This is a genomic window from Polaromonas sp. P4_H1 (genome assembly GCF_056400945.1).
On record NZ_JBFUKG010000009.1, the window covers coordinates 54,945 to 228,953 of the forward strand.

The window sequence follows — 174,009 nt, forward strand, 5'->3', positions numbered from 1 at the left end:
GCCGCCTGATGTACGTGGCCATCACGCGTGCGCGCAAGCGGCTGTACCTCAGCCATTCGCAGACCCGCATGCTGCACGGCCAGACGCGCTACCACCTGAAAAGCCGGTTTTTTGACGAGCTGCCGGAAGCGGCGCTCAAATGGATCACGCCCAAAAACCAGGGCTTTGCATCCGGCCTGGGCATGGGATCCGGTGGGTGGGGCGGTGCTCATAATTCAGGAGCTAGTGGCACCCGTGGCGACTGGGCCAGCAACGTTTTTTCTTCAAAGTCCGGTTCATCCGAGCGCTTTGCCAATCCACCGGTGCCGCCGCAGCGCAACGCGCCTTCGCATGGGCTTAAAGGCGGCATGCAGGTGTTCCACGCCAAGTTTGGCGAGGGCAAGGTGCTGATGCTCGAAGGCAGTGGTGACGATGCGCGGGCGCAGATCAATTTCACCCGGCATGGCGTGAAATGGCTGGCACTGAGTGTGGCCAAGCTGACGGTGGTTTAGGCGGTGGTTAAGATAGGTTAGCCCCGTGGTGCAGTGCCCGCACCCCCAGGATCAAGCAGCCTGTGAGAACACATGAACGAACCCGAACCGTCCGCTGACACCTCTTCCCCGATTTACGTGCCGCATCAGGAGTTTTGCGCCGGCGTGCCCAGGGGGCGTTTTCGTTTGATCGTGAATCCGGAGCGCGCGCAGAAGTACGTCAGGCATCGCCTGTTTGTTGTGGGTATCTCGCTGCCTCTCCTGGGCATTGGCACGGCATTGAGCCTGTGGGGTTATCTTTGGGCGGGGCTTCCGCTGGTCATCGTCGGCGTCCTGCTGCATCGCGTCATCAAGGCGCACGCCGCAAAAATCCTGCTGTACCTTGCGATGCATGATGCCAAGACCTACGACCAGGCCATTGAATACGAAATCCTCGAAGTACGTTACGCGAGTTGAGCGCCGCCGCGCTCCCTCGCCTGGCCCTGTGCAGGGCCAGGCGCGCCGGCCGGTCAGCTGCCGATGCGTCCACCGTCGTTTTTCGTGATCACGATTGTGGCCGAGCGCGGACGTTTGCCGGCCCCGTAACCCGCATTGGCCGGCCACTGGCTGGTGTATTTGGCCGGGTCGCCGATGTTGGCCTGCGCGGTGGTTTCGCCCGGGTGCTGGATGTTCACAAACAGGGTTTTGCCATCGGGTGTTTCGGCCAGTCCCGTGATCTCGCAACCCACTGGTCCCACCAGAAAGCGCTTGAGCTTGTCGGGCGTTGGCGTCTTGCCGACGTAGGTGTCAACCGCCAGTGCGCCGCCATCGGCTTTGGGGTAGTTCAGGGTGACCTTGCGGCCGTCGCCCACCTGGCCCGGCAAGCCGGCCAGCATCATGCAGTTGGTGACGTCGGTGTAGGCACTGTCGTCGGTCTGGATCCAGCAAATGCCCGTGCTGTGGCTGAAGGCCAGGCCGTCGGGGCTCGAAAAGTCCTGGTCGCCCGTCAATTTCGACAGGTTCACGGAGCCGGGTGCTGCACTGGCTTCGGCGCCGAAAAGATACACGTCCCAGGTGAAGCTGGTCGCAGCCGAACCGGCGGCGCCTTCCTTCATACGCAGGATGTGGCCATTTGGATTGCCGGTTTGCACCGTCGCTGTGCCCCTGATGTCGGAATAGGCGCGCGGGTTGGCGCTGTCGGGTGCCAGCTGCGACGAGCCACTGGGCTCGACACGGCGGTTGCTGTTGTTGGTCAGCGAGTAATAAATTTCACCATTGGCCGGGTTGACCGAGCACCATTCGGGGCGGTCCATTTTGGTGGCGCCCACGGCATCGCCCGCCAGACGCGTGTTCACGGCGATGTCGGCCTGATCGGCGAACGGGTATTTGGCATAGCCGGCAACTGCCGGGTTGGTCTGCGAAAGCTCCAGCCACTGGCCGGTGCCGTCCGCATTGAATTTGGCCGCGTAAAGCTTGCCGTTGTCGAGGTACTTGTCGCCGGCGGCCAGGCGGTCGGCCGAGTTGGCGTCAGCCGCATCCCACTTGGCGGCAGACACCCACTTGTAGATGTACTCGTTGCGTGAATCGTCGCCCTGGTACACGGCCAGCGGCTGGCCGGGAACCACCTTGCCGAACGCCGCACTTTCATGGGCGAAACGGCCAAGTCCAGTGCGTTTTTTGGCGGGTTTTGTTTTGTTGTAGGCGTCCATCTCGACGATGTAGCCCATGCCGTTGAGCTCATTGCGGTAGTCGTCGCTGCCATCGGCCGAGGTGCCGGTTTTGGCGTTGATCCAGCGCGCGAACCTGTCGTCCTTGCCGGCGGTTTCCCAACCGTGGCGCGTGCTGGCGCCTTCGGCACGGCCGTAGCGCACCAGTGCGGTCACGCTTTTGTTGCCTTCGCGTGCCGCGTCATCGCCCTTGGGGCGCGTGAAGTAGCCGGCCCAGTTTTCCTCGCCAGTCAAAAAGGTGCCCCAAGGCGTTTTGCCGGTACCGCAGTTGTTCAGCGTGCCGCGGGTTTTGGTGCCGTTGGGCGAGAACCTGGTGACCATCAGCGGGTTGCCGCGCGCCGGCCCGGCAATCTCGATTTCGCTCAGCGGTGTCAGGCGGGTGTTGAAAGCGGAGTCCTTGAGGTACTCCCACTTGGCACCCTTGCGGCGAACTTCGACCACGGCCACACCATGAATGGCGAGCTCTTTTTCGACTTCACTGGCCGGGCGCGGGAGGACGCTGGTGCCGCCGTTGGCATGCAGGAAGAACGACGAGAGTTTTTCGTCCGTTGTTGCTTCGTGGTTCATCGCCAGCAGGCCGCGGCTGTTGGCGCTGTTTGATGGTCGGCCGCTGTTGTCCAGCCCAAACCACTCCATGCCGTCGTGATGGTCGCCCGCGCGGTTTTCATAGTCGCTGTCAGTGCCGTCGTTTTTGTAGGCGGGTGTGGACGCCGTCAGGGGGTCGCCCAACGCGTAGAGCACGCTGGTGGTATAGCCGGGCGGCACCACCACCATGTCGGCCAGGCCTTTGGCCACTTCCTTGAAACCCAGCAGCTTTTCATGGGGTGCGGCAACGGCTTCATCGCCAAAATCCACGGCCGACGCGGCCAGGCTGCCAAAGACGGCGGCGGCAGCGGTGCCCACAGAGCCCCGCAACACCGAGCGGCGGCTCAGGCGGGCATCCAGAACCGTTTCGAAAGACGGATTGTTCGACGTGTTGTTGTTCAGGTCATCAGGGTCGATATAGGCGCTATCGGTGTGGGTTGGCTTGGACATTGGCAGCTTTCGTGTGACATTGCATTGAAACTGGCAACGGGATCGCGTTGCCGGTTCACGCATTGTGTGAAACAAAGGTGACAATTCCGTGACGCCCGCTCCCCCCAGGCTTGCCGGGATAGGAGGGGTATGGGGATATGCGGGGATCAGCCTCGCGTATGAGCCTCGCCTGTGAATGCCCGGCCGGTTGCTTCTGCGATGTTCAGTCCGCGCTCAGGATCGGTCGGCTGGCTGGTCACCGGAGTCGGTGGGTAGTTCGGGCGTGGCCAGGAAGCTGTCCCGGAAGGTGAAGTAAATCGAGGTGAAAAACATCGCCACGATGACCAGCGCTACGGGAAACATCACGACCGTTGCGAGCGTGGGGTTGCCCAGCACGCTGGCAATCAATGAAACCAGCAGGGCCGCAAACAGAAACACACCGGTCCACGCGAAACCAAATACCGTGAGCGCACCCAGATTTTTGTAGCAGGCCATGAAACTGAAAAACAGGCTTTTGACCGGCGTCACGCCATGCCAGTGCACCAGCGCCGGAGCATGCCAGAACAGCAGTGACAGCGGCAGGTAAAGGCCCAGCGCCACCCACATGGCCGTCTGGAAACCGCGCTGCAGCAACAGCTCTTCGGTGATCTTGCCGCCCACGAGGTACAGCCTGGCAAATTCTCCGCCATCGAACAGCGCCGAGATTCCCATCAGCGTTAAAAACCCTGCCGCGTACAGCCCGCCCAGCACCATCATGGCGCGCATGCGCTGCTGGCCGGCACGAAAGGCGCTGATCAGAATCGACGGCATCGGAAATTTGCCCTTGGTGGCCTCTTGCGTAGCGGCCATCAGGCCCAGCGTGGCGGCGGGCAGCAAGGCGAGTGCCAGCGCCGCGCCAATGAAGGGCACCAGCGTCGCCAGCGAGAGCATGGCCATGAACATGAAAAACAGGCCCGACATCGCCAAGGGCTGCTTCATGAAGGTTTTGATGCCGAGCTTGACCCAGGTGACGCCGGTACGCGCGGGAACAATATTGAGTTTCATGGTGTTGACAGGGACGGGCCGAAAATAGGATGGAAAAGGGGGGGCAGGGGACAGGGCAAACCTGTTCAAGGATCTGCGACAACGCCGGATGACGCATAAATTGGACGCTGCAAAGGCACAGTTTGCCTCAAAGTCGGGCCGCCACGCCCGGAGTTGCCCCCTGCGGCGGGGAGCCGCGGCTTGCTGGGGTTAAAGGTTGGGTTAAAGGGCGTACGGGTCTGTGAGCCGCTGGCGCAGCACACGCTCGAAATGGCCCGGGTCGTGCGCCTTGAGCACGGCCGCCTCGCGCGGCAAATGAAAGTCCCACAGCCGTGAGATCCAGAAGCGCAGCGCCCCGGCGCGTTGCATGGCCGGCAGCAAGGTGCGCTCCTGCGCAGTCAGGCGGCGCACGCTCTGGTAGGCGGCCACGAAAGCATCGGCACGCGCGCTGTCCTGTGCACCGCTGTCCAGATCAATGCACCAGTCATTGAGACAAACCCCGATATCAAACAAAAAGGTATCGCAGCCGGCAAAATAAAAATCAAAAAACCCGGTGAGCTTGCCGTCCTCAAACATGACGTTGTCACGAAACAGGTCGGCGTGCACCGCGCCCCGCGGCAGGCTGCGGCAGGCCGATGAGGCGGCGACATGGTTCTGGTAAGCCAGTTCACCCAGGATCAGGCTGCGTTGCTCGGGCGTGAGGTGCGGCAGCACCACGGGCACAGTTTCGTTCCACCAGGCGAGGCCGCGCAGGTTGGGCTGCTGGCGCGGGTAGTCCAGCCCGGCCAGGTGCATGCGGGCCAGCATCTCGCCTACGGCAGCGCAGTGCGCGGGTGTGGGGGCGAGTTCGCTGTGGCCACGCAGCTTGTTGACCACGGCAGTCGGCTTGCCCTTGAGCCGGTGCAGGATTTCACCCTTGCCGTTTTCGGCCGGATCGGGCACCGGAATGCCATGTGCCGCCAGGTGTTTCATCAGGTGCAGGTAATACGGCAGTTGTTCGAACGTCAGGCGCTCGAACAGCGTCAGCACGTAATGGCCCTGATCGGTGTCTACAAAGTAGTTGGTGTTTTCGATGCCGCCTGCAGCGCCCTTGATGCTCTGCAGTTGCCCCAAATTCAAGGCGTTCAAGAACGCTGCGGCCTCGTCAAACGAGACCTCGGTAAAAACGGCCATGCCTGAAACTGAACCCTGAGCTAAAAATTTAAAACTTGAGCACGTTCCAGACGCGCGAACCGTTGGTGTCGCCGCTGGCTGCTGCCGGTGCGGCGCCCCTTGCGCCTTCTGCCGGCTTGACCTCGTAGGCAGGACCACCGGTTTTGGGTTGGACGACGATTTGCTGGGTCTCGCCGCCTACCCGTAACTCATCGATGCGCGTGCCGGCATCTTCGGTATGGATGCGTTTGATGGCTTTGTCCGGGCGTCCGGTGCGCGCTGGTGCCGCCTCTTTTTTCTCTGCGGCCGCAGGTGCCTGCGTTTGCGCCACAGCTGCAGCCAGCGGCAGCGCTGTGAGCACAGCGGCAAGAAGGGGGCTAAAAACGTGTTTCATACTTGTATTGTAGGCTTGCGGGGACGTGTTTACAAAGGCCTTGAGTGTCGTAAAAAGGTGGCTTGCGACGTAGGCGGAAATCCAGTGTGAAAGAAGGCGCCAGGCGCCGTTTGTGTTTGATGGAGGCCTCTGCCGATATCCCTGACAATCAGGCCCTATGAGTTCTGACAAAAAAACACTGCTGCTGGTGGACGGCTCCAGCTACCTGTACCGCGCCTTCCATGCCATGCCCGACTTGCGCGCCAACCCGGGCGATCCCACCAGCCCGGCCACGGGCGCCATCCGCGGCATGATCAACATGATGCAGAAGCTGCGCAAGGACGTGCGCGCCGACTACGCCGCCTGCGTGTTTGACGCCAAGGGTCCGACCTTTCGCGATGCGCTCTACCCGCAGTACAAGGCCCAGCGCTCACCCATGCCCGACGACCTGCGCAGCCAGGTGGAGCCTATCCATGAAGTGGTGCGGCTGCTGGGCTGGAAAGTGCTGGACGTTCCCGGCGTGGAGGCCGATGACGTGATTGGCACGCTGGCCTGCCTGGCTTCGAAGCAGGGCATTGAAGTCATCATTTCCAGCGGCGACAAGGACCTGAGCCAGCTGGTCGATGAAAACATCACCGTCATCGACACCATGAATGACCGCCGGCGCGACCTGGCCGGGGTCGAAGCCGAATTCGGCGTGCCGCCGCGCCTGATGGTGGACTACCAGGCACTGGTTGGCGATGCCGTGGACAACGTGCCCGGCGTGCCCAAGGTTGGCCCCAAAACGGCGGTGAAGTGGCTGCTGGAATACGGCTCGCTCGATGCCCTGGTGGCGCGTGCCGGCGAAATCAAGGGCGTGGTCGGCGACAACCTGCGTCTCTCGCTGGAATGGCTACCCAAAGGCCGGGAGCTTCTGACCATCAAGAAAGACTGCGACCTGATCGACTACATCGATGGCCTGCCCGCTCTGGAATCAATAGCCATCGGTGGGCAGCAGACGGAGGCCTTGAAGGCTTTTTACGAGAAATACGGCTTCAAGGGGCTGGTCAGGCAAATCGACACCGAAAGTACGCCACCCGAATTGATTGGCGGACCCGAGGGTCGGCATGCCAAATCGCCGGGCTCCGTGGGTCCTTCGGCTTCGCCCGGCTTGTTTGACGAACCCTCGCTGCCGGATGTCCCTTTGGCCGGGCGGGCCAGCAATCTCAAGTACGACACCATCTTCACCTGGGAGTTGCTTGACAGCTGGCTGGCCAAAATTGAAGCCGCAGAATTGGTGGCGGTGGACACCGAAACCACCTCGCTGGACGAAATGCTGGCCCAGATCGTGGGCATCAGCTTCAGCGTGACACCCGGCGAGGCTGCCTACATTCCGCTGACGCACGACTACCCCGATGCGCCCGCGCAATTGCCGCGAGACGAGGTGCTGGCCCGCCTCAGGCCCTGGCTGGAAAACCCGGCCAAAGCCAAGCTGGGCCAGCACGTCAAATACGACCGCCATGTGTTTGCCAACCACGGCATCGAAGTGCAGGGCTATGCGCACGACACCATGCTGCAAAGCTATGTGCTGGAAGTGCACAAGCCGCATGGCCTGGCCAGCCTGGCGGAGCGGCATGTAGGGCGCAGCGGCATCAATTACGAAGATCTGTGTGGCAAGGGCGTGCACCAGATCAAGTTCAACCAGGTCGATATTGCCAAGGCCGCGGAATACTCGTGCGAGGACTCCGACCAGACGCTGGACGTGCACCGCGTGCTCTGGCCCCAGATCCAGGCCAACGACAAGCTGCGCTTTGTGTATGAGCTCGAAATGAAAAGCAGTGAAACGCTTTACCGCATCGAGCGCAACGGCGTGCTGATTGACGCCCCCACGCTGGCCAGACAAAGCGGTGAGCTGGGCGCGCGCATTGTGCAGCTGGAAGCCGACGCCCATGAACTGGCGGGCCAGCCCTTCAACCTGGGCAGTCCCAAGCAGATCGGTGAAATCTTCTTCAGCAAACTGGGCTTGCCTGTCGTCAAGAAAACCCCGAGCGGTGCGCCGAGCACCGACGAGGAGGTGCTGGAAAAACTTGCGGAGGACTATCCCTTGCCCGCCAAGATCCTGGAGCACCGCGGGCTTTCCAAACTCAAGGGAACCTACACCGACAAGCTGGCGCAGCTCGCGCATCCCAGGACGGGCCGGGTGCATACGCATTACGCACAGGCGGTTGCCGTTACCGGGCGCCTGTCGAGCAACGATCCCAACCTGCAGAACATTCCGGTGAAAACGGCGGAGGGCCGCCGCGTGCGCGAAGCCTTCGTCGCACCGGCCGGCAGCGTGATCGCCAGTGCCGACTATTCGCAGATCGAACTGCGCATCATGGCCCACCTCAGCGAAGACGAGGCCTTGCTGCGCGCCTTCACCGAGGGGCTTGACGTGCACCGCGCCACAGCGGCCGAGGTGTTTGGGGTTGCGGTGGAACAGGTGAGCAGCGAACAGCGCCGCTACGCCAAGGTCATCAACTTCGGCCTGATCTACGGCATGAGCAGCTTTGGCCTGGCGCGCAACCTGGGCATCGAGACCAAGGCGGCGGCTGCCTACATTGACCGCTATTTTCAGCGCTACCCCGGCGTCAAGAACTACATGGACGAAACGCGCCTCTCCGCCAAAAGCAAGGGCTATGTGGAGACCGTGTTCGGCCGGCGCCTGTATTTGCCCGAGATCAACTCACCCAACGGCCCGCGTCGTGGCGGCGCAGAACGCGCGGCCATCAACGCGCCCATGCAGGGCACCGCGGCCGACCTGATCAAGCTCAGCATGGTCAAGGTGCAGGAGGTGCTCGACGCCGAGAAGCGCGCCACCAAAATGATCATGCAGGTGCACGATGAACTGGTGTTTGAAGTACCCGAGGCGGAAGTCGAATGGGTGAGGGTCGAGATCCCCCGCATCATGGCGGGCGTGGCCGACCTCAGGGTACCGCTGCTGGCCGAGATCGGAGTCGGCCCGAACTGGGACAAGGCGCACTGAGCCTGCTACGCTAGCGCCAATACGTTTCAGTCAAGGACCCGTGAAGCTCCCTCCCCTTCTGGGGGAGGGTTGGGGTGGGGGCCAGCGACGACCGAGTCAGCACGGTGGCCCGACGCCCACGCCGTGAGCCCCCATCCCGGCCTTCCCCCAGCGGGGGAAGGAGATGATCGGCACTGCATGCGGCGTGCTAACGGAACCGTATTGACACTAGCGCGACACGGGAGGCAGCATGCCGGTCGCCAGACCGAGCGACAGCGCCTCGGGCGCGCCCAGCGTCTCGTGACTGCGGCAGGTGGCCTGGCGGATCTTCTCGTACAGCGAGGTCGCCGTTGGCAATGGCAGCATGGCGCGCAGGTAGCGCAGCAGCGTGAGCTGCTGGCCGGGGCTGAGTTCGGTCGCACAGGTTGCCTGACCGAAATCCAGGTCCGGGCGGACCTGCGACAGCAGCAGGCGGGCCGGCGGGATGCTTTCGGGCAGCAAGCGCTGGCGGCCTGCGGCAAGTACCAGCACGCAGGGTGTGTGGCAGTAGCTGCCGGGAAGCAATTCGGTGTTGAATTGGCGGTTTTTCAGCATGGAGCCGAGCGTGATGGCAGGGCCGATGTCCCCGCCTTGCAGGTCCAGGGCCATGATCTTTTGCTGGCAGCGATGGTGCTCCATCTCGTACAGGGCCTGGTTCATGAGCGCGACGGCGTCGGGAGGGAACTCGCCGCGCCACTGCAGCTTGCAGGTCTGGCCCTGTACCTGCAACTCAAGTCGGCTGTCGCCAATGCGCAGCAAGAGCGGTGTCTGGCTGTTGCCGGCCGGGGCCGGCGCTTGCGCGCCACGCCCTGCGGGTGGCAGAGGGGCGGCACAACCGGCAAGGACCAACAAGCCGAAAATGGCCACCCAGCGGGTCAATTGCAACAGGACAGCAGGCATGCCCGGGGCTCTGAACTCAGAAAGGGGAGTGACAGGTGTAGCAGGGGAAAACATGGAGGCTCTCTTTCTCGACGGACAACGCTTTCACGGGTGCTTCGTTAGCTTCGCAAACTTTGTTGGCGGGCACGCCGAAAGAGACCTTGAATTCGTCGATGTTCATATAGCTTGGCGTAAAAGCGATGGGCCCTGGAAGTTGCGATGCGGACTGCTCGCCAGGACCATGGCCAGTTCGCGCTATTTTGCACCAGGCTTTCGGCTGGAACCCTCGCGCGCCGGGACGGGCCAATAAGCCGAGAATACGGCGCATGACAGACATCAAGACTTACGGCATGTCCGAGCGCGCGGACCACCTCGACTTTGACATCCGGTCGCAACTGGTGCGGCCGCCGCTGGTGCGCCCGCATCGGCACGAATACTTCCAGGTCCAGATCAGCCTGCAAGGCGATACCGAGCAGAATGTGGCCGGTACCGTACGGCCCTTCCGGCGCGGTTACCTCAGCTTCATCCTGCCCTACCGCGTGCATGTGATTCCGCACCCCGAGGGTTCGCGCTACGTCATCATCAACATGGCGCAGCAGTTCCTGCGGCCGGGGCTGGATGTGGATCCGCTGGATCTGGAAGACGTGCCGCTGACCAGGGCGCCCGAGCTGGCGCCGTTTCTCTTTCAGGAATACACAGACTTTTATTTTTCGGAGGACGAGTTTGCTGACATTGAGGCCCTGCTGGACAAGCTGGCGCATGAAAACGCCAACCGCCGCTTCGGCTCGGTAGAAATCATCCGCGGCCTGATGCTGCAACTGCTGGGGCTGACCTGCCGCAAGTTTGAAGCCGACCTGCTGCGCTTTTCGGCCAGCCAGGCGCAGCAGGGCAGCCGGCGCGCCAGCCTGCAACGGGCGGTGCGCTACATCCGCGAACACCTGGCCGGCGAGGTCACGCTGGCCGATGCCGCTGCGGCGGCCTTTTTGTCCCCCAATTACCTCGCGCATCTGCTCAAAAAAGAAACCGGCAAGACCTTCACCGATCTGGTGACGGAGCGACGCCTGGAGTTTGCGCAGGAATTGCTGGCGCACAGCAGCCAGCGCATTGCCGCAGTGGCCCATGCGTCGGGCTTTGCCGATGAGGCCTATTTCGCGCGGCGCTTTCGCCAGCGCTTCGGCCAGACGCCCCGGGCCTTCCGCGACAGTGTGCGCGCCAAGATTTCCGGCGCAGCCTGAGAATCTTTAAGTCCCGCTGCAGCGCAACACCGCTGCATTGAATCGTCCGGTAAATGCGTAATTGCGTCTGCCTGCACGCGGCGTGCCCGCCCTAAGCTCAGTGGCTGGAGAAAAAACACGCTGACAACAAGCTCCAGCTTTCATCAATCCCAGGAGACACACATGACAAAACCAGACATGAGCAAACGAGGAATTCTGCAAACAGGCGCCCTGATGGCGACAGGCGCCGTCGTCGGCTGCGCCACGCCCGGCACGGCGGCCAATGCGCCGGCCACGCCTTTCACGGTGGCCGACACCTATGTCCCCATCGCGGGCAGTACCGAGATGTTTCCGGTGCGCCGCATTTACTGCATTGGCCGCAACTACGCGGCCCACGCAATCGAAATGGGCTCCGACCCCACCCGCGAGCCGCCTTTCTTTTTTCAAAAACCCACGGATGCCATCCAGGTGGTGCCACCGGGCCAGGTGGCTGACCACGCCTACCCCACGCTCACCAAAAACTACCACTACGAAGTCGAGCTGGTGGCAGCCTTGTCCAAGGGCGGGCGCAACATTCCGATCGACAAAGCGCTGGAACATGTTTATGGCTACGCACTGGGCCTGGACATGACACGCCGCGACCTGCAGCGCGGCATGGGCGACCAGAAAAAGCCCTGGGAAATCGGCAAGAGCTTTGACCGTTCAGCGCCCATAGGCCCCATCCATAAAGTCGCGCAGACCGGCCACTACACCAAGGGCGCGATCTGGCTCAAGGTCAACGGCCAGGTCAAGCAGCAGGCCACGCTGAACCACATGATCTGGTCGGTAGCCGAGCAGATCTCCAGGCTGTCCGAAGCGTTTGAGCTGTTTCCCGGCGACATCATTTACTCGGGTACGCCGGAAAACGTCGGGCCTGTCGTCAAGGGCGACGTGATTGAATGCCACGTTGATGGCCTGCCGGAGTTGAGCGTCAAGATCGTGTGAGCCGGCGTTTTCTGCGGTTTGGGTCTGCTCCGGCAGGAACTTCCGCAGCCGCACGAGCCCCGACTGCGTGCTTCAAACCACTCCTTCTACGGAAATCACCATGCTGAACAACGACCAGAAAAACGACTTCGATGCCTTGCTGCCGGGGCTGGCCAGCGAAGCCGGCACCAGCCGCCGCACTGCGCTGAAAGCCGCCCTGGGTGCGGGTTATGCCGCTGCCACCCTGCCCATCATGGCGCAGACGGCCATCAAAACCTCGTCAGAAGGGCTCAAAACCGGCGAAACCACCTATGAGGTCAACGGCTTCAAGGTGCCAGCCTTTTTTGCCGCCCCGGCTGGCAAGACCAACCTGCCCGTGGTGCTGGTGGTTCAGGAAGTTTTTGGCGTCCACGAATACATTGCCGACACCGCCCGCCGCTTTGCCAGGGCCGGCTACCTGGCCATCGCGCCCGAGTTGTACGCGCGCCAGGGCGACCCCAGCACCTACAACGAGATCGGCAAGCTGATAGCCGAAGTCGTCAACAAGGTGCCCGACGAACAGGTCATGGCCGACCTGGACGGCGCCGTCAAGTGGGCCGGCGCCAACGGCGGCAATACCGGGAAGGTGGGCATCACCGGCTTTTGCTGGGGTGGCCGCATCACCTGGCTGTATGCCGAGCGGAGCAAAAACGTCAAGGCAGCCGTCGTCTGGTATGGCCGCCTGGTCGGTACTCCGTCAGCGCTCACGCCCAAGCATCCGCTAGACCTGGCGGCCAGCCTGAAGGCGCCGGTGCTGGGACTCTATGGCGGACAGGACGGCGGCATTCCGCTGACCACCGTGAACCAGATGAAAGACGCACTGGCCGAGGCAGCAGCCAAGGGCAACACCGTCGCCAAAGCCAGCGAGTTTGTGGTGTATCCGCAGGCGCCCCATGCTTTCCATGCCGACTACCGCCCCAGCTATCGCAAGGACGCGGCTGACGACGGCTTCAAGCGTGCGCTGGAGTGGTTCAAGATGCAAGGCGTCGCCTGAGCGCATGAGCTGACGCCAGGGGGCCTGGGCGCGTGCGCCCCGGCGCTGACCGAGCCGCCGCCTCATGGGTCGGCGGCTTTTTCACGCGCCCCTCTTGACACGCTTGATAAGATAAAGATCAACCCCGGACGGCGGCAGCAACGCCGCATCCGGGGTTTTGCCATCTGTGGTGTAACCTTCGGGGTTGCCTCTACAGGTATCAGGTAATCAATCAGGGCTGCGGCCCAATAAAAACGGGCGTGAGTAGCTATGACTTTGGTAGCAATTTTGGTGGGAACGCTGGCCGCGGGCATTGGCAGCGTGTGGCTGGCGGCCTTGCTCAGCTTTGGCATGCTGGCCCGTTACACCCAGCACATGCTCAGTCTGGCCGCAGGCGCGCTGCTGGCCACCGCCTTCATGCACCTGTTGCCCGAAGCGTTTGAGAGCCAGGCCGGCGCCAAGGAGCTGTTTGCCACCTTGCTGGTCGGGCTGGTGTTCTTCTTCCTGCTCGACAAGGCCGAACTGTGGCACCACGGCCATGAACACCACGATGGCGAACACCACGAGCCCCCCCAGCCCCTCCAACCTGCCCGGCCTGCTCACGGTGCACACGCGCACCACCCTCATCGGCATGATCATCATCACCACGATCAGTCTTCACACGCCGGCGGCAAGAAGTCCGGCGGCTGGGCCGTGCTGGCGGGCGACAGCGTGCACGCCTTCGGTGACGGCATCCTGATTGCGTCGGCCTTCATGGCCGACCTGCGCCTGGGCGCCGTTGCCGCGCTGGCGGTGCTGGTCCATGAAGTGCCCCACCATATGGGCGACCTGGTGGTGCTGCGCCAAAGCTCCAACAACAACCGCCGCGCGGCTGTGGTCAAGGTATCACTGGCCGGTGCGGTGACGGCTTTGGGCGGCATGATTGGCTATGCGCTGGTCGACAAGCTGTACGACTACCTGCCTTTCTTCCTGATCGCCGCCTCCAGCAGTTTTATCTACGTCGCGCTGGCCGACCTGATTCCCCAGCTGCAAAAGCGCGTCACGGCGAAAGAAACCGCAGCGCAAATTGCCTGGCTGGTCATTGGCATCGGCATGGTGACCCTGATCAGCGGGCTTGCGCACGGGCATTAGGTGCCTGGACATGAGCACTCCCCACTCAGTCCGCAAAACCGCGAAAAACCGCGCAAAAGGTCATTGACATCGGCACACAGAAAAGACGAGCTTATGAATGAAGAATTGCAAGCATTGATCAACTCTCTTCGGGAATTCGCCAGGGAGCGCGATTGGGAGCAATTCCATTCACCCAAGAATCTTGCATCGGCCTTGACGGTGGAGTCCGCTGAGCTTCTGGAGCATTTTCAGTGGCTGACAGAAGCGCAGAGCCGTGAGCTTTCAACCGAAAAGCGCATCGCCGTGGGGGTGGAGATGGCGGATGTCTTTTTGTATCTGTTGCGCCTGTCTGATCAGTTGAATATTGACCTGGTCGAGGCGGCCAAACTGAAGCTGACATTGAACGCTGCCAAGTACCCGGTAGACAAGTCGCGTGGAAGCAGCAAAAAATACACTGAGCTTTAGAGTAAACAGGAAATAGCTGCCGGCGTTATTGAGACGCTATTCAGGCGCTATTTGTCTGCCGCCACAAATACCGCCGCAGGCCGCTCCCCCGCCAGGGCCTGCAACAGGTTGCTCGTTGCCAGCACCGCCATCGCATGCCGCGTCTCGAATGTGGCGGAGCCGATGTGGGGCAGGGCTGTCACCTTGGGGTGCGTGCGCAGTGGTGAATCCATGGGCAGCGGTTCGGTGGCGAACACGTCCAGCCCGGCGGCGCGCAGTGTGCCGTGGTCCAGGGCGTTGAGCAGGGCCTCTTCCTGCACGATGGCGCCGCGGGCGCCGTTGACGAAGATGGCGCCGGGCTTCATCAGGCCAAACTCCCGCGCGCCCATCAGGCCGCGGGTTTCATGGGACAGCGGCAGCACGGCGGCGACGATGTCAGCGCGCCGCAGCAAGTCATCAAGCGGTGTGTGCGTGGCCTTGCCGGCGAGTTCGGGCAGCTCATGGGCGACGTCCACCGGACGGCGGCTGTGGTACAGCACGGGCATGTTGAACCCCAGCGCGGCACGCCGTGCCACGGCCTGGCCGATGCGGCCGAATCCGAGGATGCCCAGCGTTTTGCCGTGCACGTCCCAGCCAAACAGGTCTTCGCCGATGTTGCGCGTCCAGCGGCCCTCGCGTACATGGCTGGCCAGTTCCACCAGGCGGCGGCTGGAGGCCATGATCAGCGAGAAGATCGTGTCAGCCGTGGTTTCGGTCAGCACGCCGGGCGTGTGGCACAGCATGATGCCGCGCGCAGCCAGGGCGGGCAGGTCGTAGTTGTCAACGCCGACGGAGACGCTGGAAATCACCTTGAGTTGCGGCGCGCTCGCCAGCAGCGAGGCAGTGATGGGGTAGCTGGAGCCGATCATGCCTTCCGCGCTGGCCAGGGCGGTGTGGAACGCGGCCAACTGCCCGGGCAGGCGCGGGTTGGCCACCGTGACCTCGTGCTCCGCCTGCAGGCGCGCCAGCTGGTCGGGCGGTAACTCGCGGAAGACCAGAACTTTTTTGCGCAGGGATGGTGAAGCTGGCGCGCCCATGATTTTTAAAGCCTTGCGGCGTTGAGTTCGGCGCGCGTCGGCAGGCCTTCGCTGTCGCCCAGCACCTGCACCGCGCGTGCGCCAATCCAGGCGCCGCGCTTCACGGCCTCGGGCACGTCCAGGCCGTCGAGCAGCGCGCTGATCACGCCCACCGCAAAGCCGTCACCGGCGCCCACGGTATCCACCACTTCGGCCACCGGAAAACCCGCCACACGGCCGCTGCCGGCTTCGCCCTCAAAGTAGGCCCCGTCTGCGCCGAGCTTGACCACGACCAGCTTCGCACCGAGCTGGCGGTAAAAGCGGGCGACGCCTTCGGGCGTGGTTTCGCCGGTCAGGAAGCGGCCTTCTTCCATGCCGGGCAGCACCCAGTCGGCGCGCGTGGCCAGGTCGTTGATGGCGTCGCGCATCAACTCGGGCGTGGCCCACAGCGTGGGGCGCAGGTTGGGGTCGAACGACACGCTGCGGCCGGCGGCGCGCATCAGATCCATGGTCTTGCGGGCAACGGGCAGGGTGGTGGCCGAGATGGCCGGAAACACGCCGGTGGCATGCAGGTGGCGGGCCGACAGCAGCCAGGCTTCGTCAATGTCATTCACGCCCATGTAGCTGGCGGCCGAGCCCTTGCGGTGGTATTCCGTCGGCGGGTCGCTGCCATCGGTGACCTTGCCCTTGAACTGGAAGCCGGTTTTTTGCGTCGCATCGCAGACCACGTGCGAGCAGTCGATGCCTTCGGCGGCCATGGCGGCCAGCAGATAACGGCCCATGGAGTCTGTGCCCAGGCGGCTGGCCCAGCCGACCTTCAGGCCCAGGCGCGCCAGGCCGATGGCGACATTGGTCTCAGCACCGGCGGTGCGCTTGTGAAAGGCCTCGGCATGCTCGAGCGGGCCGGGCCGGTCGGCAACCAGCAGCATCATGGCTTCGCCAAAAGTAATAACGTCCAGCGTACTGGTCATGAGGGGGCTCTCCTGCTGTTGGGTGAAAGCGTGGGGCCGCGGCTTTGAAGGTTTTGAAGCAGCGGGCCGGATAGACTTGATTGTGAAATCGGTTTCAGTGAATTATAAAAGAAGCATGACTTGCGCCGCAACCGGGAATCTCCAGGGTTCCCAGGCATTCTTCCCGTAAATCTGGCGGCTAGGCAGTCCGGTGAGGCACGGAGGAGCCGCGCGGCACCAGCCGGCCGGACAGCAAAATCTGGCGCGGCGGCAGGTCCAGGCCTTTGAGGCGCTCAATCAGGCAGCCGGCGGCCAGCTGGCCCAGTTCGTCGGTCGGCTGGGCGATGGTGCTCAGGCCCGGGCCCACATAAGGCGACCATTCGGTTTCGTCAAAACCCACCAGGCCCACGTCGGAGCCGAAGCGCCAGCCCAGCCGCGCCATGGCCGCCACGACTCGCAGGGTCACCACGGCGTTGCTGGAGACCACGCCAGGTGGGCGTTCGCCGGCGCGCTGGCGCAAGTCACGCAGGGCCTGGTCCAGCCCTTGCGTGTCGTCTGCCACGCTTTCAAACGTGTGGCCTGCCAGCCCTGGCGTATCCGCCGCAGACTCGCCGATAAAGTTGCGAAACGCGCTTTCGCGCTCCATGCGCGAGCTCACATCCTTCAGCGGCTCCGAGACAAAAAGCAGCTCGCGGTAGCCGGCGTCCACCAGGTGGCGGGCGCCCAGCTGCACGGCGCCGGCGTTGTCGAGCGACACGAAGTCGGCCTGCATGTCCTGGTGGCGCCGGTCCACCAGCACCACTGGCTTGCCATGGTGCGCGGCCTCGGCGGCGGCGCCGGCATCGCGCCCCAGCGTGTTCAGAATCAGCCCTTCCACCTGGTAGGCGGTCAGGGCCTCGATGGCCTCGGTCTCACGCCGGCTGTCGTTGCCCAGGTTGAACAGCATGAGCAGGTAACCGGCCTCCTGACAGGCTTTTTCGGCACCCCGCAGCACCGCCACGGAATATGGGTTGGTCACATCGGCCACCACCAGGCCAATCAGGCGCGAGCGGCCCCGTTTCAGCGCCTGGGCCATGGGGCTGGGGCTGAAGCCCAGCGCGGCGACGGCGACTTCCACGCGAGCCGCAATGTCCGGCGTGAGCAACCTCTCGCGATGGTTCAGAAACCGTGACACCGTGGCTTTGGAGACACCCGCCTCCCGCGCCACATCAGCGATGGTGGCGCGGGCCGAAGGCTGCGCGGCGGAAATAGGGTGCAAAGTTTTCTTGCCGGTCATGGGGTGGGGATGGCAGGTTCTGAAACCAGTTTCAGCGAATGGTAGCACCAGTCTGTTCCTCAATGGCTGTCGATCTGACGCGAGATTTGACGAATGGTGGCGCTCGGCCCGAACTGATGGGCCAGAACCACTTTCCTGCGGATTTTTTTTTGGGGGGTCGGCGGTTAGTAGCGCCACCGCGCCGTGTCAGCCGGCAGCTGACAAACACAGGGCCTGGCCGCCTATAACTCCGGGCGGCGGCTGGCGCGAATATTCCATGTAGCTCCATGCAACTTCCATGCAAACCAGCCAAGGAACCGCCATGAATCTGAATCTGAATCCGCACCCGGCTTCGGAAGCCGAACATTTTGCTGGCCGGCGGACTGCTCGTGCGCCTGAAGCCCCGGCCAAGGTCCGCAGCCGCCATCCCCTGTTGCGGGCATGCATTGCCTTTTTGATTGCGGCACTGGCCAGCATGGCCGCCTCTGCTGTGGTGCACAACATGCTGCCATCCATGCTGGCTGGGGGGTGATGGTGGCCGCCTCCAGCCCCTCTCTTGATCGCGGTGTGCCCATCGGAACGGGGTCGTCCGATGAGCCTGCGCAGGTTAGCGGGGCAGATACGCCGGTGGCCGCTGCTGACAGTGCGGTCCCGGAAAGAGGGCCCCGCAGCCTGTCAAGAAACCATGAAGAGCCGGAACTCAGGAGCGAGCCCGACCTTCCCTCGGACGGCCCTGATGAGGAAGGGGAGGCCATGATCCGCGAATTGCCGCTCCGGCCCGAGTTGTCTGATCCGCCCGCACAGCCCGAACCCGAACCGACGGAAAAGAAATAGCCATGGCCACCAGCCCTGATGTGCCGCCACCCGAGCCCGTACCACCGTTGTCCACGCCGCCTGATCCCGGTGAGGTGCAGCCCACGCCCATGCCCATCGACATCGGATAAGGACCAACCGGCGCAAGGCCGTCTTCCTGCGCGTCATGGTCATGGAGTAGCGCTTACCGGCAATACCGCGCGCCGGCCCCTGTCGTGCGGAGCCGCGGCGCAACACGACCGGAAGCCAAAAGGCGGACGCAGTCTAGGACTTGCGGCCCGAGCCTGATTTTTTCCCGCCGCCGGTGGTTTTGTTCACTGTGGCCCAGGCACGTTTTTCGGCTGTGGCTTTGCTGACGCCCTGTTTTTCATAGCCTTCCCCGATATGTTCGGCCTGGCGTTTTTGCTTGTCGGTGTAGCTTGACTTGTCTCCGCGTGGCATGGCGCTCTCCAGGGTTAGGGTGAGGGGGACTTGCGCTCTTTATGAAATCACCTTGCCGCGGCGGCGGTGTCAACCAGTATTGACGCTGCGTGTAGGACAAGTATCCATGCAGGCCGTTGAACCGGCGCACCGGCATGACCCTCTGAGGACCAGGCGGGCGTTGACGCAAGGCCGCTATGAGCCAGCCGGGCTCCCGGTCATCCTTTTCAAAGTTGAGGCGAAAAAACGGGGCGACTATCGCCCCGCTGTCAGGCTGTGCAAGCGGGAGGTCAGCTGCGGCCGCTCTGATTACCCCCTGGGTTGCCTGGCTGATCGATTGTCTGATTGCCTTTGTCCGCCTGGCTGCTGCCCTGGTTTCTGCTGCGGTGACCGCCGCTGGCCTGGCCTCCTTTGCGGCCCGCCTCGCTGGCTTCCTCGGAGGTGAACTGATGGGCCTTGCCGCTCTGGTGCGCAGCCTTGCCCCCTTCGCTGGCAATTTCCCGCTGACGTTGCGGGTCCATCGCGGCGAAACCTCGCTCGGACTTGCCGCTGCGCTGGCTGTCGCCCCGGTTATCCCCCTGGTTCTGGTTACCCTGGTTGCCTTGATTCCCTTGGTTGCTGGAAGCCATTAAAAAGTCTCCTTCAGGATTGAAACAACGCTTTGACTGACGAATTACTCCGGTCGCGTTGCTGTTGAAGTGGCGGGCACCAWTGCCCGCCACACTTTCAATTTAGGGGTGCCAGGGGGAGCTATCTGTCAGTCCTGCCGGGCTGGCGATGTAGGACAGACGGAAGACGAAATTCGATGCAAATCCCGATGGCTGGCGCGGGAATTTGCCTTGCTATCGGCCCCCAGCCCCGTCAGGCCAGGCCGCATCGGCATACAGCACAGCGACGCTGGGCGCAATAGCTGCCCGGCAGCAGGCGAAAAATCCCTACAGACGGGCAAGGCAGCGTCTCATGGGGAAAACGTGCAGTCTGGTTACATTGAAATCTGGCTGAACACCCGGCCAATCCCCGTTTAAAAAAGGAAATACCTACATGCACGCATCCAAATTGAAATCCGCTGCCACGATGGCGCTGGCCTTGTCTGCTTTGCTGGCGCTGGGCGCTTGCGGCAAGAAAGTGGACGACGCCGCCACGAAATCGACACCCTCGCCGGAGCCCATGACAAGTCCTTCCACCACGCCCGGCTCCACAGGTTCCACCAGCGGTTCTACCGGGTCTACGGGTTCTACCGGTTCCAGTGGCGGCGCCATGTCGGGCAGCACCCCCATGGGAACCGATACGACGGGTTCAGCAGCGACTCCCCCGGCATCGGCAGCCAGCGGCGCCCGCAACTGATTCGTCGCTGGATCGTCCCGCAGCGCAGGATGAGAAAGCTGCCAGAAAACTCCAGGGCGTTGTGCGCGCCACGGCGTTTTTTCAGCAGGGCCTGAAGGGTTTCAGCCCTGCGCCACCGGCCGGTCCGGGTCGCTGCACCAGTCGCTCCAGCTGCCCGCATACAGGCCTGTGCGACCCAGACCCGCGACTTCCATCGCGATCAGGTTGGGCACCGCACTGACACCGCTACCGCAGTGGTGAACGACGGTGGCCGGATCGCGCTGGCCCAGCAAGGCTTCAAACTCGGCTTTCAGTTGCGCTGCCGGTTTGAATTTGCCGTCGGCGCCGAGGTTCTGGCTGAAAGGCCGGTTCAGCGCACCGGGAATGTGGCCGGCCACCGGGTCCAGTGGCTCCACCTCGCCCCTGAAACGGGGTGCGGCACGTGCATCTATCAGTGTCTGGCCGGGGCGTCCGAGCCGTTCGGCCACGGTCTGCGCATCGACGAGCTTGGCCCGCGCAGGGGAGAGCAGAAAAGTCGCCGCAAAGTGCGCGGGTTCTTCGCCGCTGTTGACGTCGCCTCCCGCTGCCTGCCAGGCCTGCAGCCCGCCATCGAGCACCGCCACCCTGTCGTGGCCGGCCCATTTGAGCATCCACCACAGCCGGCCGCAGTAGTTGGCACCATTGCGGTCGTAGACGACGGCCTGCATGTCATTGGCAAAGCCGACGCTGGACAGCCAGGTGGCAAATTTTTCACGATTGGGCAGCGGGTGGCGCCCGCCTGAAGCGGGGGCGTCGGCGCCGGTGGCCGTGATCACGCCATGGGCGCCCGGCACCCCGTGCCTGGCGGTCAGGGCCTTGTCCAGGTCGGCGTACACGGCGCCGGGAATGTGCGCCTCCAGGTATTGCTGTTCTCCAGCGTGCGGCTGCATCAGGTCAAAGCTGCAGTCAAACACGCGCAGGCGTTGGCCCCGGGCCATCAGCCCCTGCAGCCGCTCCGCAGAAATCAGGGTGGTGTAGTTCATCTCAATGCTCCTTCACTTGCAGGTCAATGCTCTTCGGCGGGCGCGTTAGGTGCCGCATTTGCCCGCAGCACGGTGGCAACAATCGCGCTGACAATAATGAGCGCCATGCCGGCCCAACCCATCAGGGGAATATTGTCGCCAAACAGGATCAAGCTGTAGAGCGCCGCAAACACAATGCCAGAGTACTGCAGGTTGGCGACCATCAGGGTTCCGCCATGGCCATCGGAGGTGGAAGACATCGAATACGCCTTGGTCATGGCCAGTTGGCCGAGAGAAGCCAGAATTCCCAACGGGGGCAGCCAGAGCGCATGTTGCCAGTGCCAGGGCGAAATCCCCGTGACCAGCATGCCCAAGGCGCCAGCCACCGTAGTACCCACTGCAAAATAAAATACTGTACGCGTTTCGGGCTCACCCATGCGCGAAATCGCCATCACCTGCATGTAGGCAAATGCGGCCCCCAGTCCGGACAGCAGTCCCACGAGGCCGGCAAGGGTCTGGTTCTGGTCCATGGCGGGGCGCAGCAGCATGACCACGCCGGCGAAGCTGGCGAGAATTGCCAGTACCAGCGGGCCCTGGCTGGTTCCCCGCTTGTTGGGGCGACCGAGCATGAGCGAGCCGCCCACCAAAAACGCGGCAATCCAGACGCTGCTCATGTAGTTGAGCGTCATGGCGGTGGCCAGCGGCAGGTGTGCAATGGCATAAAACCAGGCCGACAGCGCCACCACGCCGACAACGCTTCGCCACGCATGCATGGCGGGCACGCTGGTGCGCAGGGAGGTGCCGGCGGCGCGGGCATAGGCGGCCATGAAAAGAATGCCCAGCACGCCGCGGTAAAACACCAGCTCGGCGCTGTTGAAGTGCTGGGAGGCGTACTTGACGCAAACTCCCATCGTGGCAAACAGGAACGAGGAGGCGATCATCCAGACGGCTTGCATCGTGTGTGGTCGTCCGCAGATTTTTCAGGCGTAAAAAAAGGCCGTAACCCGGTACGGGTCCGGGTTGGCAGCCATCAAGTGCATAGCGAGGGGCATGCCCTCAGATCATTTGCGTGGTTTTGCTGGCGCCCATTTCGCGGCGATACCACTCGTGAAAGTGCTGCATGCCGTCTTCCATGGGGCTCTGGTAGGGGCCGAACTCGTTGTCGCCGCGCTGCATCAGCGCCTTGCGGCCGGCGTCCATGCGCAGCGCGATTTCGTCGTCCTCCACGCAGGTTTCCATGTAGGCGGCCTGCTGCGCTTCGATGAACTCGCGCTCGAAGGCGCAGATTTCCTCGGGGTAGAAAAACTCGACCACGTTGAGTGTCTTGTCGGGGCCCTGCGGGTGCAGCGTGCTGACCACCAGCACATGCGGGTACCACTCGACCATCACGTGCGGATAGTAGGTGAGCCAGATCGCGCCGTATTTGGGTGCCACGCCCTGGCGGTATTGCAGCACGACGTCATGCCATTTTTTGTAGGTGTCGGTGCCGGGCTTGCCCAGCTTGTCGGACACGCCCACGGTTTGCACCGAGTAACTGGGTTTTAGTTCCCAGCGCAGATCTTCCGTGGTGACAAACCCGCCTAGCCCGGGGTGGAAAGGGCCCACATGGTAGTCCTCAAGGTAGACCTCGATAAAGGTCTTCCAGTTGTAGTTGCATTCATGCAGGTGGACCTTGTCCAGCTGGTAGCCGGCAAAATCCAGGTCGGCCCTTGTGGCCAGCTGCGACATCTCGCCGGCGATGTCCCGGCCGTTGTCTTCGAACACCAGGCCATTCCAGGTGGTGGTTTTGTAGCGGTTGAGGTTCAGGCAGGGATCAATTTCGAAGTGCGGTGCGCCGATCAGTTCGCCCGAGGTGTTGTAGGTCCAGCGGTGCAGCGGGCACACGATGTTGCTGTCGGCCCCGTTGCCCAAAGAGCCGCGCCCCTGCAGCATGGTCGACTGGCGATGCCTGCAGACATTGGAAATCAGTTCAATGCCTGACCTGTTGCGCACCAGTGCGCGGCCTTCACCCTCATGGGGCAGCGCATAAAAGTCGCCCAGGTTGGGTACCGCGAGCTCATGGCCCAGGTAGCGCGGCCCGCGGGCAAACAGCTTTTGCTGCTCCCGCTGGTACAGGCCGGTGTCAAAGTAGCTGGAGATGGGGAGCTGGCTGGTGGCCTGCAGCAGGCGAAGGCTTAGATCAGACATGCAATTTTGGTGGACATGCCGCAGCAGGCGGGCTTGGGGGGCAGGTAAATCGGCAGGCTGGGCAACCGCCAATGGGGGGAACAAAGCTGGAGGGCTGCACTGCGGGCCCGAGGCGACGTTATCAAGTGCTGTTATCGAGAACTATTATCAATTGTACCCCTGTGGGGGGTGGGGGGATATTCCCAACCCGTCATCGGATAATAGTGTTGTGCCTCCGAGAACCCGCCGGGGAACCTAAAACGGACCTGCAACGGCCTAAAATCACACCTCCACCCAATTACCATGGCCAAAAGCTCCCCTTCTCCTGTCCCTGCCGCTGCTTCAGCAACCAGCGGATCATCGGCGCCTCCATTACCTGCCAGCTATGAAGCTGCCCTGCAGGAGCTTGAGGGGCTGGTGGCTGGCCTCGAGTCGGGCCAGTTGCCGCTGGACCAACTGCTCACGGGCTACCAGCGTGGGGCGCAGTTGCTGAAGTTTTGCCGCGACAAGCTTGAGACCGTGGAAACCCAGATCAAGGTCCTGGAGGGCACGGAACTCAAGCCCTGGGTACAAGAGTAGGGCGAGAGTAAGAGTAATTTCCAGGGTCACCCCTGAATACAAGTCATCAGAGACCATACAGAGACCATAGCTTGAACGCCCCTGAAAAACTGCCTTTGTTCACGTTGAGCGCCTGGAGCGCACAGCAGCTTGAGACCATCGAGCAGGCCTTGTCCCGCTGGGTGGCTTGCCCGACCGATGCGCCGGCACCCGCAGGCCTGGGCGATGCCATGCGTTATGCCGTGCTCGACGGCGGCAAGCGCCTGCGTCCGCTGCTGGTGATGGCTGCCTGCGAAGCCGTGAACGGCAATACCGGTGCTGCGCTGCGCTCAGCCTGTGCGGTCGAGCTGATTCATGCGTACTCGCTGGTGCATGACGACATGCCGTGCATGGACAACGACGTGCTGCGCCGTGGCAAACCGACGGTGCACGTCAAGTTCGGCGAGGCGCAGGCGCTGCTTGCGGGTGACGCCCTGCAAGCGCTGGCCTTTGAATTCCTCACTCCCGACGATGGCTCGGTGAATGCCGCCACGCAGGCACGCCTGTGCCGCATGCTGGCGCAGGCCGCGGGCTTTCAGGGCATGGCCGGTGGTCAGGCGATAGACCTGGCCAGTGTGGGCCTGCCCTTGACGTCCGGGCAACTGCATGAAATGCACCGCCTCAAAACCGGCGCACTGCTGCAGGCCAGCGTGATGATGGGCGCGGCCTGCGGCGCCGCACCGCTCGCCGCGCAACAAGCTCTGCGTGATTACGGCGCGTCGGTCGGCCTCGCATTCCAGGTGGTGGACGACATTCTCGATGTCACCGCCGACTCGGCCACGCTGGGTAAAACAGCCGGCAAGGACGCGGCCCAGGACAAGCCCACTTTTGTCTCGCTGATGGGACTGCAGGCGTCCAAAGACTACGCGCAGCAATTGCTGGGCAAGGCGCTGACCAGTCTTGATGCCAGCGGGCTTGGCAACACCGATGCATTGCGCGCGCTGGCCGACATGCTGGTCAATCGCCACCACTAGGATCCGGGAGCCGGGGACCGGCCTCGCCATAACAGACACACCACGATGTACCCATTGCTCGAAACCATCAACAGCCCCGCAGACCTGCGCAGGCTGCCCCGCGCCCAGCTCAAGGCCCTGGCTGACGAGTTGCGAGCCTTCGTGCTCGACAGCGTTTCCAAGACCGGTGGGCATCTGAGCTCCAACCTTGGCACGGTGGAACTGACGGTGGCGCTGCACTATGTTTTCAACACGCCCGAGGACCGGCTGGTCTGGGATGTGGGCCACCAGACCTATCCGCACAAAATCCTCACGGGGCGGCGCGATCGCATGGGCAGCCTGCGCCAGTTCGGCGGTTTGTCGGGTTTTCCGCGCCGGGACGAGAGTCCGTACGACACCTTCGGCACTGCGCATTCCTCGACCTCGATTTCTGCCGCGCTGGGCATGGCGCTGGCCGCCCACCAACAGGGGGAAGACCGCCATGCGGTCGCCATCATCGGTGACGGTGCCATGAGCGCCGGCATGGCCTTTGAAGCCCTGAACAACGCGGGCGTGCATGACGACTGCAAGTTGCTGGTGGTGCTCAACGACAACGACATGAGCATCAGCCCGCCCGTCGGAGCCCTGAACCGCTACCTGGCGCAATTGATGAGCGGCCGCTTTTATGCGTCGGCCAAAAATGTCGGCAAGCAGGTGCTCAGGGTGGCGCCGCCGCTGCTTGAACTGGCCAAACGCCTGGAGGCGCATGCCAAGGGCATGGTGGTGCCCGCCACGCTGTTTGAAAATTTCGGATTCAATTACATCGGACCGATTGACGGCCATGATCTGGAGTCCCTGATTCCCACGCTGGAAAACATCAAGCACCTCAAGGGCCCGCAGTTTCTGCACGTCGTCACCAAGAAAGGCCAGGGGTACAAGCTGGCCGAAGCGGACCCGGTGGCCTACCATGGCCCCGGAAAATTTGACCCGGCCATGGGCCTGCAGAAATCCAGCGCACCCGCCAGGAAAACCTTCACGCAGGTGTTCGGCCAGTGGCTGTGCGACATGGCGGAGCAGGACAAGCGCCTGGTTGGCATCACACCCGCGATGCGGGAAGGCTCGGGCATGGTGGAGTTTCACAAGCGCTTCCCGGGGCGCTACCACGACGTGGGCATTGCCGAGCAGCATGCGGTGACCTTTGCAGCCGGCATGGCCTGCGAAGGGCTCAAGCCAGTGGTCGCGATTTATTCGACCTTTTTGCAGCGTGGCTATGACCAGCTGATTCACGACGTGGCGCTGCAAAACCTGCCGGTGGTGTTTGCACTCGACCGCGCCGGCCTGGTCGGCGCCGACGGTGCCACGCATGCGGGCGCCTACGACATTCCGTTTTTGCGCTGCGTTCCCAACATGAGCGTGGCGTGTCCGGCCGATGAGAACGAGTGCCGAAAGCTGTTGAGTTCGGCGTTTGAGCAAAACCATCCGGTGGCCGTGCGCTATCCGCGCGGTGCGGGCGCCGGCGTCGAGCCCGAGCCGGGCCTGCAGCCGCTGCCCTTTGGCAAAGGCGAGATTCGCCGCGAAGGTTCAGGCATCGCGATCCTGGCGTTTGGCACGCTGCTCTATCCTGCCTTGCAGGCGGCCGAGAAGCTGGGTGCCACCGTGGTCAACATGCGCTGGGCCAAGCCGCTGGATACCGAATTGCTGCTCAAGGTGGCGGCTGGCCACGAGGCACTGGTCACGCTGGAAGAGGGCGCCATCATGGGCGGGGCCGGCAGTGCCGTGGGCGAAGCGTTGCAGGCCGCCGGCCTCGTCAAACCGCTGTTGCACCTGGGCCTAAAGGACGAATTCATCGAGCATGGCGACCCCGCCAAGCTGCTGGCGCTGCAAGGCCTGGACGCGGCCGGTATTGAAGCGGCCATTACCGCGCGCTTTGCCGCGCTGCTGGAGTCCGGCAAGCCTGCCAAGCCGGCACTCAAGTCGGTCGCCTGAGTTCTCACATCTCTTCACTGGTTGAATCTAGTGTGGTGTTGCACGCTATCCGGTACATAAAACCGCGTCTTTTTGCCCATGGCGGCGTTGCAAATCCTCGCAATAGTGGAACTATTGCTGTGGTTTGCGCCTTGCCCTGAACAAAAATCCATCGGTTTTATTTGTACCGTCAAGCATGCAACACCACACTAGCGTCCAGTTTTCTGCAGGATGCCCTCGATACCTCAGGGTGAACGGCGGAGAAGGCGAACGCGAGGTTTCTACATTCCAGCCGGGGCCGCGGAACCGGCTTCGCTGGGCCGCAGGCGCAGCGGCCCCCTCGGGGGGGCAGAGAGCTACGCGCAGCGAGCGAACGTGGGGCCACGCCGACAGCTTCCCGTCAGGTCTTCGAGGGTAAACCCGAGGGGGTGCAGTACGCCCCATTTTTACAATTCCCGAGGTCTTAGCAAACTGCGCCACTGGCCAATCTGGCCAGTGCAGATTTCAATTCACAACTCGGAGTAAATCCTGATGGATCGTCGTTCCCTCATCAAGCATGCCGGCATTGCGGGCGTTCTGGCCGCTGGCGTCGCGCCTGCTGTTCACGCACAGGCCGCGGTTCGCTGGCGCCTCGCCTCGAGCTTTCCCAAGTCGCTGGACACCATTTACGGTGGCGCAGAAACTTTTGCCAGGCATGTCAAAGCCGTGTCCGGCGGCAAGTTTGAGATTTCTGTCCACGCTGCCGGCGAGTTGATGCCTGCTTTTGGTGTGGTCGATGGCGTGCAGCAGGGCTCGATTGAGGCTGCCCATACGGCGCCATATTACTTTTTCGGCAAGGATGAAACCTTTGCCATTGGCGGTGCGATTCCCTTTGGCCTGAACAGCCGCCAGATGAGTGCCTGGAGTTTCGAGGGCAACGGGCTGAAGCTGATGCGCGAGTTTTATGCCAGGTACAACATGATCAGTTTCCCTTGCGGCAACACCGGCGCCCAGATGGGTGGCTGGTACCGCAAGGAAATCAAGTCGCTGGCCGACATGAAGGGCCTGAAGTTCCGCGTGGGAGGTTTCGCCGGTAAAGTCATTGAACGCCTGGGCGGCGTGCCGCAGAACATTCCCGGCGGCGAGATTTATCAGGCGCTGGAAAAAGGCACCATCGATGCTGCCGAATGGATCGGCCCCTACGATGACCAGAAGCTGGGCTTCAACAAGGTGGCGCCGAACTACTACTACCCTGGCTGGTGGGAGGGCGGCTTGCAGCTCGACCTGTACATCAACCAGAAAGCGTATGACGCGCTGACGCCCGAGTTCAAGGCCATTGTGGAAGTTGCCAGTGCCGCAGCGCATGTGGACATGCAGGCCAAATACGACACCAAAAACCCGACGGCCCTGAAGCAGCTCGTAGGTGCCGGCGCCAAGCTCCGCCCCTTCCCGGCCGATGTCATGAACGCGGCCTTCAAGGAATCCATGAAGCTCTATGAAGAGCTGTCCGCCAAGAATGAGAATTGGCGCAAGGTGTATGCGGACTACGCGAAGTTCCGCGGCGACCAGAACCTGTGGTTCCGCTTCACCGAAGCAACGTTTGACCGTTTCATGCAGGGCCAGAAGATGTAGCACAGTGTTGCGCTTTTGAGTCGTCGAAAAACCGCAGCAAGCTGCGGTTTTTTTATGAGCGTCTACGGGTAAAAACCGGGGTCCGGTGATTTTTAAACTGACAAAATGTCGAGGCTTCGCCTGATCGTTACAGGTTGTCTTGCAATGTCTTGACCTCCTGAGCACGGTTCTGGCGAATCAAGGTCTAGCAAAACATTACATAACGTTCTAGGAGAGACTTCATGGATCGTCGTTCCCTTATCAAAAATGCCGGCTTGGCCGGTGTGCTGGCAGCCGGTGTCGCACCCGCAGTGCATGCGCAGGCTGCCATTCGCTGGCGGCTGGCTTCGAGCTTCCCCAAGTCGCTGGACACCATTTTTGGTGCGGCTGACATCTTCGCCAAATCCGTCAAAGCCATGTCGGGCGGCAAGTTTGAAATCTCGGTGCATGCCGCTGGCGAATTGATGCCGGCTTTTGGCGTGGTCGATGGCGTACAGCAGGGCTCCATTGAATGCGCCCACACAGCGCCTTACTATTTCTTTGGCAAGGACGAAACCTTTGCGCTGGGCTGCGCCATTCCTTTCGGCCTGAACAGCCGCCAGATGACGGCCTGGATGTACGAGGGCAACGGCATGAAGCTGATGCGCGAGTTCTACGCCAAGTTCAACATTATCAATTTCCCCGGCGGCAATACCGGCGCCCAGATGGGTGGTTGGTACCGCAAGGAAATCAAGTCGCTCAAGGACATCAAGGGCATGAAAATGCGCATCGGTGGCTTCGGTGGCAAAGTGCTTGAGCGCATTGGCGGCGTGCCCCAGAACATTCCTGGAGGCGAGATTTATGCCGCGCTGGAAAAAGGCACGATCGACGCCGCCGAATGGGTGGGTCCGTACGATGACCAGAAGCTGGGCTTCAACAAGGTGGCGCCCAACTACTACTACCCAGGCTGGTGGGAAGGTGGTCCCCAGTTGGACTTCTTCATCAACAACAAGGCATTTGAAGCACTGTCCCCGGAAAACAAGGCGATTGTGGAAGCAGCGGCAGCCCAGGCCCACTCTGACATGCAGGCCAAGTACGATGCCCGCAACCCTGCTGCGCTCAAGCAGTTGGTGGGGGCCGGTACCAAGTTGCGCCCCTTCCCCAAGGACGTGATGAACGCCGCTTTCAAGGAGTCCATGGAGCTGTACAGCGAGTTGTCGGCCAAGAACGAGAACTGGCGCAAGGTCTACGCTGACTTTTCGAAGTTCCGTGCCGAGCAGCACCTGTGGTTCCGTTTCACCGAGGGCACGTTTGACCGCTTCATGCAGGAACAAAAACTGTAATTGAAGACTCCGGCCTGAGACTCCGGCCCTTTTTAAAAAACCGCATTTCGATGCGGTTTTTTTATGGGAGATTTGTCTGCGGGCGGTGACTATTTCGCGGGGAAAAGATATGTTCAAATAGGTTTCTCGCCGCCCGTGAAGTCAGAAAAAACGGGTCATGAATCCGCGTGATGGCTATCGGGTGAGGCGGAAATGAGGCAGAAAAATTGTTTTGTTTTTGTTGTTAGTTGACACATTCCCCAGGAGTACAACATGGATCGTCGCTCACTCATCAAAAACGCCGGTATCGCCGGTGTGCTGGCTGCCGGTGTTGCACCCGCGGTACATGCGCAGGCGGCCATTCGTTGGCGCCTGGCGTCGAGCTTCCCCAAGTCGCTGGACACGCTGTTTGGCGGTGCCGAGACCTTTGCCAAAGCCGTGCGCACCATGTCCGGCGGCAAGTTTGAAATCTCCACCCACGCCGCCGGCGAGCTGATGCCTGCTTTTGGCGTGGTGGATGGCGTGCAGCAGGGTTCGGTGGAAATGGCCCAAACCGCGCCTTATTACTTTTTCGGCAAGGACGAAACCTTTACGCTGGGTTGCGCGATTCCGTTCGGCCTGAACAGCCGCCAGCTCACCGCCTGGATGTACGAAGGCAACGGCCTGAAGCTGATGCGCGAGTTCTACGCCAAATACAACATCATCAACTTCCCCGGCGGCAACACGGGTGCCCAGATGGGTGGCTGGTTCCGCAAGGAGATCAAAAGCGTCAAGGACCTGAAGGGCCTGAAGTTCCGCATCGGCGGCTTCGCCGGCAAGGTCATGGAACGCATGGGTGTGGTGCCGCAGAACATTCCGGGCGGTGAAATCTACACCTCGCTTGAAAAGGGCACGATCGACGCGGCCGAGTGGGTTGGCCCTTACGATGACCAGAAGCTGGGCTTTGTGAAGGTCGCCCCGTTTTACTACTATCCCGGTTTCTGGGAAGGCTCTGCGCAACTGGATTTCTTTATCAACCAGAAGGCCTGGGACAGCCTGTCGGCTGAAAACAAGGGCATTGTCGAGGCCGCGTGCTCGCAGGCTCACATCGACATCCAGGCCAAGTACGACGCCCGCAATCCGCTGGCGCTGAAACAGCTGGTCGCCAGTGGCGCCAAGCTGCGGCCGTTCCCGACGGACATGATGAACGAAGCGTTCAAGCATTCCATGACGATCTACGAAGAAACCTCGGCCAAGAACGAAAGCTTCAAGAAGATTTACGCCGACCTGTCCAAGTTCCGGGCTGACCAGAACCTGTGGTTCCGCTTCACCGAAGGCACCTTCGACCGCTTCATGCAGGCGCAAAAGCTCTGAGGATTTCCCGCTCGCCCTCCCGCAAGTCAAAGCCGCCTTCGGGCGGCTTTTTCATGGGCGGTTGCGGAATGCCTTGAGTTCTGCAATCAGGCGTTCGAATTGGGCGATCATCTGTGGGTCGGCGGCGTAGAACACGTCGAACTTGCCCATCAGGGTACGCACATACAGCCGCGGCGCGATCAGCCAGTCCAGGCCGGGCACGCGGATCAGTTTGCCGAAGGCCAGCTCGCGCAGCTCCATCTTTTTGTTCCAGATCCACGTCTGCTGCAGCATCTGCCCGTCAAGCCGGGTGACGCTGCGCAGGATGCACCACCATGTGTAGAACATCATTGCCATCGCGGCCAGCACCCAGACCAGCATGGAAGCTGCGCCGCCCGTCACCTTGCCGCCCCACCACAGTTGTGCAAACCAGCCCGCCGCTCCGAATACCACGGCACTGGCCAGCAGCTTGAACAGGCGCGAAAAGGCGGGACCTTCGACCGCAGGGGCTCCGGAGGGCGTGAAGCGAAAGGGCGGTGGCCCCAGCGCTTCAAGAGGGGTGTTGTTCATTTCTTGAACAGCTCGTCGAGCTTCTTCTGCTCGTCGGCGGCGTTCTGGGTGTCGCGCTGACCCTGCGTTTCGCCCGGATTGAGCTCGGCAGGCTTGTCATCGATGGCTTCAGCGGGCATCTCGATCTTCACCTTGTCGATGTCGATCTTTTCCTCTTTGTCGAGAAACACGGTGACGGTTTGCGGCACGAAAATCACAATCGTCACGAGCACCAGCTGCATCGCTACCCAGGGAATGGCGCCGAGGTAGATGTCGTTGGACTTGATGGCTTTGGGAATGCGGCCTTCCTTGAACAGCGTGTCGGCAATACCGCGCAGGTAAAACAGCGCAAAGCCGAACGGTGGATGCATGAAGCTGGTCTGCATGTTCACGCACAGCAGCACGCCGAACCAGATCAGGTCAATGCCCAGCTTGTCGGCGACGGGGCCGAGCATGGGCAGGATGATGAAGGCGATCTCGAAGAAGTCGAGGAAGAAGGCCAGGAAGAAAATAAAGAGGTTGACAGCGATCAGGAAGCCGGTCTGACCACCGGGCAGGCCACTGAGCATGTGCTCCACCCATTTGGCGCCGTCCACTCCCTGAAACACCATGGAAAAGACGCGAGCGCCGATCAGGATAAACACCACCATGGCGGTCAGCCGCATGGTACCGAGCATGGCTTCCCAGATCAGCGCGCGGGTCAGTCGCTTATGCATGGCCGCCAGGATCAGCGCGCCCACCACGCCCATGGCGCCGGCTTCCGTAGGAGTAGCGATGGCGGTGTTGATTCCTGGCAGACCGCCCATGGAACCCAGCACGGCGAAAATGAGAATTGCAGACGGGATGATGCCGCGCAGGCATTTGGCCCACAGGGGCCAGCCGTTCAGGGTACGGGCATCTTTGGGCACGCCTGGTATATGGTGGGGTTTGAAGACACCCAGCATGAAGGTGTAGCCGGCAAAAATCAGCACCTGAAGGATGGAGGGGCCCCAAGCGCCCTTGTACATGTCGCCGACGGAGCGGCCCAGCTGGTCGGCCATGACAATCAGCACCAGCGACGGCGGTACCAGCTGGGTGATGGTGCCGGAGGCGGCCAGCACACCGGTGGCATAACGCATGTTGTAGCCGTAGCGGATCATTACGGGCAGCGAGATCAACGCCATGGCAATCACCTGGCCGGCGACTGTGCCGGTGATGGCGCCCAGGATGAAGCCGACAATAATGACCGAGTAGCCCAGCCCGCCCTTGGCCGGGCCAAACAGCTGACCCATGGAGTCAAGCATGTCTTCCGCCAGCCCGCACTTCTCCAGGATGGCGCCCATGAAGGTAAAGAAGGGAATGGCCAGCAGCAACTCGTTCGACAGGATGCCGAACATGTTGAGCGGAAGGTTGGACATGAAGCTGGCCGGGAACCAGCCCATCTGAATGGCCAGGAAGCCTGAGCCCAGCCCAAGTGCGGCTAGCGAGAAGGCGACCGGGAAGCCGATCAGCATGATCAGCACGAGGCCCGCGAACATGATCGGGGCAAAATTTTCCATCTGCATTTGGTGGTCCTGAGAGTATTTTTTTCTGGATGAACGATGGAGCGGGTTATTGAACCGGCTTTTCGTAGTGGGTGTCCATCTCGAACTTGCCCTGCAGGTAGCAGATGCGCTTGATGATTTCGGACAGGCCCTGGACAAACATCAGGCCGAAACCGAGCGGCAGCAGCAGCATGGCGGGCCAGCGGATCAGGCCACCGGCATTGGGCGACATCTCGCCCGACTGGTACATGCTCACAAACAGCGGCCAGCTCAGGTAGGACAACAGGCCCATGACGGGAAGCAGAAAGAAGATCAGGCCAAACAGGTCGACATAGACAGGCCCGTAACCCTTGAGCTTGCCGTAAATGATGTCGACGCGCACATGCTCATTGAGCTTGAGCACCACTGGCGCACCCAGCATGACCATGGCCGCGAACAGATACCACTGGATTTCGAGCCAGGCATTGGAGCTGATGTCCAGGCCATAACGCACGAAGGCGTTGCCGGCTGAAATCAGCGCGGCCAGCAGCACCGTCCAGGCGGCGATTTTGCCAAACCGGGTGGAAATCCAGTCATAGGCGAGGGCGAGTTTGAGTAATGCGGACACGGACTGTCTCCGAAAAGTTTTTTTTGAATGAAGAAGTGCCCGCGAGCGGTCACCAAGGCCTGAATGGTACGCTGTCTGCCTCGTGCGCCACTGAATAAAGACTGACAAAAAAGTTTCGGGTTTACCCTAGTTTTCTTGCGCTGCCCGGCCCTGTGTTCGGGCCTTATTCCGGCGCAGCAGACCGGGCGTTAGTTTTTAGTGTCAGTAGACGCTAAGGCCATGCCCCGTGGTGACCTCGCCAATCACGGCGGCCTCGCCAAAACCCTGGGCCTGAAAAATCGCCATGACCTCGGCTGCAGCATCCGGGCTGCAGGACACCAGCAAGCCGCCGGAGGTTTGCGGATCGCTGAGCAGCGCCCGGTCCACCTCGGCAAAGGAGGAGGGCAAGGTGATCTCCTGGCCATAACTGGCCCAGTTGCGCCCCGACGCGCCGGTGATGCAGCCTTGCGCCGCCAGTTCGCGCGCACCGGCGATGAGCGGGATGCGGGACCACTCGAGCCTGGCCTGCAGGCCGGCGCCGCGCGCCAGTTCCAGCCCGTGGCCGGCCAGGCCGAAGCCCGTGATGTCGGTCAGCGCATGCACGCCTTCGAGCTGGGCCAGTGCGATACCGGGCTTGTTGAGCTGGGTGGTCAGGGCGATCATGCGGGCATATCCTTCGGCGGGAAGGACTTCCTTCTTGAGCGCAGCCGACAGAATGCCGATGCCTAGGGGTTTGCCCAGCACCAGCACGTCGCCGGCGCGGGCGCCCGAGTTTTTCTTGACCCGCGAGGGGTGAACCAGGCCCATCACGACGAGGCCATAGATCGGTTCCACCGAATCAATGGTGTGGCCGCCCGCAATCGGAATGCCGGCATCGCGGCAGACATCCTGCCCGCCGCGCAGGATGGCGCCAATGGTTTCCAGCGGCAGCACGTTGATGGGCATGCCCACCAGGCCCAGCGCCATGATGGGCGTGCCACCCATGGCATACACGTCGCTGATCGCGTTGGTTGCGGCGATGCGGCCGAAGTCGTAGGGGTCGTCCACGATGGGCATGAAGAAGTCGGTGGTGGCGATCAGCGCCTGCTCGTCATTGAGCTGGTAAACGGCGGCGTCGTCAGCGGTTTCAATGCCGACCAGCAACTGTGGCGGGATCGGCAGGTTGCTGGAATTTTTGAGGATCTCGCTGAGCACGCCCGGGGCAATCTTGCAGCCACAGCCGCCGCCGTGCGAAAGGCTGGTCAATCGGGGCGTGGCGGGCGGGGTCGTTGTCGAAATCGGGTCGGGCGCATTCATGATGAGTCTTTCAGGCGGGCTGGCGGGGCGCGGTGTGAGGGGGCTGCCCCAGGGCAGAAGTCACCAAGTTTATGACAAGGCGTTTTTCCTCCCGAGGGTCAAACAGATACGCGCGCTGCCCGCATTGCTTTTGCAGCAGCGCCAGGAAATCCGGCTCAAGCGCGCAGCGCCGCACCAGCGCGGCAAGCTGTGCGTCGTCGCCCAGTGCAAAGTAGCCCGCATAGTCGGCCCCCAGCATGCCCATATTGCCGCTGATGCGCGAAGCCAGCACCGGCGTGCCCGACTGGACGGCTTCCAGGATGACGTGGGCTCCCCCCTCCATCCGGGAGCAGTTCACCAGCACATGCGCCCGCTTGATGCGCTGGCGCGTTTCCGCGCGCGGCAGGCCACCCAGCCAGCGGTAGCGTGGCGTGCGCCGCGCGGTCGCGCGGGCCGCCTCTTCAAACCGGGGCGCCAGCGCCAGGCCGATCTGGTCAAAATGAATGCCGGGCGGGTAGTCCCGGCAAGCGGCCTCCATGAAGGTCAGGGGATCCTTTTCTTCGCGCAAATGGCCGACCATCAGCGCACGGAAGCTGCGACTGGACTTGACGGCAGGCCGTAGCGCCGGGGCTGACTGGTACACCACCTGCGCCTTGCCGCGCCATGCGGCGGGCAGCGCGGCCAGGCCGGCTTCCTGCAGCACCACCAGCCGGGACGCAAGCGCCAGTGATTGCTGTGCATCGGCGTCGGTATGGATGTCGCGGTAGAGATCGGTGCCGGTCAGCACCACAATCAGTGGTTTGTCCGGGTATGCCTTCGCCCAGGCCTGGATGGAGGGGGCCGAGCGGCGGGCGTGCAGGGCGATCATGGCCTGGGGGGCGGGGCTCCGGGCCGCCAGCGCTTGCGGGGGAGACGTCCACGTCGAGGTCAATGCGATGTCACAATGACTCGATAGAAATTGGGCCCAGCGGTGCGCGGTATGCCAGTTGCCGTTGTTGGCGTCGGCCGTCGCCGGGCTTACGAGGACTACTGTTTTGGTTTCAGATTCCATACCCCACCCGTCATCCGGCTCGCCGGAAAGTTCACCCGCCATGGCCACCTCAGACCTGATCGATTCTTCCCTGATACGCAGTGCGGGGCGGGAGCTGCTGTCGCTGGCGCTGATGGATGCGCGCAATCATACGCTGCACCTCTTTGCCCAGTACCAGAAGGCGCTGGAGGGGGTGAATTTCGCCGTCCCGCAACTGGCCACGATCAATCCCCCCTTGTGGGAGCTGGGCCATGTGGGCTGGTTTCAGGAGTGGTGGATCGGCCGCAACATGCAGCGCGCGCTGGGAACGCGCTGTGAGCCCGCCCATCCCCGGCTGGCGTCCATCGAGCCGAACGCCGATCGCTGGTGGGATTCCACCCATGTGCCGCACGACACGCGCTGGACGCTGGATGTGCCCGACATGAGCGGCTGCCGTGCGTATTTGCTGGACACGCTGGAAAGCACGCTGGATTTGCTGGGCAAGGCGGCAGAGGATGACGAGGCCCTGTATTTTTACCGCCTCTGCCTCTTCCATGAGGACATGCATGGCGAAGCTTTTGTCTATACGGCCCAGACCCTGGGGCTGCCGCTGGACAGGCCTTTGCAGGAGGCCTTGACCCCGGCGCCGATGGCGGTGCGCGAACCGCTGCTGATTCCGGCGACAGTCTGGCAGATGGGCAGCGCCGGCGGGGCGCAGGGCAGTGGCTTTGCCTTTGACAACGAGAAGGCGGTCCACCCGATCAGCGTGCCCGAGTTTGAAATTGACGCGCAGCCCGTCACCTGGGCCCAGTTTGTGGAGTTTGTGGACGACGGCGGCTATGACCGCCAGGAGCTGTGGCAGGCCGAAGGCTGGCAGTGGCTGCAAGGCCAGGCGGCCGGCGAAGGCCGCCGGGGCCCGCGTTACGTGGACCAGATCGGCGTGGCCAGCGGCGCCGTCATGCAGACCCGCTTTGGCCGGCCCATGCGCATGCTGGGCAACCAGCCGGCCATGCACATGACGTGGTGGGAGGCTGACGCCTGGTGCCGCTGGGCCGGGCGCCGCCTGCCCGCCGAAGTCGAGTGGGAAGTTGCCGCCCACACGGCGGCGCGCCGTGGCTTTCGCTGGGGTGATGTGTGGGAGTGGATGGGCACGACCTTCCGCCCGTATCCGGGTTTTGCACCCGACCCTTATCGTGAATATTCCGAGCCCTGGTTTGGCAGCCACAAGGTGCTGCGTGGTGCCTCCATGGCCACCCGGGCACGCATGAAAAGCCCGAAATACCGGAACTTCTACCTGCCTGACCGCGATGACATCTTTTGCGGATTCAGGTCCTGCTCGCTATAAAAATAATAGCTTTATGCCCTTATGCCCAATAATTGACTGGGTCAGGGCTCTTTTTTATTGATTTTTTCCTTGCGGTAGTTCCACCACGGCAGGGTGGCACGCAGGGACAGCACCTTGCCGCTCTGGGCCAGATCGCCGTGGTAGCCCGGCAGCCTGTCCAGGGTGGCCTGCCACTCGGGGCTTTGCAGCTCTTTCACCAGGGCCTGCACCTGCGGCTCGGGCAGGGCCGACTTCAGGCACACCAGGTGATAGCGCTCCTGGGTCAGGGGCACAAAGCCCAGACCCTGTTCGCGTGCCGCCGCTTCAATGCCCAGCCCCGCATCCGCGGCGCCGCTGGCAACGGCCTGCGCTACGGCGGCGTGCGAGGGTTCCTGGCTCGCGTAGCCCTGTATATCGGAGGGGTGCATGCCGGCCTGCGCGAGCAGTTCGTTCAGCAGCACGCGCGTGCCCGTGCCCTCGGCGCGGTTGACATAGCGCAGGCCCGCCCGTTGCAAATCCGCCAGGCCAGTGATGCCCAGCGGGTTGTTTTTGGCCACGATCAGGCCCTGGGTGCGGTGGGCAAATCCGATCAGTTTGTGCAAGCCGGGCTTGAGCAGGCTGCGGTAGGTGTGCGCCGCCACCGACTTGCTGGCGGGTTGATCCAGCGTGTGAAAGCCGGCCATCATGCAGCGCCCGGCGTTTAGTGCGGCAATCGCGTCCACGCTGCCCATGAAGCGGATGTCCAGGTGCAGGCCGCGGGAGCCCGCCTGCTCGCGCAGCGCCGACAGCGCCGCATCGTGGCTCGCATAGAGCGTCAGGACGTGGGCATTGTCGTCAAAAGCGGTTGAGAAGGCGCGTTCAATGTCGCTGGTCAGGGCTTCGATCTGCGGCGCCAGCCGGGCTTGCGCCTGACGCTCTGCCCACAGCAGTTTTTCACCAAACTCGGTCAGGCGCGCGCGCTGGCCCTTGTCCCAGACGATCAGCGAGCGTCCCAGCGTCTGCTCCCAGCCCTTGAGCGCACCCCAGACATGGCGATAAGACAGGTCGAGCGCCCTGGAAGCGCCGGAAATGGAGCCTTCCTCGCGCACCGCATGGAGCATGTCCATCAGCGGGTTGCGGATCAGGGCATCTTTACCCCGCTGGGGGGACAGCAGATAGGAGAGTTCGACTTTGTGCATGGCATGCAGGTTTCTGTGCTGATTATGCGTGCAGGGTAGGCGCGCAAGGCCTCCCAAAATGCCGGGGACCGGGCCGCTCCTCCCCTGTGCGGGCCGGTGCAGGCGCGCAGCAGCCTATGCAAACGCATTCATAACTGGTGATTCCCGATGCGCGTGCGCGCTTTCGTTCCTACGATAGAGTCTGCGCAGTACTTTTGGCATGAACACGTTTTCCAGCAGCGCCGTCACGGCTCTTTCGCTCATCACCTCCCTGGATCCCGCACTGGCCGGCATCGTCCTGCGGTCGCTGGCCGTCAGCGCGTGTGCCTGCGCCATTGCCTGCAGCAGCGGCCTGCTGCTGGGCGCCTGGCTGGGCGTGTCGCGCTTCAGGGGCCGTGCCGCGGTGCTGGCTGTGCTCAATACCGCCCTGGCCCTGCCTTCCGTGGTGGTCGGGCTGGTGGTCTATCTGCTGCTCTCGCGCACCGGGCCGCTGGGCTTTCTGGGCTGGCTGTTTTCTTTCAAGGCCATGGTGCTGGCGCAGGCAGTGCTCGTGCTGCCGGTCGTCACGGCGCTGGTGCGCCAGACCATTGAAGACGCCGACCGCAGCCATGGCGAACAATTCCAGTCGCTGGGCGCGCGCCGCTTCATGCGCAGCCTGATCCTGCTGTGGGACGAGCGTTATGCCTTGCTGACGGTGCTGATTGCCGCCTTTGGCCGTGCCATTTCGGAGGTGGGGGCCGTGATGGTGGTGGGCGGCAATATTGACGGTTTCACCCGCGTCATGACGACGTCGATCGCGCTGGAAACCAGCAAGGGCGACCTGCCGCTGGCGCTGGCGCTGGGCATCCTGCTGCTGGGCGTGGTGCTGCTGCTCAACATCCTGATTGCGCTGGTGCGGCGCTGGCGCGAGCAACTCGATGACCGCTTGCCCGACCTGGCACCGGTTCCCGCATCGGTTCTTGCGGCTCGGAGTGCGCAGCCATGAAGCCGCTTTTCAATTTGCATTCGGTTGGCGTGCAGTTTGGAAAAGTCCGCGCGCTCACTGCCTGCACCTTGCGCGTCGAGGCGGGTGAACGGCTGGCCCTGGTGGGCTCCAACGGCAGCGGCAAAAGCACCTTGCTGCGCACGCTGCATGGGCTCGTCGGCCCCCAGTCGGGCAGCTTCCAGCACGATGCGCAGGCACGCCAGGCCATGCTGTTTCAACGCCCCTACATGCTGCGCGCCAGCGTCCTGAACAACGTGGCCCTGGGCTTGTGGCTCAATGGCCTGCCCTGGAAGCAGGCACGCGAGCGGGCGCTGCAGGCGCTTGGGCGGGTAGGGCTGGCAGAGCTGGCCGGGCGCAATGCCAAGGCCCTGTCTGGCGGGCAGCAGCAGCGCGTGGCATTGGCACGGGCCTGGGCCCTGAAGCCGCAGGTCCTGCTGCTGGATGAGCCCACGGCCAGCCTGGACCCGACGGCCAAGCGCGAAGTGGAACGCCTGATGGCTGAATTCGCCGATGCCGGGATGACGCTGATTTTCAGCAGCCACAACCTGGGCCAGGTCAAGCGCCTGGCCAGCCGCGTGATTTATCTGGAGCAGGGGCGCCTGGTGGCGGATCTGCCGGCGTCTGCTTTTTTCAACGGACCCCTTCCTGCGGCGGCTGAGAATTTTTTAAAGGGAGAGCTTGCATGAGTGGTTTGAGCATGACGCCGCAGAGGTTCAGATCCATGAGGGTTCTGAGGGTTGCGGCCGGCGTTATCTGGGCCCTGGCGGCCACTGCCTCGATGGCCCAGACGTCCTCCATCGTGATGGCGTCGACCACGTCCACCGAGCAGTCGGGGCTGTTTGCGCACCTGCTGCCCGAGTTTAAAAAGGCCACGGGCATGGATGTCAAGGTGGTGGCGGTCGGCACCGGCCAGGCCATCGACATGGGCCGCCGCGGTGATGCCGATGTGCTGTTTGTGCATGACCAGGTGGCCGAAGAAAAGCTGGTGGCCGAAGGCTTTGCCATCCAGCGCTTTGCGGTGATGTACAACGACTTCGTCCTCGTCGGTCCCGCATCCGACCCGGCCGGGGTGAAGGGCAGGGACATTGCCCTGGCACTGAAAAAACTCCAGGCGGCCAATGCCAATGTCGTCTCGCGCGGCGACAAGAGCGGCACCCATGCGGCCGAACTGCGCTACTGGAAGACCGCAGGTATCGAGACCCCGGCGGGAACACCGGGCTTCGCCAACTACAAGGCCTGTGGCTGCGGCATGGGCCCGGCCCTCAATATTGCGGCCAATACCCCGGGCGGAGGCGCTTATGTGCTGGCAGACCGCGGCACCTGGCTGTCCTTCAAAAACCGGGCTGACCTCGCCGTGCTGGTCGAGGGCGACACACGCCTTTTCAACCAATATGGCGTCATGGTGGTCAACCCGGCCAAACACCCGCACACCAAAGTGGCGCAAGCGCAGAAGTTTGTGGACTGGATTGTTTCGCCAGCGGGGCAGGCGGTCATTGCCAGCTACAAAATCAATGGCGAGCAGCTGTTTTTCTCCAATGCGGCGAAGTAAACCCGGCGGCGCTCCCTGAACCGAATCCGCAAATCAAGCTTCCCATGGACTCGAGCGCGTACTTATAATTTGGGCGTGTCACCCCGCCCATCATCCCGCCCGCCACTTGCTGTGTGGGCACGCCTGGCAGCTTTCTTAAGCTTTCTGGCCGTGCTGTCCGCGCTGCTGGCGCCGGTGTCCATGCTGGCCGAAGAAGTGCGTACCGGCAAGCTGGGCGGCACCTGCAGTGTCAACACAGCGCTTGCTGACCATTCGGATTCCGGCACGGGCGACGCGCTGGCGGCCGGCTCGCACTGCGACTTGTGCGGCTCCATGGGGTTGGCGCCGCCGCCGCTACCGGTCTTTGCCATTCCCTGCTTTCCGGGCAACCAGGTTGCCTCTGTGGACTTTCCGGCGGACGCTGGCGCCGCCATCCCCGGGCTGCCTTTCAGCCGCGGGCCGCCTGCACTTTGAATTGAACCGCCTCCTGTGAGGCTTTCCTGCGCGCTGACCTTGTGGCCGGTGCGCTAGTCACCGTTCATTTCAAAGTGTGGATTCCATGACATCTTCCTGCGCACAGGGTGCGTTTTCCTGCAGTGGCGTCGCCACGGCCGTATTGGCAAGCCTGGCTGCCGGTGCGGTGTTCCCCCCGATTGCGTCCGCGCAGACGTCCGCTGCTTCCGCGGACGCACCCGTCAGATCCCTGGGCGTGGTTACCGTCAACGGGGGCCAGCCGACCTCATTGCCGACGCAGATTCCGACGACGATTGAAGGCGTGAGCCGCGAGCAGATCGAGCAGACCATCAACGCCACCGACAGCGAAGATGCGCTGAAATACCTGCCCAGCCTGCTGGTGCGCAAGCGCTACATCGGCGACTACAACCATGCCGTGCTGTCCAGCCGGGCCTCCGGCACGGGCAACAGTGCGCGTTCGGCGGTGTATGCCGACGGCATTCTGCTGTCCAACTACCTGGGCAATGGCACCGTCTACGCGCCGCGCTGGGGCCTGGTGACACCCGAAGAAATCGAGCGGGTTGACGTGCTCTACGGGCCGTTTTCTGCGGCTTATCCGGGCAATTCTGTCGGCGCGGTGGTGGACTACATCACACGCATGCCGACGCAGTTTGAAGCGCATGCCAAACTCGGCGGTTTCACCCAGAACTTCAAGCTTTACGGCACCGACAGCCGCTTCAGCGGCAACCAGGCGAGCGCCTCGCTGGGCAACCGCAACGGCGGCTGGTCATGGTTCATCAATGCCAACCGCACCCACAGCGGCGGCCAGCCGCTGACCTTTGCGACGCGGGCGATCAGCACGGCCGCTCCGGCCGCGGGCGCGGTGGCGGTCACCGGCGCTGTGCCGGGCCTGGATAGGACCAACACCCCATGGCTGTTGTTGGGCGGCGCCACGCAATATGACACCGAGCAGGAGCACCTGAAATTCAAGGTGGCCTATGACTTTTCGCCCACGGTACGCGCCAGTTACACGCTGGGCTACTGGAAAAACAGCACTGAAAACCGCTCGCAAAGCTACCTGCGCAATGCGGCCGGCACGCCGGTATACAGCGGCCCCATCAGCATTGACGGCAAGGGCTACACCCTGGCGGCGAGCGACTTTGGCGTCAGCAACGATGCGCTGACCCATCTGATGCATGGCTTGTCAGTCAAGTCCAGCACCCGGGGCGTGTTTGACTGGGAAGTTGCCGCCAGCCTCTACGATTACCAAAAAGACCAGCAGCGCGCTGCGACAACAGCCCAACCCGGCTCATTGCGCGGTGGTGCGGGCACGCTGCAGGACCAGAACGGTACCGGCTGGAACACCCTGGCGTTCAAAGGCATCTGGCGGCTCGACGGCATCAAGGGCGCGCACATCGCAGACTTTGGCTACCAGCAAGACAGCTACAAGCTGCGCATCCTCAAGTCCAATATCGCAGGCAACTGGATCAGTGATGGTCCGGGAACGGTGGCGAATGACGTGGCTGGCAAAACCCAACTCCGCAGCCTATATGCGCAAGACGCCTGGACCTTTTCGCCGCTTTGGAAAGCCGTGCTGGGCGCGCGGGCCGAGAACTGGAATGCCTCCAATGGCTTCACCATCTTTGGCGTCGGCAATGCTGCCAATACCAGCTACGGCTCGCGTAGCGAAAGCTACGTGTCTCCGAAAGCTGCGCTTTCTTACCAGTGGGCGTCTGACACCGTATTCAAGGCCTCAACCGGCCGTGCCGTGCGCTTTCCGACCGTGAGTGAACTGTATGGCGCGACTTCCACCACCAATGCGAAGTTCATCAACGACCCGAACCTGCGGCCTGAAAAGTCCTGGACGACTGAACTCACGGCTGAAAAGGACCTGGGCAATGGTTTGCTGCGTCTGACCTTTTTCACCGAGAGTGTGCGCGACTCGCTGTACTCGCAAACCACCTTTGACCCGGCGGCCAACCTCAATGTCAGCCGGGTGCAAAACGTCGGACGCATCAAGACCAACGGTGTGGAGGCGGCTTTCACCGGCAACGACGTGTTCCAAAAAGGCCTGGACTTCAACGGCAGCGTGACCTACGCTGACTCGCGCATCAAGGAAAACGCTGGTTTCGTGAGTACGCCCGGCGACACCATTGGAAAATATCAGCCGCGCGTGCCGGTGTGGCGCGCTACTGCGCTGGTCAGTTACCGGTTCGACCCAGCCTGGACCGGCACCTTTGGCGCCCGCTACAGCGGCAGCCAGTTTTCCACGCTTAACAATGCAGACGTGAACGGCTTCGCCTACCAGGGATCGAGCAAATACTTCACCACGGATGTGCGGGTACGCTGGCAGGCCAGCAAACAGTGGAGCGCGGCGCTGGGCATCGACAACCTCAACAACTACCGGTACTGGAACTTTCACCCCTATCCGCAGCGCACTTATGTGGCTGAGCTGAAGTACGCTTTATGACACCGGGCTTCAAACGGCAATCGACTTTTGGTTATTTTTTGAATTTTTTTGGTTATTGAAAGGGCATCATGAAATTTTTAATGGCTGCAAAAATCATGGCAAGCTGCGCGGTTTTGACGGGCGCCATGCCCGCCTTTTCCCATGTGCTCTTGCAGGAGCGCACGACAACAGCGCTGAGCATGTACAAAGCCGTCATGCTCGTGTCCCATGGGTGCGAGGGGTCTGCAACCAACCTGATCAGGGTCACCGTACCGGCTGGTTTCCAGGGGGCCAAACCCATGCCCAAGCCAGGCTGGAATCTATCCACCAGCCTGGGCAAGCTGGCCACACCTTATGACAACGGCCATGGCGGCATGGTCATTGAGGGCGTGACCGAAGTGACCTGGACGGCGGCCTCCAAAGACAGCGCATTGCCCGATGCGCACTACGACGAGTTTGTCCTCAGGGGCCGGGTTCCCAAAGAGAGCGGACCCCTATGGTTCAAGATTTTTCAGGGCTGCGAAAAAGGCAGCACTGATTGGGCCGAAATACCTGCAAGCGGAACTTCCACCAAGGGGCTGAAAACCCCGGCGGCGCTGCTTGAAATCCTCCCACCCAAATGAGCTTGCTGCTCGCTGCCAGAAAGGTCACACCATGAACCCCGTTTTTACCCTGCTCCGGCCCCTCGCTGGAGTTCGCCCAGTTGTTGTTGTGGGTGTCTTGCTGATGTCGGTCTCAAGCCAGGCCTGTGACTCCGACGAGATGATTGCGCAGATGAGAGGCGCATGCAGTGAAATGATTGCCGGCTACCAGAAGGCGCTGGGCAAGCAGCTTGCCTCGCCGGCGGCCCAGAGCGCCATCGCCCAGGCCCGTACGCATTGCCAGGCGCTGGAGTTTGACAAGGCGGGGCTCAAGCTGGCGCTTGCCGCACAGCCTGCCAAAGCAGTGAATTGATCCATCCCGATTGCCTATCGGTGCACATGACGCACACCTGACGCACGTGGTGCACAGTGCACAGTGCACAGTGGTGAGAAATTTTTTAGAAAGAATCCCATGAAACTGAACGTTTTAATCGCCGCAGCCCTGGCTGCCCTTTCTGCTCTGTGCGGGGTTGGCACCTCGGCCTGGGCGCAGACCATTGAAGTGAAGGACGCCTGGGTCCGCAGCACCGTCGAGGGCCAGCAGGGGACCGGCGCCTTCATGAAGATCACGGCCGGGGAAACAGTCCGCCTGGTGGGTGTCTCCTCGTCCCTGGCGGGTATTGCCGAGGTGCATGAAATGAAACTGGAGAACGACGTGATGAAAATGCGCCGGCTGTCCGTTGTTGTTTTGCCCGCCGGAAAAACCGTGGAACTCAAGCCGGGTGGCTACCACGTGATGCTGATGGACCTGAAGCAGCCCCTGCCCAAGGGCAGCACCATGCCGCTGACGCTGCGCTTCAAGGATGCGAAGGGTGTTGACAGCAAGGTCGAGCTGACGGTGCCCGTCAGTACCGTGGCGCCAAATGCCGGCGCTGCGGCGGGCGAGTCCAACGACAAGGCGGCGCCTCACGCTGCGCACAAGCACTGAGCCTGCCCAGGCCACCGAGCCGGCAGGCCTGGAGCAAAGGCTAGCTGCGCCTGCCCGGGCCCAGCCTGCGGTACACCGTGGCGCGGCTCACGCCCAGCGCTTTGGCCGCCTTCATGACGTTGCCACGCGCATCATCGACGGCCTGGCGGATCAGCTCGGTTTCGAGTTCTTTTAAGGGCCGCGGTGTGCTGGCTGGGGTGGCGTGATGCCGCGGCGCTGAGAGGCGGCTCTGGCCCAGCAGCAAGGGCAGGGCGTGCAGTCGCAGGCCCGTCCAGAGCGGGATGTCCATGGGGCCGCGGGGGGTGGCCGCCTGCTGGCGCGCAGCGTCAAACAGCATTTCATAAGGCAGCGCAAACAGGTCGTTGCAATGCAGCCCCACGGGGATTACCGTGGCCAGCTGCGGCACCAGTTGCCGGGCTATCTGGTTGGCGCCCGTCACGCGGCCGTCAGCGTCCACGCACATCAGGCCGTCAGTGTCGTCGCCCAGTGGGCGGCCCGGCCAATTCAGCCGGATCATCAGGCGATGCGGAAGGCTGAGCGTGAGTGCGTTCTCAATGCTGCGTGCCGACTGGATGACCAGGTGCTTGAGTTCCGGCCGCTCGGCCGCTTCGATGCCCGTCAGGTCCAGCATGCCGACACAGCAGCCGTCCGGACCAAACAGCGGCGCGCCAGCGCAGCTATACACCGAGGTCATGTTGAAAAAGTGCTCACCGCGGTGCAGCCAGACCGGCTGCAGCTCCGTCAGCGCCGCGCTGATCGCTGTGGTGCCGACCCGATGCTCCGAGAGGTCCGTGCCGATGCGCGTGATCAGCTCGGCACGCCGGTCGCGGCGGTCAATCGGGCCGTTCACATCGACGACCACGCCGTGCTGGTTGGCAAGTATGGCGAAGTAACGGGTGTCGGCAAGGGCACGGCCCAGCGCCTCGAGCACTGGCCGCGCTGCCTGCACCAGCACTCGGTTGGACTCCAGGGTACGCCGCAGCTCAGGGGCTGACACCATGTCAAACGAGGGCTCGTGCTCCGGTCGGTAGCCATTGCCCAGGCAGCGCAGCCAGGAGCGCTCTATCCAGCTTTCGATGGGCAGAGCCGTGCCGGCGGGTGTCCGGTCACCGTAAAGAATGGCCTGGCGTGCCTGGCTGATGTGCGCCAGGCGATCCTGCCCGGCGGGTGCCAGGCCAGAATGGGGGGAGCTCATGGAAGCCATGCGGCATTGTGGCCAATTTGGCAGGTTTGCGCGAGTGGAGACTTTGGTTGACTGCCACCGTGGGGCAAGGTCTGGCCGGATGCGCGCGGCGCGCGTCCGTGCTGAGGGAGCCGGTTTGGCAATAAAAATGCCATGACCTAAACGTCAACGGGTATTGTGCGCTATAAAAAACATAGCTGTTTTGAGGCCCACCGTTGTCATGACCAGCGAACCCAGCACATGCAGCACGGCCGTGAGCACGGCCAGGCCGTAGCGCGCGTCCATCAGGTAGATCACGACTTCTGCCGAGAATGCGGAAAACGTCGTGAGGCCGCCCAGGAATCCGGTCACCAGCCCCAGGCGCCAGACCGGGTCCAGTTGGGGCATGGACTCGAAAATAGCGATGCAGGCGCCGATCAGGCAACCGCCGATCAGGTTGGCGGCCAGCGTTCCCCAGGGGATCAGCCCGCCGGGCGTCAGCCATAAAGCCAGGCCCCAGCGGGACAGCGCGCCTAGTGAGGCACCGATACAGATGGCAATGACAGTCAGCATGGTGGTGGTCAAGGGTGGGTTTGGCGGGAAAATACAGGCATGACTTTAACCGCAGCGGTGATGACGGGCGCAGCCCGGCCCCAACCTCCAACCGGCGATACAGGATTTCTGGGTATCCTGATGCTGGACACCCGGTTTCCACGGCCACCCGGCGACATCGGTCATCCGGATACCTTTGACGTGCCGACCCGCCGGCACGTGGTGCATGGCGCCTGGCCCGCCAAAGTGGTTCAGTCGGCCAGGAGTCTGCGGGCCGCACGGCTGCTGCCTGCTTTCCTCGATGCGGTGCAGGCCTTGCAGCGTGACGGTGCGCTGGCCATCACTACCAGCTGCGGGTTCCTGGTGCTGCTGCAGCGCGAACTCCAGACGGCCGTGCAGGTCCCGGTGATCACGTCCAGCCTGCTGCAGTTGCCCGGGTTGCTGGCTGGCCAGCCTCACGTGGGCGTGCTCACCATCAGCGCCAGCCAGTTGGGCGCCGAGCACCTGCTGGCGGCCGGTGTGCCGCCTGAACGGCTGGGCGATGTGATCGTGCAGGGGGTGGACCCTGCGGGTGAATTTGCCACGGCCATTTTGGGTAATCGCGAGACCATGGATAGCCGGCAGGCCGGTGCCGATGTGGTCGCTGCCGCAGTGGCGCTGAAGCGGCGTGCGCCGTCGCTGCAAGCCATGGTGCTGGAGTGCACCAACATGCCGCCCTACCGACAGGCGATTGAGGCGGCGACGGGCCTTAAAACCTGGGCGCTGACCGATGACCCGCGGCTCACCCAGCCCTGGCGATGACAAGCCACTTGCCGGTGCTCAGGTGTCAGCCGTCCTGGCCATCAGCATTTGCGATCACATCTTGCCGGGCAGCCAGGTCGCTATCTGCGGGAAAAACCACAGCAGCAGCACCATGCCGCACATCAGGAAGAAGAATGGCAGCGTGACCCGCGCAATGTAGGTGATTTCCTTTTTGGTCATGCCTTGCAGCACAAACAGGTTGAATCCGACGGGCGGGGTAATTTGCGCCATCTCCACCACGATGACGATGAAAATCCCGAACCAGATGAGGTCCAGGCCCGCCGTCTGCACCGTGGGCAGGATGACGCCCATGGTGAGCACCACCATCGAAATGCCGTCCAGAAAACAGCCCAGAATGATGTAAAACAAGCTCAGGGCGAGAATCAGCAGGAAAGGGCTCAGGCCCAGGCTGGATACAAACTCGGCCAGGTGGCGCGGCAGGCCGATGTAGCCCATGCTCAGCGTCAGGAACGCGGCGCCCGCCAGAATCAGCGCAATCATGCAATACAGGCGTGTGGCGCCCAGCAGCGACTCTTTGAAGGTGGTCCAGCTCATCGACCGTTGCACGAGCGACAGCACCAAGGATCCGACCACACCAATGGCCGCAGCCTCTGTCGCCGTGGCGATACCTGTGTAGATGGAGCCGAGCACAGCGCTGATAAGCAGCACCACAGGAATCAGGTGGCGCGATTCGTAGACCTTCTGGCTGAACGTCATGGCCGCGTCGGGCGGCGGGATTTTGCCCTTGTTCATCAGCGCCCAGACGATCAGGTAGCCCGAAAACAGCGATGCGAGCAACAGGCCGGGGAAAACGCCTGCGATAAAGAGTTTGGCAATCGATACATCGGCGCTGACGCCGTAAACGATCATGATGATGGAGGGCGGGATCAACAGGCCCAGCGTGCCGGCACCGGCCAGCGAGCCGATGGTGATGTCTTCGGGGTAGCCGCGTTTGGCAAGTTCCGGCAATGTCATCTTGCCTATGGTGGCGCAGGTCGCCGCTGACGAGCCCGACACCGCCGCAAAAATGGTGCAACCGATCACGTTGGTGTGCAGCAGGCCACCCGGCAGGCGGCTGACCCACGGCGCCAGGCCTTTAAACATGCTTTCACTGAGCTTGGTGCGGAACAGGATTTCTCCCATCCACACGAAAAGCGGCAGGGCCGTCAGCGTCCAGCTCGATGAAGAACCCCAGATGGTCACGGCCATGGCATCGCCCGCGGCGCGTGAGGAAAATAGCTGCATGCCGATCCAGGCGACGCCAGACAGTGTGAGGCCGATCCAGACGCCCGAGCCCAGAATGAGGAACAGCGAAAGAATCAGTAAAGAGGTAATGGCAAGTTCGGACATGGGGTTTGTTCTTCTGACTATTCGTAGTGCAGGGCTTCGGCTTCGTCGCTGCCCGCCTGAACGCGGCGCCCGATGATTTCCAGTACCAGCTCATCGATAAAGGCAATCATCAGGATCACGGCCCCGACGCCCATGGTGAGCTGCGGGATCCACAACGGCGTCGCGTCATTGCCGGTGGAGACATCATTGAACTGCCAGGAGTTGATCGACAGCTTGACGCTGTAGTAAGCAAACAGCATGGCCAGCGCCGTCGCTGCTGCAAGCGCCCATAGTTCAATCGCCCGCTTGGCTCGTCCTCTGACGGCGTTGAGGATCAGCGTGACGCGGATGTGCTCGCCTTTTTTGAGGGTGTGCGCCAAGGCCAGGAAGCCGCTGGCCGCCATGCAGTAGCCGGCATACATGTCGGTGCCGCGCAGCGACCAGGCAAACTGCCGGTCCAGCACACCGGCCAGCACGGAGACCAGCGTGCCGATCATGCCGAGGGCACCCAGCCAGGCCGCGCCGTCATAAAGCGCATCAAGCAGCCGGCGCATGTTTATTTCTTGACCGCGGTTGATTTCTCGTAGGCTGACAGCAGCGCTTCACCGTCGGCGCCGGCGCGTTTGGTCCAGTCTGCTTTCATGATGCCGCCGACTTGCCGGAAGTCAGCCACCAGCTTGGGCGACGGGGTCATGATCTTCATGCCTTTTTCAGCCAGCGCCTTTTTGTAAAATTCGTTTTTCTCTTCGCTGATTTTCCAGCCGCGCACCTCGGCGTCTGCCGCTGCTTTCAGAACGGCCGCCTGGGTAGGTGCATCGAGCGAGTCAAACGATTTCTTGTTGACGATGACGGCATTTTTCGGCAACCAGGCCTGTACGTCATACCAGTACTTGATGCTCTCGTAGGTCTTGGTGTCGTAGCCGGTCGAACCGGAGCTCATGTAGCTGTTGACCACGCCGGTGGCCAGCGCCTGGCTCAGCTCGGCCGCCTGTACTGTTACGGGCTGCGCGCCGATCAGCTCGGCGATCTTGCTGGTGGCGGGGCTGTAGGCACGCCACTTCAGGCCCTTCATGTCGGCGACGGCGGTGATTTCCTTGTTGACATACACCCCCTGCGGGGGCCAAGGCACGGTGTAGAGCAGCTTCATGCCTTGCGTGCCCAGCAGTTTGTCGAGCGCCGGTTTTTGCGCATCGGCCAGCTTGCGGGCGGCCGGATAACTTGATGCCAGAAAGGGCAGACCATCCGCGCCATAAATCGGGTTTTCATTTTCAAAGTTGGCGAGCAAAATCTCGCCCAACTGTGCCTGGCCGCCCTGAACGGCACGCTTGATCTCGTTGGCTTTGAAAAGCGATGCATTCGCATGCACCGTGATCTTCAGCTTGCCACCGCTGGCTTTGTCAACGTCTGCAGCGAATTGCGCCAGGTTTTCGGTGTGATAGTTGGATGCAGGGTAGGCCGCCGGCAAATCCCATTTGGTCTGGGCGAATGCTGTAGCGCCGACACTGAGTACGGCGGCAATCAGTGCAAGTTTGAATTTCATGGGGGGCTCCTGGACAATAGGTTGGTTGCTAAGTCGTCATAGGATACGACGCAAATCCCGCGCCAGTTCCCCGGACATACCCCAAAAATTGCTCCCACCCTGATAAGGCCGCGCCATGAACCTGCGTTTTGTTGAAGCTTTTTATTGGGTGGCATCACTCAAAAGCATCTCGCGGGCGGCTGAAAAGCTCTGCCTCACCCAATCGGCCATGTCCAGCCGCATTGCGACGCTGGAGGAAGAACTGGGCATCCTGCTGCTGGACCGGCGTGACAAGCAGTTCAAGCTGACAGTGGCGGGTACTCGTTTTCTGGTTTATGCGCAGAAGTTGCTGGAACTGCAGCGCGAAGTTAAAGCCGAGATGGGGTCGGGGCAGGCCATGGCGATGTCGATGCGCATTGGCGCCATCGAGTCCGTGCTGCACTCCTGGCTGATTCCCTGGCTGGAAAAGCTGCGAGCCGACCACCCGGGGCTGGAGCTGGAGCTGACGGTGGAAACCACGCCGATCCTGATCGACCAGATCCAGCGTGGCACGCTGGACCTCGTGTTTGCGGTGTTACCCGCGTCGGCCGAGGGCGTGCGAAGCCAGGCCTTGCCATCCATGGACATGGCGTTTGTCGGGCACCCGGACCTGCACAAAAAAAGAATTTACAAACTCGATGAGCTGGCCGGGATGGAGTTGTTGACCTTCCAGAAAGGCTCCCAGCCGCATGTCACGCTGCTTGACTTGTTCAGGCAGCGCCGCATGGAGCCCAAAAAGGTGCACGCCATTTCCTCCATTTCAGCGATGGTGCAGTTGGTGCAGGGCGGCTTCGGGGTGGCCTTGCTGCCGCGCGCCGCGGTAGAGCGGCTCACTGGCTTTGCGCGCCTGAAACTGCTGACCTGCGACGCCAGGTTGCAGTCCTTGCCGATCAATGCAAGTTACCGCACCGACCCCAGTTCGAGGACCGTGGAAACCGTTGTGCAGTCGGCCATCGCCTTCGCCGGAGGCCGCAACAACGCACCAAAAAGGCGATTAAAGGTAAACCCTTAATATCGAAAAAATCGATGATGTAAGCAAAAAATTTTGAATTTGCTGAAGGCTGAAGACCCCCACACAATTCGCTCATCGTCATCAAGATGACATACGCAACGGGGAGTTTTCTGGTGAGTACACCGTCTGAATCAGCACTGTTGGTTTTCGGGGCCGGCGACATCAAGAATGCCGCGCATGTTCGCGGCATCATCCGGCGGGGCCGGTGGACCTCGCACACCAGCGGCCTGGCCAGCGAACACGTGCAGGGCAATGTGGTGATCCTTCCCGCAGACGAAGCCAACGACTTCCTGCGTTACTGCCAGCGCAATCCCAAGCCTTGTCCGCTGCTGGCGGTGTCGGAGCCGGGCCAGGCCGGACTGCCGACGCTGGGCACAGACATCGACATCCGCACCGATCTGCCACGCTATCGTGTCTGGCGGCACGGCGAGGTGGTGGACCAGCCGACCGACATCAGCGCGCTCTGGCGCAAAGACCTGGTCACGTTTGTCATTGGCTGCTCTTTTTCGTTTGAAGAGGCGCTGATGAAAGCAGGCCTGCCCTTGCGCCATATCGAACAGCAACGCAATGTGGCGATGTATCGCAGCAATATCGCCACCGAGCCCGCAGGCGCATTCCATGGGCCCATGGTGGTGTCCATGCGGCCCTTCAAGGCGGCCGATGCGATTCGCGCCATTCAGATCACATCGCGATTTCCCGACGTGCACGGCGCGCCGGTGCACATGGGCGATCCGGCCCGGATTGGCATCGCTGACCTGGCCAGACCGGACTATGGCGATGCCGTCGAGGTGCTGCCTGACGAGATTCCCGTTTTCTGGGCCTGCGGCGTCACGCCGCAAGCGGCCATTGCGCAGGCGCGCCCCGAGTTTTGCATCACGCACGCACCCGGGGCAATGCTGATCACCGACTTCCTGAACCATCAATTGGCTGCTTTTTAGACCCCACTATTTTTTGACTGGAGATGATGATGAAAAAACTGCTTGTTTCTCTTGCTGCCGTCACGACCCTGGGTGCTGCTTTTGCGCAAACCAAATGGGATTTGCCGTCCGGTTACGGTGCAAATACCTTTCAGGTGCAGAACCTGCAGCAGTTTGCTGACGGCATAGACAAAGCCACGGCGGGCAAGCTGAAAATCACCGTGCACGCCAATGCCTCGCTGTTCAAGGCCAACGAGATCAAGCGCGCTGTGCAGTCTGGTCAAACGCCGGTGGGGGAGCTTATCTTGTCGGGCGCTTCCAACGAGGCACCGGTTTTTGGTGTTGATTCCATTCCTTTCCTGGCCACCAGCTATGCAGATGCCAGGCGGCTCGATACCGCATCGCGCACGCTGCTGGTCAAAACCCTGGCGGCGCAAGGCATCAAGTTGCTCTATACCGTGCCGTGGCCACCGCAAGGTCTGTACTCCAGCAAGCCAGTGGCTTCGATGAAAGACCTCAAGAGCACCAAGATGCGGGCTTACAACCCGGCAACAGCCTTGATCGCAACATCGGTGGGGGCCCAGCCTGTCACCATTCAGCTGGCCGAGCTGCCGGCCGCGCTGGCAACGGGCGGGGTGGACAACTTCCTGACTTCCAGCGCCAGCGGGGTCGACAGCAAGCTCTATGAAAGCGTCAAGTATTTTTACGATGTGAACGCCTGGCTCCCACGCAACGCGGTGGTGGTCAACCAAAAGGCCTTCGACGCGCTGGATCCCGCCGCTCAGGGCGCCGTGTTGCAGCAAGCGGCCATAGCCGAGCAACGCGGCTGGCAAATCAGCGAGCTAAAAGATGCGGAGTACATGCGTGAACTGGCAGCCAAGGGCATGAAGATTGACACCACCAGTGATGGCCTGAAAAAAGAGCTCAAAGTCATTGGTGAACGCATGACGGCTGATTGGCTCAAGCTGGCGGGTGACGAAGGCAAGCTCGTCATCGACGCCTACAGCAAGAAGTGAGCTCAGATATGTCGTACGTTCCCGAAGCACTGGGCAGCGCTGCAGCGGCAAACCGCCCAGCCAATACTCTTACCGCGCTTCGTCGCTGGCTGGACTCCATCTATTTAGCGGCTGCAGTGCTGGGAGCGGTGTGCATAGCCCTGATTTGTGCCCTGATGGTCGTTCAGTCGCTGGGTCGGCAGTTCGGATTTACCACGGGCGCTGTCAACGACATCGTTTCATGGCTGTGCGCCGCAGCGGCTTTTTTTACCATGGCGCACGCATTCAAACATGGTGATTTCGTGCGAGTGACCTTGCTGCTCGAGCAGGTGCAGCCCCCAACCCGCAGGGCTCTGGAGCTGGTCAGCCTGTTCGTCGCGGCCTGCGCTGTGGCCTATCTCGCCTACTGGGCAGTCCGATTCACTTACCAGAGCTGGGAGTTCAAGGAACTCGCACAAGGTTTGTTGCCGCTGCCGATATGGATTCCACAGTCCAGCTTCGCACTGGGGGCCGTGCTGTTGCTGGTCGCCGTGGTGGATGAGTTGGTGATTGTTCTGCGGGGTGGTGTGCCGACCTTCGTGCGCCTTGTCGAGGAACGGCATGCCCAGGGCGATTTTTCGTCAGATCTTTGAGTCGTTTAAGTCAGGAAATAGAACATGGACATTTTGACTATTGGCGGCATCTTGCTGCTCCTGATGTTGCTTTTGCTGTCTGGCGGCGTCTGGATCGCCATGACGCTGGCCATTTGCGGCTGGGTGGGGCAGGCATTTTTTACCACCACGCAGCCGGGGCTCAACCTGTTTTCTGCTTTTTGGGAAAGTAACGCGAGTTGGGAGCTGGCCGCTTTACCGCTCTTTATCTGGATGGGAGAAATCCTGTTTCGCACCAAGCTAAGCGAAGAGATGTTTACAGGGCTGGCACCGTGGCTGGGCCGGGTGCCGGGGCGCCTGTTTCACACCACCATTCTCGGCTGCGGTATTTTCGGCTCGGTGTCAGGCTCCTCTGCCGCGACCTGCGCCACCATTGCCAAGGTGTCCTTGCCCGAGCTTAAAAAGCGCGGCTACAACGAGAAAATCGCGTTGGGCTCCCTGGCGACGGCCGGCACGCTGGGTATCCTGATTCCTCCGTCCATCACGATGGTGGTTTATGCCGTCGCGGCAGACGCCTCCATCATCCGGATTTTCCTGGCGGGCTTTCTGCCGGGGATCGTTTTGATGCTGCTGTTTTCGGGCTACATCGCCTGGTGGTCCATGCGAAACAAGGCGCAAATGCCGCCTGCGGAGCCGGTGACCAGTTTCAAGGAAAAGCTGAGGCTGTCGAAGAATCTGATCCCCTGCGCATTGCTGATCGTTTTCATTTGCTGGTCTTTGCTGGCGGGCTGGGCCACGGCGACCGAGTGCGCTGCGTATGGCGTGGTAGGGGCGCTGGCTTTGGCTCTCTGGAGCCGCTCACTGACCTGGGCCAACTTTAACGAAGCCCTCATGGGGTCAGCGCGTACCAGTTGCATGATCATGTTCATCCTGGCGGGGGCCGCATTCCTGACCAAGACCATGGCCTTCACCGGTGTGCCGAGAGAGCTGGCTGAGTGGGTCGGTTCGCTGAACCTCTCGCCCTACAGCCTGATTGCCTGCCTGGTGGTGGTTTATCTGGTGCTGGGTACCGCGCTGGATGGCATCAGCATGATTGTTTTGACTGCGGCCGTGGTGATGCCCATGATCCAAAAGGCCGGGTTTGACCTGGTCTGGTTTGGCATCTTTGTTATTTTGCTGGTCGAGATTGCCGAGGTGACGCCGCCTGTGGGATTTAATCTTTTCGTGTTGCAAAACATGACCGGAAAAGACAGCAATGTGATTGCCAGGGCTGCCATTCCATTTTTTATGTGCCTGGTGGTTTGCATCGCGTTGATCACGCTGTTTCCGCAAATTGTCACCATCGTGCCAGACCTGGTGATGGGAAAAGCCAAATGACATCCTGTAGTTCTCGCGTGAACTGGCCTTCAATACAAGTTCAAGTATGTTCAAGTATGTTCAAGTCGCAGCCCCCTTGTTGAAGCTCTTTTTAATAGTTACCGTATTCTCTAGAAAAGATTGTTGAAAATGACCCAAGAAAACACCTCAAACACAGGCAGTGGACGCTGGCAGTTCTGGATTGATCGCGGCGGCACATTCACCGACATCGTGGCCAAGAAGCCCGATGGCTCGCTGATCACGCACAAGCTGCTGTCCGAAAACCCGGAGCAGTACCGCGATGCAGCGGTGGCCGGCATTCGGCACTTGCTGGGCCTGAAAGCCGGAGAGCCTATCAAGTCCGATGTGGTGGAGTGTGTGAAGATGGGCACCACGGTCGCGACCAATGCGCTGCTGGAGCGAAAGGGCGAGCCGACACTGCTGGTGACGACGCGCGGCTTTCGGGATGCGCTGCGCATTGCCTACCAGAACCGCCCCCGCTTGTTTGACCGCAACATCGTGCTGCCCGAGCTGCTCTACAGCGCCGTGGTTGAGGCCCATGAGCGCGTCGGTGCGCAGGGTGAGGTGCTTCAGGCGCTGGACGAATCGCTATTGAAAAAGGAGCTGCTTGCGCAATACCAGAAAGGGCTGCGCAGTGTCTCCATCGTTTTCATGCATGGCTACCGCTATACCGACCATGAAAAAGCCGCCAGGCGCATCGCCCAGGAAGTCGGCTTCACGCAAATCAGCACCTCGCACGAAACCAGCCCGATGATGAAGTTCGTCAGCCGCGGAGACACCACCGTGGTCGATGCCTATTTGTCACCCATACTGCGCCGCTACGTGGAGCAGGTGGCCAGCGAGATGCCCGGCGTCAAACTCTTTTTCATGCAGTCGTCGGGCGGCTTGACCGATGCCCATGTGTTCCAGGGCAAGGACGCGATTCTGAGCGGCCCGGCCGGCGGCATTGTCGGCATGGCCCGCACGGCCGCCATTGCAGGCCATGCCAAGGTGATCGGCTTTGACATGGGCGGCACCTCGACCGACGTGTCGCACTACGCGGGCGAGTTTGAGCGCGAGTTTGAAACCCAGGTGGCCGGTGTGCGCATGCGCGCCCCTATGATGAGCATCCACACCGTGGCGGCTGGCGGCGGCTCCATCCTGAAATTTGATGGCGAGCGTTTTCGCGTCGGGCCGCAAAGTGCCGGGGCTAACCCGGGGCCCGCCAGTTACCGGCGCGGCGGGCCGCTGGCCGTAACCGATGCTAATGTGATGGTGGGCAAGATCCAGCCGCGTTACTTTCCAAAAGTGTTCGGTCACCAGGCCAATGAGCCGCTGGATGCCGAGGCGGTGCAGGCGCGGTTCGCCGAACTGGCCGAGCAGACCGGCCGCCCTGTCGAGGTGGTGGCTGAAGGCTTTATCAGCATTGCGGTGCAGCAGATGGCCAATGCTATCAAGAAGATTTCAGTGGCTCGCGGCTATGACGTGACACGCTACACGCTGCAGTGCTTCGGTGGCGCGGGTGGGCAGCATGCCTGCCTGGTGGCCGATGCGCTGGGCATGACACGGGTGTTTGTGCATCCGCTGGCAGGGGTGCTGTCTGCCTACGGCATGGGCCTGGCAGACCAGAACGTGATCCGCGAGCAGGCGGTGGAGCTCAAGCTGACGGAAGCGGCGCTCACAGAGATCGCCAGCAAGCTTCATGGACTGGCCACAATGGCGCAGGCTGAGTTGCAGCGCCAGCAGGTGAGCACCGGCGCCATCACCATGCATCAGCGCGTTCATGTCCGCTATGAGGGCAGCGACTCGGCGCTGGTGGTGCCTTTCGGGACGCTGGACCAGATCGAGACCGGGTTTGAGGCCGCCTACCGGCAGCGTTTTGCCTTTTTGATGCAGGGCAAGGGCCTGGTGGTGGAAGCCGTGTCTGTGGAAGCCGTGGTGGCTGGCGACGCCCCCGCCGAGCCACGGCACGCGACGCATGAGCCGCGCGAAGTGCCGCGTCGCGAGACTGTCAGGATGTATTCGGGCGGACAGTGGCATGACGCTGCGCTGGTCGTGCGCGAAGACCTGCGGCCGGGTGACATCATTTCCGGTCCGGCCATCATTGCCGAAAAGAATGCGACGACCGTGGTGGAGCCCGGCTGGGAAGCCGCCCTGACGGCGCTGGACCACCTTGTGCTGGACCGCCGCGCCGAGCGCTCCATCACCTTTGCGGCGGGCACCACGGTGGACCCGGTGTTGCTGGAGGTGTTCAACAACCTCTTCATGAATATTGCCGAACAGATGGGCCTGCAGCTTCAGAACACCGCTTACTCGGTCAACATCAAGGAGCGGCTGGACTTCAGCTGCGCGTTGTTTGACACTGAAGGCAACCTCATCGCCAACGCGCCGCACATGCCGGTCCACCTGGGCTCCATGGGCGAGAGCATCAAGACGGTGATCCGCGAGAACGCCGGCAAGATGCAGCCGGGCGATGTGTATGTGCTCAACGACCCCTACCATGGCGGTACCCACCTGCCTGACATCACCGTGATCACGCCGGTGTACCTGGGTACGTCAACGCAGCCAACGTTTTACGTCGGTTCGCGGGGACATCATGCGGATATTGGCGGCATCACGCCGGGATCGATGCCGCCTTTCTCGACGTTGATCGAAGAAGAGGGCGTGCAGATCAACAACGTGAAACTGGTCGAACGCGGCGTGTTGCGGGAAGCCGAGATGCTCGCCCTGCTCAAGAGCGGAAAATACCCGAGCCGCAATCCGCAGCAGAACATGGCGGATCTGAAAGCCCAGATTGCCGCCAATGAAAAAGGTGTGCAGGAGCTGCGCAAGATGGTCGACACGTTCAGCCTGGACGTGGTGCTGGCCTACATGCGTCATGTGCAGGACAACGCCGAGGAGTCGGTGCGCCGCGTCATCACGCGCCTGAGCAACGGCGAGTTCACACTGCCGCTGGACAACGGCGCGCAGATCAAGGTGGCGATTCGTGTTAATCCCAAGGGGCGTAGCGCCCAAATTGATTTCACCGGCACCTCGCCGCAGCAGACCAACAACTTCAACGCGCCGACGGCGGTGTGCATGGCGGCCGTGCTGTATGTGTTCCGCACGCTGGTGGACGACGACATTCCGCTCAACGCGGGCTGCCTGAAACCGTTGAAGGTCATCATCCCGCCAGGCTCCATGCTCAATCCGAATCCGCCGGCATCGGTGGTGGCGGGGAACGTGGAAACATCCACCTGCATCACCAATGCGCTTTACGGCGCGCTGGGCGTGATGGCGGCCAGCCAGTGCACCATGAACAACTTTACCTTTGGCAATGCGCGGCACCAGTATTACGAGACCATTTCCGGCGGCTCGGGCGCTGGCGGCGTTACGGATGAGTCAGGCCGCCTGGTTTCGGGCTTTGACGGCACGTCGGTGGTGCAGACCCATATGACCAATTCGCGCCTGACCGATCCCGAAGTACTGGAGTTCCGCTTTCCGGTACGGCTGGAGAGCTACGAGATCCGCCCGGGTTCAGGCGGTGCGGGCCGCTGGCAAGGCGGCAATGGCGGTGTGCGCCGCGTGAGGTTCCTGGAGGCCATGACGGCCAGCATTTTGTCGAATGGACGCAAATATGGCGCCTTTGGCATGGCCGGCGGCGAAGCGGGGCAGGTGGGCCGCAACGTCGTTGTACGGGCCGGTGGCCAGACGGAAACGCTGGACCACATCGGCCAGGCCGAGATGCAGCCGGGAGATGTGTTTGAAATCCATACACCGGGTGGCGGGGGGTTTGGAAAGGCCTGAGATTGTGAAATAAGCAAAGCAGCTATCTAATCAAGGCAGGACTAATCAGGACAGGAGCAACTGCCATGGCGACGGTGTTTTCCGATCATTACCGTTTTTTGGCCCACTACAACCGCTGGATGAACCGGCGTCTGTATGACGCCTGCGAGTCGCTGTCTGATGATGAGCGAAAGCGTGAGCGCGGTGCTTTTTTTGGCTCGATTCACAGGACGCTGAACCACCTGATCGTCGCCGACCAGATCTGGCTACGCCGACTTGCCCAGTGCGGCCTGGACAACGACATCAGGATGGCCAGCCTGAATGCCAGGGTGCTGGACCTGCCCGCCGGTAGCCGCCTGAACACGGTCGTGTTCGACGACTGGAAAGCGCTGCGTGCCAAGCGCGAGCAGCTCGATGCCGCCATCGAGAACTGGGTGGTGGAGATGCCCGATGTTTTCCTGCAGCTCACCATGCGCTATGGCAACAGCAGTGGCGTTGAGCGCACGCATCCGGTCTGGCAGGCGATGACGCATTTTTTTAACCACCAGACGCATCATCGCGGGCAGGTCAGCACGCTGCTCATGCAGGCCGGTGTCGATGTTGGCGTGACCGACCTGATTGCGCTGGCCTAGGCATCATGGTCGCCAAATACTGACAAGGGGCGGAGAGAGCAAAAAGGCATCAAAAAACCCGCCAGAGGGCGGGTTTTTTGGGCCGGTAGACTTTGAAGGTTACTTCTTGGCAGCGCTGGCAGCAGGCTTGGCAGGCTCAGCCTTGGCTGCTGCTTTGGTTTCGGCCTTGGCTTCGACTTTTGCGTCGGCTTTGGGTGTCACGGCGGCCTTGGCGTCTTTGGCGGTTTCTTTCACAGCTTCCTTGGTGGCGACAGCGGCGCCCTTGACGGTTTCCTTAGTGGCCACTGCAGCGTCCTTGGCTTTTTCGGTCATGGGCTTGTCAGTTTTCTTGGCATCGGCTTTGGCTTTGGCGTCAGCCTTGGCTTCGGCGGCGCTGGCACCCTTGTAAGCTGCGCCACCAACTGTAAGGCCTTCAGCGGAAAACTTGGCGGCGCTTTTGTCGCCTACGCCTTTGACGCGTGCGATGAAGTCGTCCCAATTCTTGAACTCGCCTTTTTTACGCTCGGAAATAATCAGCTTGGTGGTGACAGGACCGATGCCCTTGATGCCGTCGAGTTCGGCTTCAGTGGCTTTGTTGACATCGACCGCCGCAAACGCTGCGACGAGGGACATCGCGGCAAGAAAAGCCAGCAATTTCTTGAACATGAGAAAACTCCTCAAAGATTGAATTGAACCAGACGCGTGATCCACCCTTGTGAACAAGGATGTCCTGTTCAATAACGTGCGGTTTCGGGCCGGGTTGACCTGCCCAAGGCGTTTTCGCTCGGGGAAACCCTAGATTTTTGTGCTGCCCAGCCATTGCATGTAGGCCGCCACACCGGTCTGCACGTCGGCAAAGGCATGCTGGCAGCCGGCAGCGCGCAAGGCGTGCAGGTCGGCCTGGGTATAGCTCTGGTACTTGCCCACCAAGGCGGGGGGAAAGGAAATGTAGTCAATCAGCCCGCCGCGCACCGCGTCTTCGAGGCTCAGGGCCGCCGCGTTTTGGCCCTGGCGCAAGGTGTTGACGACGGCCAGGGCCACATCGTTGAAGGGCTGCGCCCTTCCGGTGCCCAGGTTGAAAATGCCGGACTTTTCCGGGTGGTCCAGAAACCAGAGATTGACGGCGACCACGTCGTCGATGAAAACAAAGTCGCGCATCTGGCCGCCAGCCTGGTATCCGCCGTAGTCGCCAAACAGCTTGACCTTGCCCTCGGTCTGGAACTGGTTGAACTGGTGAAAGGCGACGCTGGCCATGCGACCCTTGTGCTGCTCTCGCGGGCCGTAGACATTGAAGTACCTGAAGCCGGCGACCTGGGTGGCGGCGTTTTCAAGCCGGGGGCCAAGTTCGCGCCGCATCCGCTGGTCAAACAGCAGCTTGGAATAGCCGTACACATTGAGCGGGCGCTCGAACTCGGGGGATTCGCTGAAGGTGTCGGAGCCGCCATAGGTGGCGGCCGAGGAGGCGTACAACAGGCGCGTGCCCTGCTCCTGGCAGGCATGGAACAACTCGCATGACAGCGTGTAGTTGTTGTCCATCATGTACTTGCCATCGGACTCCATGGTGTCGCTGCAGGCGCCTTCGTGGAACACCGCTTCGACCGGGCCAAAAGCGCCTTCGGCAAACAGGTCATAAAAGTCGTCGGCATCGACGTAGTCGGCAATTTTCAGGTCGGCCAGGTTGCGGAACTTGTCGCCGTGGGTCAGGTCGTCGACGGCAATGATGTCGTCAATGCCGCGGTCGTTGAGTCCCTTCACGAGGTTGCTGCCGATGAAGCCGGCGGCGCCGGTGACTACGATTTTCATGGGGAAATTCCTCGGTTTCAGTGCGCTAACGGCGTTAATGGCGCTAATGGCTTCAAGAGGCGGCAAAGAGTTCGTTGTAGTTCACGGTGGCGGTACCGAACTTGCCCACCACGATGCCGCCGGCACGGTTGGCAATAGGCACCGCCTCACGCAGGCTCAGGCCGGCAGCCAGCATGGCGGCGAGCGTGGCAATGACGGTGTCACCCGCACCGGTGACGTCGAACACTTCGCGGGCCACCGCCGGGACGTGAAGTTCACCTTGCTCATCAAACAGGGTCATGCCTTCCTCGCTGCGGGTCAGCAGCAGAGCCTGTAGTTTGAGCGAGGTGCGCAGGTTATGCGCTTTGACCCGCAAATCGGCCTCATTGTTCCAGGGGCCAATCACATGCTCCAGCTCGGCGCGGTTGGGAGTGATGACGCTGGCGTTCTTGTAGCGTTTATAGTCCGAACCCTTGGGGTCGACCAGCACGATCTTGCCGGCAGCGCGCGCCTGGGTAATCATCAGGACGATGTGCGCCAGTCCACCCTTGCCGTAGTCTGAAAACAGCACGGCTTCGTGCTGCAGGTGCAGTTTTTCAAACGTGGCGGATTGCGACGCCAGCACTTCGTTTTCCGGTATGTTCTCAAAATCGAGGCGCAGCAGTTGCTGCTGGCGCCCGATCACGCGCAGCTTGACGGTGGTTTTAAGTTTCGCATCGCGGCCAAAGTAGGGCGTGATGCCGGTTTGGGCCACCAGTGCTTCGAGGTGGTGGCTGGCTTCATCATCGCCCACCACGCTCAGCAGCGAAGCCTGCGCGCCCAGCGTGACGATGTTGTAGGCCACGTTGGCGGCCGCACCAATGCGCTCTTCCGTGCGGGTCACGCGAACAACAGGAACCGGTGCCTCCGGTGAAATACGGTCCACGGCACCGTACCAGTAGCGGTCCAGCATGGCGTCACCCACGACCAGCACGCGGGCCTTGGCGATTTTTTCAGGGGATAGGGAAAGTGTTGTCATGTCTGTTTGTTTTCAAGCCGGATCAACGCTCAGTGACCGCTTTTCTTTTCCAGCGGACACCACGGAACCGGCTTTGCCGGGCCGCAGGTGTCGCCCCCTGCAAGGGGGAGGGAGGCATAGCCTCCACGGGGGTGTGCCAAAAACTCTCCACGGGGGTGTTCATAGCTTCATAACTCTTCAATGCGGCGTGTCGGGTAACTGTCCCAAGCCTGACAGCCCGGGCAGTGCCAGAAATGCTGGGTTGCCTCGAAGCCGCAGGCAGCGCAGCGGTAGCGCATCAGCGGCTTGGTGGCTTGGTCCAGGGTGCGTTGCACCAGCGCGTGCTGGTGTTCATTTTCGAGCTTTTCACCAGCAATCCATTTACCGGCCGCCACCAGGGAGGTCTGGTGCTCGAGATGTCGCACATACCACTGGCGGGCCGCCACCGGGTCTGTTTCAAGCTTGACGATTGCCTCAATCACGTCGATGGACGGCATTTGCGCATAGCTGGCCTCCAGCAGCGCCCGGGCCGCGGGTTGCTGGCCACTGCTTTGCGCCATGTTGGCCAGCAGGCCGGCGGCCAGCGGCAGGCCCTGCGGTGCGGTTTTCTGCAGCTTCAGCAGCGTCTGCATGGCGTCCTGCGGTTGGCTCAGCTGGTTTTGCAGCTTGGCCAGCTCCATCAGCGGGCGCACCGATGCAGGGGCCATGGCCGCGGCTTCATGCAGGGCGCTCAATGCCTTGGCGGTATCGCCGGCAGCCGTGCTGGCGTTGGCCTGCTCGCACAGGTAGTGCGCTTGCCGGGTGCTGAAATTGCCATGGCTGGAACTGTCCAGCCGCGCGGCGATTTCGGTGGCGTTGGCCCAGTCGCGTGAACGCTCATAAATGGACAGCAAGGCGAGCCGCGCCTCTTCTTCAAACGGAGTGCCCTCGAGTTTGCGCAGGGCGATCTCGGCGCGGTCCAGCAAGCCGGCTTTCAGGAAATCCAGCGCCAGCGCGTGTTGCGCGCGGTCGCGTTCCGGCTGGGTCAGGTCGCCGCGCGACATCAGGTGCTCATGCACCCGTACGGCGCGCTCGTATTCGCCGCGCCGGCGAAACAGGTTGCCCAGCGCGAAGTGCAGCTCCGAGGTGTCGGGATCGTTCTGGACGGCCTCAATGAACGCATCGATGGCCTGGTCCTGCTGTTCGTTCAGCAGGAAGTTGAGGCCCTTGAAATAGGCCTTGGGGGCCTGGCGGTTTTCTATACGCAGTTGCCGCAAATCCAGCCGTGATGCCAGCCAGCCCAGTGTGAAGGCGATCGGAAACCCGAGCAGAACCCAGGTGAAGTCAAATTCCATGGTGAAGCGTGGAAGCGTCGTCAGTCAAATTGGTGGAGGCCCCGAAGGAGGGGTGGCGTGCCGCTTTGCGTCTTTTCCACCAGCGCGGCATCATGACCAGAATACCCAGCGCCAGGCCGCAAGCGAAGGCGGCCAGAACAACCAGCACCAGAGGCGCCTGCCACAAGGTGCCAAAAAAGAAATGCACCGCAACCGTCTGCTGGTTGTTCAGTGCAAAAGCAAAGAGCGTAAAAAAAATGGCTGCCTTGAGCAGCCACATCAGGTATTTCACTGGCAATCCCCCTAGTGGTCTGGCGATTGTAGCCAGCCCACCGTGGGAAAACCTGAAACCTTATCTGGAGTCCGTGACCGTCAGCAATTCCTCGGTTCGTGCATCCACGGCTTCCCGCAACGCCTTGCCCGGTTTGAAATGAGGTACCCGCTTTTCCGGAATGGCCACACTTTCCCCGGACCGGGGGTTGCGACCCATACGGGGCGGACGCCGGTTGATGGAGAAACTGCCAAAGCCCCTGATCTCAATCCGGTGGCCGCGCACCAGCGCGTCGCTCATCGCATCAAGAATGGTCTTGACGGCATATTCGGCGTCGCGGTGCGTCAGCTGGCTGAATCGGGCTGCCAGTTCTTCTACGAGGTCGCTTCGGGTCATGGATGAAGATGCTGTGCAGCGATGCGACCCGCCTGGGGCGCATCACACCGCTGCGCGGTCGCTTTACTTCTCGTTGTTTTCCATCTTGGCGCGCAGCAGGGCGCCCAGGTTGGTCAAGCCGGCGTTTTCACGCGAGGACTGCTGGCTCAGGTTGGCCATGGCCTCCTGCTGGTCTGCATTGTCCTTGGCTTTGACCGACAGCTGGATGTTGCGGGTCTTGCGATCCACGTTCACCACCACGGCGGAGACTTCGTCGCCTTCCTTCAGTACGTTGCGCGCGTCTTCAACGCGGTCACGGCTGATTTCGCTGGCGCGCAGGTAGCCAATGATGTCTTCGCCCAGATCGATCTCGGCGCCTTTGGCGTCAACGGTCTTGACCTTGCCGGTCACGATAGCGCCCTTGTCGTTGATCGACACGAACGTGGTGAACGGGTCGGAGTCCAGCTGCTTGATGCCCAGGGAGATGCGCTCGCGGTCGACGTCGACTGCCAGCACGATGGCTTCAACTTCCTGGCCTTTTTTGTAGTTGCGAACAGCGGCTTCGCCGGGTTCGTTCCACGAGAGGTCAGACAGGTGCACCAGGCCGTCGATGCCGGCAGCCAGGCCCACAAAGACGCCGAAGTCGGTGATCGACTTGATCGGGCCCTTGACGCGGTCGCCGCGCTTGGTGTCCTGGGCAAACTCTTGCCACGGGTTGGCCTTGCACTGCTTCATGCCCAGGCTGATACGGCGCTTGTCTTCGTCGATCTCGAGGACCATGACTTCGACTTCGTCGCCCAGCGCCACGAGCTTGCTCGGTGCTACGTTCTTGTTGGTCCAGTCCATTTCGGACACGTGGACCAGGCCTTCGATGCCGGGTTCGAGTTCCACAAACGCGCCGTAGTCGGCGATGTTGGTGATCTTGCCGAACAGGCGTGTGCCTTGCGGGTAGCGGCGGTTCACACCCATCCATGGGTCGTCGCCCATCTGCTTCAGGCCGAGGGACACGCGGTTTTTCTCGGTGTCGAACTTCAGGATCTTGGCCACGATTTCCTGGCCAGCCGTCACCACTTCGCTTGGGTGACGCACGCGGCGCCATGCCATGTCGGTGATGTGCAGCAGGCCGTCAATGCCGCCCAGGTCAACGAACGCACCGTATTCGGTGATGTTCTTGACGATGCCCTTGACTGCAGTGCCTTCTTTCAGGGTTTCCATCAGCTTGGCGCGCTCTTCGCCCATGCTGGCTTCCACCACGGCGCGGCGGCTCAGCACCACGTTGTTGCGCTTGCGGTCGAGCTTGATGACCTTGAATTCCATGGTCTTGTTCTCGTACGGAGACAAGTCCTTGATGGGGCGGGTGTCGATGAGCGAGCCGGGCAGGAAGGCGCGGATGCCGTTAACGAGGACGGTGAGGCCGCCCTTGACCTTGCCGCTGGTCTGGCCGGTGACGAACTCGCCGGATTCCAGGGCTTTTTCCAGGCTCATCCACGATGCCAGGCGCTTGGCCTTGTCGCGGCTCAGCAGGGTGTCGCCATAGCCGTTTTCGACGGAGTCGATGGCCACGGACACGAAGTCGCCGACCTGGACTTCAAGTTCGCCCTGGTCGTTTTTGAATTCTTCGAGGGGGACATAGGCCTCGGATTTGAGTCCGGCGTTCACAACCACGTGGTTGTGATCGATGCGCACTACTTCAGCAGTAATGACTTCACCGGAACGCATTTCGGAGCGTTGCAGTGATTCGTTGAATAGATCGGCAAAAGATTCAGACATGATTTTCCTAATCCACAGAACAGGGTTCCAATAGCGGGATTGCTATTGTTTTTATAGCTGCTTGCGGCGGTTTTGTGCGGCCAAACGTCTAATAAGGCCGCGGGTTGCGTTAATGAACCTGCTGACCAGTGCGTCGTGATGAGGTGAGCGCGTCGGGGGTCAGAAGGGCCGGCTGCCTTCCCACCAGTCAATCACCTGATCTACCGATTTTTCGATCGACAGATAGGAGTTATCCAGCGGGCGGGCGTCATCAGCAGGTTTCAAAGGGGCGACTTGCCTGGACATGTCACGGGCGTCCCGAGCCTCTAAATCTTGCTGAATCCCGGCGATTGTAGCCGAAATTCCCTTTGAAATCAATTGCTTATGCCTGCGTTCAGCCCGGTGCAGGGCGCTTGCAGTCAGGTAAACCTTCAATGGCGCCTCGGGAAATATGACGGTTCCCATGTCCCGGCCATCCGCCACCAGCCCCGGCAGGCGCCGAAAGCTGTGCTGGAGTTCCAGCAGGGCGCTACGCACCTCGGGGTGGGCCGACACTTTGGAGGCGGCCATGCCCGCAGCCTCGGTGCGGATGGCTTCGGATACGTCTTCGGCACCCAGGAATATCCGGTCGCCCCGAAAGCGGACCGGCAGCGTCCGGGCGATGCGCGCCACACCGGCACCATCCTCCAGCGGCACGCCGGCGCGCGTGGCGGCAAAGGCGCTTAAACGGTACAGGGCGCCGGAATCGAGGTAGTGGTAGCCAAGCCGGTGGGCGGCCAGTGCAGCCAGCGTACCCTTGCCCGAGGCCGTCGGGCCGTCGATGCAGATGACGGGGATGTGCGCGGTTGCGGCTTCGGACACGGCAAACAGGGCCTCGAAATAATCGGGGAAGGTCTTGGCGACGCACTTGGGGTCGAGAATCCGTACCGGCAACTGGGCCGGATTGAAGGCCGCCAGCGAAAAGCACATGGCGATGCGGTGGTCGTCGTAGGTGTGGATGGCCGCGGTTTTCCACACCAGGGGCGGCGTGATCTTGAGGTAGTCCGCGCCTTCCTCCACCGTGGCGCCGAGCTTTTGCAGCTCGCAGGCCATGGCTGCAATGCGGTCGGTTTCCTTGACGCGCCAGCTTGCGATGTTGCGCAGCGTGGTCGTGCCATCCGCGTAAAGCGCCATGACGGCCAGCGTCATGGCGGCATCGGGGATATGGTTGCAGTCCAGGTCGATGGCCTTGAGCGGCCATCCTTCGCCGGGTTTACCGCGCGAGATCCGCAGCGAGTTGGGCGTGCTCTCAATCTGCGCGCCCATCATTCGGGCGGCTTCAATAAAGCGGATGTCCCCCTGGATCGAGTCGGCGCCCACACCCAGAATTTCTATATTATTTTGCCCTGCGGTCGGCTCGGAAATTGCACCGAGTGCTATGAAATAGCTGGCGGACGAGGCATCCCCCTCAACATGGATTTCACCGGGCGACTGGTACTGGCTGCCGGCCGGGATAGTAAACCGCTGCCAGTTGTCGGCGCCCAGCGGCCGCTGGACGTGAATGCCGAAGCGTTTGAGCAGGTTGAGGGTGATCTCGATGTAGGGGCGGGAAATCAGTTCGCCCACCACTTCAATGTGGATGTCCTGTCTGGCCACCAGCGGCAAAGCCATCAGCAGCGCTGTCAGGAACTGGCTGGAAACATCGCCCCGCACCCGGATGGGCTCTTCGAGCTTTAGCTGGGCGGGACGCAGACGCAGCGGCGGGTAGCCCTCATTGCCGAGGTACTCGATGGAGCAGCCCAGTTGCCTGAGCGCATCGACCAGATCGCCGATGGGTCTTTCGTGCATGCGGGCAACGCCCGAGAGTTCGAACTCGCCACCGAGCAGCGCCAGGGCGGCCGTCAGGGGGCGCATCGCGGTGCCGGCGTTGCCCATGAAAAGCGTGGCTTTGGCCTGTCCGACCTGGCCACCAAGCCCGTCGATGACGGCGGTGGTTCCATGCTGTTCCACGCTGCAGCCCAGCTGTTTCAGGGCCGCCAGCATCACGGCGGTGTCGTCAGAGGCCAGCAGGTCGTGCACCGTGGTCTGTCCCCGGCTCAGTGCGGCCAGCAGCAGGACGCGATTGGAAATGCTTTTGGAGCCGGGCAGGCGGACTGTTCCTCCCGCCCGGGCCAGTGGCGGAATATCCAGGTACTCAATATCGAACATGGACCAGGACTTATTTATGGGATTTGTGCGAGGACATGCGCCAGTTGGCGCGCGTTTCGCTGGCTTGCTCGATCAGCACCTCCAGCACATCACCACTGCCACCGGAAATCAGCTGCTCCAGTGATTGCAGGGTGTCCTGGAAGATTTTGGACTGCGCCAGCAGTTCTTCGCGGTTGGCAATCAGGATGTCGCGCCACATTTTGGGGTCGCTGGCCGCAATCCGCGTGAAGTCGCGAAAGCCGGGCCCCGCCAGGGACAGGTAGTCCTTGCCTTCCTGCTGGCCCGAGATGCCGTTCATCAGGGCAAAAGCGATCAGGTGGGGCAGGTGGCTGACCGCTGCGTAGGCCGCATCATGGGCCTGCGGCGACATCTTCAACACATGGCATCCCAGGGCGGTCCACACCTCGGTGGCCTTTTGCAGCTGGACGGTGAAAGTCCGCTCGATGGGCGTCAGGATGACCTGCTTGCCGCTGTACAGGTCCGCGTCCGCATGCTCGACGCCGGAGACTTCCTTGCCGGTGATGGGGTGGCAGGGAACAAAGGCGCCGACGTTGTCGCGCAGGACGCGGCGCGCCGCATCCACCACATCCCGTTTGGTCGAGCCCACGTCCATGATCAGCGTGCTGGGCCCCACCAGATGCCGGATGGCCTTGAAGGTCGCTTCGGTGGCGGAAACCGGTACGGCCAGCAGCACGATATCGGCGCCCGAGACTGCGAGCAGGGCGGAAGGCGCTTCCACGTCGATCACCCCCATCTGGCGGGCGCGCTCGGTGGTGGAGGGGGATTTGCTGTAGCCAACGATGCGCTTGACCAGGCCGGCACGTTTGAGCGCGAGCGCGAAGGAACCGCCCATGAGGCCGCATCCGATGAGACCTAACTGTTCAAACATGAAGCGGTACCGGAAATTTTTGTAATTCTTGCATGGAGCTCTTGCTTGCGCCTCAATCGCTGACGGGGTAGGTGCCGAGAACCTTGTAAAACGCGCACAGTTGCTGCAAATCAGCCAGCGCTGCCTTGACGTGGGGCTGGGACGGGTGGCCTTGCAGGTCAATGTAGAAATAGTATTCCCACTGGCCCGATCGTGCCGGACGTGACTCGAAGCGGGTCATCGAAACCCCGTGGGTTTTCAGCGGCACCAGGATGTCGTGCACGGCACCCGGGCGGTTGGGCACTGACACCACCAGGCTGACGCAGTCCTTGCCGGAAGCGGGTGGGGAGGGCAGTGTTTGCGGCAGGCAAACCACGGCAAAACGGGTGCGGTTGAAGGCGTCGTCCTGGATAGCGTGGGCCGCCGTGTGCAGGCCGAATTGCGCTGCCGCCCGATCGCTGGCGATGCCGGCCCACGCCGGATTGGTCGAGGCCAGGCGTGCACCTTCTGCGTTGCTCGACGCGGCCCGGCGTTCCGCATTGGGCAGGTGGGTGGTCAGCCAGCCCTGGCACTGTGCCAGGGCCTGAGGATGTGCATACACGGCCTCGATGTCGTCCAGGGAGTCAGACAGCCGCAGCAGGTTGTGCCGCACCATCAGGCTGATCTCGCCGACGATGTGCAGCGGCGAGTTCAGGAAGAGGTCAAGGGAGCGCGACACTACGCCTTCGGTGGAGTTCTCAACCGGCACCACGCCATAACCGGCACTGCCCGCCGCCGTGGCACGAAACACTTCATCAATGCTGATGCAGGGCACGTGTTCAATGCTGGCGCCAAAAAATTGAAGGGCCGCCTGTTCGCTGAACGTGCCGGCAGGCCCCAGGTAGGCAACGCGCACCGGCGATTCGAGGGCCAGGCAGGCCGACATGATTTCGCGCCAGACGGCTGCAACATGTTCGTTCTTGAGCGGACCGGTGTTGGCTTGCTGGATCTGCTCAATGACCTGGGCAACCCGGTCAGGCCGGAAAAAGGGCGTACCTTCGAGCTTTTTGACATCTCCCACCTGCTCGGCAACTTGCGCGCGGCGGTTCAGGAGTGCCAGCAATTCCTTGTCTATGGCGTCAATCTGGACGCGCAAATCGGCGAGGTTGGCTGTCATATCGGTGCCCGCCCGGCCGTCTGAGCGGCACTGGATGCCCCGTCAAGGGGCTGCGAACAAATGGAGCGTGGAGGCATGTCGTCCTAGGCGTGTTTTTGTTCGAATTCTCGCATGTAGCCGATCAGCGCCTCGATGCCGGCCAGCGGCATGGCGTTGTAAATGCTGGCACGCATGCCGCCGACGGACTTGTGGCCCTTCAGTTGCAGCAGGCCGCGGGCTTTGGCACCGGCCAGGAAAGCCTCGTTGCGCGACTCGTCCCGCAGCAGAAATGGCACATTCATGCGCGAGCGGCACTCGCTGCCGACGCGATTGAAGTACAGCTGGGAACGGTCGATGGCGTCGTAAAGCAGTTGCGCCTTGGCAAGGTTGCGCTTTTCCATGGCGGCAATGCCCGTCACGTCGCCTTCTTTCTGGCGTTTGAGCCATTGAAAAGTCAGGCCTGCAATATAAATCGCATAGGTTGGCGGCGTGTTGTACATCGAGTGGTTGTCCGCCACCGTCTTGTAGTCAAAGGCGCTTGGGCACGCCGGCAGGGCGTGCCCCATCAAATCTTCGCGGACGACCACCAGCGTGACGCCGGCGGGCCCGAGGTTTTTCTGCGCTCCGCCGAAAGCCAGCCCGACCCTGGACCAGTCCACCGGCCGCGAGGCCACATGGGATGAAAAGTCGATGACCAGCGGCGCATCACTTCCCAGGGCTTTGATATCGGGTAGCTCCTGAAATTCCACGCCGTGGATGGTCTCGTTGGTGCAAACATGCACATAGCTGGCGTCGCGCCGCAAATTCCAGCTCGCAGGCGGCGGCAACTGGGTATGGTCGCTGCCTGCATTTGTGGCGGCAATCTGCACGTCGCAGTATTTACGTGCTTCTTTCTGGGACTTGTCGCTCCAGCTGCCAGTCACGACAAAATCTGCCGAGGCACCGCGTGAGAGGTTCAGCGGAACAATGGCGTTTTCCGCCAGGCCGCCTCCCTGCATGAACAGGATTTTGAAGTTGGCCGGAACGGCCATCAACTCACGGAAATCGGCTTCAGCATTTTCGTAAATGGAAATGAACTCCTTGCCACGATGGCTCATCTCCATGACGCTCATGCCACTGCCGTGCCAGTCCAGCATTTCGGCGGCGGCCTGCTGCAAAACCTCTTCAGGCAAATTCGCGGGGCCGGCGGAAAAATTGAAGGGCCGGGTCATTTTTTGGCAGGTGGCTTGCTCGCCCCTGGCGCCGCAGGCGCGGAGCCGACAATTTTCAGTGCGGCATCATCAAACTGCTTGACGCGGGCGACCACATCGGCGCGCGATGCTTCGACCAGCTTCTTTATGAAGATATTGCCCAGCTCCGGTGTGCTGGCCTGGTATTTTTTGATGGCAGGGGATTCAAAAAAGGCAGCGATCTGCTTGAGCTCGTCCACCGTAAAACGCTCCGCATAAGCCGGTACCAGGACGTCGCTGCTGACTTTGCTGACCTGTTTGCCAATCAGCTTGTTGGTGTCTTCGGCATACTTTTTGAGTTCTGCATTGAGATCATCCGACGCTTTTTGCTGTTTGGCCTTGGGTACATTTGCCTCCAGCTTGGGGCCCCAATTGGCGATCAGTTCCTGGGCCGTACTGCCCGCAAGCTGAGCTACGAGCCGGTCAAGCTCTGGGCCTTGCTGCAGGGCGACAACTTTGGTGGCCCATTCGGTTTTCGGGTCTGGCGTTTGCGCATGAATGGCGGTGGAGCAGGCAAGGCCGGCCATCGCCAGAGTGGTGATCAGTTTTTTCATGAATAGCTTCCGGATTGGGATGGATTAAGGTGGTTAGAGCGGAGTGGCGGCGTCTTTGCCTGCGTCGTTCTCCACGTCGTTGTCGTCAAGCGTGGCATCGTTTTCGACGATTCGCTGGAGACCACTCAATTGTGAGCCCTCATCAAGGCCAATAAGCGTAACACCCTGTGTAGCCCTTCCCATCTCCCGGATTTCACTGACCCGCGTGCGCACCAGCACCCCCTTGTCGGTGATCAGCATGATTTCATCGTCGACATGAACCAGCGTCGCGGCAACCACCTTGCCGTTGCGCTCGCTTTGCTGGATCGCGATCATGCCCTTGGTGCCGCGGCCATGACGGGTGTACTCGGTGATGGAGGTGCGCTTGCCATAGCCGTTTTGGGTGGCCGTGAGCACGCTCTGTTGCTCGTCCTCGGCGACCAGCATCGCAATCACGCCCTGGCCCTCTTCGAGTGTCATGCCGCGCACGCCGCGCGCGTTGCGGCCCATGGGGCGCACATCGTTCTCGTCAAAGCGCACGGCCTTGCCGCCGTCGCTGAACAGCATCACGTCGTGTTTGCCGTCGGTCAGGGAGGCGCCGATCAAATAGTCGCCGTCGTCCAGGTCCACGGCGATGATGCCGGCCTTGCGCGGGTTGCTGAATTCGTCCAGCGTCGTCTTCTTGACGGTTCCCATGGAGGTGGCCATAAACACATACTGGTCGGCCGGGAAGCTGCGCTTTTCGCCGGTCAGCGGCAGGACCACCGTGATTTTTTCACCTTCCTGCAGCGGGAACATGTTGACGATGGGTCGACCGCGCGAGCCGCGCGAGCCGGCCGGCACTTCCCATACCTTGAGCCAGTAGAGCCGGCCGCGGTTGGAAAAGCACAGGATGTAGTCGTGCGTATTGGCGATAAACAGCTGGTCGACCCAGTCATCTTCCTTGGTCGCAGTGGCCTGCTTGCCACGGCCCCCGCGTTTTTGGGCGCGGTATTCGGACAGAGGCTGGCTCTTGATGTAGCCGGAGTGCGACAGGGTCACCACCATGTCGGTCGGCGTGATCAGGTCTTCGGTGCTGAGATCGAACGAGCTGTGCTCGATCTGGCTGCGCCGCGCGCCGAGCTTGGTCTGGCCGAACTCCAGCTTGATCGCGGACAGCTCTTCGCCAATGATGATGGAGACCCGCTCGGGCTTGGCCAGAATATCGAGCAGATCGTCGATTTCGGCCATGACTTCCTTGTACTCGGCCACGATCTTGTCTTGCTCAAGGCCGGTCAGGCGTTGCAGGCGCATCTGCAGGATTTCCTGGGCTTGCGTCTCGGACAGGCGGTACAGTCCGTCGCTGCCCATGCCAAAGGCCTTCTCCAGTCCGTCGGGGCGATAGTCGTCGGCATTGACCACGCCGCCATCGGCGCGGGTGCGGGTAAGCATTTCCCGCACCAGGCTGCTGTCCCATGGGCGCAACATCAGTTCGGCCTTGGCCACCGGCGGCGTGGGTGCATTGCGGATGATGGCAATGAAGTCGTCGATGTTGGCCAGCGCAACCGCCAGGCCTTCCAGTACATGGCCCCGTTCGCGCGCCTTGCGCAAGGTGAACACGGTGCGGCGCGTCACCACTTCGCGGCGATGCGAAAGGAAGACCTGGATCAGGTCTTTCAGGTTGCAGAGCTTGGGCTGGCCATTGACCAGCGCCACCATGTTGATACCGAAGGTGTCCTGCAGCTGCGTCTGTTTGTACAGGTTGTTCAGCACCACTTCGGGCACTTCACCGCGCTTGAGTTCAATCACCAGGCGCATGCCCGACTTGTCGCTCTCGTCCTGGATATGGCTGATGCCTTCGATCTTTTTCTCGTGAACCAGTTCGGCCATGCGCTCCTGCAGCGTCTTCTTGTTGACCTGGTAGGGCAGTTCGTCCACGATGATGGACTGGCGCTGGCCCTTGTCGATGTCTTCAAAGTGGCATTTGGCGCGCATGACCACCTTGCCGCGCCCGGTGCGGTAGCCATCCTTGACACCATTGATGCCATAAATAATGCCGCCGGTGGGGAAGTCAGGTGCCGGCACGATCTCCATCAACTCGTCAATCGAGGCTTCCGGATTCTTCAGCATGTGCAGGCACGCGTCGACCACCTCGTTGAGGTTGTGGGGCGGAATGTTGGTGGCCATGCCCACCGCGATGCCGCCGGAACCATTGACCAGCAGATTGGGCAGCCGGGTTGGCATGACCAGCGGCTCCTGCTCACTGCCGTCGTAGTTGGGGCCGAAGTCGACGGTTTCCTTGTCGAGGTCAGCCAGCAATTCGTGGGCAATTTTGGACAGGCGGATTTCGGTGTAACGCATGGCCGCAGCGTTGTCACCGTCGACCGAACCGAAGTTGCCCTGGCCGTCGACCAGCAGATGGCGCAGCGAAAAATCCTGCGCCATGCGCACGATGGTGTCGTAGACCGACTGGTCGCCGTGCGGATGGTATTTACCAATCACGTCACCGACAATACGGGCGGATTTCTTGTAGGGCCTGTTCCAGTCGTTGTTCAACTCGTGCATGGCAAACAGCACGCGCCGATGCACCGGCTTGAGGCCATCCCGCGCATCGGGCAGTGCGCGGCCCACAATTACGCTCATCGCGTAATCGAGATAGCTTCGTCGCATTTCCTCTTCAAGACTGATGGGCAGGGTTTCTTTGGCGAACTGGGTCATGAGAGGCCTGGTTGGGATTTTTCAAGATTCTTGAGGGGAATCCGCAATTTTAAGGCTTGAGTTTATAGCGCCCCGTTTGTGGTGAGTCAGCAACAAATGATTAAGAATCTAATTTCCGTGTCGGATGAAGCCGATAGCTTGCTTGAAGCTTAGAGTAGCTGTGGCACAATCGTTGTAACGCTTTGAGTGATGGTCACTCACGGCGTGTAAATCACTAATCGCAGCAAGTCTGCGGCTTTTCTCTAGAGGAGAACCATGAAGAAACTCAACAAAGTGGCAATGTTGTTTGCTTCCGCAGCGCTTGTTACCGCCGCTGGTGCACAAACGATCGACAACTGGAAAAATGGCAACGGTGAACTGGTCTGGAAAAACGGTACCAATGAACTGTGCTGGCGCGATGCCAACTGGACGCCTGCTACTGCAGCTCCTGGCTGCGATGGCGCTATTGTTCCGCCTGCTCCGGCTCCTGCTCCTGTCGCTGCTCCCGCTGCTCCTGCTCCTGCAGCAGCTCCGGCACCAGCCCCAGTTGCTCCTCCTGCCGCGACCAAAGTTACTTACGCCGCTGATGCATTCTTCGACTTCGACAAGTCCGTTCTCAAGCCAGAAGGCAAAGCCAAGCTGGACGACCTGGTCGGCAAGATCAAGGACATCAATCTGGAAGTGATCATTGCTGTGGGTCACACCGACTCCGTCGGCAGCGATGCATACAACCAGAAGCTGTCGGTTCGCCGTTCGGAAGCTGTCAAGGCTTACCTGGTGTCCAAAGGCATTGAGAAAAACCGCGTTTACACCGAAGGCAAAGGCGAGAAACAGCCTGTTGCTGACAACAAGACCGCCGAAGGCCGCGCGAAAAACCGTCGCGTGGAAATCGAAGTTGTTGGTACCCGCGCCAACAAGTAATCCTCTCGGGATCGCTTGAAAACCGCGCTTCGGCGCGGTTTTTTTATGCCTCAACGATAATTGCGACATGCCTACAAGCCAAAACTTTGACCCCGCCGAACTGGCCAAATTCTCTGATCTGGCCCATCGCTGGTGGGACACCGAGAGCGAATTCCGTCCCTTGCATCAGATCAACCCCTTGCGGCTGGGCTGGATTGAGGAGCTGGCCCCGTTGACCGGCCGTCGTGTACTGGATGTGGGCTGCGGCGGCGGCATTCTGGCCGATGCCATGGCCCGCAGGGGCGCCGAGGTGCTCGGGATTGATCTGGCAACCAAAGCACTCAAGGTTGCCCAGCTTCATGCCCTGGAGGCCCAGACCGAGGGAGTCGAGTACCGCGAAATCAGCGCCGAGGCGCTGGCTGCGGAGCAACCCGCCAGTTTTGACGTGGTGACCTGCATGGAAATGCTTGAGCATGTACCGGATCCGGCGTCCATTGTGAAGGCCTGTGCCACCCTGGTCAAACCTGGAGGGCATGTGTTTTTCTCGACCATCAACCGCAATGCGAAGGCCTTTCTGTTTGCCATCGTCGGTGCGGAGTATGTGCTGAACCTGCTACCGCGTGGAACCCATGAATACGCCAAACTGATCAAACCCAGCGAACTGGCTGGCTATTGCCGGACCAACGAACTGACGTTGCAGCAGACCAGAGGCATGGAGTACAACCCTTTGACCCGGCATTACTGGCTCAGCGCCGACACCAGCGTCAATTACCTGCTGGCGACCCAGAAAATCTGAGCGAAACCGTGACACCCATGTTCAATGATATTGATGCCGTGCTGTTTGACCTGGACGGTACCCTGATTGATAGCGCACCCGACCTGGGTGCCGCGGCCGACAAGATGCGCACCGACCGGGGGCTGGTCTCGCTACCTTTGTCGCAATATCGGCCCATGGCGGGCGCGGGGGCCCGCGGCATGATTGGCGTCGCATTTGGCCTGACGCCCGACGATGCCGATTTTCCCGCATTGAGAGAAGAATTCTTTGCCAACTACGAAGCCTGCATGACCGAGCGCACCTACGCGTTTGACGGCGTAGCCGAGCTGATTGAAAAAATTGACCAGGCGGGCCTCAAGTGGGGAGTGGTCACCAACAAGTCCGCGCGCTTCACGCTGCCCCTGACGCAGGCCATGCCGCTCTTTGGTAGCGCCCAGGTCATCGTCAGCGGGGATACCACGCCGCATGCCAAACCGCATCCTGCACCTTTGCTGGAAGCGGCGCGCCGGCTCATGGTGGCGCCCGGGCGCTGTATCTATGTGGGCGACGACGAACGCGACATGATCGCCGGCCGGGCTGCCGGCATGCCCACAGTGGCTGCCGCCTATGGTTATCTGGGCGCTACCGCCGATATGCAAGGCTGGATGGCTGACGCCACCATCACAAAACCCACGTTGCTCTTGAATTTGCTGCGGATGCCTTAAACTATCTGTCTTGGGGCTGCACTGGTTTCGACGCGGGTACGGACGCGCAGTGGGGCATGCCGAGCTTAGTGTGCTCGTAAAACAGACTAAAACAAACTAACTGCAAACGACGAACGTTTCGCACTCGCTGCTTAATAACCAGTGAGCCCTACAACAGCAGGCCGATGGGCTGGGCAAGGGGTCTTTAGCGCAAGTTGAAGGCTCCCGGCTGTAGGGTCATACACATCGGCTGGCTTGGTACCGGGCACCTTGGTATCAGGCGAGACAATAGGATGCTGGCAACCTGTATAGCGTGCTGCTGCGCGATATGGGAAGTGAGACTCAAATCAGACGGCTAAGCATGTAGAACTACGCGAAGAAGGCTTGCGGACGGGGGTTCAAATCCCCCCAGCTCCACCATTCAAACAGCCCCCGCCAGTGGAATACCACTGGCGGGGGTTTTTTCAAACCATCTTCTTCGGCCGTTAATTGACGTTGAATTCGCGCGTCATTCGTACGCAGGCTGGGGCGCTTGCTATGACCTGGGCAGACATAAAAATAAGCGGAAAATTCTGGGCTTGCCGACTCGGCGCCTATCTGCTGCTGAACTTCGTTGACGACCCGGCATGGCTGGCGCTGATGTTTTGCTAGGTGTCGCCTTTTCTCATCAATCCCGGTATCAAATCGTATGGAAATAGATCCCAAGGACATCGTCACAGCGGCTGCTGAGACCTCAAGAGACGCGAAGTCGTCACGCCTGAATCCGGCCGTGGCGATCGCCGTCGCCCTGCTGGCCACCTTCATGGGCATCTGCAAGGTCAAGGATGACAATATCGTGCAGGCCATGCAGCAGGCGCAGGCCGACAAGATCGATCATTGGGCCTTTTACCAGGCGAGAAACCTGCGCGAGGAGGTAGCCAAGGCGACGCTGATGCAGTTGCGTCTGCAGGCAGCCGATAAACCCGTGGAAAGACAAGCGGCCTATCAGGAAACCATCGCCCAGTACGAGAAACTGGCGAAGGAGCAGGCGACAAAGAAAGAGGAACTCAGGCTTCAGGCCTTGGCGGACCAGGCCAATTACGATGCATTGAATTTTCACGACGACCAATTTGATCTGTCTGATGCGTTGATCGCGATTGCGATCTCCCTGCTGGCCATCACTTCACTCACGCAGCTGTGGTGGCTTTACGGCTTGAGCCTGGTACCGGCGGGCTTTGGCGTTTTGATGGGCCTTGCCGGGCTGACCGGCTGGACACTTCATCCGACCTTGCTGATCAAGCTGTTAAGTTAGTGCCGACCTCGCTGGCTCGGGGTTTTCGCCCGGCGACAATAGCGTCATGGCGACCATGCAATTACAGGACATTCTTTTCTCCCAGGGCTTTGGCACGCGGCGCGTTTGTGCGGGCCTGATTCAACAGGGTTTTGTGGCCGTAGCCGGTATCCCCTGTACGGAACCGGCCATGGAGTTTGTTGCGGAAAACCTTCGCTTCACGGTGCAGGGGGTGGCGTGGGAGTACCACGAAAAAGCCTACCTGATGCTGCACAAGCCGGCCGGTTATGAGTGTTCGCAGAAGCCCAGTACTTACCCCAGTATTTACACCTTGCTGCCGTCACCGATTCGCCAGCGTGGTGGTGGCGCTGCAGCGGGTGTGCAGGCGGTAGGAAGGCTGGACCAGGACACGACTGGCTTGCTGCTGCTGTCGGACGATGGCAAGTTCATTCACCGCATGAGCTCCCCGAGGCACCATGTACCCAAGGTCTATGAAGTGACGGCAAAGCACGCGGTGGACGACAAACAGGTTCAGAAACTGCTGGCAGGCGTGGTGCTTGATGACGACCCCAAGCCGGTCCGGGCCGCTGCCTGCGAAAAAACCGGCGAACTGCAGTTAAGCCTGACGCTGACCGAGGGAAAATACCACCAGGTCAAACGCATGATTGCGGCCGTGGGCAACCGGGTGGAAGGCCTGCACCGCTCGCAACTCGGGGGGCTGATGCTGCCTGAAGACCTCAAGCCCGGGCAGTGGCGCTGGCTCACCGTGCAGGATCTGGCCAGCATTTCGGCCTGACGCCTGCTTGCGCGGTTGCCCTTCAGCTTCAGGCTACCTGGCGCCCGTCAGTGTGCCTCAACTCACTCGGCATACTGTTGGACTGGATGAGAAATGAATCGTGCCAGTCTGTGGGCATGCTGCTGCTGGTGCTGTCCCGATAGTCATGGGGCGCGTGGCGTTGGCGCATATCGCGTTGCTGAACCAGCGTCTTTTGCAGGTTGGCGCGGGCGGCCGCCACCGCGGCTTGCTCGCGCTTCAGATCCCGGCTTTTCGCGGCCGCTTCCCCGAGGAAGTCATTGCGGAGCTCATCCGGGTTTGGCAGCTTTGATGCGTTGATCACGACATAGGCAATACCGCATTGCGCCAGCAAATTGTGCTTCACATTTTTCGCCTTCTGAGACAGTCCGGAAGACTTGGGCACATCGACACAGCCAACAATCTGGCCATCCAGGGAACACACGGAAAATGTACAGCTGGTGTTTTTGAGCAGGCTGTACCAGTACAGCCCATTTTCACTGGCGTTAGGCCGGACGAAGCGGGTGACCGGCACCTTGATCATGATGTGATGGTCATCAAAAGTCTCGGCCAGCCAGCGCCAGAGTTGCAATTCCTCGCTGTTCACCAACGGCCGCGCATGCAAGGGCCAATGCCTGGGGATGCGACGTTTCTCCTTCGCAATCCAGCGCAATCGCAGCCAGTACCAAAGGGTGAGCACGCCCATCAAGGGCAGCCCCGCCATCAGTAGTTCTGGATTTTTTGTCATTTACGGCTCCCGGTTTGTCACCAATGCTTACAAGTTACGCTCAACAGGAGTAATTGGGTAGGAAAATAATCACACAATTTTAAAAATGTTACTAAAGTTGTCCGATTCTGTGAATTTCGTGATTTAAGTAACGAAAAACGAGTACTTCCCGTCACACTTCAGCAAAATGGCCAGCTACTAATCTTGCCAGAGGTGTCTTTTTGGGGTAGCCCAAGCCTGCGGGTGGCTAGGGTTGACAACCAGGCGACGGGCTTTCTGCGCACTTTTATGGCTTGTGCCACACACATTTGTTGTATGGCAGCCATTAAATGCCGTTTCATTCGTTTCATTGTGTATGTTAGCCGGACGCTCGATAACGTGCCAGACCATTTGGAACGTCTGGGCCTCCTCTGGTCGACTCTGGTCGGTCTGCGGGCGTAGCAGGGACTGACCTCCGCTATTGCACTATTTTGCGCTATTGGTTTTCCGGTCAGGCCTTCCGCCAAAAGAACGCAATGACCCGCAGTGATCCATGGCCATGGGCACTGCTGTAAAACCAGCGCATCCGGTGCTATCAGGAGGCATTGCTGGGCACCGGAAAACCGGTGATCGCTTCAATGGTTTTTTCGGCCTGCACAAGAACACGACGGGAACCAGGTGCGGAGAGCCGACCATAGGCTGCATTTCCAGCCGGTTGCCTTGATATCCGGCGAATTCATTGCCGCAGCCTGAGGGCTTCAAGGATCCCTACGGGCGTGCGTGACCAGGTCGAAAATAACCGTGACTATGGGCGCGGCTTCTGGTCGCAGCAGTGGATGGGCTTGAAGCGGCTGGCCGGCCGCGCATGAGATGTCCCGGCGCTTTTCACATCGTGTGATGCGCCGATTCACGAGGTGGCCGTTTCACGGTGGGTGGCCCGGCGGAACATGCCGTCCCGAAGGCTGCCATGCATTGGCGTTATCCTAGCTCCATGAGCAAGCTTTTAGACTCCTTCTGGCGGGCCGCCATGTACTGCCTGCATCCCCGGGTCATCGCCCTGTCGGTCCTTCCCCTGGTGATCATGGCTGTCATCTCACTCGGCCTGGGCTACTTTTTCTGGGAAGGCGCGCTGGCCGCGGTGCGCAGCAACCTTGAAAGCTATGAACTGGTGGACATGATGGTCCGCTGGCTGGAAGGGCTGGGGCTGAGCGACCTTCGTGTGGTGCTGGCGCCTGTATTGCTGCTGTTCCTGGCCATTCCCGTCATTGTGATTGCCTCGCTGCTGTTTGTGGCAATGTTCATGACACCCGCCATGGTGGCCCTGGTGGCCGAACGACGGTTTCCGCAACTGGAGCGCAAGCGGGGCGGCTCCTTGGTTGCCAGCCTGTTCTGGTCGCTGGGCTCCACCCTGCTCGCTGTGATTGCACTGGTATTGTCGATTCCCTTGTGGCTGATTCCCCCGTTGATCCTGATCCTGCCGCCGCTGATCTGGGGCTGGCTCACCTACCGCGTCATGTCGTATGACGCCCTGGTGGACCACGCGAGCAGTGAGGAGCGGCGCCAGATTTTCCGGGAGAACCGTGCCGTGCTGCTGGGCATCGGGGTGCTCAGCGGCTACCTCGGTGCCGCGCCCAGCCTGATCTGGGCTTCGGGCGCCATGTTCGTGGCGATGGCGCCTATCCTCGTGCCGGTGGCCATCTGGCTATACACCCTGGTGTTTGCTTTTTCGTCGCTCTGGTTTGCCCACTACACGCTCGCCGCCCTGGAGCAGCTGCGCAAGAAAAACAACGCGCTGGCCCCCCATCCGCTCGCGCAGGAGGCTATTAAATCAATCGCGAACGAATTGGCGCCGACTGCTTCCGAGGGGCCGGCGCCCAGCTTCGGCTCGCTGGGCGGCAATCCCCCTGTCCGGCCTTGATGACTGTCCTGCCGCAACCTCACGACTGCCCTGTATGACCACAAACTTTGGACTCGTCATTGTTGGCGATGAAATTCTCTCGGGCAAACGTGCCGACAAGCACCTGCCCAAAACCATCGAGCTGCTGGGTGCCCGCGGCATGCAGCTTGGCTACGCCGACTACGTGGGCGACGACCCGGCCCGCATCACCGCCACCCTGGCGCGCGCCTTTGCGGCGGCGCGTACGTCTGGCGATGTGGTGTTTTCCTGCGGCGGCATTGGCGCCACACCGGACGACCACACCCGGCAATGCGCGGCCAAGGCCCTGGGCGTGGAACTGGCCCTCCACCCCGAAGCCAAAACGCTGATCATGGAGCGCATGCAGGACGTGGCGAAAGAGCAGGGGCTGCCCTATGAGCCCGACCGCGAGGACAACATCCACCGCCTGAATATGGGTGTGTTCCCGGTGGGCGCCCAGATCATTCCCAACCCCTACAACAAGATCCCCGGTTTTAGCTGCCAGGCCGGTGAGGGCGCGGTGCACTTTGTTCCGGGCTTCCCGGTCATGGCCTGGCCCATGATGGAGTGGGTGCTCGACCAGCGCTATCCCCATCTACATCAGAAATCCGCCTACATCGAAAAGTCGGTGATTGTGTTTGGCTCCATGGAGGCCACGCTGACCCCCCTGATGCTCGCTATTGAGGCAGCGCACGTGGGGGTGAAAGTGTTCAGTCTGCCCAGCGTGGATCACCCCGATTACGGCCGCCACATCGAATTGGGCGTCAAGGGCGCGCCGCAGGCGGTGAGCCTGGCTTATCCCGCCTTGCTGGCGGGCTTGCAGAAATTCCAGGTCAAATTAGGCCCTGAGTTGGTGCGCTGAGAGATTGCACCGATATGGTGCATTGATGTGATGAGCCATCTTGGTGCAAAAGCGGCGTACCTCTTTTTGAGATTCTGACTTCGCAACGACAGAATCCGCGCCAGATAACGGCACAATCAGGGGTTTGGCGAAAACCGATCAGCCATCCGCTGTGGCACAAAAAGTGCATTCACCATCCGAAGACAATTTTTTAACAACCATCCAAGCAACAGGAGATTTTGATGGCAAAGACCGTCGCAGACGTCATGAAAATGGTCAAGGAAAACGAAGTCAAGTTTGTTGACTTCCGTTTTACCGACACTCGGGGCAAAGAGCAGCACGTGACGGTGCCTGTCTCCCACTTTGACGAAGACAAGTTCACCTCGGGCCACGCGTTTGACGGTTCATCGATTGCCGGCTGGAAGGGCATTGAAGCCTCCGACATGCAGTTGATGCCTGATCCCAACACCGCGAACATTGACCCGTTCTTCGAAGAAACGACGCTGTTCATGAGCTGCGACGTGCTGGAGCCCAGCGACGGCAAGTCGTATGACCGCGACCCGCGCTCCATCGCCAAGCGCGCCGAAGCCTACCTCAAGGCTTCCGGCCTGGGCGACACCGCCTACTTCGGACCTGAGCCAGAGTTTTTCATCTTTGACGACGTGCGCTGGAACACCGACATGTCGGGCACCTTCTTCAAAATCGAAGAATACGAAGCCCCCTGGAATTCTGGCGCCAAGCTCGAAGGCGGCAACCGTGGCCACCGTCCCACCGTCAAGGGCGGCTACTTTCCCGTGCCACCGGTCGACAGCACGCAGGACATGCGCGCCGAGATGTCCCTGATCCTCGAATCGCTGGGCATTCCGGTCGAAGTGTTCCACCACGAAGTGGCTGGCGCCGGCCAGAATGAAATCGGCACCCGCTTCAGCACGCTGGTGCAGCGCGCCGACTGGACCCAGATGCTGAAATACGTGGTGCAGAACGTGGCCAATGCCTACGGCAAAACCGCGACCTTCATGCCCAAGCCCATCGTGGGCGACAACGGCTCCGGCATGCACGTTCACCAGTCCATCTGGAAAGACGGCAAAAACCTGTTTGCCGGCGACGGCTATGCGGGTCTGTCCGATTTCGCCCTGTACTACATCGGCGGCATCATCAAGCACGCCCGTGCCCTGAATGCGATCACCAACCCCGGCACCAACAGCTACAAGCGCCTGGTTCCCGGCTACGAAGCACCGGTCAAGCTGGCCTATTCGGCCAAAAACCGCTCGGCTTCGATCCGCATTCCATATGTGGCGAATCCCAAGGGCCGCCGCATTGAAGCGCGCTTCCCCGATCCACTGGCCAACCCTTACCTGTGCTTCTCCGCACTGATGATGGCCGGCCTCGACGGCGTCGAGAACAAGATCCACCCGGGCGAAGCCGCGACCAAGGACCTCTACCATCTGCCGCCCGAGGAAGATGCAAAAGTGCCAACCGTCTGCCACAGCCTGGACCAGGCGCTGGACTGCCTCAATGCGGATCGCGGCTTCCTGACCAAGGGCGGTGTGTTCACCGACAGCATGCTGGACGCCTACATTGAGTTGAAGATGGGTGAAGTGACGCGTCTGCGCATGGCCACGCACCCCATCGAGTTCGAGATGTATTACTCCCTGTAAATCAGCTCCCTGCAATCAGGGCTGCAGACTCCCGGCCACTTACTGTTGCTTACGGTTTGTGGCCAAAAAAGGACGGCAAATGCCGTCCTTTTTTATGGCTGGTGGGTAATGGGGGCGCTGACTTTGTGTTTTTACCGCTTTGCAGCATACTGATAGACCGTCCTTTGCCCTTGCGGGCATCTGGAGTTCCGAATGAAAAACACTTTATCGCTGTCCCTCTTGTCCATGCTGCTGGCCGGTGCGGGAAATACCGCATGGGCCCAGCAGGTTTACCGTTGCGTTGCCGCCAATGGTGGCGTGCCCGAGTACATCAACAACACCAAGGATGCCCAGAACCGTAATTGCAAGCTGCTGTCGGGGGGCAATGTCACTGTGGTGCAGGGCAACCCGGTGCCCAGGGCGCCTGTGCGTGTTGCTGCGGCGGCGGCTTCAGGCGGTCCGCGAACCGATGGCAGCCCGGAGCAGCGTGCGCGCGACAGTGATTCGCGCGCCATTCTGGAGTCCGAGCTGAAAAAGGCCGAAGCCCGATTGGCCGAGCAGCAAAAAGAGTACAACAACGGCGAACCGGAAAAGCAGGGCATCGAAGGACGCAACTACCAGCGCTACCTGGACCGCGTGGCTGAACTCAAGGAAAGCATCGCCCGCAACCAGAGCGATATTGCCGGCATCAAGCGCGAGATTTCGCGTCTCCCGGCCGCAAATTAAGCGTTTATCTCCACCGCTTATGGGCCAAAATGGACGGCTTGAACAAGCCACATTTACCCCCTATTTCACTCCCCGTCCCAGCGTCCCCGCGCTTTCAATCGTTTGATCTGCTGGCCACGCTCGTGGCCGTGGTGCGTACCAATGGGGTGGTGGTGTTCGCCAACGCAGCGCTCGAAGACGCGCTGGGCACCTCACGCCGCACCATTGAAGGCTCGCAGCTCCCCGAGTGTTTTACCGAACCGCTGATTCTGCAAAATGCGCTGGAGGGCGCCGGCAGCAATGAGTTTGCAGCCCTGCGCTATGACGCATGGCTCAGGCGCCTGAACCACGAGCCGATGCCGGTCCATGTGGTGGTGGCGCAAACCGATACGCCGGGCGAAGCGATTGTGGAGTTGCTGCCGTTGGAGCAGCAGGCCAAGCAGGACCGCGAGGAACGCCTGATTGACCAGGCGCAGGCCAACAAGGAACTGATCCGCAACCTGGCCCACGAAATCAAGAATCCGCTCGGCGGCATTCGCGGCGCGGCGCAATTGCTGCAAATGGAAATCGACAAGGAGCTGACCGAGTACACACAGGTCATCATTCATGAGGCGGATCGTCTGCAAACGCTGGTCGATCGCCTGCTTGCGCCGCATCGGCGACCGCATCTGGTGGGCGATGTGAATATTCACGAAGTGTGTGAACGTGTGCGCTCGCTGATCCTTGCCGAGTTTCCCAAGGGGCTGCGTGTGACGCGGGACTATGACATTTCGATTCCCGGCTTCCGCGGCGACCGCGAGCAGCTGATCCAGGCGGTACTCAATATCGCCCACAACGCGGCTCAGGCGCTCGCAGAGCGCATGGTGGCAGGCGATGCGCAGATCACTTTCAGGACCCGAATCGCCCGGCAGGTAACTTTCGGCAAGCAGCGCTATCGCTTGGCACTGGAATTGCATGTCATTGACAATGGACCGGGCGTGCCGGACTCCATCAAAGACCGTATCTTCTATCCGCTGGTATCAGGGCGCGAGGGCGGTTCGGGGCTGGGGCTGACATTGGCGCAAACCTTTGTTCAGCAACACCACGGTTTGATTGAGTGCGACAGTGTGCCGGGCCGGACAGATTTCAAGCTGCTGATACCGCTGCCTTGAGGTATGTCTTCCTCCATGGTTTGATAAATAAACGCGATAACGCGAATGGCACGAAAGGGACTGCACAACATGAAACCGATTTGGATCGTTGATGATGACCAGTCCATCCGGTTTGTTCTGGAGAAGGCCCTGCTTCGTGAGGACCTTCCTACGCGCAGTTTCACCAACCCCCGTGAAGTTCTCCTGGCGCTGGAAAACGCGACAGAGGAAGAGGGCCCGCAAGTCCTGGTGAGCGACATTCGCATGCCTGGCGGGTCGGGGCTGGATCTGCTGGAGAAGGTCAAGCAAAAGCTGCCTGGCCTGCCCGTCATCATCATGACGGCGTTCTCCGATCTCGATAGCGCTGTTTCCGCCTTTCAGGGCGGCGCGTTCGAATACCTGCCCAAACCCTTTGACCTCCCAAAGGCGGTGGAACTCATACGCCGTGCTGTGGAAGAAAGCCAGCGCGAGGAGGTGGCCGAAGAGCGCATGGCGGCCGCGCCGGAAATGCTCGGCCAGGCGCCAGCGATGCAGGACGTGTTCCGTGCCATTGGCCGCTTGAGCCAGAGCATGGTGACGGTGATGATCACCGGCGAATCGGGGTCGGGCAAGGAACTGGTGGCGCGCGCGCTGCACAAGCACTCACCGCGCGCCAACGGGCCCTTTGTGGCCATCAACACGGCAGCCATTCCCAAAGACCTGCTCGAGAGCGAACTCTTCGGTCATGAGCGCGGCGCCTTCACCGGCGCGCAGACCATGCGGCGCGGCCGCTTTGAGCAGGCCGAGGGCGGTACGCTGTTCCTCGATGAAATCGGCGACATGCCTTTTGACTTGCAGACCCGCCTGCTCAGGGTGCTGAGCGACGGTCACTTTTACCGCGTTGGCGGACACAACGCCGTCAAGGCCAATGTGCGCGTGATTGCCGCCACGCACCAGGACCTTGAACAGCGCGTCAAGGAAGGGGGGTTTCGCGAAGACCTCTTCCATCGCCTGAACGTGATTCGGCTGCGTCTGCCCGCGTTGCGCGAACGGCGCGAAGATGTGTTCATGCTAACCCGCCATTTTCTGCAGCAAAGCGCCAAGCAGCTGGGTGTGGAACCCAAGCGTATCTCCGATGCGGCGCTGCAGCAGCTGAGCAACTTCGGTTTTCCCGGCAATGTGCGCCAGCTGGAAAACATCTGCCACTGGCTCACCGTGATGGCGCCTGCTCAGGTCATTGAAGCCAAGGATCTGCCACCTGAAGTGCTGGGCGTGCCGCACGAACCAGCGCCGGGGGCGGGCGATAAAGCGCCTCTGGCGTCCGTCCCGCCCACCACGCATGGTTCCGAGCCTGTTGTTCCGGCGGCGCAGTTTTCCACGGTGCCCGCTGGCGAGCAGAATTGGGAAAGCGGGCTTGAAGCTGAAGCCCTGGCGCTGCTGGCGGCGGGTCGCAGCGATGTGTGGGATGTGCTGACACGCCGTTTTGAGTCCAGGCTGATCCAGACGGCCCTGCTCAATACGCGCGGGCGCCGGATTGAAGCCGCCCAGAAGCTGGGTATTGGCCGCAATACCATCACACGCAAAATCCAGGAGCTGCACCTGGAGTAGGAACGGCTGCACTCCATGAGTTTCCATGGGGTGCTGTCCCAGGTTCCAGTGCGTTTTTTCCAGTTTCTGGTTTCCGTCGTCAGTTTCCATCGCAATCGGATTGGCAGGGCTGCTTGGTCGATGGCTGCGGGAATGGCACGTCCGATGAGGGCCGCCGTGCGACACGGACCCGCCAGTATGCTGGCCGGCACTCAAGAGGTGGCGGATCCCTGAACCTCGGCCAGGTAGCGGTTTAGCTCCGTCAATTCCTGCTCGAATTCGATCATGCTGACCACGATGGTCTTCCAGTCGCCATCGCGGCTGGCCCGCTCGATACGTTCACAGACGTTGGCCAGCGCGAGGGCGCCGACCATGGCGCAACCGCCTTTGATGAGATGGGCCAGCCGTTTGACCTGGGCGGAGTCGTCGTCGGTCACTGCCTGTCTCAAGAGCGCGGCGTCTCCCTCATTGGCCCGTTGAAACTCGATGAAAATGTCGCGCTCGACGGCCGCATCGCCCGCAGACACCCTGGCCAGCGCCACATGGTCAATGGGCGTCCTCGCCCGCCGTGCCGCAGGAAAATAGGTGGGCGGTGTGATGGGGGCCGCGGGGATGGGCAGCCAGCGCTCCAGTTTGGCCAGCAGTTTTTTTAGCTCCACCGGCTTGACAAGGTAGTCGTCCATACCCGCAGCGAGGCAAATTTCCGCCTCGCCGCCCATGGCATTGGCTGTGCAGGCAATGATGGGGTAGTGGCGGGAGTCTGTGGCTGCTTCGCGCTCGCGTATGGTCTTGGCCAGTTCGTAGCCATCCATTTCGGGCATGTTGCAGTCTGTCAGGAGCAGCGAAAATCGGCCCGACTTCCACAGGCTCAGGGCTTCGACACCGTTTCTGGCGCTCTCCGCTGCATAGCCGAGCAGGTTCACCTGGCGCATCAACAGCGAGCGGTTGGTGGGATGGTCATCGGCCAGCAGGATGAGTGTGCCCTCTGCCTCGGCCTGTGCCACGTCGGGCGCCGTCCTGCGCGTCTCCAGACTTGCGGAAAACGAGGCCGGGACATCCGGGTTGTCTTCCGGAAGCAATGCGGGGTCCGCGATGGGCAGCGACAGGTCAAGGGTCATGGTGGTCCCTGCGCCCGGCGCGCTCACCATGGTGATGGAGCCGCCCATCAGGGCTGCCAGTCGCCGGCAAATAACGAGGCCGAGGCCGGTGCCCCCAAAACGATGAGTTGTGCTCGACTCGGCCTGGGCAAAGGGCTGAAACAGCAGCCGTTGATGCTCTTCGGAAATGCCGATCCCGGTGTCTTTCACGCTGAACCTCACCCGGTCTTCACCGTCTTGACGCTCGATCAGGTCCGCCGTGATCTCGACCCGGCCATGAGATGTGAATTTGATCGCGTTGCTGACAAAGTTGCCGAGTATCTGCCGCAGCCGTAGCGGGTCCACTGTCAGGGCAGGGCTGAGCGCCGTATCGACGCGATGGGTGACCAGCAAGCGTTTGCTGCTGGCATTGCCAGAGTAAACGTGGTGGACATCTTCGACCAGATCCTTCAGGGATACGATTTCGGGATGAATGTCCAGCTTTTGCGCTTCAATTTTCGAGAAATCCAGGATGTCGTCGATGATCCGCATCAATGACCGGCCGGATTCCCGTATGGCCTTGAGGGTGGTGTATTGGGTTCCGTTGAGCGGGGTGAGGCTGAGCAGCTCCACCATGCCCAGCACACCGTTCATCGGTGTCCTGATTTCATGGCTCATGGTGGCCAGGAAGGCGCTCTTGGCGCGGTTGGCTGCGTCGGCCTCTTGGTGGGCAAGTTCTGCCGCATTCTTGGCGCTGACGATTGCCTGGTCGGCCAGTTGCCGCGCCAGGTTTTCGCGACGAATTTCGCGGTACAAGGCAATAAAAATACAGGCCGCGACCACCATGGTCAGCAGCATGGAGGTCAGCATATAGCGCTGAAAGCGTGTCGAAGCCGCTTCGCGTTTGACCAGCAAAGCCTCTTCCTCGGCGTCCATGTTCTGGATCACCGAGAGAATGGATCGCATCGCGTTCAGGCTCCGCCCCGAGTCAATCAGGGTTTTGGCTGCACCAAACCCCTGGGTCTGGTACAGCTCGATCCCCTGGTCCAGCAGGTCGTGTATGTGGTCGATCAGCGGCTGAAGGGGCGCCAGGTTTTTAACCTGGCGGGCGTTGTCACTGATGAGAAAACCTATTGATTCGGTTTGGGCGGCTATGTTTGAGACCAGATGCCGGTATAGATCGAGTTGCTGGGTCTGGCCGGTAATCAGGTAGTTGCGCTGTGCGAAGCCCGCTTCAGAGATATCACCGTAAAGACGGCTCAGTGCGGCGCGCACCTGCTGCGTGTGGGCTACCTGCTGTGCCGAGTTTGCAAAAACCGTGGTGGCCTTGTAGGTAAGCCCTCCCCCGATCGCCAGCAGCAAAAAAGCGCCGGCAAAGCCGGTGAGGATTTTTCCTTCGATTGATGTGATCGTGAAGGAAGAGGCCGTTTGTTGTGCCATGCGCTTGTGGATTGCCAGCAGTGTGCCCGTGCTGAGAAAAATGAGGGCCACCGCCGTGTTCACCGCTACCGGCGGCAGCACAACATCCGTTGTGAGTTCGCTGGCGTTCCAGGCGTAGCCGATCGCCGAAAGCGTGCCAATGATCAGCGTCACCGCCGTTGCCAAAAATGCCGGCGTGCGCAGGCCGGATCGCGGCAGGATCAGCAAGGCCAGTCCGATGCAGGCGAAAGCCGCGGCGCTGTAAGGCGACATGCGGCCGCGAATCGCGTTGTACGCGCCCTGGCGGTCGAGGAACAGCAACTCGTCAATGCCCAGGCGCCAGCCGAACAGATACTGCCCCAAGGTGGCCAGGCCCAACATGCCGACAAGAAGCGCCAGTGCCTGCGCCCCCTGCTGAAAAAATGCCGTTCGCTGGAGGTCCAGCAACCACAGGGCAGCGCCCGCCGCGATCAGGCCCAGCGCCGTATTGGCTTTCATGTCCACCGCACCCGGCAGCACGCTCTTGAGGAGGGACACTTCCCATACCCAACCCGCCAGGACCGACAGGCCGGTGAGGAGGGTTGCACTGGCGGCCAGCCTGATGATCAGCGTGATCAGCTGTACGGCAGCACCCGGTCTGCCGGTGTCATCTCCCCGGTCACCCTGGCTGGGTTCATGCAAGGTGCTGGACATGGACTGAGCCTTGAAGTGATTCGGGCAGTGAAAAATCCTTCCGTGAGCGATGAGCCGCAAGACCGCTCAGGCCCTGAGGGCGGAGGTGAGGGCGAATGACGTTAAACAGGCAGCGCAAAATGAAACACCGCGCCCTGACCTACCTTGCCCTCGGCCCACACGCGACCGCCATGTCGGGTCACCACGCGGTGGACGATGGGCAAGCCCACCCCGGTCCCTTCAAACTCGTCATCACTGTGCAGCCGCTGAAAAATCTCGAAGAGCTTGTCATACTGGTCCATGCTGAAGCCAGCGCCGTTGTCGCGCACCGAATACACCGCTTCCCCACCGTCAAGGCGGCCACTGACTTCAATCAGGGGGCTGGGGGCACGGCTGCTGTATTTCACGGCATTGGACAGCAGATTCACCCAGACCTGGCGCAGCAGCGCAGCGTCTGCCGGAGCCGGCGGCAGCGAATCCAGCACGATGCGTGGCTTATTGCCTTCCGGATGGCGTTGCAGGATCTCGTCGATGACCTGTTGGGCCAGTCCCTGCATGTTCACGCTGGCTTTGCTGATCTCGCTCCGGCCCAGCTTGGAAAAAGCCAGAAGGTCGTCGATCAGTTTGGCCATGCTTTTGATGTTGTCCCGGATGACCGACACATAGCGCCGACCCTTTTCGTCCAGTCGGCTGGCGTAATTCTTTTCCAGCAGGCCGGCATAGCCGCCAATGACACTCAGCGGTGAGCGAAGGTCATGGGTCGCCGCGGACGTGAAGCTTTCCAGGCTTTTGTGGCTGGCTTCCAGTTCTTCAGCCCGTGCCTTCAGCGCCGCATTGAGGTCGAGGATCTCCGTTTCCATTTCTTTTTGCTGGGTGACATCCTCGGAAATTCCCAGGAGGTGAGTCGCTACGCCGTGCTCGTCCAGCACCGCCACCTTCTTGGTGCGAAGCAGGCGGACTCCCTGGTTGGCCGTCTGCAGGGGCTCTTCAGCGACTTCCATGATTCCGCCGCTGGTCAGGACTTCGCGGTCCTTGGCTACAAAATGATCGCTTTCGTCCTGGGGGAAGAAGTCATGGTCACTTTTTCCGAGCAACTGGTCGCGCGAATATCCGAGCAAGTCCTCGCCTGCCCGATTGAGCCTTACAAACTTCAATTCGGCCGCATCCTTGATGAAGATCATGTTCGGAATGTTCTCGATGATCGAGTCAAGAAAACGGTTCGCCGCCAGCAGCTCAGCAGTGCGTTCGGCCAGCTGTTCACGGCTTTCGTGAAGTTCCCTGTTGCGCTGTGCGGTTGCGTCGTAAGTCGACATCAGCAGATTGAGGATTTGCGCACGGCTGGCCGTAATCTGGTGCGTCTGGCCATGGAAGAAGATGTCCACCCCCGGGCCCTTTTCTGCCTCGGTGCGAAGGCGCTGGTTGCTGAGCGCATGCTGTACGCGTGCCAGCATATGGGTTTTGTCGTAGGGTTTGATGACAAAGCTGTCGGCGCCACTTTTGAGCCCGAGCAACACGTCATCGGGGTCCGACAGGTTGGTCACCAGAATCACCGGAATATGACAAAGATCGGGGTTGGCCTTGATCTGCCGGCACAGTTCATAGCCGCTCATCTCGGGCATGTTGACGTCGCTGACAACCAGTGCGGGTCGTATCTGCGTCGCCAATTCCAGTGCGAGCCGGCCGTTGTTCGCGACGCTGGTCTTGTGCCCCTCTTGTTCGAGGATGCGGCGCAACATGTAGGCCTGCACGCCGCTGTCTTCTGCGATCAGGATATGCGCGGGTGAAGTGGCAGGTTCAGCAGAATTCATGGTGCCACTTCCTGGGTTACTGGTAACCCGTGTATGCGAGTGGCAATTCGCCCTGAATGATGCTTGCTGTCGTGCTGTGAAAGGCGGGCGCGGCCGTGGTACTGACGTGCCGGCAGTTTTGCGAATGAGGCTGGAGGTGTCGCGTCTGGTTAATTGTTTCCATCAATTAAGCCTGCTTCCCTTGGCACAGCTCCAAAGACCATGGGGTCATCGATGGGGCTTGTGCGTGTCAGTTATTTTTGGGCTAGTTTAACTAGCATTCTTTTATCGTACAAGCAATCAGGGGTATTGCATTTCGGGGAAAGTTTAACTATCCATGAATATTTTTCTATCTTGTCGTGGGAATACCCTCATATTCCATGAGCATCCACACATTAATCCGCGAAAAACGCCGGCTGTTAGGGCTGAGCGAGCAACAATTCGCTGATGCGGTGGGCGTCAGCCGCGGTGCCGTACAACAATGGGAAAAACCAGACGGAACGGCGCCCAAGCGCGCCAATCAGCCGAGAGTAGCCGAACTCCTGGGGATTTCGGTGGCCGAGCTCGTGTCCGGCGACTCCCGCATGAGCCTGGGCCTCGATGTGCGGGCTGAAATACCTCTGATTTCCGAAGTGGAGGCGGGCAACTACACGGTCATCGACAATTTCAAGCCCCGGGGCGGCTTTGAGACGGTGCCTGTCACCGTGCCGGTCAAACGCCACACTTTTGCCCTGCGTGTGCATGGTGACAGCATGGTGGGCAGCACCGGCGACTCTTTTCCCGAAGGTTCCATCCTGGTGGTGGAGCCCGAATTGACGGCCGAGCCCGGTGACTACGTGATCGTGCTGAACAGCAAAAACCAGACCACGTTCAAGCAACTGGTCAAGGACGGCGCTGATTATTACCTCAAGCCCCTGAATACCCGTTACCCAGTCAAACCTCTGGGTAGCGCCGAAATCATCGGCGTGGTGCGCGAGTTCACCAAACGTTTTCGTTAGAGCGCCAGTGGTCAGCGGTTAGTGCTTGGTGAGGCGGCGGGCCTGAAGCCTTTGGCTGGCCTGTATGACGGCGCATTGGTTCAGGACAGTTCAAGCCCGGCCAGCACCGGCGCATGGTCGCCAGGGCGCTCGGTTTTACGCGGCTGCTCAAATAGGCGCAAAGGCATCCGGCAGCCCCAAGTCGAGCGGCGCAGTGAACGTGCTGGCGTTCTTCCAGGGTGCGGTGGTGATTCCTCGTCCTTGCGTTTTCGCAAAAATTACAGCGCTCGCATTCGCGTCATATAGTTGCCGAATCAAAAAACCATCAAAAAACCATCAAAAAACCATCAAAGGACCATCATGAGTCTTTCCGCGGCCGACATGCGGGCGCGCTGCCTGCAGGAAACGGCGCTGCGTTATTTCTTCGAGGTGGCGCGCTGCGGCTCACTGACTGAGGCCTCGGAACGGCTTCACGTGGCGACTTCGGCGATCAGCCGCCAGATTGCCGGGCTGGAACAGGCGCTGGGTACGGCGCTCTTTGAGCGGCATCCGCGTGGCATGGTGCTGAACGCGGCCGGCGAGATACTGGCAACGCACGCGCGCCGGGCGAGCCTGGATGCGGAAAGAGCTATCCATGAGATCCTTGCCTTGCAAGGCCTGCGCTCGGGCAAGGTGCGAATCGCCGCATCAGAGGCTTTTGCCAACGAATTCCTGCCGCCGCTGATCATCGCATTCAGAGCCGGGAACGAGGGCATCGTTTTCGAGTTGAATGTCGAGCCACCGGTCCAGGTTTCGGTGCGCGTTCGCGACGGCGATGCAGACATCGGATTGAGATTCAGCCGTGCCCCGGACAAGGAGATCAAGGTCGAGTACCGCCAGCCGGCGCCCGTTCTGGCGCTGATGCGCCACGATCATCCCCTGGCCCAGTCCCGGTCGGTCACGCTGGCACAGATGTGCGCCTATCCGATGGTGCTGCCTGCGCCGGACACGACGGTGCGCCAGATGATCGATATGGAGTGCAGCCGCCAGCAATTGCTGATGGAGTCCGTGCTGACCAGCAACAGCATGACGACGCAGCACAACTTTGTCGTGCATGGCGGCGGTATCACCGTCTGTGGGGAGGTGTCGGTGCGGCACCTGGTTGCTGCCGGCACGCTGGTGGTGATTCCGATCCGCGATCACGGCATGGGTTTGCGCTACATCGAGGTGCAAACGCTGGCCGGCCGCAGCTTGCCGCAAGCGGTACAGTCCTTTCTCGACTATCTCAAGCAACGCCTGTCCGAGCAGCCACAGACGGGTTGCGGCTTCGGGCTTTGATGTCACGCCGCTAGCCGTTTGATTCCGTCCGATGAGCGATAAGTCCTTGCAGTTTGCGTGCCCGGGTTTGCCGTTTCGGCAACCAAACATTGCAAATTCTCTTATTGTGGTAATGCTGAAGTCTTCCTAAGATGCCGTCGGAGCTGACTTTCCTGGCATCGCTCGCCCACAACTCAAGGAAAATTTCACATGCGTTATCTGTCTAGCTGCCTCCGCATGCTCGGAGTCGCCTCGCTCATTGCCGCAGTCGCAGCCGCCCAAGCCCAAGCTTGGCCCGAGCGGCCGGTGCGACTGGTGGTGCCGTTTCCCGCCGGCGGCGCAACCGACCTGGTTGCCAGGGTTATTGCTCAGCGCGTGTCAAGAGACATCGGGCAGCAGGTCATCGTTGACAACAAGGCCGGTGCGGGCGGCACGATAGGTTCGGCCGAGGCCGCAAAGGCGACGGCCGATGCCTATACCCTGCTATTGACGACGAGCAGCACGCATGCCATCTCGCCGCACCTCATGCCCAGGCTGCCCTACGATCCCATCAAGGATTTCACGCCGATTGCGCACCTGGCCGACGCCGCTAGCGTGCTGCTAGTGACACTGTCGCTGCCTGTGAAAACGGTGCCCGAGTTGATCGCATACGCCAAAAAGCATCCCGGCCAACTCAATTACGCCAGCAGCGGTAATGGCACCATCGTGCATTTGACGACCGAAGCCTTCAAGGCCCAGGCTGGCATTTTTATCACCCACGTGCCTTACAAGGGCACGGCATTGGCCATTCCCGATGTCATTGCCGGCTCGGTGCCGGTGCTGATCGACTCCATCCCGTCCGGCATGCCGCATGTCAAGAGTGGTCGCCTGCGTGCCTTGGCCGTTACCGGAGACAAGCGCTCCGCACTGGCGCCCGAGCTGCCGACCGTGGCCGAGGCGGGTCTTCCTGGTTTTTCATCCGTGACCTGGTTTGGGTTGTATGCACCGCGCGGCATGAAAGCTGATCTGGTGGGGCGTGTGCATGAGGCCTTCGCGAAAGCGGCCCACGCGCCCGAAGTGGTGGAAAGCCTGGCCAAACTCGGCGTTGAACCCGCCCCACTGGGCACGCCCGCACAGTTCGCCGAGATGGTGTCTGCCGACAGTCAGCGCTGGGCACGCATCATTCGCGAACGCAAGATCACCCTCGAATGAAATACGCACCCATGCCCATTCCATCCGCCATGGACTTCGCGAATCCCTATGCCTCGGCCCGTTCTGCCGTGCTGGGGCGCAACGTTGTCAGTACCTCGCAGCCACTCGCTGCACAGGCTGGCCTGCGCATGCTTCTTGCCGGAGGCAATGCCGTTGACGCCGCCATCGCCACGGCGATGGCGTTGACGGTTGTCGAGCCGACCGGCTGCGGCCTCGGCAGCGATGGCTTCGCGATTGTCTGGGATGGCAAGGAGTTGCACGGTCTGAACGCCTCCGGCCGTTCGCCCGCGGCCTGGTCAGCCGACCGTTTTGCTGGCCACGGTGCAATGCCCGACAAAGGCTGGGAGGCCGTCACGGTGCCTGGTGCTGTTTCGGCCTGGAGCGCACTGTCGCGCCGTTTCGGCCGCCTGCCGTTCACCGCCCTGGCCGCGCCTGCCATTGATTACGCACGCAACGGCTTTGCGGTATCGCCAGTCATCGCGCATTTATGGGCGCTGGGCGGTGTGCGGCTGGGCGAGCAGCCTGGCTTTGCCGAATGCTTTCTCCCCGATGGCCGCGCCCCGCGCGCGGGTGAATTGTTTCGCAGCGAGGCTCATGCGAGCACGCTGGAGGCTATTGCCGAAAGCCATGGCGAGGCGTTTTACCGCGGCGCGGTGGCCAAGCGCATCGCGGCCCATGCCAAAGCCCATGGCGCGGCGCTGACGGAGGATGATCTGGCCAACCACAGCGCCGACTGGTGCGGCACGCTGGCGCAGCCCTTCGCTGGTTCCATGGTGCACGAACTGCCGCCGAATGGGCAGGGCATTGCAGCCTTGATGGCGCTGGGCATGATGGAGGCATTGGGGATTGGCAACCAGCCGCCTGACCATGTTGATACGGTGCACCTGTCGATTGAGGCAATGAAACTCGCGCTGGCAGACCTGCATCAATACAACGCCGACATTGACGCCATGCAGATCCCGCCCTGCGCGCTGCTGGCCCCAGCCTACCTGGCCGAGCGAGCCAGGCTGATTGACCGTCACCGGGCTGCCGACCCCGGCCATGGTGCGCCCAAGCCGGGCGGCACCGTCTATGTGGCAACGGCGGATGCCTCCGGCATGATGGTCTCCTTCATCCAGTCCAACTACATGGGATTTGGCTCGGGCGTTGTTGTGCCAGGCACCGGCGTCAGCCTGCAGAACCGAGGCCATGGCTTTTCCCTGCAGCAGGGACATGCCAATCAGGTAGGGCCTGCCAAGCGCCCTTCGCACACCATCATTCCGGCGTTCGCCATGCATGCCGACGGCACGCCGCAAATGGCCTTCGGTGTGATGGGGGGGCCGATGCAGTCACAAGGCCATGTGCAAATGGCCTTGCGCGTGCTCCACTACGGGCAGAATCCGCAAGCCGCGGCCGATGCGCCACGCTGGCGAGTGACGGGCGGACGCAAGGTGGCCGTTGAACCGAACTTTGACGCGGACGTGGTTCGCGAGCTTGCTGCGCGCGGGCATGAGGTCACTGTAGAGCGCGGTGATGGTGTTTTTGCCTTTGGCGGCGCGCAGCTGGTGTACAGGCGTGGCGACAGCTACGTCGCCGGCTCCGACCCGCGCAAGGACGGCCAGGCCGTGGCATTCTGATTTACCGGTTGCTCCCGCTGGGCTGCGTTGGCGACTGCCTGGCTGGCTGCCGGGCATAGGCGGCGGTATGTTGTTTGTGTTGGCGGCCTATATGGCGAGCAAGGTTTTTGCGGCCTGCCTGCATTGGCGCGGCGTCATAAAAACGAGGCAGCCAGCGGGCCAACTGGCGGAGTCGGACGCGCGCCGACCCGGTGCGAGGGACAGGGCCTGGGTTTTAAATAAATAATGGCCATATCCATTGTTAGATGGCTCATTATTGATATTATTTTTATAGCCAATCGAGTTCCGCCACGACCGGCGCGTGGTCGCTCGGGCGCTCGTTTTTGCGTGGCAGCTTGTCGATCAAGCAGCTTTTTACGGCTGGCATGAGTGCATTGCTCACCAGGATGTAGTCAATGCGCAGGCCGCGATTCCTGCGAAACGCGAACTCCCGGTAGTCCCACCATGAGTAGGTTTTTTCCGGCTGCTCGAACAGGCGGAACGCATCGTGCAGGCCGAGCCCGAACAGTCCCTGCAGGTGTTGCCGTTCGTCGGTGGTGTGATGAATCGTTTCGTGCAGGCCTTGCGCGTCATACGTGTCGCGGTCGTCTGCGGTGATGTTGAAGTCACCCAGCAGCACCAGCTTCGGGTGCCGGACGAGTTCTTCGCGCAGCCACGCGCGCAGGCCGTCGAGCCAGCGCATCTTGTATTCAAACTTCTCGGTGCCCGGTGCCTGGCCGTTGACAAAATAGCCGTTGACAACGCGCACCTCGCCGCTCGGTGTGTCCAGCGTCGCAACAATCACGCGCGACTGCTCATCCGTGAAGCCGGCTATGTTCTTCACGATGTTACGTGCCGGCGTGCGACTCAAAATGGCCACGCCGTTGTAGGTCTTCTGGCCGAACACCGCACTCTGGTAGCCCACATCGGCCAGTGCCTGCAGCGGAAACTTGTCGTCGGAAAGTTTGAGTTCCTGCAGGCACAGCACATCCACCGGATTCGCCACCAGCCAGTCAAGGACCTGCGGCAGCCGCACGGCCAGCGAGTTGACGTTCCAGGTGGCGATTTTCATGGTTTTGGAGCTCCAGGGCAAGCAAGATAAGGAGGAGATGCTATTAAATATGCAGCAAGGCGAGCGCGCCGACCGCCATGCCCACGCCGGCCAGTGCGAACATGCCGTATTCCAGCCAACGCTTGCGTGTCAGCAGGGCAATGGCCGCCAGCGCGATGGAGACCTGCAGCACCGTGGTGGCCTGCGCCCAGCGGTGGTGCTGATGCATCTGGTTGTCCGACGACTTGTCCCAGGTGGCAGCTTCAGCCTCCAGTTTCTCGGCTGCTGTCTTGATTTCGTTCTTCTCTTTTTCGTAGCGCTCGATCTTGCTCTGGTAGGCGACCTTCCTGTCTTCAGGCGCCAGATCGCGGGCGAATTCGGCGAGTGACTGCTTGGTGCTCTTGGCCTGAAAGTAATTCCACTGGTTGGAGGCTTCGGTTTTTTTGATGGCGGCGTTATTTTTATACAGGCCTGCATTGGCCTGGGTCGCACCGCCCATGTAGGCAAAAATGGCCCCCACGGTCGCAATGATGGCCGTCACGACGGCGATCTGCGCGATCATGCCGCCGCCGCTGTCGTGTGCTGCGCCATGAGCGCCCTGGGCGGCATGCTCCAGCTCGTGGTCGTGCGGCCCGTGGACGTGAAATCCGGCTCCTGACATGTCAATTCCCCTTGTGTTTGTCGTAAGTGATAAAACTGAATTTCAGCCCATTGGAGGAGATGTGATCCTCACGCGCAGCTTCAATCCATTCGGAACCCAGCGGGGGCGCAAAGGCATCCCCTTCAAAGTCCTGGGCAATTTCGGTGACTTCGATGCGCTGCGCCAGGGGCTCGGCTTGCGCGTAAATTTGCGCGCCACCGATGACCCAGACTTCTTCAGACTGCCCGCAAAGGCTCAAAGCGTCGGCCAGGCTGGAAGCGGGCTCGGCGCCATCTTCTTTCCAACCCTGCTGCCGCGTGATGACCACGTTGCGGCGGCCGGGCAGGGGGCGGAATTTGGGCGGCAGTGAGTCCCAGGTCTTTCGCCCCATGATGACGGGCCAGCCCTGGGTCAGGCGCTTGAAGTGGGCCATGTCTTCCGGCAGATGCCAGGGCATGCGATTGTTGTTGCCGATCACGCCGTTGGCGGCGCGGGCAAAAATCATGTTGATGCGCATGAACTACACCGCTACCGGCGCCTTGATGGCCGCATGGTGCTGGTAGTCCAGGAACTCGAAGTCGTCAAACTGGTAGTCGAAGATCGACTCGGGCTTGCGCTTGATGTGGAGTGTCGGATAAGGGAAGGGGGCGCGGCTCAATTGCAGGGCCACCTGCTCGGCGTGGTTGCTGTAGATGTGGCAGTCGCCGCCCGTCCAGATGAAGTCGCCCACGTCCAGGTCGCACTGCTGCGCCACCATGTGCGTGAGCAGCGCGTAGCTGGCAATGTTGAAGGGCACGCCGAGGAAGATGTCGGCGCTGCGCTGGTAGAGCTGGCAACTGAGCTTGCCTTTACCGCCAGCTTCCGTGGCAGGCGCGACGTAGAACTGAAAAAATGCGTGGCAAGGCATCAGCGCCATCTTGGAGAGGTCAGCCACGTTCCAGGCGCTCACGATGATGCGGCGCGAGTCGGGGTTGGTCTTCAGCGTCTTGATGACTTCGCTGATCTGGTCAATATGCCCGCCGTCAGGCGTCGGCCAACTGCGCCATTGCACGCCATAGACCGGGCCCAGGTCACCGTCTTCGCGGGCCCACTCATCCCAAATTGTCACGCCGCGCTCTTTCAGCCAGTTGTTGTCGCTGCTGCCGGTTAGAAACCACAGCAGCTCCTGCACGATGGATTTGAGGTGAACCTTTTTGGTCGTCACCAACGGAAAACCTTCGTTCAGGTCAAAACGCATCTGGTAACCAAACACGCTCTTGGTGCCAGTGCCCGTGCGGTCGGCCTTGAAGACACCGTGCGTGTCGACGTGGCGCATGAAGTCTTCGTACTGGGAGCGGATGGGGCGGTCAGGGCGGTTTTCGGGAGGGGTGTTCATGGATAGCCAACAGCTTGATGATTTTGAGTGCCTTGCCCCGCTGCAGCAGCAACTTTTCCAGGCCGGGGATGGCAGATTTTATGCGGACTGGCGTTGTCTGCTGGTTTCCTGCGCTGGACAATCCTTGGGTTTGACGGGCTAATTGGACGCTGACCCCAGTTACTCAGTGCCTCCGCAGCCATGGGGTCTCGCCTTCCCCTACCGCGCGTCCGCCGCTGCTTGCTTTCCGCCGACCGGCACGCTAGGCTAATCCTGCGCTCAACCTGGCCCGAGCAAGCGGCGCGTCGCACCGCCTACTCGGGCCGGTCAGCGTTGACGTCAGGCGTGTCTTTATGTCTACAGCGAGTGTAAACATCCAGAAGGGCAGCAAACATGGACAAGCATCAATTTCCGAGGGCTGGCTTGGGCTTCTCACGACGAATCCTCTTACACAAGAGTGCCGTGATACTTGGGGGCGGGCTTCTGGCCGGCCCCGCTTTTGCTGCCAGGCAAGGCTGTCGGCCCACCGAGTCCGAAGTCCTCGGTCCGTTCTATCGGTTCGGCGCGCCATCTCACTCCCGGCTGGCAGGTCCTGACGAGCCCGGTGACAGGCTTGTTCTGACCGGCACAGTGTTCAGTTCAGACTGCCGTACACCTCTCCCGGGGGCCTTGATCGAGGTGTGGCAAGCGAATCACGCTGGCTTATACGACACCAACAAGCCAGGCAACTTCACCGAGGCCGGCACTTTCCACTTGCGGGGGATGCTGTATACGAATGAAAAGGGGCAATACGAGATTGAGACGATTGTGCCGGGCCGATACCCTATTCCGCCAAATCTCCCGGGGCTCGAGAAATATGGGGGGCTGACGCGACCTGCGCATATTCACTTTCGGGTCATGGAATCGCTGCATGTTCCGGTGACAACGCAGCTCTATTTCAAGGGCGACCCCTTCATTGCCAAAGATCCGTGGGCCGGCCGCAAGCCATCGTTGGCCATTGATTTAAAGCAGGACGGCAAGCTACGCCGCAGTGTTTTTGACTTTGTACTCGCCAGGGGCTTGTAGAAAGCAAAGGCGCGCCTGACAGACGGCTGCACCTCAGCGTCAGGCCGATCGTCAGGCCGCTCAAGGAATGCGACCATCCATCGTGCCTGACCACTACCCTGCCGCGTCGCGCACATGTTGAGCTGGAGACCGCCATGCCGGAGCAACTCACCAAGCATCCCGAGGTGACCCTGCAGGTCCTGCGCAGCGCGGGCGCCAAGTGCGCTGAGGGCGCTCCCCAGGACATACTCACCAGCTGCCCCACCGAGCGTTTTTGCAAACTGTCGGGCGGTGAGATCTGCGTCTTCGGCTTGAACGATGCCTCGAAAATGACACAGATTACGTCGATCGAGTGGAGAGCTCTATTGCCGTCTGTCCTGCCCGAACCACCGTCTACGTCCGGATTGTTCGCGAGCGAAGCGCTGCTGAGCGGCGGTTTGGGCCTGCTGGCCGGCGTGGCCATAGGTCTGGTCGTCTCGCATTTGCGCCGCCGGCACTCCTGAGGCGACGAGCGGTACGGTCAAGCCTGCGAGCCAGCATGTCAACACAACAGACGCTCCCGTCCAGACAGCGGCCTGGCTACAAGGGCGTCCCCTTTTTTCGGTGCGGACGATGGATGTCTTGCTAAAAATGTTGACCGTGGGCGGTGCGGCGTATGCCGTGTTGTTGGCCATCGTGTTTGTGCTGCAGGGACACCTTCTTTACTTCCCCGATGCGGGGCGGCAGATTCTGCAGACGCCCAAGGATGCCGGGCTCGACTATGAGGCGGTGTGGTTGTCGACGGAAGACGGAGTCCGGATCGAGGCCTGGTACGTCCCCGCGCCGGCGGCGCGCGGCGCGGTGCTGCTCGCCCACGGCAACGCCGGCAACATATCGCACCGGCTGGACTACGCCCGCATGTTCCACCGCCTCGGCTACTCGTTGCTGTTGCTCGAATACCGCGGCTACGGCCGCAGCGAAGGCAAACCAAGCGAGGAGGGCACCTACGCCGATGCCCGCGCCGCCTGGCGCCACCTCGTGGCGGAGCGGGGATTTCCGTCCGGTCGCATCGTGCTGGTGGGCGAGTCCCTGGGCGGCGCCGTCGTCGCCCGGCTTGCTGCCTCCGAGCGCCCCGGGGCGCTGGTGCTCGCGTCATGCTTCGTCTCGGTGCCCGAGCTGGCGGCAGAGCTCTATCCCTGGCTGCCGGCGCGGTGGCTGGCGCGCTACCGCTACGACACGCTGGAGGCCCTCGGGCGCGTCTCGAGCCCGGTGTTCATTGCCCATAGCCGGCAGGACGACATCGTGCCGTTTCGCCACGGCGAGCGGCTGTTTGCCGCCGCCCGGGAGCCAAAAGCGTTTTTGGAGCTGGCCGGTGGCCATAACTACGGTTTTCTGTTCACGCGTGAGGCATGGCGTGAGGCGTTGGGGCGCTTCCTGGCACAGCATCTCCCGGCGGACGCCATGGGGCCTGTTCCACGGTAAAAAGTTCGGGTACAGTATTTTTATCGGGGCTGTTGCTACCCGGCTTGATGGCTGTATTGCGCATCATTTCCTTTCTTGCAGGGACATGCCCCGCCGGCGCTTTCCAATCCGACGTTGACAAGAGATGCCTGTGACCACTGACGAACCAGTTCTCTTCTTTGAAGGCGGTTGTACCTGCCGCCTGGTGCGCTACCGCATGACGACGAAGCCAATGTTCGTTCACTGCTGTCATTGCCGCTGGTGCCAGCGTGAAACCGGAAGCTCTTTTGCGCTCAACGCACTGATCGAAGCCGATCGCGTGGAGTTGTTGCAAGGCGAGGTCGAACTGGTCGATACGCCGTCGAACAGCGGCAAAGGCCAGAAGATCGCGCGTTGTCCCAGGTGCCGCATCGCCGTCTGGAGCAACTACGCCGGCGCAGGCGACCTGATGCGCTTTGTCCGCGTCGGAACACTGGACGAGCCCGACCGTCTGCCGCCCGACATTCATATTTTCACTTCATCGAAACAGCCCTGGGTGGTGCTGGCGCCGACGACCCCCGCAGTTGCCGAGTACTACAAGGCCAGGGACCATTGGACCCCGGCGAGCCTCGAGCGGCGTGCTGCCTTGCTGGCCGCCAAAGCCCGGCAGTAGTTTCACTGCGCGCAGCCATCGAACGAGGTGCCTGGAATCCATGAGGAGGGGAACGTGACCACTTTGGCTTTGGCGGGCGACGTGATGCTCGGGCGGCTCGTCAACGACGCCGTACGGCGAAAGCCGGCGGCAAAACCCTGGGGCGATGTGCTGCCCGTCATGGCGGCGGCCGACGCCCGCATCGTCAATCTCGAGTGCGCCATCACGACCCACACCGAACGGTGGACGCGCACGGAAAAAGTGTTCCATTTTCGCGCCGCCCCGGGGGCCGTCAAGGTATTGCGTGCCGCGCGGATCGACGCGGTATCGCTCGCCAATAACCACGTGCTCGACTTTAACGAGGTGGGCCTGCTCGATACCCTGCATCACCTGGACCACGCCGGTATTGCGCATGCCGGCGCCGGACACGACCTGGGCGAGGCCAGGCGTCCTGCTTTCATTCACGCGGACGGAACCCGCATCGCGCTCATCGCGCTGACGGACAACGAAGCGGCGTTTGCGGCCACCGCCACGCGTCCGGGCACCTACTATCTACCGGTCTCGACTGACGCCGACACGCTGGCGCAGATCGGCGCCAGCATCCAGGCGGCGCGCTCCGCCGGCGCCGACATCGTCGTGCTCTCCAACCATTGGGGGCCAAATATGACCCTGTACCCACCGCGCCATTTTCGCGACTTTGCACACGCAGCGATCGAGCTGGGGGCGGACGTGTACTTCGGGCATAGCGCCCACCTGTTTCACGGGGTCGAGATCTACAAGGACAAGCCGATTCTCTACGACACGGGTGACTTCATCGACGACTATGCCGTCGACCCCTGGCTGCGCAATGACTGGTCCTTCCTGTTTCTTGTCACGCTCGAAGCAGGCAGGCTGGTTCGCCTCGAGTGCGTACCCGTGATATTGAGGCTTGCCGAAGTCCGCCTGGCCCAGGAGCCCTTGTGTGCCCAGCTGTGCCGCCGCATGCGGGCCCTGTCCGAAGAGTTCGGGACGCGCCTCAGGGAAAGCGGCGAGCGCCTGGTGTGGGAGCCAGGCCGGGACGGCGGTGGTGGTGGTGCGAGCTGTTGATTGCCGGGCCAGTTTGACCCTTCGTGGCCTGCACCCGGACGGCAAATCTATATTCGCAGCACTCGCCCTGGATTCATCAGATTCTGCGGGTCCAGCGCCCGCTTGATGGCCCGCATCATGCTAAGGGCCACCGGTGATTTGTGCTGCTCCAGCTTGTCGAGTTTCAAGCTGCCGACACCGTGCTCGGCAGAAATCGAACCGCCGAATTTTGTCACCGAGTCGTAGACCAAGGCATTGACTTCTTCCTCGTGATCGCGCAAAAACGCTGCGGCATCGCCGCTGGCGGGCGCCTGCACGTTGTAGTGCAGGTTGCCGTCGCCCAGATGGCCAAAATTCACCAGCCGCACGCCCGGGATGGCTTGCATCAGCAGGGCATCGGTGACCTCCACAAACTCCGGAATGCGCGAAACGGCCACCGAGATGTCGTGCTTGATGTTCAGTCCTTCCTCGGCCTGGGCCAGCGGAATGCTTTCACGGATGTGCCAGAGCTGGTGGGCCTGGGCCAGATTTTCAGCGACCACCGCATCTGTCACGCAGCCCTGCTCTAGCGCGGTCTCCAGCAGCTTTTCGAACTGCGCGCGGGCATGGGTTTCCGATTCCTGATCGGAGTTTTCGAGCAGCACGCAGAACGCGGTTTCTTCATGAAGCGGTACCCGTAGCTGCTTGAAGTTTTTGGCGACCAGGCTCAGGGCAAACTGCCCCATGACCTCAAAGCCGGTCAGGCCGGCGCCCAGGTGCTGGTGGGCCAGCGCAAGAAGGCTCACGGCATCCTGCATCGAGGGCACGGCCGCCCATGCGGTCAGCTGGACGGCGGGCTGCGGATAGAGCTTGAGTGTGGCGGCGGTGATGATTCCGAGCGTGCCTTCGCTGCCGATGAACAGGTCTCGCAGGTCGTAGCCCGTGTTGTCCTTGCGCAGGCCGGACAGGCCGTTCCAGATGTCACCCTGAGCCGTCACGACTTCCAGCCCCAGGCACAAATCACGCGCATTGCCGTAGCGCACCACCTGCGTGCCGCCGGCATTCGTCGCCAGGTTGCCGCCAATGGTGCAGCTGCCTTCGGCGGCGAGGCTTAAGGGGAAAAGAAAACCGGCCTTGTCGGCAGCCTCCTGCAGCGTTTGCAAAATGCAGCCGGCTTCCACGGTGACGGTGAGATTTGCCGCATCGATCTGGCGCACGGCGTTCATGCGCTGCAGGCTGAGCACCACCTGCCGGCCTGACTCGTCGGGGATGGAGCCGACCGTCAGCCCGGTGTTGCCGCCCTGCGTGACGATGCTCACGCCAGCCGCCGCGCAGGCCTTGACGATGGCGGCCACTTCCGCGGTGATGGCGGGCCTGACCACGGCCAGAGCCTTGCCGCGCGAGCGCTTTCGCCAGTCGAGTTCCCAGGCCGTCAGGTCGCCGTCACTGAGTACCTGGCCGGGGCCGGCGATCTGCCTCAGGGTTTCCAGTAAATCAGGGTGAGTGCTCATGCTGTCTTTTCTCCGGTGGCGGCGGCTGGCACCGCATTTTTCAGTCGTACCCGTACATGCAGCGCACAGGCCGCAAAAAGCACCAGGCACAGCAGGACCTCGAGCATGGCCAGGTAGTTGCCCGGCGCGCGGTCGCTCCAGGCCCGCACCGCGCCCTCGGTGAAGTAAATCCACACCAGCAGGCTGACCCAGCGGTAGGTGTACATGCGGTTTTTCAGGATGCCGGCCAGTGGAACGCACAGCGGCAGGACCTTGAGCGCAAGCAGGGAGCCGCCGGGCCTGATGGGCGCCAGCCAGAGTTCCCAGGCCAGGCCCAGCACAATCAGGCCGGCCACGCTGCCCAGGGCCAGCCATCGCGTGATGTCAATTTGGGTTGCTTTGTTCATGAAGTGGAGTGTCATCAATCGGGTGGATCCGCGTCATCCGCTGAATCACCGATCGGTCGATTTTCTGATTTGCCGTCAGGCATGATACCGGGGATGAAATTCCAGCAATCCCTGCAGGCGTTGTTAAGCGACCTGTCCCATTTTCCGTGGCGCCACACCGCCCTCACGCTTCGCGACCGTTTCCGCGAAGACCACATGGGCCTGACGGCCAGCAGCCTGACCTTCACCACCTCGATTGCCCTGGTGCCTTTCTTCACCGTTGCGCTGGCCATTTTTACGGCATTCCCCATGTTTGCCAAACTGCAGGGCGCCTTGCAGGCCTGGCTGGTTCAAAGCCTGATTCCCGACAACATCGCCCGGCAGGTACTGGGTTATTTGACCCAGTTCAGCCGGCAAGCCAACAAGCTGGGTATCGCCGGACTGGTGCTGCTGCTGGTGACTGCCATTGCGCTGATTTTGACGATAGACCGTACCCTCAACGGGATCTGGCGTGTCAGAAAGGCCAGGCCGCTGGCGCAGCGCGTGCTGATTTACTGGGCTGCCATTACCCTGGGGCCGTTGTTGCTGGCGGCCAGCCTGGCGGTGACCTCCTATGTGCTGTCGGCCTCCCGGGGCTTGGTGGGCGTGATGCCCATCAGCCTGCGTTTCCTGCTGGACGTCCTCCAGTTCTTCCTGATGGCTGGCGGCATGGCGGCGCTGTACCGTTACGTGCCCAATACCTACGTGAAATGGTCCCATGCCTGGATGGGGGGGCTGTTCGTGGCCGCGGGCCTGGAGCTGGGCAAGCGGGTCGTCAGCCTGTACCTCAGTTCGGTGCCGACCTACTCGCTGGTTTACGGTGCATTCGCCACCTTGCCTATCCTGCTGGTGTGGATTTACCTCTCCTGGGTCATCGTTCTGATGGGGGCGGTCATCGCCGCCTACCTGCCCAGCCTGCTGGCCGGCGTAGCGCGCCGGGGCAGCGCGCACGGCTGGTATTTTCAACTGGCCATCGAGGTGCTGCAGCAATTGAACCTGGTGCGCATCACCGCGCGCAAGGGGGTGAGTGCCTCCCAGCTGGCCGAACAGCTGGAGGTCGACGTGCTGCAGCTCGAGCCTGTGCTGGAAACCCTGGTGGGGCTGGACTGGGTGGGGCAGCTCAACGAGGCGGAAGGTGCGGTGGAGTCCCGCTACCTGCTACTGGCCGACCCGGACACCACGCCGCTGGAGCCGCTGATGCAGTTGCTGCTGCTGGACAAGGCGGATTCGGTCAAAAAATTATGGGAAAAAGCCCGATGGCCGGCTATTAATCTGCGTGATGCGCTATAAGAAATATAGCGTAACGAGCAACGGGTCATATCGGTTCCCTGCGGGTGCGACGGTAAAGCGCTTGCTTATTTTGAGGCATGTGTAACAAAATATCTTATTCAGTCTTTAAGGCGTACCGATGTCCGAAGAAAAAAACCCCAGGGAAAAGCTGCAGGAAGCCATTACTGACGAACGAGCAGCCTCCCTGGAGGCAGAGCGAATCTACGAGCAGCTCACCGCGAAAATGCAGGCTTACCAGATGGGCCGCGGACCAGCACCCACCAACGAGGACTTTTTGCTGTGGAGTCGGGCCGTTGAGCGACGCATCAAGATGAAGGAGATCGGCATTGAACTGGATGGCGCGCAGCGCAGATAGCCTTCTACCCCCTGCCAAAGCTTCCATCGCATTTTCGGGCCTGAGCCACCCGTGCCGTTGCCTCCTCCGGCTTCCAGTCTGACAGTTCGCACAGCCCGCGCAGGCATAGGCCCATGCGCCGGGCCTTCGTACCATCTCCCGTGACTGGCGCCAGGGGTGCGCTGCGGTGTTTCGACTGCATACCCGCAGACCTCTTGCACCGTCAATGTCACTGTCATTGACTCACGGAGGTTTCCATGCTCAAGAAATTGATTGTTCTCGCCATCACGTCCGGCCTTGCTGCCAGGTTATACAAGACCTATGCCCATAAAAAGGAGGCCGGGGGGCCTACGACTAGCAACAGCAACAGCAACCGCAACAGCACGCCCGCGCCCCGGCAGTCCTCGGGTCCGACTGCAGCCCACGCGAATGAGTGAAGGCCGCGAATAGCGGCATGGTGGCGCAACTTTCGGGCAGTCTTGCTGCCTCTTTGCCGCCCCTGTTTTTTCGCCCGCGCCTTCAAGCGCACGGGTGAAATTCTTACAAGGCACGTCAAACCAGCACGGGAAGATTTCACCGAGTCGAACATTTCACTACCGGAGAAACAACGTGACTTCCCCTTTGCCTTTGAGAACACCTTTGAGTGAGCAACAACCCGATCTTCGTGCGCTGAAAAACGAGCCGATCAACATCAACGAAGAAGCCTCGGTGAATTTCTGGGTGGCCGCGCTGGGTTGCAGCGAGGCGGCATTGCGTCTGGCAGTCGCCGAGGTTGGCCCTGCGGCACAGGATGTGGGCAACGAACTCGGTGTAGCGGTATGAGCGTGCCGTCAACAAGCCTCTCGGGTCCGCTCTCTGTCAGGGTAAAGGAGCCGTCAGACGGCCTTTTTTACTGGGTGGTCACCCAGCTGTCGGCAGAAGAGCATAGGGCTGACATTCCCATCGATACGTCAGACCATCCGTATCCGACCCATGAAGCCGCCCTGAGTGCAGGTGTAGCCAGCCTCAAGGTGCTCAAGAGCGGGGTTTTCAAGGCGCTTCCCGGTCACGATTCCAGGTAGCGAATCCAGCCATTCGACCCACTATCGAATAACCAACGGATCGACGTACCGGATCAACGCTCGAATCCGAAAATTACAGAGTGCCGCCCGGACTTCCATAAAACGGTAAAGTGGCTGCGTGAGCAACACTACATCCCTGCCGTCACACCCTCCGTCCGCGCCGGAGGTCCACTCACGGGTTCGCTGGGTCATCTGCCTGTGCGCCGACTGGTGCGGCCTGTGCCGCGATTACAGCGACGTGTTTGCACAGATGGCGGCGCGTTACCCCTCCAGCCGCTTCGTCTGGCTGGATATTGAAGACCAGGCCGATCTGGTTGGCGATATGGAGGTGGAGACCTTCCCGACGCTGCTGATCGCCGAGGCGGAGGGCATGCAGTTTATGGGCCCCTTGCTGCCGCATGCAGAGACGCTGTCGCGTCTGCTGGACTCGTTGCAGGGCTCTGATGTGAAGCTCACGCCCCATTTGCTGGTCACACAACAACTGCTGCAGGCTGTTCAGCACACGCCCGAGCACTGGATTCGCCCCTGATGAAGGGGGCTGGCCATCGAAGAGCGCCCGCAGGAAGCCCCTGAACCGTCAGGCGTCATGGCTGCAGAAAATCCCTCAGTGCGAACAGCACCGCATCAGGCGCCTCGGTCATCAGCTGGTGGCCCGCTTCCAGCGTCACGACCTTGCCTTTGGCGGCTTTGCCGATCAGTCCCCGTGCGGCTTTGGGCATCGTCATCTGGTCATTGCGGCCAAGGACGAAAAGCACTTCGCAGCGGGTGCGCTCCATGGCTGATTCGCCAGTGGTGTAGTCATCACAAGCCTTGAAGCCGGTGTGAAACAGGTTGACGGCCGGATTGCTGAACAACACCCGCCGCATCAGCGCCTTCGACCCGCCGTACAACCAGGTTCCGGGGCCGAGCGAAGAGGGCGGTGGGGCCAGCATGGAGTGCGAAAACATGTTGACCATGTCGATGGCTTTCATCGGCTGGTTCAGCGACGTGTCGAGCAGGGCGGGCGAGACTTTCATCGGGAACGCGGTGCCCACCATCACCAGCTGGCTGACCCGCTCGGGCGCGCCGCCTGCCACCTCCAGCGCGATCAGCGAACCCAGGCTGTGGCCGACCAGCGCAGCCTTGGGAACACCCGCCACATCCAGCAGGTCCGTGATGAAGCGGGCGGCTTCTTCCACGGATTTTGGAGGAGCACCTTCGCTTTTGCAGTGGCCCGGCAAGTCGGGCGCCAGCACGTTCCAGCCGTGGTGGGCGAAGTAGCGCGTCTGCAAAATCCACACGCTGTGGTCGTTGAGCACGCCGTGGATGAAGACGACGGTGGGCCTGGCCGCATCAAAGGGCTTGCCGCCGGTGTAGCAATAGGTCTTGTGGCCGTTGACGGTGAGGTACATGATCAAGACTCCCGACGGGCCGCCCCTAGGGAGGCGATGGCCCCCTCGGGGGACGGCGAAAACACGAAGTGGTGAGTGTGGGGGTGGGGGTGCAACATTCAGGCCCCCGCTTTCTCGGCAGCCTTGAGGGCCCGCTTCAGGTCATCCATCAGGTCGTCCGGGTCTTCCAGCCCGATCGACAGACGGATCGTGCCCTGCGTGATGCCGGCGCCCAGCAAAGCTTCATCGCTCATGCGAAAGTGCGTGGTGCTGGCGGGGTGAATCACCAGGCTGCGGCAGTCGCCCACGTTGGCCAGGTGGCTGAACACCTTGAGTGCCTCAATAAAGGCCTTGCCCTGTGCGCGGTTGCCCTTGATATCGAAGCTGAACACCGAACCGGCGCCGCGCGGCAGCAGTTTTTTGGCCAGTGTGTGGCTGGGGTGGGTTTCCAGCAGGGGATGGCCAACGCGCGACACCAGCGCATGGCTGGCGAGGAAGTCCACCACTTTTTCGGTGTTGCTCATGTGGCGCGCCATGCGCAGCGGCAGGGTTTCGATGCCCTGCAAAATCAGCCAGGCGGTGTGCGGGCTCATACAGGCGCCAAAGTCGCGCAGGCCTTCGCGGCGCGCGCGCAGCAAGAAGGCGCCCACGGTGCTTTCCTCGCTGAACACCATGTTGTGAAAGCCCTCGTAGGCCTCGGTCAGTTCGGCAAACTTGCCCGACTTTTCCCAGTCAAACGAGCCGCCGTCGACGACAACGCCGCCGATGACCGTGCCGTGGCCGCTCAAAAACTTGGTCGCGGAGTGGTACACCAAATCGGCGCCGTGGTCGAAAGGCTTGATCAACCAGGGCGAGGTCAGGGTGGAATCGACCAGCAGCGGCACGCCGGTTTCATGGGCAATGGCGGCCACGGCGGAAATGTCCAGCACGTCCAGCCCCGGATTGCCCACGGTCTCACCAAAAAAGAGCTTGGTGTTGGGGCGCACGGCGGCACGCCAGCCGTCCAGGTCGCCGGGTTTCACAAAGGTGGTTTCAATGCCGAAGCGGCGCAGCGTGTAGTGCAGCAGGTTTTGCGAGCCGCCATACAGGGCGGTGCTGGCCACAATGTGCGAGCCGGCGCCCATCAGCGTGGCAATCGACAGGTGCAGGGCGGCTTGCCCGCTGGCGGTGGCAATGGCGCCAATACCGCCTTCCAGCGCCGCTACGCGCTGCTCCAGCACCGCATTGGTGGGGTTGCTGATGCGCGAATAAACATGGCCCGCGCGTTCCAGGTTAAAGAGGCTGGCGGCGTGGTCGCTCGACTCGAAGACAAAGGAAGTCGTGAGGTGAATCGGCACCGCGCGGGCGCCCGTGGCGGGGTCGGGTGCCGCACCCGCGTGCAGCGCCAGGGTGTCAAAACCGGGGTCGGAGTAGCCGGGCATGGGAAGTCTCCAATAGAAAAATGCGTAAGCTGCAGGCGGCACCTGGCTGGACGGCCAGCGAAATCGTTATAGCCCGCTGTTTGATTGTGGGCTATATTTAAACCGAATTCCCCGGCGCGGCCTGGCTGTAATGCCAGTTGCGGTGGGACAATGAAAGACCAACCGAGGAGAAAGCGATGAAGGTTCTTGACATCCTGCGCGTTAAAGGCAACACGCTTTACACCGTTCAGCCTGATGAGCCACTGGCCAAGGCGACCCAGATCATGGCGGACAAGGACATCGGATCGCTGGTCGTCATGGAGCATGGCGACCTGGTGGGCATGCTGACCTTCCGCGAGGTGATCGTCTGCATCGTCAAAAATGGTGGCGAGATCGGCAACACCCTGGTACGCACGGCCATGGACGACCATCCGTTAACCTGCACGTCAGAAACCGAGCTCGACGAAGTTCGCCGCATGATGCTGGATCGCCACGCGCGCTACATGCCCGTGATGAACCAGAAAATGCTGATGGGTGTGATCAGTTTTTACGACGTCGCCAAGGCTGTGGTGGACAGCCAGAACTTCGAGAACAAGATGCTCAAGGCCTACATCCGCGATTGGCCGGCCGAGCAGGAAGAAGAGGGCGAGTCCAAGCTGCCGTGAGGCGGGTTGCCCCGCTTTGCTTGTCGGACGTGAGCCTGCTCAGGGTTTGCTGATGACGGTCTGGGTAACTGTGTTCTGGCTTGCGTCGTAAATTATCAGTGGGCCCGAAACGCCGGTCACGCTCATGGTGGTCGAGGGCGTGTTTTTGTTAATCGTTGCGCTGGTCAGCTTGCAACTACTGGTCTGGTCCGTCACGCAGCTGACTGAGCCACCCGGCGAGAAACTCCCTGACACCGTGGCGTTTGCCACGACAGCGCCGCTGTTTTTCACGTCGCGAAGGGTCACCACCGCGGACGCGCGCCAGCCGTTTCTATAACTGACCGCGCTGTTCGTCATGGACGAGACGGCAACGGTCTGCTTGACGGGCTCCTGCGGCGCGCCCGGCGCGAGCGAATAAACCAGCAGGTTGGGCGAGCCGGACCCAATGGCCGTGAGGCGGTTGGCCGAGGCGTTGGCGGTCAGGAAGGAAACCACTGCCCCAGGCGATGCCGCGGTATTGGCTGCCAGCGCCAGCGCGGCGACCCCGGTTACATGGGGCGAAGCCATGGACGTGCCGCTGATGGTGTTGGTGGCGCTGTCACTGGTGTTCCAGGCCGAAGTGATGCCACTGCCTGGCGCGAAAATGTCCAGGCAGGTGCCGTAGTTGGAATACGAGGCGCGCGCGTCGCCGCTTGTGGTCGCCCCCACCGTGATGGCGCTCGGCGCTCGCGCCGGGGAGTCGCTGCAGGCGTCGGCATTGCTGTTGCCGGCCGCCACCACCATGGTTACGCCTTTATTGACCGCACCCGCCACGGCCGCGTCCACCGAGGACGATGCGCTGCCGCCCAGCGACATGTTGGCCACGGCGGGCCGCAGCGGGCTGTTGGCCGCAAAGTCGATGCCGGCAATCACTCCGCTCCAACTGCCGGAACCGCTGCAATTGAGCACGCGCACCGGAATCAGTGAGACCCCCTTTGCCACGCCCCAGGTGGCACCGCCCACCGTGCCGGCGACGTGTGTGCCATGGCCGTTGCAGTCGTTGGTGCCATTGCCATCGGTTATCGCGGTGAAGCCGGCGCCGACATTTACACGGCCATTAAAGTCACTGTGCGTCGCGCGAATCCCGGTGTCGATGATGAAGGCGTGCACGCCCGCGCCGGTGTAGTTGTAGTTGTAAAGGGTGTACTGGGGGTTCAGGGCGCCAACCTGGTCGATCCGGTCCAGCCCCCAGGTGGCATTGAACTGCGTTTGTGTTGCAGGTAATTGGGTTTCATTCAGCGAAACCGTCTGGTCCTGCTCGATGTAGTCCACGTTCGGGTTGTTGCGGATGCCCTGCAGCGCGGCATCTGGAAGGCTGACGGCAAAGCCCTTGAGGGCGCTGGTGTAGGTGTGGTGCAGTTGCCCGCCCAGCCCGCGCGCCAGATTGGCGGCTTCCGCGGCGGGATTGGCCACGCTGTCCTTGAACACCACGATGTAGCGCCCCGGAATCGGTTGCGACTGCGCGTAGGGATGGGTGGCCGGGGGCTGGACCGCCTGGGCGAGGGCCGCTGGTGCGCCAGCGGCGAGCGCTGTTGCGTACACGCCGAGCGCCAGGAGGCGGGCGAGGAAATTTTTTTTCATGATGACCCCGACTGGATGCTGGGAACAATGAACGAGCGCTCATCATTCTGTGCTTGCCATGCAGATGGGTCAAGCTGCTTTGTCAGGCCACCCTCGTTGCGGAGCTTTGGAGTCTGACGAATGGCAACAGCCTGGGCGCCCTTGATCCCTGAACCGGCCAGCCTTGCAGGAGCCGCTTCAGCCTGCGCTGTTGTTGCTGTTGTAAATGACGTCCCGCACCCGCGGGTAGATTTGCTGGTTCCATTTCTTGCCGCTGAAGACACCGTAATGCCCCACGCCAGTTTGTACGTGGTGAGTCTTCATGTAAGGCCGGATGCTGCTGCACAAGTCTTGCGCAGCCACGGTCTGGCCGACAGCGCAAATGTCATCCCGCTCACCTTCTACTGTCAGCAAGGCAGTGCGCCGTATGGCCTTGAGGTTGACTTTTCTGCCATGCCAGGTGAGTTCGCCCCGCGGCAGGTCATAGGTCTGAAAGACCTTGGCAACCGTCTGGAGGTAAAAACTGGCCGGCAGGTCGTTGACGGCCAGGTATTCGTCATAAAACGCGCGGATGATCTGGGCCTTGTCAAATTCGCCCTCCCGGACATGCCGGTACAAGTCTTCAAACGACTTTTTGTGCCGCTCCAGGTTCATGCATAAAAACGCCGTGAGCTGCAAAAAACCGGGGTAGACCTGCCGCATCAGGCCCTTGTGGGGCCAGGGTACGGTGCTGATCAGGTTTTTTTCAAACCATTCGATCGGCTTGCTGTTGGCCAGTTCGTTGACACCGGTGGGGTTGACCCGGCAGTCCACCGGGCCGGCCATCAGGGTCAGGCTGCTCGGCTGTGCCGGGTTGTCGTCTTCGGCCATGAGTGCGGTGGCGGCAAGGGCTGCCACGCAGGGCTGGCAGACCGCGATCATGTGCGTGCCTGGGCCCAGCACTTCCAGAAATTTGATCAGGTAGCTGGTGTAGTGGTCCAACCCGAATTCACCCTGGGCCAAAGGCACATCGCGGGCGTTATGCCAATCGGTGATGTACACGTCATGGTCGGCCAGCAGTGTGCGGGCCGTTTCACGCAGCAGCGTGGCGAAGTGGCCGGACAAGGGCGCAACCAGCAGCACGCGCGGCATGGGGGTGGCCAGTGCTTTCCTGAAATGAAGCAGGGTGCCAAAAGGCAACTCGCAGACTTTGTGTTCCGTCACGGCAACCGGTTCGCCGGCGACCTGCACCACGTCCAGGTTGTAGGCGGGCCTGCTGTGCGTCAGGCGCAGGCGAGCGAGCACTTCGCAGGCTGCGGAGAGTTTGCTGGCCGACTGGCTGATCCATGGGAACAGGGGGGCCGGACTGGACAGGCCAGACTTGACCGAGCCGACCATCATTCCGGCCTGTTCGGCGAACATCCGCAGGGGGGAGGTCAGGTCAGACTGCAACTGATAGGCGTGGTAAAGCATGCTTCTTTCTTGCTGCGCCAGAGCGAGCGGCGGCGTGAACTCTGAGCAATTTACGGGCCACTGCTGGCGACCCGTCCGCCCTGTACATGTAAAGATTCGCCATCGGAGCCGGCAACATTCAAGTTCTGGCACAGGGCTTGCTCAATGACCTTGCGTCAAGGGTTGTTGGCGCGAGGACGGCGTAACAGCGCTGCTTTTACCTTTGTGAAAGACGTCGGCATCATGGCTCAGGCAGTCCTTACCATCAGCAGCAAGAACTACGGCGCCTGGTCGCTGCGCGGCTGGCTGCTTGCCAGGCTGGCCGGTCTGGAGTTCGCCGAGAAGGTGATTCCTCCCGACGATGCGGACATGCGCGCCGAAATCCTGCTGCTGTCACCCTCCATATTGGTGCCCAGCCTGGAGCACAACGGCATCAAGGTGTGGGACACGCTGGCCATTGGCGAATACCTGCATGAAGTCAATCCCAAGGCCGGCCTGTTGCCCGGCGACATGGCCGTCCGGGCGCATTGCCGCGCCATCTGCGGCGAGATGCACTCTGGTTTCAGCGTCATGCGTTCGTCCATGCCCCTGAACATCAAGGCGTTTTTCCCGAAGTTCAGGACATGGTCGCGTGCTGACGCCGATATCCGGCGCATCGTGGGCATATGGACCGACTGCCTCACACGCTATGGCGGGCCCTACCTGTTTGGCAAAAAGCCCTGTATGGCGGACGCCATGTACGCACCGGTGGTCAGTCGTTTCAGGACTTATGACATCCCCCTTGACGCCTTGTGCGTGGGCTATTGCACCAGCATATGGACGCTGCCCGCCATGCAGGAGTGGATTGCCGCCGCGCAGGAAGAGCCTGATGACTTTGACGAACTGGACGCGGAGTTCTGAATTGACATCAACCTGCAAGTGGTAGAAGGGGTAGCTCTTAGGCCCAGCAGGGGCCGCAGGCGCAGCGCCCCTCGGGGGGCAGCGAACCACACGCAGTGGGGGAGCGTGGGGGCCAAGAGATTCCAGCAGGGGCCGCGGGACTGGCTTTGCCAGACCGCAGGCGCAGCGGCCCCCTCGGGGGGCAGGGAGCTACACGCAGTGAGCGACCGTGGGGGCTATTTCCCCCAGGGCGTAGGCGCGGGGATCTCGCACACGGGCTCCACGTCAATGCTTTTGAAGTCCGCCGGCGAAACAATTTCCAGGTATTCCATGTCGGGCGAGTAGTCAAACAGGTAGTGGCGTATACCGGGGCGCTGGTGCACGCAATCTCCGGCGGAAACCAGCGTTTCCCGGTCTTCGTACATGAATCTGGCCCAGCCCTTTAGCATGATGACGATCTGGAAATCCGCCTCATGCCGGTGCCAGCCCGTGCCTTTTTCTGGTGCCATATTGGCCTTCACCAAGTGCGCGATGACCATGCCATGGGTCGCCTCGGCAATGCCCAGGTCGCGGTAGAGGAAGAAATCACGCAATCCGTCCGGTTTGAACGGCGTGTCGCCGGGTTTGACGTGTGAGAACAGGGTGTTGGTTCGCTCAAGCATGGTGCCCTCCGGTAGTGCGCAGCCATTTGCGCCCGTGCCTTCATGCATGAAGTGTTCCCGTCGTACTCCGGCGATGGCCGACGGTTAAAATCGTGTCACTATGTCTGGCAGTACCTTTGGCAACCTCTTCGCAGTCACCAATTTCGGTGAATCCCACGGCCCGGCCATTGGCTGCGTGATTGACGGCTGCCCGCCGGGATTGGCGCTGGCTGAAGCTGACATCCAGGCCGACCTGGACCGCCGCCGCCCGGGTACCAGCCGCCACGTGACGCAGCGCAACGAGCCCGATGCGGTGGAAATCCTGTCGGGCGTGTACGAGGGCAAGACCACCGGCACACCAATCTGCCTGCTGATCAAAAACACCGACCAGCGCAGCAAGGACTACGGCAACATCCTGGAAACCTTCCGGCCCGGTCATGCCGACTACAGCTACCTGCACAAATACGGACGGCGCGACCCCCGCGGTGGCGGCCGCGCCTCGGCTCGCCTGACGGCGCCCATGGTGGCCGCCGGTGCAGTGGCCAAAAAATGGCTGGCTGAAAAATATGGCGCCAGCTTTCGTGGCTGCATGACGCAGATCGGCGACATCGCGATTCCCTTTGAGTCCTGGGAGCATGTGTCCCGCAATCCATTCTTTGCGCCGGTGGCTGACGTTTCCCACCTTGAAGACTATATGGATGCATTGCGCAAGGCCGGCGACTCCTGCGGCGCGCGCATCCGGGTCACGGCTTCGGGCGTTCCGGTCGGGCTGGGCGAGCCGCTGTTTGACAAGCTCGATGCCGACATTGCGTTTGCCATGATGGGCATCAACGCCGTCAAAGGCGTCGAGATCGGCGCGGGCTTTGCCAGCGTGTCCCAGCGAGGAACAACCCATGGCGATTCGTTGTCGCCGGACGGCTTCCTTTCCAACAATGCCGGTGGTGTGCTCGGCGGCATCAGCACCGGGCAGGACCTGGAAGTGTCGATCGCCATCAAGCCCACGAGCTCCATCATCACGCCGCGCCAGTCGATTGACACAGCCGGCAAGCCAGCCGAGGTGGTAACCAAGGGCCGGCATGACCCCTGCGTGGGCATTCGCGCCACGCCGATTGCCGAGGCCATGCTGGCGCTCGTCGTCATGGAGCATGCCCTGCGCCAGCGTGCGCAAAATGCCGATGTGACGGTCAGCACGCCCGACATCATGCGCGCACGCGGCTGAGGCCGCGCACAAACCGGCGATTCTCCGGCGGTTCCCCGGCGGTTCTGCCGGCTCAGGGTTCGGGCGATGAACTCCGGAAAGGATTGAAGCCGGTGATCAGCGCCGTTGCGGCCAGCACCAGCACGCAGCCGGGGAGCATGCTGGCCGTGACCTGCTCCCCCAGGAACAGCGCGCCCCAGGTGACCCCGAACAGTGGAATCATGAAAGCCGACGAGGTGGCCGCGCTGGCCGCAATTTCGCGCATCAGCCGCATGCTGATCCAGTACATGAAGCCCGAGGTGACGATGCCCAGCATGGCCACGGCCAGCATTGCGCCGGCGGTGGGATGCGCTGAAGGCGCAGTCATGCCCGCGGGGATTAGCAAAATCACGGTGGCTGCGGCAAACACGCTGGCGGATGCCGGCAGCGGTCCGTAGGCCAGCGTGGCGCGCTTCATCAGGATGGCGCCCACGCCATAGCTGGCAGCCGCCGCTGTGCATGCCAGCGCGGCCAGCACGACTTGCGGCGTGACGGCCACCGGTCCCAGCTGGACCAGCAGCGCCACGCCGACAAAGCCCACGGCACAGCCCAGCAGGCGCCGTGAGGTCAGCCTTTCTTCGCCGGCAATGGCGGCCCCCAGCACGCCGAACAGCGGGGCCGTGGCATTGAGCACTGCCGAGTAGCCCGCAGGAATGACCAGGGCGGCCCAGTTGAAAAGCACAAAGGGAATGACCACGGTGAGCAGGCTCAGCAGCGCCAGGCGCGGCCAGGCGGCGCGGGGAGGCCAGCGGTCACGCAGGGCGCGCATGAGGACGGTCAGCACCACGGCGGCCAGGGTGCAGCGCAGGCTGGCGACGACCCAGGGACCCAGGGCCGGGCTGGCAATGCGAAGCAGGGGAAATGATGCGCCCCAGAGGGCGGACAGGGCGATGAGCTGGATGAAATGTCGGGTCTGCATGTGGGGTGCCCAGATTGTGCGTGATCCGGGTGAATGCTGCCGGCGATGCCGCTCCATGCCGTCTCATGCCAGTCGAGGCCCTGGTTGCAGGCGCGGATTTTTCCTGTATGTCACCGCCGGACCAGTGTCTGGTTGGAAAACTTCATTGTCAGGAGTCTTCATGCCAAAAACTGCTATCCCGGTCGCCAGCCCAGCCGGAGGAGCTGTCGCCCGCCTATGTATTTTGGCCTCGCCCGTCTGCGCCAGCGATATCACCGGCATCGTGCAGCCCGTCACGGGCAGTGTTGAGGCCTGATTGTCGGGAATTCCATCCGGGTGGGTCCGGGTGGGTGATGACGTCTTCGCTGCATCGGCTTCAGGGCTATCGGCGCGCTGATGCCGATCAGATCAGGTTGCGCATGGCCTGGGCGGTTTCGCGCAGTACCGACAGCACGCGGGCGACGGCCTCTTCGCTCGATTCGTGTCCCATGGGCATGGTTACGCTCAGGGCGCCGGCCACGTCGCCATGCCGGTCGCGCAGCGGCACGGCAATGCCGCGGTAATTGAGTTCCAGCTGCTGCTCGGAAAGGGCCCAGCCCTGGGCGCGCACGCGTGCCAGCTCGATGCGCAGGCGTTCCTTGCTGGCAATGGTGTAGGACGTGTAGGCTTTGAGTTCATGGGTGGCGAACCAGTTTTCCAGCCAGCCGGCTTCGCGCAGGGACAGCATCAGCAGGCCGGCGGCCGTGACCTGGGCCTGCACGCGCGAGCCGAGTACGTAGCCAGTGTTCATCGCGCGGCTGCTGCCATTGCGTGCGATGTACACGACCTCGTCGCCGTCCATGACGCTCACATACGCGCTCTCCTGCGTGCCGGCGGTCACGCGCTGCAGGAAGGGCTGCACGATGCGCGGCAAGCGGGCCGATTCCAGGTAAGACTGCCCAAGCCTCAACACGCGCGGGGTCAGCCAGAACAGCTTTCCGTCGCCCGCCACGTAACCCAGGTATTCCAGTGTCAGCAGGTAGCGGCGGGCGGCCGTGCGCGTCATGCCGCAGCGCGCGCCAGCCTGGCTGGCGGTCAGGCGAGGGTTGGCATCGTCAAAACATTCGATGATGGACAGGCCTTTTTCGAGGCCGGCAATCCAGTCACGTTTGTCGAGCGCGGGTGTGGACGGCACTGAGGGGGCAGGCATTGTCATGGGCCAAGTATTGTGGGAGTGCTCAGTCCGTAAATATGGGGTGAAACCCTTGCTTTGATCGATGATCGCTCAAAACTGATCGTTAATCGCTCAAATGCTGAATTTAAGCTTTTAATTAAGGCTTCAACCCACTAAAGTTCAGCCGAAATCAGCAAATTCAATCGATTATCGAACAAACTCAGCGCCAATTCGACATGCATTCCACCATTCAGGGCAGCACCGATGTGTATTTGATCTCCGGCGATCCGGTGGAGCAAGTGCGGGCGCCCGAGGTGTTCAACCTGATTTTCAGGACGCTGGGCATCAATGCCGTGCTGGTGCCTGTGCATGTGGCCCTTCGGGACATTGAGGCTTTCGTGCGCACTGCCTTCCTGGCCAAAAACATCAAGGGCATGCTGGTAACCATTCCGCATAAATCGCGGGTGATGGGCTTGCTCTCGCACTGCAACGACGCTGGCCGTATGGCCGGCGCGGTGAATGGCATTCGCCGCAATGCAACAGGCGAGCTGGAAGGCGCGCTGTTCGACGGCAAGGGTTTTGTGCTGTCGCTGGACTACTTCGGGGTGGCTTATGCCGGCAAGCGCGTGTTGATTCTGGGCGCCGGCGGTGCTGCGGCCGCCATTGCCGTTTCGTTGGCGCTGGCGGGTAGCCACGCACCGGCCGGAATCGCGCTCTATGATCCGGCACCCGGCAAGGCGCAGGCCTTGGCAAGCCAGCTTGCTGCTGCGGCGCAGATGCCCCTGGCAAACATTGTGGCCGCGACCAGCGGCGACCCGTCGGCCTATGACCTGGTGGTGAATGCCTCGCCGCTGGGGCTCAAGGCCGGTGATCCCCTGCCGTGCGATGTGTCGCGGCTGGCTCCGCATGCGGCCGTGGCGGACATTTTGATGAAGAACCAGCCGACACCGCTGGTCCAGGCTGCCCGGGCACGGCATCTGGTAGCACAGCCCGGCTTTGAAATGCTGATCCAGCAAGCGCCGGATTACCTGGCATTTTTTGGCTATGCCGAGGCGGCGCAAACCGTTCGCAACGACGCCACCTTCATTCGCGAACTCCTGTACCCGGCCGCCATGCGCGGCGAGATCCGTCGGCCGGGCAAGCTCACCCCCGCCCTCCAATCCACCAGCGTTCCAGTCCCCGGAGTCGGGGAATCACGACTCATATCCCATTGATTCGACATTGATTCTGTATTGGTTCCATCTTGATCCCGCATTGATTTTTGTACTGACTTTCAACCCTTAGAGGAGATAACCATGAAGAAACGATTTGCTCTTAAGCTGATAGCTGTTTGCGCAATAGCCATGGCGGCTACAGCCGGATTTGCGCAGGACGTCATCAAGATTGCCAACATTGTCGAGCTGTCCGGTGGCGGCGCCACGGCGGGCACCAACTTCAAAAATGGTGTCGAACTGGCCGTCAAGGAAATCAACGCCGCGGGCGGCATCCTGGGCAAAAAAATCCAGACCATCACCACCGACACCCAGAGCAACCCCGGCGTGGCCAAGGGCCTGACGCAAAAAGCCATCGATGACAACGTGTTCGCCATTTTTGGTCCGGTGTTTTCCGGCTCCATCATGGTCAGCATGGCCGAGTCGCGCCGTGCCGAGGTGCCCAATTTCACCGGCGGCGAGGCGGCCAGCATCACCGAGCAGGGCAACCCCTATGTGTTTCGCACCAGCTTCACCCAGGCCACAGCCATGCCCAAGGTCGCCCGCTACATCAGCGACCAGGCCAAACTCAAAAGCATTGCGATCATTTATGTGAACAACGACTTCGGCAAGGGCGGCCTGGACTCGATCAAGAAGGCGCTGGCCAATTCGCCGACCAAGATCGCTGCCGAAATTTCCACCGAGCCCGGCCAGATCGACTTTTCGGCCGCCGTGCTGCGAGCCAAGCAGAGCAATGCCGAAGGCGTGTTTGCCTACTCCAATGAAGAAGAGTCGGCGCGGCTGCTGCGCGAGTTGCGCAAGCAGGGCTGGAACAAACCCATCATTGGCGAAACCACGCTCACCGGCCAGAAGGTCATCGAGCTGGCGGGTGAGGCTGCCAACGGCGCCGTGGCCCATGTGGGCCTGACGGTTGATGCGCCGCAGCCAGCCATTCGCGCCTTCCGTGCCAAGTTTGAGAAGGAATACAAATATGTGTCCGACCACAACGGCATGAAAGGCTACTCCGGCGTCTACGTGCTGAAGTCCGCGATCGAGAAGGTCGGCAAGCTCGACCGCAAGGCGGTGGCGGCTGCCCTGCATACCCTGAAGGTGAAAGCGGCGGATCAACCCGGTGTGCTGATGGATGTCTCGTTTGACAGCAAGGGCGACCTGGACCGAGAGAGTTTCATGATTGAAGTGAAGAACGGCAAGCAGGAAGTGGTCGCCATCCTGCCGCCGCTGGGTGCCGCGCCTGCGGCCGCACCGAAGAAATAAGCCGCCAGCGCCTCCTGAAACCCTCCAGCAAGCACTTCTTATGCAGGCACTGCCATGACAGACTTCCTCCAACTCTTTTTCTCGGGCCTGGCCACCGGCAGCATCTATGCGCTGGCGGCCCTGGGTTTTACCTTGTTGTGGCAGGCCTCCGGCACGATCAACTTCGCGCAGGGTGAGTTTGTCATGCTGCCCGCCTTCATGCTGCTGGGTTTCATCTCGCTGGGCGCGCCCATGCTGGTCAGCTTTGTGCTCACGGTGCTGCTGGCCGTGCTGCTGCTTGGCTGGGTCTTCAAGCGCGGCGTGGTGGATCCGCTGTTCAAGTACGGCATGATGCCCATCGTCGTGGCCACCATCGGCCTGTCGATCGCCATGCGCAACGGCGTGCGCGCCGGCTACAGCGCCGAAGCCCATCCCTTCCCCAGCCTGTTTGCCGACAAGCTGTACAACATCGCAGGCGTCACCATCACCCTGCAGGACGTCGGCACCTTTGCCCTGGCCATGATCATCGTGCTGGCGACCCAGGCCTTCCTGGCCAGGACGGTCACGGGCCGCGCCATGCAGGCCGTGGCGCAAAACACCGAGAGCGCCAGCGTGCTCGGCATCAACGTGCCGCGCATGATCTTCTACACCTTCGCCATCAACGCCGTGCTGGCCGTGGCGGCAGCGCTGCTGGTCACGCCGACTTACCTGGCCAAGTTCGACATGGGTGAAGGCCTGGGCACCAAGGCCTTCTTTGCCGCCATCATCGGCGGCTTTAACAATTCACGCGGCGCGCTGCTGGGCGGCCTGATCGTGGGCGTGTGCGAAAACCTCGCCTCCGCCTACATCTCGCCCGCCTACAAGGACGCAGTGGCGCTGGTGATTTTCATGATCGTGATCCTGTTCAAGCCGCAAGGCCTGCTCGGCAAGAAAGAGGAGCGCAAGGTATGAAGCTCTTGAACCACAAAATGGCGACCATCTTCACGGTGCTGGGTGCCTTGCTGGTGCTGGTCGCGCCGCAGTACCTGAAGAACTACGGCATCTACCTGCTGACCTACTGGCTCATCTTCATCATTGCCACCATGGGCCTGAACCTGACCATTGGCTATGCGGGCCAGAAGTCCCTGGGGCATGCGGCATTCTTCGGCATCGGCGCCTACACCGTGGCCATCCTGATGAAGGCCGGCTTCAGCTTCTGGCTCGGCCTGCCGGCGGCGGCGCTGATCTGCTTTGCCGTCGGGCTGATCCTCGGCTTTCCGGCGCTGCGGGTGCAGACCATCTACCTGGCCTTTGCTACCCTGGGCTTCAACACCGCCATCTGGCTGGTCATGCGCAACGAAGAGTGGCTCACTGGCGGCACCTTCGGCATCAACAACATAGCGCGTCCCGCCATCCTCGGCTACTCGCTCGAAGCCAACCGGCCGTATTACTATTTTGTGCTGGTGGTGACGCTGATCCTGTCGGGCCTGCTGTGGGGCCTGCTGCGCTCACCCTGGGGCAAAGCCTTCAGGGCCCTGCGCGACAACCCGATACGGGCCGAAAGTCTGGGGGTCGACATCCGCAACTACACGCTGCTGAGTTTCGCCATCGGTGCGGTGTACGCCGGTGTCGCCGGCGCGCTGTTTGCCTCGCTGGTGCAGTTCATTGAACCCGCACCATTCGCGGTGGGTGCTTCCATCATGATGTACCTGATGGTCGTCGTCGGCGGTGCCGGTTATTTCCTCGGCCCCATCGTCGGTGCTGCCGTCGGTGTGGTGCTGCCGGAGTGGCTGCGCGACGTACCGGGCGTGGCCAATTGGTATTTGCCCATGTTTGGCGCCGCGGTGGTGGTGCTGATGGTCTGGCTGCCCGACGGTTTGCTCAGCATTCCGGACCGCATCCGGGACCGGCGCGCCGCGCGTGATGCCTCGGCAGCCCGCAAAATTGCAGCGGGCATGGCGGCCACCAAGCGGGTGGGAGCAGCATCATGATGAACCCTCTGCTGAAAGTCACCGACCTCAGGAAATCCTACGGCGCCATCCAGGCGGTAGGCGGTGTGTCGTTTGAAGTCATGCCGGGCGAGATCTTTGGCGTGATCGGGCCCAACGGCTCGGGCAAGACCACCATGTTCAACAGCGTGCTGGGCCAGATCAGCCCGGACACCGGCGCCATCGAGCTCAACGGCAAAAACATCACGGGTTTGTCACCGCTGGAGTTGAGCCGGCGCGGCGTGGGCCGCACCTTCCAGACCCTGCAGGTGTTTGGCAAGATGACGGTGCGCGACAACCTGATCGTGGCCGCGCAGGAGCACAAAGGCAGCATGCTCAGCCGCATGTTTGCCCCCGGCGACTCGGGGCTGGGCGCGAAGGCCGATGCGCTGATCGACCAGTTCCGCATTCGCCATGTCGCCGACAAGCCGGCCGGCACGCTGAGCTACGGCCAGCAAAAGCTGGTGGACATTGCCATGGCCTTCATGGCCGAGCCCGACCTCGTGCTGCTCGATGAGCCCTGCGCCGGCGTCAACCCCAGCCTGGTGGGTGGCATCTCGACCCTGCTCAAGGAGTTGAACCAGAACCCGAAGTTCGGGCGCAAGGGGTCGTTTGTGGTGATTGAGCACAACATGGACTTCGTCATGGATTTGTGCCACCGCATCATGGTGATGGTGGAGGGGCGGGTGCTGGCGATTGGTACGCCGGCTGAAATTCGGGGCAACAAAGAGGTGCTTGATGCCTATCTTGGAAATTGAGATACACCCCCGTCTCGGCTCACTGCGTGTAGCCGGATCCCCCCTCAAGGGGACAACCGCTGCGGCCCGGCGGAGCCGGTTCCGCGCCGTTGCTTGCCTCGATTTGTACCGCTACGACATGGAATACTGACATGACAAACGATATCTGTATTGAGTTTGACGACGTGGTGGCCGGTTACAAGGACTTCATGATCCTGAACAACCTGTCGTTCAAGGTCAGGCGCGGCTCTATCACCTTGCTGCTGGGCCCCAATGGCGCGGGCAAGTCCACCGTGCTGAAAACGCTGTTCGGTCTGCTCAAGCCGCGCCAGGGTCGCATCCTGCTCGATGGTGTGGACATCTCCGGGGCCAGCCAGAAAGAGTTGTTGGCCAAGGGCATTGCCTTTGTGCCGCAGGGGCGCAACCTGTTTGGCCAGCTCACGGTCTGGCAGAACCTGGAGCTCGGCGGCATCACCCTGGGCACCAAGACCACGCACGAGCGGATTCCCGAGGTGCTGGAGTTCTTCCCGCGCGTGAAGGAGCGCCTGCACTCCCAGGCCTCGGCCCTGTCCGGCGGCGAGCAAAAGCAGCTGGAGGTGGGCCGTGCCCTGTTGCTGCGTCCCAAGGTGCTGCTGATCGACGAGCCTTCCATCGGCTTGTCGCCGATAGTGGTGCAGGACGTGTTCAAGCTGCTGCAAAAACTGGCCTCGCAGGGAACCACGGTGCTGATGGTGGAACAAAATGTCAAGAGCGCCCTCAAAATGGCGGATGACGCGATTGCGCTCGAATCAGGGCAGTTGGTGCTGCACAAGAAAGCTTCCGAGTTGCTGGCCGACCCGAACATCGAGCGGCTCTTTTTGGGCGGCGGGCATGTGCCTGGTGCGACGGTCGAATCCGCTTTTCCGGCAAACCAGCCGCTTTGATGTCCTGATCATTCCTGAACTCAACCGGAGAACACCATGAGTACCCACCTCCAGGCGGCAAGCACTGACCGGGAATCCATTCTTGACGCCGTCAACCCGCTCGGACTGGACGGCATTGAATTCATCGAATACACCACCGCCAAGCCGCAGGCGCTGGGGCAGGTGCTGGAAATGATGGGCTTTCGCCCCATCGCACGCCACCGTTCACGCGAGGTGCTGCTGTACCGGCAGGGCGGTATCAATGTGATCGTCAATGCCCATATTCCGGCCATGCCTGACGGCGCGGCACCGACCGACAAGCCGGTGATTGCGGCCGTGGCCGTGCGCGTGCGCGACGCCGCAGAGGCTTATCGCCGGGCGCTGGAGCGCGGCGCCTGGGCCGTGCCCTCACGCGTGGAAGTCATGGAGCTGAACATTCCCGCCATCCACGGCGTGGGCAAGAGCCGCATCTATTTTGTGGACCGCTACGACAAGTTTTCCATCTATGACGTGGACTTCGTGCCGATTCCCACGGTGGACCCGCATCCACCTGCCGTGGCCGGTCTGCATTTTTTCGGCATCGTGCAGTACATCGGCAATGACCGCACCGAAGACTGGGCGGAGTTTTATCGCGAGCTGTTCGGCTTCACCGAGTTGCCCGCCGAGGAACGCTTCGGCATCCTGCCCAAGGGGCGGATCCTGCGCAGCCCATGCCCGCCGTCATCCCGCTTTTACCTTCAGTTGATCGAGCCCGAAGCCAGCGTGCTGGATGTGGAGGGCGACGAGGGACTGCAGCGCATCGGCCTGGGCACCGCCGACGTGTTGCAGGCGGTGGCCGAACTGGGCAAACGCGGCGTGGAATTTGTCGAGTCGCGCGGCGTTCACACCGAGGACCGCGGCGCGCTGACCAAAACCTGGCTGGGCAGTGTGAGCTTTGAGCTGGTACACGACGAGCGCGGTTGAAGATCATGAGTCACTACAGCGGAAACATAGACGATTTCGGGATGGACACCATCTCGCTGGCCGGCCCGCTCGAGGCCAAGCTGAAGGCTGTCCGGGAAGCAGGATTCACCCAGATCATGCTGGCCGCCAGGGACCTGGTGGGCCACCCCGACGGCCTTGACGCCGCGATTGCTGCGGTGCGTGCCAGCGGTTTGCGCGTCACGGGCTTTCAGGTGCTGCGCGATTTTGAGGGCCTGTCAGGCCATCTGCACGATTACAAAGTCGACATTGCCAAGTCGATGCTGGAGATGTGCCACGCATTGGACTGCCGGCTGTTGCTGATCTGTTCATCCACGTCCGTGCATGCCACGGACGACACCCGGGCGCTGGTCAAGGACTTGCGCAAACTGGCCATGCTGGCGATTCCCATGAATATCCGCATAGCCTATGAAGCCCTGTCGTGGGGGCGTGTCGTCAATGAATTCCCGCAGGCCTGGGACATCATTTGCGAGGCTGACATGCCCAATCTCGGCCTGGGATTTGACTCCTTCCACATGTTTGCGACCAAGACCTCGCTGGACGAGCTGGACATGCTGGATCCCGACAAGATATTCCTGGTGCAGCTGGCCGACTTCATGTGGACCGAGATCAAGTCGGTCGAGGAACGCATTGCCACGGCGCGGCATTTTCGCGTGTTTCCCGGGGAAGGCGTGCACAGCGAAGCACTCGCCACGCTGGTGACCAAACTCCACGGGCTGGGTTACCGCGGTGACTACAGTTTCGAGGTTTTCAATGACGACTACCAGCAAATGCCTTTACCCACCGTGGCCCAACGCGCCTGGCGTTCGGCCTTGTGGCTGGGCGAGGACGTCTTGCGGCGCTCCGTGCCCTTGCCCAACCAGATCCGCCTGAAGCGATGATGCCCCCACGCTTGTCACTTCGAGCCTGCGGCGCGCTGCCCCTTTCCTCTCCTGTGGAGGCGCATTTTTCCTTGGGGCGGCCCGGCGGAAAAACAACCCTCATCGCCTTTTGAAAAGAAACCCATCGCATGAGCAGCATTTTTGAAGGTTTTTTATCCACGTCCGAAATCCTAGAGGCGTTCAGTGAACGCAATTTTCTGGACGCCATGCTGCGCTTTGAGGGCTCGCTGGCGCGCGCGCAGGCCAGGGTCGGGCTGATTCCCGAGGCCGTGGCCCAGTCCATCAGCGGGACCTGCAAGGTCGAGCTGTTTGATGTGGCCAAGATCGTGCGCGAAAGCGGGCGCGCCGGCAGCATTGCGATTCCGCTGGTCAAGAGCCTGAAGGAAACGGTGGGCCTCTTCAACAAGGAGGCCGCCGGTTTTGTCCACTTTGGCTCTACCTCCCAGGACGTGATCGATACCGCGCTGGCCCTGGTGACGCGCAATGCGCTGAACCTGATCGAAGCCGATGTCCACAAGGCGGTGACGGCGTTGCTGGCCCTGGCCGGGCGCCATGCCGCCGATCCTGTGCTGGCGCGCACACTGATGCAGCCGGCGTCGGTCACCAGTTTTGGCCTGAAATGTGCCGGATGGGCCGCACCGCTGGTACGCAGCCTGCAGCGCCTGCAGGCGACAGCCGGCAATGCCCTGAGCGTGCAGCTGGGTGGCGCGGTGGGCACGCTCGCCCAGATGCAGAAAGCTGGAAAGAACCTGGGGCCGCAGGTCATCGCGCACATGGCGGCCGAGCTGAAACTGAGGGCGCCTTCCTGTGCATGGCACACGCAGCGCGACGAGTGGGTCGCGCTCGGTTGCGAGTTGGGGCTGCTGGTGGGCAGTCTCGGCAAGATAGCCAAGGACATTGCCCTGATGGGCCAGTATGAAGTGGGCGAGGTGGCCGAGCCGTCCGAGCCGGGGCGCGGAGGTTCGTCGGCCATGCCGCACAAGCGCAATCCGGTCGCCTGCATGGTGGCGCTGGCCGCCGCGCAGCGGGCACCGCAACGGGTGGCCGCGTTGCTGGCCGCCATGCCGCAGGAGCACGAGCGAGCCCTTGGCAACTGGCAGGCCGAGCTGGCTGAATGGCCGGGCCTGCTGATGTCGGCGCACGGTTCTGCCCGCGCGATGGCCCAGGCGCTGCCGGGCCTGCAGGTGGATACGCAGCGCATGCGGGCCAACCTGGACGCCTTGCGCGCGGTGCTGCCCGCCGAGGCTGCAGACGAGTGGTTCAGTCCCGGCCTGGCCCAGCATGCGGCGGAGCTGACACAGGCCCAGGTCCTGGCCCATACCCAGGCGCTGGCCGCGCTGAATTCCCCGAAACCACCAGATATCCAGATACCAACAGAACGAAAGTGACGCCATGAGCACGAGTGACTCCATGAATGATTACGACAAGGGCATGGTCAATCGCCGCAGGGTGCTGGGCGATGCCTGGGTAGACAAATCCATTGCCAACAGCAACGCCTTCAACGGGGAATTTCAGGCCCTGATCACGCGTTATGCGTGGCACGAAATCTGGGGGCGCCCCGCATTTGGCGACAAGACGCGGCGCCTCATGGTGCTGTCCACCATGATTGCGCTGAAGGCCTTTGAGGAATTCGCCATGCATGTTCGCGCCGGCCTGGACGGTCCGCCGGACTCCCGGCTGACGCCCGAAGACATCAAGGAGGTCATCCTGCAGGCGGCGATTTACTGCGGTGTGCCTGCGGCCAACCATGCGTTCGCGGTCGCCGGCGATATCCTGCGCGAAAAAGGCCTGCTGGCCGCCACACCCTGAGGACACTCCAGACAATGAAAAAAACTGTTTTGCACTGGACGAAAGAGGGCCAGGGACCGGTGGTGGTGTTGAGCCATGCCCTCGGTTGCGACATCCGCATGTGGGATGGCGTGACCGCGCTGCTGAAAAACCGCTACACGGTGCTGCGCTATGACCACCGGGGGCACGGCCAGTCGCAAGCGCCTGCCGGGCCCTACAGCATGGACCTGCTGGCAGACGACGCCGCCGGCCTGATCCGCGAGCAGGCGGCAGGCCCGGTGCATTTTGTCGGCCTGAGCATGGGCGGCATGACGGCGCAGGCGCTCGCTGCCAGCCAGCCGCAGCTGCTCAAAAGCATTGTCATCGCCAACGCGGCCAGCTGGTACGACGATGCGGCCCGAGCCCTGTGGCAGGCGCGGGTCAAGACTGTGCTCGCCGAGGGCGTCGCAGCCATTGCCGACGGCGCCATGCAGCGCTGGTTCACACCCGAATTCAGGGCGGACCTTGCCGGAGGCGGCGCGCAGCGCGTGGCGGACCTGCGCCACCAACTGGAAAAGACCGACGCTGCGGCTTATGCCACCAGTTGCGAGGCGGTGGCATCCATTGACTTTCGTGCCAGCAATCGCCGCATCGAATGCCCGGCGCTGGTGATCGCGGGCACACGTGACGAGGCCACGCCAGTGGCCATGTCGCAGGCCATTGCGGACAGCATCCCCGGCGCGCAATTGCGTACGCTGGAGGCTGCCCACCTCAGCGCCGTGGAGCAACCCGAAGCGTTTGCCCGTTTGCTGGAAAGTTTTTTTGACGATGTGAAGTAGCCGTCTTTCGTGATGCCGGCGTGCTGCAAGTGTGATGCCAGCGAGGCCGGGCCGATAATCATGGGATGTGGGACCATCCAATTGCCGTTTCCAGCTTGAACCCCGCGCAGCGTTGACCATGACGACCCCGAAATTTCTGGTTGATGAGCGCGAGGTGGAATTCAGCGCGATCCGCGCCCAGGGCGCGGGCGGGCAAAACGTCAACAAGGTGTCCAGCGCCGTGCACTTGCGCTTTGACATTGCAGCGTCTTCACTCCCCGATGAGGTCAAGGGCCGCTTGCTGGCGTTGAGCGACAGCCGCATCACCCAGGAGGGCGTGTTTGTCCTGAAGGCGCAGCAGCACCGCACGCAGGAGATGAACCGGAGCGACGCCTTGATGCGCTTGCAGGAAGTGGTGGACAGCGTGTCATCGCCACCCAAACCCCGACGCGCTACCAAGCCGACCTACGGCTCGAAGCAGCGGCGTCTGGCGGGCAAAAGCCAGCGCTCGGAGATCAAGAACCTGCGTGGCAAGGTCAATGAATGATTGAGCCGGGAGCCCTGGCCGGCACCTGGCGCCGCCAGACTGCCGGGTTCATTCCCAATCAGGTTTTTTGAACGCGCCAGCCAGGTACTCGACCATGCGCCGCACCTTGACCGACAGGTGCTGGCGGCTCGGGTACACCGCATGGATGGCGAAGGTCGGCGCGCGGTAGTGCGGCAGCACTTCCACCAGCCGGCCTGCCTTGAGGTCGGGTCCGACAATGAAGGTCGGTTGCAGGATCAGGCCCTGGCCCGCCAGCGCTGCGGCCAGGCAGGTGTCGCCGGAGTTGCTGCGCAGGCGGGCCTGCGTGACCACCTCGACCGGGCCCTCCGGCCCCTCGAACGCCCAGCTGTCGCCGCCTGACCAGTAGCTGTAGGCGATGACGGGATGCGCGGCAATGTCTTCAATGGAGCGTAGCCGGGCCTGCCGTTTCAGGTAGGCGGGCGAGGCGCACAGCACCAGCCGGGTGCTGGCGAGCTGGCGCGAGATCAGACTGGAGTTGGCCAGGCGGGCGATACGGATGGCCAGATCGTAACCGTCTTCCACCAGATCGACCTGACGGTCGGAGAGCGTGACGTCCAGCGTCACATCGGGATGCCGCTGCAGAAAACCGCCCCACAGCGGCGCCAGATGCAGGTTGCCAAAACTGACTGGCACGTTGATGCGCAGCCGGCCCACCGGCAGTGCGGTACTGGCGCTGGCGGCCTGGTTGGCTTCGGCCAGGTCATCCAGGATCTTGCGGCAGCGCTCGAAATAATCGGCCCCCGATTCGGTCAGCGACTGTTTGCGGGTGGTGCGATTCAGGAGCCGTGTGTCCAGCCGGGCCTCGAGTTCCAGCACCAGGCGCGACACCGCGGCCTTGGAGTCGCCCAGCTTCTCGGCGGCTTTGACAAAGCTGCCGTTTTGCACCACGGCAACAAAGGTTTCAATCTGGCGGAGCTGGTCCATGGTGTGCGTTTTCGCCTTTTCAACGGTGAGTGAGCTGAGGGTTCGAGTAACGTGAGAGTGCCGTTTTGACCATTTATTGTCAATTATTCAGAGTCAATGAATCAATATTTACGATATTTATCTTTCATTTATGGATAACTACAGTATCAGTAATCTTTGGAAAGGATTTCGTCATGCGGGTCTCAACACTTCCAGCCTTGTTTTTATCCCACGGCGCACCGCTGTTCGCCATTGAAGCCGGCAGCACCGGCCCCGCGCTGACACGCTGGGGCGCAGCGCTGGCGCAGGCGCCCGGTGATTTGCGCGGCATCGTCATCATGTCGCCGCACTGGATGGTGCGCACCCCGGCGGTCATGGCCAACCCGGCGCCTGCCACATGGCACGACTTTGGCGGTTTTCCGCCTGCGCTGTACGAACTGCAATACCCGGCCCCGGGCAGTCCGGTACTGGCGGCCGAAGTGCGGGAACTGCTGCAGGGCGCGGGCATGGCCGCCGACAGCGATGCGGAGCGCCCGCTCGACCACGGCGCCTGGGTGCCGCTGATGCATCTCTTCCCGAAGGCGGATGTACCGGTGGTGCAGGTGGCCTTGCCGCTGGGTTACGGCCCGGCCCAGGTGCTGGCCATGGGCCGTGCGCTGCGCAGTCTCCGGGCCAAAGGTGTGCTGGTCATTGGCTCGGGCAGCATGACGCACAACCTGCGCGAGTTTTTTGGGGGTGAACGCGAGCCGTCGCCTTATGTGGTCGAGTTCAGCCGCTGGGTTGAGTCGGCCGTCGTGCGCGGCGACAAGGCCGCACTGCTCGACTACCGCCGCCAGGCGCCGCATGCGCAGCGGGCGCATCCGAGTGAAGATCATTTTTTGCCGATATTTTTTGCGCTGGGGGCCGCTGGTTGGGGTGAAGATGAAGCGGTGCAGGCCGACTACCTGAGCCGCGAGGTGATGTACGGCATCCTCGCGATGGATTCGTTTGCGCTGGCATCAGCGCAGCCTGCCTGAAAACCCGGCCATCGTCGGAAGGAAGAATTTTTATATGACTGAAAACAACGTGAAACCCCATGAATTTGGCAGTATTCCGCTGTCTTTTTTGAAGCGTGATGCGGCGCCCGGAACCGCCAGCCCGTGGCTGCTGGTGCTGCTGCACGGCGTGGGCAGCAATGAAGAAGACCTGTTCGGCCTGGCATCCCATGTCCCGGCCAACTTTCATGTGGTCAGCCTGCGCGCACCGAATGTGGTGGGGCACGGTTCGTATGCCTGGTTTCAGTTTGGTGTTTCACCGCAGGGCCAGCGTGTCATTCATCAGGCGCAGGAAGCCGCCAGCCGCCGGCTGGTGGCCGAGACCCTTGCGGGCCTGTCGAGGCAATTGGGCGTGCCGCCCGAACGCGTGATTGTGGGTGGTTTCAGCCAGGGCGGCATCATGTCGCTCTCGCTGCTGCTGACCCAGCCTCAGCTCGTGCACGGCGCCATGGTGCTGCACAGCCGCCTGCTGGATGAAGTACGGCCGTTCGTGGCACCTGAGGCGCAGCTGCAGGGCAAGCAGCTATGGGTCAGCGGTGGAACCCGGGACCAGGTGCTGCCCATCGCCCATGCCCAGGCGATTCGCCATCAGGTGCAAAAGCTGCCGCTCACGCTGCGCTATACCGAATTTCCCAACGCCCATGAGATCACGCAGGACGAATTGACGGCTGCGATGGAGTGGCTGCGGCAGCTGGCGGCGTAGCGACATAGAGGCCAGGCAGGGCGTGGCCCGTGCGGCGGGGCAAGGTATAAACACTGAATGACTCTTTCGATACAGGTTCAAGTCCAAGTTCCCTCTGAAGCACAAGCGCTTTTAAAAACAGCGGTCCGCAGGGAAACCCCCTGCGGGGCGGGCACCATGGTCTGGCATGTCTGGGGCGAGGCGGGTGGCAACCGGGCCCTGGCGCCCGTGGTGCTTCTTCATGGCGGCAGCGGCAGCTGGACGCACTGGCTGCGCAATATCCTTCCGCTCGTCGAGTCGGGGCGCCGGGTCTATGTGCCGGACCTGCCCGGTTTTGGCGATTCAGCCGCACCGCCACAGGGGACGGACGCCGATGCCGTGCCCGGGCCGGTTGAGCAGGGGCTGAAGCTGCTGCTGGGTGATGAGGCCTGTGATCTGGTGGGTTTTTCTTTTGGCGGCATGGTGGCCGGATTTCTGGCGGCGCAGTTTCCGGCGCGGGCTGCCCGTGTGGTGCTGGTGGGTGCACCCGGTTTGGGCATCGCACCCGTGAAGCCGATCCAGCTCACTTCTTGGCGGCACCTGACCGACCCGGCCCAGCGCGATGCCATTCACCGCGGCAATCTGGCGGCGCTGATGCTGTACCACCCGGAGGCGATCACCGAACTGGCGCTTCGCCTGCATGTGGCCAATGTGCTGCGCGACCGGATGAAAGGGCGCAGCCTGTCGCGTACCGGCGTGCTGGCGCGTTCACTCGAGCAGGTGCGCTGCCCGGTGCATGCCATTTACGGCAGTGAAGATGCCCTGTACCGGGGCAAGCTGGATGCACTGGCGGCGGCCGTGCGGCAAGCCCGAAATTTCCGGACCCTGACGCTCATTGATGCCGCCGGCCACTGGGTTCAGTTTGAACGGGCAGATGCCTTTAACCAGGCATTGCTGGCGGCACTCAGCGAGGCACCGTAAGCGGTGGCGTGAGGCCGTGTCCGTGCGGGCTGCTTATTTCTCGATGGCCAGCAACTCAACTTCAAACGTCAGCGTGGCATTGGGCGGCACCACACCGCCGGCGCCGAGCTTGCCATACGCCGTGTCGGGCGGGCAGGTCAGCGTGGCCTTGCCGCCGACCTTGATTTTCTGCATGCCTTCCGTCCAGCACGGCACGACGCGGCTGAGGGGAAAGGTTGCGGGTTTTCCTCGTTTGTAGGAGCTGTCGAATTCCTTGCCGTCGGCGAGCGTTCCGCGGTAGTGCACCTGGACCGTGTCCGAGGCCTTGGGCTGCGCCCCGGTGCCGTCCACGCTGTGCACAACTTTCACGCCCGTGGGCAGCGTTTCGGCGGGTGCTGCGGCCAGCACGCTGGTGGCCAGAGCGCAGGAGGCCAGCAGGGCTGGAACGGCTTTCATGATGTTCATGGGGTTGCTCATTGAATAGTGGCGGGGGTAAGGTTGAAGCAGGCAAAACGGAGAACGCTTGCGGAAGCAGTCGGCCGCATTATCTCCGGGCCGGCGCAATACCCTGTAACGGCGAAGTTACAGGCGCCGCGTCAGCTGGCACGGCCGAGCAGCTGTGGCAGCGAGGAGCCCAGCAGGGCTGCCCCCGAGGCGGTCAGCAGGCTCAAGATGATCTTGCGGAATGTTACTTCGCTGATGCCAATGTAGACCCGGGCGCCGATGAGTGAAGGCAGCAGCATCGCGGGCGCCACGATGGCCAGCATGGGGATGGTTTCGCGGGTCACGATGCCGGTGGCGATGTAGGTGGCCATGGTGACCATCAGCACGGCCAGATTGAAGTTTTGAATGATGGCGCGCTGGGCGTGCTTGTCATAGCCGCGCAGCGTGCACCAGAGCGTGGGAATGACCCCCGAAAAACCACCCATCGCGCTCATCATGCCGCCTACGCCGCCCGCCAGCCCGTCGCCGAGACGCCCGCCCGCGGTAATGCGGGGTAGTTGCCCTGCCATCAGCATGGCAGGGCACCAGAGCATGAGCAGCATGCCCAGAAAGGCCTTGAACATGTGCACGTCCATCAAGGGCAGCACCAGCAGTCCGGCGGGAATGCCAATCAACCCGCCGGCCACAAAAGGGGCGAGCCGCCGCAGGTCAAAACCGCGGCGCACTGTGGCGGCGGCCACCAGCTGCCCGGTCAGGGCGCCAAAGACCGCCATGGCGGCGGCAAGCCGCGGATCAATCGTCCAGGCCCAGACAGACATGGCGACCAAGCCAAAGCCGAAGCCTGAAAGGCCCTGCACAAAGCCGGCCAGTGCGGCACCCATCACGACCAGGAGTGTCTGCGAATCCATGCAGGGCGAAGCGGCAGAAAACGGCAGTAAGCGGCAGTAAACCTTGAAAAAACCCCCTGGTTTGTTTCAGGCGTAGTCGCTCAGGGGCACGCAACTGCAAAACAGGTTGCGGTCACCGTAGACGTTGTCGACGCGACCCACCGGCGGCCAGTATTTGGCGTGCTGGGTCTTGCTGAGTATGGCGGCCCCCACATCGCGTGTGTAGGCATGATTCCATTCGCCCTTGAGCAGGCTTACCGCTGTATGCGGCGCGGCCTTCAGCGGGTTGTCGTCCTGCGGCCACTCGCCTTTTTCGATGCGGCGGATTTCCTGCCGAATGGCGATCATCGCGTCGATGAAGCGGTCCAGTTCGTCCAGCGTTTCGCTCTCGGTGGGTTCCACCATCAGCGTGCCGGCAACCGGAAAGCTGAGCGTCGGCGCGTGAAAACCGTAGTCGATCAGCCGCTTGGCCACGTCTTCGGCGGTGACGCCGCTGCTGTCCTTGAGCGGGCGCAGGTCCAGGATGCACTCGTGCGCGACGTGGCCATTCTCGCTGGCGTACAGCGTCGGGTAGTGGTCTTTCAGGCGCGAACTGATGTAGTTGGCGCTCAGGATGGCGATTTCGGTGGCGCGCGTCAGCCCCTCGGGGCCCATCATGCGGCAGTACATCCAGCTGATGGGCAGCACGGCCGCATTGCCCAGGGGGGCCGCCGACACGGCGCCGACACCGTTGACCGGAATGCCGGCTGTGGCATGGCCGGGCAGGTAAGGCACCAGGTCGGCCACCACGCACACCGGGCCCACGCCCGGCCCGCCGCCGCCGTGCGGAATGCAGAAGGTCTTGTGCAGATTCAGATGGCTCACGTCGCCGCCAAACTCGCCCGGGGCGGCCACGCCGACCAGCGCATTCATGTTGGCGCCGTCGACGTACACGCGCCCGCCGTGTGCATGCACCAGCTGGCAAAGTTCCTTGACATGGGTTTCAAACACACCATGTGTGCTGGGGTAGGTGATCATCACGCAGGCCAGGTTGGCGCTGTGCTGTTCGCACTTGGCCTGGAGGTCGGCCATGTCCACATTGCCCTGCGCGTCACAGGCGGTGACGACGACGGTCATGCCCACCATCTGCGCGCTGGCCGGGTTGGTGCCATGGGCTGACGAGGGAATCAGGCAGATGTTGCGGTGGCCCTGTCCCTGTGCTTCATGGTAGGCCTTGATCACTAGCAGGCCGGCGTATTCGCCCTGTGAACCCGCATTGGGCTGCAGGCTGATGCCCGCATAACCGGTGGCCTGGCAGAGCCAGTCGCGCAACTCCTGGTCGAGTTCGGCATAGCCCTGCAGTTGCTCCTGGGGGGCAAAAGGGTGGATGTTGGCAAACTCGGGCCAGGTGATGGGAATCATCTCGCTGGTGGCGTTGAGCTTCATGGTGCAGCTGCCCAGCGGGATCATGCTGCGGTCCAGCGCCAGGTCCTTGTCGCTGAGCATGCGGATGTAGCGCAGCATGCCGGTTTCGGAATGGTGGGTGTTGAACACCGGGTGCGTCAGGAAGGCGCTGGTGCGGCGCAGGTCGGCCGGGATCAGGGACTCGATGCCTTTTTCAAAGGCGCTGACCACGGGCACCGTCTGCCCGGGCTGGGCAAAGAAGGACCAGAGCAGTTCGATGTCCTTGCGGCTGGTGGTTTCGTCCAGCGACACGCCCAGGTGATTGTTCAGTCGAAACCGCAGGTTGGCCCCTGATTGACGGGCGCGCTCAGCGATTAAATTGGTCGCGTCGCCGGTCTTGACGGTGACGGAGTCAAAGGCGCCGCCGTTGGTGATTTCATAACCGAGCTCCTGCAGGCCGCGCACAAAGATGGCGGTGTAGGCGGCCACGCGCTCCGCGATGCGCTTGAGGCCCTGGGGGCCGTGGTAGACCGCATACATGCTGGCTACCACCGCAGGCAGCACCTGGGCGGTGCAGATGTTGGAGGTGGCCTTTTCGCGGCGGATGTGCTGCTCGCGCGTCTGCAGCGCCAGGCGGTAGGTGGGGTTGCCGTGGACGTCGACACTCACGCCCACCAGGCGGCCGGGCAGCGAACGCTTGAACTCTTCGCGACAGGCGAGGTAGGCGGCGTGCGGCCCGCCATTGCCCATGGGCATACCGAAGCGCTGGGTGTTGCCGAGCACAATGTCGGCGTCCCATTCGCCGGGCGGCGCGAGCAGGGTCAGTGCGAGCAGGTCGGCGGCCACGCACAGTGCGGCGCCATCCACATGTGCCTGGCCGGCCAGCGGGCGCAGGTCGTGGATGCTGCCGGTGGTGGCCGGGTACTGGACCAGCACGCCGAAGTAATTGCCTTCGGCCATGAGTTGCGGCACGGTAGCCACTGCGGTGCTGACCTTGATTTCAATGCCCAGCGGTTTCGCGCGGGTCTGGATGACTTCAATCGTTTGTGGATGGCAGTCGCCTGCGACGATGAAGACATTGCTCTTGCTTTTTACGCTGCGCCTGGCCAGCGTCATGGCCTCGGCGGCAGCTGTCGCTTCGTCAAGCATGGAGGCATTGGCAATGGGCATGCCCGTCAGGTCGCACACCATGGTCTGGAAGTTGATCAGCGCCTCCATGCGGCCTTGCGAAATCTCGGCCTGGTAGGGCGTGTAGGCCGTGTACCAGGCGGGGTTCTCCAGGATGTTGCGCAGGATCACGCCCGGCGTGTACGTGCCGTAGTAGCCCTGGCCGATGAAGTTTTTGAACACCTGGTTTTTCGCGGCAATCGCCTTGAGCTGCTTGAGGGCTGCCGCCTCACTCACCGGCGGTGGAATGGCCATTGCGCTGCGGCGTGCGATCGAGCGCGGAACAATCCCGTCTATCAGGTCGCGGCGTGAAGCTGAGCCCACCACACTGAGCATGTGCACTTCGTCGGCCTCATCAATGCCGATGTGGCGTGCGATGAATTCAGAGGGGTTTTCAAGCTCGCCCAGCGGCTTGGCGGATTGCATCAACATGTCGGGAGTTCCGTATCAGGCGGTTTCAAAAATCAGGCGGCGGAAAACTGGGTGTAGCTGGTTTCATCCATCAGGGCGTCCAGCTGCGAGGCGTCGGACAGTTTGATTTTGAAGAACCAGCCGGCGCCCAGCGGGTCGCTGTTGGCCAGCGACGGATCGTTGCGCAGGGCTTCATTGACTTCAACGACCTCGCCGCTCACGGGCATGTAGACGTCCGCGGCGGCCTTGACCGATTCGACCACGCCGGCAGTTTCCTTCTGCGCCAGGGTGGCGCCGACGGCAGGCAGGTCGACAAACACCACATCGCCCAGCGCGTCCTGCGCATGGACCGTGATGCCCACGGTGGCGGTGTCGCCGTCAATCTTGAGCCATTCGTGGTCTTCGGTGTATTTGACAGTCATGAGGTTCTCCAGAAGTTCAAAAGTTCAGTGAAAAGGATTCAGCAAAAAGGATTCAACAAAAAGATTTAGCAAAAAAGATTCAGCAAGTTAACGTGAAAGTAGTAAGAGGCAGCCAAACACTCAGCCGCGGTAGTAGTGGTTGGGCACAAACGGCATGGCCGACACTTCCATCGGAACGGCCTTGCCGCGCACCAGGGCATTCACCCGCGTGCCGATGGCGGAAAACTCGGGGCTCACGTAGCCCATGGCCACCGGCTGGTTGATGGTGGGGCCGAGCAGGCCGCTGGTCACGGTGCCAATGGGCGCGCCCGCGGTGCTTTGCAGTTCGGTGTGGTCGCGCACAGGCACGCGCTCCAGCGCCACCAGGCCCACGCGCATTCGGGTAAGCGTTACCGGGTCGGCCAGCTGCGCCAGAATTTTTTCCGCACCGGGAAACCCTCCGGCGCGCGCGCCGCCGGTGCGCCGGACCTTCTGAATGGCCCAGTTGAGCGCCGCTTCCACCGGCGTGGTGCTGGTGTCAATGTCATTGCCGTAAAGGCACAGCCCCGCTTCAAGCCGCAGCGAGTTCCGTGCGCCCAAGCCAACAGGTTTGACTTCGGGCTGGGCCAGCAGGGCTCTGGCCAGCGTGTCGGCCTGCGATTCGTGCACCGAGATTTCGAAACCGTCTTCGCCGGTGTAGCCGCTGCGCGTGAGGAAGCAGTCGCAGCCCGCCACCGTGAAGCGGCCGCCGGTCATGAACACCAGTTTTTCAACGCCCGGCGCCAGGCGCTGCAAGGCGGTTACCGCCTGCGGCCCCTGCAGAGCCATCAGCGCCATCTCCGGCATGGGGATGACTTCGCACCGGCTGCCGATCTTTTGCTGGATGTGCGCGATATCACCGACCTTGCAGGCCCCGTTCACAATGAGGAACAGGTCGCCGCCCCCGGCGCTGTCGTGCATGTTGCGGTTGAAAAACATCAGGTCATCGATGATGCCGCCGTCGTCATTGAGCAGCAGGCCGTAGCGCTGCTTGCCGGCGGGCAGGTCGACCACATCGACGGGCAACAGGGTTTCCAGCGCAGCCGCCGAATCGGGGCCCACCAGGCGCAACTGGCCCATGTGGGACACGTCAAAAAGTCCCGCCGCCTGGCGTGTGTGGTGGTGCTCGGCCATCAGGCCCGCAGGGTACTGCACCGGCATGGAATAGCCCGCGAATGGCACCATGCGCGCGCTCAACTCTGCGTGCAAGGCATGCAGCGGTGTTTTGAGAAGATCTTCAGGGGTGACAGAAGAAGAGGAGGCAGAAGAGGCGTTAGACAAGGCATTCTCCGGGGGCAAACATGAATCCATGACCCATGGTCATGCGCTGCCCCTGCTGTCCACTTTACCTGAGAGATTCACCTGGCGATGCAGGCTTGCTCCTTCGGTGGGCCGCCTCAAAAGCGGCCTCTCTCCAGTAGGGAACGTTTTCCGGCGCCAGACGCCGGAAAACGGTTGCCAGTCCTTTTGCCTGAGCGTTCAGTGCACCATGGGAGTTAACTTCATGGTGTTCGTGCGCCTTCGGCGGTTTTCGCGGTGAAAACTCTCTCCTGACCTCTCAAGTGTAACGGATGCCGGATTCGGCGATTTGCACCCGACGGGGTGTTATCAGGTGCTATTTGAAGCCCAGCACATGGGGCAGCCAGGTGCTGAGCGCAGGCAGGAAAGTCAGCAGCACCAGCACCGCACCGTGCGCCCAAAGAAAGGGCATCAATTCCCGCACCAGCGGGCCCATGGGTACACGCGATACGTTTGATGTGACAAATAACAGGCCTCCCACCGGCGGCGTAATCATGCCCAGCGTGAGGTTGTAGATGACGATCATCGCAAAATGGATGGGATCTATGCCCAGCTTGACTGCAACGGGCGCAAGAATCGGCGCCAACACCATCACACCGGGCAGCGGCTCAATAAAAATGCCAAACAGCAGCAAAAAGATGTTCACGATGATCAGGAACATCCAGGGAGACAGATTCATCCCGATGATCCAGTCCGCCATCAGCTGCGGCAGGCCCTCGATGGTGAGAATCCATGCGAAAGAGGCGGACAGGCCAATGATGATCAGCACCGAAGCCGTGAGCAGGGCAGAGCGCGCCAGGATGTCGGGCAGGGCTTTCCATTCGAGTGTCCGGTAAACGAATTTGCCGCAGACCAGCGCGTAAAAAACAGCCACCACGGAGGCTTCGGTGGGCGTGAACCAGCCGGCCCGCATCCCGCCCAGAATCAGCACTGGCAGCAGCAGCGCAGGAATTGCCTTCCAGGTGGTGCGCCAGACCTCCGGCCACGGCGGCATGCCGCCGTCGCCTTTGTAATTGCGTTTTTTGGAAACTTGGAAATTGACAACGCACATCGCCACCGCAATCAGGATGCCGGGTAACAGACCCGCGACGAACAGTGCGCCGACAGAAACGTTATCGTCCTGCAGGGCATAGATGATCATGATGATCGACGGTGGAATGATGGGCCCGACAATGGCTGTCGCTGCTGTCAGGGCGGCAGCATAGGAGCGGTCGTAGCCAGCCTTGTCCATCATGCGGATCAGCATGGAGCCCGGTCCTGCGGCATCCGCCAGTGCGGAGCCGGAAATGCCGGAGAAAAAGGTCAGCGACACCACGTTGGTGTAACCCAGGCCGCCCCGCTTGTGGCCGACAAATTGCCCGGCAAAGCGCAGCAGTACCTCTGTGAGCGAACCACCGCTCATCAACTCGGCCGCCAGAATGAAAAACGGCACTGCCATCAGCGGGAAGCTGTCCACGCCGGTAAAGGTTTCCTTTAGCAGTACAAACAGCGGGTAGTTCTCCGCGAGAATCAGCGTGGCGGCGGTGGCAAGGCCCAGCGCAAAGGCAACCGGTACGCCAATGGCGAGAAAAAAGCAGGCTGAAATTATCAGCAGCAGGCTGGCGTTCATAGTGCCCCCACGCTTGCGGCATGGGCCGCCGCGCGAGGCCTTGCAGGCCGCGGCTCGCGAGACGCTTCGCCTCTATCGCCTGTCCAAGCCTGCTCAAGCAGGCTTGGAGCCGCAGGCTCCAGCCCCAAGGGGGCCTTCGGGTCTTGGAGCGGTCCGGCGGCCCTCATAGGGATGCACTCGCAGTCGCATCAAAATGCGCGTCTACGGCAAACAGCCGGTCGCGCACATAAACCCGCACGATCAGCAGCCAGTGCACGACCAGCAGCACGCCGCCAACCGGCATGGCCGCGTAAATATAGGCAAACGGAATCTGCGTGGCCGCCGTCAGCTGAAACATGGTGCGGCCCATGTACAGCCAGCCATACCAGATCATGAAACCGAAGAAGGCGAACAGCAGCGCAGCCACGACAGCCCGCGTGATGATGGCCAATGGCCGGGGCAGCGCATCCTGGAGATTTTCTACAGCGATGTGGCCGCCGTACCGAAGTACCGGTCCGGCACCGAGAAACGTCAGCCAGATCATCATGTGCCGGGAGACTTCTTCGGCCCATTCAATCGACTGGTTGGTCAGGTAGCGCAATGCCACGTTGACAAAAATGATGACGGCCATGGCCGCCAGCAGCAAAATCAGCGCCCAGCGGTTGGCGCTGAGGAAATAGCGTTCGAAGGTCTTCACTGTTGTTCTCGATTGTTCAGCCTGATTCTGCTGGCGGTGATCGCCAGGTGCGACGGGCTGGAGCCTTCCAAAAAAATGCCGCCCGGATAAAGCCGGGCGGCGCCAGGGTTTCGACGCTTAGCGTACGTCCTGGATCTTTTTGATATTGTCGGCGCCAAACTCCTTGGCATAGCTGGCGTAGGCCGGCTTCAGTGCTTCCCGGAAGGCGTTGCCGTCGACTACTTTGGTGACTTTCATGCCTTCTTTTTCCAGCTGGGCAATACCGTTGTTCTCGTCGTCATTGACCTTTTTGCGCTGGGCGGCACCCGCCTTTTTAGCTGCTTCGACAAATACCTTCTTGTCGGCGTCGGACAGCTTGTTCCAGGTTTTTGGGGACAGCAACAGCAAGGCCGGGGAATACACATGACCGGTCAGCGACAGGTGTTTTTGGACCTGCGAAAACTTGGAAGACAGGATCACGGGGATGGGATTCTCCTGGCCGTCCACGGTACCTTGCTGTAGCGCGCCGAACAGCTCAGGGAAGGCCATGGGCGTGGGCAGAATGCCGAAAGTCCGGTAGCCATCCATATGCACCTTGTTCTCCATGGTGCGCATTTTCAGGCCGGCGGCATCGGCGGGTTTGACAATGTCGCGTTTGCTGTTGGTCATGTGGCGAAAACCGTTTTCCGTCCAGCCCAGCGCAATGATGCCCTTGCTCGGGAACTTGCTCAGGATGTCCTGGCCGATGGGGCCATCCATCACCTTGCGTGCATGGTCGTAATCGCGAAACAGGAAGGGAATGTCAACAATCTTGACTTCGGGCACAAAGTTGCCCACAGGGCCGGTAGAGGTGTTCACAAGATCCTGCGTGCCAAGTTGCACCGCTTCGATTTGCTCGCGCTCTCCGCCCAGTGCAGAACTGGGGAACTGCTGGCATTTGTAGCGACCCTGTGTGTTCTTTTCGACTTCATCGCAGAACGTGGTGGAACCCACTCCGTAATGGGATTCCTTGGTGGTTGCGTAGCCGATTTTCAGGATGGTCTGTGCCTGCGCGGCAATACACCCCGTGGCCAGGGTGATACCGATAAGCAGTTTTGAAAGTTTCATGTCGTCTCCGGGGGGGGTGTCGTTCTGACGGGCCTCCGGCCAGTCAAAAGTTATCATACAACTCTGAATTATGTCCGCTCAGCCAGAGCCGCCACATTGGGGTTTTCGAGCACATAGCCACGAATGATGGTTTCAAAGTCGGGGTCGGGCTGCAAGCCGAGTCCGCGGGCGCGGACGGCATCGATGTGGGCGGGCCAGCTGGTGACGATTTTTGCAACCGCAGGGTCCGGCGTCCAGTCGATCAGTGCCGCAACCTGCTTGCCTGCCACGCGTTCCAGCGCCGCGGCCATATCGCCGGCCGTTGTCTTGAGCGCCGGCAGGTTGATGGCGGTGCGGGCGCCCCATTCGGCATCGCTGGCTTGCACGGCCCGTATCAGCCCGTCAATCGTGCGGCCTGGCGAAGACAGGGCCACGGCTGTTTCCGGCGGCACCGGGCAGGCTGCCCGTACGCCTGCCAGCGGCTCGCGGATCATGCCGCTCAGAAAGCTGGATGCTGCGCCATTGGGCCGGCCAGGCCGTACGCTGACGGTCATCAGGCGCACATTGCGGCCCCGGATGAAGCCTTTGCGGGCGTAGTCGGCCACCAGCTGCTCTCCGATGAATTTCTGGATGCCATAGCTGTTTTGCGGCGTGGGCAGCGTCCTGTCGTCAATCACCGCAGGCAAGGGTTGTTCCGGTGAATTGCCAAAGACGGCGAGTGAGCTGGCAAATACAAAGGTGGGGGAGGTCTTCAGCGCGCGGCAGGTTTGGAGCAACGCCCGTGTAGCGTCCAGGTTGCTGCGCATGCCGAGGTCAAAGTCAGCCTCGCACTCGCCACTGACGGCTGCGGCGAGATGAAAAATGATGACGTCTTCCGGCCGTACTACGGAGGCTGTGGCCGGGGTTGCGGCCGGATTTGCTTCCAGGAGCTGGTTCAGGTCGCCCACCATTGAACGAATTCGCCGGTCTGCCGCCAAATCAGCGGGCGGTGCCGCGCGGTCCACCAGTGTGATGGTTTGAATGGTTTGCGGTGCGGCGCCGGCCAGTGCAAGCTGGCCACGCTTGAGAAGCTCGCGGGCGAGCCGGGCGCCCAGAAATCCGGCGCCGCCTGTGATGACGATGTTCATGGAGGTTGTCTCTGTTGATGTCTCTGCTGATGTCTGCGATGTGTCTGTGGTGTGCCAGTGCCCGCCAACTGGATGCATGAGGCCTGCCCTGCGAAGCACCACATGGTGTATTGCAGTTTAGCGTGCGGGGGTGTGCAACAACCGGCTGGTGCGTGGCGGGCGGCGCGGCGGCAGTTCAGTGCGCCGCGGCGGCAGGTGTCAGGTGTCAGGTGTCAGGTGGCTGTCGCTTTTATTTTTGCATTGCTTCCCAGCAACCACAGGTTGAGGCCTTGGTACCGGCCGATGACCAGCGCGGAAACGATGGGGCCGCCGACACCGAAGGCAAGGCCGAGCACCATGAGCACGTAGGTGTCCGTGATCCCGAGCTTCTGAAAGAAGATACGGCTTGCGGCGGTAAAAAAAACATGCAGAAGATAAATGGCAAATGAGAAGGAGCCGATATAGGCAAGATTCTCCGAACGCCAGCCACTCCTCAGCAGCAGGAAGACGCCGGAAATGCCGAGCGCGAGGGCGGGCAGGGAGCCTCCCTGTTCAGAAACCTGGGGAAATGACATGGCAACCACTGCGGCGCCGATGAAGACCACGGCTGCCAGAAGGCGTGCGGTGGAGGTCCCGATCTCAAATCTTTTGCAGGCCAGCCCACCCAGAAAAAATGGCAGCAGGTAGACCGCACCGCGAGCCGCAAAGTAGTTGGGCGGATGAAAGTAGATAAACATCATCGCGCTAACGATCCAGACTGCTGCGAAACCGGCCCCGGTAGCAAGGGCGCCCAGGTGTTCCAGCAAAAGAACAATCAAAAAGACAATGAAAAGCGCTTCCAGGAACCAGAAATGCCCAACGGGTTCGATATGCAGCAGCCACCAGTGGTCAACAGTCGCATTGGCACCTGGCGTGACGGCCTGGACAACCGCAAAAAGGGTTCCCACGGTGACCAGGGGCAGCACAAGCCGCCGCACTTTTCCTTTGATAAAACCCAGCGGATGGCCTTGATAGGGACGAAAGCCGTAGACGTAGCCCGAGATAAAGGAAAAGAGCGGCATCCGGACATAGGCCAGCGCTTCATTGACCACCTGCAGCCAATGTCCCTCCGGAATTCTCAACCCCACGGCAGGTGTATCACCCACGACATGAAAAAGCACGAGCAGCACGCACGCGATGCCCCGCAAGGTATCCACCTCAATGCTGCGTTTCATTTTTGTGCTGCTGTTGCTCATTGGCCCTTGCACCCCGCTGAAAAATCAAAGGACCTAGCGTAATCTGAAGAGGCATCGATAAGGCCTGATGGTTGCAAAATGCTACAGGCAAACTGTTGCAAGTCGTAGGAAGACCACCCTTGCCGGCAGGTGAGTCGGTGAGGTCAAGCGCATGGCCGGCCGCGTTCGGGGAAACAGTGAAGACGCAGCAGGGCGTTATCCGACGTGGCCCGCGGTAATGGCCTACAGGCCACCGTTTTTCTCTCCTACATGGATTGTCAGCCATCCTTCTATTGTCCTGGCAGGAGCATCCCCCATCATGAGTCCAGTTGTTATTGCGGCCACTTCAATGTTGGTCAACGAATGAAAAAAATGAACCGGGAAGTGGTGAAAAATGAAGTCTCCTATATCGCCCACAGGCGAAAATTCTGCGGCCGAGGGTTATTTGAAGTTGATCAGTCAGGCCGTAGCGACCGGATGGCGGCATATTGACTTGTTGAACTGGTTGCAGGGCGACGTCCAGCATTACCTGCCTCATGACATCCTGCTCGCCGGATGGGGGGATTTTCGGGAGGGTTCGATACACCACGATGTCCTGTCCAGTCGGCCTGGCGTGCGCTCTTATGCGGCGGGCACGGAGGTGCTTCCGTTCCTGTTGGGAAAGTTTCACGACAGTTGGGTCGCGGCGCAGAGAAAACCCTGTCGTCTGGATTTCGGTGAATTTGCGTACCTGCTGGGCAATGCCAGCCTGGCTGGTTCCTTTTCCAGCGTGTTGCGCACGATGCGCTCTGTATTGATACATGGGATCTGCGATGAAAGAGGCCGCCATGAGTGCCTCTATGTGCTGTTAAGGGCAGGCGAAATTCCCGCCGAGCCCGCCACGACGGCCATGGGCGTGCTGATGCCCCATATCGACACCGCATTGCGGCAGGTCACGCACTTGCCGCAACAGCACCAACAGCTTCGTCAGTCATCGCCGCCTGCGCGGAGTGCCCCGGAGGACTCCTGTGGCTTGAGTGAACGTGAAACCCAGATCATGGCGTGGGTGGCCATGGGCAAGACCAATTCGGAGATCGGAACCATTCTGAATATCAGTGGATTCACAGTCAAAAACCACATGCAGCGCATTTTTCAAAAACTGAATGTATTCAATCGCACACAGGCAGTTTCCAAGGTAACGAGGGTGGCACTCGATGCCTGAATTCAACCCGGTCAATTCGGCATCGACTTCAGCCTGGCTGGGCCGTCGTGAGCCCCGATCCATGGGGTTGGGCAGAAGCTATATTTTCATCGCCATCGAAGCCGCGCTGGAGCCTCTGGTCCTGGTATTTTCGCTGTGGGCGTTGGCGTTTTACCTTGAAGACCAGGTAAGCCCGGCCTACCTGATCCTGTCGGTCATCGTGTTCTCTCTGTCTTTTCCGGGCACTTCCCAGCTTCGCCTGCCGGCGGGCAAAGCCGTGCTCAATATCGCCACTCACTGGCTCTGGATCGCCGGGTTGTTGTTGCTGGCAGGTGTTGCCACGGAATACCTTTACAGCTTGTCCCTGCCCGTGGTGGGCAACTGGTTATGGATTGCGCCGGTGGCCCAGATCGCTGCACACCTCGGGCTTAGAGCTGTCGCTCCCCAACTGCTGAAGTTGCAGGGCCCGCCCCGAAGCGCGGTCATTGTGGGTATGAACGAGCAGGGCGTGTCCCTTGCCCGGCATATCGCCGGGTCGGCCTACTCGGGTATCGAGCTGCTGGGGTTTTTTGATGACCGCAGCGAAGAGCGCAGGGTCGCACAGGACGAGCAGGGGCTGATCGGCAAAATCGATGACCTGCCGGCCTACGTCAAACAGCACCGGGTCCAGTTTATTTACCTGTCATTGCCGATGGCTTCGCGGCCACGCATTTTGCATGTCCTTGACGGCTTGAAGGACACCACCGCCTCCATCTATTTTGTGCCCGACATGTTTGTGACGGACCTGATTCAGGGCCGAAGCGATTCGGTATGCGGTGTCACGGTGATATCCGTTTGCGATACGCCGTTTCGTGGTGTCAATGGCGCATTGAAGCGAGCCAGCGACATTGTGTTGTCATTGCTCATACTGCTCTTGGTGTCTCCCCTCATGCTGGTGATTGCGCTGGCGGTGAAACTGGACTCACCGGGGCCGGTGATCTTCAAGCAACGGCGCTACGGACTGGATGGCGAGCAGATCCTGGTCTATAAATTCCGATCCATGGCCGTGACCGAAGACGGCAACACGATTCAGCAAGCGCAGAAAAATGACCTGCGGGTCACCCGGCTGGGCGCCTTCCTGCGCAGAACCTCGCTCGATGAGCTGCCGCAATTCATCAACGTCCTGCAGGGGCGCATGAGTATTGTCGGGCCCCGTCCCCATGCGGTTGCGCACAACGAAATGTACCGGACCCAGATCAAGGGCTACATGGTTCGCCACAAGGTCCGGCCCGGAATTACCGGTTGGGCCCAGGTCAATGGGCAGCGCGGCGAAACGGACACCCTGGACAAGATGGAGGCCCGCATTGACTGCGATCTTGATTATTTGAGAAATTGGTCGTTGCAGCTCGACCTGTTCATTATCTTGAAGACCGTGCGGCTTGTTTTCAAAGACAGTTCCGCATACTGAAACGGATGGGGATGCAATGCGTCAAAGCGTCAAAGCGTCAATGTGCCCAGTAGTGCAAAAGAGCTATTTCACAACCTACACATTCCTATGAAACTAACATCTTTACTCCTCAATCAACGCGTTGCGATTCAACCCCGGAGGGGCACCCTGACTGATTCGTTTCCTCAAATCCGGCGCAGCCTTGGCCGCCCGCCTTCCTCGCGAGACTTCGCACTGATCCCGCTGGGCTCGCTTGCCTTGATGGGTCTGCTTCCGCTGGGGGCGTACGCGGACGAGCTGGACACCCTGCAGTTCCAGGCCGGGCAAAGTGTCCAGCACGACAGCAACGTGTTTCGCTTGTCCGACTCGGCGGACACCCAGGCGCTGTTGGGCACGTCAGGTCGTTCAGACACCATCGCCGTGACGACGGCGGGTTTCAAGGTGAGCAAGCCCTATGGCTTGCAGCGTTTTGAGCTGGAGGCCAATGCCGAGAAGCATAACTACAGGAATTTCTCGAATCTGGATTTCACGGCGTTTAACTATGGTGCGGCATGGCGCTGGAGTTTCACTCCGGCCCTCCACGGCAATCTGACGACGGACCGGCGGGAGTATGTCGATAACACGGCGGATGTGCAAAACACTGGCCAGCTCAATCGCCGGACGAACCGATCGACAGTATTCGATGCGGAATACGAACTCGACGGTGCCTGGCGTGTCCTCGGGGGCGTTTTCGAACGCACCAGCACCAGCAGCCAGCCTTTTACTTTTGAAGCCGACTACAAGATACGCGGTGCGGAGGCCGGTGTGCGGCATGTCTGGCCGTCGGGTACGTCGCTGGCCTATCGTTTCAAGAATGGCGAGGGCGAATATCCAGGCCGCACATTGTCGGCGGTGTCTGCCAGCGACTTTACCGATCGCGAACATGAATTGCGGCTTGACTGGGCGCCCACAGGGAAAACCACGGTGAAGGCCCGGCTTTCGCATTTTGACCGTGCCCACGATGGACTCTCCGCGCGGGATTTTTCCGGCGTCATTGGCCAGGTCGACGCAACCTGGGATGTGACCGGCAAGACCAGTATCACGGGTGGCCTGGCACGTGAAATGGGCAGTTACCAGACGACGACGTCGAGCTATTACCAGGGCTACCGCTTCTTCATTGCGCCGACCTGGAAACCGACGGAAAAAACCGCCATACGACTGCGTTATGACCATGGCTTGCGGGATTACCGGGGACCATTGCCAGGCTTTATGGCCACCGACCGCGAGGACACCACCAGGCTGGCTTCCCTGATCCTCGAATGGCAGCCAGTTCGTGCGCTCAAGTTAATGGCAACGGCCCAGCGCGATAAACGCACGTCCAACGCACCGGGGTTTGATTACACGAGCAATGTGTTTGGCGTTTCGGCGCTCGCAAGCTTTTAGTGGGCCAAGGCCCTTACGTGGCTTTCTCGCCGCACGTTGACCCATTCTTCCAACATTCAATTCACGAAAAAGGTGCCAAGATGAAACCCCTCTTGATCAGGTATTTCGCCACAGCAGTACTTTCTCTTTCCGCCATGGCTGCATTGGCACAGACGGCAACGACTGCACAGACGGCTCCAGCCGTCCGGGCTGCGGTCGCGCCTTCCGTGCCGTCGGGGCCATCGGGTCCGTCAGTACCGGCGGCGCCGGACAACCAGGATTACCGGTTGGGGCCGGGCGATGCGATCGGTGTGCAGGTTTACCAGAGCCCGGACCTCACGGTTGACGCCCGTGTTTCCGAAAGCGGGGTGATCAGCTACCCATTGATTGGCAGCGTGCAGCTGGGTGGTTTGACCATCGGCGAGGCCGAGAAAAAAATTGCCGATGCGCTGCGTACCGGGGGCTTTGTCAAGGTGCCGCAGGTGAATATCGTTTTGCGGCAGGTGCGGGGCAACCAGGTGGCGGTTTTGGGGCAGGTGAGCCGGCCTGGCCGATTCCCGCTCGAAACATTCAACACCCGTGTCAGCGACATGCTCGCGGCAGCCGGCGGCGCGACGCCGACGGGGGATGATGTGCTGATCATCACCGGCCAGCGTGACGGCAAGCCTTTCCGCAAGGTCATCGACATTCCGGCGCTGTTCCTGAACGAGAAATCGGAAGAGGACATCCTGGTGGCCGCCGGCGACACGCTTTATGTGAACAAGGCGCCGATGTTCTACATCTACGGCGAAGCGCAGCGACCCGGCCCCTACCGTATTGAGCGCGGCATGACGGTGATGCAGGCGCTGGCCCAGGGGGGCGGGCCCACTGTGCGCGGCAGCCAGAACCGCCTGCGCCTGCACCGCCGTGATGCATCCGGAAAGGTGGTGGAAACCGTTCCCCAGCTCACGGACAAGATTCGGGCGGAAGACGTGATTTATGTTCGTGAAAGCCTCTTTTAAGCTGCCATGACACTCCATCAATTCCTGTTGATCCTGCGGGCCCGTTACCGGGTGGCCTTGACGATCATTGCGGTTGCCGTGCTGTCGGCACTGGCGGTCAGCCTGGTCCTGCCCAAGAAATACGTGGCCCAGACCGCGGTTCTGGTTGATATCCGGTCACCCGACCCGGTAGCCGGCGCTGCCGTGCCGGGCCTTGTTGCCCCCAGCTATATGGCAACGCAGGTCGACATCATCGGCGGCGACCGCGTGGCGCAGCGCGTTATCAAAATGCTCAAACTGGACGAAAACCCGGGTACGCGGGAACGGTGGCTGGAGGCGACTGAAGGACGGGGCACGATGGAGGCCTGGATCGTTGATTCGCTGCAAAAACGGCTGGATGTGCACCCTGCACGGGAAAGCAATGTGATCAACATCACGTACAAGGGCGGCGAGCCGGACTCTGCGGCCCAGATAGCCAATGCCTTTGCCCAGGCCTATCTGGATATCAATCTGGCGCTGAAGACAGAACCTGCCCGCATCTATGCGGAATGGTTTGACGAGCAGACCAAGGCCTCGCGGGCCAAGCTTGAAGTGGCCCAGGCCCGTTTGTCCGATTTCCAGCAAAAAGCCGGCATCGTCTCCAGTGACGAGCGGGTTGACTACGAAACGACCAAGCTGAGCGAACTCTCGTCGCAACTGACCGTCGTGCAAGGCCAAACCACGGACAGCCAGAGCAAGCGCAACTCCCGCGGTGACACCGTCGCGGAGGTCATGCAGAGCCCCCTGATCAATGGTTTGAAGGCCGACATCGCGCGGCTCGAAGCCAAGGTGCAGGAGACCAGCGTGAATCTCGGGGCGAATCATCCGGTGCGCCAGCGTGCCGAGTCTGAACTGGCCTCCCTCAAGAGCCGGCTTGCCAGCGAATCGGGGCGCATTTCAGCCTCGATCGACACGGCCTATCGTGTGGGCAAGGACCGCGAAGGCGAATTGCAGGCTGCCGTCGGCGCGCAAAGGTCGCGGGTGCTCATGCTGAACAAGCAGCGTGACGAACTCAATGTGTATCGTCGCGACGTCGAGGCGGCCCAGCGCGCCTATGAAGCGGTCAGCCAGAGCGCCTCGCAGACGCGTTTGCAGAGCTTGACCAACCAGACCAATGTGGTCCGCCTCAATACGGCCACAGCGCCCGCCAATCCCTCCAGCCCGAAATTGCTGTTCAATCTGCTGATTGCGGCTTTTGGCGGAACATTGCTCGGTGTGGCCTGTGCCTTGTTGCTGGAACTGGCCAACCGCCGTGTGCGGTCCACGGAAGACCTGGTGCAGATGCTGGACCTGCCCGTGCTGGCCAGCATCAGCTCCAGTGGCGGCCGCCGGCTCTCCGGTTCGGGTCGCCTGGCCCTTGGTAACGGAAGCACAGCATGAAGAGAAATGATTCCCCACTCATCCGGCCAGTTCCCCTGACCTTGCCGAGCAAGCCGGCGGTCGGCGCGGGTCGCTCCATCGGTGCGATATTGGTCGACGCGGGCCGGCTGTCACTGGCCGATACCGAGCGCATCCTGCGGGCCCAGCGGGAAGGTGGTGCGCGCTTTGGCGATGCCGGCATGGCGCTGGGTCTGTTGACCGACGATGACGTGCGTTATGCCTTGTCCGTACAGTTTGACTACCCTTATATTGCCCGCGAAAGCAATTTGAGCCGCGAACTCGTCGCGGCTCACCAGCCCGCCAGTCGTTCGGTGGAGCAGCTGCGCGCCTTGCGCAGCCAGCTGATGTTGCGCTGGTTCGATACCGGTGCGGACCGCAAGGGGCTTGCCATTGCCAGCGCGGGCCCCGGGGAAGGGCGCAGCTACCTTGCCGCCAACTTGTCCATCGTATTTTCCCAGCTTGGCGAGCGCACCTTGTTGATAGACGCGGATATGCGGTCCCCACGCCAGCACACCCTCTTCAATCTCGGCAAGCGTGCCGGCCTGTCGGACATGCTCGCGGGCCGGGCGGGGCCGGAAGCCGTGGTCGGCGTTGCGGCGCTGCAGGACCTGTCGGTATTGCCGGCCGGCACCATTCCGCCCAACCCACAGGAGCTGCTGGGCCGGCAGGAATTCTCCAGGTTGTTGCAGTCGCTCGGCGAAGAATTTGATGTGATCATCATTGACACGCCGCCGGCCAGCAGGTGTGCTGATGCCCACACCGTGGCGGTTCGCGCAGGGGCCGCATTGATCGTGGCGCGGCAAAACAAGAGCTCCGTGCCGCAAATGGCCCAGCTCACCCAGGGTCTGCGCGAATATGGGGTGACCCTGGTCGGGTCGGTGCTTAACGATGCTTGATGAGGTTTCAATGATGCCTGGCAGTCCACCTGCATATCGCTCCCTGGGCGGCAGTGAGCAACACGGCGCCCAAGAGGCCACCCATGGCGTCGGCCGCCAGGTCGGACCAGCTGGCGATGCGTCCCGGCAAATAGGCCTGGTGCAACTCGTCCAGCACGCCGATCGCGACCGCGCCGGCAATGCAGCACGCTGTTCTGCGCCAGCCGCGCGCACCGCTGGCTACACCGGTGGCGCTGCCAATCAGGGCAAATGTCACCACATGCGCGAGCTTGTCCCACGGCGCTGGAAACAGCCCGGCGGCGAAGGGCTGGGCGCCCAGCGTATACAGGCCGGCGCCCGCCAGGATCACGGTCAGGACCGCCCAGGTACGGGCGCTGCGCAAGGGCGATGGGGGACGCGTTTTTTCGGGGCTCAGCATGTGATGTGCGCCGGTAATGCCCGTAGCGTCGATAGCGGGGAAGTGGCCTGGAGGGTGGCGATATGTTGAGCCGTCACCTGAAAGCCTCCAGGGACTGGCAGCAGCGGTGGGCCTTTCTCATCGACAAAATCGAGCGTGTGCAAACGCCCGCGGACGAGCAGCGTCTGCTGGCCCGTCTCAGCCGTCCCGACAGGCCTTTTGTGCTGGCCTTTGCCAATGCGCACGCCATGAACTCCCTTGCCGCCTCGGGCCCCTTTTTTGCCGCGTTGCAATCGGCCGACATGGTGCTCAGGGACGGCTCGGGCATGGCAACCCTGTTCAAGCTTCTTGGCATGCCGCCCGGTCGAAATCTCAATGGCACCGACTTTATTCCCGAGCTGGTGAGGCAGTTTGACGGCCGGAGCATTGCCGTGTTCGGAACGCAGAATCCCTACCTGGAGCGGTGCCTGAATGTCCTTGCGCGCAAGCTGGCACCCAGCAGCTCCTACGTCAGCGCGCATGGTTTTCTCGATATCGCCGCTTATACCTCTCTGGCGCAGGCGCAACAGCCCGGGCTGATCGTGCTGGGCATGGGCATGCCGCGGCAGGAGGAAGTGGCGGCAGCGCTGCGTTCGGCGCTGACTCACCCCTGCCTGATCGTTTGCGGCGGAGCCATCGTCGACTTTCTCGGCGGCAAAACACCGCGTGCGCCAATGTGGATGCGAAGGCTGGGGCTGGAGTGGATGTTTCGTCTGGCCATGGAGCCGCAGCGCCTGTTCCAGCGCTATGTGATCGGCAATCCGCTGTTTTTGTCGCGGGCCGTACGCCTGGCATCGGTTCGCCGCGGTTGATGCTGGCCCGCAGCCGCGAAGGTCAGGCCAGTCAGGCCACATAACGGTTGTCGACATCAGGCACGCAATTGTTTTTGACGATTTTGCCCGGGTTGCCGAGCACCATGCTGTAGGGTGGAATGCTTTCATACACATAGGCGCCGCCGGCAATCCGGCTGCCCTTGCCTATGGTAACGCCGCCCACCACGATGGCGTGCGGGCCGATCCAGACCTCGTCTTCAATCACGGGATAGGTGGTGAGCCGGCGGCCGTCGTTGTCGATATGGTCGCGCTGCCCGAGCGTGACGCCGTGAAACAGGGTCACGTTGCTGCCAATGCGGGCTCCGGCATTCACCACGATTCCCCGCCCATGGGTCAATGCCAGGCCGGGGGCTACCGAGGTTCGCCAGGGTAATTCAATGCCCGCCAGCTGGCTCGCCAGGCGATGCAGCAGCCTGGCGGGTGTCAGCAGCAGCCAGCGCAACGGCACGGCACATCGGTCGGCCGCCTGGCAACAGCGCAAGGTGGCCACCACGCGAAATGCCGGGTTCGAGAGGATGCCCTTGAACACCAGCCACCCGCTGGAGCGCCCGAATACGCGGTAGGTATCGGCTTTCAGGGCGTGCATACAGCATTGCCCAAGGGCGGGGAGCGCTGCGCCGTGTTCCCTGTAAACCAGTCTGCGCAACTTTGCAGGCTGGCAGCGTAGGGTGTCCAGGTCACTCCCAGCTTCTGCTCTGCCAGCGCGGCATCGAGGTGAATATGCTGGGCCCACAAGCGAAGCAGTCCGGGTGGCATGGGGTCCGGCAAACCGGAAGTCGGCCTGCCCATGCGTTTGAATGCCAGTTGTATGGCCTTGAGCGGCGGCCCGGCCAGCAGGGCGACCAGCCGGAGCTGGCGCGGCCCGATGCGCGGCACGGGCGTGGCTTGAAGTGCCAGCGCCAGGTCCACGAAATAGTCGTTCCAGCGCGGGCTGTCAGGCGCCGCCAGGTTAAAGACCGGCATGTCGCCCGGTCTGACGGGCAGCTGCAGCGCGGCTATCAGCGCCTGGCAAACGTCGTCCACATGGACCAGGTTGGACCAGCCGTCACCCGCCACGCCTAGGTCGCCGAGCCGGCCGGTTTGCAGCCATCTCCCGACGCGGCCGACCCACAACTCGCTGCCAGTGCCGAAAACACAGCCCGGCCGCAGCACCACGGCCTCACCGCCGCGGCGTGTAAATTCGCCCATGTGTTTTTCCGCATCGCACTTGGCCTGGCCATACCAGCCGAGGCTGGGGTCAAGTGTTGCGTCTTCGCGGACCACACCTTCCACGGGGCCATAGACCGACATCGTGCTCAGGTGAACAATGCGCCGGCACCGCGTGCCCAATGCGGCCTGCACCAGTACCCGCGCGCCTTCGGAAATCGAGCGCGCATCGCCCGCGACGCAATTGACCACGGCGTCAAAGTCTTCCAGCGCCGCAGTCAGCGCCTGGAGGTCACGGCTGTCCACGCGCAAGGTCTCGACGCTCCCGTTGCCCGCGCCGGCAGTCCTGCGCGAGGCGCTGACCGGTATCGCCCAGGCCGTGTTCTTCAGCGTCTCCACAAGCTGCTTTCCAATGTGGCCGGACCCGCCCAGCACCAGGACTCTCAGTATTTTCATGCGCACTCTCCCAGGGGCGCGGCATGCTCTGCCTGCAGGCGCCGCGCCAGGCTGTCACCCAGCCTGAGCGACATCGCAATCAGCGTGAGCGTGGGGTTGGCCTGGCTGGAGGTGGGGAACACGGCGCTGCCCGCCACGAACAGGTTGCGTACCGAATGCACCCGGCAATCGGCGTCGACCACGCTGGTGCTTGGGTCGCGGCCCATGCGTGCCGTACCGATGTGGTGACCGCCATAAGCGCCAAAGCGCATGATGTCTTCTTCCAGTGTGTCGCGGTCGTAGTCAAAGCGGCCAACTCTGCTTTGTGCAAACTCCTGCACCAGCACGTCCAGCGTGCCACGGACCGAATCAATGTCCGCCTGGCTGTAGCGCCAGTCCACGCGCAGCTGCGGCATGCCGAGGGCATCGAGCTTGTCGGTCAGCGTCACGCGGCTGCCGGCTTGCGGCATCTGCTCACCGTGCACCTCCAGGCTGAAGCGGTTGGTGCGGTTGCGCAGGATCACCGACGGGAATTTGCGCTCGGCGAGCGAGCGCCGAAGCAGCCAGTGCCCGAGAAAGGCCGTGGTGTCCATCGGGTCGGCCATCACATTGAAGAGATGGCGGGCGTAGCGCCCCGGCGAGGTGGCGTTGCCGTCGTTCAGCCGTTTGCCGTATTCATAGCTGATCAGCTTGCGCGCCAGAAACAACCCGGACAGCACGCCGTTGCGGTGCGCCGGATCGGTGATGCGCGGAAAGTGCAGGCGCGCCACCGCGTTCGCCAGCCCCAGCCGCCGCTGCTCTGCCGCTGTCACCGACAGTCGCCGGCGGCAGTAAACGCCTTCCGGTGCCACTTCGTAGCCGTGCCGCACGTTGCGGGTCGGGCCGTCGATGGTCAGCGTGCCGACATTGCCCGCGATGTGGCACATGTAATAGCGGCCAACCACGTCGTGGAAATTGCCCACGCCTGCGGGTGTGACATCGCGCGAGGCCAGCAGCAGGCGCGCGGCTTCAAGGCCGCCGGCAGCCAGCACCGCCGCGCGCGGCGTGACCACAAACCGCGTGCCAGCCAGGGTGGCAACTTCCAGGCTGCGCACTGCCTGCCCGTCGGCCTGCAGCCGGACGGCGGTGCAATTGGCGCCGAGCAGAACCTGCACGCCGGGCGCCAGTTGCAGCCGTTTGGCATAACGGGTGCCGAAGTGGGTCGGGCAGGAAAACCGCTCGAGCCCGCTGGTGCGCACGCGCGGGCTGTCAAAGCCGCGGATCAGGGGCTCGAGTTGCGGGCCGAATGCTTCACCGGCGTCATAGCTGAAACGCCCGGCCTCGGCCAGCGCATTGGCTTGCGGGTAATAGGGCAGCAGATCGTCATACGACAGCGGCCAGCCGCTGTGCGGTACATGGCTGCGTGTTTCAAAGTCAATGGGGTCAAACGGCATGCACCGGCCACCCCAGATCGCCGACGAGCCCCCCAGTCGCCGCTGCCGGTACTTGTCGGGCGGGCTGTGCAATCGCTCATCGGCGACCTCGCCCTCATAGAGTGACTGCGTTTTTTTGTCTTCCTCCAGTTGCCCTGACTCCAGCATCAGCACCGACAGGCCGCGCTCGGACAGCGACAGCGTGAGCGCGATGCCCGCAGGGCCTCCACCCACCACGCAGACATCGGCATGCAGCTCGGCGCCGTTCTGGATGCTGTTGGCATCAATGATCATGGTGACTGTTCCTGCAGGGAGGCGCTGCTGGCGTGCCGGGGCTGGCCGGCAATACCGAAGTGGCGCTGGTGAACCCGTGCCACGCTGGCAAAAAACCGGGTCAGGGAAAATTGCTGTTCATACAGCGCGCGTCCGTTGCGTCCCAGCCTCTCCATCAGTTCCGCTTGCTGCAACACCCGCTGCAGGCCTGCCGCGAGGCCGGCCACATCACCGGGCCGGACGAAACAGGCATTGACGTCATGCGTCAGCACCGAGGGAATTTCGCCGACCGGGCTGCAAACCACTGCAACCCCATTGGCCAGTGCCTCCAGGATGACCAGGGGCAGGCCTTCGTCGTAAGAGGGAAGCACCAGAACGTCGGCGCGGGCCATCAGGCGCGCTACCTTGGGTTGATCCGACCAGCCCTCAAAGCGCACGAAACGGTCAATGCCGAGTTCCCGGGCCGTGGCCTGGTAAGCCTGCATATCCCCGCCGCCCGCCAGGCACACCTCCAGCCGGGCGGTATCAAAACCGGGCAGGGCCAGGGCCTGCAGGAGGTCGGACACCCCCTTGCGCTCCGACAGGTTGCCGACAAAGAGCACACGCTGCACCGCATGCGCAACGACTTTGCGCCGTGCTTCCGTGGGTTCTGGAACGCCGTTGATGACGATCTCCACGCGATCGGCCGGCACCCGCAACTCGTTGATGACGAAGCTTTTTGCGGCGTTTCCAAGCACCACACAACTGGCCGGCAGTGAAAAGACCCAGCGCGTCAGGGCCTGCAGCGGGCTCGGCAGGGTCCGGTAGAAGTGATGCAATTGCGCGGCGTGCAGGTGCAACACCACCGGTACACCGAGGGCGCGGCTCGCGACGATCACGGCGCTTTTGCGAAACAGGCTCAACCGCTCGGCCATGTTGACGTGCACGCCGGCCAGCCGCCCGTCGAGCCGCCCGCGTACCAGCCGGGCCAGGGCGGTTGCGAGCACCCAGAAAGAATAGAGCGCGTTGGCACCGCCGCGCGTATCCAGCGGGCGCAATTCGGCAGCGCCTGCGGGCGTGGAAAATGCCTGGGCCTGGATCAGGTAGTCGGCCACCTTGAACATGCCCCCGCCCTTCGGGGTCCAGGGGCAGGCAATGTAGATGTAGCGGCCCTCAAGCTCGCGGACGGCTGTGCCTGGCATCGGTTCACTTCGCATGTTTATTTTCCGGGATGTTGATAAGAGAGTCGGGACGGACTGAACAGGATGCGTTTGAGAAAATCGGTCATGGGGCGTTCAAGCCACACATAGGAAAGGCAACCGGTCACGATCACCAGCAGGCCCACTGCCAGCACAATGACGAGGCCGTTTTGCACACCCAGCCACCTCAGTGCCAGCACGCCCGCCGGCACCACAAACGTGTGCGAGAGGTAAATGGAGTAGGAGGCATCTCCCAGGAAGGACAGCGGCGAAGCCAGGCGGCTACGCGCGGTCCAGGGCTCCAGCCAGACGGCGCCCAGCACCACCAGCGCCGCTCCTGCGCCCCATGTCAGCAGACGGTCGGTCGGGTCTTGCCCGCCCACGCCAAACATGAGCACCGCACCGGCCACCATGGCAAAAGGCCCCAGGGCCGGCGCCACCGTGCGGCCATGCAGCAGCAGATGCGCAATGCACACACCGAGGATGAATTCGAACACGATGGAGTTTGCATAGAAAGCCAGCGGCACCGCGCCGGGCAGGTAGCTGCCGGCCAGAAAAATCACCAGGAATACCAGCAGGCAGAACCTGATGCGTGGTGCGCCGAGTGCCATGGCCAGCGCAAACACCGCATAAAAAAGCATCTCGAAGTTGAGCGTCCAGCCGACGGGAAGCGTCGGTTGGATGAAGCCCCACGGGCTCGTGGCCGGAATGAAGAGCAGCGATGCCGCCAGATGGCCGGGCTCCACCGACGATCGTGATGCCAGGGTGGGCAGGGCCAGCAGCAGGGCCGCCTTGAGCAGGGTATAAAACCAGTAGAGCGGCGCGATCCGCAGCAGGCGGCGCTTCATAAAGACCCAGGCCGCCGCCAGACGGCCTGCGCTGTCGGTAGGCGTGTTGCGGGTGGACATGGCCATGACAAAGCCGCTGATCACAAAGAAGATGTCCACTCCGGCCGAGCCGGCGTGCCAATAGTGACCGGGCCCCTGGCCGGTGATGTGAATCGAGATGGCCTGGGTAATGTGCATCACCACGACCAGCATGGCCGCAATGAACCGCAGGATTTGAACGCCGGTGAACTGCTGGGTCATACGCGATCTCTGCCAGGTCGATCCGTGCTGGGGACAGTTTCGTTTCTCATGGGGAAACGCCATGCGCCGGTTGCGAAGGAATGCCGGTGGGCTCCTTCAGGATGTGGCTGGAAATGCGTTCATGCGCGGGCCGGCGCGCGCGGAGCAGGCCTCGCACCAGGCCGGCGGCGTTGAAGCACCAGGACACCACGGAATAAATCGCTTTGGTCGCCGAGCGCTTGCGCCACGCCATCAACAGGAAAGGCGCTGCGGCCAGTGCGCAAAACAATCCCAGGCTTGCGGTCCCGGACACGGGCCAGAAGGGCATGCTGAGCAACACGGCCCACCAGGCCAGAACGGCCAGGTAAATCCGCAACTCGCGCAGGCCCGCCACCACCAATGGCAGGCGCGGCTGGCCGGCCGCGGCGCGGACCAGTTCACCCAGGCCGCAAACATAACGGCTGCGCCAGCGCCGCATCAGCAGATCGTATGGCGGCGCATCATGCCCATAGTGAGAAGCCGCATCCACCGGCAGGCGCCAAAGCTGCCAGCCCAGGGTGCGCAGCCGCACCGCCAGGTCAAATTCTTCGTAGCTGTGCAGGTTGCGGTCCGAGAAATACCCCGCGGCCTCGATCGCGCTGCGCCGGTACAGGCCGCCGCCATCGAGGCGGTCGACGCTGCCGGGCGAGAGGTGAGCGGACTGGCGCTCTCCGCGCGCCAGGTATTCCAGGCTGTGCATGTTTTGTTCAACCACGCGGCCACCGACACCGGCAATATCGGGGTGCCCGATCATGACGGCGAGCGCGCGCTCCAGAAATCCTTCGGCCATCTGCATGTCGCCGTCGAGAATGTAAACAAACTCGCCGCACGAGTGCTGGTAACCCAGCTGTGGGCCCGCCCCGCAGCAACGCTCGCTGGCATGGGCAAGCTGCACGATGCGAATGGGGTAAGGCCGTGCCAGTTCCACCGTGCGGTCGGTGGAACACGAGTCCGCGAGCACCACCTCGCCGCCCACTGTGGCGACTGCACGCAGCGCGCTTTTCACGGTCGCCACGATGTGCCGTTCTTCGTTCAGCGCCTTGATGATGACGGATACGCGGCATGCCGGGGCACCCGCGTGAAGTGTGTTCCAGGAAGTTTCTGCCTTCATTTTTTCTTATCCTCCATCGGCGACATCGACCGCCCGGACAGCACGGCGTATGCGCCAGAGTTGCCAGTTCCTGACCAGCAGTCCCGGGAAAAAACAGGCCATGGCTGCGGTCATCCACCAGCGTTTGGTGCTGGCGGCACGGCGGCCCTGAATGAGCCAGCGCAAGCCCTCGAGGCGCCTGCCCGACGCGAGCGCCTGGCGTGCCAGCGTCACTTCATGCTGGGCTACCAGCCATAACGCGGATTGGCGCCTGGCCTCGGGCATGGCGCCGCCCAGCGCGCGTTCTTTCATGCGTTGCAGGAAGGGGGGCATGGTCAACGCCGCGTGGTGCGCCGTCAGGCTGCCCGCTACCGCGGTTCGGTAGGCTGCCAGCGGTGCCCGGGCCAGTGCAACTGGTGAATGCTCGGCCAGGCGGAACCACAGATCCAGGTCTTCCCCATGGGACTCGCCGGGTGCAAAGCAGGGCTGCATGCGCTGCAGCAGCGCGGTCCGCACGGCGATGGAGCTGGTGAAGAGCGACGGGCCGTTCATCCACCGCAAAGCCAGGTCTGTAATCAGTTCCACGTCGGGTGCTTCTTCCGGGACTGACCATCGCGGCGGCCAAATGCCGTCGCCGTCGCCGTCGGGCACCGTCACAAAATCGGTCGCCAGTATGTCTGCCGCCGGACAAGCCCGGTGGGCCAGCAGCAAGGTCGCCAGATAGCGGGGATGGTGCCAGTCATCGGCGTCCAGAAACGCCACCCATTCGCCACGCGCCAGTTCTATGCCCTTGTTGCGCGCCGCGGACACTCCGGCGTTGGCCTGCCGCACCAGCCGCACGCGCGGATCGGTGATCGCCGCGACCAGATCGGCCCCGCCGTCGCGGGAACCGTCGTCGACAACAATGACCTCGAAGTCCGTGAAGGTCTGGGCCAGTGCGGAATCAAGTGTGCTCCGGATGTAAGGCGCCTTGTTGTAAAGCGGTATGACGATGGAGAATTTCATGGCCTGCCCCGGGCGGATGCCAACCCGTCTTTGGCGGTGGCAAAACCTGCATGCGCACGGCTGCGCGCCGTTTGTGCTTTGGTAATTCGGGCCATGCGGGCCTCGCTGGCGGCGGCCGCCAGCGTCATCAGCAGCAGCACATGGGTCACCAGTTCGGCACCATAGCCAAACAGCAGCAGCGGGACCTCGCTCATGGAGCGCAGGGCCAGTGCCACGAACAGCGCCAGCGTGAGCCCGCCGCTGGCGCGCGCATAGCGCAGCGAGAGCACCAGCAGGATCAGCGCATAAAGCACCAGGGCCGTCGCCCCGACCGTGCCGGAGCGCGACAGCGTATCCATGAACTGGTTGTGGGCGTGCGTCGCGTTGGGCATGCCGATGCTGGCCCGGAAGCTGGCGTCCCATAAGGTGGGCCCGTAACCGAACACGGGGTTGCGGCGCCACTCCTCGTAGGCGATCGCCCATATCTGGTCCCGTCCCGTCAGGGAGGCGAGCTGGGCCCCCTCGGCGCTGGCAAAAAAGCTGCTGAGCCTGGCGTCCAGTTCACCAAACATCAACAACAGGGCGAGGGCCGAGACCCCGGCCATGAACACCAGCAGGGAGACGACACCCACTTCGGGATGCAAGGGGTCACCCACACGGCGCCAGAAGGACGGGCCCTGTCGCACGAGGAGGATGCAGAGCGAACAGACCACAAAGGCAATCCACGCGGTCTTCGACTGGGCCAGAAACAGCACCGCCAGCCCGAGGGCCCACGCCAGCCGGTTAAGCCACACGTGCTGGTAAGGGCGCGCGAGCAGGCACAGCAAGCCAAGTTGGGCCAGGATTCCCAGGGACACCGCATGGGCCGCGAGACCGGCCAGGCGCGGCACACCCGGCAGAAAGCCCTGCGTGTAGGAATTGTCCAGCACCAGACTGGGCTTTAGCGGAATCAGGAGCAGACCGGCCGCCAGGAACAGCAGCAGCGCGTTGCGCGCCGCCCTCAAGGCAAGGTCACGTTCCATGCCGCTGACCAGTACGGCGGCAATCCCAATCACCAGCGGGTAGACGTAGTCGTGCGACAGGTGCGGGTGCGCGCCCAGGAGCGCAGGGGCGGCCACCGTTGCGGCCCAGAAAAGAATGAAGGACACCAGTATCAGCGGTGGTGCTGGCGCCGCTTTTCCGCGATTGAGGAAGCGGGTGACGATGCGCTCGCCTGCAATGGTCAGCAGCAGCAGCGACATCAAGGGCTGTGCCAGGCGCACCAGCGGGTGGCGCACCAGCGCGACGGGCTCGGTCAGGCTCAGCGCATGGACAGACAGGTCGCGGCCGGAGAGCAGGTTGCTCAGTGCCACCATCAGCAGCATGGCATAGAAAATCACATGCATATAGCCGTGGGACTGGCGCGTTGTCAGCTGGACGGCGCCCGCCATGCCCGCACTCGCGGACAGAGCCGCCAGGACGGCACCTGTGACGAGGATGGCAATGGTGATGGCTTGTTCCATGGTGGGCCGATTTCAGAGGCGTTGCTCGCCGAGGGGCTCGGGAAGCGGTGATGCAGGCGCCGCACCCAGGTGGCTGGCCAGCCCCGGGAAGAACCGGATGAGCATGCCGGCGGTTTGATCACCCAGCGCCTGTGGACGCAAGGCGACGAGCAGGGTCATGACAAGCAAGGCCATCAGCGTGCTGGCTGCCAGTGACAGCAACGGCATGTCAAACTGCGCGACGGCACGCTGACCCGCGACCGCAGCCGCGGCGCACAGGACGCTGAGCAACAGACCGCGCGCAGCATGGGGCAGCAGGGCGGTCCACGGCAGCTGTACCGCCCGGAAAGCTGCCGTGCCCACGACCAGTGCACGCAGTACCAGCAGCCCGGCAGCAACGCCCGCAGCCGCATGGATGCCCTGTCCGGCATAAAGGTAAAAACCCAGTGCGCCCAAACCTACCAGCGGCAGTTGCAGCGCAAACTCATAGTGCTTACGCCCGGTATTCCAGAGCACGGGGGTCGACAGGCCCCAGAGCACATACGCCGGCATGCTCAAAAACAAAATCGCCAGCACCCAGGCTGCTTCGCTCCACTGGGGGCCGTACAGCAGGCGCACCAGATCCGCTGAAATGAGCGCGAGAAACACAAAGGCTGGAAGGCCCAAAACAAAAATGGTGGCCAGCATCTGAAGATAGGCCCGGCCAAGCCTTTGCAGGTCGTCTTGCAACCGTGCACCGGCCGCCAGAAACGCTGGTTGCAGCGCGCCGAGCAGCAGGGTGTTCGGCATGGTGGCCAGGTTATAAGCCACGTTGTAAAGACCCAGTGCCTGGGCATTGAGCAGGCGCCCTATCAGTACGCGGTCAAGGTTGTTGAGCAGCCAGTTGACGATGTTGGTGGCAAACACGGCGCGGCCGGTCCCCACCGCCGTGGCCGCGTCGGCGTACCAGAAAAGCGGGCGCACGGCATGTGGCCTCAGTGCATAGCTGGCCACCAGCAGCACGCCGGACTGCACCAGCCACGCGGCCACCAGCGAGGCGGTGCCCCATCCCAGCAGGGCCATGGGCACCCCTACCGCGACATAGCCTGCGGCATAGCTGCCCACCTGAACCAGACCGACGGCCTTGAAATTGAGGTCGCGCTGCAGCAGGTAGCTCGACGGCGCAGCCGCTGCGGTGAGCAGGCAGGCTATAGAGAGCCATTCAACGACGGCCTGTGCGCGCGGTTCCCTGAAGTAGCTGGCCAGGACGGGTGCCAAAAAATACACGGCAAGCATGGTCAGCGCACCCACCATCAATTGCCAGGTCCATGCGAAGCGGATGTCCTCGTCGCCCAGTGTTTCCCGCTGCAGCAGGCTCCAGCTGAAGCCGAAGCCGGAAAAAAAGGTGGCGAAAGTCAGCACCACCATGCCGATGGCAAATACGCCGAAGATGTCCGGGCCCAGGGTACGGGCGAGCACCACCTGCGCCACCAGTTGCAGCGCAAAGCGGGCCACGGTGGAAACTGCGCTCCATTTCACCGCAGCGACACCGGGCCGGCCGAGTCCGCCGGTGTTCATCAGGGCATTCCTGAGCCACGTCGCCGCAATGCAATAGCGCCCATCAACACCAGGGTGATGAGCAGGGTGGCATGGGGGTTTTCTCGAGAATCCCCGGCGGTTGATTCATGCACGGTGGAGGACCGTGGGGGGCTGTGGCTCTGCCCTTCCGAAAGTTTCGTATTGACTTTGATGTTTTGGACTTTGATGTTTTGGGCTTCGCGCAGCCGTGCGACTCGCGCGGCGGCATCGCGTGTCAGGGTGTCGGTGGTGGAACCCACCGGGGTGGCGGCGAAAGCGGAAGCAATGCAAGCGTTTAAAACGACTGTAAGCAAGGCGCGGTACATGACCTTTTCTCCCTGTAGAAGCAATTATGAAAGTTTGTTGTGCAGTGCAGCAATTGACAATAGTCCGATCGGCTCATGAGCGTTTGTGCCTGAGAGAACGCGGACGGGAACTTTTGCCGTGAGAGCCTGCCTCGTGAGGTCGTGGGGTGCGAGAAGCGGCTCAGGTCACCGCCGCGGGCCGCAGGGGCTCGTTTGGCCTGCGGCGCAGGCGTGGCCGTGGGGGCGCATCCGGGCCTGTCGGGCCTGCCTCGTAACCATCGGGATTGGTTTGCTGCCAGCGCCATGCGTCTCGGCACATGTCGTCGATCGTGCGCGTTGCGCGCCAGCCCAGTACGGCATCGGCCAGCGACACATCCGCGTAATACTGGGCCACGTCACCTGACCGGCGCGGCGCGAATTCATGGGGAATGCGCCGGCCGCTCGCGTGCTCAAACGCGCTCACTACCTCCAGTACGCTGATCCCCTTGCCGGTGCCAAGATTGAGCGTAAAACTCTGGGGACGCGTCAGCAGCGAATGCACGGCGGCCACATGGCCCTCGGCCAGATCCATCACATGCAGATAGTCGCGCACACCGGTCCCGTCGGGTGTGGGGTAGTCATTGCCAAACACCTGCAGGCTGGCACGCTTGCCGACGGCTACCTGGGTTATATAGGGCATCAGGTTGTTGGGAATCCCGCGAGGGTTTTCGCCGATCAGGCCGCTGGGGTGTGCGCCCACCGGGTTGAAGTAGCGCAGCACGCCGACGCGCCAGGCCGGATCGGCCGCGCGCAGGGAGGCCAGGATGTTTTCACACATCAGCTTGGTCTGGGCATAGGGACTCTCGGGCGCACACGGGAACTGCTCATGGATGGGAACACTGGCCGGATCGCCATACACCGTGGCGCTGGAGGAAAAAACCACGGAGCGGCAGCCAGTTGTTTCCATGGCTTGCAGCAGACTCATCAGACCACCAACGTTGTCGCTGTAGTACTTGAGCGGCTGCTGAACACTTTCACCGACCGCTTTGACACCCGCAAGGTGAATGACTGCCTCACACGCGTAGTGACGCAGTACCTCCGCCACAAAACCTGGATTCAGGACATCACCCCGCTCGCGTATGACGCGTTGTCCCGTCAGTTTTTGCAGCCTGTCCAGTACTGCCGGATGGCTGTTGGAGAAGTTGTCGAGAATGACGGGTTTGTAGCCCGCATCAATCAGGGCTGCAAAGGTATGACTGCCGATATAGCCGGCACCCCCGGTCAACAGGATGGGGGTGGTGTTGGTGTTGGTGTTGTTGGGGGTGTTGTTTTTTTTCAAAATCATTCCAGGTAGCCGGCAAGCCGGTGGATTCATCGGTCGGAGCAAGTCGCACGCACCGGACGCAAAACCTTGCAGTTCCGGCGAAGCAATGAAACGGCGACACGCGCTGATGCTTGGTGCTGCGAACAGCTGCGAGGCGCAACGTTTGGCGGCAGCGAGCAACAGCAGCAGCGCCATCTCCCAATCGCTTTGAGTATCCCCATCGGAAACGCAAGCCATGTCGGTGCTGTCCGACTCGGTGCGTCGGACGGCACCTGATTTCACGGTGTTCCCGCGAAAGCGTGTCCAATCGTGTGTCCAATCGTTTTCTCATGTCCATGAACGACAACAGACGACGACAGACGACAACAGGGAAGGCCGTGTATGGGCCTTCACGCAGTCATGCCGGCCTGGGCAGGCCATGACGCGTTACCGCATTACCGTATTACGCGGAAAGATGAGAGGAGGAAGCGGGGGTGTGCAGCCTGACTGAGGCCACAGAAAGTAACAAAGATTTTTTGACACCGAAGCTGCCTGGGAAGCTGCTTCGGCTTTGGTTTGCCATGCGGCCCATGAGGGGCGCACGGGCGGGCGCCGGCAGCAAGGCATTGGCGCAGCCGGCTCGTGTGGATGGGTAAAAGCCGTTCCTGACGGGACGCCGGCCTGCATGCATGACCCGAGCCATGCCATGACGGGAGCTGCGCCCCAAGGCGCAGGGCGCGCTTACATGCCGCTGTAGTTGGGTCCGCCGCCGCCTTCGGGTGTAACCCAGACAATGTTTTGCGTCGGATCCTTGATGTCGCAGGTCTTGCAATGCACGCAGTTCTGCGCATTGATCTGCAGGCGGTCCGTGTTGTCGGTGTTTTTCACGAACTCGTACACACCGGCCGGGCAATAGCGGCTTTCGGGGCCGGCGTATTGGGCCAGGTTGATGTTGACCGGCACGCTCGCATCCTTGAGCGTCAGGTGCGCCGGCTGGTGCTCTTCGTGGTTGGTGTTGGACACAAAGACCGACGTCAGGCGGTCAAAGGTGATCTTGTTGTCGGGTTTGGGGTAGACGATGGGCTGGCACTCTGCGGCCGGCTTGAGCATGGCGTAATCGGGCTGGGTGCGGTGAATCGTCCAGGGCGGGCTCTTGATGCCCAGCCTGGGCAGCAGCCACTGCTCGATGCCGGTCATGAAGGATCCCATGTACAAGCCCTTCTTGAACCACGCCTTGAAGTTGCGCGACTGACCCAGCTCCTGCGCCAGCCAGCTGTTGGCATAGGCTTCGGGGTAGGCGCCCAGCTCGTCGTGCTGGCGGCCCGATGTCACGGCAGCATAGGCGGCCTCCGCGGCCAGCATGCCGCTCTTGATCGCCGCGTGGCTGCCCTTGATGCGCGCGGCATTGAGGTAACCCGCTTCACAGCCCACCAGCGCGCCGCCAGGGAACACCGTTTTGGGCAGGCTCAATGCGCCACCGGCCGTGATGGCACGCGCACCGTAGCCGATGCGTTTGCCGCCTTCCAGGTATTGCCTGATGCTGGGGTGCGTTTTCCAGCGCTGCATTTCCTCAAACGGGCTGAGGTAGGGGTTGGTGTAATCGAGGCCGGTGACCAGGCCCAGTGTGACCTTGTTGTCCTCCAGGTGGTACATGAAGCCGCCGCCATAGGTCTTGCTGTCCATGGGCCAGCCGGCGGTGTGAATGACCAGGCCGGGTTTGTGTTTGGCCGGATCAATCTCCCACAGTTCCTTCACGCCCAGCGCATAGGCCTGCGGGTCCTTGCCTTCGTCCAGCTTGAAGCGGCTGATCAGCTGGCGGCCCAGGTGGCCGCGCGCGCCTTCGGCAAACACGGTGTACTTGCCATGCAACTCCATTCCCAGCTGGAAGTTGTCTGTCGGCTCGCCATCCTTGCCAATACCGAGGTTGCCGGTGGCGACTCCCTTCACCGAGCCGTCCTCGTTGTACAGCACTTCGGCGGCCGCGAAGCCCGGGAAAATTTCCACGCCGATGTTCTCGGCCTGCTGCGCCAGCCAGCGCACCACATTGCCCAGGCTGATGACGTAGTTGCCTTCGTTGTGCATGCAGTCGGGCACGAGAAAGGACGGCGTCCGGGTTGCGCCTGTTTCGCTGAGGAACAGGACTTCGTCACCCGTGACCGGCTGACTCAATGGTGCGCCCAGCGCCTTCCATTCGGGAATCAGTTCCGTGATGGCCCTGGGATCCATCACGGCGCCCGAAAGAATGTGCGCGCCGGGCTCGGAACCTTTCTCGAGGACGACGACGGAAATGTCTGTACCCTTTTCGGCCGCCAGCTGTTTCAGGCGGATCGCAGTAGCCAGCCCGCCCGGGCCGCCCCCTACAACGACAACGTCATATTCCATCGCTTCACGGGGACCAAACTGCGCCAGAATTTCTTGGGTATTCATCGGGGGACTCGCTGATAATGATTTGGATGATCGTTGCCTGTACCGCGGCAATTTTAAGTCGTGAATTCAGGCGCCCGGACGATCGTTCACTTTTAATCGAGAGGAGCCCCTAATGGCCTACAGCATCGATCTTTCAGGACGTGTCGCGCTGGTCACCGGCGCTTCCGGCGGTCTGGGTGCGCAGTTTGCCAAAACCCTGAGCCGCGCCGGCGCCGCCGTGGTGCTGGCAAGCCGCAGCCTGGACAGGCTCAAGGAGTTGCGCGCACAAATTGAGGCTGACGGCGGTGATGCGCATGTGGTGTCGCTCGATGTGATGGATCACGCCAGCATCAAGGCCGGCGTGGCCCATGCCGAGACCGAGGTAGGCCCCATCGACATCCTCGTCAACAACTCCGGCGTCAGCACCACGCAGCGACTGCAGGATGTGGACGAGGAAGACTATGACTTCATCTTCAACACCAATGTCAAGGGTGCGTTCTTTGTTGCGCAGGAGGTTGGCAAGCGCATGCTCGCCCGGGCCAGGGGAGAGGCCCCGGGCACCTATGGCGGCGGGCGCATCATCAACATCGCGTCCATGGCCGGGCTGCGCGTGCTGCCGCAGATCGGCGTGTACTGCATGAGCAAGGCCGCGGTGGTGCAGATGACCAAGGCCATGGCGCTGGAGTGGGGCAAGTTCGGTATCAACGTCAATGCCATTTGCCCGGGCTATATCGATACCGAAATCAACCATCACCACTGGGAAACCGAGCAGGGCAAGAAGCTGGTGCAGATGCTGCCGCGCAAGCGCATCGGCAAGCCGGAAGACCTGGACGCGCTGCTGGTGATGCTGGCCAGCCGGGAAAGCCATTTTGTCAACGGTGCGGTGATCGCGGCAGATGACGGTTTTGCGACCTGAGCACTCGCGAATGACGGGCGGCATTTTGGCCGGCCTCCTTGCGGGCGCGCTGTGGGGGTTGGTGTTTGTGGTGCCGCGCATGTTGCCCGTGGGCCCCGGTGCCTACTCGTCGGTGGACCTGACGGCCGGGCGTTTTGCGGCATATGGCGTGGTGGCCGCCGCGGTGATGCTGCTGGGCCGGCGCAGCCGGCGCCTGCCCACCGTGCGCCAGGCCTGGGCCGCCCTGGCCATGAGCGTGCTGGGTTTCAGTGCCTACTACCTGCTGCTGGTGCTGGCCATTCGCGATGCCGGCACCGAGGTGCCTACGCTGGTCATCGGCACCATTCCTTTATGGGTCATGCTGCTCGGCAAACCACACGGCCTGCGCTGGTCATCGCTGGTGCCCGGGCTGGCACTCACGCTGGCGGGCCTGCTGCTCATGATGGGTTCCACGCACGAGGCGGGTGGTCAAGCGTCCATGCATTTTTGGCGCGGCGTTGTTCTGGTGACCGCCTCGCTGGTGTGCTGGACGGTGTTCGCCATTGTCAATTCCGCATGGCTCAAGCGGCATCCCGAGGTCAATGCCACCGATTGGGCCAACTGGCTGGGCGTGGCCACCGGCCTGGGCGCGGTGCTGATGTGGCTGGTGGCAGGCTCTGATGCGGCGGTGCTGATGGCGCGCGACGACCGCACCCTGTTTGTCCTCCTGTGCGTGGTGGCCGGGTTTGGCTCTACCTGGCTGGCCACCATTTTCTGGAACATCGCCAGCCAGCGGCTCAGCGCCAGCCTGTGCGGTCAACTCATCGTCAGTGAAACCATTTTTGCCCTGCTGTATTCTTTTGCCTGGGATGGCCGTTGGCCCACAGCGGCACAGTTCATCGCCTGCGTGCTGTTCACGCTGGGCATTCTTGCCTCCATCCGGGCTCACCGCTGAATCACTTTTCCAAATTTTCCAAAATTCCCAACATGAAAATTGAAATTCCCGAGAAGAAAAAGCTGGTGCATGAAATGCGCATCCCGATCCGCTGGGGCGACATGGATGCGATGGGCCACCTCAATAACACCACTTATTTCCGCTACCTGGAAACCGTACGCATCGACTGGATGTACGCCATTGGCTGTCAACCTGATCCGCAAGGCGAGGGCCCGGTGATCGTCAATGCTTTCTGCAATTTCTACAAGCAGCTCGAATACCCGGGCGATGTGCTGATCAAAATGTATGTGAGCGATCCGGGCCGTACCACCTTCGAAACCTGGGCCACCCTGGAACGTGTGGACGATCCGGGCGTGATTTGCGCCGCGGGCGGTGCCACCACGATCTGGGTGGACTTTCCCGCGCAGAAGGCTAAAACCCTGCCGGACTGGATGCGTCAGGCGGTTGAGGGCTGAATTTTCGTTAACCGCGGCGCGTTCAGGTTGGTTTGGCGGATTTGGGAACGCGGCCCATCAGGTAGAACTCCGGGTTGGGTTGCATGCCGCTGAAATTTGCCATGCGGTTTGACAAGCCAAAAAATGCCGTGATGGCGGCGATGTCCCAGGCGTCCTCATCGTCGAAACCATGGGCATGCAGGGCTTTAAAGTCGCTGTCTTCCATCTCGTCGGAACTCAGGCACACCTTCATCGCAAAGTCGAGCATGGCGCGCTGGCGCGGCGTAATGTCGGCCTTGCGGTAGTTCACCGCCACCTGGTCGGCGACCAAAGGTTTCTTTTCATAAATGCGCAGGATGGCGCCGTGCGCCACCACGCAGTACAGGCAGTGGTTGGCCGCGCTGGTCGTCGTCACGATCATCTCGCGCTCGCCCTTGGTCAGCGAGCCCGTGGGGTTGGAACCTTCCTCTTTCAGCATCAGCGCGTCGTGGTAGGCGAAGAAAGCGCGCCACTCGGCGGGCCGCCGGGCCAGCGCCAGAAACACGTTGGGCACAAAGCCGGCTTTTTCCTGCACCTCCAGCACCTTGGCCTTGATGTCTTCGGGCAGGTTTTTCAGTTCTGGCGCAGGGTAACGGGGCGTGGCAGTCGGGATAGCGGGTTTTGTCATGAACTTGTCCTTGATCCGGGTTAAAACGGCAACACCGCACTAGGGCCTGTGAACGCTATTTATGCAAGATGCGTTGCGAGTCAAAAAGGCCATGAGCAAGGCGCAAAACGCAGGCGGGGTAGACCCCGCCAAGGCTTTGCAACGCCGCGCAGGGCCTTTTTGATCGCAACCCGAAGGGAATGGGGTGAAAACAGCGCCACTCTGCGTTGCGCTCCTAGCCCAGACGCCCGGTCTGGGCGTCGTCGCGCGCCTTGATTGGCGCTGTTTTCACCCCATTCGCATTTGCA

At 61.8% G+C, this 174,009-nt stretch carries 165 protein-coding genes, 1 other RNA gene, 1 pseudogene and 2 riboswitches (1 of these 169 cut by a window edge); of the genes and pseudogenes, 88 read left to right on the plus strand and 79 right to left on the minus strand.

Going from position 1 to position 174,009, the window contains the following annotated elements:
- Window positions 1-491 carry the 3' end of a UvrD-helicase domain-containing protein gene (locus tag AC1DS5_RS13025; protein ID WP_477718684.1) on the plus strand. 1,963 nt of this gene lie to the left of the window's left edge, so only the last 491 of its 2,454 coding nucleotides appear in the window; its start codon lies beyond the left edge, outside the window; the stop codon is at window positions 489-491.
- 72 nt (window positions 492-563) lie between these two features.
- Complete coding sequence (locus tag AC1DS5_RS13030; protein ID WP_477718685.1) at window positions 564-926, plus strand: hypothetical protein; 363 nt, start codon at window positions 564-566, stop codon at window positions 924-926.
- 53 nt (window positions 927-979) lie between these two features.
- Here the strand turns inward: AC1DS5_RS13030 and AC1DS5_RS13035 are convergent, their stop codons facing one another.
- The 4 genes from AC1DS5_RS13035 to AC1DS5_RS13050 form a co-directional block, all read right to left on the minus strand.
- The gene (locus tag AC1DS5_RS13035) at window positions 980-3,211 is read right to left on the minus strand and encodes a PhoX family protein (RefSeq protein ID WP_477718686.1); all 2,232 of its coding nucleotides are present in this window, start codon (window positions 3,209-3,211) and stop codon (window positions 980-982) included.
- Window positions 3,212-3,424: 213 nt separating this feature from the next.
- On the minus strand, window positions 3,425-4,234 hold the full coding sequence (locus AC1DS5_RS13040) for a BPSS1780 family membrane protein (protein WP_477718687.1): 810 nt from the start codon (window positions 4,232-4,234) through the stop codon (window positions 3,425-3,427).
- Between the two features lie 201 nt (window positions 4,235-4,435).
- Window positions 4,436-5,386, minus strand: coding sequence for a homoserine kinase (locus tag AC1DS5_RS13045; protein ID WP_477718688.1), 951 nt, complete (start codon window positions 5,384-5,386; stop codon window positions 4,436-4,438).
- Window positions 5,387-5,414: 28 nt separating this feature from the next.
- Entirely contained in the window at window positions 5,415-5,759 is a 345-nt protein-coding gene (locus AC1DS5_RS13050; RefSeq protein WP_477718689.1) for a hypothetical protein, read from the minus strand.
- A gap of 157 nt (window positions 5,760-5,916) precedes the next feature.
- Here AC1DS5_RS13050 and polA point away from each other — a divergent pair, with 157 nt between their 5' ends.
- The gene (gene polA, locus AC1DS5_RS13055; protein WP_477718690.1) at window positions 5,917-8,742 is read left to right on the plus strand and encodes a DNA polymerase I; all 2,826 of its coding nucleotides are present in this window, start codon (window positions 5,917-5,919) and stop codon (window positions 8,740-8,742) included.
- A 207-nt stretch (window positions 8,743-8,949) separates the two neighbouring features.
- On the opposite strand, the gene AC1DS5_RS13060 is transcribed toward polA, so the two are convergent.
- Window positions 8,950-9,660 carry a hypothetical protein gene (locus AC1DS5_RS13060; protein ID WP_477718691.1) on the minus strand — a complete coding sequence of 237 codons (711 nt, stop codon included), beginning with the start codon at window positions 9,658-9,660 and terminating at the stop codon, window positions 8,950-8,952.
- Window positions 9,661-9,676: 16 nt separating this feature from the next.
- A complete protein-coding gene (locus AC1DS5_RS13065) occupies window positions 9,677-9,967 on the minus strand; it encodes a hypothetical protein (RefSeq protein ID WP_477718692.1) in 291 nt (96 codons plus the stop codon).
- Here AC1DS5_RS13065 and AC1DS5_RS13070 point away from each other — a divergent pair.
- The 5 genes from AC1DS5_RS13070 (at window position 9,966) to AC1DS5_RS13090 (ending at window position 14,403) form a co-directional block, all read left to right on the plus strand.
- Entirely contained in the window at window positions 9,966-10,874 is a 909-nt protein-coding gene (locus AC1DS5_RS13070; protein WP_477718693.1) for a helix-turn-helix transcriptional regulator, read from the plus strand. The two genes, AC1DS5_RS13065 and AC1DS5_RS13070, sit on opposite strands and share 2 nt — an antisense overlap.
- Before the next feature lie 162 nt (window positions 10,875-11,036).
- Window positions 11,037-11,837, plus strand: a complete 801-nt coding sequence (locus AC1DS5_RS13075) for a fumarylacetoacetate hydrolase family protein (protein WP_477718694.1) — start codon at window positions 11,037-11,039, stop codon at window positions 11,835-11,837.
- A gap of 100 nt (window positions 11,838-11,937) precedes the next feature.
- Window positions 11,938-12,849 (plus strand): dienelactone hydrolase family protein, encoded by a 912-nt coding sequence (locus AC1DS5_RS13080; protein WP_477718695.1) that lies wholly within the window; start codon window positions 11,938-11,940, stop codon window positions 12,847-12,849.
- 249 nt (window positions 12,850-13,098) lie between these two features.
- Window positions 13,099-13,959 carry a ZIP family metal transporter gene (locus tag AC1DS5_RS13085; RefSeq protein ID WP_477718696.1) on the plus strand — a complete coding sequence of 287 codons (861 nt, stop codon included), beginning with the start codon at window positions 13,099-13,101 and terminating at the stop codon, window positions 13,957-13,959.
- A gap of 93 nt (window positions 13,960-14,052) precedes the next feature.
- Window positions 14,053-14,403: a nucleotide pyrophosphohydrolase gene (locus AC1DS5_RS13090; protein WP_477718697.1), complete on the plus strand. Its 351-nt coding sequence runs from the start codon at window positions 14,053-14,055 to the stop codon at window positions 14,401-14,403.
- 47 nt (window positions 14,404-14,450) lie between these two features.
- On the opposite strand, the gene AC1DS5_RS13095 is transcribed toward AC1DS5_RS13090, so the two are convergent.
- The 3 genes from AC1DS5_RS13095 to AC1DS5_RS13105 form a co-directional block, all read right to left on the minus strand.
- On the minus strand, window positions 14,451-15,458 hold the full coding sequence (locus tag AC1DS5_RS13095) for a 2-hydroxyacid dehydrogenase (RefSeq protein WP_477718698.1): 1,008 nt from the start codon (window positions 15,456-15,458) through the stop codon (window positions 14,451-14,453).
- A gap of 5 nt (window positions 15,459-15,463) precedes the next feature.
- Window positions 15,464-16,408: a sugar kinase gene (locus tag AC1DS5_RS13100; protein ID WP_477718699.1), complete on the minus strand. Its 945-nt coding sequence runs from the start codon at window positions 16,406-16,408 to the stop codon at window positions 15,464-15,466.
- A gap of 178 nt (window positions 16,409-16,586) precedes the next feature.
- On the minus strand, window positions 16,587-17,663 hold the full coding sequence (locus tag AC1DS5_RS13105) for a LacI family DNA-binding transcriptional regulator (protein WP_477718700.1): 1,077 nt from the start codon (window positions 17,661-17,663) through the stop codon (window positions 16,587-16,589).
- Between the two features lie 301 nt (window positions 17,664-17,964).
- Between AC1DS5_RS13105 and AC1DS5_RS13110 the strand changes: the two genes are divergently transcribed.
- On the plus strand, window positions 17,965-18,174 hold the full coding sequence (locus tag AC1DS5_RS13110) for a hypothetical protein (RefSeq protein ID WP_477718701.1): 210 nt from the start codon (window positions 17,965-17,967) through the stop codon (window positions 18,172-18,174).
- A 545-nt stretch (window positions 18,175-18,719) separates the two neighbouring features.
- Here AC1DS5_RS13110 and AC1DS5_RS13115 read toward each other — a convergent pair.
- The gene (locus AC1DS5_RS13115; protein WP_477718702.1) at window positions 18,720-18,896 is read right to left on the minus strand and encodes a hypothetical protein; all 177 of its coding nucleotides are present in this window, start codon (window positions 18,894-18,896) and stop codon (window positions 18,720-18,722) included.
- A gap of 269 nt (window positions 18,897-19,165) precedes the next feature.
- Entirely contained in the window at window positions 19,166-19,504 is a 339-nt protein-coding gene (locus AC1DS5_RS13120) for a KGG domain-containing protein (protein WP_477718703.1), read from the minus strand.
- Between the two features lie 412 nt (window positions 19,505-19,916).
- On the opposite strand from AC1DS5_RS13120, the gene AC1DS5_RS13125 reads away from it, so the two are divergent.
- Window positions 19,917-20,219, plus strand: coding sequence for a hypothetical protein (locus tag AC1DS5_RS13125; protein WP_477718704.1), 303 nt, complete (start codon window positions 19,917-19,919; stop codon window positions 20,217-20,219).
- Between the two features lie 101 nt (window positions 20,220-20,320).
- Here AC1DS5_RS13125 and AC1DS5_RS13130 read toward each other — a convergent pair whose 3' ends face one another.
- The 3 genes from AC1DS5_RS13130 to AC1DS5_RS13140 all read right to left on the minus strand — a co-directional run bounded on the left by AC1DS5_RS13130 (window position 20,321) and on the right by AC1DS5_RS13140 (window position 23,386).
- Complete coding sequence (locus AC1DS5_RS13130; RefSeq protein WP_477718705.1) at window positions 20,321-21,220, minus strand: sulfurtransferase; 900 nt, start codon at window positions 21,218-21,220, stop codon at window positions 20,321-20,323.
- Window positions 21,221-21,243: 23 nt separating this feature from the next.
- The gene (locus tag AC1DS5_RS13135; RefSeq protein ID WP_477718706.1) at window positions 21,244-22,155 is read right to left on the minus strand and encodes a DMT family transporter; all 912 of its coding nucleotides are present in this window, start codon (window positions 22,153-22,155) and stop codon (window positions 21,244-21,246) included.
- A 100-nt stretch (window positions 22,156-22,255) separates the two neighbouring features.
- Complete coding sequence (locus AC1DS5_RS13140; protein WP_477718707.1) at window positions 22,256-23,386, minus strand: aromatic ring-hydroxylating oxygenase subunit alpha; 1,131 nt, start codon at window positions 23,384-23,386, stop codon at window positions 22,256-22,258.
- Between the two features lie 282 nt (window positions 23,387-23,668).
- Between AC1DS5_RS13140 and AC1DS5_RS13145 the strand changes: the two genes are divergently transcribed.
- The 6 genes from AC1DS5_RS13145 to AC1DS5_RS13170 all read left to right on the plus strand — a co-directional run bounded on the left by AC1DS5_RS13145 (window position 23,669) and on the right by AC1DS5_RS13170 (window position 31,103).
- On the plus strand, window positions 23,669-23,944 hold the full coding sequence (locus tag AC1DS5_RS13145; RefSeq protein ID WP_477718708.1) for an exodeoxyribonuclease VII small subunit: 276 nt from the start codon (window positions 23,669-23,671) through the stop codon (window positions 23,942-23,944).
- A 71-nt stretch (window positions 23,945-24,015) separates the two neighbouring features.
- A complete protein-coding gene (locus tag AC1DS5_RS13150; protein ID WP_477718709.1) occupies window positions 24,016-24,936 on the plus strand; it encodes a polyprenyl synthetase family protein in 921 nt (306 codons plus the stop codon).
- 45 nt (window positions 24,937-24,981) lie between these two features.
- Window positions 24,982-26,880: a 1-deoxy-D-xylulose-5-phosphate synthase gene (gene dxs / locus AC1DS5_RS13155; protein ID WP_477718710.1), complete on the plus strand. Its 1,899-nt coding sequence runs from the start codon at window positions 24,982-24,984 to the stop codon at window positions 26,878-26,880.
- A 510-nt stretch (window positions 26,881-27,390) separates the two neighbouring features.
- A complete protein-coding gene (locus AC1DS5_RS13160; RefSeq protein WP_477718711.1) occupies window positions 27,391-28,470 on the plus strand; it encodes a TRAP transporter substrate-binding protein in 1,080 nt (359 codons plus the stop codon).
- 221 nt (window positions 28,471-28,691) lie between these two features.
- On the plus strand, window positions 28,692-29,771 hold the full coding sequence (locus tag AC1DS5_RS13165) for a TRAP transporter substrate-binding protein (RefSeq protein ID WP_477718712.1): 1,080 nt from the start codon (window positions 28,692-28,694) through the stop codon (window positions 29,769-29,771).
- A gap of 252 nt (window positions 29,772-30,023) precedes the next feature.
- Window positions 30,024-31,103 (plus strand): TRAP transporter substrate-binding protein, encoded by a 1,080-nt coding sequence (locus tag AC1DS5_RS13170; protein ID WP_477718713.1) that lies wholly within the window; start codon window positions 30,024-30,026, stop codon window positions 31,101-31,103.
- A 51-nt stretch (window positions 31,104-31,154) separates the two neighbouring features.
- Here the strand turns inward: AC1DS5_RS13170 and AC1DS5_RS13175 are convergent, their stop codons facing one another.
- From AC1DS5_RS13175 to senB, 5 genes are all read right to left on the minus strand, one after another.
- Window positions 31,155-31,652, minus strand: a complete 498-nt coding sequence (locus tag AC1DS5_RS13175) for a hypothetical protein (protein ID WP_477718714.1) — start codon at window positions 31,650-31,652, stop codon at window positions 31,155-31,157.
- A complete protein-coding gene (locus tag AC1DS5_RS13180; protein ID WP_477718715.1) occupies window positions 31,649-33,175 on the minus strand; it encodes a TRAP transporter large permease in 1,527 nt (508 codons plus the stop codon). Before AC1DS5_RS13180 ends, AC1DS5_RS13175 begins: the two co-directional genes overlap by 4 nt.
- A gap of 46 nt (window positions 33,176-33,221) precedes the next feature.
- Window positions 33,222-33,761 (minus strand): TRAP transporter small permease subunit, encoded by a 540-nt coding sequence (locus AC1DS5_RS13185; RefSeq protein WP_477718716.1) that lies wholly within the window; start codon window positions 33,759-33,761, stop codon window positions 33,222-33,224.
- A gap of 201 nt (window positions 33,762-33,962) precedes the next feature.
- Window positions 33,963-35,036 (minus strand): selenide, water dikinase SelD, encoded by a 1,074-nt coding sequence (selD, locus tag AC1DS5_RS13190; protein WP_477718717.1) that lies wholly within the window; start codon window positions 35,034-35,036, stop codon window positions 33,963-33,965.
- A 10-nt stretch (window positions 35,037-35,046) separates the two neighbouring features.
- On the minus strand, window positions 35,047-36,066 hold the full coding sequence (senB, locus tag AC1DS5_RS13195; RefSeq protein ID WP_477718718.1) for a selenoneine biosynthesis selenosugar synthase SenB: 1,020 nt from the start codon (window positions 36,064-36,066) through the stop codon (window positions 35,047-35,049).
- A 40-nt stretch (window positions 36,067-36,106) separates the two neighbouring features.
- Between senB and senA the strand changes: the two genes are divergently transcribed.
- Window positions 36,107-37,369 carry a selenoneine synthase SenA gene (senA, locus tag AC1DS5_RS13200; protein WP_477718719.1) on the plus strand — a complete coding sequence of 421 codons (1,263 nt, stop codon included), beginning with the start codon at window positions 36,107-36,109 and terminating at the stop codon, window positions 37,367-37,369.
- 41 nt (window positions 37,370-37,410) lie between these two features.
- On the opposite strand, the gene AC1DS5_RS13205 is transcribed toward senA, so the two are convergent.
- Window positions 37,411-38,526: a substrate-binding domain-containing protein gene (locus AC1DS5_RS13205; RefSeq protein WP_477718720.1), complete on the minus strand. Its 1,116-nt coding sequence runs from the start codon at window positions 38,524-38,526 to the stop codon at window positions 37,411-37,413.
- Between the two features lie 199 nt (window positions 38,527-38,725).
- On the opposite strand from AC1DS5_RS13205, the gene AC1DS5_RS13210 reads away from it, so the two are divergent.
- From AC1DS5_RS13210 to AC1DS5_RS13245, 8 genes are all read left to right on the plus strand, one after another.
- Window positions 38,726-39,490 (plus strand): ABC transporter permease, encoded by a 765-nt coding sequence (locus tag AC1DS5_RS13210; RefSeq protein ID WP_477718721.1) that lies wholly within the window; start codon window positions 38,726-38,728, stop codon window positions 39,488-39,490.
- Window positions 39,487-40,176, plus strand: coding sequence for an ABC transporter ATP-binding protein (locus AC1DS5_RS13215; RefSeq protein WP_477718722.1), 690 nt, complete (start codon window positions 39,487-39,489; stop codon window positions 40,174-40,176). The genes AC1DS5_RS13210 and AC1DS5_RS13215 overlap by 4 nt, the downstream gene beginning before the upstream one ends.
- Window positions 40,177-40,211: 35 nt before the next feature.
- Window positions 40,212-41,039: an ABC transporter substrate-binding protein gene (locus AC1DS5_RS13220; RefSeq protein ID WP_477718723.1), complete on the plus strand. Its 828-nt coding sequence runs from the start codon at window positions 40,212-40,214 to the stop codon at window positions 41,037-41,039.
- Window positions 41,040-41,150: 111 nt separating this feature from the next.
- Window positions 41,151-41,492, plus strand: a complete 342-nt coding sequence (locus tag AC1DS5_RS13225; RefSeq protein WP_477718841.1) for a DUF2946 family protein — start codon at window positions 41,151-41,153, stop codon at window positions 41,490-41,492.
- Window positions 41,493-41,577: 85 nt separating this feature from the next.
- On the plus strand, window positions 41,578-43,941 hold the full coding sequence (locus AC1DS5_RS13230; RefSeq protein ID WP_477718724.1) for a TonB-dependent receptor: 2,364 nt from the start codon (window positions 41,578-41,580) through the stop codon (window positions 43,939-43,941).
- 68 nt (window positions 43,942-44,009) lie between these two features.
- A complete protein-coding gene (locus AC1DS5_RS13235; protein WP_477718725.1) occupies window positions 44,010-44,543 on the plus strand; it encodes a YcnI family copper-binding membrane protein in 534 nt (177 codons plus the stop codon).
- A 31-nt stretch (window positions 44,544-44,574) separates the two neighbouring features.
- Entirely contained in the window at window positions 44,575-44,874 is a 300-nt protein-coding gene (locus tag AC1DS5_RS13240; RefSeq protein WP_477718726.1) for a hypothetical protein, read from the plus strand.
- Window positions 44,875-44,973: 99 nt separating this feature from the next.
- On the plus strand, window positions 44,974-45,489 hold the full coding sequence (locus AC1DS5_RS13245) for a copper chaperone PCu(A)C (RefSeq protein ID WP_477718727.1): 516 nt from the start codon (window positions 44,974-44,976) through the stop codon (window positions 45,487-45,489).
- A 40-nt stretch (window positions 45,490-45,529) separates the two neighbouring features.
- Here AC1DS5_RS13245 and AC1DS5_RS13250 read toward each other — a convergent pair whose 3' ends face one another.
- Together AC1DS5_RS13250 and crcB are read right to left on the minus strand one after the other, a co-directional pair.
- Window positions 45,530-46,693, minus strand: coding sequence for a helix-turn-helix domain-containing protein (locus tag AC1DS5_RS13250; RefSeq protein ID WP_477718728.1), 1,164 nt, complete (start codon window positions 46,691-46,693; stop codon window positions 45,530-45,532).
- 144 nt (window positions 46,694-46,837) lie between these two features.
- Window positions 46,838-47,224 (minus strand): fluoride efflux transporter CrcB, encoded by a 387-nt coding sequence (crcB, locus tag AC1DS5_RS13255; RefSeq protein WP_477718729.1) that lies wholly within the window; start codon window positions 47,222-47,224, stop codon window positions 46,838-46,840.
- Window positions 47,225-47,263: 39 nt separating this feature from the next.
- Here crcB and AC1DS5_RS13260 point away from each other — a divergent pair, with 39 nt between their 5' ends.
- The gene (locus AC1DS5_RS13260; RefSeq protein WP_477718730.1) at window positions 47,264-48,004 is read left to right on the plus strand and encodes an aspartate/glutamate racemase family protein; all 741 of its coding nucleotides are present in this window, start codon (window positions 47,264-47,266) and stop codon (window positions 48,002-48,004) included.
- 54 nt (window positions 48,005-48,058) lie between these two features.
- Here AC1DS5_RS13260 and AC1DS5_RS13265 read toward each other — a convergent pair whose 3' ends face one another.
- Genes AC1DS5_RS13265 through AC1DS5_RS13275 form a run of 3 tightly spaced genes read right to left on the minus strand, consistent with a single transcriptional unit; the run spans window position 48,059 to window position 50,873 of the window.
- The gene (locus AC1DS5_RS13265) at window positions 48,059-49,354 is read right to left on the minus strand and encodes a TRAP transporter large permease (protein ID WP_477718731.1); all 1,296 of its coding nucleotides are present in this window, start codon (window positions 49,352-49,354) and stop codon (window positions 48,059-48,061) included.
- Between the two features lie 17 nt (window positions 49,355-49,371).
- A complete protein-coding gene (locus AC1DS5_RS13270) occupies window positions 49,372-49,887 on the minus strand; it encodes a TRAP transporter small permease (protein ID WP_477718732.1) in 516 nt (171 codons plus the stop codon).
- Between the two features lie 2 nt (window positions 49,888-49,889).
- Window positions 49,890-50,873 (minus strand): TRAP transporter substrate-binding protein, encoded by a 984-nt coding sequence (locus AC1DS5_RS13275; RefSeq protein WP_477718733.1) that lies wholly within the window; start codon window positions 50,871-50,873, stop codon window positions 49,890-49,892.
- A 115-nt stretch (window positions 50,874-50,988) separates the two neighbouring features.
- Between AC1DS5_RS13275 and AC1DS5_RS13280 the strand changes: the two genes are divergently transcribed.
- The 7 genes from AC1DS5_RS13280 (at window position 50,989) to AC1DS5_RS13310 (ending at window position 60,158) form a co-directional block, all read left to right on the plus strand.
- The gene (locus AC1DS5_RS13280) at window positions 50,989-51,903 is read left to right on the plus strand and encodes a LysR substrate-binding domain-containing protein (protein ID WP_477718734.1); all 915 of its coding nucleotides are present in this window, start codon (window positions 50,989-50,991) and stop codon (window positions 51,901-51,903) included.
- A gap of 113 nt (window positions 51,904-52,016) precedes the next feature.
- Window positions 52,017-52,841 (plus strand): putative hydro-lyase, encoded by an 825-nt coding sequence (locus tag AC1DS5_RS13285; protein ID WP_477718735.1) that lies wholly within the window; start codon window positions 52,017-52,019, stop codon window positions 52,839-52,841.
- A 26-nt stretch (window positions 52,842-52,867) separates the two neighbouring features.
- Window positions 52,868-53,836 carry a TRAP transporter substrate-binding protein gene (locus AC1DS5_RS13290; protein ID WP_477718842.1) on the plus strand — a complete coding sequence of 323 codons (969 nt, stop codon included), beginning with the start codon at window positions 52,868-52,870 and terminating at the stop codon, window positions 53,834-53,836.
- 8 nt (window positions 53,837-53,844) lie between these two features.
- Complete coding sequence (locus tag AC1DS5_RS13295; protein ID WP_477718736.1) at window positions 53,845-54,447, plus strand: TRAP transporter small permease subunit; 603 nt, start codon at window positions 53,845-53,847, stop codon at window positions 54,445-54,447.
- A gap of 24 nt (window positions 54,448-54,471) precedes the next feature.
- Window positions 54,472-55,782, plus strand: coding sequence for a TRAP transporter large permease (locus AC1DS5_RS13300; RefSeq protein ID WP_477718737.1), 1,311 nt, complete (start codon window positions 54,472-54,474; stop codon window positions 55,780-55,782).
- 129 nt (window positions 55,783-55,911) lie between these two features.
- The gene (locus tag AC1DS5_RS13305) at window positions 55,912-59,547 is read left to right on the plus strand and encodes a hydantoinase B/oxoprolinase family protein (protein WP_477718738.1); all 3,636 of its coding nucleotides are present in this window, start codon (window positions 55,912-55,914) and stop codon (window positions 59,545-59,547) included.
- Between the two features lie 65 nt (window positions 59,548-59,612).
- A complete protein-coding gene (locus AC1DS5_RS13310) occupies window positions 59,613-60,158 on the plus strand; it encodes a DinB family protein (protein WP_477718739.1) in 546 nt (181 codons plus the stop codon).
- A 99-nt stretch (window positions 60,159-60,257) separates the two neighbouring features.
- Here the strand turns inward: AC1DS5_RS13310 and AC1DS5_RS13315 are convergent, their stop codons facing one another.
- From AC1DS5_RS13315 to gyrA, 13 genes are all read right to left on the minus strand, one after another.
- Complete coding sequence (locus AC1DS5_RS13315) at window positions 60,258-60,803, minus strand: ComEA family DNA-binding protein (RefSeq protein ID WP_477718740.1); 546 nt, start codon at window positions 60,801-60,803, stop codon at window positions 60,258-60,260.
- A 129-nt stretch (window positions 60,804-60,932) separates the two neighbouring features.
- Window positions 60,933-61,940, minus strand: coding sequence for an ADP-glyceromanno-heptose 6-epimerase (gene rfaD, locus AC1DS5_RS13320; protein ID WP_477718741.1), 1,008 nt, complete (start codon window positions 61,938-61,940; stop codon window positions 60,933-60,935).
- A gap of 52 nt (window positions 61,941-61,992) precedes the next feature.
- Window positions 61,993-62,937 carry a D-glycero-beta-D-manno-heptose-7-phosphate kinase gene (rfaE1, locus tag AC1DS5_RS13325; protein WP_477718742.1) on the minus strand — a complete coding sequence of 315 codons (945 nt, stop codon included), beginning with the start codon at window positions 62,935-62,937 and terminating at the stop codon, window positions 61,993-61,995.
- Between the two features lie 167 nt (window positions 62,938-63,104).
- The gene (gene lapB, locus AC1DS5_RS13330) at window positions 63,105-64,250 is read right to left on the minus strand and encodes a lipopolysaccharide assembly protein LapB (RefSeq protein WP_477718743.1); all 1,146 of its coding nucleotides are present in this window, start codon (window positions 64,248-64,250) and stop codon (window positions 63,105-63,107) included.
- Complete coding sequence (locus AC1DS5_RS13335; protein ID WP_477718744.1) at window positions 64,240-64,521, minus strand: LapA family protein; 282 nt, start codon at window positions 64,519-64,521, stop codon at window positions 64,240-64,242. The genes lapB and AC1DS5_RS13335 overlap by 11 nt, the downstream gene beginning before the upstream one ends.
- Before the next feature lie 60 nt (window positions 64,522-64,581).
- Window positions 64,582-64,896, minus strand: coding sequence for an integration host factor subunit beta (locus AC1DS5_RS13340; RefSeq protein ID WP_011482723.1), 315 nt, complete (start codon window positions 64,894-64,896; stop codon window positions 64,582-64,584).
- Window positions 64,897-64,959: 63 nt separating this feature from the next.
- Window positions 64,960-66,645 carry a 30S ribosomal protein S1 gene (rpsA, locus tag AC1DS5_RS13345; RefSeq protein WP_477718745.1) on the minus strand — a complete coding sequence of 562 codons (1,686 nt, stop codon included), beginning with the start codon at window positions 66,643-66,645 and terminating at the stop codon, window positions 64,960-64,962.
- Window positions 66,646-66,804: 159 nt separating this feature from the next.
- On the minus strand, window positions 66,805-68,811 hold the full coding sequence (locus tag AC1DS5_RS13350) for a bifunctional 3-phosphoshikimate 1-carboxyvinyltransferase/cytidylate kinase (protein ID WP_477718746.1): 2,007 nt from the start codon (window positions 68,809-68,811) through the stop codon (window positions 66,805-66,807).
- A 10-nt stretch (window positions 68,812-68,821) separates the two neighbouring features.
- Window positions 68,822-69,700, minus strand: coding sequence for a prephenate dehydrogenase (locus AC1DS5_RS13355; RefSeq protein WP_477718747.1), 879 nt, complete (start codon window positions 69,698-69,700; stop codon window positions 68,822-68,824).
- Between the two features lie 52 nt (window positions 69,701-69,752).
- Window positions 69,753-70,835 (minus strand): prephenate dehydratase, encoded by a 1,083-nt coding sequence (gene pheA, locus AC1DS5_RS13360; protein WP_011482727.1) that lies wholly within the window; start codon window positions 70,833-70,835, stop codon window positions 69,753-69,755.
- Between the two features lie 83 nt (window positions 70,836-70,918).
- Window positions 70,919-72,025, minus strand: coding sequence for a 3-phosphoserine/phosphohydroxythreonine transaminase (gene serC, locus AC1DS5_RS13365; RefSeq protein WP_477718748.1), 1,107 nt, complete (start codon window positions 72,023-72,025; stop codon window positions 70,919-70,921).
- Window positions 72,022-72,597 (minus strand): DUF2059 domain-containing protein, encoded by a 576-nt coding sequence (locus tag AC1DS5_RS13370; protein ID WP_477718749.1) that lies wholly within the window; start codon window positions 72,595-72,597, stop codon window positions 72,022-72,024. The genes serC and AC1DS5_RS13370 overlap by 4 nt, the downstream gene beginning before the upstream one ends.
- Window positions 72,598-72,630: 33 nt before the next feature.
- Window positions 72,631-75,273 carry a DNA gyrase subunit A gene (gene gyrA / locus AC1DS5_RS13375; RefSeq protein WP_477718750.1) on the minus strand — a complete coding sequence of 881 codons (2,643 nt, stop codon included), beginning with the start codon at window positions 75,271-75,273 and terminating at the stop codon, window positions 72,631-72,633.
- Between the two features lie 255 nt (window positions 75,274-75,528).
- Here gyrA and ompA point away from each other — a divergent pair, with 255 nt between their 5' ends.
- From ompA to AC1DS5_RS13405, 6 genes are all read left to right on the plus strand, one after another.
- Window positions 75,529-76,173 carry an outer membrane protein OmpA gene (gene ompA / locus AC1DS5_RS13380; protein WP_477718751.1) on the plus strand — a complete coding sequence of 215 codons (645 nt, stop codon included), beginning with the start codon at window positions 75,529-75,531 and terminating at the stop codon, window positions 76,171-76,173.
- 67 nt (window positions 76,174-76,240) lie between these two features.
- A complete protein-coding gene (gene ubiG / locus AC1DS5_RS13385) occupies window positions 76,241-76,948 on the plus strand; it encodes a bifunctional 2-polyprenyl-6-hydroxyphenol methylase/3-demethylubiquinol 3-O-methyltransferase UbiG (protein WP_477718752.1) in 708 nt (235 codons plus the stop codon).
- A gap of 17 nt (window positions 76,949-76,965) precedes the next feature.
- Window positions 76,966-77,631: an HAD family hydrolase gene (locus AC1DS5_RS13390; RefSeq protein WP_477718753.1), complete on the plus strand. Its 666-nt coding sequence runs from the start codon at window positions 76,966-76,968 to the stop codon at window positions 77,629-77,631.
- Window positions 77,632-77,643: 12 nt separating this feature from the next.
- Window positions 77,644-78,030: a transfer-messenger RNA gene (gene ssrA, locus AC1DS5_RS13395) on the plus strand.
- 268 nt (window positions 78,031-78,298) lie between these two features.
- Window positions 78,299-78,901, plus strand: coding sequence for a DUF4337 domain-containing protein (locus AC1DS5_RS13400; protein ID WP_477718754.1), 603 nt, complete (start codon window positions 78,299-78,301; stop codon window positions 78,899-78,901).
- A 55-nt stretch (window positions 78,902-78,956) separates the two neighbouring features.
- Window positions 78,957-79,676, plus strand: a complete 720-nt coding sequence (locus AC1DS5_RS13405) for a pseudouridine synthase (RefSeq protein WP_477718843.1) — start codon at window positions 78,957-78,959, stop codon at window positions 79,674-79,676.
- Window positions 79,677-79,704: 28 nt separating this feature from the next.
- Here the strand turns inward: AC1DS5_RS13405 and AC1DS5_RS13410 are convergent, their stop codons facing one another.
- On the minus strand, window positions 79,705-80,421 hold the full coding sequence (locus AC1DS5_RS13410; RefSeq protein WP_477718755.1) for a DUF2726 domain-containing protein: 717 nt from the start codon (window positions 80,419-80,421) through the stop codon (window positions 79,705-79,707).
- A gap of 725 nt (window positions 80,422-81,146) precedes the next feature.
- Here AC1DS5_RS13410 and AC1DS5_RS13415 point away from each other — a divergent pair.
- From AC1DS5_RS13415 to ntrC, 7 genes and pseudogenes are all read left to right on the plus strand, one after another.
- Window positions 81,147-81,248: pseudogene (locus AC1DS5_RS13415) on the plus strand (sterol desaturase family protein); the annotation flags it as partial.
- Window positions 81,249-81,370: 122 nt separating this feature from the next.
- Window positions 81,371-82,297: an EI24 domain-containing protein gene (locus tag AC1DS5_RS13420; protein ID WP_477718756.1), complete on the plus strand. Its 927-nt coding sequence runs from the start codon at window positions 81,371-81,373 to the stop codon at window positions 82,295-82,297.
- 34 nt (window positions 82,298-82,331) lie between these two features.
- Window positions 82,332-83,156, plus strand: coding sequence for a competence/damage-inducible protein A (locus tag AC1DS5_RS13425; protein ID WP_477718757.1), 825 nt, complete (start codon window positions 82,332-82,334; stop codon window positions 83,154-83,156).
- Between the two features lie 221 nt (window positions 83,157-83,377).
- The gene (gene glnA / locus AC1DS5_RS13430; RefSeq protein WP_477718758.1) at window positions 83,378-84,793 is read left to right on the plus strand and encodes a type I glutamate--ammonia ligase; all 1,416 of its coding nucleotides are present in this window, start codon (window positions 83,378-83,380) and stop codon (window positions 84,791-84,793) included.
- Between the two features lie 192 nt (window positions 84,794-84,985).
- On the plus strand, window positions 84,986-85,498 hold the full coding sequence (locus AC1DS5_RS13435; RefSeq protein WP_477718759.1) for a hypothetical protein: 513 nt from the start codon (window positions 84,986-84,988) through the stop codon (window positions 85,496-85,498).
- Window positions 85,499-85,527: 29 nt separating this feature from the next.
- On the plus strand, window positions 85,528-86,628 hold the full coding sequence (glnL, locus tag AC1DS5_RS13440) for a nitrogen regulation protein NR(II) (protein ID WP_477718760.1): 1,101 nt from the start codon (window positions 85,528-85,530) through the stop codon (window positions 86,626-86,628).
- 69 nt (window positions 86,629-86,697) lie between these two features.
- Entirely contained in the window at window positions 86,698-88,194 is a 1,497-nt protein-coding gene (gene ntrC / locus AC1DS5_RS13445; RefSeq protein ID WP_477718761.1) for a nitrogen regulation protein NR(I), read from the plus strand.
- Between the two features lie 191 nt (window positions 88,195-88,385).
- Here ntrC and AC1DS5_RS13450 read toward each other — a convergent pair whose 3' ends face one another.
- Both AC1DS5_RS13450 and AC1DS5_RS13455 read right to left on the minus strand, forming a co-directional pair.
- Complete coding sequence (locus AC1DS5_RS13450) at window positions 88,386-91,361, minus strand: ATP-binding protein (protein ID WP_477718762.1); 2,976 nt, start codon at window positions 91,359-91,361, stop codon at window positions 88,386-88,388.
- A gap of 101 nt (window positions 91,362-91,462) precedes the next feature.
- Window positions 91,463-93,148 (minus strand): ATP-binding protein, encoded by a 1,686-nt coding sequence (locus AC1DS5_RS13455; RefSeq protein ID WP_477718763.1) that lies wholly within the window; start codon window positions 93,146-93,148, stop codon window positions 91,463-91,465.
- Between the two features lie 359 nt (window positions 93,149-93,507).
- On the opposite strand from AC1DS5_RS13455, the gene AC1DS5_RS13460 reads away from it, so the two are divergent.
- The 4 genes from AC1DS5_RS13460 to AC1DS5_RS13475 all read left to right on the plus strand — a co-directional run bounded on the left by AC1DS5_RS13460 (window position 93,508) and on the right by AC1DS5_RS13475 (window position 98,207).
- Window positions 93,508-94,125 (plus strand): LexA family protein, encoded by a 618-nt coding sequence (locus tag AC1DS5_RS13460; RefSeq protein ID WP_477718764.1) that lies wholly within the window; start codon window positions 93,508-93,510, stop codon window positions 94,123-94,125.
- A 339-nt stretch (window positions 94,126-94,464) separates the two neighbouring features.
- The gene (locus AC1DS5_RS13465) at window positions 94,465-95,421 is read left to right on the plus strand and encodes a LysR family transcriptional regulator (RefSeq protein WP_477718765.1); all 957 of its coding nucleotides are present in this window, start codon (window positions 94,465-94,467) and stop codon (window positions 95,419-95,421) included.
- A 189-nt stretch (window positions 95,422-95,610) separates the two neighbouring features.
- Window positions 95,611-96,591: a Bug family tripartite tricarboxylate transporter substrate binding protein gene (locus tag AC1DS5_RS13470; RefSeq protein WP_477718766.1), complete on the plus strand. Its 981-nt coding sequence runs from the start codon at window positions 95,611-95,613 to the stop codon at window positions 96,589-96,591.
- Window positions 96,592-96,602: 11 nt separating this feature from the next.
- Entirely contained in the window at window positions 96,603-98,207 is a 1,605-nt protein-coding gene (locus AC1DS5_RS13475) for a gamma-glutamyltransferase family protein (RefSeq protein WP_477718767.1), read from the plus strand.
- 268 nt (window positions 98,208-98,475) lie between these two features.
- Here AC1DS5_RS13475 and xth read toward each other — a convergent pair whose 3' ends face one another.
- The 4 genes from xth to AC1DS5_RS13495 are packed head-to-tail and all read right to left on the minus strand — an operon-like array spanning window position 98,476 to window position 101,252.
- Window positions 98,476-99,258, minus strand: a complete 783-nt coding sequence (xth, locus tag AC1DS5_RS13480) for an exodeoxyribonuclease III (protein ID WP_477718768.1) — start codon at window positions 99,256-99,258, stop codon at window positions 98,476-98,478.
- A gap of 43 nt (window positions 99,259-99,301) precedes the next feature.
- Window positions 99,302-99,898: a DUF4337 domain-containing protein gene (locus AC1DS5_RS13485; protein ID WP_477718769.1), complete on the minus strand. Its 597-nt coding sequence runs from the start codon at window positions 99,896-99,898 to the stop codon at window positions 99,302-99,304.
- 1 nt (window position 99,899) lies between these two features.
- The gene (locus tag AC1DS5_RS13490; protein ID WP_477718770.1) at window positions 99,900-100,394 is read right to left on the minus strand and encodes a dihydrofolate reductase; all 495 of its coding nucleotides are present in this window, start codon (window positions 100,392-100,394) and stop codon (window positions 99,900-99,902) included.
- A 3-nt stretch (window positions 100,395-100,397) separates the two neighbouring features.
- Window positions 100,398-101,252: a thymidylate synthase gene (locus AC1DS5_RS13495; RefSeq protein ID WP_477718771.1), complete on the minus strand. Its 855-nt coding sequence runs from the start codon at window positions 101,250-101,252 to the stop codon at window positions 100,398-100,400.
- Between the two features lie 372 nt (window positions 101,253-101,624).
- On the opposite strand from AC1DS5_RS13495, the gene AC1DS5_RS13500 reads away from it, so the two are divergent.
- The 5 genes from AC1DS5_RS13500 (at window position 101,625) to AC1DS5_RS13520 (ending at window position 105,432) form a co-directional block, all read left to right on the plus strand.
- A complete protein-coding gene (locus AC1DS5_RS13500; RefSeq protein ID WP_477718772.1) occupies window positions 101,625-102,296 on the plus strand; it encodes a dioxygenase family protein in 672 nt (223 codons plus the stop codon).
- A gap of 134 nt (window positions 102,297-102,430) precedes the next feature.
- Window positions 102,431-102,778, plus strand: a complete 348-nt coding sequence (locus tag AC1DS5_RS13505) for a hypothetical protein (protein WP_477718773.1) — start codon at window positions 102,431-102,433, stop codon at window positions 102,776-102,778.
- Window positions 102,779-102,887: 109 nt separating this feature from the next.
- Window positions 102,888-103,736: an alpha/beta hydrolase gene (locus AC1DS5_RS13510; protein ID WP_477718774.1), complete on the plus strand. Its 849-nt coding sequence runs from the start codon at window positions 102,888-102,890 to the stop codon at window positions 103,734-103,736.
- Between the two features lie 130 nt (window positions 103,737-103,866).
- Complete coding sequence (locus AC1DS5_RS13515; protein ID WP_477718775.1) at window positions 103,867-104,367, plus strand: GFA family protein; 501 nt, start codon at window positions 103,867-103,869, stop codon at window positions 104,365-104,367.
- A gap of 54 nt (window positions 104,368-104,421) precedes the next feature.
- Window positions 104,422-105,432: a CapA family protein gene (locus AC1DS5_RS13520; RefSeq protein WP_477718776.1), complete on the plus strand. Its 1,011-nt coding sequence runs from the start codon at window positions 104,422-104,424 to the stop codon at window positions 105,430-105,432.
- Window positions 105,433-105,479: 47 nt separating this feature from the next.
- On the opposite strand, the gene AC1DS5_RS13525 is transcribed toward AC1DS5_RS13520, so the two are convergent.
- Both AC1DS5_RS13525 and AC1DS5_RS13530 read right to left on the minus strand, forming a co-directional pair.
- A complete protein-coding gene (locus AC1DS5_RS13525) occupies window positions 105,480-106,901 on the minus strand; it encodes an FAD-binding oxidoreductase (protein WP_477718777.1) in 1,422 nt (473 codons plus the stop codon).
- Window positions 106,898-107,287: a DUF2069 domain-containing protein gene (locus tag AC1DS5_RS13530; RefSeq protein WP_477718778.1), complete on the minus strand. Its 390-nt coding sequence runs from the start codon at window positions 107,285-107,287 to the stop codon at window positions 106,898-106,900. The genes AC1DS5_RS13525 and AC1DS5_RS13530 overlap by 4 nt, the downstream gene beginning before the upstream one ends.
- A gap of 93 nt (window positions 107,288-107,380) precedes the next feature.
- Here AC1DS5_RS13530 and AC1DS5_RS13535 point away from each other — a divergent pair, with 93 nt between their 5' ends.
- The 4 genes from AC1DS5_RS13535 (at window position 107,381) to AC1DS5_RS13550 (ending at window position 110,519) form a co-directional block, all read left to right on the plus strand.
- Window positions 107,381-108,595, plus strand: a complete 1,215-nt coding sequence (locus tag AC1DS5_RS13535; RefSeq protein WP_477718779.1) for a YihY family inner membrane protein — start codon at window positions 107,381-107,383, stop codon at window positions 108,593-108,595.
- Window positions 108,596-108,713: 118 nt separating this feature from the next.
- Window positions 108,714-108,950, plus strand: a complete 237-nt coding sequence (locus AC1DS5_RS13540) for a hypothetical protein (protein WP_477718780.1) — start codon at window positions 108,714-108,716, stop codon at window positions 108,948-108,950.
- 618 nt (window positions 108,951-109,568) lie between these two features.
- A complete protein-coding gene (locus tag AC1DS5_RS13545; RefSeq protein ID WP_477718781.1) occupies window positions 109,569-109,751 on the plus strand; it encodes a DUF3606 domain-containing protein in 183 nt (60 codons plus the stop codon).
- A gap of 357 nt (window positions 109,752-110,108) precedes the next feature.
- Window positions 110,109-110,519: a thioredoxin family protein gene (locus tag AC1DS5_RS13550; RefSeq protein WP_477718782.1), complete on the plus strand. Its 411-nt coding sequence runs from the start codon at window positions 110,109-110,111 to the stop codon at window positions 110,517-110,519.
- Between the two features lie 55 nt (window positions 110,520-110,574).
- On the opposite strand, the gene AC1DS5_RS13555 is transcribed toward AC1DS5_RS13550, so the two are convergent.
- Together AC1DS5_RS13555 and AC1DS5_RS13560 are read right to left on the minus strand one after the other, a co-directional pair.
- On the minus strand, window positions 110,575-111,381 hold the full coding sequence (locus tag AC1DS5_RS13555; RefSeq protein ID WP_477718783.1) for an alpha/beta fold hydrolase: 807 nt from the start codon (window positions 111,379-111,381) through the stop codon (window positions 110,575-110,577).
- Between the two features lie 98 nt (window positions 111,382-111,479).
- On the minus strand, window positions 111,480-112,781 hold the full coding sequence (locus AC1DS5_RS13560; protein WP_477718784.1) for an O-acetylhomoserine aminocarboxypropyltransferase: 1,302 nt from the start codon (window positions 112,779-112,781) through the stop codon (window positions 111,480-111,482).
- Between the two features lie 176 nt (window positions 112,782-112,957).
- On the opposite strand from AC1DS5_RS13560, the gene AC1DS5_RS13565 reads away from it, so the two are divergent.
- On the plus strand, window positions 112,958-113,425 hold the full coding sequence (locus AC1DS5_RS13565) for a CBS domain-containing protein (RefSeq protein WP_477718785.1): 468 nt from the start codon (window positions 112,958-112,960) through the stop codon (window positions 113,423-113,425).
- A gap of 39 nt (window positions 113,426-113,464) precedes the next feature.
- On the opposite strand, the gene AC1DS5_RS13570 is transcribed toward AC1DS5_RS13565, so the two are convergent.
- Both AC1DS5_RS13570 and AC1DS5_RS13575 read right to left on the minus strand, forming a co-directional pair.
- Window positions 113,465-115,024: a S8 family peptidase gene (locus AC1DS5_RS13570; protein ID WP_477718786.1), complete on the minus strand. Its 1,560-nt coding sequence runs from the start codon at window positions 115,022-115,024 to the stop codon at window positions 113,465-113,467.
- A 177-nt stretch (window positions 115,025-115,201) separates the two neighbouring features.
- The gene (locus AC1DS5_RS13575) at window positions 115,202-116,455 is read right to left on the minus strand and encodes a polyhydroxyalkanoate depolymerase (RefSeq protein ID WP_477718787.1); all 1,254 of its coding nucleotides are present in this window, start codon (window positions 116,453-116,455) and stop codon (window positions 115,202-115,204) included.
- A 222-nt stretch (window positions 116,456-116,677) separates the two neighbouring features.
- On the opposite strand from AC1DS5_RS13575, the gene AC1DS5_RS13580 reads away from it, so the two are divergent.
- Entirely contained in the window at window positions 116,678-117,334 is a 657-nt protein-coding gene (locus AC1DS5_RS13580) for a glutathione S-transferase family protein (protein WP_477718844.1), read from the plus strand.
- Between the two features lie 215 nt (window positions 117,335-117,549).
- On the opposite strand, the gene AC1DS5_RS13585 is transcribed toward AC1DS5_RS13580, so the two are convergent.
- Window positions 117,550-117,975 (minus strand): cupin domain-containing protein, encoded by a 426-nt coding sequence (locus tag AC1DS5_RS13585; protein WP_477718788.1) that lies wholly within the window; start codon window positions 117,973-117,975, stop codon window positions 117,550-117,552.
- A gap of 100 nt (window positions 117,976-118,075) precedes the next feature.
- On the opposite strand from AC1DS5_RS13585, the gene aroC reads away from it, so the two are divergent.
- Entirely contained in the window at window positions 118,076-119,173 is a 1,098-nt protein-coding gene (gene aroC, locus AC1DS5_RS13590) for a chorismate synthase (protein ID WP_477718789.1), read from the plus strand.
- Between the two features lie 52 nt (window positions 119,174-119,225).
- Here the strand turns inward: aroC and AC1DS5_RS13595 are convergent, their stop codons facing one another.
- The gene (locus AC1DS5_RS13595; protein WP_477718790.1) at window positions 119,226-120,110 is read right to left on the minus strand and encodes a DMT family transporter; all 885 of its coding nucleotides are present in this window, start codon (window positions 120,108-120,110) and stop codon (window positions 119,226-119,228) included.
- 160 nt (window positions 120,111-120,270) lie between these two features.
- Between AC1DS5_RS13595 and AC1DS5_RS13600 the strand changes: the two genes are divergently transcribed.
- A complete protein-coding gene (locus tag AC1DS5_RS13600; RefSeq protein WP_477718791.1) occupies window positions 120,271-120,405 on the plus strand; it encodes a hypothetical protein in 135 nt (44 codons plus the stop codon).
- Between the two features lie 87 nt (window positions 120,406-120,492).
- On the opposite strand, the gene AC1DS5_RS13605 is transcribed toward AC1DS5_RS13600, so the two are convergent.
- Window positions 120,493-121,284: an IclR family transcriptional regulator domain-containing protein gene (locus tag AC1DS5_RS13605; protein WP_477718792.1), complete on the minus strand. Its 792-nt coding sequence runs from the start codon at window positions 121,282-121,284 to the stop codon at window positions 120,493-120,495.
- A 194-nt stretch (window positions 121,285-121,478) separates the two neighbouring features.
- Between AC1DS5_RS13605 and AC1DS5_RS13610 the strand changes: the two genes are divergently transcribed.
- The 12 genes from AC1DS5_RS13610 to arfB all read left to right on the plus strand — a co-directional run bounded on the left by AC1DS5_RS13610 (window position 121,479) and on the right by arfB (window position 132,286).
- Window positions 121,479-122,456, plus strand: a complete 978-nt coding sequence (locus AC1DS5_RS13610; protein WP_477718793.1) for a shikimate dehydrogenase family protein — start codon at window positions 121,479-121,481, stop codon at window positions 122,454-122,456.
- An 81-nt stretch (window positions 122,457-122,537) separates the two neighbouring features.
- Window positions 122,538-123,707: an ABC transporter substrate-binding protein gene (locus AC1DS5_RS13615; protein ID WP_477718794.1), complete on the plus strand. Its 1,170-nt coding sequence runs from the start codon at window positions 122,538-122,540 to the stop codon at window positions 123,705-123,707.
- Window positions 123,708-123,761: 54 nt separating this feature from the next.
- Window positions 123,762-124,637, plus strand: coding sequence for a branched-chain amino acid ABC transporter permease (locus AC1DS5_RS13620; RefSeq protein ID WP_011482781.1), 876 nt, complete (start codon window positions 123,762-123,764; stop codon window positions 124,635-124,637).
- Window positions 124,634-125,656, plus strand: a complete 1,023-nt coding sequence (locus AC1DS5_RS13625) for a branched-chain amino acid ABC transporter permease (protein ID WP_477718795.1) — start codon at window positions 124,634-124,636, stop codon at window positions 125,654-125,656. The genes AC1DS5_RS13620 and AC1DS5_RS13625 overlap by 4 nt, the downstream gene beginning before the upstream one ends.
- Window positions 125,653-126,411 (plus strand): ABC transporter ATP-binding protein, encoded by a 759-nt coding sequence (locus AC1DS5_RS13630; protein ID WP_477718796.1) that lies wholly within the window; start codon window positions 125,653-125,655, stop codon window positions 126,409-126,411. Before AC1DS5_RS13625 ends, AC1DS5_RS13630 begins: the two co-directional genes overlap by 4 nt.
- A 131-nt stretch (window positions 126,412-126,542) precedes the next feature.
- Entirely contained in the window at window positions 126,543-127,313 is a 771-nt protein-coding gene (locus AC1DS5_RS13635; RefSeq protein WP_477718797.1) for an ABC transporter ATP-binding protein, read from the plus strand.
- A 36-nt stretch (window positions 127,314-127,349) separates the two neighbouring features.
- Window positions 127,350-128,255: a VOC family protein gene (locus tag AC1DS5_RS13640; RefSeq protein WP_477718798.1), complete on the plus strand. Its 906-nt coding sequence runs from the start codon at window positions 127,350-127,352 to the stop codon at window positions 128,253-128,255.
- A 5-nt stretch (window positions 128,256-128,260) separates the two neighbouring features.
- Complete coding sequence (locus AC1DS5_RS13645) at window positions 128,261-129,154, plus strand: sugar phosphate isomerase/epimerase family protein (protein ID WP_477718799.1); 894 nt, start codon at window positions 128,261-128,263, stop codon at window positions 129,152-129,154.
- 128 nt (window positions 129,155-129,282) lie between these two features.
- Window positions 129,283-130,542, plus strand: coding sequence for a 3-carboxy-cis,cis-muconate cycloisomerase (pcaB, locus tag AC1DS5_RS13650; RefSeq protein ID WP_477718800.1), 1,260 nt, complete (start codon window positions 129,283-129,285; stop codon window positions 130,540-130,542).
- A 4-nt stretch (window positions 130,543-130,546) separates the two neighbouring features.
- Window positions 130,547-130,963, plus strand: coding sequence for a carboxymuconolactone decarboxylase family protein (locus tag AC1DS5_RS13655; protein ID WP_477718801.1), 417 nt, complete (start codon window positions 130,547-130,549; stop codon window positions 130,961-130,963).
- Window positions 130,964-130,977: 14 nt separating this feature from the next.
- Window positions 130,978-131,760: a 3-oxoadipate enol-lactonase gene (gene pcaD / locus AC1DS5_RS13660; protein WP_477718802.1), complete on the plus strand. Its 783-nt coding sequence runs from the start codon at window positions 130,978-130,980 to the stop codon at window positions 131,758-131,760.
- Window positions 131,761-131,878: 118 nt separating this feature from the next.
- Window positions 131,879-132,286, plus strand: a complete 408-nt coding sequence (gene arfB / locus AC1DS5_RS13665) for an alternative ribosome rescue aminoacyl-tRNA hydrolase ArfB (protein ID WP_477718803.1) — start codon at window positions 131,879-131,881, stop codon at window positions 132,284-132,286.
- Between the two features lie 48 nt (window positions 132,287-132,334).
- On the opposite strand, the gene AC1DS5_RS13670 is transcribed toward arfB, so the two are convergent.
- Window positions 132,335-133,231 carry a LysR family transcriptional regulator gene (locus tag AC1DS5_RS13670; RefSeq protein WP_477718804.1) on the minus strand — a complete coding sequence of 299 codons (897 nt, stop codon included), beginning with the start codon at window positions 133,229-133,231 and terminating at the stop codon, window positions 132,335-132,337.
- A 173-nt stretch (window positions 133,232-133,404) separates the two neighbouring features.
- Between AC1DS5_RS13670 and AC1DS5_RS13675 the strand changes: the two genes are divergently transcribed.
- Genes AC1DS5_RS13675 through AC1DS5_RS13685 form a run of 3 tightly spaced genes read left to right on the plus strand, consistent with a single transcriptional unit; the run spans window position 133,405 to window position 135,886 of the window.
- Window positions 133,405-134,226 (plus strand): DODA-type extradiol aromatic ring-opening family dioxygenase, encoded by an 822-nt coding sequence (locus AC1DS5_RS13675; protein WP_477718805.1) that lies wholly within the window; start codon window positions 133,405-133,407, stop codon window positions 134,224-134,226.
- A gap of 34 nt (window positions 134,227-134,260) precedes the next feature.
- The gene (locus tag AC1DS5_RS13680; protein WP_477718806.1) at window positions 134,261-134,947 is read left to right on the plus strand and encodes an alpha/beta hydrolase; all 687 of its coding nucleotides are present in this window, start codon (window positions 134,261-134,263) and stop codon (window positions 134,945-134,947) included.
- A gap of 57 nt (window positions 134,948-135,004) precedes the next feature.
- On the plus strand, window positions 135,005-135,886 hold the full coding sequence (locus AC1DS5_RS13685; protein ID WP_477718807.1) for an alpha/beta fold hydrolase: 882 nt from the start codon (window positions 135,005-135,007) through the stop codon (window positions 135,884-135,886).
- A 33-nt stretch (window positions 135,887-135,919) separates the two neighbouring features.
- Here AC1DS5_RS13685 and AC1DS5_RS13690 read toward each other — a convergent pair whose 3' ends face one another.
- From AC1DS5_RS13690 to AC1DS5_RS13735, 10 genes are all read right to left on the minus strand, one after another.
- Window positions 135,920-136,321 carry an FKBP-type peptidyl-prolyl cis-trans isomerase gene (locus AC1DS5_RS13690; protein WP_477718845.1) on the minus strand — a complete coding sequence of 134 codons (402 nt, stop codon included), beginning with the start codon at window positions 136,319-136,321 and terminating at the stop codon, window positions 135,920-135,922.
- Window positions 136,322-136,461: 140 nt separating this feature from the next.
- The gene (locus AC1DS5_RS13695; protein WP_477718808.1) at window positions 136,462-137,217 is read right to left on the minus strand and encodes a sulfite exporter TauE/SafE family protein; all 756 of its coding nucleotides are present in this window, start codon (window positions 137,215-137,217) and stop codon (window positions 136,462-136,464) included.
- Window positions 137,218-137,283: 66 nt separating this feature from the next.
- Window positions 137,284-140,178, minus strand: coding sequence for an aminomethyl-transferring glycine dehydrogenase (gene gcvP / locus AC1DS5_RS13700; RefSeq protein WP_477718809.1), 2,895 nt, complete (start codon window positions 140,176-140,178; stop codon window positions 137,284-137,286).
- Between the two features lie 32 nt (window positions 140,179-140,210).
- On the minus strand, window positions 140,211-140,579 hold the full coding sequence (gcvH, locus tag AC1DS5_RS13705; protein ID WP_477718810.1) for a glycine cleavage system protein GcvH: 369 nt from the start codon (window positions 140,577-140,579) through the stop codon (window positions 140,211-140,213).
- A gap of 120 nt (window positions 140,580-140,699) precedes the next feature.
- Entirely contained in the window at window positions 140,700-141,878 is a 1,179-nt protein-coding gene (gene gcvT, locus AC1DS5_RS13710; RefSeq protein ID WP_477718811.1) for a glycine cleavage system aminomethyltransferase GcvT, read from the minus strand.
- Between the two features lie 45 nt (window positions 141,879-141,923).
- Window positions 141,924-142,025: riboswitch (glycine riboswitch) on the minus strand.
- A gap of 21 nt (window positions 142,026-142,046) precedes the next feature.
- Window positions 142,047-142,160, minus strand: a riboswitch (glycine riboswitch).
- 52 nt (window positions 142,161-142,212) lie between these two features.
- On the minus strand, window positions 142,213-143,505 hold the full coding sequence (locus tag AC1DS5_RS13715) for a TRAP transporter large permease (RefSeq protein ID WP_477718812.1): 1,293 nt from the start codon (window positions 143,503-143,505) through the stop codon (window positions 142,213-142,215).
- A 163-nt stretch (window positions 143,506-143,668) separates the two neighbouring features.
- Window positions 143,669-144,181 carry a TRAP transporter small permease gene (locus tag AC1DS5_RS13720; protein ID WP_477718813.1) on the minus strand — a complete coding sequence of 171 codons (513 nt, stop codon included), beginning with the start codon at window positions 144,179-144,181 and terminating at the stop codon, window positions 143,669-143,671.
- Window positions 144,182-144,298: 117 nt separating this feature from the next.
- The gene (locus AC1DS5_RS13725; protein WP_477718814.1) at window positions 144,299-145,267 is read right to left on the minus strand and encodes a TRAP transporter substrate-binding protein; all 969 of its coding nucleotides are present in this window, start codon (window positions 145,265-145,267) and stop codon (window positions 144,299-144,301) included.
- Between the two features lie 68 nt (window positions 145,268-145,335).
- Window positions 145,336-146,373 carry a D-erythronate dehydrogenase gene (denD, locus tag AC1DS5_RS13730; RefSeq protein ID WP_477718815.1) on the minus strand — a complete coding sequence of 346 codons (1,038 nt, stop codon included), beginning with the start codon at window positions 146,371-146,373 and terminating at the stop codon, window positions 145,336-145,338.
- Between the two features lie 212 nt (window positions 146,374-146,585).
- Window positions 146,586-147,566, minus strand: coding sequence for an acyltransferase family protein (locus AC1DS5_RS13735; protein ID WP_477718816.1), 981 nt, complete (start codon window positions 147,564-147,566; stop codon window positions 146,586-146,588).
- Between the two features lie 394 nt (window positions 147,567-147,960).
- On the opposite strand from AC1DS5_RS13735, the gene epsA reads away from it, so the two are divergent.
- From epsA to epsG, 6 genes are all read left to right on the plus strand, one after another.
- Window positions 147,961-148,767 (plus strand): XrtB/PEP-CTERM-associated transcriptional regulator EpsA, encoded by an 807-nt coding sequence (gene epsA / locus AC1DS5_RS13740; RefSeq protein WP_477718817.1) that lies wholly within the window; start codon window positions 147,961-147,963, stop codon window positions 148,765-148,767.
- Window positions 148,760-150,193 (plus strand): undecaprenyl-phosphate glucose phosphotransferase, encoded by a 1,434-nt coding sequence (locus tag AC1DS5_RS13745; protein ID WP_477718818.1) that lies wholly within the window; start codon window positions 148,760-148,762, stop codon window positions 150,191-150,193. Before epsA ends, AC1DS5_RS13745 begins: the two co-directional genes overlap by 8 nt.
- A 42-nt stretch (window positions 150,194-150,235) precedes the next feature.
- On the plus strand, window positions 150,236-151,594 hold the full coding sequence (gene epsL / locus AC1DS5_RS13750; protein WP_477718819.1) for an XrtB/PEP-CTERM-associated polysaccharide biosynthesis outer membrane protein EpsL: 1,359 nt from the start codon (window positions 150,236-150,238) through the stop codon (window positions 151,592-151,594).
- An 80-nt stretch (window positions 151,595-151,674) separates the two neighbouring features.
- The gene (epsE, locus tag AC1DS5_RS13755) at window positions 151,675-152,574 is read left to right on the plus strand and encodes a polysaccharide export protein EpsE (protein ID WP_477718820.1); all 900 of its coding nucleotides are present in this window, start codon (window positions 151,675-151,677) and stop codon (window positions 152,572-152,574) included.
- Window positions 152,575-152,580: 6 nt separating this feature from the next.
- A complete protein-coding gene (gene epsF / locus AC1DS5_RS13760) occupies window positions 152,581-153,972 on the plus strand; it encodes a chain length determinant protein EpsF (protein WP_477718821.1) in 1,392 nt (463 codons plus the stop codon).
- Window positions 153,969-154,868: a chain length determinant protein tyrosine kinase EpsG gene (epsG, locus tag AC1DS5_RS13765; protein WP_477718822.1), complete on the plus strand. Its 900-nt coding sequence runs from the start codon at window positions 153,969-153,971 to the stop codon at window positions 154,866-154,868. Before epsF ends, epsG begins: the two co-directional genes overlap by 4 nt.
- A 7-nt stretch (window positions 154,869-154,875) precedes the next feature.
- Here epsG and AC1DS5_RS13770 read toward each other — a convergent pair whose 3' ends face one another.
- On the minus strand, window positions 154,876-155,286 hold the full coding sequence (locus AC1DS5_RS13770; RefSeq protein ID WP_477718823.1) for a VanZ family protein: 411 nt from the start codon (window positions 155,284-155,286) through the stop codon (window positions 154,876-154,878).
- Window positions 155,287-155,348: 62 nt separating this feature from the next.
- On the opposite strand from AC1DS5_RS13770, the gene AC1DS5_RS13775 reads away from it, so the two are divergent.
- Window positions 155,349-156,116 carry a WecB/TagA/CpsF family glycosyltransferase gene (locus AC1DS5_RS13775; RefSeq protein ID WP_477718824.1) on the plus strand — a complete coding sequence of 256 codons (768 nt, stop codon included), beginning with the start codon at window positions 155,349-155,351 and terminating at the stop codon, window positions 156,114-156,116.
- Window positions 156,117-156,147: 31 nt separating this feature from the next.
- Here the strand turns inward: AC1DS5_RS13775 and AC1DS5_RS13780 are convergent, their stop codons facing one another.
- The 12 genes from AC1DS5_RS13780 to AC1DS5_RS13835 form a co-directional block, all read right to left on the minus strand.
- Window positions 156,148-156,723: a serine O-acetyltransferase gene (locus tag AC1DS5_RS13780; RefSeq protein ID WP_477718825.1), complete on the minus strand. Its 576-nt coding sequence runs from the start codon at window positions 156,721-156,723 to the stop codon at window positions 156,148-156,150.
- Entirely contained in the window at window positions 156,711-157,739 is a 1,029-nt protein-coding gene (locus tag AC1DS5_RS13785; RefSeq protein WP_477718826.1) for an NAD-dependent epimerase/dehydratase family protein, read from the minus strand. The genes AC1DS5_RS13780 and AC1DS5_RS13785 overlap by 13 nt, the downstream gene beginning before the upstream one ends.
- Complete coding sequence (locus AC1DS5_RS13790; protein ID WP_477718827.1) at window positions 157,736-159,424, minus strand: FAD-dependent oxidoreductase; 1,689 nt, start codon at window positions 159,422-159,424, stop codon at window positions 157,736-157,738. The genes AC1DS5_RS13785 and AC1DS5_RS13790 overlap by 4 nt, the downstream gene beginning before the upstream one ends.
- Window positions 159,421-160,599 carry a glycosyltransferase family 4 protein gene (locus AC1DS5_RS13795; RefSeq protein WP_477718828.1) on the minus strand — a complete coding sequence of 393 codons (1,179 nt, stop codon included), beginning with the start codon at window positions 160,597-160,599 and terminating at the stop codon, window positions 159,421-159,423. Before AC1DS5_RS13795 ends, AC1DS5_RS13790 begins: the two co-directional genes overlap by 4 nt.
- 2 nt (window positions 160,600-160,601) lie before the next feature.
- Window positions 160,602-161,669: an acyltransferase family protein gene (locus AC1DS5_RS13800; RefSeq protein ID WP_477718829.1), complete on the minus strand. Its 1,068-nt coding sequence runs from the start codon at window positions 161,667-161,669 to the stop codon at window positions 160,602-160,604.
- A 46-nt stretch (window positions 161,670-161,715) separates the two neighbouring features.
- Entirely contained in the window at window positions 161,716-162,798 is a 1,083-nt protein-coding gene (locus AC1DS5_RS13805) for a glycosyltransferase family 2 protein (RefSeq protein WP_477718830.1), read from the minus strand.
- A gap of 6 nt (window positions 162,799-162,804) precedes the next feature.
- Complete coding sequence (locus tag AC1DS5_RS13810) at window positions 162,805-163,782, minus strand: glycosyltransferase family 2 protein (protein WP_477718831.1); 978 nt, start codon at window positions 163,780-163,782, stop codon at window positions 162,805-162,807.
- Window positions 163,779-165,263: an O-antigen ligase family protein gene (locus AC1DS5_RS13815; RefSeq protein ID WP_477718832.1), complete on the minus strand. Its 1,485-nt coding sequence runs from the start codon at window positions 165,261-165,263 to the stop codon at window positions 163,779-163,781. Before AC1DS5_RS13815 ends, AC1DS5_RS13810 begins: the two co-directional genes overlap by 4 nt.
- A 12-nt stretch (window positions 165,264-165,275) precedes the next feature.
- Window positions 165,276-166,799 (minus strand): lipopolysaccharide biosynthesis protein, encoded by a 1,524-nt coding sequence (locus AC1DS5_RS13820; RefSeq protein ID WP_477718833.1) that lies wholly within the window; start codon window positions 166,797-166,799, stop codon window positions 165,276-165,278.
- Window positions 166,799-167,125, minus strand: a complete 327-nt coding sequence (locus tag AC1DS5_RS13825; protein WP_477718834.1) for a hypothetical protein — start codon at window positions 167,123-167,125, stop codon at window positions 166,799-166,801. Before AC1DS5_RS13825 ends, AC1DS5_RS13820 begins: the two co-directional genes overlap by 1 nt.
- Before the next feature lie 160 nt (window positions 167,126-167,285).
- Complete coding sequence (gene galE / locus AC1DS5_RS13830) at window positions 167,286-168,428, minus strand: UDP-glucose 4-epimerase GalE (RefSeq protein WP_477718835.1); 1,143 nt, start codon at window positions 168,426-168,428, stop codon at window positions 167,286-167,288.
- Window positions 168,429-169,127: 699 nt separating this feature from the next.
- A complete protein-coding gene (locus AC1DS5_RS13835) occupies window positions 169,128-170,813 on the minus strand; it encodes an electron transfer flavoprotein-ubiquinone oxidoreductase (protein WP_477718836.1) in 1,686 nt (561 codons plus the stop codon).
- 112 nt (window positions 170,814-170,925) lie between these two features.
- Between AC1DS5_RS13835 and AC1DS5_RS13840 the strand changes: the two genes are divergently transcribed.
- The 3 genes from AC1DS5_RS13840 to AC1DS5_RS13850 are packed head-to-tail and all read left to right on the plus strand — an operon-like array spanning window position 170,926 to window position 173,076.
- The gene (locus AC1DS5_RS13840) at window positions 170,926-171,708 is read left to right on the plus strand and encodes an SDR family oxidoreductase (protein WP_477718837.1); all 783 of its coding nucleotides are present in this window, start codon (window positions 170,926-170,928) and stop codon (window positions 171,706-171,708) included.
- Between the two features lie 10 nt (window positions 171,709-171,718).
- Window positions 171,719-172,621 (plus strand): DMT family transporter, encoded by a 903-nt coding sequence (locus AC1DS5_RS13845; RefSeq protein WP_477718838.1) that lies wholly within the window; start codon window positions 171,719-171,721, stop codon window positions 172,619-172,621.
- 32 nt (window positions 172,622-172,653) lie between these two features.
- Window positions 172,654-173,076 (plus strand): acyl-CoA thioesterase, encoded by a 423-nt coding sequence (locus tag AC1DS5_RS13850; RefSeq protein ID WP_477718839.1) that lies wholly within the window; start codon window positions 172,654-172,656, stop codon window positions 173,074-173,076.
- 22 nt (window positions 173,077-173,098) lie between these two features.
- Here the strand turns inward: AC1DS5_RS13850 and AC1DS5_RS13855 are convergent, their stop codons facing one another.
- The gene (locus AC1DS5_RS13855; RefSeq protein WP_477718840.1) at window positions 173,099-173,722 is read right to left on the minus strand and encodes a peroxidase-related enzyme; all 624 of its coding nucleotides are present in this window, start codon (window positions 173,720-173,722) and stop codon (window positions 173,099-173,101) included.
- Between the last annotated feature and the right edge of the window lie 287 nt (window positions 173,723-174,009).

Excerpts from the sequence above, each read along its gene's own strand:
- pheA (WP_011482727.1), bottom strand. The coding sequence starts at position 70,835 with ATGACAGCCAACCTCGCCGATTTGCGCGTCCAGATTGACGCCATAGAC.
- AC1DS5_RS13215 (WP_477718722.1), top strand. The coding sequence starts at position 39,487 with ATGAAGCCGCTTTTCAATTTGCATTCGGTTGGCGTGCAGTTTGGAAAA.
- AC1DS5_RS13315 (WP_477718740.1), bottom strand. The coding sequence starts at position 60,803 with ATGTTCAAGAAATTGCTGGCTTTTCTTGCCGCGATGTCCCTCGTCGCA.
- rpsA (WP_477718745.1), bottom strand. The coding sequence starts at position 66,645 with ATGTCTGAATCTTTTGCCGATCTATTCAACGAATCACTGCAACGCTCC.
- AC1DS5_RS13600 (WP_477718791.1), top strand. The coding sequence starts at position 120,271 with ATGCCAAAAACTGCTATCCCGGTCGCCAGCCCAGCCGGAGGAGCTGTC.
- AC1DS5_RS13110 (WP_477718701.1), top strand. The coding sequence starts at position 17,965 with ATGAATCTGAATCTGAATCCGCACCCGGCTTCGGAAGCCGAACATTTT.
- AC1DS5_RS13040 (WP_477718687.1), bottom strand. The coding sequence starts at position 4,234 with ATGAAACTCAATATTGTTCCCGCGCGTACCGGCGTCACCTGGGTCAAG.
- AC1DS5_RS13140 (WP_477718707.1), bottom strand. The coding sequence starts at position 23,386 with ATGTCTGATCTAAGCCTTCGCCTGCTGCAGGCCACCAGCCAGCTCCCC.
- AC1DS5_RS13745 (WP_477718818.1), top strand. The coding sequence starts at position 148,760 with ATGCCTGAATTCAACCCGGTCAATTCGGCATCGACTTCAGCCTGGCTG.
- AC1DS5_RS13420 (WP_477718756.1), top strand. The coding sequence starts at position 81,371 with ATGAGCAAGCTTTTAGACTCCTTCTGGCGGGCCGCCATGTACTGCCTG.
- AC1DS5_RS13645 (WP_477718799.1), top strand. The coding sequence starts at position 128,261 with ATGAGTCACTACAGCGGAAACATAGACGATTTCGGGATGGACACCATC.
- AC1DS5_RS13105 (WP_477718700.1), bottom strand. The coding sequence starts at position 17,663 with ATGACCGGCAAGAAAACTTTGCACCCTATTTCCGCCGCGCAGCCTTCG.
- AC1DS5_RS13820 (WP_477718833.1), bottom strand. The coding sequence starts at position 166,799 with ATGAACACCGGCGGACTCGGCCGGCCCGGTGTCGCTGCGGTGAAATGG.
- AC1DS5_RS13465 (WP_477718765.1), top strand. The coding sequence starts at position 94,465 with ATGAGTCTTTCCGCGGCCGACATGCGGGCGCGCTGCCTGCAGGAAACG.
- AC1DS5_RS13080 (WP_477718695.1), top strand. The coding sequence starts at position 11,938 with ATGCTGAACAACGACCAGAAAAACGACTTCGATGCCTTGCTGCCGGGG.
- AC1DS5_RS13620 (WP_011482781.1), top strand. The coding sequence starts at position 123,762 with ATGACAGACTTCCTCCAACTCTTTTTCTCGGGCCTGGCCACCGGCAGC.
- AC1DS5_RS13855 (WP_477718840.1), bottom strand. The coding sequence starts at position 173,722 with ATGACAAAACCCGCTATCCCGACTGCCACGCCCCGTTACCCTGCGCCA.
- AC1DS5_RS13495 (WP_477718771.1), bottom strand. The coding sequence starts at position 101,252 with ATGAACACCCCTCCCGAAAACCGCCCTGACCGCCCCATCCGCTCCCAG.
- AC1DS5_RS13615 (WP_477718794.1), top strand. The coding sequence starts at position 122,538 with ATGAAGAAACGATTTGCTCTTAAGCTGATAGCTGTTTGCGCAATAGCC.
- xth (WP_477718768.1), bottom strand. The coding sequence starts at position 99,258 with ATGAAAATCGCCACCTGGAACGTCAACTCGCTGGCCGTGCGGCTGCCG.
- AC1DS5_RS13205 (WP_477718720.1), bottom strand. The coding sequence starts at position 38,526 with ATGCACAAAGTCGAACTCTCCTATCTGCTGTCCCCCCAGCGGGGTAAA.
- AC1DS5_RS13605 (WP_477718792.1), bottom strand. The coding sequence starts at position 121,284 with ATGACAATGCCTGCCCCCTCAGTGCCGTCCACACCCGCGCTCGACAAA.
- AC1DS5_RS13470 (WP_477718766.1), top strand. The coding sequence starts at position 95,611 with ATGCGTTATCTGTCTAGCTGCCTCCGCATGCTCGGAGTCGCCTCGCTC.
- polA (WP_477718690.1), top strand. The coding sequence starts at position 5,917 with ATGAGTTCTGACAAAAAAACACTGCTGCTGGTGGACGGCTCCAGCTAC.
- AC1DS5_RS13175 (WP_477718714.1), bottom strand. The coding sequence starts at position 31,652 with ATGAACAACACCCCTCTTGAAGCGCTGGGGCCACCGCCCTTTCGCTTC.
- AC1DS5_RS13260 (WP_477718730.1), top strand. The coding sequence starts at position 47,264 with ATGACTTTAACCGCAGCGGTGATGACGGGCGCAGCCCGGCCCCAACCT.
- AC1DS5_RS13125 (WP_477718704.1), top strand. The coding sequence starts at position 19,917 with ATGCACGCATCCAAATTGAAATCCGCTGCCACGATGGCGCTGGCCTTG.
- AC1DS5_RS13370 (WP_477718749.1), bottom strand. The coding sequence starts at position 72,597 with ATGAAAAAACTGATCACCACTCTGGCGATGGCCGGCCTTGCCTGCTCC.
- AC1DS5_RS13410 (WP_477718755.1), bottom strand. The coding sequence starts at position 80,421 with ATGACAAAAAATCCAGAACTACTGATGGCGGGGCTGCCCTTGATGGGC.
- AC1DS5_RS13400 (WP_477718754.1), top strand. The coding sequence starts at position 78,299 with ATGGAAATAGATCCCAAGGACATCGTCACAGCGGCTGCTGAGACCTCA.
- AC1DS5_RS13630 (WP_477718796.1), top strand. The coding sequence starts at position 125,653 with ATGATGAACCCTCTGCTGAAAGTCACCGACCTCAGGAAATCCTACGGC.
- AC1DS5_RS13435 (WP_477718759.1), top strand. The coding sequence starts at position 84,986 with ATGAAAAACACTTTATCGCTGTCCCTCTTGTCCATGCTGCTGGCCGGT.
- AC1DS5_RS13090 (WP_477718697.1), top strand. The coding sequence starts at position 14,053 with ATGAATGAAGAATTGCAAGCATTGATCAACTCTCTTCGGGAATTCGCC.
- AC1DS5_RS13135 (WP_477718706.1), bottom strand. The coding sequence starts at position 22,155 with ATGCAAGCCGTCTGGATGATCGCCTCCTCGTTCCTGTTTGCCACGATG.
- AC1DS5_RS13075 (WP_477718694.1), top strand. The coding sequence starts at position 11,037 with ATGACAAAACCAGACATGAGCAAACGAGGAATTCTGCAAACAGGCGCC.
- AC1DS5_RS13815 (WP_477718832.1), bottom strand. The coding sequence starts at position 165,263 with ATGGAACAAGCCATCACCATTGCCATCCTCGTCACAGGTGCCGTCCTG.
- AC1DS5_RS13170 (WP_477718713.1), top strand. The coding sequence starts at position 30,024 with ATGGATCGTCGCTCACTCATCAAAAACGCCGGTATCGCCGGTGTGCTG.
- AC1DS5_RS13130 (WP_477718705.1), bottom strand. The coding sequence starts at position 21,220 with ATGAACTACACCACCCTGATTTCTGCGGAGCGGCTGCAGGGGCTGATG.
- AC1DS5_RS13085 (WP_477718696.1), top strand. The coding sequence starts at position 13,099 with ATGACTTTGGTAGCAATTTTGGTGGGAACGCTGGCCGCGGGCATTGGC.
- ompA (WP_477718751.1), top strand. The coding sequence starts at position 75,529 with ATGAAGAAACTCAACAAAGTGGCAATGTTGTTTGCTTCCGCAGCGCTT.
- gyrA (WP_477718750.1), bottom strand. The coding sequence starts at position 75,273 with ATGACCCAGTTCGCCAAAGAAACCCTGCCCATCAGTCTTGAAGAGGAA.
- AC1DS5_RS13405 (WP_477718843.1), top strand. The coding sequence starts at position 78,957 with ATGCAATTACAGGACATTCTTTTCTCCCAGGGCTTTGGCACGCGGCGC.
- AC1DS5_RS13840 (WP_477718837.1), top strand. The coding sequence starts at position 170,926 with ATGGCCTACAGCATCGATCTTTCAGGACGTGTCGCGCTGGTCACCGGC.
- AC1DS5_RS13235 (WP_477718725.1), top strand. The coding sequence starts at position 44,010 with ATGAAATTTTTAATGGCTGCAAAAATCATGGCAAGCTGCGCGGTTTTG.
- AC1DS5_RS13810 (WP_477718831.1), bottom strand. The coding sequence starts at position 163,782 with ATGAAATTCTCCATCGTCATACCGCTTTACAACAAGGCGCCTTACATC.
- AC1DS5_RS13505 (WP_477718773.1), top strand. The coding sequence starts at position 102,431 with ATGCCGGAGCAACTCACCAAGCATCCCGAGGTGACCCTGCAGGTCCTG.
- epsA (WP_477718817.1), top strand. The coding sequence starts at position 147,961 with ATGAAGTCTCCTATATCGCCCACAGGCGAAAATTCTGCGGCCGAGGGT.
- ntrC (WP_477718761.1), top strand. The coding sequence starts at position 86,698 with ATGAAACCGATTTGGATCGTTGATGATGACCAGTCCATCCGGTTTGTT.
- AC1DS5_RS13525 (WP_477718777.1), bottom strand. The coding sequence starts at position 106,901 with ATGAGCACTCACCCTGATTTACTGGAAACCCTGAGGCAGATCGCCGGC.
- AC1DS5_RS13035 (WP_477718686.1), bottom strand. The coding sequence starts at position 3,211 with ATGTCCAAGCCAACCCACACCGATAGCGCCTATATCGACCCTGATGAC.
- AC1DS5_RS13510 (WP_477718774.1), top strand. The coding sequence starts at position 102,888 with ATGGATGTCTTGCTAAAAATGTTGACCGTGGGCGGTGCGGCGTATGCC.
- AC1DS5_RS13355 (WP_477718747.1), bottom strand. The coding sequence starts at position 69,700 with ATGTTTGAACAGTTAGGTCTCATCGGATGCGGCCTCATGGGCGGTTCC.
- AC1DS5_RS13160 (WP_477718711.1), top strand. The coding sequence starts at position 27,391 with ATGGATCGTCGTTCCCTCATCAAGCATGCCGGCATTGCGGGCGTTCTG.
- rfaE1 (WP_477718742.1), bottom strand. The coding sequence starts at position 62,937 with ATGACAACACTTTCCCTATCCCCTGAAAAAATCGCCAAGGCCCGCGTG.
- AC1DS5_RS13450 (WP_477718762.1), bottom strand. The coding sequence starts at position 91,361 with ATGTCCAGCACCTTGCATGAACCCAGCCAGGGTGACCGGGGAGATGAC.
- gcvP (WP_477718809.1), bottom strand. The coding sequence starts at position 140,178 with ATGTTGATGCAATCCGCCAAGCCGCTGGGCGAGCTTGAAAACCCCTCT.
- AC1DS5_RS13065 (WP_477718692.1), bottom strand. The coding sequence starts at position 9,967 with ATGCGCCGTATTCTCGGCTTATTGGCCCGTCCCGGCGCGCGAGGGTTC.
- AC1DS5_RS13595 (WP_477718790.1), bottom strand. The coding sequence starts at position 120,110 with ATGCAGACCCGACATTTCATCCAGCTCATCGCCCTGTCCGCCCTCTGG.
- AC1DS5_RS13695 (WP_477718808.1), bottom strand. The coding sequence starts at position 137,217 with ATGGATTCGCAGACACTCCTGGTCGTGATGGGTGCCGCACTGGCCGGC.
- AC1DS5_RS13790 (WP_477718827.1), bottom strand. The coding sequence starts at position 159,424 with ATGATCATTGATGCCAACAGCATCCAGAACGGCGCCGAGCTGCATGCC.
- AC1DS5_RS13340 (WP_011482723.1), bottom strand. The coding sequence starts at position 64,896 with ATGACCCGAAGCGACCTCGTAGAAGAACTGGCAGCCCGATTCAGCCAG.
- AC1DS5_RS13690 (WP_477718845.1), bottom strand. The coding sequence starts at position 136,321 with ATGAAAGCCGTTCCAGCCCTGCTGGCCTCCTGCGCTCTGGCCACCAGC.
- serC (WP_477718748.1), bottom strand. The coding sequence starts at position 72,025 with ATGACCCGGCCCTTCAATTTTTCCGCCGGCCCCGCGAATTTGCCTGAA.
- AC1DS5_RS13565 (WP_477718785.1), top strand. The coding sequence starts at position 112,958 with ATGAAGGTTCTTGACATCCTGCGCGTTAAAGGCAACACGCTTTACACC.
- AC1DS5_RS13485 (WP_477718769.1), bottom strand. The coding sequence starts at position 99,898 with ATGTCAGGAGCCGGATTTCACGTCCACGGGCCGCACGACCACGAGCTG.
- AC1DS5_RS13265 (WP_477718731.1), bottom strand. The coding sequence starts at position 49,354 with ATGTCCGAACTTGCCATTACCTCTTTACTGATTCTTTCGCTGTTCCTC.
- AC1DS5_RS13050 (WP_477718689.1), bottom strand. The coding sequence starts at position 5,759 with ATGAAACACGTTTTTAGCCCCCTTCTTGCCGCTGTGCTCACAGCGCTG.
- AC1DS5_RS13280 (WP_477718734.1), top strand. The coding sequence starts at position 50,989 with ATGAACCTGCGTTTTGTTGAAGCTTTTTATTGGGTGGCATCACTCAAA.
- AC1DS5_RS13475 (WP_477718767.1), top strand. The coding sequence starts at position 96,603 with ATGCCCATTCCATCCGCCATGGACTTCGCGAATCCCTATGCCTCGGCC.
- AC1DS5_RS13500 (WP_477718772.1), top strand. The coding sequence starts at position 101,625 with ATGGACAAGCATCAATTTCCGAGGGCTGGCTTGGGCTTCTCACGACGA.
- AC1DS5_RS13460 (WP_477718764.1), top strand. The coding sequence starts at position 93,508 with ATGAGCATCCACACATTAATCCGCGAAAAACGCCGGCTGTTAGGGCTG.
- AC1DS5_RS13670 (WP_477718804.1), bottom strand. The coding sequence starts at position 133,231 with ATGGACCAGCTCCGCCAGATTGAAACCTTTGTTGCCGTGGTGCAAAAC.
- arfB (WP_477718803.1), top strand. The coding sequence starts at position 131,879 with ATGACGACCCCGAAATTTCTGGTTGATGAGCGCGAGGTGGAATTCAGC.
- glnA (WP_477718758.1), top strand. The coding sequence starts at position 83,378 with ATGGCAAAGACCGTCGCAGACGTCATGAAAATGGTCAAGGAAAACGAA.
- AC1DS5_RS13685 (WP_477718807.1), top strand. The coding sequence starts at position 135,005 with ATGACTCTTTCGATACAGGTTCAAGTCCAAGTTCCCTCTGAAGCACAA.
- AC1DS5_RS13350 (WP_477718746.1), bottom strand. The coding sequence starts at position 68,811 with ATGTTCGATATTGAGTACCTGGATATTCCGCCACTGGCCCGGGCGGGA.
- AC1DS5_RS13100 (WP_477718699.1), bottom strand. The coding sequence starts at position 16,408 with ATGACCAGTACGCTGGACGTTATTACTTTTGGCGAAGCCATGATGCTG.
- AC1DS5_RS13095 (WP_477718698.1), bottom strand. The coding sequence starts at position 15,458 with ATGGGCGCGCCAGCTTCACCATCCCTGCGCAAAAAAGTTCTGGTCTTC.
- AC1DS5_RS13560 (WP_477718784.1), bottom strand. The coding sequence starts at position 112,781 with ATGCCCGGCTACTCCGACCCCGGTTTTGACACCCTGGCGCTGCACGCG.
- AC1DS5_RS13835 (WP_477718836.1), bottom strand. The coding sequence starts at position 170,813 with ATGAATACCCAAGAAATTCTGGCGCAGTTTGGTCCCCGTGAAGCGATG.
- AC1DS5_RS13575 (WP_477718787.1), bottom strand. The coding sequence starts at position 116,455 with ATGCTTTACCACGCCTATCAGTTGCAGTCTGACCTGACCTCCCCCCTG.
- AC1DS5_RS13390 (WP_477718753.1), top strand. The coding sequence starts at position 76,966 with ATGTTCAATGATATTGATGCCGTGCTGTTTGACCTGGACGGTACCCTG.
- AC1DS5_RS13240 (WP_477718726.1), top strand. The coding sequence starts at position 44,575 with ATGAACCCCGTTTTTACCCTGCTCCGGCCCCTCGCTGGAGTTCGCCCA.
- epsG (WP_477718822.1), top strand. The coding sequence starts at position 153,969 with ATGAAGAGAAATGATTCCCCACTCATCCGGCCAGTTCCCCTGACCTTG.
- denD (WP_477718815.1), bottom strand. The coding sequence starts at position 146,373 with ATGAACATCGTCATCACAGGCGGCGCCGGATTTCTGGGCGCCCGGCTC.
- pcaB (WP_477718800.1), top strand. The coding sequence starts at position 129,283 with ATGAGCAGCATTTTTGAAGGTTTTTTATCCACGTCCGAAATCCTAGAG.
- AC1DS5_RS13300 (WP_477718737.1), top strand. The coding sequence starts at position 54,472 with ATGGACATTTTGACTATTGGCGGCATCTTGCTGCTCCTGATGTTGCTT.
- senA (WP_477718719.1), top strand. The coding sequence starts at position 36,107 with ATGGCCACCTCAGACCTGATCGATTCTTCCCTGATACGCAGTGCGGGG.
- AC1DS5_RS13640 (WP_477718798.1), top strand. The coding sequence starts at position 127,350 with ATGAGTACCCACCTCCAGGCGGCAAGCACTGACCGGGAATCCATTCTT.
- AC1DS5_RS13060 (WP_477718691.1), bottom strand. The coding sequence starts at position 9,660 with ATGCCTGCTGTCCTGTTGCAATTGACCCGCTGGGTGGCCATTTTCGGC.
- AC1DS5_RS13715 (WP_477718812.1), bottom strand. The coding sequence starts at position 143,505 with ATGAACGCCAGCCTGCTGCTGATAATTTCAGCCTGCTTTTTTCTCGCC.
- AC1DS5_RS13295 (WP_477718736.1), top strand. The coding sequence starts at position 53,845 with ATGTCGTACGTTCCCGAAGCACTGGGCAGCGCTGCAGCGGCAAACCGC.
- AC1DS5_RS13490 (WP_477718770.1), bottom strand. The coding sequence starts at position 100,394 with ATGCGCATCAACATGATTTTTGCCCGCGCCGCCAACGGCGTGATCGGC.
- aroC (WP_477718789.1), top strand. The coding sequence starts at position 118,076 with ATGTCTGGCAGTACCTTTGGCAACCTCTTCGCAGTCACCAATTTCGGT.
- AC1DS5_RS13535 (WP_477718779.1), top strand. The coding sequence starts at position 107,381 with ATGAAATTCCAGCAATCCCTGCAGGCGTTGTTAAGCGACCTGTCCCAT.
- AC1DS5_RS13310 (WP_477718739.1), top strand. The coding sequence starts at position 59,613 with ATGGCGACGGTGTTTTCCGATCATTACCGTTTTTTGGCCCACTACAAC.
- AC1DS5_RS13580 (WP_477718844.1), top strand. The coding sequence starts at position 116,678 with ATGGCTCAGGCAGTCCTTACCATCAGCAGCAAGAACTACGGCGCCTGG.
- AC1DS5_RS13120 (WP_477718703.1), bottom strand. The coding sequence starts at position 19,504 with ATGGCTTCCAGCAACCAAGGGAATCAAGGCAACCAGGGTAACCAGAAC.
- AC1DS5_RS13220 (WP_477718723.1), top strand. The coding sequence starts at position 40,212 with ATGAGGGTTCTGAGGGTTGCGGCCGGCGTTATCTGGGCCCTGGCGGCC.
- glnL (WP_477718760.1), top strand. The coding sequence starts at position 85,528 with ATGGACGGCTTGAACAAGCCACATTTACCCCCTATTTCACTCCCCGTC.
- AC1DS5_RS13165 (WP_477718712.1), top strand. The coding sequence starts at position 28,692 with ATGGATCGTCGTTCCCTTATCAAAAATGCCGGCTTGGCCGGTGTGCTG.
- pcaD (WP_477718802.1), top strand. The coding sequence starts at position 130,978 with ATGAAAAAAACTGTTTTGCACTGGACGAAAGAGGGCCAGGGACCGGTG.
- AC1DS5_RS13675 (WP_477718805.1), top strand. The coding sequence starts at position 133,405 with ATGCGGGTCTCAACACTTCCAGCCTTGTTTTTATCCCACGGCGCACCG.
- AC1DS5_RS13540 (WP_477718780.1), top strand. The coding sequence starts at position 108,714 with ATGTCCGAAGAAAAAAACCCCAGGGAAAAGCTGCAGGAAGCCATTACT.
- AC1DS5_RS13795 (WP_477718828.1), bottom strand. The coding sequence starts at position 160,599 with ATGCGAAGTGAACCGATGCCAGGCACAGCCGTCCGCGAGCTTGAGGGC.
- gcvH (WP_477718810.1), bottom strand. The coding sequence starts at position 140,579 with ATGACTGTCAAATACACCGAAGACCACGAATGGCTCAAGATTGACGGC.
- AC1DS5_RS13115 (WP_477718702.1), bottom strand. The coding sequence starts at position 18,896 with ATGCCACGCGGAGACAAGTCAAGCTACACCGACAAGCAAAAACGCCAG.
- AC1DS5_RS13145 (WP_477718708.1), top strand. The coding sequence starts at position 23,669 with ATGGCCAAAAGCTCCCCTTCTCCTGTCCCTGCCGCTGCTTCAGCAACC.
- AC1DS5_RS13570 (WP_477718786.1), bottom strand. The coding sequence starts at position 115,024 with ATGAAAAAAAATTTCCTCGCCCGCCTCCTGGCGCTCGGCGTGTACGCA.
- AC1DS5_RS13800 (WP_477718829.1), bottom strand. The coding sequence starts at position 161,669 with ATGACCCAGCAGTTCACCGGCGTTCAAATCCTGCGGTTCATTGCGGCC.
- AC1DS5_RS13775 (WP_477718824.1), top strand. The coding sequence starts at position 155,349 with ATGTTGAGCCGTCACCTGAAAGCCTCCAGGGACTGGCAGCAGCGGTGG.
- AC1DS5_RS13680 (WP_477718806.1), top strand. The coding sequence starts at position 134,261 with ATGACTGAAAACAACGTGAAACCCCATGAATTTGGCAGTATTCCGCTG.
- epsE (WP_477718820.1), top strand. The coding sequence starts at position 151,675 with ATGAAACCCCTCTTGATCAGGTATTTCGCCACAGCAGTACTTTCTCTT.
- AC1DS5_RS13455 (WP_477718763.1), bottom strand. The coding sequence starts at position 93,148 with ATGAATTCTGCTGAACCTGCCACTTCACCCGCGCATATCCTGATCGCA.
- AC1DS5_RS13530 (WP_477718778.1), bottom strand. The coding sequence starts at position 107,287 with ATGAACAAAGCAACCCAAATTGACATCACGCGATGGCTGGCCCTGGGC.
- galE (WP_477718835.1), bottom strand. The coding sequence starts at position 168,428 with ATGATTTTGAAAAAAAACAACACCCCCAACAACACCAACACCAACACC.
- dxs (WP_477718710.1), top strand. The coding sequence starts at position 24,982 with ATGTACCCATTGCTCGAAACCATCAACAGCCCCGCAGACCTGCGCAGG.
- AC1DS5_RS13845 (WP_477718838.1), top strand. The coding sequence starts at position 171,719 with ATGACGGGCGGCATTTTGGCCGGCCTCCTTGCGGGCGCGCTGTGGGGG.
- selD (WP_477718717.1), bottom strand. The coding sequence starts at position 35,036 with ATGAATGCGCCCGACCCGATTTCGACAACGACCCCGCCCGCCACGCCC.
- senB (WP_477718718.1), bottom strand. The coding sequence starts at position 36,066 with ATGGAATCTGAAACCAAAACAGTAGTCCTCGTAAGCCCGGCGACGGCC.
- AC1DS5_RS13070 (WP_477718693.1), top strand. The coding sequence starts at position 9,966 with ATGACAGACATCAAGACTTACGGCATGTCCGAGCGCGCGGACCACCTC.
- AC1DS5_RS13270 (WP_477718732.1), bottom strand. The coding sequence starts at position 49,887 with ATGCGCCGGCTGCTTGATGCGCTTTATGACGGCGCGGCCTGGCTGGGT.
- AC1DS5_RS13825 (WP_477718834.1), bottom strand. The coding sequence starts at position 167,125 with ATGTACCGCGCCTTGCTTACAGTCGTTTTAAACGCTTGCATTGCTTCC.
- AC1DS5_RS13045 (WP_477718688.1), bottom strand. The coding sequence starts at position 5,386 with ATGGCCGTTTTTACCGAGGTCTCGTTTGACGAGGCCGCAGCGTTCTTG.
- AC1DS5_RS13725 (WP_477718814.1), bottom strand. The coding sequence starts at position 145,267 with ATGAAACTTTCAAAACTGCTTATCGGTATCACCCTGGCCACGGGGTGT.
- AC1DS5_RS13625 (WP_477718795.1), top strand. The coding sequence starts at position 124,634 with ATGAAGCTCTTGAACCACAAAATGGCGACCATCTTCACGGTGCTGGGT.
- rfaD (WP_477718741.1), bottom strand. The coding sequence starts at position 61,940 with ATGAAAATCGTAGTCACCGGCGCCGCCGGCTTCATCGGCAGCAACCTC.
- AC1DS5_RS13805 (WP_477718830.1), bottom strand. The coding sequence starts at position 162,798 with ATGAAGGCAGAAACTTCCTGGAACACACTTCACGCGGGTGCCCCGGCA.
- lapB (WP_477718743.1), bottom strand. The coding sequence starts at position 64,250 with ATGGAATTTGACTTCACCTGGGTTCTGCTCGGGTTTCCGATCGCCTTC.
- AC1DS5_RS13555 (WP_477718783.1), bottom strand. The coding sequence starts at position 111,381 with ATGTACCTCACCGTCAACGGCCACAAGACCTATTGCTACACCGGCGGC.
- AC1DS5_RS13245 (WP_477718727.1), top strand. The coding sequence starts at position 44,974 with ATGAAACTGAACGTTTTAATCGCCGCAGCCCTGGCTGCCCTTTCTGCT.
- AC1DS5_RS13770 (WP_477718823.1), bottom strand. The coding sequence starts at position 155,286 with ATGCTGAGCCCCGAAAAAACGCGTCCCCCATCGCCCTTGCGCAGCGCC.
- epsF (WP_477718821.1), top strand. The coding sequence starts at position 152,581 with ATGACACTCCATCAATTCCTGTTGATCCTGCGGGCCCGTTACCGGGTG.
- AC1DS5_RS13655 (WP_477718801.1), top strand. The coding sequence starts at position 130,547 with ATGAGCACGAGTGACTCCATGAATGATTACGACAAGGGCATGGTCAAT.
- AC1DS5_RS13425 (WP_477718757.1), top strand. The coding sequence starts at position 82,332 with ATGACCACAAACTTTGGACTCGTCATTGTTGGCGATGAAATTCTCTCG.
- AC1DS5_RS13230 (WP_477718724.1), top strand. The coding sequence starts at position 41,578 with ATGACATCTTCCTGCGCACAGGGTGCGTTTTCCTGCAGTGGCGTCGCC.
- AC1DS5_RS13275 (WP_477718733.1), bottom strand. The coding sequence starts at position 50,873 with ATGAAATTCAAACTTGCACTGATTGCCGCCGTACTCAGTGTCGGCGCT.
- AC1DS5_RS13735 (WP_477718816.1), bottom strand. The coding sequence starts at position 147,566 with ATGAAACGCAGCATTGAGGTGGATACCTTGCGGGGCATCGCGTGCGTG.
- AC1DS5_RS13850 (WP_477718839.1), top strand. The coding sequence starts at position 172,654 with ATGAAAATTGAAATTCCCGAGAAGAAAAAGCTGGTGCATGAAATGCGC.
- AC1DS5_RS13785 (WP_477718826.1), bottom strand. The coding sequence starts at position 157,739 with ATGAAAATACTGAGAGTCCTGGTGCTGGGCGGGTCCGGCCACATTGGA.
- ubiG (WP_477718752.1), top strand. The coding sequence starts at position 76,241 with ATGCCTACAAGCCAAAACTTTGACCCCGCCGAACTGGCCAAATTCTCT.
- AC1DS5_RS13780 (WP_477718825.1), bottom strand. The coding sequence starts at position 156,723 with ATGCACGCCCTGAAAGCCGATACCTACCGCGTATTCGGGCGCTCCAGC.
- crcB (WP_477718729.1), bottom strand. The coding sequence starts at position 47,224 with ATGCTGACTGTCATTGCCATCTGTATCGGTGCCTCACTAGGCGCGCTG.
- AC1DS5_RS13290 (WP_477718842.1), top strand. The coding sequence starts at position 52,868 with ATGATGAAAAAACTGCTTGTTTCTCTTGCTGCCGTCACGACCCTGGGT.
- AC1DS5_RS13030 (WP_477718685.1), top strand. The coding sequence starts at position 564 with ATGAACGAACCCGAACCGTCCGCTGACACCTCTTCCCCGATTTACGTG.
- AC1DS5_RS13210 (WP_477718721.1), top strand. The coding sequence starts at position 38,726 with ATGAACACGTTTTCCAGCAGCGCCGTCACGGCTCTTTCGCTCATCACC.
- AC1DS5_RS13305 (WP_477718738.1), top strand. The coding sequence starts at position 55,912 with ATGACCCAAGAAAACACCTCAAACACAGGCAGTGGACGCTGGCAGTTC.
- AC1DS5_RS13610 (WP_477718793.1), top strand. The coding sequence starts at position 121,479 with ATGCATTCCACCATTCAGGGCAGCACCGATGTGTATTTGATCTCCGGC.
- AC1DS5_RS13635 (WP_477718797.1), top strand. The coding sequence starts at position 126,543 with ATGACAAACGATATCTGTATTGAGTTTGACGACGTGGTGGCCGGTTAC.
- AC1DS5_RS13180 (WP_477718715.1), bottom strand. The coding sequence starts at position 33,175 with ATGCAGATGGAAAATTTTGCCCCGATCATGTTCGCGGGCCTCGTGCTG.
- AC1DS5_RS13250 (WP_477718728.1), bottom strand. The coding sequence starts at position 46,693 with ATGGCTTCCATGAGCTCCCCCCATTCTGGCCTGGCACCCGCCGGGCAG.
- AC1DS5_RS13585 (WP_477718788.1), bottom strand. The coding sequence starts at position 117,975 with ATGCTTGAGCGAACCAACACCCTGTTCTCACACGTCAAACCCGGCGAC.